Annotated in this window: 212 protein-coding genes, 4 tRNA genes and 4 pseudogenes (2 of these 220 only partly in view); 66 read left to right on the top strand and 154 right to left on the bottom strand. The window is 62.0% G+C overall.

Features of this window, described 5'->3' with window-relative positions:
- From guaA to ACTAQJ_RS23650, 16 genes and pseudogenes are all read right to left on the bottom strand, one after another.
- Positions 1–382 carry the beginning of a glutamine-hydrolyzing GMP synthase gene (gene guaA, locus ACTAQJ_RS23725; protein ID WP_431115879.1) on the bottom strand. It extends 1,208 nt beyond the left edge of the window, so only the first 382 of its 1,590 coding nucleotides appear in the window; it begins with the start codon at positions 380–382; its stop codon lies off the left edge, out of view.
- A gap of 122 nt (positions 383–504) precedes the next feature.
- Complete coding sequence (locus ACTAQJ_RS23720) at positions 505–1,005, bottom strand: DUF3817 domain-containing protein (RefSeq protein ID WP_431115880.1); 501 nt, start codon at positions 1,003–1,005, stop codon at positions 505–507.
- A complete protein-coding gene (locus tag ACTAQJ_RS23715) occupies positions 1,005–1,886 on the bottom strand; it encodes an SURF1 family protein (RefSeq protein ID WP_498699846.1) in 882 nt (293 codons plus the stop codon). The genes ACTAQJ_RS23720 and ACTAQJ_RS23715 overlap by 1 nt, the downstream gene beginning before the upstream one ends.
- 98 nt (positions 1,887–1,984) lie before the next feature.
- A complete protein-coding gene (locus tag ACTAQJ_RS23710; protein WP_431115882.1) occupies positions 1,985–2,473 on the bottom strand; it encodes a PTS sugar transporter subunit IIA in 489 nt (162 codons plus the stop codon).
- A 47-nt stretch (positions 2,474–2,520) separates the two neighbouring features.
- Positions 2,521–4,275, bottom strand: a complete 1,755-nt coding sequence (locus tag ACTAQJ_RS23705; RefSeq protein WP_477514895.1) for a glycerol-3-phosphate dehydrogenase/oxidase — start codon at positions 4,273–4,275, stop codon at positions 2,521–2,523.
- Positions 4,276–4,347: 72 nt separating this feature from the next.
- Positions 4,348–5,484: a GuaB3 family IMP dehydrogenase-related protein gene (locus ACTAQJ_RS23700; protein WP_498699842.1), complete on the bottom strand. Its 1,137-nt coding sequence runs from the start codon at positions 5,482–5,484 to the stop codon at positions 4,348–4,350.
- A gap of 52 nt (positions 5,485–5,536) precedes the next feature.
- Complete coding sequence (locus tag ACTAQJ_RS23695) at positions 5,537–7,426, bottom strand: ABC transporter ATP-binding protein (protein ID WP_498699839.1); 1,890 nt, start codon at positions 7,424–7,426, stop codon at positions 5,537–5,539.
- A gap of 104 nt (positions 7,427–7,530) precedes the next feature.
- The gene (gene guaB, locus ACTAQJ_RS23690; RefSeq protein ID WP_223933862.1) at positions 7,531–9,042 is read right to left on the bottom strand and encodes an IMP dehydrogenase; all 1,512 of its coding nucleotides are present in this window, start codon (positions 9,040–9,042) and stop codon (positions 7,531–7,533) included.
- Between the two features lie 256 nt (positions 9,043–9,298).
- Positions 9,299–11,393 (bottom strand): annotated as a pseudogene (locus ACTAQJ_RS23685) (acyltransferase family protein).
- Entirely contained in the window at positions 11,390–13,492 is a 2,103-nt protein-coding gene (locus tag ACTAQJ_RS23680) for an acyltransferase family protein (RefSeq protein ID WP_498702248.1), read from the bottom strand. Before ACTAQJ_RS23680 ends, ACTAQJ_RS23685 begins: the two are co-directional and overlap by 4 nt.
- Before the next feature lie 168 nt (positions 13,493–13,660).
- Complete coding sequence (locus tag ACTAQJ_RS23675; protein WP_498699837.1) at positions 13,661–14,770, bottom strand: flavin-containing monooxygenase; 1,110 nt, start codon at positions 14,768–14,770, stop codon at positions 13,661–13,663.
- A gap of 35 nt (positions 14,771–14,805) precedes the next feature.
- Positions 14,806–15,162: a hypothetical protein gene (locus tag ACTAQJ_RS23670; RefSeq protein WP_498699835.1), complete on the bottom strand. Its 357-nt coding sequence runs from the start codon at positions 15,160–15,162 to the stop codon at positions 14,806–14,808.
- Positions 15,163–15,336: 174 nt separating this feature from the next.
- Entirely contained in the window at positions 15,337–17,010 is a 1,674-nt protein-coding gene (locus ACTAQJ_RS23665; protein WP_498699834.1) for a helix-turn-helix transcriptional regulator, read from the bottom strand.
- A 212-nt stretch (positions 17,011–17,222) separates the two neighbouring features.
- Positions 17,223–18,837: pseudogene (gene groL / locus ACTAQJ_RS23660) on the bottom strand (chaperonin GroEL).
- An 84-nt stretch (positions 18,838–18,921) separates the two neighbouring features.
- Positions 18,922–19,218, bottom strand: a complete 297-nt coding sequence (gene groES / locus ACTAQJ_RS23655) for a co-chaperone GroES (RefSeq protein ID WP_211711208.1) — start codon at positions 19,216–19,218, stop codon at positions 18,922–18,924.
- A gap of 191 nt (positions 19,219–19,409) precedes the next feature.
- Positions 19,410–19,850, bottom strand: a complete 441-nt coding sequence (locus ACTAQJ_RS23650) for a hypothetical protein (RefSeq protein ID WP_498699830.1) — start codon at positions 19,848–19,850, stop codon at positions 19,410–19,412.
- Between the two features lie 68 nt (positions 19,851–19,918).
- Here ACTAQJ_RS23650 and ACTAQJ_RS23645 point away from each other — a divergent pair, with 68 nt between their 5' ends.
- Positions 19,919–21,145, top strand: coding sequence for a THUMP-like domain-containing protein (locus ACTAQJ_RS23645; protein ID WP_498699827.1), 1,227 nt, complete (start codon positions 19,919–19,921; stop codon positions 21,143–21,145).
- A 6-nt stretch (positions 21,146–21,151) separates the two neighbouring features.
- Here ACTAQJ_RS23645 and ACTAQJ_RS23640 read toward each other — a convergent pair whose 3' ends face one another.
- Complete coding sequence (locus ACTAQJ_RS23640; protein ID WP_498699826.1) at positions 21,152–21,964, bottom strand: shikimate 5-dehydrogenase; 813 nt, start codon at positions 21,962–21,964, stop codon at positions 21,152–21,154.
- A gap of 39 nt (positions 21,965–22,003) precedes the next feature.
- Positions 22,004–22,126: a type B 50S ribosomal protein L36 gene (gene ykgO / locus ACTAQJ_RS23635; RefSeq protein ID WP_011775528.1), complete on the bottom strand. Its 123-nt coding sequence runs from the start codon at positions 22,124–22,126 to the stop codon at positions 22,004–22,006.
- Positions 22,127–22,356: 230 nt separating this feature from the next.
- On the opposite strand from ykgO, the gene ACTAQJ_RS23630 reads away from it, so the two are divergent.
- Positions 22,357–23,508 (top strand): glutamate--cysteine ligase, encoded by a 1,152-nt coding sequence (locus ACTAQJ_RS23630; protein WP_498699824.1) that lies wholly within the window; start codon positions 22,357–22,359, stop codon positions 23,506–23,508.
- A gap of 50 nt (positions 23,509–23,558) precedes the next feature.
- Here the strand turns inward: ACTAQJ_RS23630 and tsaD are convergent, their stop codons facing one another.
- Genes tsaD through ACTAQJ_RS23600 form a run of 6 tightly spaced genes read right to left on the bottom strand, consistent with a single transcriptional unit; the run spans position 23,559 to position 28,890 of the window.
- Entirely contained in the window at positions 23,559–24,686 is a 1,128-nt protein-coding gene (gene tsaD, locus ACTAQJ_RS23625; protein ID WP_498699822.1) for a tRNA (adenosine(37)-N6)-threonylcarbamoyltransferase complex transferase subunit TsaD, read from the bottom strand.
- Positions 24,687–24,723: 37 nt separating this feature from the next.
- Entirely contained in the window at positions 24,724–25,203 is a 480-nt protein-coding gene (rimI, locus tag ACTAQJ_RS23620; RefSeq protein WP_431115897.1) for a ribosomal protein S18-alanine N-acetyltransferase, read from the bottom strand.
- Between the two features lie 13 nt (positions 25,204–25,216).
- Positions 25,217–25,888, bottom strand: coding sequence for a tRNA (adenosine(37)-N6)-threonylcarbamoyltransferase complex dimerization subunit type 1 TsaB (gene tsaB / locus ACTAQJ_RS23615; RefSeq protein ID WP_498699820.1), 672 nt, complete (start codon positions 25,886–25,888; stop codon positions 25,217–25,219).
- A complete protein-coding gene (gene tsaE / locus ACTAQJ_RS23610) occupies positions 25,888–26,448 on the bottom strand; it encodes a tRNA (adenosine(37)-N6)-threonylcarbamoyltransferase complex ATPase subunit type 1 TsaE (RefSeq protein WP_431115899.1) in 561 nt (186 codons plus the stop codon). The genes tsaB and tsaE overlap by 1 nt, the downstream gene beginning before the upstream one ends.
- Before the next feature lie 44 nt (positions 26,449–26,492).
- Entirely contained in the window at positions 26,493–27,746 is a 1,254-nt protein-coding gene (gene alr / locus ACTAQJ_RS23605) for an alanine racemase (protein WP_498699817.1), read from the bottom strand.
- A gap of 49 nt (positions 27,747–27,795) precedes the next feature.
- The gene (locus ACTAQJ_RS23600) at positions 27,796–28,890 is read right to left on the bottom strand and encodes a carbohydrate kinase family protein (RefSeq protein WP_498699815.1); all 1,095 of its coding nucleotides are present in this window, start codon (positions 28,888–28,890) and stop codon (positions 27,796–27,798) included.
- Between the two features lie 46 nt (positions 28,891–28,936).
- Between ACTAQJ_RS23600 and ACTAQJ_RS23595 the strand changes: the two genes are divergently transcribed.
- Positions 28,937–30,334: a 6-phospho-beta-glucosidase gene (locus ACTAQJ_RS23595; protein ID WP_498699812.1), complete on the top strand. Its 1,398-nt coding sequence runs from the start codon at positions 28,937–28,939 to the stop codon at positions 30,332–30,334.
- A gap of 30 nt (positions 30,335–30,364) precedes the next feature.
- Here the strand turns inward: ACTAQJ_RS23595 and ACTAQJ_RS23590 are convergent, their stop codons facing one another.
- Complete coding sequence (locus ACTAQJ_RS23590; protein ID WP_498699811.1) at positions 30,365–30,898, bottom strand: GNAT family N-acetyltransferase; 534 nt, start codon at positions 30,896–30,898, stop codon at positions 30,365–30,367.
- A gap of 123 nt (positions 30,899–31,021) precedes the next feature.
- On the opposite strand from ACTAQJ_RS23590, the gene mshA reads away from it, so the two are divergent.
- Both mshA and ACTAQJ_RS23580 read left to right on the top strand, forming a co-directional pair.
- Positions 31,022–32,266, top strand: a complete 1,245-nt coding sequence (gene mshA / locus ACTAQJ_RS23585; protein WP_477514552.1) for a D-inositol-3-phosphate glycosyltransferase — start codon at positions 31,022–31,024, stop codon at positions 32,264–32,266.
- 105 nt (positions 32,267–32,371) lie between these two features.
- Complete coding sequence (locus ACTAQJ_RS23580; RefSeq protein ID WP_498699808.1) at positions 32,372–34,060, top strand: formate--tetrahydrofolate ligase; 1,689 nt, start codon at positions 32,372–32,374, stop codon at positions 34,058–34,060.
- A 355-nt stretch (positions 34,061–34,415) separates the two neighbouring features.
- On the opposite strand, the gene ACTAQJ_RS23575 is transcribed toward ACTAQJ_RS23580, so the two are convergent.
- From ACTAQJ_RS23575 to glmS, 8 genes are all read right to left on the bottom strand, one after another.
- Positions 34,416–35,501, bottom strand: coding sequence for an inositol-3-phosphate synthase (locus ACTAQJ_RS23575; RefSeq protein WP_498699805.1), 1,086 nt, complete (start codon positions 35,499–35,501; stop codon positions 34,416–34,418).
- Positions 35,502–35,671: 170 nt separating this feature from the next.
- The gene (gene mgrA / locus ACTAQJ_RS23570) at positions 35,672–36,709 is read right to left on the bottom strand and encodes an L-glyceraldehyde 3-phosphate reductase (RefSeq protein WP_498699803.1); all 1,038 of its coding nucleotides are present in this window, start codon (positions 36,707–36,709) and stop codon (positions 35,672–35,674) included.
- Between the two features lie 69 nt (positions 36,710–36,778).
- Positions 36,779–38,563, bottom strand: coding sequence for a malto-oligosyltrehalose trehalohydrolase (gene treZ, locus ACTAQJ_RS23565; RefSeq protein ID WP_498699801.1), 1,785 nt, complete (start codon positions 38,561–38,563; stop codon positions 36,779–36,781).
- A 70-nt stretch (positions 38,564–38,633) separates the two neighbouring features.
- Positions 38,634–40,946, bottom strand: coding sequence for a malto-oligosyltrehalose synthase (gene treY / locus ACTAQJ_RS23560; protein ID WP_498699799.1), 2,313 nt, complete (start codon positions 40,944–40,946; stop codon positions 38,634–38,636).
- Positions 40,943–43,288, bottom strand: coding sequence for a glycogen debranching protein GlgX (gene glgX / locus ACTAQJ_RS23555; RefSeq protein ID WP_498699796.1), 2,346 nt, complete (start codon positions 43,286–43,288; stop codon positions 40,943–40,945). The genes treY and glgX overlap by 4 nt, the downstream gene beginning before the upstream one ends.
- A 69-nt stretch (positions 43,289–43,357) precedes the next feature.
- Positions 43,358–44,929, bottom strand: a complete 1,572-nt coding sequence (locus ACTAQJ_RS23550; protein ID WP_498699794.1) for an NAD(P)H-hydrate dehydratase — start codon at positions 44,927–44,929, stop codon at positions 43,358–43,360.
- A gap of 18 nt (positions 44,930–44,947) precedes the next feature.
- A complete protein-coding gene (locus ACTAQJ_RS23545; protein WP_216925115.1) occupies positions 44,948–45,295 on the bottom strand; it encodes a holo-ACP synthase in 348 nt (115 codons plus the stop codon).
- A 4-nt stretch (positions 45,296–45,299) separates the two neighbouring features.
- Complete coding sequence (gene glmS / locus ACTAQJ_RS23540) at positions 45,300–47,183, bottom strand: glutamine--fructose-6-phosphate transaminase (isomerizing) (RefSeq protein ID WP_431115913.1); 1,884 nt, start codon at positions 47,181–47,183, stop codon at positions 45,300–45,302.
- A gap of 144 nt (positions 47,184–47,327) precedes the next feature.
- Here glmS and coaA point away from each other — a divergent pair, with 144 nt between their 5' ends.
- Together coaA and ACTAQJ_RS23530 are read left to right on the top strand one after the other, a co-directional pair.
- Complete coding sequence (gene coaA / locus ACTAQJ_RS23535) at positions 47,328–48,293, top strand: type I pantothenate kinase (RefSeq protein ID WP_223946540.1); 966 nt, start codon at positions 47,328–47,330, stop codon at positions 48,291–48,293.
- A gap of 22 nt (positions 48,294–48,315) precedes the next feature.
- On the top strand, positions 48,316–49,164 hold the full coding sequence (locus ACTAQJ_RS23530) for a M15 family metallopeptidase (protein ID WP_498702247.1): 849 nt from the start codon (positions 48,316–48,318) through the stop codon (positions 49,162–49,164).
- Between the two features lie 117 nt (positions 49,165–49,281).
- Here the strand turns inward: ACTAQJ_RS23530 and glmM are convergent, their stop codons facing one another.
- From glmM to rplM, 3 genes are all read right to left on the bottom strand, one after another.
- Positions 49,282–50,646 (bottom strand): phosphoglucosamine mutase, encoded by a 1,365-nt coding sequence (glmM, locus tag ACTAQJ_RS23525; protein WP_431115914.1) that lies wholly within the window; start codon positions 50,644–50,646, stop codon positions 49,282–49,284.
- A 177-nt stretch (positions 50,647–50,823) separates the two neighbouring features.
- Entirely contained in the window at positions 50,824–51,330 is a 507-nt protein-coding gene (gene rpsI / locus ACTAQJ_RS23520; protein WP_216925110.1) for a 30S ribosomal protein S9, read from the bottom strand.
- 38 nt (positions 51,331–51,368) lie between these two features.
- Positions 51,369–51,812 carry a 50S ribosomal protein L13 gene (gene rplM / locus ACTAQJ_RS23515; protein WP_498699790.1) on the bottom strand — a complete coding sequence of 148 codons (444 nt, stop codon included), beginning with the start codon at positions 51,810–51,812 and terminating at the stop codon, positions 51,369–51,371.
- 287 nt (positions 51,813–52,099) lie between these two features.
- Here rplM and ACTAQJ_RS23510 point away from each other — a divergent pair, with 287 nt between their 5' ends.
- The 9 genes from ACTAQJ_RS23510 to ACTAQJ_RS23470 all read left to right on the top strand — a co-directional run bounded on the left by ACTAQJ_RS23510 (position 52,100) and on the right by ACTAQJ_RS23470 (position 60,083).
- Positions 52,100–52,744: a prepilin peptidase gene (locus tag ACTAQJ_RS23510; protein WP_498699788.1), complete on the top strand. Its 645-nt coding sequence runs from the start codon at positions 52,100–52,102 to the stop codon at positions 52,742–52,744.
- Between the two features lie 332 nt (positions 52,745–53,076).
- Complete coding sequence (locus ACTAQJ_RS23505; RefSeq protein WP_498699786.1) at positions 53,077–53,271, top strand: Flp family type IVb pilin; 195 nt, start codon at positions 53,077–53,079, stop codon at positions 53,269–53,271.
- Positions 53,272–53,412: 141 nt separating this feature from the next.
- On the top strand, positions 53,413–53,778 hold the full coding sequence (locus ACTAQJ_RS23500) for a TadE/TadG family type IV pilus assembly protein (protein ID WP_498702246.1): 366 nt from the start codon (positions 53,413–53,415) through the stop codon (positions 53,776–53,778).
- Between the two features lie 35 nt (positions 53,779–53,813).
- Positions 53,814–54,812 carry a pilus assembly protein TadG-related protein gene (locus tag ACTAQJ_RS23495; RefSeq protein ID WP_498699784.1) on the top strand — a complete coding sequence of 333 codons (999 nt, stop codon included), beginning with the start codon at positions 53,814–53,816 and terminating at the stop codon, positions 54,810–54,812.
- A 55-nt stretch (positions 54,813–54,867) separates the two neighbouring features.
- The gene (gene cpaB, locus ACTAQJ_RS23490; protein WP_498699782.1) at positions 54,868–55,635 is read left to right on the top strand and encodes a Flp pilus assembly protein CpaB; all 768 of its coding nucleotides are present in this window, start codon (positions 54,868–54,870) and stop codon (positions 55,633–55,635) included.
- On the top strand, positions 55,632–56,831 hold the full coding sequence (locus ACTAQJ_RS23485) for a CpaE/TadZ family protein (RefSeq protein WP_498699781.1): 1,200 nt from the start codon (positions 55,632–55,634) through the stop codon (positions 56,829–56,831). Before cpaB ends, ACTAQJ_RS23485 begins: the two co-directional genes overlap by 4 nt.
- Positions 56,828–58,249: a TadA family conjugal transfer-associated ATPase gene (locus ACTAQJ_RS23480; protein WP_498699779.1), complete on the top strand. Its 1,422-nt coding sequence runs from the start codon at positions 56,828–56,830 to the stop codon at positions 58,247–58,249. Before ACTAQJ_RS23485 ends, ACTAQJ_RS23480 begins: the two co-directional genes overlap by 4 nt.
- Before the next feature lie 2 nt (positions 58,250–58,251).
- The gene (locus ACTAQJ_RS23475; protein WP_498699777.1) at positions 58,252–59,193 is read left to right on the top strand and encodes a type II secretion system F family protein; all 942 of its coding nucleotides are present in this window, start codon (positions 58,252–58,254) and stop codon (positions 59,191–59,193) included.
- Positions 59,194–59,204: 11 nt separating this feature from the next.
- On the top strand, positions 59,205–60,083 hold the full coding sequence (locus ACTAQJ_RS23470) for a type II secretion system F family protein (RefSeq protein ID WP_498699775.1): 879 nt from the start codon (positions 59,205–59,207) through the stop codon (positions 60,081–60,083).
- Positions 60,084–60,193: 110 nt separating this feature from the next.
- Here ACTAQJ_RS23470 and truA read toward each other — a convergent pair whose 3' ends face one another.
- From truA to rpsJ, 36 genes are all read right to left on the bottom strand, one after another.
- Entirely contained in the window at positions 60,194–61,084 is an 891-nt protein-coding gene (gene truA / locus ACTAQJ_RS23465) for a tRNA pseudouridine(38-40) synthase TruA (protein WP_498699773.1), read from the bottom strand.
- 32 nt (positions 61,085–61,116) lie between these two features.
- Positions 61,117–61,677: a 50S ribosomal protein L17 gene (gene rplQ / locus ACTAQJ_RS23460; RefSeq protein WP_498699772.1), complete on the bottom strand. Its 561-nt coding sequence runs from the start codon at positions 61,675–61,677 to the stop codon at positions 61,117–61,119.
- A 66-nt stretch (positions 61,678–61,743) separates the two neighbouring features.
- Positions 61,744–62,754: a DNA-directed RNA polymerase subunit alpha gene (locus ACTAQJ_RS23455; protein WP_011775567.1), complete on the bottom strand. Its 1,011-nt coding sequence runs from the start codon at positions 62,752–62,754 to the stop codon at positions 61,744–61,746.
- Positions 62,755–62,903: 149 nt separating this feature from the next.
- Positions 62,904–63,305 carry a 30S ribosomal protein S11 gene (gene rpsK / locus ACTAQJ_RS23450; protein WP_014922380.1) on the bottom strand — a complete coding sequence of 134 codons (402 nt, stop codon included), beginning with the start codon at positions 63,303–63,305 and terminating at the stop codon, positions 62,904–62,906.
- Between the two features lie 51 nt (positions 63,306–63,356).
- Positions 63,357–63,734: a 30S ribosomal protein S13 gene (gene rpsM / locus ACTAQJ_RS23445; RefSeq protein WP_011775569.1), complete on the bottom strand. Its 378-nt coding sequence runs from the start codon at positions 63,732–63,734 to the stop codon at positions 63,357–63,359.
- A gap of 196 nt (positions 63,735–63,930) precedes the next feature.
- Positions 63,931–64,044, bottom strand: a complete 114-nt coding sequence (rpmJ, locus tag ACTAQJ_RS23440) for a 50S ribosomal protein L36 (protein WP_011775570.1) — start codon at positions 64,042–64,044, stop codon at positions 63,931–63,933.
- A gap of 73 nt (positions 64,045–64,117) precedes the next feature.
- Positions 64,118–64,339, bottom strand: coding sequence for a translation initiation factor IF-1 (gene infA / locus ACTAQJ_RS23435; RefSeq protein WP_011775571.1), 222 nt, complete (start codon positions 64,337–64,339; stop codon positions 64,118–64,120).
- Between the two features lie 196 nt (positions 64,340–64,535).
- On the bottom strand, positions 64,536–65,567 hold the full coding sequence (locus tag ACTAQJ_RS23430) for a P1 family peptidase (RefSeq protein ID WP_498699770.1): 1,032 nt from the start codon (positions 65,565–65,567) through the stop codon (positions 64,536–64,538).
- 67 nt (positions 65,568–65,634) lie between these two features.
- Entirely contained in the window at positions 65,635–66,462 is an 828-nt protein-coding gene (map, locus tag ACTAQJ_RS23425; protein ID WP_498702245.1) for a type I methionyl aminopeptidase, read from the bottom strand.
- 32 nt (positions 66,463–66,494) lie between these two features.
- On the bottom strand, positions 66,495–67,406 hold the full coding sequence (locus tag ACTAQJ_RS23420; RefSeq protein ID WP_498699768.1) for an NAD-dependent epimerase/dehydratase family protein: 912 nt from the start codon (positions 67,404–67,406) through the stop codon (positions 66,495–66,497).
- A complete protein-coding gene (locus tag ACTAQJ_RS23415; RefSeq protein WP_498699767.1) occupies positions 67,403–69,154 on the bottom strand; it encodes a class I adenylate-forming enzyme family protein in 1,752 nt (583 codons plus the stop codon). Before ACTAQJ_RS23415 ends, ACTAQJ_RS23420 begins: the two co-directional genes overlap by 4 nt.
- On the bottom strand, positions 69,147–70,367 hold the full coding sequence (locus ACTAQJ_RS23410; RefSeq protein WP_498699765.1) for a cytochrome P450: 1,221 nt from the start codon (positions 70,365–70,367) through the stop codon (positions 69,147–69,149). Before ACTAQJ_RS23410 ends, ACTAQJ_RS23415 begins: the two co-directional genes overlap by 8 nt.
- A 4-nt stretch (positions 70,368–70,371) precedes the next feature.
- Positions 70,372–71,160, bottom strand: coding sequence for a glycosyltransferase family 2 protein (locus ACTAQJ_RS23405; protein WP_498699764.1), 789 nt, complete (start codon positions 71,158–71,160; stop codon positions 70,372–70,374).
- Positions 71,157–72,212, bottom strand: coding sequence for a 3-oxoacyl-ACP synthase III family protein (locus ACTAQJ_RS23400; RefSeq protein ID WP_498699763.1), 1,056 nt, complete (start codon positions 72,210–72,212; stop codon positions 71,157–71,159). Before ACTAQJ_RS23400 ends, ACTAQJ_RS23405 begins: the two co-directional genes overlap by 4 nt.
- 111 nt (positions 72,213–72,323) lie before the next feature.
- Complete coding sequence (locus ACTAQJ_RS23395; RefSeq protein ID WP_224091119.1) at positions 72,324–72,893, bottom strand: adenylate kinase; 570 nt, start codon at positions 72,891–72,893, stop codon at positions 72,324–72,326.
- 5 nt (positions 72,894–72,898) lie between these two features.
- Complete coding sequence (gene secY, locus ACTAQJ_RS23390; RefSeq protein ID WP_216925094.1) at positions 72,899–74,209, bottom strand: preprotein translocase subunit SecY; 1,311 nt, start codon at positions 74,207–74,209, stop codon at positions 72,899–72,901.
- Between the two features lie 186 nt (positions 74,210–74,395).
- Positions 74,396–74,878 carry a 50S ribosomal protein L15 gene (rplO, locus tag ACTAQJ_RS23385; RefSeq protein ID WP_224164997.1) on the bottom strand — a complete coding sequence of 161 codons (483 nt, stop codon included), beginning with the start codon at positions 74,876–74,878 and terminating at the stop codon, positions 74,396–74,398.
- Positions 74,878–75,084, bottom strand: a complete 207-nt coding sequence (gene rpmD, locus ACTAQJ_RS23380) for a 50S ribosomal protein L30 (protein WP_216925092.1) — start codon at positions 75,082–75,084, stop codon at positions 74,878–74,880. The genes rplO and rpmD overlap by 1 nt, the downstream gene beginning before the upstream one ends.
- 2 nt (positions 75,085–75,086) lie before the next feature.
- On the bottom strand, positions 75,087–75,758 hold the full coding sequence (gene rpsE / locus ACTAQJ_RS23375; RefSeq protein WP_431115938.1) for a 30S ribosomal protein S5: 672 nt from the start codon (positions 75,756–75,758) through the stop codon (positions 75,087–75,089).
- Positions 75,759–75,787: 29 nt separating this feature from the next.
- A complete protein-coding gene (rplR, locus tag ACTAQJ_RS23370; protein WP_223933973.1) occupies positions 75,788–76,171 on the bottom strand; it encodes a 50S ribosomal protein L18 in 384 nt (127 codons plus the stop codon).
- Between the two features lie 3 nt (positions 76,172–76,174).
- The gene (gene rplF, locus ACTAQJ_RS23365) at positions 76,175–76,711 is read right to left on the bottom strand and encodes a 50S ribosomal protein L6 (protein ID WP_144659422.1); all 537 of its coding nucleotides are present in this window, start codon (positions 76,709–76,711) and stop codon (positions 76,175–76,177) included.
- Positions 76,712–76,729: 18 nt separating this feature from the next.
- A complete protein-coding gene (rpsH, locus tag ACTAQJ_RS23360; protein ID WP_216925090.1) occupies positions 76,730–77,128 on the bottom strand; it encodes a 30S ribosomal protein S8 in 399 nt (132 codons plus the stop codon).
- Positions 77,129–77,206: 78 nt separating this feature from the next.
- Entirely contained in the window at positions 77,207–77,785 is a 579-nt protein-coding gene (gene rplE / locus ACTAQJ_RS23355; protein WP_011775585.1) for a 50S ribosomal protein L5, read from the bottom strand.
- The gene (gene rplX, locus ACTAQJ_RS23350; protein ID WP_062073171.1) at positions 77,785–78,144 is read right to left on the bottom strand and encodes a 50S ribosomal protein L24; all 360 of its coding nucleotides are present in this window, start codon (positions 78,142–78,144) and stop codon (positions 77,785–77,787) included. The genes rplE and rplX overlap by 1 nt, the downstream gene beginning before the upstream one ends.
- Before the next feature lie 3 nt (positions 78,145–78,147).
- A complete protein-coding gene (gene rplN, locus ACTAQJ_RS23345) occupies positions 78,148–78,516 on the bottom strand; it encodes a 50S ribosomal protein L14 (RefSeq protein WP_003803789.1) in 369 nt (122 codons plus the stop codon).
- Between the two features lie 354 nt (positions 78,517–78,870).
- On the bottom strand, positions 78,871–79,167 hold the full coding sequence (gene rpsQ, locus ACTAQJ_RS23340) for a 30S ribosomal protein S17 (RefSeq protein WP_142938371.1): 297 nt from the start codon (positions 79,165–79,167) through the stop codon (positions 78,871–78,873).
- A complete protein-coding gene (gene rpmC, locus ACTAQJ_RS23335) occupies positions 79,164–79,484 on the bottom strand; it encodes a 50S ribosomal protein L29 (protein ID WP_275959788.1) in 321 nt (106 codons plus the stop codon). The genes rpsQ and rpmC overlap by 4 nt, the downstream gene beginning before the upstream one ends.
- Positions 79,485–79,486: 2 nt before the next feature.
- Positions 79,487–79,903, bottom strand: coding sequence for a 50S ribosomal protein L16 (gene rplP, locus ACTAQJ_RS23330; protein WP_003803795.1), 417 nt, complete (start codon positions 79,901–79,903; stop codon positions 79,487–79,489).
- A complete protein-coding gene (rpsC, locus tag ACTAQJ_RS23325; protein ID WP_216925088.1) occupies positions 79,904–80,725 on the bottom strand; it encodes a 30S ribosomal protein S3 in 822 nt (273 codons plus the stop codon).
- Positions 80,726–81,091: a 50S ribosomal protein L22 gene (gene rplV, locus ACTAQJ_RS23320; protein ID WP_431115942.1), complete on the bottom strand. Its 366-nt coding sequence runs from the start codon at positions 81,089–81,091 to the stop codon at positions 80,726–80,728. It abuts the gene before it with no gap.
- A gap of 38 nt (positions 81,092–81,129) precedes the next feature.
- Positions 81,130–81,411, bottom strand: a complete 282-nt coding sequence (gene rpsS / locus ACTAQJ_RS23315) for a 30S ribosomal protein S19 (protein WP_011775591.1) — start codon at positions 81,409–81,411, stop codon at positions 81,130–81,132.
- A 12-nt stretch (positions 81,412–81,423) separates the two neighbouring features.
- Positions 81,424–82,263: a 50S ribosomal protein L2 gene (rplB, locus tag ACTAQJ_RS23310; RefSeq protein WP_011775592.1), complete on the bottom strand. Its 840-nt coding sequence runs from the start codon at positions 82,261–82,263 to the stop codon at positions 81,424–81,426.
- 30 nt (positions 82,264–82,293) lie between these two features.
- Positions 82,294–82,599: a 50S ribosomal protein L23 gene (rplW, locus tag ACTAQJ_RS23305; protein WP_011775593.1), complete on the bottom strand. Its 306-nt coding sequence runs from the start codon at positions 82,597–82,599 to the stop codon at positions 82,294–82,296.
- Positions 82,596–83,213 carry a 50S ribosomal protein L4 gene (rplD, locus tag ACTAQJ_RS23300; RefSeq protein WP_216925087.1) on the bottom strand — a complete coding sequence of 206 codons (618 nt, stop codon included), beginning with the start codon at positions 83,211–83,213 and terminating at the stop codon, positions 82,596–82,598. The genes rplW and rplD overlap by 4 nt, the downstream gene beginning before the upstream one ends.
- Positions 83,214–83,217: 4 nt before the next feature.
- Positions 83,218–83,868 (bottom strand): 50S ribosomal protein L3, encoded by a 651-nt coding sequence (gene rplC, locus ACTAQJ_RS23295; RefSeq protein ID WP_026539807.1) that lies wholly within the window; start codon positions 83,866–83,868, stop codon positions 83,218–83,220.
- 17 nt (positions 83,869–83,885) lie between these two features.
- Entirely contained in the window at positions 83,886–84,215 is a 330-nt protein-coding gene (gene rpsJ / locus ACTAQJ_RS23290) for a 30S ribosomal protein S10 (protein WP_424575242.1), read from the bottom strand.
- 365 nt (positions 84,216–84,580) lie between these two features.
- Between rpsJ and ACTAQJ_RS23285 the strand changes: the two genes are divergently transcribed.
- The gene (locus ACTAQJ_RS23285) at positions 84,581–86,014 is read left to right on the top strand and encodes a GH1 family beta-glucosidase (RefSeq protein WP_498699759.1); all 1,434 of its coding nucleotides are present in this window, start codon (positions 84,581–84,583) and stop codon (positions 86,012–86,014) included.
- Between the two features lie 26 nt (positions 86,015–86,040).
- Here the strand turns inward: ACTAQJ_RS23285 and ACTAQJ_RS23280 are convergent, their stop codons facing one another.
- The 8 genes from ACTAQJ_RS23280 to rpoB form a co-directional block, all read right to left on the bottom strand.
- Positions 86,041–86,166 (bottom strand): hypothetical protein, encoded by a 126-nt coding sequence (locus tag ACTAQJ_RS23280; protein WP_263422265.1) that lies wholly within the window; start codon positions 86,164–86,166, stop codon positions 86,041–86,043.
- A 25-nt stretch (positions 86,167–86,191) separates the two neighbouring features.
- On the bottom strand, positions 86,192–90,508 hold the full coding sequence (locus ACTAQJ_RS23275) for a hypothetical protein (RefSeq protein ID WP_498699757.1): 4,317 nt from the start codon (positions 90,506–90,508) through the stop codon (positions 86,192–86,194).
- Between the two features lie 157 nt (positions 90,509–90,665).
- A complete protein-coding gene (tuf, locus tag ACTAQJ_RS23270; protein WP_223933983.1) occupies positions 90,666–91,856 on the bottom strand; it encodes an elongation factor Tu in 1,191 nt (396 codons plus the stop codon).
- 232 nt (positions 91,857–92,088) lie between these two features.
- The gene (gene fusA, locus ACTAQJ_RS23265; RefSeq protein ID WP_431115948.1) at positions 92,089–94,203 is read right to left on the bottom strand and encodes an elongation factor G; all 2,115 of its coding nucleotides are present in this window, start codon (positions 94,201–94,203) and stop codon (positions 92,089–92,091) included.
- A gap of 69 nt (positions 94,204–94,272) precedes the next feature.
- On the bottom strand, positions 94,273–94,743 hold the full coding sequence (gene rpsG / locus ACTAQJ_RS23260) for a 30S ribosomal protein S7 (RefSeq protein WP_003803829.1): 471 nt from the start codon (positions 94,741–94,743) through the stop codon (positions 94,273–94,275).
- Position 94,744: 1 nt separating this feature from the next.
- Positions 94,745–95,119: a 30S ribosomal protein S12 gene (gene rpsL / locus ACTAQJ_RS23255; RefSeq protein ID WP_009358312.1), complete on the bottom strand. Its 375-nt coding sequence runs from the start codon at positions 95,117–95,119 to the stop codon at positions 94,745–94,747.
- Between the two features lie 355 nt (positions 95,120–95,474).
- Complete coding sequence (locus ACTAQJ_RS23250) at positions 95,475–99,374, bottom strand: DNA-directed RNA polymerase subunit beta' (protein WP_431115949.1); 3,900 nt, start codon at positions 99,372–99,374, stop codon at positions 95,475–95,477.
- 104 nt (positions 99,375–99,478) lie between these two features.
- Complete coding sequence (gene rpoB / locus ACTAQJ_RS23245) at positions 99,479–102,985, bottom strand: DNA-directed RNA polymerase subunit beta (protein WP_400278053.1); 3,507 nt, start codon at positions 102,983–102,985, stop codon at positions 99,479–99,481.
- A gap of 475 nt (positions 102,986–103,460) precedes the next feature.
- On the opposite strand from rpoB, the gene ACTAQJ_RS23240 reads away from it, so the two are divergent.
- Positions 103,461–104,660 (top strand): acetyl-CoA C-acetyltransferase, encoded by a 1,200-nt coding sequence (locus ACTAQJ_RS23240; RefSeq protein ID WP_431115950.1) that lies wholly within the window; start codon positions 103,461–103,463, stop codon positions 104,658–104,660.
- Positions 104,661–104,721: 61 nt separating this feature from the next.
- Complete coding sequence (locus ACTAQJ_RS23235; RefSeq protein ID WP_477514593.1) at positions 104,722–105,189, top strand: aminoacyl-tRNA deacylase; 468 nt, start codon at positions 104,722–104,724, stop codon at positions 105,187–105,189.
- A gap of 125 nt (positions 105,190–105,314) precedes the next feature.
- Here ACTAQJ_RS23235 and rplL read toward each other — a convergent pair whose 3' ends face one another.
- The 9 genes from rplL to ACTAQJ_RS23190 form a co-directional block, all read right to left on the bottom strand.
- Complete coding sequence (rplL, locus tag ACTAQJ_RS23230; protein WP_189013656.1) at positions 105,315–105,692, bottom strand: 50S ribosomal protein L7/L12; 378 nt, start codon at positions 105,690–105,692, stop codon at positions 105,315–105,317.
- A gap of 76 nt (positions 105,693–105,768) precedes the next feature.
- Positions 105,769–106,359: a 50S ribosomal protein L10 gene (gene rplJ, locus ACTAQJ_RS23225; RefSeq protein WP_477514594.1), complete on the bottom strand. Its 591-nt coding sequence runs from the start codon at positions 106,357–106,359 to the stop codon at positions 105,769–105,771.
- Positions 106,360–106,684: 325 nt separating this feature from the next.
- Entirely contained in the window at positions 106,685–107,857 is a 1,173-nt protein-coding gene (locus ACTAQJ_RS23220; protein WP_431115955.1) for a GNAT family N-acetyltransferase, read from the bottom strand.
- Positions 107,836–108,948 (bottom strand): GNAT family N-acetyltransferase, encoded by a 1,113-nt coding sequence (locus ACTAQJ_RS23215; RefSeq protein WP_498699750.1) that lies wholly within the window; start codon positions 108,946–108,948, stop codon positions 107,836–107,838. The genes ACTAQJ_RS23220 and ACTAQJ_RS23215 overlap by 22 nt, the downstream gene beginning before the upstream one ends.
- Positions 108,949–109,070: 122 nt before the next feature.
- Positions 109,071–109,778 carry a 50S ribosomal protein L1 gene (gene rplA, locus ACTAQJ_RS23210; RefSeq protein ID WP_281450716.1) on the bottom strand — a complete coding sequence of 236 codons (708 nt, stop codon included), beginning with the start codon at positions 109,776–109,778 and terminating at the stop codon, positions 109,071–109,073.
- Positions 109,779–109,910: 132 nt separating this feature from the next.
- Positions 109,911–110,342 (bottom strand): 50S ribosomal protein L11, encoded by a 432-nt coding sequence (gene rplK / locus ACTAQJ_RS23205; RefSeq protein WP_166183617.1) that lies wholly within the window; start codon positions 110,340–110,342, stop codon positions 109,911–109,913.
- 130 nt (positions 110,343–110,472) lie between these two features.
- Complete coding sequence (gene nusG, locus ACTAQJ_RS23200) at positions 110,473–111,330, bottom strand: transcription termination/antitermination protein NusG (RefSeq protein ID WP_431115957.1); 858 nt, start codon at positions 111,328–111,330, stop codon at positions 110,473–110,475.
- A 115-nt stretch (positions 111,331–111,445) separates the two neighbouring features.
- Positions 111,446–111,727, bottom strand: a complete 282-nt coding sequence (secE, locus tag ACTAQJ_RS23195; protein ID WP_216925074.1) for a preprotein translocase subunit SecE — start codon at positions 111,725–111,727, stop codon at positions 111,446–111,448.
- A gap of 81 nt (positions 111,728–111,808) precedes the next feature.
- Positions 111,809–111,881: transfer RNA gene (locus tag ACTAQJ_RS23190), tRNA-Trp, on the bottom strand.
- Between the two features lie 256 nt (positions 111,882–112,137).
- Between ACTAQJ_RS23190 and ACTAQJ_RS23185 the strand changes: the two genes are divergently transcribed.
- Positions 112,138–113,367, top strand: coding sequence for a pyridoxal phosphate-dependent aminotransferase (locus ACTAQJ_RS23185; protein ID WP_498699747.1), 1,230 nt, complete (start codon positions 112,138–112,140; stop codon positions 113,365–113,367).
- 156 nt (positions 113,368–113,523) lie between these two features.
- Here the strand turns inward: ACTAQJ_RS23185 and ACTAQJ_RS23180 are convergent, their stop codons facing one another.
- Together ACTAQJ_RS23180 and ACTAQJ_RS23175 are read right to left on the bottom strand one after the other, a co-directional pair.
- Entirely contained in the window at positions 113,524–114,198 is a 675-nt protein-coding gene (locus tag ACTAQJ_RS23180) for a LuxR C-terminal-related transcriptional regulator (protein ID WP_498699745.1), read from the bottom strand.
- Positions 114,195–115,775, bottom strand: coding sequence for an ATP-binding protein (locus ACTAQJ_RS23175; RefSeq protein WP_498699744.1), 1,581 nt, complete (start codon positions 115,773–115,775; stop codon positions 114,195–114,197). Before ACTAQJ_RS23175 ends, ACTAQJ_RS23180 begins: the two co-directional genes overlap by 4 nt.
- A gap of 125 nt (positions 115,776–115,900) precedes the next feature.
- Here ACTAQJ_RS23175 and ACTAQJ_RS23170 point away from each other — a divergent pair, with 125 nt between their 5' ends.
- The 5 genes from ACTAQJ_RS23170 (at position 115,901) to ACTAQJ_RS23150 (ending at position 120,211) form a co-directional block, all read left to right on the top strand.
- Complete coding sequence (locus ACTAQJ_RS23170) at positions 115,901–117,469, top strand: PspC domain-containing protein (RefSeq protein WP_498699742.1); 1,569 nt, start codon at positions 115,901–115,903, stop codon at positions 117,467–117,469.
- 1 nt (position 117,470) lies between these two features.
- Complete coding sequence (locus ACTAQJ_RS23165) at positions 117,471–117,881, top strand: hypothetical protein (protein ID WP_431115964.1); 411 nt, start codon at positions 117,471–117,473, stop codon at positions 117,879–117,881.
- 73 nt (positions 117,882–117,954) lie between these two features.
- Positions 117,955–118,203 (top strand): PspC domain-containing protein, encoded by a 249-nt coding sequence (locus ACTAQJ_RS23160; RefSeq protein ID WP_216925069.1) that lies wholly within the window; start codon positions 117,955–117,957, stop codon positions 118,201–118,203.
- Positions 118,204–118,410: 207 nt separating this feature from the next.
- Entirely contained in the window at positions 118,411–119,436 is a 1,026-nt protein-coding gene (locus ACTAQJ_RS23155) for an ATP-dependent 6-phosphofructokinase (protein ID WP_223934019.1), read from the top strand.
- Positions 119,437–119,461: 25 nt separating this feature from the next.
- A complete protein-coding gene (locus ACTAQJ_RS23150) occupies positions 119,462–120,211 on the top strand; it encodes a GNAT family N-acetyltransferase (RefSeq protein WP_498699738.1) in 750 nt (249 codons plus the stop codon).
- 105 nt (positions 120,212–120,316) lie between these two features.
- On the opposite strand, the gene ACTAQJ_RS23145 is transcribed toward ACTAQJ_RS23150, so the two are convergent.
- The 6 genes from ACTAQJ_RS23145 to ACTAQJ_RS23120 all read right to left on the bottom strand — a co-directional run bounded on the left by ACTAQJ_RS23145 (position 120,317) and on the right by ACTAQJ_RS23120 (position 125,778).
- Positions 120,317–121,831, bottom strand: coding sequence for a DHA2 family efflux MFS transporter permease subunit (locus ACTAQJ_RS23145; RefSeq protein WP_431115967.1), 1,515 nt, complete (start codon positions 121,829–121,831; stop codon positions 120,317–120,319).
- A gap of 92 nt (positions 121,832–121,923) precedes the next feature.
- The gene (locus tag ACTAQJ_RS23140) at positions 121,924–122,358 is read right to left on the bottom strand and encodes an ankyrin repeat domain-containing protein (protein ID WP_498699735.1); all 435 of its coding nucleotides are present in this window, start codon (positions 122,356–122,358) and stop codon (positions 121,924–121,926) included.
- Positions 122,355–123,440 carry a CAF17-like 4Fe-4S cluster assembly/insertion protein YgfZ gene (gene ygfZ, locus ACTAQJ_RS23135; RefSeq protein WP_498699733.1) on the bottom strand — a complete coding sequence of 362 codons (1,086 nt, stop codon included), beginning with the start codon at positions 123,438–123,440 and terminating at the stop codon, positions 122,355–122,357. The genes ACTAQJ_RS23140 and ygfZ overlap by 4 nt, the downstream gene beginning before the upstream one ends.
- Positions 123,441–123,497: 57 nt before the next feature.
- Complete coding sequence (locus ACTAQJ_RS23130) at positions 123,498–124,220, bottom strand: flavodoxin family protein (RefSeq protein ID WP_431115971.1); 723 nt, start codon at positions 124,218–124,220, stop codon at positions 123,498–123,500.
- Between the two features lie 56 nt (positions 124,221–124,276).
- A complete protein-coding gene (locus ACTAQJ_RS23125) occupies positions 124,277–124,876 on the bottom strand; it encodes a nitrobindin family protein (protein WP_431115972.1) in 600 nt (199 codons plus the stop codon).
- 167 nt (positions 124,877–125,043) lie between these two features.
- Positions 125,044–125,778, bottom strand: a complete 735-nt coding sequence (locus ACTAQJ_RS23120; protein ID WP_431115973.1) for a permease — start codon at positions 125,776–125,778, stop codon at positions 125,044–125,046.
- A 262-nt stretch (positions 125,779–126,040) separates the two neighbouring features.
- Between ACTAQJ_RS23120 and ACTAQJ_RS23115 the strand changes: the two genes are divergently transcribed.
- From ACTAQJ_RS23115 to asd, 8 genes and pseudogenes are all read left to right on the top strand, one after another.
- A complete protein-coding gene (locus ACTAQJ_RS23115; protein ID WP_216925061.1) occupies positions 126,041–126,739 on the top strand; it encodes a winged helix-turn-helix transcriptional regulator in 699 nt (232 codons plus the stop codon).
- 222 nt (positions 126,740–126,961) lie between these two features.
- Entirely contained in the window at positions 126,962–127,942 is a 981-nt protein-coding gene (gene mshD, locus ACTAQJ_RS23110) for a mycothiol synthase (protein ID WP_431115975.1), read from the top strand.
- A 104-nt stretch (positions 127,943–128,046) separates the two neighbouring features.
- Entirely contained in the window at positions 128,047–130,296 is a 2,250-nt protein-coding gene (locus ACTAQJ_RS23105; protein WP_498699727.1) for an RNA degradosome polyphosphate kinase, read from the top strand.
- Between the two features lie 9 nt (positions 130,297–130,305).
- A complete protein-coding gene (locus ACTAQJ_RS23100) occupies positions 130,306–131,274 on the top strand; it encodes an NUDIX hydrolase (protein ID WP_431115979.1) in 969 nt (322 codons plus the stop codon).
- Between the two features lie 75 nt (positions 131,275–131,349).
- Complete coding sequence (locus tag ACTAQJ_RS23095; RefSeq protein ID WP_477519658.1) at positions 131,350–132,153, top strand: thymidylate synthase; 804 nt, start codon at positions 131,350–131,352, stop codon at positions 132,151–132,153.
- Positions 132,150–132,749: a dihydrofolate reductase gene (locus ACTAQJ_RS23090; protein WP_498699723.1), complete on the top strand. Its 600-nt coding sequence runs from the start codon at positions 132,150–132,152 to the stop codon at positions 132,747–132,749. Before ACTAQJ_RS23095 ends, ACTAQJ_RS23090 begins: the two co-directional genes overlap by 4 nt.
- Positions 132,750–132,759: 10 nt before the next feature.
- Positions 132,760–132,981 (top strand): NF038396 family protein, encoded by a 222-nt coding sequence (locus tag ACTAQJ_RS23085; protein WP_216925055.1) that lies wholly within the window; start codon positions 132,760–132,762, stop codon positions 132,979–132,981.
- Positions 132,982–133,087: 106 nt separating this feature from the next.
- Positions 133,088–134,231: pseudogene (asd, locus tag ACTAQJ_RS23080) on the top strand (aspartate-semialdehyde dehydrogenase).
- A 36-nt stretch (positions 134,232–134,267) separates the two neighbouring features.
- Here asd and ACTAQJ_RS23075 read toward each other — a convergent pair.
- Together ACTAQJ_RS23075 and ACTAQJ_RS23070 are read right to left on the bottom strand one after the other, a co-directional pair.
- Positions 134,268–135,269, bottom strand: coding sequence for a DUF559 domain-containing protein (locus ACTAQJ_RS23075; RefSeq protein ID WP_498699721.1), 1,002 nt, complete (start codon positions 135,267–135,269; stop codon positions 134,268–134,270).
- Between the two features lie 140 nt (positions 135,270–135,409).
- Positions 135,410–136,553: pseudogene (locus ACTAQJ_RS23070) on the bottom strand (winged helix DNA-binding domain-containing protein).
- 86 nt (positions 136,554–136,639) lie between these two features.
- Between ACTAQJ_RS23070 and ACTAQJ_RS23065 the strand changes: the two are divergent.
- A complete protein-coding gene (locus tag ACTAQJ_RS23065; protein ID WP_498699718.1) occupies positions 136,640–137,119 on the top strand; it encodes a hypothetical protein in 480 nt (159 codons plus the stop codon).
- Here ACTAQJ_RS23065 and ACTAQJ_RS23060 read toward each other — a convergent pair.
- From ACTAQJ_RS23060 to ACTAQJ_RS23035, 6 genes are all read right to left on the bottom strand, one after another.
- A complete protein-coding gene (locus ACTAQJ_RS23060; RefSeq protein WP_498699716.1) occupies positions 137,079–138,215 on the bottom strand; it encodes a UDP-N-acetylmuramate dehydrogenase in 1,137 nt (378 codons plus the stop codon). The two genes, ACTAQJ_RS23065 and ACTAQJ_RS23060, sit on opposite strands and share 41 nt — an antisense overlap.
- Before the next feature lie 37 nt (positions 138,216–138,252).
- Positions 138,253–138,690 (bottom strand): MaoC family dehydratase, encoded by a 438-nt coding sequence (locus ACTAQJ_RS23055; RefSeq protein WP_498699714.1) that lies wholly within the window; start codon positions 138,688–138,690, stop codon positions 138,253–138,255.
- Positions 138,691–138,692: 2 nt separating this feature from the next.
- The gene (locus ACTAQJ_RS23050; RefSeq protein ID WP_498699712.1) at positions 138,693–139,154 is read right to left on the bottom strand and encodes an FAS1-like dehydratase domain-containing protein; all 462 of its coding nucleotides are present in this window, start codon (positions 139,152–139,154) and stop codon (positions 138,693–138,695) included.
- Between the two features lie 43 nt (positions 139,155–139,197).
- Positions 139,198–139,422 carry a DUF3188 domain-containing protein gene (locus tag ACTAQJ_RS23045; RefSeq protein ID WP_216925047.1) on the bottom strand — a complete coding sequence of 75 codons (225 nt, stop codon included), beginning with the start codon at positions 139,420–139,422 and terminating at the stop codon, positions 139,198–139,200.
- 85 nt (positions 139,423–139,507) lie between these two features.
- On the bottom strand, positions 139,508–140,428 hold the full coding sequence (locus tag ACTAQJ_RS23040) for a DUF2797 domain-containing protein (RefSeq protein ID WP_498699711.1): 921 nt from the start codon (positions 140,426–140,428) through the stop codon (positions 139,508–139,510).
- Between the two features lie 2 nt (positions 140,429–140,430).
- Complete coding sequence (locus ACTAQJ_RS23035; protein WP_431115995.1) at positions 140,431–141,294, bottom strand: HpcH/HpaI aldolase/citrate lyase family protein; 864 nt, start codon at positions 141,292–141,294, stop codon at positions 140,431–140,433.
- A 358-nt stretch (positions 141,295–141,652) separates the two neighbouring features.
- Here ACTAQJ_RS23035 and ACTAQJ_RS23030 point away from each other — a divergent pair, with 358 nt between their 5' ends.
- The 4 genes from ACTAQJ_RS23030 to ACTAQJ_RS23015 are packed head-to-tail and all read left to right on the top strand — an operon-like array spanning position 141,653 to position 145,584.
- Positions 141,653–142,708 carry an ABC transporter substrate-binding protein gene (locus tag ACTAQJ_RS23030; protein ID WP_498699709.1) on the top strand — a complete coding sequence of 352 codons (1,056 nt, stop codon included), beginning with the start codon at positions 141,653–141,655 and terminating at the stop codon, positions 142,706–142,708.
- Positions 142,709–142,710: 2 nt separating this feature from the next.
- Entirely contained in the window at positions 142,711–143,619 is a 909-nt protein-coding gene (locus ACTAQJ_RS23025; RefSeq protein ID WP_498699707.1) for an ABC transporter ATP-binding protein, read from the top strand.
- Positions 143,619–144,593: an ABC transporter permease gene (locus ACTAQJ_RS23020; protein WP_498699704.1), complete on the top strand. Its 975-nt coding sequence runs from the start codon at positions 143,619–143,621 to the stop codon at positions 144,591–144,593. The genes ACTAQJ_RS23025 and ACTAQJ_RS23020 overlap by 1 nt, the downstream gene beginning before the upstream one ends.
- A 52-nt stretch (positions 144,594–144,645) precedes the next feature.
- The gene (locus ACTAQJ_RS23015) at positions 144,646–145,584 is read left to right on the top strand and encodes a TauD/TfdA dioxygenase family protein (RefSeq protein WP_498699702.1); all 939 of its coding nucleotides are present in this window, start codon (positions 144,646–144,648) and stop codon (positions 145,582–145,584) included.
- A gap of 100 nt (positions 145,585–145,684) precedes the next feature.
- Here ACTAQJ_RS23015 and ACTAQJ_RS23010 read toward each other — a convergent pair whose 3' ends face one another.
- From ACTAQJ_RS23010 to ACTAQJ_RS22990, 5 genes are all read right to left on the bottom strand, one after another.
- Positions 145,685–146,644, bottom strand: a complete 960-nt coding sequence (locus ACTAQJ_RS23010; RefSeq protein ID WP_498699701.1) for an aldo/keto reductase — start codon at positions 146,642–146,644, stop codon at positions 145,685–145,687.
- A 33-nt stretch (positions 146,645–146,677) separates the two neighbouring features.
- Positions 146,678–148,432 (bottom strand): glycoside hydrolase family 13 protein, encoded by a 1,755-nt coding sequence (locus tag ACTAQJ_RS23005; protein ID WP_498699699.1) that lies wholly within the window; start codon positions 148,430–148,432, stop codon positions 146,678–146,680.
- Between the two features lie 76 nt (positions 148,433–148,508).
- Positions 148,509–149,420 carry a carbohydrate ABC transporter permease gene (locus ACTAQJ_RS23000; RefSeq protein ID WP_498699697.1) on the bottom strand — a complete coding sequence of 304 codons (912 nt, stop codon included), beginning with the start codon at positions 149,418–149,420 and terminating at the stop codon, positions 148,509–148,511.
- Positions 149,420–150,364 carry a carbohydrate ABC transporter permease gene (locus tag ACTAQJ_RS22995; protein ID WP_431116002.1) on the bottom strand — a complete coding sequence of 315 codons (945 nt, stop codon included), beginning with the start codon at positions 150,362–150,364 and terminating at the stop codon, positions 149,420–149,422. Before ACTAQJ_RS22995 ends, ACTAQJ_RS23000 begins: the two co-directional genes overlap by 1 nt.
- Positions 150,365–150,388: 24 nt before the next feature.
- Entirely contained in the window at positions 150,389–151,663 is a 1,275-nt protein-coding gene (locus ACTAQJ_RS22990; protein WP_498699694.1) for an ABC transporter substrate-binding protein, read from the bottom strand.
- A 232-nt stretch (positions 151,664–151,895) separates the two neighbouring features.
- Between ACTAQJ_RS22990 and ACTAQJ_RS22985 the strand changes: the two genes are divergently transcribed.
- Both ACTAQJ_RS22985 and ACTAQJ_RS22980 read left to right on the top strand, forming a co-directional pair.
- Positions 151,896–152,108, top strand: a complete 213-nt coding sequence (locus ACTAQJ_RS22985) for a helix-turn-helix domain-containing protein (RefSeq protein WP_498699692.1) — start codon at positions 151,896–151,898, stop codon at positions 152,106–152,108.
- A gap of 51 nt (positions 152,109–152,159) precedes the next feature.
- Complete coding sequence (locus ACTAQJ_RS22980; protein WP_498699690.1) at positions 152,160–153,119, top strand: ROK family protein; 960 nt, start codon at positions 152,160–152,162, stop codon at positions 153,117–153,119.
- A 36-nt stretch (positions 153,120–153,155) separates the two neighbouring features.
- Here ACTAQJ_RS22980 and ACTAQJ_RS22975 read toward each other — a convergent pair whose 3' ends face one another.
- The 9 genes from ACTAQJ_RS22975 to ACTAQJ_RS22935 all read right to left on the bottom strand — a co-directional run bounded on the left by ACTAQJ_RS22975 (position 153,156) and on the right by ACTAQJ_RS22935 (position 162,148).
- Positions 153,156–154,727 (bottom strand): Na+/H+ antiporter, encoded by a 1,572-nt coding sequence (locus tag ACTAQJ_RS22975; protein ID WP_431120290.1) that lies wholly within the window; start codon positions 154,725–154,727, stop codon positions 153,156–153,158.
- Positions 154,728–154,825: 98 nt separating this feature from the next.
- Positions 154,826–155,482, bottom strand: coding sequence for an SDR family oxidoreductase (locus ACTAQJ_RS22970; RefSeq protein ID WP_498699688.1), 657 nt, complete (start codon positions 155,480–155,482; stop codon positions 154,826–154,828).
- A gap of 85 nt (positions 155,483–155,567) precedes the next feature.
- Positions 155,568–155,641, bottom strand: a tRNA-Met gene (locus tag ACTAQJ_RS22965).
- A gap of 60 nt (positions 155,642–155,701) precedes the next feature.
- A tRNA-Thr gene (locus tag ACTAQJ_RS22960) sits at positions 155,702–155,773 on the bottom strand.
- Positions 155,774–155,890: 117 nt separating this feature from the next.
- A complete protein-coding gene (locus ACTAQJ_RS22955) occupies positions 155,891–156,382 on the bottom strand; it encodes a LysM peptidoglycan-binding domain-containing protein (protein WP_498699686.1) in 492 nt (163 codons plus the stop codon).
- 260 nt (positions 156,383–156,642) lie between these two features.
- Complete coding sequence (locus ACTAQJ_RS22950) at positions 156,643–158,814, bottom strand: DEAD/DEAH box helicase (protein ID WP_431116007.1); 2,172 nt, start codon at positions 158,812–158,814, stop codon at positions 156,643–156,645.
- Between the two features lie 452 nt (positions 158,815–159,266).
- Complete coding sequence (locus ACTAQJ_RS22945) at positions 159,267–159,923, bottom strand: MOSC domain-containing protein (protein ID WP_442018740.1); 657 nt, start codon at positions 159,921–159,923, stop codon at positions 159,267–159,269.
- A gap of 30 nt (positions 159,924–159,953) precedes the next feature.
- The gene (locus tag ACTAQJ_RS22940) at positions 159,954–160,628 is read right to left on the bottom strand and encodes a response regulator (protein WP_442018739.1); all 675 of its coding nucleotides are present in this window, start codon (positions 160,626–160,628) and stop codon (positions 159,954–159,956) included.
- Entirely contained in the window at positions 160,625–162,148 is a 1,524-nt protein-coding gene (locus ACTAQJ_RS22935; protein ID WP_442018738.1) for a sensor histidine kinase, read from the bottom strand. Before ACTAQJ_RS22935 ends, ACTAQJ_RS22940 begins: the two co-directional genes overlap by 4 nt.
- Before the next feature lie 151 nt (positions 162,149–162,299).
- Between ACTAQJ_RS22935 and ACTAQJ_RS22930 the strand changes: the two genes are divergently transcribed.
- The 3 genes from ACTAQJ_RS22930 to ACTAQJ_RS22920 are packed head-to-tail and all read left to right on the top strand — an operon-like array spanning position 162,300 to position 165,820.
- On the top strand, positions 162,300–163,034 hold the full coding sequence (locus ACTAQJ_RS22930) for a Tat pathway signal protein (RefSeq protein ID WP_498699682.1): 735 nt from the start codon (positions 162,300–162,302) through the stop codon (positions 163,032–163,034).
- 2 nt (positions 163,035–163,036) lie between these two features.
- Positions 163,037–164,242, top strand: coding sequence for a glutathionylspermidine synthase family protein (locus ACTAQJ_RS22925; RefSeq protein ID WP_498699679.1), 1,206 nt, complete (start codon positions 163,037–163,039; stop codon positions 164,240–164,242).
- 27 nt (positions 164,243–164,269) lie between these two features.
- A complete protein-coding gene (locus ACTAQJ_RS22920; protein WP_442018735.1) occupies positions 164,270–165,820 on the top strand; it encodes an APC family permease in 1,551 nt (516 codons plus the stop codon).
- 3 nt (positions 165,821–165,823) lie between these two features.
- On the opposite strand, the gene ACTAQJ_RS22915 is transcribed toward ACTAQJ_RS22920, so the two are convergent.
- Positions 165,824–167,164 carry a glycosyltransferase 87 family protein gene (locus ACTAQJ_RS22915; protein WP_442018734.1) on the bottom strand — a complete coding sequence of 447 codons (1,341 nt, stop codon included), beginning with the start codon at positions 167,162–167,164 and terminating at the stop codon, positions 165,824–165,826.
- 171 nt (positions 167,165–167,335) lie between these two features.
- Here ACTAQJ_RS22915 and ACTAQJ_RS22910 point away from each other — a divergent pair, with 171 nt between their 5' ends.
- Positions 167,336–168,520 carry an acyl-CoA dehydrogenase family protein gene (locus ACTAQJ_RS22910; RefSeq protein ID WP_498699675.1) on the top strand — a complete coding sequence of 395 codons (1,185 nt, stop codon included), beginning with the start codon at positions 167,336–167,338 and terminating at the stop codon, positions 168,518–168,520.
- A 90-nt stretch (positions 168,521–168,610) separates the two neighbouring features.
- Here ACTAQJ_RS22910 and ACTAQJ_RS22905 read toward each other — a convergent pair whose 3' ends face one another.
- The 6 genes from ACTAQJ_RS22905 to ACTAQJ_RS22880 all read right to left on the bottom strand — a co-directional run bounded on the left by ACTAQJ_RS22905 (position 168,611) and on the right by ACTAQJ_RS22880 (position 175,044).
- Positions 168,611–170,026, bottom strand: a complete 1,416-nt coding sequence (locus ACTAQJ_RS22905) for an MFS transporter (protein ID WP_498699672.1) — start codon at positions 170,024–170,026, stop codon at positions 168,611–168,613.
- Positions 170,023–170,547 (bottom strand): winged helix-turn-helix transcriptional regulator, encoded by a 525-nt coding sequence (locus ACTAQJ_RS22900; RefSeq protein ID WP_431116019.1) that lies wholly within the window; start codon positions 170,545–170,547, stop codon positions 170,023–170,025. Before ACTAQJ_RS22900 ends, ACTAQJ_RS22905 begins: the two co-directional genes overlap by 4 nt.
- A gap of 149 nt (positions 170,548–170,696) precedes the next feature.
- Positions 170,697–171,986 carry a glycosyltransferase 87 family protein gene (locus tag ACTAQJ_RS22895; protein ID WP_498699668.1) on the bottom strand — a complete coding sequence of 430 codons (1,290 nt, stop codon included), beginning with the start codon at positions 171,984–171,986 and terminating at the stop codon, positions 170,697–170,699.
- Between the two features lie 4 nt (positions 171,987–171,990).
- Positions 171,991–173,160, bottom strand: a complete 1,170-nt coding sequence (locus tag ACTAQJ_RS22890) for a cystathionine gamma-synthase (protein WP_431116021.1) — start codon at positions 173,158–173,160, stop codon at positions 171,991–171,993.
- Between the two features lie 48 nt (positions 173,161–173,208).
- Entirely contained in the window at positions 173,209–174,594 is a 1,386-nt protein-coding gene (locus ACTAQJ_RS22885; protein WP_498699664.1) for a cystathionine beta-synthase, read from the bottom strand.
- 57 nt (positions 174,595–174,651) lie between these two features.
- Positions 174,652–175,044 (bottom strand): VOC family protein, encoded by a 393-nt coding sequence (locus tag ACTAQJ_RS22880; protein WP_431116023.1) that lies wholly within the window; start codon positions 175,042–175,044, stop codon positions 174,652–174,654.
- Between the two features lie 133 nt (positions 175,045–175,177).
- Here ACTAQJ_RS22880 and ACTAQJ_RS22875 point away from each other — a divergent pair, with 133 nt between their 5' ends.
- Positions 175,178–176,152, top strand: coding sequence for a DNA-3-methyladenine glycosylase family protein (locus tag ACTAQJ_RS22875; protein ID WP_498699661.1), 975 nt, complete (start codon positions 175,178–175,180; stop codon positions 176,150–176,152).
- Between the two features lie 67 nt (positions 176,153–176,219).
- Here the strand turns inward: ACTAQJ_RS22875 and ACTAQJ_RS22870 are convergent, their stop codons facing one another.
- Together ACTAQJ_RS22870 and ACTAQJ_RS22865 are read right to left on the bottom strand one after the other, a co-directional pair.
- Positions 176,220–177,140, bottom strand: coding sequence for an endonuclease domain-containing protein (locus ACTAQJ_RS22870; RefSeq protein ID WP_431116025.1), 921 nt, complete (start codon positions 177,138–177,140; stop codon positions 176,220–176,222).
- Between the two features lie 131 nt (positions 177,141–177,271).
- Positions 177,272–178,948 (bottom strand): AMP-binding protein, encoded by a 1,677-nt coding sequence (locus ACTAQJ_RS22865; protein WP_498699659.1) that lies wholly within the window; start codon positions 178,946–178,948, stop codon positions 177,272–177,274.
- Between the two features lie 83 nt (positions 178,949–179,031).
- Between ACTAQJ_RS22865 and ACTAQJ_RS22860 the strand changes: the two genes are divergently transcribed.
- Complete coding sequence (locus ACTAQJ_RS22860; RefSeq protein WP_216925016.1) at positions 179,032–179,310, top strand: putative quinol monooxygenase; 279 nt, start codon at positions 179,032–179,034, stop codon at positions 179,308–179,310.
- Between the two features lie 119 nt (positions 179,311–179,429).
- Here the strand turns inward: ACTAQJ_RS22860 and ACTAQJ_RS22855 are convergent, their stop codons facing one another.
- Both ACTAQJ_RS22855 and ACTAQJ_RS22850 read right to left on the bottom strand, forming a co-directional pair.
- Positions 179,430–179,807: a thioredoxin family protein gene (locus ACTAQJ_RS22855; protein ID WP_223946614.1), complete on the bottom strand. Its 378-nt coding sequence runs from the start codon at positions 179,805–179,807 to the stop codon at positions 179,430–179,432.
- An 81-nt stretch (positions 179,808–179,888) separates the two neighbouring features.
- Positions 179,889–181,676, bottom strand: a complete 1,788-nt coding sequence (locus tag ACTAQJ_RS22850) for an SGNH/GDSL hydrolase family protein (protein ID WP_498699655.1) — start codon at positions 181,674–181,676, stop codon at positions 179,889–179,891.
- Between the two features lie 352 nt (positions 181,677–182,028).
- On the opposite strand from ACTAQJ_RS22850, the gene ACTAQJ_RS22845 reads away from it, so the two are divergent.
- The 4 genes from ACTAQJ_RS22845 (at position 182,029) to ACTAQJ_RS22830 (ending at position 185,060) form a co-directional block, all read left to right on the top strand.
- Positions 182,029–182,460 carry an ester cyclase gene (locus tag ACTAQJ_RS22845; RefSeq protein ID WP_498699653.1) on the top strand — a complete coding sequence of 144 codons (432 nt, stop codon included), beginning with the start codon at positions 182,029–182,031 and terminating at the stop codon, positions 182,458–182,460.
- Between the two features lie 116 nt (positions 182,461–182,576).
- Entirely contained in the window at positions 182,577–183,254 is a 678-nt protein-coding gene (locus tag ACTAQJ_RS22840) for a TetR/AcrR family transcriptional regulator (RefSeq protein ID WP_498699651.1), read from the top strand.
- Entirely contained in the window at positions 183,251–184,267 is a 1,017-nt protein-coding gene (locus ACTAQJ_RS22835; protein WP_498699650.1) for an ABC transporter ATP-binding protein, read from the top strand. The genes ACTAQJ_RS22840 and ACTAQJ_RS22835 overlap by 4 nt, the downstream gene beginning before the upstream one ends.
- On the top strand, positions 184,260–185,060 hold the full coding sequence (locus ACTAQJ_RS22830; protein ID WP_431116032.1) for an ABC transporter permease subunit: 801 nt from the start codon (positions 184,260–184,262) through the stop codon (positions 185,058–185,060). The genes ACTAQJ_RS22835 and ACTAQJ_RS22830 overlap by 8 nt, the downstream gene beginning before the upstream one ends.
- Positions 185,061–185,066: 6 nt before the next feature.
- Here the strand turns inward: ACTAQJ_RS22830 and ACTAQJ_RS22825 are convergent, their stop codons facing one another.
- Positions 185,067–185,612, bottom strand: a complete 546-nt coding sequence (locus ACTAQJ_RS22825; RefSeq protein ID WP_431116033.1) for an acyl-CoA thioesterase — start codon at positions 185,610–185,612, stop codon at positions 185,067–185,069.
- 190 nt (positions 185,613–185,802) lie between these two features.
- Here ACTAQJ_RS22825 and ACTAQJ_RS22820 point away from each other — a divergent pair, with 190 nt between their 5' ends.
- Both ACTAQJ_RS22820 and ACTAQJ_RS22815 read left to right on the top strand, forming a co-directional pair.
- Positions 185,803–186,024 carry a hypothetical protein gene (locus ACTAQJ_RS22820; protein ID WP_431116034.1) on the top strand — a complete coding sequence of 74 codons (222 nt, stop codon included), beginning with the start codon at positions 185,803–185,805 and terminating at the stop codon, positions 186,022–186,024.
- A gap of 46 nt (positions 186,025–186,070) precedes the next feature.
- Positions 186,071–186,847 (top strand): potassium channel family protein, encoded by a 777-nt coding sequence (locus tag ACTAQJ_RS22815; protein ID WP_498699647.1) that lies wholly within the window; start codon positions 186,071–186,073, stop codon positions 186,845–186,847.
- Between the two features lie 186 nt (positions 186,848–187,033).
- Here the strand turns inward: ACTAQJ_RS22815 and ACTAQJ_RS22810 are convergent.
- Together ACTAQJ_RS22810 and ACTAQJ_RS22805 are read right to left on the bottom strand one after the other, a co-directional pair.
- Positions 187,034–187,115 (bottom strand) — tRNA-Tyr (locus tag ACTAQJ_RS22810).
- Between the two features lie 128 nt (positions 187,116–187,243).
- A complete protein-coding gene (locus tag ACTAQJ_RS22805; protein WP_498699646.1) occupies positions 187,244–187,510 on the bottom strand; it encodes a hypothetical protein in 267 nt (88 codons plus the stop codon).
- A 180-nt stretch (positions 187,511–187,690) separates the two neighbouring features.
- On the opposite strand from ACTAQJ_RS22805, the gene ACTAQJ_RS22800 reads away from it, so the two are divergent.
- The 4 genes from ACTAQJ_RS22800 to efeB all read left to right on the top strand — a co-directional run bounded on the left by ACTAQJ_RS22800 (position 187,691) and on the right by efeB (position 191,963).
- A complete protein-coding gene (locus tag ACTAQJ_RS22800; protein WP_018776783.1) occupies positions 187,691–188,182 on the top strand; it encodes a YajQ family cyclic di-GMP-binding protein in 492 nt (163 codons plus the stop codon).
- Between the two features lie 208 nt (positions 188,183–188,390).
- Positions 188,391–189,251: an iron uptake transporter permease EfeU gene (gene efeU, locus ACTAQJ_RS22795; RefSeq protein WP_498699644.1), complete on the top strand. Its 861-nt coding sequence runs from the start codon at positions 188,391–188,393 to the stop codon at positions 189,249–189,251.
- A 67-nt stretch (positions 189,252–189,318) separates the two neighbouring features.
- Positions 189,319–190,512, top strand: a complete 1,194-nt coding sequence (gene efeO / locus ACTAQJ_RS22790; protein ID WP_498699643.1) for an iron uptake system protein EfeO — start codon at positions 189,319–189,321, stop codon at positions 190,510–190,512.
- Positions 190,509–191,963: an iron uptake transporter deferrochelatase/peroxidase subunit gene (gene efeB / locus ACTAQJ_RS22785; protein WP_498699641.1), complete on the top strand. Its 1,455-nt coding sequence runs from the start codon at positions 190,509–190,511 to the stop codon at positions 191,961–191,963. The genes efeO and efeB overlap by 4 nt, the downstream gene beginning before the upstream one ends.
- Before the next feature lie 114 nt (positions 191,964–192,077).
- Here the strand turns inward: efeB and htpX are convergent, their stop codons facing one another.
- Positions 192,078–192,947, bottom strand: coding sequence for a zinc metalloprotease HtpX (gene htpX, locus ACTAQJ_RS22780; protein ID WP_498699639.1), 870 nt, complete (start codon positions 192,945–192,947; stop codon positions 192,078–192,080).
- Between the two features lie 188 nt (positions 192,948–193,135).
- Positions 193,136–194,407 carry an MFS transporter gene (locus ACTAQJ_RS22775; RefSeq protein WP_498699638.1) on the bottom strand — a complete coding sequence of 424 codons (1,272 nt, stop codon included), beginning with the start codon at positions 194,405–194,407 and terminating at the stop codon, positions 193,136–193,138.
- Between the two features lie 107 nt (positions 194,408–194,514).
- Here ACTAQJ_RS22775 and ACTAQJ_RS22770 point away from each other — a divergent pair, with 107 nt between their 5' ends.
- The 4 genes from ACTAQJ_RS22770 (at position 194,515) to ACTAQJ_RS22755 (ending at position 198,099) form a co-directional block, all read left to right on the top strand.
- Positions 194,515–195,324, top strand: coding sequence for a hypothetical protein (locus ACTAQJ_RS22770; protein WP_498699637.1), 810 nt, complete (start codon positions 194,515–194,517; stop codon positions 195,322–195,324).
- Between the two features lie 30 nt (positions 195,325–195,354).
- Positions 195,355–195,834: a Fur family transcriptional regulator gene (locus tag ACTAQJ_RS22765; RefSeq protein ID WP_224088431.1), complete on the top strand. Its 480-nt coding sequence runs from the start codon at positions 195,355–195,357 to the stop codon at positions 195,832–195,834.
- Between the two features lie 14 nt (positions 195,835–195,848).
- On the top strand, positions 195,849–197,330 hold the full coding sequence (locus ACTAQJ_RS22760) for a catalase (RefSeq protein WP_498699633.1): 1,482 nt from the start codon (positions 195,849–195,851) through the stop codon (positions 197,328–197,330).
- A 133-nt stretch (positions 197,331–197,463) separates the two neighbouring features.
- Positions 197,464–198,099: a DUF2461 domain-containing protein gene (locus tag ACTAQJ_RS22755; RefSeq protein ID WP_498699630.1), complete on the top strand. Its 636-nt coding sequence runs from the start codon at positions 197,464–197,466 to the stop codon at positions 198,097–198,099.
- 160 nt (positions 198,100–198,259) lie between these two features.
- Here the strand turns inward: ACTAQJ_RS22755 and ACTAQJ_RS22750 are convergent, their stop codons facing one another.
- The 6 genes from ACTAQJ_RS22750 to ACTAQJ_RS22725 form a co-directional block, all read right to left on the bottom strand.
- Positions 198,260–199,816, bottom strand: a complete 1,557-nt coding sequence (locus ACTAQJ_RS22750; protein WP_498699626.1) for an amino acid permease — start codon at positions 199,814–199,816, stop codon at positions 198,260–198,262.
- A 156-nt stretch (positions 199,817–199,972) separates the two neighbouring features.
- Positions 199,973–200,407, bottom strand: coding sequence for a DUF779 domain-containing protein (locus tag ACTAQJ_RS22745; RefSeq protein ID WP_498699624.1), 435 nt, complete (start codon positions 200,405–200,407; stop codon positions 199,973–199,975).
- Positions 200,407–201,429, bottom strand: coding sequence for an alcohol dehydrogenase AdhP (adhP, locus tag ACTAQJ_RS22740; RefSeq protein WP_431116053.1), 1,023 nt, complete (start codon positions 201,427–201,429; stop codon positions 200,407–200,409). Before adhP ends, ACTAQJ_RS22745 begins: the two co-directional genes overlap by 1 nt.
- A 94-nt stretch (positions 201,430–201,523) precedes the next feature.
- The gene (gene exaC, locus ACTAQJ_RS22735) at positions 201,524–203,047 is read right to left on the bottom strand and encodes an acetaldehyde dehydrogenase ExaC (protein WP_498699622.1); all 1,524 of its coding nucleotides are present in this window, start codon (positions 203,045–203,047) and stop codon (positions 201,524–201,526) included.
- A 110-nt stretch (positions 203,048–203,157) separates the two neighbouring features.
- A complete protein-coding gene (locus ACTAQJ_RS22730; RefSeq protein ID WP_498699620.1) occupies positions 203,158–204,519 on the bottom strand; it encodes a GAF domain-containing protein in 1,362 nt (453 codons plus the stop codon).
- A gap of 148 nt (positions 204,520–204,667) precedes the next feature.
- Entirely contained in the window at positions 204,668–206,116 is a 1,449-nt protein-coding gene (locus tag ACTAQJ_RS22725; protein WP_498699618.1) for an FAD-dependent oxidoreductase, read from the bottom strand.
- A gap of 128 nt (positions 206,117–206,244) precedes the next feature.
- On the opposite strand from ACTAQJ_RS22725, the gene rarD reads away from it, so the two are divergent.
- Entirely contained in the window at positions 206,245–207,345 is a 1,101-nt protein-coding gene (rarD, locus tag ACTAQJ_RS22720) for an EamA family transporter RarD (protein ID WP_498702244.1), read from the top strand.
- 283 nt (positions 207,346–207,628) lie between these two features.
- Here the strand turns inward: rarD and gabT are convergent, their stop codons facing one another.
- Complete coding sequence (gene gabT, locus ACTAQJ_RS22715) at positions 207,629–208,984, bottom strand: 4-aminobutyrate--2-oxoglutarate transaminase (RefSeq protein WP_498699615.1); 1,356 nt, start codon at positions 208,982–208,984, stop codon at positions 207,629–207,631.
- Positions 208,985–209,030: 46 nt separating this feature from the next.
- Positions 209,031–210,461, bottom strand: coding sequence for a gamma-aminobutyraldehyde dehydrogenase (locus tag ACTAQJ_RS22710; protein ID WP_442006669.1), 1,431 nt, complete (start codon positions 210,459–210,461; stop codon positions 209,031–209,033).
- Positions 210,462–210,607: 146 nt separating this feature from the next.
- Between ACTAQJ_RS22710 and ACTAQJ_RS22705 the strand changes: the two genes are divergently transcribed.
- The 3 genes from ACTAQJ_RS22705 to ACTAQJ_RS22695 all read left to right on the top strand — a co-directional run bounded on the left by ACTAQJ_RS22705 (position 210,608) and on the right by ACTAQJ_RS22695 (position 214,096).
- On the top strand, positions 210,608–212,050 hold the full coding sequence (locus ACTAQJ_RS22705; RefSeq protein ID WP_498699612.1) for a PucR family transcriptional regulator: 1,443 nt from the start codon (positions 210,608–210,610) through the stop codon (positions 212,048–212,050).
- A gap of 88 nt (positions 212,051–212,138) precedes the next feature.
- Entirely contained in the window at positions 212,139–213,419 is a 1,281-nt protein-coding gene (locus ACTAQJ_RS22700) for an MFS transporter (protein WP_498699609.1), read from the top strand.
- Positions 213,416–214,096: a FadR/GntR family transcriptional regulator gene (locus ACTAQJ_RS22695; protein WP_498699607.1), complete on the top strand. Its 681-nt coding sequence runs from the start codon at positions 213,416–213,418 to the stop codon at positions 214,094–214,096. Before ACTAQJ_RS22700 ends, ACTAQJ_RS22695 begins: the two co-directional genes overlap by 4 nt.
- Before the next feature lie 29 nt (positions 214,097–214,125).
- Here ACTAQJ_RS22695 and ACTAQJ_RS22690 read toward each other — a convergent pair whose 3' ends face one another.
- The 5 genes from ACTAQJ_RS22690 to ACTAQJ_RS22670 form a co-directional block, all read right to left on the bottom strand.
- The gene (locus ACTAQJ_RS22690) at positions 214,126–215,505 is read right to left on the bottom strand and encodes an MBL fold metallo-hydrolase (protein ID WP_498699606.1); all 1,380 of its coding nucleotides are present in this window, start codon (positions 215,503–215,505) and stop codon (positions 214,126–214,128) included.
- An 80-nt stretch (positions 215,506–215,585) separates the two neighbouring features.
- Entirely contained in the window at positions 215,586–217,052 is a 1,467-nt protein-coding gene (locus tag ACTAQJ_RS22685) for an FAD-dependent oxidoreductase (protein WP_477514682.1), read from the bottom strand.
- Positions 217,053–217,087: 35 nt separating this feature from the next.
- A complete protein-coding gene (gene cobA / locus ACTAQJ_RS22680) occupies positions 217,088–218,365 on the bottom strand; it encodes a uroporphyrinogen-III C-methyltransferase (RefSeq protein WP_498699604.1) in 1,278 nt (425 codons plus the stop codon).
- A 159-nt stretch (positions 218,366–218,524) separates the two neighbouring features.
- Entirely contained in the window at positions 218,525–219,436 is a 912-nt protein-coding gene (locus ACTAQJ_RS22675) for a glutaminase (protein WP_431116066.1), read from the bottom strand.
- Positions 219,437–219,440: 4 nt separating this feature from the next.
- Positions 219,441–221,057 carry a PucR family transcriptional regulator gene (locus ACTAQJ_RS22670; protein ID WP_498699602.1) on the bottom strand — a complete coding sequence of 539 codons (1,617 nt, stop codon included), beginning with the start codon at positions 221,055–221,057 and terminating at the stop codon, positions 219,441–219,443.
- A gap of 388 nt (positions 221,058–221,445) precedes the next feature.
- On the opposite strand from ACTAQJ_RS22670, the gene ACTAQJ_RS22665 reads away from it, so the two are divergent.
- Both ACTAQJ_RS22665 and ACTAQJ_RS22660 read left to right on the top strand, forming a co-directional pair.
- Positions 221,446–222,897, top strand: a complete 1,452-nt coding sequence (locus tag ACTAQJ_RS22665) for an amino acid permease (protein WP_498702243.1) — start codon at positions 221,446–221,448, stop codon at positions 222,895–222,897.
- 17 nt (positions 222,898–222,914) lie between these two features.
- Positions 222,915–225,746: an aminotransferase class I/II-fold pyridoxal phosphate-dependent enzyme gene (locus ACTAQJ_RS22660; protein ID WP_498699600.1), complete on the top strand. Its 2,832-nt coding sequence runs from the start codon at positions 222,915–222,917 to the stop codon at positions 225,744–225,746.
- A gap of 28 nt (positions 225,747–225,774) precedes the next feature.
- Here ACTAQJ_RS22660 and ACTAQJ_RS22655 read toward each other — a convergent pair whose 3' ends face one another.
- From ACTAQJ_RS22655 to mmuM, 6 genes are all read right to left on the bottom strand, one after another.
- Positions 225,775–226,815: an LLM class flavin-dependent oxidoreductase gene (locus ACTAQJ_RS22655; RefSeq protein WP_498699598.1), complete on the bottom strand. Its 1,041-nt coding sequence runs from the start codon at positions 226,813–226,815 to the stop codon at positions 225,775–225,777.
- Between the two features lie 35 nt (positions 226,816–226,850).
- Complete coding sequence (locus ACTAQJ_RS22650) at positions 226,851–227,408, bottom strand: dihydrofolate reductase family protein (protein WP_498699596.1); 558 nt, start codon at positions 227,406–227,408, stop codon at positions 226,851–226,853.
- A 108-nt stretch (positions 227,409–227,516) separates the two neighbouring features.
- The gene (locus tag ACTAQJ_RS22645) at positions 227,517–228,461 is read right to left on the bottom strand and encodes an ABC transporter permease (protein ID WP_224088454.1); all 945 of its coding nucleotides are present in this window, start codon (positions 228,459–228,461) and stop codon (positions 227,517–227,519) included.
- Positions 228,451–229,182 (bottom strand): ABC transporter ATP-binding protein, encoded by a 732-nt coding sequence (locus ACTAQJ_RS22640; RefSeq protein WP_224165081.1) that lies wholly within the window; start codon positions 229,180–229,182, stop codon positions 228,451–228,453. Before ACTAQJ_RS22640 ends, ACTAQJ_RS22645 begins: the two co-directional genes overlap by 11 nt.
- Before the next feature lie 100 nt (positions 229,183–229,282).
- Entirely contained in the window at positions 229,283–230,434 is a 1,152-nt protein-coding gene (locus tag ACTAQJ_RS22635) for an ABC transporter substrate-binding protein (RefSeq protein WP_498699593.1), read from the bottom strand.
- Between the two features lie 227 nt (positions 230,435–230,661).
- A protein-coding gene (gene mmuM, locus ACTAQJ_RS22630) for a homocysteine S-methyltransferase (RefSeq protein ID WP_498699591.1) crosses the window boundary here: on the bottom strand, positions 230,662–230,686 show its end. 929 nt of this gene lie beyond the right edge of the window; 25 of the gene's 954 nt are visible here — the last part of the coding sequence; its start codon lies off the right edge, out of view; the stop codon is at positions 230,662–230,664.

Raw genomic sequence — 230,686 nt, 5'->3', positions numbered from 1 at the left:
CAAGAATCGAGCGGGCATCGCCAACCACCAGTGCTTCGGTGGCGCCGTACTCCCGGAGGCCCGTCTCGGCCACCTTGCCGCCCAGCGCGTTGGCCATTGCCTGGAAGCCGTAGCAGATACCAAAAACGGGTACCCCGGCTTCAAAAAGGTCCGCTCCGACGCGCGGAGCACCTTCTGCGTAGACGCTGGAAGGTCCGCCGGAAAGGATGATGGCTGCCGGGTTTTTGGCCAGAAGCTGCTCGGTGGTGAAGGTATGCGGAACAATTTCCGAATACACATTCGCTTCGCGGACGCGGCGGGCAATCAGCTGCGCGTACTGGGCACCGTAGTCAACAACCAGCACCGGCTTCTGGGAAGTCTGGGGTGCGGTGGGAGTAGTCACCAACCAAGACTACTTTGCCGGGCCGCCCCGGTGCACGTTGGCAGTGGCCCGAAGAGGTCAATTACGGGCTGGTCGTTAGGCATCTCACACCCTGACGCCTGCTGGCCTGGCCCTGGCCGCGGCTAGTAGCGCTTTGAGGCCTGCGGGTTGGCTGCCAGTTCCGCTTCAACCTGGGCATGGAACTTCTTCTCCACGATGAACGACATCAGGGGTACCACACCGCCCAGGGCCAACAGGACCAGCTTGGAGAAAGGCCAGCGCATGAGCGACCACAACCGGAAGTTGGAGACCAGGTAGACCACGTACATCCAGCCGTGGACGATCAATACAGTGGTGGAGATATTGAAGCCGCCGATCACGCCCTTGGGCTCAGACTCAGCGAATCCGAAGCCGAAGGGCTTACCCGTGACGGCATCCGTGCCACCGGCAAAGAGCGATACGCCGAAACCGTAACGGGCAATCAGTTCCGCGCAGAGCAGCAGAAGCATGGCACCGGTCAGGTAGGCCATGACTTTGTAGAACTTCAGCGCCGAACGGATTTGGGCTTCCGTTCCGCCAAACCTGCGCTTCTTCGGCTTGGGTCCGGACTGCTCGGGCTGGATGGCCGGCTTGGGCTCAATCATTACTGCACCTTTTGTTCTGGCCCAGGTTGCTGGGGTTCAGGGCTTGTCGGTTGGTTGGGGTGGACTTTGTCATCGTCGAAGCCGCCGTCGAATCCGTCGTCGTGAGTGTCGAACTCGTCGTCTTCGAGGCCGCGACGGTAGTCGTCTGCCACCATCCGCCACCAGATGTACAGTGCGAATCCTGCGAAGACCACCCACTCAACTGAATAGAAGAGGTTCAGCCAGTTGACCTGTTGTTCCGGCGGCTGCGCCGGGATATTGAGGGCCTTTACCGCGTCATCGGCGGCGACGGGAACACCACCAGCTACTTCGGATGTTGCGGCAATGAAGCCCTGGTAGCTGGAGACGTCCCAGATGTTGATGAGTTCGGCAACGGCCACCGCCGACGCCCGGTCTGGACCGGCGTCGACGTTTGGCACCGGCGCTTCAGACGGAAGCAGGCGGCCGGTCAGCGTGATGGTGCCCGACGGCGGCGGACCGGCTTGGGCGGCGTCCGCCACCCAGCCCCGGGCTACTGGAATCCAGGTTTTGGGCGAGGCGGCGACACCGCTCAGTTTGGGAGCATTGTCCACCGCGAAGCCCGAGACAATCCAGAATCCCTTCTGGCCGTTGTACAGGCGGCCCTCAACCAGGACCTGCTTGGCGGGATCGTAGGACCCGGTGGCGCTAACCATCTGGTCCGAAACAGAACCGGGGAAAAACTGCCCCGGCTGCAGGACGTCCACCAGGGGCTTGACCTCTTCAATGCTGGGGGAAACGGGAGCTTCGTGCTGGGTGGACCGGCTGAGCTGCCACTGGCTGAGCAGCACAAACACCGCGGACAAGAGAAGCGCAAAGACGAGTCCTGCGATCCAGCGGGGTTTCAGCGCGGTTTTCAACACCCCTTAACCGTACTTCGTCCGGCTGTAGAACAACGAAACGAACGGTAGGAACCTTAGCCCTGAACGCGTCCGTGGGCGCCATTCTCAATGTTCGAATCTCAGTGGTCGAAGAACACCAGGCTGGAGTTGATGAGTTCGGAAATGACCTCGGTATCGTGCGCCCGGCGCAGGGACTCCCGGAATGACTCTTTGGAGAGCGAGCGCGCCAAAGTAGCCAGGACTTCCAGATGGTCCGAGAAGGAGCTGGCCGGCGTGGCGATGAGCAGGATCAGCGTGGCGGGACCGTCAGTGGCACCGAAATCCAGGGCATGGCCGAACTTGGTGACGCCCACGGCTATGGAAATCCGGTCTACGAATTCACTCCGCGCATGCGGCAGTCCAATGCCACCGGGAAGCCCGGTAGCCAGCTGGTGTTCCCTGGAATGGACCTGCTCCAGGAAGCCCTCAAGGTTGGAAATCCGACCAGCCGTGTGAAGCCGTTCCGCGAGTTGGGCCGCAGCGTCGATTTTGTCCTCGGCAACGAGTTCCAGGATGACGGTGTCCGGCGTAGTAAGTTCCGCGTCATACCGGTCAAGTGGTTCAGCCAAGTCGTGTTCCCTCCAGTGTGGCCTTCCGGCCGCAGGTCCTGTGTTGCTCAGCGAAGGGGAACGATGTCATCGACTCCCATGCGCGCGGCGTCAGCCGATTCGTCGTCGGGTTGTTGCTGGCTAAGCCGCTCAGCTTCGACCCGGGCCAGATAGTGCTTGATTTCGCTTTCCCGCTGTGTTTCGCTCCAGCCAAGGATTTCTCCCATCAGCTTAGCCACTACAGGCACTGCTGACACACCCCGGTCCCACGCTTCGATCGAGATCCGGGTGCGGCGCGTCAAAACGTCGTGAACATGACGGGCGCCCTCATGGGTGGTGGCGTAGACAACCTCCGCGGCAAGGTAATCATCAGCCCCGGGAAGCGGTTCCCCGAGCCCGGGTTGCGCAGCGATGAGATCAAGCACTTCCGAGGCCATGGACCCGTAGCGGTTGAGCAGGTGTTCCACGCGGGCAACGTGGACGCCGGCTTCTTCCGCGGAGCGGGCGCGGCGGTTCCAGGCGGCTTTGAACCCCTCCGCACCGAGCAATGGGATCGTTTCGGTGCAGCTGGAGGGAACTCGTTCATCCATCGCCCGGGTGGCCTCATCAACGGCATCCTTGGCCATGACACGGTAGGTGGTGAATTTACCACCGGCCACCACCACCAGGCCTGGCACCGGATGAGCCACGACGTGTTCGCGGGAGAGTTTGGCGGTGGAGTCGTTTTCGCCTGCAAGAAGCGGGCGGAGCCCAGCGTAGACGCCTTCTACGTCCTCACGGGTGAGGGGCCGCTTGAGGACCTTGTTGACGCGCTCCAGGACGTAGTCAATATCCTTGCTGGACGCGGCGGGGTGCGCCTTGTCCAGTTTCCAGTCCGTGTCCGTAGTCCCGATGATCCAGTGGCGGCCCCAGGGGATCACGAAGAGCACCGACTTCTCCGTGCGCAGAATCAGCCCAACGGTGGATTGGAACCTGTCCCGCGGTACCACAAGGTGGATGCCCTTGGATGCCCTGACTTTGAGCTGTCCCCGGTCCGTAACCATGGCCTGGGTTTCGTCCGTCCAGACTCCCGTGGCATTGACTACCTGCTTGGCACGCACTTCGAAGACGCTGCCGTCTTCCTGGTTTTCCAGCTTGGCGCCCACCACGCGTTCGCCTTCCCGGAGGAAGTCCACCACACGCACCCTGTTCACAGCATGGGCACCATAGTGGGCTGCGGTCCGCACAACGTTGACCACCAAACGGGCGTCGTCCACTTGGGCATCGTAGTAGCGGATGGAACCAACGAAGGCATCGTCCTTGAGGCTGGGAGCCGCCCTGAGGGTGCCGCGCCTGAAGAGGTGCTTGTGCATGGGAACCCCGCGGCTGTGCCCGGAAGTGAGGCCCAGGGTGTCGTAAAGCATGATTCCCGCGCCCACATAGGGGCGCTCCCAGAACCTACGGGTCAGCGGGTAGAGGAAAGGGACAGGACGGACCAGATGGGGTGCGATCTGCTGGATCAGCAACCCGCGTTCCTGCAGTGCCTCCTGGACCAGCCCGAAATCAAGCATTTCAAGGTACCGGAGGCCACCATGGATGAGCTTGGACGAGCGCGACGATGTCCCTGAGGCCCAGTCCCGCGCCTCGACGATGCCGACTGTAAGGCCGCGGGTCACCGCATCCAGGGCTGCTCCAGCCCCCACCACGCCTCCGCCGACAATCAGGATGTCCAGCTGTTTGCCGGCTTGGGCAGTGGCTTTCAGGACTTCAATGGATGCGGCACGGGATTCCGGGCTTAATGCTCCCGGAGAATTCACCTGCGGACCGCCTGCGACATTGCTCATCGGACCCCTCCTCAAACGCAACAGCTGGTAGTCCCCTACCCTACTTGTTGCCCGGTCCGATTGGCAGAAGTCCTAGTTGCCAGAATATGGGGATACTACGACGTCCACGCGCTGGAACTCCTTGAGGTCGGAGTACCCTGTGGTCGCCATGGACCGGCGCAGTGCGCCAATGAGGTTGGACGTGCCGTCGGTGTGGTGCCCCGGCCCGAAAAGGACTTCCTCCAGGGATCCGACCGTGCCAACGTTGACGCGATCGCCGCGGGGCGATTCGAGGTGGTGCGCTTCCGGACCCCAGTGCCAGCCGCGGCCCGGAGCTTCTTCCGCGCGCGCCAAGGCGCTGCCCAGCATAACTGCATCCGCTCCCATGGCAATGGCCTTGACGATGTCGCCCGACCTGCCCATGCCGCCGTCGGCAATGACATGGACATAACGCCCACCGGACTCATCCATGTAGTCGCGGCGGGCCGCAGTGACGTCTGAAATAGCCGATGCCATGGGCGAATGAATACCCAGCGCACGGCGCGTGGTGGTGGTAGCACCCCCACCGAAGCCAACCAGGACGCCTGCGGCACCCGTGCGCATGAGGTGCAGGGCCGGTGTGTATCCAGCCGCTCCACCAACGATCACAGGGACATCGAGTTCGTAGATGAACTGTTTAAGGTTCAGTGGCTCATGATTCTTGGACACGTGCTCCGCGGAGACGGTGGTTCCACGAATGACGAAAATATCGACGCCGGCGGCCACCACGGTCTTGTAGTGTTCCTGGGTGCGCTGTGGGGTCAAGGAGCCGGCCACGGTGACGCCTGCGGCGCGGATCTCGGCCAGGCGGGAGCTGATGAGCTCTGGCTGGATGGGCGCCTGGTACAGGTCCTGCATCCGGTGGGTGACGGCCGGGCTGCTGGTTTCGTTGGCCAAGCCGGCGATCTCGTCGAGCACCTTCTGTGGGTTTTCGTACCGGGTCCAGAGGCCTTCAAGGTCCAGGACGCCAAGACCACCCAGACGGCCCAAGGTAATGGCCGTGTCCGGCGACATCACAGAGTCCATGGGGGCGGCAATCACCGGCATATCGAACTTATAGGCGTCGATCTGCCAGGAGACAGAGACGTCCTTCGGGTCACGCGTCCGACGATTCGGAACGATCGCGATGTCATCCAGGGAGTAGGCACGACGCCCACGCTTGCCACGGCCAATCTCAATCTCATAAGTCACTGCTCGAGTTTATCCCACCAAGGCCAAGCCACCGTTTTGTTCCAAGCTGCTCCTAAGGGGTGTTCTGGCTGGTCTCCTCCACGGTGAGCTGGGATTCGAACATCCGGAAGTACCGGCCCCTCAACGCCACAAGCTCCTTGTGGGTCCCCTGTTCGGCAATCCGCCCATCCTCCAGCATGTACACAACGTCTGCCTTTTCGATGGTGGCCAGCCGGTGGCTGATGGCAATGATGGTGCTGTTGCGGTCGGCGAAAAGGCGGGTGAAGATCCGGTGCTCAGCCAAAGCATCGATGGCCGACGTTGGTTCGTCCATGACCATGAAGGAGGCATCCCGGTAGAAGTTCCGGGCCATGGCAAGCCGCTGCCATTGCCCGCCGGAGAGGCCGCTCCCCTTGCGCCCGCGGGGATCCTCCATCCAATTGCTCACATGGTTTTCCAGGCCGTTGGGCAGCTTGTTGATGAACTCCATGGCCTCGGCGTCTGAGGCCGCCCTTCGGATGCGTTGCTCGTCCCGGGGTTGATCGACATCGCCCAGATAGATGTTCTCCGCCGCGGTGGCGAATTCATACTTCAGGAACTCCTGGCTCAGGACCGCCAGGTGCCGGTGCCAACTGGTCACGTCGATACCGGTGAGATCGACGCCGTCGAGCATTACTTGGCCTGAATCCGGCCGGTACAGACCGGCCAGGATCCGGATCAGTGTGGACTTTCCGGCGCCGTTCTCACCAACTATGGCAATGTGCTGGCCCGCCCTGATGGTCAGGGATATGCCCTTGATAACCTCAATGTCACTCCCCGTATAGCTGAACCGGATGTCCCGCATTTCCACGACGGAAGGCGATTTCACCAAGGGAGGCTCGTGGCCGCTGGGCACGGGAAGCGCCATGAACAGCTCGTAGTCTTTGAGGTTGGCAAGGTCTTCGTCGATGGAACTCAGTGACGAGACCAGGTTGTTGGCGGTGGACAGAGCCCGGCTGACGATCTGTTGGATGTAGAGGAACTGCCCTACCGGCTGCGCCCTGGCAATGATTTGTCCCACCACCCAAATCAAGGACACAACTTCGGCCCCATACTGCAGGGCGTCCGCTGCGAGTTGCTTGGGGATGTAGCGCTTCTGGAAGTCCAGCCGCCTGCGCTCGTCAGCGTCCCGAAGCCGGGACCTCAGATCCATCAAATAGCCCACGATTCCGTAGAGCCGCATCTCGGCAATGTGCTGGGGCCGCAGGAGGTTGGTCTCAATCATTCGCCGTTGCCGCCGGGAATCCACCTGGGTATTCCAATGGGCTATTTGCTCTCGGGAGAGTTTGAACTGCAGGTAGACGCTCGGGACGATGGCGATAAGGACAATGACGGCGATCCACCAACTGACCAACAGCAGCGCACCGACTGCCAGGATGACCGACACCAACTGAGTAAAGATGGCCGCGATCCTGTCCAGGACCCGCGCATAGGAATCGGAGAATCGCTTGGCGCGATCGTAGAGGTCCACCGTTTCTTTGTCGTCATAGCGCCAGAACTCCAGTGCCAGGAAGCGCTCATACATCATGTCGCCGACGATTGCGCCCACTTTGAAGCTCATCAGTTGCTGGATGTAGCGATCGACGCTGCTGAAGGCGCCCCAAAACAGTCCCAGCGCCGCAGTGATGATGACGTACAAAATCGCCCGTGGACCGGCGTCGGGATCTCCCGCGTAACCGGCGGCCAAGGCCGTGGTGGTCAGCGCGGCGAAGTAGGTGGTTACCAGCGGCAGCGTTGCCGAAATCAGGGAGCCAGCCACTTTCATGATGACTGCAACCGGTGATGCCTTGAAACTCACTTTCAGGACCTGCCCGACGGCGCGTGCGTACGGCCGGAGGGCAAGCTTGCGGGGCGCTTTGCCGGGTTGGACTGAGTTCAGCCGGACTGACTCCGGGTGCCGCGGTTGTGCGGGCTTTTCGGACATGCCCCCAGCCTATTCCTCCCCGCCGACATTTCCGTTTGCGGCCCTTAAACAGCTGTTCCCCATGGAGGCTTCCACGGGGAACAGCTGGGAGGAACTGATGGTGATCAGCGGGAACCGTAGTTGGGTGCCTCCACCGTCATCTGGATATCGTGCGGGTGCGATTCCTTCAGGCCGGCAGGAGTGATCCGGACGAACTTGCCGCGTGCCTTGAGCTCGGCAATCGTGGGGGCGCCTGTGTAGAACATGGTCTGGCGAAGGCCACCGACCAACTGGTAGGCCACGGATGCCAGCGGACCACGGAACGCGACGCGGCCTTCGATGCCTTCCGGGATGAGCTTGTCATCGCCGGAGACGTCAGCCTGGAAATAGCGGTCCTTGGAGTAGGACGTGTTCTTTCCACGGGACTGCATGGCGCCCAGGGAGCCCATGCCGCGGTAGCTCTTGAACTGCTTGCCATTGACGAAGATGAGCTCGCCGGGAGACTCTTCACAACCAGCCAGCAATGAGCCCAGCATCACAGTGTCAGCGCCGGCAACGAGTGCCTTGCCGATATCACCCGAGTACTGGAGTCCGCCGTCGGCAATCAACGGCACGCCGGCCGGAATGGCAGCCTTCGCGGATTCGTAGATGGCCGTGATTTGCGGAACGCCGACGCCGGCTACAACACGGGTGGTGCAGATGGAGCCTGGGCCCACACCGACCTTGATGCCATCGGCACCGGCGTCAATCAGGGCCTGGGCGCCTTCACGGGTGGCAGCCTGGCCACCAATGATGTCCACGTGGGCAGCAATCGGGTCCGACTTCAGTCGCCGGATCATGTCCAGCACGCCCTGCGAGTGGCCGTTGGCGGTGTCCACGAAGAGTGCGTCCACCCCGGCGTCGATGAGCTTCATGGCGCGCTCCCAACCGTCGCCGAAGAAGCCGATTGCAGCACCTACGCGCAGCCGGCCTTCGTCGTCCTTGGTGGCCAGCGGGTACTGCTCTGCCTTGGTGAAGTCCTTGGTGGTGATGAGGCCCTTGAGGCGGCCCTGCTCGTCAACCAGGGGGAGCTTCTCGATCTTGTTGGTAGCCAGCTTGTGCGAGGCTTCCTCGCGGCTGATGCCCACATGGCCGGTGATGAGCGGCATCTTGGTCATGGCATCGCTGACGCTGCGCAGCGGAAATTCAGATTCCGGAATGAACCGGGTGTCGCGGTTGGTAACGATGCCCAGCAGGCGGCCGTCGGTGTCCACCACGGGAAGCCCGGAGACGCGGTAGCGCGAACATAGCTCGTCCAATTCCTGCAGCGTGGCCTGCGGGCCAATCGTCAGCGGGTTGGTGATCATGCCGGATTCGCTGCGCTTGACGCGGTCCACATGCTCAGCCTGGTCATCGATGGACAGGTTGCGGTGCACTACGCCCAGACCACCCTGGCGGGCCATGGCGATGGCCATGCGGGACTCCGTGACGGTGTCCATGGCAGCGGACAGCAACGGCGTCTGCACCGTGATGCGCTTGGAGATGCGTGAGGACGTGTCTGCATCGGAGGGGATGACATCGGTGTGTCCGGGGAGGAGCAGGACGTCGTCGTACGTCAGGCCTACGAAGCCAAAGGGATCGTGTTCGGGCTGGGTCATGAGTGCGGCCTCTTACCTGGGTTCTGGGGGCTTTAACTGGTAGGGGTTGCAACTGATGACCAGCCCGTCATTACGGGACTGGCCTGTGCATAAAATACGGGCCTGTGCATGAGGTACTGCAAGGCAAAGGTGCTTCGGGTATTGAATAAATAGTAGAACCTTCGCGGCGATCGCCATATTCCGCGACGCCTGAGTGTGAGCAATAGCACTGGCGGCAGGCCGGCGTCGTGCGTTCCAGCTCCCGCGGGTGGCGGGGCTAGCGCTCTGACCAGCCCGTCGCGGCGAGCAGCCGCTCCTCGAACATCGGAATCATGCTCTGGACATAGGTCTTGGTGAGGTGGTTGTCGTCCTTGTAGACGTACACATTGCCCACCACTGCCGGACACGTTCCCCGCTCACAGATGAAGTCGCTCATGTCCATCAGGTACAACCGGTCCACCTTGCCCGCGTAATCGTCCAGGGGCGAGGATGCAGCGAGGGAATCTTCCAGCGGAGGGTTGCAGTCGGGCGAATCAGGGCCCTTCTTCTGCACGCACTCGGGCATGTTGATGCTGAACCTCGGGTTGTCGCGGACGCCCACGACGTCGATTCCTGCGTCCGTGAACGGCTTGATGCCTTCCAAATAGCCGGGCACTTCGGTCTCGAAGGGGGCCGTGACATGAGTCAGAGACGCCACAGTGAACACTGCATCGGGCTTGTGTTCCATGACGTAAGCGGCACTTGCCTTGTTAAAAGTCGTTGCAGTCGCTGGTGCGCTCAGGAGAGTTGGCACCGAACCGGCAGTTCCCCTTCAGCAGAGTGACCACTTCCCAACCGTGCTCCTTGGCGATAGGGCCCAGGGCGGCCATGTACTGCTGGGCATGGGAATCACCCAGGACCACGATCCTCTTGGTCACTACCTCAGGTTCATCATTCTGGAGGCAACCCTGCAGCAACGGATCTGACGGGACGTTCGCGCCAGTACACAAGCCGTCGATGTCCGCCCATTCATCCTTCATGGCGGCCGGTGCCGGAATGATCATCGCCTCAGGCGTCGGTTGGCCCGCGAACTCAGGCGTCAGCGCTGCGGCACCGGGCGTCAGTTCCTTGGGCTGATCCGCAATCGCCACGCTTTCGGCGGCGATGGCACCCTGCCAGGCAGTCATCGGCAGCGCCAGCAGCGCACCGCAGGAAACAACGACGACGGCGGCCCGCCAGGACCGTGCGTCCGGCCACTGCCAGCGGCGCATGGGCACCTCGACATACCGTGTGGTTGCAACGGCCAAGATCATGGATACCGCCATGATGCCCAGGCCCTGCAGGAGGTTGGGGCTTGTGGTCTCCGTGACGAGCAGGAAGAACACCAAGACAGGCCAGTGCCACAAGTACAAGGCATAGGAATTGTTGCCTACCAGGACCAGGGGCTTTGAGCTGAGCACGCGGTCCGCACCAAAGCGGCTGTTGCTCTGGCCGGCGACGATAACCGCCGCGGCTGCGAGCGTGGGCCAGAGGGCCACGAATCCCGGGAAGGAACGGTCGACCGTCAGGATCAACCCACACGAGAGCATGGCGGCCAGCCCTGCCCAACCCAGGAATACCCGAAGCCGCCGTCCCGGTTTGAGATACGGGAGAGCCAGCGCCAGCAGGGAACCCAGCGCAAATTCCCACAGCCTTGTCCGGGTATCGAAATACGCATACGCCTGGTTGTTGGCCGTCTGGTCGATGGAATAGACCAGCGAGGCCACAAAGACCAGGCCGAACGCCATGAACAGCAGCTGCCGGTGTTCCATGGCCTTCCGGCTTGGGAACAGCTTTGCCAGTTGCGGCTGCAGCAGAGCCACCGCCGCGAAAATCAGCGGCCACAGGATAAAGACCTGGCCCTGGACGGACAGGGACCAAAAGTGTTGAAGGGGACTCGCTCCGGAGTGGTCCTGGGCATAGTAATCAACGGCAGAGTCCGCAAGCTGCCAGTTCTGCCGGTACAGCAGGGAGGCCCAAGCCTCGGCGAGCACATCCGGCCACCGGCTCTGCGGGACAAAGGCCCACGTTGCGGTCAGAACCGCCAACAAGACAACGACGACGGCGGGCAGCAGCCGCTTGAACACGTGGAGCCAGTGTTGCAGGAGCCTCAGGGGCTTGTGGTTTTCGAGCTTCCGCGTAAAGGACAGGGTCAGCAGGAAGGCCGAGATGAGCAAAAAGACGTCGACGCCACCGGACACCCGGCCGAGCCAAATGTGGTAGGCCGCCACCATCAACACAGCCAGGGCACGCAGGCCTTGGACCTCCGGGCGGAAGGTGCGTTCCGCCGTCGTGGGCCTCTCTGTGGTGGGGTTGCCACCCAAAGGTGCAGTTGCTTTCACGTTCTCGCTCATCGCTCCCACCCCGTCGCGGCAAACCACCTTTCATCGAACATCTCACCCATGCTGGTGACGTAGGTCTTGGACAAGTGGTTATCGTCCAGGTAGACGAACACATTTCCTATGACGCTGGGGCACTGGGCACCGTTGCAGAGGAGATCTGTCATATCCAGGAACGCAGCATTTCCAAACTTTCCCTGCTCGGCCGCGAAGGGGCTCTCGGCGGCCAGGACGTCATGCAGGTCAGACTTGCAGTCAGGGCTGTCCACGCCCTTGGACAGGGCACACTCGGTGACGTTGTGGTCATAGCGTGGGTTGTCACGGATGGCCACCACCTGGATGCCGAGGTCGTTGAAGTTGGTGACGGACTGTTCAAAGCCGTACACCAACTCCTCATCCGGTGATGAGGGGGCCGCCTTGGTGCCCACCATGAACACGGAATCCGGGGTGTGGGCTGCCACGTACTTGAATGCGGCCGAGTTGAAATCGTTGCAGTGCTGGTCAGCGTCAGGGTTCTCCGGCATGAACGGGCATCCGCCCAACAGGAGGGCCGTGACCTTCCAGTGCTCAGCTTCAGCGAGGGGACCGAGCGCGGCCAGCCACTGCTGGGCATGGGAGTCGCCCAGGACCACAATGCTCTTGGTGGCGTCATCGCCCACGCCGTTTTGCTGGCAGTTCTCCTGCAGTGTCTTGTCTTCCGGCTTGGACGCTCCCTCGCATGTCCCACCCAGGTGTGCCCAGTCCTCAGGTAGCTGCTCCGCCGTCGGGAGCGTCTTGGCATCCTGGCCGACCTGGTCCACATATCCGGGCAGGAGGGCATGTGCTCCCGGGTTGTCGTTGAAGGCCTGCGTATCAGCGGCCTTCTGGTCCAGATACTGCTTGTACTGGAAGCCGAGCAACGGCGTGCACGCCACGGCCAGGCAAACGGCGATGGAGATGGCTGCACGGCGACGCTTCACCTCGGGCCACTTCCACTCCCGGAATGGCTTCTCCACATACTTCGTGGTCAGGAACGCCAGGATCAGTGCCAACGCCACAATCGCGGTGCCGGAAAGCCAACCCGCATGATCCTTACCGCTCCAAGCCAAGGCGATCACCAGGATGGGCCAGTGCCAGAGATAGAGGGCATAGGAGTTATCGCCAAGCCGGACCAGGAATTTGGAGCTCAGAATCCGATCCACGCCGAAGCGGCTACCAGTCTGTCCCGCTGCAATCACTGCAACGGCAGCCAGGGTTGGCCAGAGCGCAACAAAGCCTGGAAACGCCGTCTGGACCTGCAGCAGGATGCCGCAGCTGAGCATGGCAGCCACGCCGATCCACCCCATCACCACGCGGACAGGTTTGGAAAAATCCAAGGCAGGCAAGATCAAGGCAACAAGTGTTCCGAGGGCAAACTCCCATAGCCGGGCGAAGGTGTCGAAGTAAGCGACGGCCTGGTTGTTGGCTGTAAAGATGATGGAGTACGTCAGGGAAACGACGAAGATGAGCGCAAAAACGTAGGCGAGCGACGCCCGGTATCGGAGATCGAATTTGCGGCAGATGACCGCCATCACGGCGAAGATCACCGGCCAGAGAATGAATACCTGGCCCTGGATGGAAAGCGACCAGAAGTGCTGCACAGGACTGGCCAGGCTGTGGTCCGTTGCGTAGTAGTTGACCGCAAGAGTCTGCAGGAGCCAATTCTCGTAGTAGAAGAGTGAGGCCCACGCCTGATTGACCACTTCCACCCAGCGGGTGGGAGGCAGGAAAGCAAAAGTAGCAGCCAGTGTTCCGAAGAGGACCACCACCACTGCCGGGAGCAGGCGCCTGAACAGGTGCAACCAGTGCCGCAGCAAGTCCATCGGGCGCCGCTGTTTGAAGCGGCTGGTGAACTGAAGAGTCATGAGGAAGGCCGAGATCAGCAGGAAGACATCAACCCCGCCTGATACCCGCCCGATCCAGATGTGGTAACTCACAACCATGAGGACAGCGAGGGAGCGGAGGCCCTGGATTTCGGGTCGGAATGTGGACTTTACAACGGGACCGGTAGCCCGCCTGTTGGGACGGGCGGGCGGTCGGATCGTTGATGTAGTCACGTTAGGCAGTTCCTCAAGGCTATTGCACAAAGCATCCATCATACGCTGTTCCAGGCGCCAACCCCAGTCGGGCCGGCCTGTGGAACCGCCTTACGAGTCTCTATTAGCTCAGGTTGGACTATGCATTTGCAAAGATGAAACTGTGCGTTGCCTGTGCCAAGGCACTCTGTTTAAATGCCGTTTGAACGCCGTCTGAACGCCAGAGCGCTAGGTCAAAGCCGGTCGACGCTCAGCTGTTGGCTGCCGGTCCGCCGTGATCCGGCGTGCCAGATAACGGGCGTCGCGGCCAACTCCTGGAAGCGTTGCCGACACTGCCGCGAACAGGAACTCCTGGCCGACGAAATAGAGTCCAGGGACAGATTCCACTACTCCCCTCTTGTGGGCCGGCGTCCCCTCTCCGTCCTGGTAAGGGAGCTTCAGCCACGAGTAGTCCTCCCGATATCCGGTACACCAAATGACGTTCGCCGCGTCCAAGGTCCGGCCCTCTTCCAGCACCGGTTTACCGTGCTTTACGCCGGCTATCCTCGGCAGCAGTTCCACCTTCGCGTCACGAAGATCCTTGGTACGTGTTCGGATCAACGGTGCTGCCATCATCTTGAATGCCGGCGCCACCTTCCGGCCAACCGGGGTGTTAAGGGTCAGGAGGTGAAGGCCTGCGAACCGGATCACAGGCAGGACAAACCGGGCTGCAGCGCGTCCATGGCGAACAGGGAGTTCGCCACTGGCTTTGCCTGCCAGCAAGGTGGTGTGGGTCCTGCTGGCTTCAAGGGCAATCTCCGCGCCGGAATTGCCGAGCCCTACCACCAGTACTGGTCCAGGTTGGAGTTGCCCGGGGTTTTTGTAGTCCTGCGAGTGAAGCTGCACGATGCCGGGATCCAGCTCATTCGCAAATGCCGGCCGTTTGGGCAGGCGATATCCACCGGTGGCAACCACTACATTGTTGGCGCTCCAGGAGCGATCATCGGAGCTCACAAGAAAGCGATCACCTTGTTGCGTCACCCCGTCAACACGGACTCCGTGGACCATGGGAAGACTGAACCGCCGAGCATATTCTTCGAGGTAGTCCGCCAGCTCATCCTTACTGGGAAATGCCAGGGGGTCCCCCGGGAAACGAGCGCCCGGCAAACCGTCGTACTTGGCCGGTGTGAAGAGACGAAGCGAATCCCACCGCTGGCGCCACGAATCGCCGGTCCTGGCGTTCTCGTCAAGGATGACGAAATTGTGGTGCCCTTTTGCCAGCCAATAGCCGAGCGCCAAGCCGGCTTGGCCACCGCCCACGATCACGGTATCCACCTGTGGGTCACTAGCATTTTTCATGGCTTTTCCTTTCTCGTTACTGGTCCAACGCGGGGTCACTTATGGCCTATGGCAGCGGCTGACATGGGCCTTAAGTGACCCCGCGTTGCTGGAGGTTCAGTTGCTGGGGTTTCAGTAGCTGGGGTTTCAGCGGGAGCCTTCCGGTACCGGAGGCACCACACCAACATCAGTGCCGACGTCACCACGTAGAAGGAGTGCAGCAGCCACACTGGTCCCGCCGGAAGGTCGAAGACGTAGAAGGAGTGCACGGCGTTGGCGACGTTGGTCAGGGTGATGTTGCTCAAGCTGTAGGAGGCCAGGTCCTTGGTGCGGACTGCCTTGAACAACATGGGCAGCATGCTGGATGCAAAGAGCACGGTGGATACGGTGCCGGCGAGCAGTGGAATGTTCATAAACCCAAGCTATGAGTCCGGCGCCCTCTGCCGCGTCGGCCAAATGACGCATTCCGCTGGAATGGGCATGGGTATTTATGCGCATCCCGGGGAGTGATAGAGCGTTCGGGAAAACCCCGCAGGATGTGAGAGTGAGAGAGGATCGGGAGAAAAGCTTTGGGATGTGAGAGAACATCAGTTGGTCAAATGGTGTTCGAAGGCGTATCTGGTCGCAGCAACCCTGGAGGGCAAGGAAAGTTTGCTGAGGATGTTGCTGACATGCCGGGCAACGGTTTTTTCGCTCAGGTACAGTTCCCGCGCAATCGACTTGTTGGCTTTTCCGTCAGCGACAAGCCGCAGGACTTCCAGTTCACGGGCCGTCAGTTCACGGGCAGCGAGCACACCGGCAGTCAGCGTGGAACCAATCCTGACACCTCCCGCCACCTCCGCTCCCGCACTTAGCCCCAGCACCTCCGTCACGGCGGGCGCTGCTTCGAGTTCAGCGAACTCGGCTATAGCTGCTTCGAATTCCATGGCGGCGGAGTCGGGATCGCCCAGTTCCGAACACGCGCGGCCCGTCAACACCCTGCATCTGGCGGCGCCATAAGGTGCCTCGAGGCTGTACCAGAGCCGCCACGCCTTTCTGGAGGCCACGAGCGCATCCGCGGCGTTGCCTTCTGCGAGCAGGACCTGGGCTTCCGCCTGCGCCGCAAGCGCATGTTCCAAGGGCCTGCCCGTGTCCAGGACCGGGGCCGCGAGTTCGTCAGCCGCCGCCCGTGCCGCCTGAAGGTCACCGGCAGCAAGCTCAACATCGACGACGGCGGGAAGCAACCGCCGTCGGTTGGCGGGGTCCGAGCCTGAGACGGCCCGGCGCAACATGGTTTGGGCTTGGGACACTTTTTGCTGGCCTGCGAGCACCAGCGCGAGCCCCGGGAGAGCTTCGAAGCCGGTCTCTGCAGCCTTGGCATACGCCGCGCTGGCCTCATCAAACCGGCCCTTCAAACGCAGAATCTCGCCCTGCAGATACCACGCACCCCAGGTCGCTTCAGGATCGCCGCGGCGCGAACGGTCCTGGGCAATGTGGACCGCAGCCATGGCCTCATCCCAGGCGCCGTGGAGGATGAACAGCTCTGCCCTGTGGGACTGGCATTGCCCACTGAACATCACCATGTCCGGCCGGTCCCCGCACCAGCGTTCCAAAGCAGCCGTCCATTCATGCGCACGCTGGACGTCGAAGGCCAGGCGGCAGCTGCCGATAACGGCGCAGTAGATGATGCCCGAAGGGATGGGCGCGACCTCCCCTGCCGTGACGGAAACCATGACTTCGTCCAGGAGCTCCAAGCCCTTATCCGGGAATCCAAGGGTGACGCTGGCTGTGCCCAGGCCCAGCTGTCCAAGGGCCATCAGGTCCTTGTCGTGGAACCGCTCCCCCACCGCCAGGGCGCGGCCAAAGAGTTCATTGCTTGCTTCAGGATTTCCTCCGTACAAGGCTCCCAGCGCCGACGGAATCAGGAGGTAGCCTTCAGCTTCGGTGGGCTCGTCCAGTTCTTCCACTAAATGTTTTGCCCGGGACATCCATCCCGAGCTGCGGGCCGGCTCCCCGATGTCCATCAGGAACAGGACCAGCCAGGTTGCACAGCGGGCGGCGGCAGCCATGTCTCCTACTGTGAGGTACTCATCGTGCGCCCGTGCCAGGTAGGCGACGCCTTCGGAGTCCTTGCCCAACAGCATGGCCACTGAGGCCGCGACTTCGATGTCCTGGGGTGGCAATCCGCCCTCGGCGTCTGCCCGGGCAAGGCAGTCCATTGCATCGCCCCAGCGGTGCTCGGAGAACGCCGAGCGTCCCAGATCCAAGGCTGTAACCGGCATAGTCCACACTCATTCTGCGACCGGGAGCAACCCGGTTGGCGCACCCAAGCGGCCGTATTAGCGTCAGGGTACCGCCGCCGTCGTTAGCCCACAATGGGTCCACGCATCCTTGGCAAGCTGTGTGGGTTCCTGACCTTCTTTGATGCCGGGAGCCGCAAGAGGGCACAAAAAAGCCCTGGCCACGAGTGACCAGGGCTTTTTCGAACAGGGCGTTAGTGCTTGTGGCCTGCGTGTGCGTCTTCTTCCTCAACCGGCTTTTCGGCAACCAGGGTCTCGGTGGTGAGAACCAGGGCAGCGATGGAAGCAGCGTTGCGGAGCGCGGAGCGGGTGACCTTGACGGGGTCGATCACGCCGGCGGCGATCAGGTCCTCGTACTCGCCGGACTTGGCGTTGAAGCCGTGGTTGGCTTCGAGTTCGGAAACCTTGGAAACGACGACGAAGCCGTCGAAGCCGGCGTTCTGCGCGATCCAGCGCAGCGGCTGGATCAAGGCACGGCGGACGATGCCAACAGCTGCTGCTGCGTCACCTTCCAGGGCCTTGACGGCCGGGGACTCATCCAGTGCCTTGAGGGCGTGGATGAGGGCGGAACCGCCACCGGAAACGATGCCTTCTTCAAGGGCTGCACGCGTGGAGGAAACGGCGTCCTCGATGCGGTGCTTCTTTTCCTTCAGCTCAACCTCGGTGGCTGCGCCAACCTTGATAACGCCGATGCCGCCAGCCAGCTTGGCAAGGCGCTCCTGCAGCTTCTCGCGGTCCCAGTCGGAGTCCGTGCGGGTGAGCTCGGCACGCAGCTGGGCCACGCGGTCGGCAACATCCTGCTCGGTTCCGGCGCCATCAACGATGGTGGTGTTGTCCTTGGTGACCGTGATGCGGCGTGCCGTACCCAGTACCTCAAGGCCAACGGTGTCCAACGAGAGGCCAAGGTCCGGAGAAACAACCTGGGCGCCCGTGAGCGTAGCGATGTCCTGCAGCATGGCCTTGCGGCGGTCGCCGAAGCCCGGAGCCTTGACGGCCACAACGTTCAGCGTGCCGCGGATGCGGTTGACGATCAGCGTGGACAGGGCTTCGCCTTCGATGTCCTCGGCGATGATGAACAGCGGCTTGGAGGCCTGCAGCGCCTTCTCCAGCAACGGCAGGAAGTCCTGCAGCGAAGAGATCTTCCCCTGGTTGATCAGGATCAAGGCGTCTTCGAGGACAGCTTCCTGGCGTTCTGCGTCAGTGACGAAGTACGGGGAAAGGTAGCCCTTGTCGAACTGCATGCCTTCGGTGAGGACGAGTTCGGTCTGGGTGGTGGAGGATTCTTCGATGGTGATAACGCCATCTTTGCCCACCTTGCCGAACGCCTCGGCCAGCAGTTCGCCGATTTCGTCGCTCTGTGCGGAGATAGCGGCAACGTTGGCAACCTGGGTGCCCTGCACTTCGCTTGCGTTCTCCAGGAGGCGGGCTGCGATGGCTTCAATGGAAACCTCGATGCCACGCTTGATCTCGCCAGGAGCGGCACCAGCAGCAACGTTGCGCAGGCCTTCCTTGACCAGAGCCTGTGCCAGCACCGTAGCGGTGGTGGTGCCGTCGCCAGCGACGTCGTTGGTCTTGGTGGCTACTTCCTTGGCCAGCTGCGCACCAAGGTTCTCGTAGGGGTCGTCAAGCTCAACTTCGCGGGCGATCGTCACGCCATCGTTGGTGATCGTGGGAGCGCCCCACTTCTTGTCCAGCACGACGTTGCGGCCGCGCGGGCCAAGCGTCACCTTGACAGTGTTGGCGAGCTTGTCGATACCGGCCTCAAGAGACCGGCGGGCAGCATCGTTAAAAAGCAAGCTGCTTTGCCATGGTTGTGTCCTTTCAAGACAGAAAACCCGCACCGCAGAAGGTCGGAATGATTCCAACGCGGCTGCGGTGCGGGGCTCCAGGAAGTTACTTTACGACGATCGCAAGGACGTCGCGGGCGGACAGAACGAGGTACTCGTTGCCGCCGGTCTTGACTTCGGTTCCACCGTACTTGGAGTAGATGACGACGTCGCCAACAGTTACGTCAACCGGCACGCGGTTGCCGTTGTCATCGAAGCGGCCGGGGCCGATTGCAACAACTTCGCCTTCCTGCGGCTTCTCCTGTGCGGAGTCCGGAATTACCAGGCCGGAAGCCGTGGTCTGCTCTGCTTCGAGCGGGCGAACAACAATACGATCCTCAAGAGGCTTAATCGAGACCGACACTCGGACTCTCCTTTTCATGAGCTGATTCATGGACTAAGAACTAGGGTGCCGTAGCGTGCAACCGTCGTCGCGGTGCCGGTGGACGCCTGGCGTGATTAGCACCCTCCGGGGGAGAGTGCTAACACGACTCTATGTAAGCGTTAGCACTCGGTCAAGGTGAGTGCCAGAATTTCGTCCTGAGTGAACTCCCGTTACCGGCCAGTGAGGTCGTCCAGATCGTAGTCTTCGCCGTCGTCGTCCTCATCTGTGGGCGCGGATCCGCGGTTCAAATACAGCACGACGGCGGCCGCCAGGGCCACGACGCCGGAGATCACCAAGGCGATAATCCCGCCAATGCGGACCCCGCTGTAGAGGTCGCGGATATCGCGGGCTTCATCAGTAGGGTCATTCACGCTCTTGCCGGTCACTGAGTATGCGGCTGCATTGAATGAGTCCAAGGCGAAGATGACGATCAGCAGGCCAATGCAGATTACAGCGATCACGGCCCCCGCGATCAAGGCAGGGCGGGCAAAAGCGACGAGAGATCTGCCGGCTGAATGCTCTGGAGAATGCTCTGAAGCTCCCGGGCCAGCGGAGTGGTTCCCGCCAGGGTTGTTCGTATCGGAGGGCTGCGGAGCTGCGTTGTCTTCCATGCAAACAACCCTATCGTCGCTGATTCCCAACTCACGGCGTCAAGGCGCGCGCCGTTAGGCTTGATCCCATGTCTCACGCACCGCAGGAACAGATCGCACCCTTGCTGACCACTGAAGGATGGGAACTCCTTGCCTCGCTGGGGCCTTACCGCGAAGCCGAAGCGTTCAGTGTGAACGCCGACCTCCGAAAAGCAGGCCACTCCCCTGAACTCGTGGCCGCGGTACTGACGCAGTCCCGGCTTCGGACCCGCGCCGAGGCCAAGTTCGGCGAGTTCGCCCGCCAGATGCTGTTCACCCAGGCTGGACTTGAGCAGGCGACCCGCCTCAACGTGGCGGCCCGGCACGCCGAGCGTTTTGCCAAGGCCGGCATTTCCCACGTAGCCGACCTCGGCTGCGGCCTGGGAGCTGACTCCATGGCCCTGGCCTCGATGGAGATTGCCGTGACCGCCGTGGAAATGGATGAAACCACTGCCGCCTGCGCCACGATCAACCTCATGCCCTTCCCGCACGCCACAGTGGTGCATTCCGATGCCACATCAGTGGACCTGGACGGGATCGACGGCGTGTGGCTGGATCCCGCACGACGCACAACCTCGACGTCCGGGACCAAGAGGATCTGGGATCCGGAAGCGTTCTCTCCTCCGTTGTCGTTCGTTGAAGGGCTGGCTGCAGCCGGCAGGGCGGTGGGAGTCAAGATGGGTCCCGGGATGCCCCACGATTCGGTTCCGGCGAACTGCGAAGCGCAGTGGGTCTCCGTAGGCGGCGACGTCACTGAGGTCACCCTGTGGTTCAACGCGGTGGCCCGGCCGGGTGTACGGCGCGCGGCACTTGTCATCAGCTCCCAGGGGGCTGCTGAGTTGACCAGCGGCGAGGACTTCGACGGCGGCCCGGTAGCCGCCGTCGGGCCGGTTGAAGGGTTCCTCTACGAACCGGACGGTGCGGTCATCCGCGCAGGCTTGGTGGCCGACGTCGCTGAACGTTTTGGCGGGCACCTGGTGGACGAACATATTGCCTACATCTGCGCCCCGGAACTCCATGACTCGCCGTTTGCCCGCGCATACAAGGTGCTGGAAGTAATGCCTTACAACGTTAAGGTGCTCAAAGCCTGGGTCAAAGCGAACGGCATCACGGTGCTGGACATCAAGAAGCGCGGCACGGCAGTTACTCCGGAAGAACTGCGGAAACAACTGCTTCCATCCAAGCGCGAGACCAAGCCCGCAAAAACGGCCACCCTGGTCCTCACCAGGATTGGCGAGGAAAGAGTGGCCGTGGTGGTGGAGCCCGTGACGTTCTAGGCCGCGTCAGCGGCGGGAGAACTCCGAGGCTTCGCGGACCTGGTCAGCACTCGGGCGGACGCCCGTGTAGAGGACGAATTGTTCCTCCGCCTGGATGGCGATGACTTCGGCTCCAGTGATCACCGGCTTGCCTGCTTGACGGGCAGCTGTGATGAGCGGTGTCTCGGAGGGGAGGGCGACGACGTCGAACACTACCTTCGCGGCGGCAATGGTTGCGTTGTCAAAGGATTGCGCTGTCTCGTCCGCGCCAGCCATCCCCAACGGCGTGACATTAATGATGAGGTCCGCCGTTGATCCGTTGACGTCGTCCTGCCAGCCGAAACCGTAAAAGTCCGCGAGCGCGCGTCCGGTGGTTTCGTTGCGGGCAACGATGGTCACGGACGTAAAGCCTGCATCGCGGAGAGCTGCGGCCACTGCTTTCGCCATTCCGCCGGCTCCACGCAGCAGCACGGTGTGGCTGCTGGGTACTTTGTGGTCCTTCAGGAGCCGGGCGATGGCGATGTAGTCGGTGTTGTAGGCCGTGAGGACGCCGTCGTTATTGACAATCGTGTTGACCGAGTCGATGGCCTTTGCCGACGGATCCATCACGTCCACAAGCGGGATGACGGCTTCCTTATAGGGCATGGACACCGCGGCTCCCCTGATGGGGAGGCCGCGGATGCCAGCCACTGCAAGAGTGATGTCCGCCGGGGCGAATGCCTTGTAGACAAAGTTCAGTCCGAGCAGATCGTACAAATAATTGTGGAACCGGGTCCCGATGTTGCTGGGCCGGGCCGCGAGCGAAATGCACAGGGACATGTCTTTGTTCAGGATTGGCATTCACCCATTAAACAACGGCCTCTTTACGCTGCCGTTCTCTTAGCCCTGGCGGGCCTTCATGCGCGGGTTGTTCTTGTTGATGACGAACGTGCGCCCACGTCGCCGGACGATCTGTGCACCCGGAATCTTCTTGAGGGCACGCAGTGAGTTCCTGACCTTCATGGTTTTTCTCCTTCTTGTTGGTGGGTTGGCTTTGGTGGCTCTTCCGGAAGGATTATAGATGCAAATCATTCTCATTAGCAATTCGCCCTGGCTGTGTCACGGCGCTTAACTTCGCCCTGTCCGCAATCAGCCATGCTCCGGCTGCACTAGACTTGAGCCGACCGCTGACGGCCCCGCAGCGGGTTGCGTCCAGCTGAAAGTCCAGCAGAAACAAGCAACGAGGGGACTACGTGCAGATTGAGTTTGCGCCATCCAGGCAATCGACACTGGGTGTGGAATGGGAGTTGGCGCTCGTCAATGCACGCACCGGGGAACTGGTCTCAGTCGCGAACGACGTCCTCAAGGGTGTCTCCGCGAACCACCCGGACCTCAACGAAGACGACGAACACCCCCACATCAAGCGCGAACTGCTCCTGAACACGGTGGAACTCGTTACCGGAATCTGCGAAACGGTCAAGGAAGCCAAAGAGGACCTTAGCCGCTCCCTCGCCGCTGTCCGCGAAGTCACCGACCCCATGGGAGTGGAAGTGTTCTGCGCAGGCAGCCATCCCTTCAGCCCTCCCCTGCTCCAACCGGTCACCGACAAGGAGCGCTACGCCAAGCTGATCGAGCGGACCCAATGGTGGGGACGCCAAATGGTCATCTATGGTGTCCACGTCCATGTGGGCATCGATCGCCGGGACAAAGTACTCCCCATCCTGGACGGCCTGGTCAACTACTTCCCGCACTTCCAGGCGTTATCCGCCTCCAGCCCTTTCTGGGCTGGCGAAGAAACCGGCTACGCATCCCAGCGCGCCCTCATGTTCCAGCAACTCCCCACCGCGGGCCTGCCGTTCCAATTCGAAACCTGGGAAGCATACGAGTCCTATGTCCAGGACATGTTCACCACCGGTGTTATTGACGCCATCTCTGAAATCCGTTGGGATATCCGGCCAGTTTCCAACCTGGGAACTATCGAGATGCGCATTTGCGATGGCCTCGCCACCTTGGAGGAAGTGGGCGCGATCGCCGCACTGACGCAGTGCCTCGTGGACGAGTTCTCCTCCATCCTCGACGCCGGCGGAAGCATCCCCACCATGCCGCCATGGCACGTCCAGGAAAACAAGTGGCGTGCCGCCCGTTATGGCATGGAAGCCATCATCATCCTGGATGCCAAGGGCAACGAGCAGTTGGTCACCGAGCACCTCGCAGAAACCGTCGCCCGGTTGGAACCCGTGGCAGCCAAGCTCGGCTGCTCTGAAGAACTGGCCGACGTCATGAAGATCATCGAACGCGGCGCCAGCTACCAGCGCCAGCGCCGTGTGGCCGCCGAACACAACGGCGACCTGCAGGCAGTGGTCATGGACCTCGTACAGCAGATGCGTAAAGGCCCCGACGCATAGTTAGTGCAACGCGCAGTTGGCTGGAACGCGTAGTTGCTGAAAGGCGTAACCTACGCAGCCACCGACACCGTAGTAACGGGCATGGAGGAATCCGGTGCGAAGGCTATTCCGCTGGGCCCGATTCCGGCCATGATCAGTTGGGCACCAAGGGCTGCCACCATGGCACCGTTGTCCGTGCAGAGATCCAGCGGCGGCACATGAAGCTTGATGCCCGCCGACACGCAGCGTTGACCAGTCAATTCACGCAGCCGCGAGTTGGCGGCAACGCCTCCACCAAGGAGCACGTCAGTAATACCGTTCTCCTTGCAGGCCAGGACTGCCTTTGAACTGATGACGTCCACTACGGCTTCCTGGAATGCCGCTGCGATATCGGCTACAGGTACTTCCTCACCGCGGGCTTCGAATTGCTCCACGCATCTGGCCACCGCGGTTTTCAGGCCGCTGAAGGACCAGTCGTAGCGGTGCGGTCCCTTTTCCTCCGCCGTGCCCATGTATTTGGGCTGCGTGAGGCCGCGCGGAAAGCGGATGGACTTGGGATTGCCCTGGCGTGCGAGTTTGTCGATGGCTGGACCGCCGGGGTAGCCAAGGCCCAGGATCCGGGCCACTTTGTCGTAGGCTTCGCCGGCGGCGTCGTCGATGGTGGAACCCAGGAGTTCCACGTCATCTGTGATGCTGCGGATACGGAGGATCTCCGTGTGGCCACCCGAAACCAGAAGTGCACCGAGGTTCTGCGGCAACTGGCCGGCACCCAAGCCGGCGCCAGCACCGGCGTCGGGCCTTGAATCCAGCAGCCCCACGCCAACGTGCGCTACGAGGTGATTGATCGCGTAGAGCGGCTTGCCCGTGGCGACGGCCAGGGCCTTCGCGGCGCAGACACCCACCATGAGGGCGCCGGCCAGGCCGGGACCGGAGGTGACAGCAATGGCATCGATGTCCTCCAGGGTCACCCCGGCTTCATGCAGCGCTTCCTGGAGCGTGGGGACAAAGGCATCCAGGTGGGCGCGCGAAGCGATCTCCGGGATGACGCCACCAAAACGCACGTGCTCGTCCATGGACGAGGACACCGTGTTGGTCAGCAGCGTTGTACCGCGCACGATTCCGACGCCCGTTTCGTCGCAGGACGATTCGATGCCCAGCACCAACGGCTGCTTCGGCTGTTCCGGATAAGCGCCGCTCACGGGTTGGCTCCTTCTGTGGAATGTGGCTTATTCAGTGTCATGAGTTATTCAGTGGCAGGCGCATGATCAACGCGTCCGTCCCGTCCCGGTAGTACCGGGGACGGACGTGGATCTGTTCGAATCCGAAGCGCAGATACAACTGCTGTGCACGGGGGTTGTCAGCGCGCACCTCCAGGAGGACGTCCGCCGCGCGACGCCGCCGCGCCTCTTCAATCAGTTCGGTCAGGATCGCTGAACCGATGCCCTTGCCTTCAAATTCGGGAACGACGGCGATCGTCTGGACGTCCGCGATCGGCTCGATGCACATCAAGCCGGCGTATGCCACGATCTGGCCCTCAACCTCGGCCACCACATAGCGGCGTGTTTCGGGCTGGGACAACTCGTCGAAGAACATCTGCAGGGGCCAAGCGTCCACGGGGAACAACCGCTGTTCCAAGGCTTCCACGGCCGGGACGTCAGCCTCGGTCATGTCGCGCAGGGAAACTCCTGCGAGCTCCAGTTTGGGTGAAAGTTTCATCGTTTCCCTTTCATCACAGGGCACGCTTCCTGGGACCCGGCACCTGGGCGTCCGATTCGCGCAAGTACAAAGGTGTGGAATCCAAGAGTTCCTGCCCGGCGGTCAACCGGGCCAGCGCCACCTGGCCAAGGGAGGCCGCGTCCGGTTGGGTGTCGGCAAAGTCTTCGTCCGCACGGAGGACGTCGGCGTACAGACCAGCGCCGGCCCCGAACACGGGCAGGTCCGGCAATTCCGAGGCGAAACCCACATGCGGTCCGTCGATGAGCTGGGGAAGCTGGTTCTCCTCCAGGACGTACCGCGCCCAGTAGACCTCTTTCCGCCGGGCGTCAGTGGCCACCAGGAATTCAGGAACAGCGGCAGTTGACTCCGCTACTTCGAGGGCGATCGCATCAAGGCTCATCAGGCCATACAGCGGCTTGTTCCAGACGAAAGCCAGGGTGCGTGCGGTTGCAATACCCGAGCGCAACCCGGTAAACGGTCCGGGCCCCACCCCCGTGACGATCACGTCAATGTCCGCGCCGGTGACCCCTGCTCCGGCCAGGAGCTTCTCGATGCCGGGAGCAAGGACTTCGGCGTGGCTTCGCGTGTCCTCAGTCGCGAAGGAATCCACCACGCCTTCCATGGCGACGTCCGAAATCAGCGCAGCACTGGCCACTGCAGAGGTATCAATGGCCAGGATCAGCATCAGTGGCCTCCTTCGGAGATCGTGGTTTCAAGAAGCTTCGGTGCCTCGGCCCAGCGTGGGCCGAAACCGCGGAAGACGATGGTGCGGGGTTCGTCGTCGTCATCAGTGTCAAAATCCAGGACCGTCCCGCTGTCCGAGACATTGGTGGCCGACACGCCTACGCTACCCACAGACCGGTGAAGATCCACTTCCAGGCGGCTGTCCGAGAGGTGCTCCACGCGGTCCCTCCCCCACTCCACCACGGTTACGGACGAGTCCATGGTGTTCTCAAGATCAATGTCATCGATCTCAGCAGCTGATTCCAGCCTGTAGGCGTCGACGTGGACCAGGTCCGGACCACCCGGGCGCGGTCCATCCGGAAGGTTGGGATGGATCCGAACCAGCACGAAGGTAGGCGAGATGATCCCGGCACGTACGCCCAGGCCCTCTCCCAGCCCCTGGGTGAAAGTCGTCTTCCCCGCACCCAACTCTCCGGTCAGGACAAGGAGGTCCCCCGCCTCAAGTACCCCGCCCAGTGCTGCGCCGAGCGCGTGGGTCTGCTCCGCCGTCGTGACCTTCAAGCGGCGTTCCCATAGCGGTTCCCTTGGTTCGATCAGTGGTATGTTCACAGCGTCGCCGACTCCGATGCTGTCTGGGTGCCGCGTTGTACCTCAGGGACCGCCGGAGCCTCGTTGACGTAGCTGCGGGGCACCCGCGGGCTTATGCGGGTGACGATCTCATAGTTGATGGTTCCCGCTGCAGCCGCCCAGTCATCCGCGGTGGGGCCGCCATCGGCGCCGTCGCCGAACATCACGGCTTCGCTGCCCTTGAGTCCGGCCGCTTCTTCAGGGGTGAGCGGTCCAAGATCAATCACCATCTGGTCCATCGCGATCTGGCCCACCACAGGGTAGGTGACGCCGTTGACGCGAACTGGACCGCCCGTGGCGATGCGGGGGACGCCATCGGCATAGCCCAAGGGAACCAGGCCCAGCGTGCTCTCCTGGCTGGTGTGGTACTTCAGGCCGTAGGAAACGCCTTGCCCTTGCGGAACCTTTTTACAGTTGGAGAGGAGCGTGCGGACGGTCATGGCAGCATGCAGGCCAAGTTCGGCGGAGGTAACCCCTTCAAAGGGCGACAACCCGTAGATGCCGAGCCCGACGCGGATGAGGTCGAAGTGCGAATCGGGCCGGGACAGTGCTGCGGGAGTGTTGGCGATGTGCCTGACCTCGGTATCAACGCCGGCATCCTCAGCGATGGCGAGTGCGTCGCGGAAAACCGCCAATTGCTGGTCCGTTTCGGGCCGGTGCGGCTCGTCGGCGACGGCAAGGTGGGAGAAAATGCCCACAACGCGAAGCAGGCCTTCGTCCTGGTGTTCCATGGCCTGGCCCACCAACTGGTCCCAGTCTGCGATGGGGCAGCCATTTCGGCCCAGCCCTGTATCCACCTTCAAATGGACCCGGGCGGGACGTTCTTGTTCGCGGGCAGCCGCCACCACGGCGTCGAGTTCCCAACCGGAAATCCCGACGTCGATGCCGGCGGCAACTGCGGCTTGGAAGTTGCTTTCACGGGTGTGCAGCCAGGCCAATAAAGGTGCCTCAATGCCGGCGGCCCGCAAGGCGAGCGCCTCTGAAATGTGGGCGACGCCGAGCCAGGCCGCTCCGGCGTCGAGGGCTGCACGTGCCACCTGAACCACGCCATGGCCATAAGCGTCAGCCTTCACCACAGCCATGACGGAGGCCGGGGAGGCGATCGCGACAAACTGACGAACGTTGTGCCGCACGGCCTCAAGATCGATCACGGCGGAACGCTCAAGCACCGCTGACTTTGCTATGGAGGTCCTGGACCCGATCCCGATATCTGCAGCTGCTTCGTAAGTCACCCTAGAGATTCTAGTGGTGTGGGTGAAGAGGGGTTAACTGCCGGCTCTGCTACTGGGCATCTGACAAGTGGGCGATCGTGGCGCGGGCGCGCCGTTGGGCTTCGGCGGGGATGTCCTTCACGATCGGCTCAAGGAAGGCGAAACGCCGCAGCCACTGGCTCGATTGGCGTTCCTTCCGTGCGTTGGCACGCTGCCACCAGTCCGCGATGTCGCCCCAGCCGGGCGCAGCCAGGGAACCACCCACTTGTTGTACGGCCAGTGAGGCACAGAGGTTCGCGAACCGAAGGCGGTCCCCCAATCTCCACCCTGCCAGGCACCCCACAATGAAGGCCGCGCCGAAACAATCGCCGGCGCCCGTCGGATCGTACGCATTCACGGGCAACGACGGCACCCATTCCTCTTCGCCCGTCTCTGAGTCCACGGCCATGGCGCCCTGTGCTCCGAGCGTCACCACAGCTACCGGAACTCGATCCGCCAAGGAATACAGCGCCGCCCAGGGATCGCTCTTGCCCGTGAATGCCATGGCCTCCGGCGCATTGGGAAGGAAAGCGTAAAAGTGTTCGAGTTGGTCCAGCCTGCGCTGTGACCACTCTCCGCTGGGGTCCCAGCCCACCACACCGAAAAGTTTGGTTCCCGATGTCTTCGCCGCCAGCATCCACGGTTCCAACTCCTCGCCCAGGTCCGCGACGGCGGCGAGCGCCTTGGGTGGCTGCCCGATCAGGTCCGAGGCCTTGATCGGCGCCGGGTGCCCGTGGGTGACCATGGACCGATCCTGGTTCACGCACATGGAAACCGTCACCGGCGAGTGCCAGCCCGGGACACGACGCGACAGGGACAAGTCAACATGCTCCTGGCTTTCAAGGATCTGCCAGTTGTAATCCCCGTAACCGTCGTCGCCAAAGGCTGCCGCCAGGTTGGTCCTCAGGCCAAGCCGGGCCGCGGCGATCGCTTGGTTGGCAACCCCTCCCGGGCAACTGCCCATGCCTTCGCTCCACACTTCAGTGCCCGGCTCGGGAGAGTGCGGAAGTCCCGTGAAAATAATGTCTTGGAAGACCGTTCCTGCCAGGAGAAGGTCGCATTGGCCGTCGCCGTCCGTGCGCACGGCGGCAAGGGGATCAAAACGTCGCTGGGGCATTGCGTCCATGCACGGCACACTACGCTGCGCCCTCCGGGCTGCATAGACTCGGACCATGCGGCTCATGATCGCCGGTGGCGGCGGATTCCGGGTACCCCTTGTGTACCGTGCCTTATGCACGGGTCCGTTCGCGGGACTCGTGCACGAGGTGGTGCTCTACGACGTCGATCCCGCACGTCTCGCCGCCATCCAGGCAGTCCTCCGCGATATGCCCTCGGCGGAAGGCTCCCGGCCCGCCGTCGTGATTTCCACGGACTTGAGGAAGGCACTCACTGGCACCGACATGGTCTTTGCGGCGATCCGCCCCGGCGGGACGGCAGGCCGGATCGCCGACGAACGCGTGGCCCTGGACCTCGGTTTGCTGGGCCAGGAGACCACGGGCGCAGGCGGCATCTCCTACGCCCTCCGCACCATTCCGCACATGCTGGAGCTCGCCGAGGGAATGCGGCGCTATTGTCCGGAGGCGTGGCTCATCAACTTCACCAACCCCGCCGGCATGGTGACCGAGGCACTTGTGCCGGTGCTGGGGCGAAAGGTCATTGGCATCTGCGATTCCGCCGGCGGCCTGGTTCAGCGCGCGGCACGGGCCGCCGGTTCACCCCTCCAAGAAGGAACGCTCGACGGCGTGGGCTACTTCGGGTTGAACCACCTCGGCTGGCTTTACCGGCTGGCGCCCGGTGGCCGGGACCTGCTGCCCGGACTGTTGTCGGATCGTGGGGCGCTGGAAACGATCGAAGAAGGGCGTTTGTTCGGCCAGCACACTCTGGACCAACTCGGTTGCCTGCCCAATGAATACCTTTACTACTACTACGCCACCGAGCAAGCGACGGAAGCCATCCTGAAGCAGCGCGAAACGCGCGGGGCGTCCATCCACCAGCAACAGAGCTCGCTCTACCCTTCCCTCGCGGAATCCTCGGACGCCTACGCCATGTGGGATGCGGCCCGGCGCTCCCGTGAGGAAGGCTACCTGGCCGAAGCCCGCACGCACGGGGAGCAGCGCGACGAGGAAGACCTCGCCGGGGGTGGCTACGAGCGTGTGGCGTTGTCCGTGATGCGGGCTCTATCCGGAGGTGGGACGGCCCAGCTGATCCTCAATGTGCCCAATTCACCCGTCGCCGACTCTGTGCCACCCGACGCTGGCTCTTCGGCAAGTGAGGCGGAAGTCGCCGTACCGGGGTTGCCGGGGGACGCCGTCGTCGAAGTTCCCTGTGAGGTGACGCCCGACGGCGCCGTCCCACTTCCGCAGGAACGGCCCGGAGGCCAGTTCCTCACCTTGATGCAACACGTCAAGGAAGTGGAGCGGCTGACGGTCCGGGCAGTGCGGGATGGTGACCGTGACGCGGCACTTCAGGCCTTTGCCGCCCACCCGCTGGTAGGTTCGGAATCGCTGGGCGCTGAACTCCTTGACGGCTACGAGGCAGCCTTCCCGGAACTGCGGGAACTCTGGACGTGACTTCCCAGCGTTCCTAACTTCCCAGGGCTCCTAGAGCTTCCGGTACATCACGTGCAGGCCAACGTACCCAATTTCGGGGTGGTTGAAGGCCTCAGGAACCGTGGCCAGGATGCGGAAACCCATGGATTGCCACAACCACACCGCCCGGACGTTGCTCTCCACAACAGCATTGAATTGCATGGAGCGGAATCCTGCCGCTTTGGCTTCGTTTAGGGAGTAGGCACACAGCGCCCGTGCAATTCCCTGGCCCGAATGTTTGGAGCTCACCATGTACCCGGCGTTCGCCACATGACTGCCGCCACCGGCCTGGTTCGCATGGAACTCGCCGGTGCCCAGGATTTCGCCTCCCTGACGGGGCCCGTCCGCAGTACGCACGGCCACGAACGTTCGGCCGGGCGCTTCCTTCATCCACTTGGCACGGGCAGCTTCTTCAGTGGTGTCACGGTCCCACGTGAAGGTCTCCCCCTCGCGGAGGATGGGCTCCATGAGGGACCAGATGCCGGGCCAATCTTCGGGCGTGGCTGGGCGGATGTCGAAAAGGGTTTCTTGGCTCACAGCGCACACGTTAGCAGCCTTGTCCACATAGCCCTGATCGGCGCCATGTAGTGCTGGGCTTCAGGAGTAGTGTTTTCTGCAGGGCAAAAGTGGTTTGGCTTCACAAGTTAGCTTCATACGAAGGAGGAAAGTGTGCCGTTGATCCGCCGCGTGGCATTCCTTTCACTGCACACCTCCCCCATGGAGCAGCCAGGGGCCGGTGATGCTGGTGGGATGAACGTCTATGTGCGGGCTTTGGCCATGGCGCTGGCCGAGTCCGGTGTGGAGGTAGAGATCTTCACCCGTTCCACCAAAGCCGGCCAGGCCGCCGTCGAGCATCCAGGACCCGGCGTGTGCGTCCACAACGTGATGGCCGGACCCCGGCGGAAAGTCCCCAAGGAAGAATTGCCTGCCCTGCTCCACCAGATGGTGGAGGAAATCGATCGGATCCGGCAGCAGCAGCCCCACGGCCGTTACGATGCCATCCATTCTCATTACTGGGTGTCCGGGGTTGCGGGGCTGGAATTGTCTGAGCTCTGGGGTGTTCCGTTGGTCCACACCATGCACACCATGGCCAAGGTCAAGAATCTTGTTCTCGAATCCGGCGAGCGTCCCGAACCGCGGCGTCGGGAGGACGGCGAGCAGCGGATTGTTGATGGGGCTACCCGCCTCATCGCCAATACTCCAGCCGAGGCAGAAGAGCTCGTCTCCCACTACGGAGCCGATATCGACAAGATCGACGTCGCACCTCCCGGCGTGGATCTCAAGGTCTTCACACCATCCTTCCGTCGCAAGTCGCGCGGCCAGCGGGACGTCAGGCCGGACAGCTTTCACATTCTGTTCGCAGGCCGGATCCAACGGCTTAAGGGTCCCCAGGTCTTCGTCAAAGCAGCTGGTCTCCTGCGGAAGCGCAGGCCGGACATCGATCTGGAAATGACCATTCTGGGTTCGCTCAGCGGCGCCAAGGACTTCAACCTGCAGCACATTATCGAGGAGGCCGGGCTGGCCGACGTCGTCACGCATCGCCCGCCGGTTGTAGCGCCCGAGCTCGCCAGCTGGTTCCGCTCCGCCGACGTCGTGGTGATGCCCTCATTCAGCGAATCCTTCGGCCTTGTGGCCTTGGAAGCACAGGCGTGCGGGACCCCCGTGGTGGCCACCAACGTGGGTGGGCTCTCACGCGCCATTTCCGATGGCCGGACAGGCATCCTCGTGGATGGTCACGATCCTTCCGACTGGGCTGATGCCCTCGAGGATTTGTACGACGACGTACAGACACGCGAGGACATGGGCCGTTTAGCCGCGACCCATGCCGAATCCTTTGGCTGGCAGCGCACTGCTGCGATCACCTTGGAAAGCTATCGCGAGTCTGTTGGCGGCCTGCTGGTCCCCCGGCGGTGAACCTCACGCAGTTACCCGCTGGTGACTGATAGATTGTCGCGCACAGCGTAGGCAGGGCGCAGAGCGCCAGCCCACACAGCGGAAGCACTAAGCCGAAGGACAACGATGTCTGAAAACAAGGGCCTGAGCGATCTTGAGATAGCCCACAACGCCACCATCCTGCCCATCGAAGAGATTGCGCGACGAGCGGGCATCAACGTGGACGCACTGGAACTGTATGGGCCTTACAAAGCCAAGATCAATCCGGCAAAGCTTGTGCTCCCTGAGGGCAAGGCGCCCGGCAAAGTGGTCCTCGTTTCAGCCATGTCCCCCACGCCTGCGGGCGAAGGCAAATCGACAACCACTGTAGGCCTTGCCGATTCCCTCGCACGCGCCGGCCACAAAGTGATGATCGCACTCCGCGAACCGTCACTTGGGCCGATCCTTGGCATGAAGGGAGGAGCAACCGGAGGCGGCTACTCCCAGGTACTGCCCATGGACGATATCAACCTCCACTTCACTGGCGACTTCCACGCCGTCACCTCGGCCAACAACGCCCTCATGGCACTCGTGGACAACCACATCTTCCAAGGCAACCACCTCGGAATCGACCCCCGCCGTATGACGTTCAAGCGGGTCATCGACATGAACGACCGATCCCTGCGGGAAATCATTATCGGGCTAGGCGGTCCCGCCCAGGGCGTACCCCGGCAAGATGGCTTTGATATCACAGTGGCCTCCGAAATCATGGCCGTATTCTGCCTCGCCGCGAACTTGGACGACCTCCGGACGCGCTTGGGCCGGATCACCTTCGGCTATACCTTCGATCGCCAGCCGGTAACCGTTGCGGACCTTGGTGTGGAAGGTGCCCTGACATTGCTCTTGAAGGACGCCATCAAACCAAACCTTGTGCAAACCATCGCCGGGACGCCGGCGCTGGTCCACGGTGGGCCCTTCGCCAACATTGCCCACGGGTGCAACTCGCTCATCGCAACGCGGACTGCCCAGCAACTTGCCGACATCGTGGTCACCGAGGCCGGATTCGGCGCGGACCTGGGTGCCGAAAAGTACATGGACATCAAGTCGCGCATCGCTGACGTGGCGCCGTCCGCCGTCGTTGTTGTGGCAACGATCCGTGCGCTCAAGATGCAAGGCGGAGTTCCAAAGGAGAACCTCAGCGAGCCCAACGTGGACGCCGTGGCCGCTGGGGTGGAAAACCTCAAACGACATGTTGGAAATATTGCCAAGTTCGGCATTTCGCCGGTCGTCGCCATCAACAAATTCGCCACCGACACCGACGAAGAACTTCAGTGGCTGCTGACGTGGTGCGCAGCGGAAGGCGTGGAGGCCGCCGTCGCCGATGTCTGGGGCCGTGGCGGCGGAGGCGACGGCGGGGATGAACTCGCGTCCAAGGTGGCAGCGGCAGTGCAAGGGCCGTCAAATTTCCACCACTTGTACCCACTGGAACTTTCTGTGGAGGACAAGATCCGGACGATCGTGCAGGAGATCTACGGCGCCGACGGTGTGGAATTTTCCGTCCCGGCACAGAAGCGGCTCGTGGACATCCAGAAGAATGGATGGGGCGGGCTCCCCGTCTGCATGGCCAAGACGCAGTACTCATTCACCGACGACGCATCCAAGCTTGGGGCGCCAAAGGGATTCCGGGTACACGTGCGCGAACTCATTCCAAAAACGGGCGCGGGGTTCATTGTCGCCCTGACCGGAGCCGTCATGACCATGCCCGGCCTGCCCAAAGAGCCGGCCGCCATGCGCATGGACGTCGATGCCGACGGCAAGCCCACGGGCCTCTTCTGACCTTCTCTCACATCCAGGCCAATTTCCACCGATGCTCTATCACCTCCAACGGCATTCCCACCGATGCTCTATCACGTCCACCGGCATTCCCACCGATGCTCTATCACCTCCACCGGCATTCCCACCGATGCTCTATCACCTCCAACGGCATTCCCACCGATGCTCTATCACCTCCAACGGCGTTCGCACCGATGCTCTATCACGTCCACAGGATCCCAAAAGGGTGACGGTAAGTGAGAGAAGGACCGCCCAAAAGCGTCAGGATGTGAGAGAGCATCGGAAGCACAAAAGACGCCTTCCCACGCAAGTGGGACGGCGTCTTTTGTTAGCGCCCGGGCTTTAAAGGGCGCGGGCTTTAGCGCTCGATGTCGCCGCGGATGAAGGCTTCCACCTTGTCGCGGGCGATGTCGTCGTTGAACTGCTCCGGCGGGGACTTCATGAAGTAGCTGGACGCGGAGAGCAGCGGGCCGCCGATGCCGCGGTCCAGGCCAATCTTGGCGGCGCGGATGGCGTCAATGATCACACCAGCGGAGTTCGGGGAATCCCATACTTCGAGCTTGTATTCCAGGGAAACGGGGGCATCACCGAAGTTGCGGCCCTCAAGGCGGACGAAGGCCCACTTGCGGTCGTCAAGCCAGGCAACGTAATCGGACGGCCCGATGTGGACGTCGTCAGCGTGAAGCTCGGCCTCAACGTTGGAGGTGACGGCCTGAGTCTTTGAGATCTTCTTGGACTCCAGACGATCGCGCTCAAGCATGTTCTTGAAGTCCATGTTGCCGCCAACGTTCAGCTGGTACGTGCGGTCCAAGGTGACGCCGCGGTCCTCGAACAGCTTGGCCATCACGCGGTGAGTGATGGTGGCGCCGATCTGGCTCTTGATGTCGTCGCCCACGATCGGCACACCGGCTGCAGTGAACTTGTCAGCCCACTCCTTGGTTCCGGCAATGAAGACGGGGAGAGCGTTGACGAAGGCCACTCCGGCGTCGATGGCGCACTGGGCGTAGAACTTGGCAGCCTGCTCCGAACCAACGGGCAGGTAGCAAACCATGACGTCTACCTTGGCTTCGCGGAGGGCAGCAACGATGTCGACGTCTTCCTCGGGAGCTTCGACGATGGTCTCGCGGTAGTACTGGCCCAGGCCGTCAAGGGTATGTCCACGCTGAACGGTGACCCCCGTGGCAGGGACGTCGGCGATCTTGATGGTGTTGTTTTCGCTGGCGCCGATGGCGTCGGCCAGGTCCAGTCCAACCTTCTTGCTATCAACGTCGAAAGCAGCAACGAACTGAACATCGTTGACATGGTACTGGCCGAACTCGACGTGCATCAGACCCGGGATCGTGGCCTTGGGGTCAGCGTCGCGATAGTACTGAACACCTTGGACCAACGATGCGGCGCAGTTTCCTACGCCGACAATGGCAACACGAATCGGATGTGAAGACACGGAACTCCTTTTGAGAACTAAACCTCAGGTGCCAGGCGCAAACTCCGACTGAGCTCAGAGCACGACTGATTGGCACGGCGCCAGTTGGCGCACACTTGCATTGTAGCCAACAGAGAAGGGGCCGGCTTTGTTCCCGCCGACCCCTCCTGTTTTATGTCTTTCCCCCTGGTTTACTCCTGCGCCCACAGATTGATGTCGGATTCGACGGCGAATTCGTCGATCGCAGTCAGCTCATCAGTGGTGAACTTCAGGTTGTTGATGGCACTCAGAGTGTCTTCAAGCTGCGAAACGCTGGAGGCCCCGACAAGCGCGGATGTTACGGGAGAGCCCTTTGGCTGGTCACGGAGAATCCATGCAATGGCCATCTGCGCGAGGGTCTGTCCACGGCCCTCGGCGATGGCGTTGAGTCCCCGAACGCGGTCAAGCTTGTCCTCCGTCAATGCGGATTCGGAGAGGAACCGTTCCTTGGCGGCCCGGGAGTCAGCCGGAACACCATTGAGGTAGCGGTTGGTCAGCATCCCCTGGGCAAGAGGCGAGAAGGCAATGGAGCCGGCGCCCACCTGGTCCAGTGCCTCGTAGAGGTTCGGCGAACCATTCTCGGTCCATCGGTTCAGCATGGAGTAGCTGGGCTGGTGGATCAGCAGCGGCGTGCCGAGTTCCTTCAGGATCCGGGCTGCCTCGAGCGTTTGCTCGGGGGTGTAGGAAGAGATGCCTGCGTACAAGGCTTTGCCGGACCGGACCGCGTAGTCCAGCGCCCCCATGGTTTCCTCCAAGGGCGTCTCGGGGTCGGGACGGTGGCTGTAGAAGATATCCACATAATCCAGGCCCATACGCTGCAGGGACTGGTCGAGGCTGGAGATCAGGTACTTGCGGGATCCCCATTCACCGTACGGGCCCGGCCACATGTAGTAGCCGGCCTTCGTGGAGATGACGAGCTCATCACGGTACGGCTTGAAGTCGTCCTTCAGGTGGCGCCCGAAGTTCGTTTCTGCCGATCCATCCGGCGGACCATAGTTGTTGGCGAGGTCGAAGTGGTTGACACCCAGATCAAACGCACGGCGCAGGATGGCGCGCTGTTCGTCGAACCGCTTGTCGTCGCCGAAGTTGTGCCAAAGGCCCAGCGAGATAGCGGGGAGCTTGAGACCACTGCGTCCGACGCGGCGGTAGGGCATGGTTTCGTAGCGGTTTTCCGCAGCCGAATAAGTCATACGTACCATCCTGCCACTGCACAGATCACCGTGTTGGGGCTGTCCGCAATGTGGGCGCCGTCACCCTTGTCACTGCTCACTTTGCTGGACACGCACGACGGCGGCGCTCCCGCCCGGAAGGGTCAGCGAACCGTCGTCGAGGACTGCTTCGGTGTCGGTTGCCAGCAGCAGGGACCCACCCATAGGCGAATCCAACGGCTCGTCTCCAAAGTTGCACACCACGCGGATGGTGCCGCGGGTCATCTCCAGCCAGTGCTCGTCGTCGTCGAACTCCACCGTGGTCTCGCCAAAACCACCGTTCACGAGCTCCGGCGTATTCCGGCGCAGCTGTGCTAAATCCCGATACAGCTGCAACAGGCGGGCGTGGTCCCCGGCGCCGGGCTCGCTCCAGTCCAGCTTTGAGCGCTTGAAAGTTTCGGGGTCCTGGGGATCGGGCACAACGGCAGGATCCCAGCCCATCCGTTCAAATTCCTTGATCCGACCCTTCGCTGTGGCCTCCCCCAGTTCCGGTTCGGGGTGGGAGGTGAAGAACTGCCACGGCGTGGAAGCCCCAAATTCCTCGCCCATGAAAAGCATGGGCGTGAAGGGGGATGTCATGGTCAGCACTGCGCCGATCGCCAACCGACCAAATGACAGTGACGCAGTTAGCCGGTCGCCGGTGGCACGGTTGCCGATTTGATCGTGGTTTTGCAGGCAAACTACCAAGGCGGAAGGATGCGCGAGGTCGTGCCGGATCGGCCGGCCGTGGTGACGTCCCCGAAAACTCGAGTAGCTGCCATCGTGGAGGAAGCCGTGCTCAAGGACTTTGGCGAGGACAGCGAGGGACTCGAAGTCGGCGTAGTACCCGGTGGTTTCACCGCTCAGGTTCACGTGCAGGGCGTGGTGGAAGTCGTCGCTCCATTGGCCTTCCAAGCCATAACCGTTGTCCTTGCGGGGATAGATGAGCCGGGGATTGTTCAAGTCCGATTCTGCGATCAGCGTTTTGGTAACCCCGGTCTCCGCTTCGATCTGGTCTCCCAGCGCGCCAAAGTCCTCAAGGATGTGCACGGCACGTTCGTCCCGCAGGGCGTGCACGGCGTCGAGCCTGAGCCCGTCTACGTGATAGTCGCGGAGCCACATCGCGGCATTCTCCAGGATGTAACGGCGCACCTCGTCGGACCCAGGACCATCGAGGTTTACCGAATCACCCCACGTGTTGCCTTCCCCGGATTTCAGGTAGGGGCCAAATTTGGGAAGGTAATTGCCGCTGGGTCCAAGATGGTTATAGACCACGTCCTGGATGACCCCCAAGCCAGCGGCGTGTGCAGCGTCGACGAACCGTTGGTAGGCCTCCGGGCCACCGTAGGGCTCGTGGATGGCGTACCAAAGCACGCCGTCGTAGCCCCAATTGTGAACTCCGTTAAATGCATTGACCGGAAGCAGTTCAATGAAGTCGACGCCCAAGTCCACCAAGTAGTCCAGTTTCCGGGCGGCAGCGTCAAGTGTGCCTTCGGGAGTGAACGTGCCCAGGTGGAGCTCATAAATGACGGATCCTTTGAGGCTGCGACCCTTCCACGCCCCATCCCCCCACTGGTAGGCGGCAGGGTCGAAGGTAGCGGACAATCCATGCACCCCGTCCGGTTGCCACCTTGAGCGCGGATCGGGAAACGGTCCCTCCCCGTCCACGATGTAGCCGTACGCAACCGCGTCGCCTTCCTGGCCTGTGACCTCGGCGGACGCGCGCCACCAACCTGTAGCGCCGCCGTCGTGAATTTGTTCCATGGCGTGCTCGCTGCCTCCGGCGAGCAGCTTCACGGATCCGGCGTTGGGCGCCCAGACGTCGTAACGATTTTTTCCAGCAGCGTGCTCCAGCATCGTGTCCCCTGTGCTTGTTTTAGCTTGCGTTGCAGTGGCGGTGTTGGTGGGTGTTCGTGTTTTCAGCGGATCAGTCAGCGGGCACCAGCAGTGCCACCGGGTAGTGCTCCAGCAGCGTGGCGACCGCGACCGAACCGGCGTCGTATGTAGTCCCGGTCAGTTCGTCGTGGCAGTTCACCGGCAAGTCGATGGCCGTGTCCCGCCAACCGCCTTCCCGCGCAAGGCGCTTGGGCAGCCGCGTGCCAACAGCGATGGCGCCGGGCGCGTCCACACCGCGGCTGAAGGCAACCACGTGCTCCGCTGCCGCGCCGCTCGCGTGCAAAGGCCCGTAGCCGCCGAACAGCTCTGGCCGGTCCCGACGCAACCTGAGCGCCCTGGACACCACCAACAGTTTGGCAGCTTCCTCCGTGAACTCAGGCCGCGCACCAGCATCGAGTTCCGCGAGCGCCGCGGTCCGGGCTTGGAAGTCCACTGGTCGCCGGTTATCGGGGTCAGTCAGTGACCCATCCCGGAACTCTGTGCCCTGATAGACATCCGGAACGCCGGGCATGGTCAATTGGATGAGCTTGGCTGAGAGCGAGTTCGAAGTTCCATAAGGTTCCAGTTCCTCGACGAAATTCTCCAGCGCGGCAGCGACTTCGGGGACGTCAAAAACGGCGTCGACGGCGGCAGCCAAGTGACGCTCGAAGTCAAGGTTGGGGTCGGTCCAGTTGGTCGAATTTCCGGCTTCGCGGGCGGCCTTGAGCGCATACGATTGGAGGCGCCCCCGATCGGCGGGCCAAGCGCCGGCAATGGACTGCCAAACAAGGGCGGCCAGCGGACCGTCCGGGATGGGCGCCAGCTCCTGGACAGTGCCAAGGAAGAGTTCCCATTCGGGGACAGATTCGGAAATGACCGAAATCCTGGCCCGGGCGTCCTCGCTGCGCTTGGTGTCGTGGGTGCTCAGCGTGGTCATGGAGAGCGGGATCTCTGCCTGACGACGTGCCATGCGCTCGTGGAACTCATCAGAGGAAAGCGCAAATTCAGTGGGATCGGCGCCCACTTCGGTGAGCGTCCCCAAGCGGGTGTAGCGGAAGAATGCGGTGTCCTCCACACCCTTGGCCATAACCATGCCGGAGGTCTGTTGGAAACGGCGGGCGAGTTCCCCAGTGGTATCAGTCAGGAGAGGCCTCAGCCCGTTCAGCACAGACCGGAGCCCCGGCCTATCTTGACCGGCGCGTTCCATGGCTTCTTCCAGGATCTCCTGGCCGTGCGGAAGGTAGGTCCTGTAGACGGGGAACCAGCAAATAATCTCGGCCAGGGCATCGGCTACCTCGGCGCGCGGCAATTCTGGCGACTCAGGAACAAGCCGGGACAACCGGAGGATTTCAGACCTCAGGATGCCATCGGCGATGCGCCGTTTGGTCCCGTGGATCATGTCCGCATAGTCAGCCGGCTGGCCTGCATCGCGCAGCCGGGCATCGAGGGAGTCCAGGTATTCCTCGGCTGCTGGGTCCACGAACAGGCGGTCTACGTCCGCCAGCGCGTCATATCCTGTGGTGCCTTCGCAATCAAAGGTTTCCGGCAGTTTCTCTCCCGGCTCAAGGATCTTCTCCACCAGGAGGTACGCCCCGCGCGTTTCCTTGCGAAGCCTTGCCAGATACCCTTCAGGATCCGCCAGCCCATCGGGGTGATCGATCCTGAGACCATCCACCAGCTCTTCGCGGAACCATCGCACGATTTCCTCATGCGCCTCATCGAAGACCCACGGAACCTCGACACGGACGCCTGCCAGTGTGTTCACGGCGAAGAAGCGACGGTAGTTCAGTTCGGCGTCCGCCCGGCGCCAGCCCACCAGTTCATAGTGCTGTCGCGCATGAACGTCTTGGGGGCTGTCTCCGTCAGAGAAGCTGCCCTCAGCCAACGGGAAACGGTGATCGTAGTAATGCAGTTCACCGTCCACCACAGTGAGTTGCCCGAGGTCCTCATCGCTGCCGAGCACGGGAATACGGATCTTCCCGCCGCCGAAGTCCCAGTCGACGTCGAACGCTTCCGAGTACTTGGACGAGCGCCCCTCCTTCAGGAGCTGCCACCACCAGGCATTCTGTCCTGGCGAGGCGACACCCATGTGGTTGGGAACGATGTCCGCCAGGATGCCAAGTCCCTTCGAGCGGGCGGCCTTGGACAACGCAGCCAGACCCTCGGCTCCACCCCGGGCAGGATCCACGGACGAAGGATCCGTGACGTCATAACCGTGGTCTGATCCTTCCTCCGCTGTGAGGATCGGCGAAACGTAGATCCAATCGACCCCAAGGTTGTGCAGGTAACCGGTGAGTTCCGCGGCGTCCTGAAGCGAAAAGCTTCGGCGGATTTGCAGCCTGTACGTTGAAACCGGGGTCCTCATGAGTCCGCCTTCTTCGAAGTACGGCGCTTGCGTGCGGGTTTTGATTCCCCAACGGGCGGATCTCCCCCGTCGGAAGCGCTGACAGCCTCTGACGCATCCACAGACCGAGCGTTCGCCGACGAATCCGAGGGCAGCGAGTTCACCGCAGGAGCGGTGAGCGAAGCCGTTTCGGGTGTGTTTGTCTGACTGAGCGCAGCAAGGGAGGCTGCCACTGAATGGTCCGGCTCAGACTCTGGCGTGCTGTGGGCACGAAGCACTACAAGCGACTTCGCCGCGATCATCAGGATCTGATCCGCCTTCACGACGTCTGAATCAGCGCCTTCACCGCCGGTGTCGATCATGACGTCCCACGCAGGGGCATATTCGTCTGATGGCACGCGGAACCCGACCTCGTCCTCGTCCGCATTGAAATACAGCAGGAAATTGACGTCGGTGATCCGGCGGCCCTGTGTATCCCGTCCGTGGATACCGTCACCGTTCAAGAACACTCCAACAGAACGGCCCAGCGCGGTGTCCCAATCCGACGGCGTCATGGTGCTGGCATCGGCATCCAGCCATACGATGTCCGGAAGCCGCTCACCCTCGCCTCGCAGCACGGGCCGGCCGTCGAAGAATCTGCTTCGGCGGAGGCTGGGGTGTTTGGCCCGCAGGGCGCTAACAGCAGCCGTGAACTCCACCAAGGGCTGGTCAACGCTATCCCAATGGATCCAGGTGAGCTCGGAGTCCTGACAGTAACCGTTGTTATTGCCGTGCTGCGTTCTTCCAAGTTCATCGCCGTGCAGGAGCATGGGAACGCCCTGCGACAGGAAGAGCGAGGCGATGAAGTTCCGCTGCTGGCGGGCCCTGAGACCTAGAACCTTGGGGTCATCCGTGGGGCCTTCGACGCCACAGTTCCATGAGCGGTTGTGCGATTCGCCGTCGTTGTTGCCCTCACCGTTGGCCTCGTTGTGTTTCTCGTTGTACGACACGAGGTCGGCCAGTGTGAAGCCGTCGTGGGCCGTGACGAAGTTGATCGATGCCACAGGCCGGCGCCCCGAGTGTTCGTAGAGATCGGCAGAGCCTGTAAGACGCGAGGCGAATTCACCAAGCGTGGAGGGCTCTCCGCGCCAGAAGTCGCGGACAGTATCCCGGTACTGGCCATTCCATTCCGTCCATTGGGGCGGGAAGTTGCCCACCTGATATCCGCCCGGACCGACGTCCCATGGCTCGGCGATGAGCTTCACCTGGGACACAACGGGGTCCTGCTGGATGAGTTCGAAGAAGGTTGACAGCTTGTCCACGTCGTAGAATTCGCGGGCCAGCGTGGACGCGAGGTCGAAACGGAACCCGTCCACGTGCATCTCCGTCACCCAGTAGCGGAGCGAATCCATCAGCAGCTGGAGTGAATGCGGACTGCGGACATTCAACGAGTTGCCGGTGCCGGTGTAGTCCATGTAGTACTTTTGGTCGTTCTCCACCAGGCGGTAGTACGCGGAATTGTCGATGCCCTTGAAGGACAACGTGGGCCCCAGATGGTTGCCCTCAGCCGTGTGGTTGTAAACGACGTCCAGGATGACTTCGATCCCGGCGTTGTGCAGGGATCGCACCATGGCCTTGAAGTCCTGGACCTGCTGGCCGGTATCACCCTTGGAGCTGTAACTGTTGTGCGGGGCGAAGAAGCCGATGGTGTTGTAGCCCCAGTAGTTGTTCAGGCCCTTATCCTGCAGGATGCCGTCGTTGACGAACTGGTGCACGGGCATGAGCTCGATCGCAGTAATACCCAACTTTTGAAGGTGGGAGATGACTGCGGGGTGGGCGACACCGGCGTACGTTCCGCGCTGTTCCTCGGGAATCTCTGGATGCAGCTGGGTAAGTCCTTTGACGTGGGCCTCGTAGATAACCGACTTGTGGTACGGAATCTTTAGTAGTTTGTCGCCGTCCCAGTCAAAGAACGGGTTAACGACGACGCCCAGCATCATGTGCGGCGCGGAGTCGGCGTCGTTCCGGGAGTCCGGGTCCCCCATGTTGTACGAGAACAGTGCCGGGTCCCAGTCGATCTGCCGGTGAATGGCCTTGGCATATGGGTCCAACAACAGCTTGTTGGGGTTGAACCGTTGGCCGGCATCGGGGTTGTAAGGTCCGTGCACCCGATAGCCATATTTCTGTCCCGGTTGGACTTGCGGCAGGTAGCAGTGCCACACATAGCCGTCCACCTCGGTGACATCTACGCGGACTTCCCCGCCGTCGTCGTCGAAGAGGCACAGTTCCACTTTCTCGGCCTTCTCGCTGAACAGCGCGAAGTTGGTGCCGGTGCCGTCAAAGGTGGCTCCAAGCGGATAGGCCGATCCAGGCCAGACTTCCATGCGTTCTCCTCTGGTGATGCGGATAACTTGCTGCAAGCCTACTCATGACCCCTGACACGGAAAGTAACCTTACGGTCTTGTAGGGTCGGATTCCGCAGTCAGCGAACCTATGACGCGCGGTACCGCTGCCATGATCGCTGAGGCTGTAAGGGGGCCACCATCCAAATCCTTCGACGCGATCGAGCCGGCACGGCCGTGAACGCTGGCGGCAACCGCGGCTACAGCAGCCCAGCGGTCGTCCAGTTTCAAACCCATGGCTGCGTACGCGCCGTCGTCGTCCTTGACCGAGTCCGCAGATTGCGCCAGCAAGGCGCCGAGGATGCCGGCCAGGACATCACCGCTGCCTGCGGTCGCCATCCAGGCAGTGCCCTCGGACTGGCTGAAAACAACGCCCGACGGCGAGGCCACCAGTGTGGTGGCACCCTTCAGCAGGACGGTGGCGCCGGTTTGTTCGGCTGCTTGCCGTACGAAGTGCAGCGGCCGCGACTCGACGTCCTCGCGGGTCACGGCGACCTCGCCAGTGGACGGAAGGGGTGCCAGCAGCGTCGCAAGTTCCCCGGCGTGGGGAGTGAGGATCCAATGCGCGGGACAACGCTCTGGCAGGATGCTCAAGGCTCCGGCGTCGACGACGACCGGCAGCTCAGCGACCAGCCCTGACTGTGCGGCGTCCCCGGCACGTCCGAGTTGATCCTCCCCGTCCACGCCAGGACCAAGCAACCACGCTTGAACGCGGCCAGGATCATCCGTCTCCCACAGGGCTTCCGGAGTCCGGCTCAACACATGGCGTGCCGCAGATTCCGGCCCCACATAACGGACCATGCCTGCACCAGCCACCGCTGCCGCATGGACGCTCAACACGGCTGCCCCGGCAAAACGAGGCGAGCCCGCAACGACGCCCAGCACGCCACGGGAGTATTTATGGGAGCGGCGGCCGGGTTTGGGGAGCAAGGACCACAGATCCGTGGCATCAAGCCGGCGCAGCTCAGGGATATCCAAGGAGTCTTCGATCCCAATCTGCACCAGAACCACGCGCCCCGCACAGCCTTCGCCTGGGTCTGTCATCAAACCTGCCTTGATGCCACCGAAAGTCACTGTGACATCGGCATCGAGCACCGGCCAGTGGACCTCGCCCGTGGTGGCATCCAGTCCGCTGGGGAGATCGCAGGCCACCACACAACGGGGCTTCAACTCCTGAAGGGAAGCAACCAACTCAGCAGAAGCATCACGTAACCCGCCGCGCGCGCCGGTGCCCAGGAGGGCATCGATAATGACATCGTCACCAGCGCAGAGGACGGCAAGCTCCTCGGCGTTGCCGGGATCCAGTCGCAGCACACGGCCGCCTGCTGCCAGAAAAGCCGCCAGAGCTTCGGTATGGACTTCCGCTGAGGCGAGTACCGCCGTCGTCCGCATGCCGCGGCGGGCAAGCATGGAAGCCGCAAAGAGACCGTCACCGCCGTTATTGCCTTTGCCTGCCAGGACTGTGACGCTGGCGCCACCCAGCTTGCGCCTGGCCTTGACCAAGCGAACCACTTCCTGTGCCAGACCGTAAGCGGCCCGTTGCATGAGAACAGCGCCCTCACCGGAGTCCAGGAGCGGTTGTTCCGCATCCCTGATCTGTTGTCCGGTGAAGGCGCTGATCATCGTTATGTAAAGGTCCGCTTAGCCCTCGGCGAGGACATACGCCGTAGCGATGCCGCCATCGTGACTCATGGACAGGTGCCAGCGCTTAACGCCCTTGGCATCAGACACGGCCAAGACCGTTCCTTTGACCTGGACCGTAGGACCATTCTGGTCAAGGCCGATCCAGCAGTCCTGCCAGTTCATGCCGGCAGGAGCACCCAGAACCTTGGCCACCGCTTCCTTGGCAGCGAAGCGGGCAGCGAGTGATCTGGTGTTGAGTTCGCGCTCCGCAGGAACGAACAGCCTGTCCCGCAGTCCGGGGGTTCGCTCGAGCTGCCGGGCGAACCGCTCGATGTCTACGACGTCTACGCCAATGCCAACAATCATGCGGTTATTCTACGGTCACGCTCTTGGCGAGGTTACGCGGCTGATCGACGTCGTAACCCTTCGCCCCGGCCAGTTCAGCAGCAAAGATCTGCAGTGGCACGGTGGTGAGCAGCGGCATGAGCAGCGTGGGCGTCTCCGGAACGTAGAACACGTGCTCTGCGTAATCCTTGACCGACTCGTCGCCTTCCTCAGCAATGACCAGGGTACGTGCACCACGTGCACGGACTTCCTGGATGTTGCTAACAACCTTGGAGTGCAGGGAGTCACGGCCGCGCGGGGACGGGACAACCACGAAAACCGGCTGGCCCTCGTCGATCAGGGCGATCGGTCCGTGCTTGAGTTCACCGGCGGCGAAGCCCTCAGCGTGGATGTAGGCAATTTCCTTGAGCTTCAAGGCGCCTTCCAAGGCGACCGGGTAGCCAACGTGGCGGCCCAGGAACAAGACGGACTTTTCGTCCTTCATGCTGCGGGCGAGTTCGCGCAAAGGACCTGCGTTGTCCAGGATCTTCTGAATCTTGGCCGGGATCTTGTTCAGGTCCGCGAGGACGTCCTTGATCTGGCCGGAGAAGATGTTGCCACGCAGCTGGGCCAGGTAAAGGCCGAGCAGGTAAGCGGCGGTGATCTGGGCGAGGAACGCCTTGGTGGATGCAACCGCGATTTCCGGACCAGCGTGGGTGTACAGCACGGCGTCGGATTCACGTGGGATGGTGGAACCGTTGGTGTTGCAGATGGAGATCGTCTTGGCGCCCTGCTCGCGGGCGTAGCGGACGGCCATGAGCGTGTCCATGGTCTCGCCGGACTGGCTGATGGAAACCACCAGTGTGTTGGCGTCGACGATCGGATCGCGGTAACGGAACTCGTGTGCGAGCTCTACTTCCGTGGGGATCCGGCACCAGTTTTCGATGGCGTACTTGGCAACCAGGCCAGCGTAGGCTGCGGTGCCGCAAGCGAGAACGATGATCTTGTCAACCTGCTTGAGGAGCTCAGGATCGATGCGGACTTCGTCCAGCGTCAGCTTTCCGTTGAGGTCCGAGCGCCCCAGGAGAGTCTGGGCTACGGCGTCGGGCTGGTCGTGGATTTCCTTCTCCATGAAGGAGCTGAAGCCACCCTTTTCGGCAGAAGCCGGGTCCCAGTCAACGTGGTATTCCTTGCCTTCAGCGGGAGCGCCGAAGAAGTCTGTGATCTCCACGGAGTCCGCGGTGATGGTGACGATCTGGTCCTGGCCGAGTTCCACGGCGCGGCGCGTGTAGTCGATGAAGCCGGAGACGTCCGAGCCGAGGAAGTTCTCGCCGTCGCCAAGGCCAACCACGAGCGGGGAGTTGCGGCGGGCGGCCACGACGACGTCGGGCTGGTCCGCGTGGACGGCGAGGAGGGTGAATGCACCCTCCAGACGCTGGCAGGCCAGGCGCATCGCCTTGGTGAGGTCGCCGCCGTTGCCGTTGAGTTCGTTGCGGAAGATGTCGCCAACCAGGGCTGCAGCAACTTCGGTGTCCGTTTCCGATTCGAACGTGACGCCCTTGCCCAGCAGTTCCTGCTTAAGCTCGGCGAAGTTTTCGATGATGCCGTTATGAATCAACGCCAGACGCCCGCCGTCGGAAAGGTGGGGGTGTGCGTTACGGTCGGTGGGGCCACCATGCGTGGCCCAACGGGTGTGGCCAATGCCGGTCAGGGATTCAGGGACCGGGTTTGCTTCCAGTTCACTGATCAGGTTGCTCAACTTGCCGGACTTTTTACGGGACGAGATGGTTCCATCAGCCACCACTGCGACGCCGGCGGAGTCATAGCCGCGGTACTCAAGACGACGCAGCCCCTCCACGACGACGTCAAGGGCGCTGTGACCAGCTGCCTTACGAGACGAATTGCCAACATAGCCTACGATTCCACACATGGGTATAAGCCTAACGGCTAGGTCAAACAACTGATGTGGGATGTCCCCTCTCCCACTCTTGTCTCTGACGCGTTAATCACCCACAATTCACCTTCACGTCGTCCCGCATTTCCTGATCCGCCGGGCTAAGGGCAGAATCAGAGCGTGACTTTGCAACGCACCGAAGCAAACGGCGACGGCGCTTCCCCCTTTGTTGAGCTGGACCGCCAAACCTGGTCCCGGCTTGCAGCACAGATGGAGCAGCCCCTCAACGAAGAGGACATTTTCCGTCTGCGAGGCCTCGGCGATCCCCTGGATATGAAGGAAGTGCGGGAGGTATACCTCCCCCTTTCGCGGCTTCTGCACCTCTACGTCGAGGCTTCACATCAACTTCACGCGGCAACAACCACGTTCCTGGGCGAGCAAACACAGCGCACCCCGTTTGTTATCGGCGTGGCCGGTTCCGTTGCTGTTGGAAAGTCCACCATCGCCCGTGTGCTCCGTGAAATGCTGCGGCGCTGGCCGGGAACACCCAACGTAGAACTCATCACCACAGACGGCTTCCTCTACCCGTTGGCGGAGCTGAAGCGAAGGCACTTGCTGGAACGCAAAGGTTTCCCGGAGTCCTACGACCGCCGGGCGCTATTGCGTTTTGTGTCGGAAATCAAAGGTGGAGCCGAGGAAGTCCGGGCACCGTGGTACTCCCACGTGACCTACGACATCGTCCCGGGCAAGGAAGTCGTTGTCCGCCGCCCCGACGTGCTGATCGTGGAAGGCCTGAACGTTCTGGCCCCAGCAAGACCCCGCATGGATGGCAAGCAGGGCCTCGCGCTGAGCGACTTCTTTGACTTCTCCATCTACGTTGACGCCAAGACGTCCTACATCGAGGAGTGGTACGTGGACCGCTTCCGGAAGCTCCGCACCACGGCCTTCGCCCAGCCAGAGTCGTACTTCCACCGCTACGCCACGCTGTCCGACGAAGATGCCGAGTCAACGGCCCGCGGCATCTGGAAGCGCATCAATGAGCCGAACCTCGAAGAGAACGTGCTCCCCACCCGTGGACGCGCCCAGCTGGTACTGACCAAGGACGCAGACCACTCCATCCGTCGCATGCTTTTGCGGAAGGTTTAGCTTGGACATCCAACCTCAGCCGATGCCCAGCCGCAGGGCATTCGCGGGCTTCCTGACGGCTGGCGCAGGCTTGGCTGCTCTGACTGCCTGCACTCCGGATGGCCCCGCCGTCTCCCCTGCCGGGACCTCACCTGCCGGGGCTTCGGCGACACCGTCCGCCGCTGCCTCGGGCGCCACGCCAACTCAAGTCACTGCCGTTACGCCCGCTGCGGCTACCGAGCCTTCCAGCAGTCCTTCCAGCGCAGCGCCCTCACAAGCCGCAGCCAAGCAGTTCTCGCTCACCGATCCAGCCAGCCCATGGGTGGTGGTCAATAAGCACCGGCCACTGAATCCACAAAACTATGTCCCCGCGGATTTGGTTCAGCCGAACATCCGGCTCGCCGTCAGCGGCGAAGCCACACTGATGAACAGCACGACGGCGGCTGCCGCAGAAAAGATGTTCGCCGCAGCGGCGGCCGAAGGCGTCACCATGGCACTGGCATCCGGGTACCGTTCCTATTCCACACAGGTGGTCACGTACAACGGCTACGTCGCTAGCAGCGGCCAGGTTGCAGCCGACAGAGCTTCCGCACGTCCGGGTCATTCGGAACACCAAACGGGCTGGTCCTTTGACATAGCCGACGGCGGAGGTGCCTGCAGTTTCCAACCCTGCTTCGCCGACCAGCCCGCGGCTATTTGGGCCAAAGCCAACGCCCACAAATTCGGTTTCATCGTCCGCTATCCATGGATGTTCCACGAAACCACCGGATACTTCTACGAGTCGTGGCATCTGCGCTACATCGGCGTCGAAGCAGCTACAGAGATGAACACCCGTGGCATCGCGACGCTTGAGGAATACTTCGGGTTGGAAGCAGCGCCGGACTACCTGTAGGGTCTCTCCCCTATTAACCAGCGTAACCAGCGCGGCTTAAACCAACTCGGCCCGCTCTCCTGGAAACCAGTAAACCGGTAACCAGGAAAGCGGGCCGAAGTTGCTTGGGAAGTGTTCTTAGACAGCCATTTCGCTGGGAGCGCTCAGGCGTTCTTTGACTACGGCAGCCAGGCTGTTGCAAATTCGTTCGGCCGTCTCCATATCCGCAGCTTCCACCATGACGCGGACCAGGGCCTCGGTGCCGGACGGACGCAGCAGCACACGGCCGGTTTCGCCCAGTTCCAGTTCAGCGGCGGCTACCGCTGCGGCCACACCTTCGTCGGTGCCGGCACGGGCCTTGTCCACGCCCTTGACGTTGATCATGAGCTGCGGAAGCTTGGTCATCGCCGTTGCGAGTTCCTTCAAGCTACGACCCGTGAGTGCCACCTGTGCAGCAAGCTGCAGGCCGGTGAGCACGCCATCGCCGGTGGTGGCGTAATCGGAGAAGATCACGTGGCCGGACTGTTCGCCACCCAGGTTGTAGCCGCCGTCGCGCATTTCCTCCAACACGTAACGGTCGCCAACAGCGGTTTCGCGGATGGTGATGCCAGCATTGCGGAGGGCAATCTTGAGTCCGAGGTTACTCATGACCGTGGCAACCAGGATGCTGTCCTTGAGCTTGCCCGCTTCATTGAGTGCCAGCGCCAGGATCGCCATGATCTGGTCGCCATCTACTTCGTTGCCTTCGTGGTCTACAGCGAGGCAGCGGTCGGCGTCGCCGTCGTGGGCAATGCCGAGGTTCGCGCCGTGCTTGACTACCGCTTCCTTCAACGGGCCCAAGTGGGTGGAGCCCACGCCGTCGTTGATGTTCAGGCCGTCCGGCTCGGCACCAATGACGATTACGTCTGCGCCGGCGTCCTTGAACACCTGGGGCGAACAACCACTCGCCGCGCCGTGAGCGCAGTCCAGGACAACCTTCAGGCCCTCGAGGCGCTTGGGGAGGGTGCCGAGCAAGTGGACAATGTAACGGTCCTCAGCGTCGGAGAAGCGCTGGATGCGTCCGACGTCGCCGCCCACGGGTCGCTGAGGCTCTTTGCCCAACTGCGCTTCGATAGCGTCCTCGACGTCGTCGGGCAGCTTTTGGCCGCCGCGTGCGAAGAACTTGATCCCATTGTCAGGGGCCGGGTTGTGGGACGCCGAGAGCATAACGCCGAAATCGGCGTCGAGGTCTGCCACCAGGTAGGCCGCAGCCGGGGTGGGCAGCACCCCGGCGTCATAGACATCGATGCCGGAACTGGAGAGCCCCGCTTCGACGGCGGCGGCAAGGAACTCGCCACTCGCTCTGGGGTCCCGGGCGACGACGGCGCGAGGCCGCTTGCCATCGGTTGTGCGGTCATGGCCGAGTACGACGGCGGCGGCCTGGGCCAGCTGCATAGCCAGCTCGGCGGTGAGCAATCCGTTCGCGAGACCGCGCACGCCATCTGTTCCAAATAATCTAGACATCGGCTCAAGTTTAGACGACGACGGGACGCCGCCCGTCCAGCAGCGTGTCGGAACGTCATGTGCGCAGGTCAAATCCGACTCACAGCACGCCTCTTTGAACTGCATACAGCGCAACTTCTTAAACGGCGAAAGCCCGCCCCGCCGAAACGGCGGAACGGGCTTTCGAGCAAGCGCAGTTTAACGCTTGGAGTACTGCTGAGCCTTACGTGCCTTCTTGAGACCAGCCTTCTTACGCTCGATGACGCGGGCGTCACGGCGCAGGTAACCGGCCTTCTTAAGGGTGGCACGGTTGTTGTCGACGTCGATCTCGTTCAGCGAGCGAGCAACACCGAGGCGCAGCGCACCGGCCTGGCCGGAGATGCCACCGCCGTGGATGCGGGCGATGACGTCGTAGGCGCCTTCAAGATCAAGGATCTTGAAGGGCTCGTTGACGTCCTGCTGGTGCAGCTTGTTCGGGAAGTAGTTCTCCAGCGTGCGGCCGTTGATGATCCACTTGCCGGAACCCGGGATGACGCGAACGCGTGCAACGGCTTCCTTGCGGCGGCCAACAGCTGCACCGGCAACGGTCAGTGCCGGGCGCTCCTTCTTGGGCGCATCTTCAACAGATGTGCTTTCAGAGGTGTAGCTGGTGAGGGTTTCCTCAGCCTCGACGGCTTCGGCGGTCAGTTCTTCGTTCTGAGCCACGGTTCTCCTTGTAATAAAAAGTTGTTTGGTGGCCAGGACTACTGGGCGACCTGGGTGATTTCGAAAGTCTTCGGCTGCTGTGCAGCGTGCGGGTGCTCGGGGCCTGCATAGACCTTGAGCTTGCCCAGCTGCTGAGCGGCGAGGGAGTTCTTGGGGAGCATGCCCTTGATGGCCTTCTCAACAGCGCGAACCGGGTTGGATTCCAGCAGCTCGGCGTAGTTGACGGAGCTCAGGCCGCCCGGGTAACCGGAGTGGCGGTATGCGCGCTTCTGCTCCAGCTTGGCGCCGGTGAGGGCAACCTTTTCAGCGTTGATGATGATGACGAAGTCGCCCATGTCCATGTGGGACGCAAAGGTCGGCTTGTGCTTTCCGCGCAGCAGTGTTGCGGTCTGGCTGGCAAGACGACCAAGGACAACGTCGGTGGCGTCAATGACGTGCCACTGGCGGTTGATATCGCCGGGCTTCGGGGTGTACGTACGCACGGTTTTGCCTCGTTCTTGTTCTGGCGTTCATGTTTTAGGCGACACGCAGTGAGGCGTGTACCTACTATGTATGCGTTACCGGAGCAGAGGTGAGGGCTCTATAGACCAGTCATCCCAGAATCTCGATATGCCTCTTGAGTTAGCGATCCTGCAACTGGATCCCCGAGAAGGCATGTGTCATCGAGATAGGACACGCACAACGACTATAAACAATACCTTCAACGGGCCGTCCGGGTCAAAATGGGGTATCCGCCCCTCGGGGTCGCATGCGCTTTGAGGGAGAGTAGATGACCAACGGTCCCGTTTTCCTGCTCCTGCTCGCCGCCGCCGGCTTGCTGTTGAGCCCGGCCGTCGAGTTCGTGATCGCCCGTGCCCTTCCGCGCCTCGGTGGTCTTCCCTCCCCTACCGTCCGGATCACGACGGCGGCAGTCAGCGCGCTGCTCTTTGCCCTGCTGGGGTGGCGCTTTGGTTTTGCCGCGGAATTGCCGGCGTTCCTTTTATTGGCACTTCTCGGGGTGCAGCTTTCGCGAATTGATTTCACCCTCCATTTGCTGCCAAACCCCCTCGTTTTGTTCCTGCTAGGGGGCGGCTTTGTTCTCCTTGCCACGTCCGCAGCACTGGATCCCGCCTGGCCCGAGCTGCTCCGAGCACTCGCCGGAGGCCTCACACTCTTCGTTGGCTACCTGATTCTGGGACTTATTTCGCCGAGAAGCCTCGGAATGGGCGATGTGAAGCTCGCGGCACCCGTCGGACTGTACTTGGGGTACTTGGGTTGGAAGCAAGTACTCTACGGCGGATTACTGGGATTCGTGGTGGGCGGGGTGCTGACGGTGCTCTTGTGGCGCCTAAGTCGCAAGGAAAAGCCCGCAGAAACAGCCCACGGACCGGCCATGGTTATCGCAGCACTGGGTGTAACTCTCCTACTTCAGTAGGACTGGGCTTCTTTCCATTCCCGGGGCTCTTCATCGGTTCAAAAATGTAAGGCTGCTGTCGATTCCAAGTAGTCGCTCCCCCTTTTTGACTTCCAAACTGAGTACTTCCCTGCCCTTCTGCGGGTGAATCGCTGATGGGCGCTGCAGGAATTCGAGTACGACTACGCATTGTTCAGCGGTACGTCCAGGGTGAATTCTTATCTCATCGAATTCCGAACCGCTAAAGGCAACATGGGGGTAGTTCGGGAATCGAAGGCAAATTCCGATAATTTGCTGGACCTATATCCACGATTTACCAAAACCCAAAAATTCATTCTGGGAAGGATTTTCCAATGTCTGCTCTTATGATCTCTGTTATCTCGTTCGTCGCCGGCGTCAAGGCCCGCCTCACCTCCGAGGAGAAGGGCGCCACGATGGTTGAATACGGCATCATGGTCGCCGCCATTGCCGTGGTCGTCTCCGTTGCTGCGTTCGCCTTGGGCGGTAAGGTCTTCGACCTGTTCGACGGAATCACTCTTACCGCGTAATAAGCGTTCCATGGTTGGTCGTGGGGGCAAGTTGGCAACCACGGCCAACCAATCGCTTTAACTCAACATTTTGTCTGGATCTGGGACCAGGAGAAGACCTTGAAATCTACGACGAACGAGCGGGGTGCCGCCGCAGTTGAAATGGCTATCGTACTACCGCTCCTACTGCTAATCCTTCTCGGAATTATGGAATTCGGGCGCGCTTATAACGTCCAGGTTTCACTCACACAGGCAGCACGCGAGGGAGCCCGCTATGCGGCCGTTCATTACAAGGACGGCGGGCTCAACGTCTCTGGCGCCGCGTTGGCCGCCGCACCAGCACTCAACGGTCTTGGCGTCACCGTCAGTGACAACGCTGCCAGCTGTGCCCCCGGATCCAACGTTAAAGTAACCACGAGCCTCTCACTGCCATCAATGTCAGGATTCTTGGACTCCGGGTTTTTTGGAGCACCCGGCATCTTCCCACTCAACATGACGGGAGTGGGGGTAATGCGATGCGGCGGATAAGCACTCACTGGGCACGCAAGATCTTGCTTCGCCACATGCCAGTCGAAGACAGGGAACGCGGCGCCGCCGCTGTCATTGTGGCAGGCACCATGGTGGTCTTGTTAGGTTTCGCAGCCCTTGCAGTAGATGTCGGCGCTGTCTACGCAGAAAAGGCACAATTGCAAAATGGTGCCGACGCAGCTGCTCTAGCCATAGCCACTGATTGCGCGGGTGGAAGTTGTGGAAGCAGCTCAACCACTGGAAACCAGTTCGCCAACACCAACGCGAACGATAACTCAAGTGGAGCGGTCGTTACGTTTCCCGCGGCAACCACAGTCCGCGTTGTAACCAACGCCCGCGATGCGGGTTCGGGCGCGAACAGTTTCTCACTGTTCTTTGCCCGGGCTTTCGGTGTCGAAACAACGCAAGTACATGCCACGGCCGAAGCATCCTGGGGTGCTCCGAAGAGTGCCACGACATTGCCTTGGACCGTCAGTGAATGCGTTTTCAAGAAGTACCTTTCGCCGGCACAGCTTGCCTCGCTCAACTCCACCGGCACATTTAGCGGCGATCCAATCCCCACCCACGTAACGCTTCGCTACGACACGAACGCGCCGGCGGTTGGTGGGTGTGTTGCACAAAATGGCTACCAACCCGGCGGTTTTGGCTGGCTTGAGACCACGTCCGGTTGTTCAACCGACATAAGCATTAGCGCGGTAGTTCAGGGCCAGCCCGGCAACCATTTCCCTAACGCAGCAACCTGCGATTCAGTGCTTGCCCACATCATGGACGAGCCAGCGCTCATACCACTCTTCAAAACGGCTGCGCAGAACGGCAACAAAACAAAGTACACCCTGATCGGTTTTGCAGCTTTCCAGGTCACTGGATACAAGTTCGATGGCGGCCAGCAGCTGGATCCCGCAGCACCCAGCTGCACAGGCAATTGCCGCGCTCTCCAGGGCTATTTCTCCCGCTTCGTGTCCCTCGAGGAGGGTTCGCAATCGTCGGGCGGCATTCCCAACTACGGAGCATCCGTTGTAACGCTCACCAAATAGACGCTCATTGGCGTCTCCTATCAAAAAGTCACGAGAACTCGAAAGGAGTTACAAAGTGAAAACACGCCTACTGGGAGGCATTGCAGCACTGCTATTGGCAGTCATCGGCACAGTCTTGCTGGTCACCTACGTTCAGGGGGCCGACAAGCGGGCGCAGCAAGGGCTTGATCCCGTCAGCGTACTTGTGGTGAAGGAACGAATTCCGGCCGGCACCAAAGTCGAAGAAATCCAATCGAAGGTCAAGGCGGAGACGTTACCGCAATCCGCCGTTGCACCCGGCACCATTAATGCCCTCACCGATCAAAAGGGCAAAGTCACCTCCGCGGAGCTCCAGCCCGGCGAACAATTGCTGGGTGTGAAGCTGGTTAACCCGAAGGACCTAGCGCCAGGAACCGTGCCTGTCCCGGAGGGCCTACAGGAGACAACGTTCGTGTTGGCGCCGGAACGTATTCTCGGTGGTCGGATCGAGGCAGGCGATACTGTCACGGTGTTCGCGTCCTTCAAGCTGGACGACTCGGTCCCTGCGAGCGCCAACCTCCCTGCCAACCTGACGGGCTGGAAGAACTTCACGGAGTTGCTCTATCACGACGTCCTGGTGACTGCGGTTCAACAGGCTTCCCCTGACGCCGAAAAGTCCGCGGGAACCGACAAAGGTGTAGCCCTTCCCAACGGCTCGGCCTATGTGACCGTGGCGGTGAGCGACGCCAATGCATCCAAGATGGTCTTCGGCGCGGAGTTCGGGACGTTGTGGCTTTCGAAGCAGACGGACAAGACGGCGAAGAGCGATCCGCCAACAACAACGTTCGGAGGGCTGGTTCAATGAGCCGCTTTGTAGCCATCACTGCAGTACGCGATTTTGAGGCCCGTGTTCGCCAGGCCATCACGGGAGCCCTGCACGGGGACTTGCAGACACTCTCCCCTGATGTGTTGAGGGGTGGAACGGACGACGTCTTCAAGCAGCTGACCGGCGCGCCACCGGAGGTCATGATCCTTGGGCCTGGTGTGAATCCGGATGATGCGCTGAAGCTGGCCACGGTCTTCGATCTCCAATATCCGGAGATCAGCCTCCTGCTGGTGGCTGACCCGTCTGCTGAGATCGTGCTCCGGGCCATGCATTCGGGCATCCGGGACGTCGTGACGCCAGAGATTGAAATCAACGAGCTACGCGTTCTTCTTGAACGTGCGTGTCTCGCCGCTGCAAGCCGGCGGCGTGGCATGCAGCCCGCAGCCGAGTCGGGACAAGAACGAGGCAGAGTCATTGCCGTCATGTCTCCGAAGGGCGGCGTTGGCAAGACAACCGTGGCCACCAATCTTGCAGTCGGACTCGGAGCGCTTGCTCCGATGAGTGTGGTGATTGTTGATCTGGATCTTCAGTTTGGCGATGTCGCCTCCGGCCTGCTGCTCGAGCCGGAACACTCCATCACGGAGGCCGTCCATGGCCCCGCGGCCCAGGACTCGATGGTACTCAAGGCGTTCCTTACAGTGCATCCTGCTGGAATCTATGCCCTATGCGCACCACAGAAGCCCTCGGATTCTGACTACATCACCGCTGAACACGTGAGCAGACTCATCACTCAACTAGCGACAGAGTTCAGATACGTGGTGGTGGACACCGCTCCTGGTTTGGGCGAACACTGCCTCGCCACGCTTGAACTGGCAACGGATGGGGTATGGGTCTGCGGAATGGATGTTCCCAGCATTCGCGGTCTTCGTAAATGCTTCAGCGTGCTGAGAGAACTCCAGTTGCTCCCTCAAGGCCGGCACACGGTTCTCAACTTCGCTGACAGGAAGAGCGGTATTTCCGTCCAGGACGTAGAGGCGACTATTGGCGTTCCTGTAGACACCGTTATCCCGCGTTCACGTAACCTGCCGTTCTCCACCAACCGCGGGGTCCCCATTCTTCAGGGAACCACGCGAGATTCGGCAACCAAGGGCTTGAAGAAACTGGTTGAGCGTTTTGACCCTCGCCTTGAGACCGTCCCCCAGAACAAAGTGCACCGAAGGGTTGTGGTGTCATGAAGCTCTCAGAAAGGCTCTCAAAGAACAGCCCACTAGCCGCCATGGAAATGCCGGTAGGTGAATCTACATCAACCCTGTCGACGCAAACCGCTGCTCCGATCTTGGGCGGCGTGCTCGCTGCCCCGGTTATCGATGCTTTAGGCGGCCTGAAACAGCGCGCGGCCTCTGCCCTGTTTGAACGTATGGGAAGCAGGCTCGGAGACACTTCATCGTCCGAGGAAGATCTTCGTTCATTTGCGGTCGACGAGCTTTCAGCAGTCATCGACGATGAGCAGGTCCCGTTGTCCCCGGAAGAGCGCCGGCGTCTCATCCGGGAGATCGCGGACGAGGTGATGGGCTTTGGCCCTTTGCAGCGTCTGCTCGAAGACCCAAGCGTTACGGAAGTCATGGTCAACCGCTTTGACCAGATCTACGTTGAACGCCACGGGCAACTAGCACTAACGGATCTGCAATTCAGTTCCGACGGCCACCTCCGCAAGGTCATTGAACGGATTGTTTCCAAGGTGGGACGCCGCATCGATGAATCGTCACCGCTTGTCGACGCACGCTTGGAGGACGGCTCTCGCGTCAACGCGATCATTCCACCTCTGGCCGTCAACGGACCATCACTGACCATCAGAAAGTTCAGTCACGTTCCCTTCACGGTACGTAACCTCATCGAATGGGGATCCCTGAGCCAGGAAATGGCCGAGCTTCTAAGTGCATGTGTACGGGCCCGGCTCAATGTGATTGTCTCCGGGGGCACCGGCACAGGGAAAACCACCCTGCTGAATGTTTTGTCCTCTTTCATTCCTGAATCCGATCGCATCGTCACCATCGAAGATGCGGTGGAACTACAACTGCAGCAGCAACACGTTGTCAGGCTGGAGAGTCGCCCGCCCAATATTGAAGGAAAGGGAGCGATAAGCATCCGTGATTTGGTGCGAAACTCCCTCCGCATGCGTCCCGACCGCATCATTGTGGGCGAGGTCCGCGGGGGCGAGTCCCTGGACATGTTGCAGGCCATGAATACCGGCCACGACGGCTCATTGTCTACCGTTCATGCCAACTCTCCTCGCGATGCCATAGCCCGCTTGGAGACGCTCGTGCTGATGGCAGGGATGGATCTTCCGCTCCGGGCGATACGCGAACAGGTGTCATCCGCCGTTGACCTGATAGTACAGGTCACCAGGCTTAGGGACGGGAGCCGCCGTGTGACTCACGTGACCGAAGTCCAGGGGATGGAGGGAGACGTAGTGACTTTGCAAGACGCATTCATCTTCGACTACGCGGCAGGTCTGGACGCTCAGGGACATTTCTTGGGCAAAACCCTTCCCACCGGCATCCGCCCCCGCTTTCTCGACCGGTTCGCTGAATTGGGAATAGCCGTTTCGCCGGCAATCTTCGGAGTGCAGTCGCTCCCCGGGGGAAGGCGGTAGCCATGGACACGCCGCTCATTTTCGTCACGGCGATCGGACTATGTCTCGCAGCCCTCGTTGTGTTGGTCGCCGTAGTCTTGAAACCGCGGAACGGCAGGATCCCGTTGGAGCGCCGTCGCATGGAGGTGTTGTCAGAGCCTTCAGTTGTTGGCCGTGTTTCCGAGTCCGCCGTTCACTGGATGGATTCGGCTCTTGGTAAGTCTGGAGGACCGTTCAATCGCGAGGTTCTCTACAATGCTGGCGTGAAGCAGGCACCGGCCGACGTAACTGTTGTGGTCGCCATTGCCACTTTACTTCTCGGCGGTTTCGGTTGGCTGCTCCTTAACCCCATCATTGGCATACTACTGGCTGTTGCTGCCCCTTTCGGGGCCAAGTTGGTTCTCGCGGCAAAGACGGAGAAGCGCCGGGCTGCGTTTGAGAAGCAACTGACGGATACCATCCAGATGCTGATCGGCGGTCTTCGTGTCGGGCACAGCATCATGCGCTCACTGGAGGCGGCAGCCAAGGAATCGCAAGCACCCACCTCTGAGGAGTTGGGGCGAGTAGTGAACGAGGTCAGGATCGGCAAAGATCCCCGACAAGCCCTTGAGGACGCCGCCAACCGGATGCAGAGTGAAGATTTTCGCTGGATCGGGCAGGCGGTGCAGATAAATCGTGAGGTAGGAGGAGACCTGGCAGAAGTTTTGGAACAGGTCGCCGGAACCATCCGCGAGCGAAGTGAAATCAAGGGCCATGTCCGGTCCCTGAGCGCTGAAGGCAAGATGTCCGCCTTGATCCTTATGGCCCTGCCCCTTGTAGTGGCAGGTGCCCTCGCCGCCATAAATCCCGGATATGTGCGCGTCTTTGTTGACCAACCGGTGGGAATAGCCCTGGCGGTGCTGAGTTTCCTGCTCTTTGTCGTAGGTGGCTTCTGGATGAGCCGCACCGTAAAGATCAAGTTCTAGGAGATCCGATCATGACTCCCATTGCATGGCTGTTCATAGCCATTATCGTGGTGCCCTTGGCATATTTCGGTTGGTCCCTGACAACCATCGACCGCAAAGGTTTAGTGTCCATCCAGTCAAATCTTGGCTCAGGGTTTGGCCCTGGTGCTGAGGCAACTATCCGGCGTACCCCGATCGTGCTTGGGGTGGCCAGGAAACTCATGCCTGGCAGTTACGAAGCCAAATTGGACCATTGGCTAGCCCTGGCTGGGCGGCCCAGCTCGATGCCACTGCCAAAAATAATTGCCATAAAACCGATTCTGGCTACGTCCGGTGCATTAACGGGCCTACTACTTCTAGTAGCCAGTGGAAACGGGGCAGCCGTGGCCTTTGGCTCGTTCCTCACAATAGCCCTCTATTTCCTCCCTGATCTCCTGATCTACAACACAGGAATCAAACGCCAGGAGGCCATAAAGCTTGAGTTCCCCAACACCTTGGACCAGATGCTCATTTCCGTAGAAGCCGGGCTTGGCTTCGAATCTGCAATGGAACGGGCATCAGCATACGGAGAGGGTCCCCTGGCCATTGAACTGATGCGGACTCTCCAGGACATCCAAGTCGGCCGCCCACGCCAAGAAGCCTACGAAGCTCTGGCAGAGCGTTGCGCAGTGCCAGATGTGCGCAGCTTTGTGTTGGCAGTTATACAAGCTGACAAGTACGGCATAGGCATAGCCAACGTTCTCCGCGCCCAAGCGAAGCAAGCACGCGTCAAGCGTCGGCAGAACGCGGAGGAGCGGGCCATGAAGTTGCCTGTGAAAGTCCTGTTCCCCCTGTTGTTCTGCATCTTCCCGGTGCTGTTCATAGTCCTTCTGGGTCCGGCGGCCATCAAGATCATCCAAGCTTTTAGTTGATCTCGGCGTTCGGGAAATAGACCGGCCGTTCACGGATCCCAGACCGTGGACGGCCACAATGGCCCCCTTCCGGTACCCAGAGCCGGGAGGGGGTCCTCCAACGTCCGGACTTACTCGCGCCGGGCCCTCGTCAGCTCAGCCCGTGCCAGCAGCTCGCTATCCGACGGGTACGCAACTTCCTCCAACACCAAGGGGTGCGGTGCGGCCAACACGGACTTCGCATCACGCTTACGTTCCAGCAGCCGCTCATGCAGCCAACCCGGTTGCTCCAGGCCCTCCCCAACGCGCACGGCCGAGCCCACCAGGGACCTGACCATGTTGTGGCAGAACGCATCCGCCTGAACGGTGGCGACAATGACCCCGTCGCTCCCCCGTTCGAACTCAAACTTCTGAAGCTCGCGGATGGTTGTGGCGCCCTCGCGGGGCTTGCAATAGGAACGGAAATCCTGGAGCCCCAGCAACTGGGCGGCGCCTTCATTCAATGGAGCGACATTCAACGGCGCTTTATGCCACAGCGTAATTCCTCGAAGCACGGGATCCCAGCGCTCCGGGCCATCAGCAATGCGGTAACTGTAACGACGCCACAACGCGGAGAACCGGGCGTCGAAACCTTGGGGCGCCAGACCGGCGTCGTGCACTTCTATGGCACCGGTAAGGTCGCCGAGAATGCGGCTAAGGGCTCCGCGAAGGCGACGCAAAAGCGCGACGGCGGGGTCCAGTTCGTGCCCACGCGGAAGTCCAAGCCACTCGGCTTCAGTCAGGTCCAGATGGACCACTTGGCCGCGAGCGTGGACACCGGCGTCGGTGCGGCCGGCGACCGTGACCCGGACCGGACGGCGCACGAGGAGGGCCAATGCTTCCTCAAGTGCTCCCTGCACGGTGAGCAGGCCGGGCTGGAGTGCCCAACCGTTGAAGGGTCCTCCGTCATACGAAAGATCCATGCGGACACGCAAAAACCCGCCGCCCCCCAAAGCGGGGGCAGCGGGTTTTCGTTCGTTCATAGACTTAAGTCTACTGTGAAGAATTCAGTGAATTACTTCTTGTCCTCATCGGCCGGAGCCTCTTCGGTCTCAGCAACTTCAGCGTCAGCAGCCTCGGCCTCAGCAGCCGGAGCCTCTTCGGTTTCAGCAGCTTCGGTCTCTACAGCCTCGGTCTCAACAACCTCTTCCTCAGCAGCCGGGGCAGCCTTGGCAGCAGCAGCGGTTGCTTCAGCAACTACGGCCTGCTTCGGGGAAACCGGCTCGAGGACGAGCTCGATGACAGCCATGGGAGCGTTGTCGCCCTTACGGTTGCCGATCTTGGTGATACGGGTGTAGCCACCATCGCGGTTGGCAACGGCGCCGGCGATGTCGGTGAACAGCTCGTGGACGATGCCCTTGTCGCTGATCAGGCCGAGAACGCGGCGGCGGGAAGAGAGGTCGCCACGCTTGGCGAAGGTGACCAAACGCTCTGCGTACGGCTTCAGGCGCTTGGCCTTGGTGACCGTGGTGGTGATGCGCTTGTGCTCAAACAGAGCAGCTGCCAGGTTCGCGAGCATCAGGCGCTCGTGAGCCGGGCCGCCTCCGAGGCGCGGACCCTTAGTGGGGGTAGGCATAATAATTTCTCCTGTTGTGTAAGCCGGTCAGGTCCATCGCTGGGCCTGACGGCCAAGATCTGCTTTTTAGAGCTCGTCGTCGCTGAACGCGGCGTCGTCCTCTTCGATGGCTGCGGCGCGGGCTGCGAGATCGAAACCGGGAGGGGAGTCCTTGAGGGACAGACCCAGTTCCACGAGCTTTGCCTTGACCTCGTCAATGGACTTCGCACCGAAGTTACGGATGTCCATCAGGTCAGCCTCGGAGCGGGCAACGAGTTCACCCACGGTGTGGATGCCCTCACGCTTGAGGCAGTTGTAGGAACGGACGGTAAGGTCCAGATCCTCGATCGGCAGAGCCATGTCCGCTGCCAGGGCAGCGTCCGTCGGCGACGGGCCAATCTCGATACCTTCAGCTGCGGTGTTCAGCTCACGAGCCAGACCGAACAGTTCCACCAGGGTGGTGCCTGCAGAAGCAACGGCGTCGCGCGGAGCGATTGCCTGCTTGGTCTCGACGTCGACAATGAGCTTGTCGAAGTCGGTGCGCTGCTCAACACGGGTAGCTTCCACGCGGAAGGTTACCTTCATGACCGGCGAGTAGATCGAGTCAACCGGAATACGGCCGATCTCGGAGTCGCCGGACTTGTTCTGAGCTGCCGAAACGTAGCCACGGCCGCGCTCGATGGTCAGTTCGAGTTCGAACTTGCCCTTCGAGTTCAGAGTGGCAATGTGCAGATCCGGGTTGTGGAATTCGACGCCGGCCGGCGGAGCAATGTCCGCGGCGGTGACGACTCCGGGGCCCTGCTTGCGCAGGTAAGCAACAACCGGCTCGTCGTGCTCAGAGGAAACCGAAAGGTTCTTGATGTTCAGGATGATCTCGGTGACATCTTCCTTGACACCCGGAACCGTGGTGAACTCGTGCAGCACGCCATCGATCCGGATGCTGGTTACAGCGGCACCGGGGATGGAGGAGAGCAGGGTACGGCGGAGGGAGTTTCCGAGGGTGTAGCCGAAGCCCGGCTCCAGCGGTTCAATGATGAAACGGGAGCGGTTCTCGGATACAACTTCTTCAGACAGGGTGGGGCGCTGTGCAATGAGCACTTAGGTTTCCTTTCGGCGAGCATCCGCTATATGACGCAACACAGGTGGTGGAAATCGGCTTCGGTTTCCAGCCTGACCAGCCGGGCCATGCTTGTAGATGGTCTAAACCATGTACAGCAGGCCCGGCCGGTCAGACAGGGAATACCTAATTAGACGCGGCGGCGCTTCGGCGGGCGGCAACCGTTGTGGGCGCTGGGGGTGACGTCCTGGATGGAGCCAACCTCAAGGCCAGCAGCCTGAAGCGAACGGATTGCGGTTTCGCGTCCGGATCCCGGACCCTTGACGAATACGTCAACCTTGCGCAGACCGTGCTCCTGAGCGCGCTTTGCAGCAGCTTCAGCAGCCATCTGGGCAGCGAACGGGGTGGACTTACGGGAGCCCTTGAAGCCAACCTCACCGGCGGAAGCCCAGGAGATTACAGCACCGTTCGGGTCCGTGATGGACACGATGGTGTTGTTAAAGGTGCTCTTGATGTGCGCCTGGCCAAGCGCAATATTCTTCTTATCCTTGCGACGCGGCTTACGAACCGCTCCACGAGTCTTCGGGGGCATTGTTTCTCCTACAGAAAGTTATCGGGGGAAAACCAGGTCAATCCCGAGGGATTAACGTCCGGCCTTCTTCTTGCCGGCGACGGTGCGCTTCGGGCCCTTACGGGTACGAGCGTTGGTCTTCGTACGCTGTCCGCGTACGGGCAGGCCCTTGCGGTGGCGCAGGCCTTCGTAGCTGCCGATCTCAACCTTGCGGCGGATGTCAGCGGCTACCTCGCGGCGAAGGTCACCCTCAACCTTGTAGTTGCCTTCAATGTAGTCACGCAGCTGGACCAGCTCGGCGTCAGTCAGGTCCTTGACGCGAACGTCAGCGCTGATGCCGGTGGCAGCCAGGGTTTCGTGTGCACGGGTCTTGCCCACGCCGTAGATGTAAGTAAGCGCAATTTCCAACCGCTTTTCGCGGGGAATGTCTACGCCAGCGAGACGAGCCATAGTGGCGGTACTCCTTGAATAAACCGGAGGTCGTAGGCAGTACACCCACACGATCCGTGTGGCCCCAGCCTCCGACCGGGGGTACGTTGACCAGGCTCTGTAATGCAGTCCTGGCACAACTTGTGCTGCCTTTATTTACTTGCGTGGGCTAGCAACCCAGGTTTGCCCTTGCGGGCGCTGATTCCCTGAAGGGGAATTAGCCCTGGCGCTGCTTGTGGCGCGGGTTCTCGCAGATCACCATGACCCGGCCGTTACGGCGGATCACTTTGCACTTGTCGCAGATCTGCTTGACGCTCGGCTTGACCTTCATGGCGTTCCTTTGCGTGTTTTGCAGTTGATCTGCTGGAGCGGCTTGGCACTATTGCCTTGGGCCGCCCAGCAATTTACTTGTAGCGGTAGACGATACGACCACGTGTGAGGTCGTATGGGCTCAGCTCCACCACTACCCGGTCCTCGGGGAGGATTCGAATGTAGTGCTGACGCATCTTCCCAGAGATGTGTGCGAGAACGACGTGCTTGTTGGTGAGCTCAACACGAAACATCGCGTTGGGCAGCGCCTCAGTCACAACGCCCTCGATCTCAATGACCCCGTCCTTCTTGGCCATATCCTCCGCTAACTGTTGTTTGCCGCTGTCCTCCGGTTAGGCACCGAAAATCCAACGGACGTTTTTTGTTTGCTTGGCCCTCTTGGAACCACGACACTAAAAAGGGCGTGGCTGCACAGACAACCAACAAATAACTCTACGCCAATGGGGCCGGAAAGTTTAAATCCGTCCATGGTAGCGCACGTACCGCCGCCCGTCACTCCCCTACGGTCCGGTAAGCAGGGAAGTCTCCTGCCGCCGTCGTGACACTTTCGGCTGCTTCAACACCGTCCAGGATCGCCAAACGCACGGCTTCGGCTGCGGCACTTTGGAGCGTTATGAGCGATACCTGCCGTGCCTGCTCAGTACTGCGATCAAGCCCGACGGCGCCCGTCGCCAGAGCGAAAACGGTGTCACCGTCCGCCAAAGTATGGGACGGATCCAAGGCCCGCGCCAGCCCGGCATGCCCAGAGCTGGCGGTCCGCTTGCACTCGGCAACGTCCAAGAGAGCATTCGTGGCGATCACGACGAGCGTCGTGTTGAGCCCCTGTGGCGGTGTCGCGAACGGCGCACCCGGCTGGTCCTGCGGGCCTGGAGCCCGGCGGCGCGCGTCTAAGGGAGGCACGACCGAGCGCGCAGAGGGCTGCAGGTCCGCAGGACGAAACACCGGCGTCCCGAGCGCGTTCACGACCGCGAGCGCGCCAACGGTCACTGGGCCGTCAGGAGAGATGCTGTCGAGCGTGATCGAGGATGTACCGACGCCGCCTTTGCACTGCCCGCGCGCAATCACTGCGCCCGTGCCAGCACCAACGTTTCCGCGTTCGACGGCGGCATGGTCGCCTGACGCGAACGCCGCGGCGGCTGCCTTGTAACCCATGTCGGCGTCGGGCCGCGCTTTCACGTCACCACCGCGTCCGAGGTCGAAGATAGCGGCGGCCGGAACGATCGGCACCACGGTCCCGGGAACCGCAAAACCCCTGCCCTGCTCCTCACACCAGAGTTGGGCACCAGTAGCGGAGCCCAGCCCGAAAGCACTGCCACCCGTCAGCACGATGGCGTCCACCGTGGAGACCAACGTCGTCGGATCAAGAGCGTCAGTTTCGTGCGTACCCGGGCCTCCCCCGCGTACGTCCACCGATCCCACGGTTCCTACAGGCGGAAGGACGACCGTCACGCCGCTGAGCCACCCGCCGTCGTTCTTCTGAACGTGGCCAATACGGATGCCTGGCACATCGGTGATCGCATTCATGGCACCATTGTCCACCTCGCGGCAACGCACTTGCGTCGCGGGGGGGCTGGGACCCGGCAGCGCTGCGTTACGGGATCGGGACGGGCACGACGCCGAGCGGCGCCAACTGCTCGGCGCCTCCGTCCGGGGCGGACAGGACCCAGATGCCCTTTTCGTGCACGGCCACCGAGTGTTCCCACTGGCAGGAGCGCTTGCCGTCGGTGGTGACAACGGTCCAGTCATCGTCCAACGTGGCGGTCTCGATGCCACCGCGAACCAGCATGGGTTCGATCGCGAGGCACAGCCCAGGGCGGATCTTCGGGCCTCGGTGAGTGGTGCGGTAATTCAGGACGTCCGGGGCCATGTGCATTTCCGAACCGATGCCGTGGCCCACGTAGTCCTCCAGGATGCCCAGGGGCTTACCGGGAACGGAAGAAACGTAGTCATCAACGGCGTTTCCGATATCGCCCACGAACTTTCCCTTGGCCAGCGCAGCGATCCCTCGCCACATGGCGGCCTCGGTGACATCCGAGAGCCGCTGGTCCTCGGGGTCTGCCGTGCCAACGATGACGGTGCGGGCGGAGTCCGAGTGCCATCCGTCAACGATGCAGCCGCCGTCGATGGAAATAATGTCGCCATCGTTGAGGACACGGTTCCCGGGGATGCCGTGGACGACTTCCTCATTGACTGACGTGCAGATGGTGGCGGGGAAGCCGTGATAGCCAAGGAAGTTGGACTTAGCGCCGGCGTCATTCAGGACGGCAGCAAATACTTCGTCGAGGTCTTTAGTGGTGACGCCTGCCTTGGCCGCCGCAACGGCCGCGTCAAGGGCACGGCTGAGGACCAAACCGGCCTCGTGCATCTTTCGCATTTGCTCGTTGGTTTTGTACTCGATGCGGGGCTGACCGAACGCCATGTTCTCCTCTGGATGTTTGCTGTAGGGGCCGATCAGGCCCCATGCTCCAACCATTTTCCCGCATCGGAGAGCGTGGTCGAAATTGGTTCGATTCCCAGCTCTTCGCGGAGGCGGTCCAGACGGTAAGTTCTGTCCCGCCCGAGCTGGCTGACGGCATAGCGCGTGAGGCGTGGTCCCCGACCGGAAACGAGGGCAGCGGCCTCGGAAATACCGGCAAGAGCCATGGCAGCGGGCTCGGGGATGTACCTGATACCCACCCCGGCATGGCCAGTGACAGCAAGCACCCGCCTTAGCACGGTGCCGAGCTCCACAGGCTTCGCGTCGGCCACGTTGAAAGCCCCATTGTTCCCCGACTGCGCAGCTGCCAGCGCTGCCTTTGTCAGGTTATCCACATGCGTGAGCTGATGACGAATACCGGCATGGCCCACGGTGACAAGCCGTCCGTGGCGGATATTGCTGATCAGGCGCGGCAGCAGCGTCCGGTCCCCCGGTCCGTAAACTCCGTGTGGCCGAAGAACCACGGCATTGCGATGCCGTCGGGCCTCCATGTCGGCGAGCGCCTTGCTCCTTGCGTAGGCGTTGAGGTGGCGCATAGCCACGTCTTCTTCGCCGCGGTTGGTACAGGCCTCCCACCACGGGTAGACGCTTGAACTGGAAATGTGCACCAGTCGTGTTGTTGGGTAGGCCTCAGCCACGGCACGGGTACCCAGTACGTTCGTGTGGTGGAACATGTGGGCAGCGCCCCAGTCCGCCACATGGGCGGCGGCGTGGATCACCGCGTCCACGGCGGGTAATCGGCCAGGCGGCACACCGGTTAGGTCCCAATACGTCAGCCCAGGGCCTTGCCGCCGTGCGAAACGAACAACTTCCCAGCCTTGTGCCTCGGCGGCAGTAGCGACTGCTCCCCCAATGAAGCCCGTGGCCCCGGTAACCGCGATTTTCACTGCGCCCCGGCTTTGTCAGCGGACTTGCGGGCAAATTCGCGCCGAAGTGCTTCCCGGTCCGGCTTTTTGTGGCGTCCGCTGTGGGGGATGGCATCCAGGATTTCGATGTGATCGGGGAGTGCGGATTCGTCAATCATCTCCGGGAGGACCTTGGTTAGCTTTGCCTTCAGCTGCGCCTCTGATTTCCCGTGTGCAGGCACGACCGCCAGCCACACAGCTTCATCACCGATCCCGTCCGGAACCCCCACCATGACGGCCTGCTGAACTCCCGGCACGGAAGTGATCAGCGGTTCATACAGTGCAGGGTAGATGTTGGTCTTGCCACGGATGATCATGTCCTTCTTGCGCCCGATCATCACCAAGCGCGCGGGACCCGTTCCGGGGCCTCCCGCGCCGTGGTCCAGCCGCACCAGGTCTCCGGTGGCGTGCTCAAACATGGCTTCCTCGCCCAGATATCCGTGACACATGTTCGGTCCCCGGGCGTACAGTTCGTGGTCTTCCCCCACCCGTATGCTGACGGCGGGCAGGGGCTCTCCGAGGAAATCACCTTCGCCGCTGCCGTCCGGCGACGTGAATTGGGCCTCGGCGCCGGATGCGAAGGCCAGCTTCTCCCTACCATCAGCGACGGCGATTGGCAGCAGCTCTGTCATGCCGTAAATGAGTTTGAACTCGACGCCGGGAAGCAGCGCCGTTGCCCGTTTCAGGAAGGGAGCCAGCACCGGCGCGGCTCCAAGCATGACTGTCCGCAGTGTTCCGGGGAGCCTGACGCTGCCGTCCTCGACCGCATCCAGGATGGGCGCCAACTGGGAGGGCACAAGGAAAAGGTGCGTCGCGCCGTCGTACGAGTTCTCTTTGCCAGCCACCGGCCCAAGCTCGCGTGCCAAGCGAAGAGGATCAATGTGCGCGGAGAAGCCATAGCCGGGCATGGTCCAGTGCGCGCCGGCGATGAGTGCCGGCAAGCCCATCATCAGCTGCTCGGAGTGGATGCGATCGCCCTCGCCAAAGGTACAGCGCTGGTTGAGCTGCTCGAATCCTGCCCCAAGCGAACCCCGTGTATGTACTACGCCCTTGGGCGCACCGGTGGTCCCTGACGTAAAAATGATCACGGCTTCCTGCCCGGAGGAAGCCCCTGCAGAAGGCGGAACACTATCCCTATGAAGCGCCGGACTGGCGAGTCGCTTCACCGGCGTCGCGCCTCGGGGAACGCCAGGGAGCCATGGGCCGGAATAGTAGTGCCGGACGTCCATGGCTCCGTAATCCGGCAGCAGCAAACCCCTCCGCCGGGCCAGCGGCCGCAGTGGGCTCCTGGTACTCAGCGCGTACAGAAGGGACTCAGCGGCAGCCCACTGCGGGGCAGCCAGCCTGGCCCGATCATGGAAAAGCGACGGCCCGATTCCTGGATCGATGAACACCACAGAACCACCGGCCCGGACGGCCCCCAGGGCCAGGATGAACGCTGCTGGGCTGGGGCGGACTGAGAACAGCATCCGTTCACCGGCACCGAAGCCATCATCCTGGAGATGCCGGGCAGTAGCATCTATACCTTTGACCAGTTCCCGGTATGTGATGGACCGTCCCGGTCGCAACCGGCCTGGACGCCGTAGTCGCCCTGGAGCATGGTTCCAAGGCGAAAATCTGCCGGGCGCCGTGATCGCTGGGCTGTTTGGCACGCGCCCAGCTGCGGCATAGACGGCCTCGATGAGATCGGTGCCGGACACACTATCTTCCAACAATGCGTCATCAGGCATTGACCAGCTCCAACTTCCTGTACCCGGGAATGAGCACACCCTTGCTCACTTGCCGGGACGAGACGACCCACGGATGTCGGGCATGCCTGTCCAAGAGCAACGACAACGTCGCATTGATCTCGGCCATGGCCAACGGCATGCCGATGCAAAAGTGCGGACCCGCACCGAACCAAAGCTGACGCGCATGCGGCGGGGTGGGAATCCCAGGCTCGAATCCGCCGAGGCTTTTAGACGCGTGAACTGTCGATAGCAAAAGACGGTCACCGGCACGGACAGCGACTCCGCCAAGGGTGCAAGGAGAAACAGCATCCCTCAGCATCATCGGGGACGGCACGGTGAACCGTAATGCCTCGTTCACGGCCGAAGCAACACCGGACCGATCCTCAACGAGGCCCGCAATGCGTCCGCTGTCAGCGAGCAGGGCAATCAGCCGTGGAACAAAGGACACCAACGTCTCTGTTCCCACCATCACGAACGCGCTGATGATGCCCATGGCTTCTTCCTCGGTCATGCCGAGTGCGCGCAGCCGACCAGGAAACGTTTGGGGGTCGCTCTTCCGGTACGCTTCCCGCGCCGGTCCTGCCAAAACCCCGACGGCGGATCTTCCCTTCGCGACTTGCCTCACCGTCAGCGTGGGGCGCCCCAGACGGACGAGTGAAGAGATGGAAGACCCTAAATTGAAGAGTTCCCTGTTGGGCAACCGGCCAGGTGCATCATCCGGCACGCCCAGCAGCCTGGAGATGACTCCCCCAGCAAGCTCCTTCACGCAGTCCACCAGATCCACGTGGCCACCTGCGTCCAATCCGTGGTGTAAGCGGTCATGAAGCGAAGCAGCAGCCGGCTCGACAATCGCCGCCACCGAGCCTGGAGTGAAAAGGTCGGCGAGCTTGCGCCGCAGCTCCCTGTGCTCCGTGCCGTCCATGTTCACCAACGCCTTTGGCCCCACTACGGGAGTCCAGAGCGCACCCGAACCCGACGGTCCGTTTTTGATGAAACGCTGGCTATCCATGAGAACGTCACGCACCAAGGCGGCTTCGCTGACGAGGATCCCCAGGCCGGGCAAACGCATCACCGGCCGCATGCTGCCCAGCCCCCGGATCGCCGGGTACAGCAGTGGATGCGCCCCCAGCTGAACACGCTGTTCCCAGCGTTCGGCCTTGCTCATGACGCCGCTGGGCATCCTGCCGTTGGGAATCCCTCCGTTGGATGTCACGGCGTCACCGGATGTCCACGTGCTCTGGGCGGTACCGGTGGTCCGCATACCAAGCCAAGGTGTTCTTCAAGCCCCAGGCTTTGACCCGCCGTGAGGAGCCGTACACCACAACATCCGGGCGCAACGCGTAATTGCGGGTCAGCTTTCGCACGCGGTTGGACAGTGCGCGGTCTTCATGGAGGTCTTCTATGCTGGTCCGCGGGAATCCACCGGAACGGTGATACATGTCTGCCGTGATCGCCATATTGCACCCTGGAAGCATCTGATAAGGGCCCAAGTACCCGTCACCCTTATTGCCGGGGCGGATCCGGCCGAAGAAAGATGCGATCTCGACTGCGAGCAGCATCATCCTCCGCTCCCCGGAACTGATCCCTTCGTCCTCGCGGGGCACAAGCTGGCCGGCGATGAGTTCCAAACCGTCGTCGAACGCCTGAACAATTTTGGCGGTCCAATCCGGCGCAGCGAGGCAATCGGCATCCGTCCGGGCGAGCCGCGTTGCGCCGTGCTCCACACCGAAGCGCATGCCCGTGTCTGCGGCCGCGCCCGTCCCCTTCTCGGCTTCATGCACAAGCCTGATATCCATGTGGGGATGAGCCGCGGCGAACTCCGCCACGATCAAACAGCTGGCGTCCGTCGATCCATTGTCGACCACCACCACCGTGAAGTCCTGATGCTCTTGGGCCGCAAAACAGTCCAGCGTCTGCCGGACCAGCTTCTCTTCGTTCAGCATGGGCACAGCGATGGACAGCGGCCGGGTAGGGGCTGTGCTTCCCAGATGGCGTTCCAGCGTCACAGCCGCACCACCGCCATGCCCAGGCTGACGCCGCCGGCGAGTCCCACCAAGGCCACGAGATCTCCTGGGCCGCAGCGGCCACTGTCCACGGCAAGTTTTAGTTGCAGGGGCAAGCTAACGGAGGCCAAATTTCCGAAGTCCTCTACAGATGGAACCAGAAGCTCCCTCGGAACACCGGCCCGGTCCGCAAAGATTTCCCGGTACGGTGCACTCACCTGGTGCACACAAACCACGGCGAAGTCCGTCCACTGCAGTTCCAGACGGTCCAATGTTTCGTCCAGGACGCCGCAGCCCAGATCCAGAAACGCGTCCTTGAGCTTCTCCCCGTCCATGGTGAAATAGGTCGCTTCCGGATCGCGCGGATACGCGGATCCGCCTGCAGCCAGGGTGCCGACCGACCAGTGGCTGCTGCGGGCAGTGAAGCCCATGCCAAGAATGCCTCCCGGACCGACCTCCAGTCGGTTCGTCTCCAGTGGCGCTGAATCCGCAGGTTCGAGCAACACTGCCGCGCCGCCGTCGCTCATGGTGTAGCCGGGAAAGCTTGACGCGAAAGTGTCAAAGTCCGGAACCCTCCAACGGATCGCCCGCGACGGCGACTCCCCAGTGACCACCAGGACCCTGGCATACCGGCCCGTGGCAATCAGGGCATCGCCTACTTCCAAGCCGTTCAGGAAACTGTTGCACGCATTCTTCACGTCCATCGCAGGGCAGCCGAGTCCGAGTTTGGCGGCGGCCATGTGGCCCGTGGCCGGTTCCACCATGTCCTGGCTGGCGGACGCGAAGATGAGCAGGTCTATGTCCGTAGCTTGAAGCCCGCATTCAGCAAGGAGCTTTGCCGCTGCATTGGCCGCAAGGTCCGATGCTTGCTCGGAGTCGGCCATGACGCTCCGGGAACGGATGCCGGTAACACGGGAGATCAAGCCCTTGGGCACCCTGAACCCCGGACTCGACTCACCAATACGGCGTTCGACGGCGGAAGTGTCCAGGCGCGCAGGTGGAAGGTAAACCTCCAAACCTGCAATCCTGCTGTGTCCGGAATGAGCTGTCTGCATGCGGTTCCCCCAAAAACTGCCGCGAAACGAAAAGGGTGTGTCCCGCACCAATGGTACGGGACACACCCTTTTGCTCCAGCGCCGATGATCCGGCTATGTGGAAAAGCCCTATTAGACGGCCTTGGCCGACTCGATGGCGGTGAGGACGCGGTCGGTGACTTCATCGATGCCGCCGATTCCGTCCACCTGCGTCAGGATGCCACGCTCGGCATACTTGGCGACAACGGCCTCAGTCTGCTCGTGGTAAAGGTCCAGCCGGTGACGGATGACGGCCTCATTGTCGTCAGAGCGCCCGGTTTCCTTCGCACGGCCCAGGAGGCGGGACACCAGTTCTTCGTCGTCGGCAGTCAGCTGGAGCACGACGTCGAGCTCCTGCTCGCCTTCAGCGAGGATCTGGTCGAGGTAGTCAACCTGCGCGGTGGTGCGCGGGTAACCATCCAGAAGGAAGCCATTCTCGACGTCGCTCTGGCTCAGGCGGTCGCGAACCATGTTGTTCGTGACGCTGTCCGGAACGAAGTCCCCTGCGTCCATGTATTTCTTGGCTTCGATGCCCAAAGGGGTTTCGCCCTTTACGTTGGCACGGAAGATGTCGCCGGTGGAGATGGCGACTACGCCGAGGCGCTCGGAAATCCGCTCAGCCTGCGTACCCTTACCCGAACCGGGAGGTCCAATGATCAGCATTCTCGTCATCGCAAAAGCCCTTCGTAGTGACGTTGTTGTAGCTGCGCATCAATCTGCTTGACGGTTTCCAGACCGACACCCACCATGATCAGGATTGACGTGCCACCGAACGGGAAGTTCTGGTTGGCGTTGATCAGGACGAGTGCAACCAGCGGAATCAACGCCACGAAGCCCAGGTAGAAGGCTCCAGGCAAGGTGATCCTGGAAAGCACGTACTGCAGGTAGTCCGCGGTCGGTTTACCCGCCCGGATGCCCGGAATGAACCCGCCGTACTTCTTCATGTTGTCCGACACTTCTTCAGGGTTGAAGGTGATGGCCACGTAGAAGTAGGTGAAGAACACGATCATGGCGAAGTAGAGCGCCATGTAGATGGGGTGGTCGCCACGGGTGAGGTTGTTGTTGATCCACTCAACCCACGGCGCCAGCTGCTCCCCTGCCTTCGGCTGGTTGAACTGCGCAATCAGGCCCGGCAGGTACAGCATGGAGGAAGCGAAGATGACGGGCACGACGCCGGCCATGTTCACCTTGATGGGGATGTAGGTGCTTGTGCCACCCACGGTGCGGCGTCCGATCATGCGCTTGGCGTACTGGACGGGAACCCGGCGCTGGGACTGCTCCACGAAGACCACCAGGGCCACCGTGAGCAAGCCGATTGCCAGGACGATGAAGAACGTTCCCGGTCCCTTCGTCTCCCAAATGGAACCAAGCGAACGCGGGAAGCCCGCAGCAATGGAGGTGAAGATGAGCAGCGACATTCCGTTGCCCACACCCTTCTCCGTAACGAGCTCGCCCATCCACATGATGAGGCCCGTACCGGCCGTCAGCGTGATGATGATGAGCAGTGTCGTAATGATGCTGTCATCAGGAATGATCGGGAGGTTACAGCCCGGAAGAAGCTGGCCGGACCGCGCCAAGGACACCAGTGTGGTGGCGTTCAAGAGTCCGAGCGCGATGGTGAGGTACCGGGTGTACTGGGTCAACTTCGACTGGCCCGAGGAGCCCTCTTCGTAGAGCTGCTGGAACCGGGGAATGACCACCCGGAGCAGCTGAACGATGATGCTCGACGTGATGTAGGGCATGATGCCCAGTGCAAAGATCGAGACCTGCAGCAACGCGCCGCCGCTGAACAAGTTAACCAGCTGGTAAATGCCCTGCGAGGTGTCACCGTTGTTCAAGCATTGCTGGACATTCTGGTAGTTCACACCAGGCGAGGGGATGAAAGCTCCCAAGCGGAAGATTGTGATGATTCCCAGCGTGAACAACAACTTGCGTCGCAAATCAGGCGTCCGAAACGCCCGGCCGAATGCGCTTAGCAAGCGTCCTCCTGAGTAGAAAGTACAAGGATGTGGATGGGCTCAATGAAACCCAACAACCGAGTCTAGCTGCTTGTGACGCCGTCGTAATAATCGAGAGTCCACTTTCACGCAAAAAATCCCGGCATACGGGGCCGAAGCCCCGCATACCGGGATCTTTTTTACAACGGGGATCAGCCCCACTGGCTCTTAGAGAGCAGTGGTGCTTCCACCTGCTGCAGCAATCTTTTCAGCAGCGCTGGAAGAGAAAGCGTGGGCGGTGACGTCAACCTTGACGGTGATGTCGCCAGTGCCCAGGACCTTGACGGGCTGGTTCTTGCGAACGGCACCCTTCTCAACCAAAGACTCAACGGTGACAGCGCCACCTTCCGGGAACAGCTCGTTGAGCTTGTCCAGGTTCACAACCTGGAACTCAACCCGGAACGGGTTCTTGAAGCCGCGCAGCTTCGGCAGGCGCATGTGCAGCGGCAGCTGGCCGCCGGCAAAGCCAGCCTTTACCTGGTAGCGGGCCTTCGTACCCTTGGTACCGCGACCAGCGGTCTTACCCTTGGAGCCTTCACCACGACCAACACGTGTCTTGGTGGTCTTGGCACCCGGGGCGGGACGCAGGTGGTGGACCTTCAGAGCGTTCTGCTTCTCGGCAGCCTCTGCAGCGGTCTTGTTCTCGGCCATTACTTCGCCTCCTCTACATTCACGAGGTGCGGAACCGTGTTGAGCATTCCAACGGTCACGGCGTCGGCGTCACGGACAACGGTGTGTCCGATGCGCTTCAGGCCGAGGGACCGGAGGGTAGCCTTCTGGTTCTGCTTGGCGCCGATGACGCCCTTGATCTGGGTGATCTCCAACTTGGCGTCGGAGGGAGTCAGGTTCTTAGCCATGACTAAACACCTGCCTTCTGGTTCTGGAGCGCGCGCACCAGAGCAGCCGGAGCAACCTCGTCCAGCGGCAGGCCACGGCGGGCAGCCACGGAAGCGGGCTCTTCGAGCTGCTTCAGAGCGGCAACGGTCGCGTGAACGATGTTGATCGCGTTGGAGGAACCGAGCGACTTGGAAAGGATGTCGTGGATACCCACGCACTCCAGTACCGCGCGGACCGGACCACCGGCGATAACACCGGTACCGGCGGAAGCCGGACGCAGCAGGACAACGCCTGCAGCAGCCTCACCCTGCACACGGTGCGGGATGGTGTTGCCAACGCGGGGAACGCGGAAGAAGGACTTCTTGGCCTCTTCAACGCCCTTTGCGATAGCAGCGGGAACTTCCTTGGCCTTGCCGTAGCCAACGCCAACCATGCCGTTGCCGTCACCGACGACGACGAGTGCGGTGAAGCTGAAGCGACGACCACCCTTGACGACCTTGGCAACGCGGTTGATGGTTACAACGCGCTCTACGAACTGGCTCTTCTCGGCTTCGCGACCGCCGTCGCGGCCACCACGGCCACCACGGTCGCCGCGGCCCTGGCCACGCTCGCCGCGCTCGCCACGACGTCCGCCGCGGCGGTCATCGGTAGCGGGTGCGGTCTCAGTTGCTTCAGCAGCTACAGCTTCAGTCACCTGAATGTCCTTTTCGTTATTTTCAACGGTCACAGTGCCAGCCCACCTTCGCGAGCACCGTCAGCGACGGCGGCGATGCGGCCGTGGTACTTGTTACCGCCACGGTCGAAGACAACAGCTTCGACGCCTGCAGCCTTGGCACGCTCGGCAACGAGCTCGCCGACGCGCTTGGCCTTGGCAGTCTTGTCTCCGTCGAGTGCGCGAAGGTCAGCTTCCAGGGTGGAAGCGTAAGCCACGGTTACACCCTTGCTGTCATCGACAACCTGGACGAAGATGTGACGGGCCGAACGGTTGACGACCAGACGAGGACGTACAGCCGTACCGGTGATGCGCTTGCGGATACGAAGCTGGCGACGGCTGCGTGCAGCAGACTTGCTCTTGTTCGTACGCTTCTTGTTAATTGCGATGGCCATGGTTTACTTACCAGCCTTTCCGACCTTGCGGCGGATGACTTCGCCGGCGTAACGGACACCCTTGCCCTTGTAGGGGTCGGGCTTGCGCAGCTTGCGAATGTTGGCAGCAACCTCGCCGACCTGCTGCTTGTTGATACCCGCAACAGAGAGCTTGGTCGGACCCTCTACTACGAAGGTGATGCCTTCGGGTGCCGAGACGTTAACCGGGTGGCTGAAGCCAAGAGCGAACTCCAGGTCAGAACCCTTTGCCTGAACGCGGTAACCAGTACCAACGATTTCAAGCTTCTTCTCGTAGCCCTCGGTAACGCCCTGGATCATGTTGGCGATCAGGGTGCGGGTCAGGCCGTGCAGCGAACGCGAGTTGCGCTCGTCGTTCGGGCGGGTGACCGTGAGAGTGTTCTCTTCCAGGGAAACCTCGATCGGGCTGGCTACAGTGTGGCTCAGCTCTCCCTTGGAACCCTTGACGCTGATGACGGAGCCATCGAGCTTGACCTCAACTCCGGCAGGAACGGTGATGGGGAGACGTCCAATACGTGACATTATTCTCTTCCTTTCCCGTTACCAGACGTACGCGAGGACTTCGCCGCCCACGCCCTTCTTGCCGGCCTGCTTGTCAGTCAGGAGGCCGGAAGAGGTGGACAGGATAGCGATACCCAGGCCACCCAGCACGTGCGGCAGGTTGGTGGACTTCGCGTAAACGCGGAGGCCCGGCTTGGAGATGCGGCGGACGCCAGCGATGGAACGCTCGCGGTTCGGACCGAACTTCAGGTCGATGGTCAGCTTCTTGCCAACCTCGGCGTCTTCTTCCTTCCAGCCGGCAATGTAGCCTTCTGCCTTCAGGATGTCAGCAACGCGTGCCTTCAGCTTGCTGTACGGCATGGTCACGGTGTCGTGGTATGCCGAGTTTGCATTGCGCAGACGCGTGAGCATGTCTGCGACAGGATCTGTCATAGTCATTTGGGCTATAGCCCTTCCTCATAACGGTTTCCGCTGCGCCTGCTCTTGCGAGCCTGCGCTGCCGGACCTGTTACGTAGTTAGTTTTCGGTCTTGAACGGGAAACCAAGCGCCTTGAGCAGCGCGCGGCCTTCGTCGTCGGTCTTGGCGGTGGTGACGACCGTGATGTCCATACCGCGAACGCGGTCGATGGAGTCCTGGTCGATTTCGTGGAACATAACCTGCTCGGTCAGACCGAAGGTGTAGTTGCCGTTGCCATCGAACTGCTTGCCGTTGAGGCCGCGGAAGTCACGGATACGCGGCAGAGCCAGCGAAACCAGACGGTCCACGAATTCCCACATGCGGTCTCCACGCAGGGTTGCGTGTGCACCGATCGGCATGCCTTCGCGCAGCTTGAACTGTGCGATCGACTTGCGGGCCTTGGTTACCTGCGGCTTCTGGCCGGTGATCAGGGTGAGGTCGCGGACAGCGCCGTCGATCAGCTTGGAGTCCTTGGCGGCATCTCCAACACCCATGTTCACAACAACCTTCACCAGGCGGGGAACCTGGTTCACGTTCGCATAGCTGAACTCGTCCTGCAGGGACTTCTTGATGGTCTCTGCATACTTCGTCTTCAGACGCGGAACGATCTTTACTGGAGTCTCGAGAGTCTCAGTCATTAGATGTCCTTCCCGGTGGCCTTGGACACGCGGATACGGACGGTCTTGGTAGCGCCATCCTTCTCAACGGTGTCGAGACGGAAACCAACACGGGTCGGCTTCTTGGTCGACGGGTCAACCAGAGCAACGTTGGAAACGTGGATCGGAGCCTCAACGACCTCGATGCCACCGGTCTTGGTGCCGCGCTGCGACTGACCGACCTTGGTGTGCTTGGTGACGCGGTTGATTCCCTCTACCAGCACGCGGTTGGTGTCCGGGAATACGCGCAGGACCTTGCCCTGCTTGCCGCGGTCGCCGCCACGTTCCTGCTTGGCGCCGGTGATGACCTGAACGAGGTCACCCTTTTTGATCTTAGCCATGGACTAAAGCACCTCCGGGGCCAGCGAAACGATCTTCATGAACTTCTTGTCGCGAAGTTCACGACCAACCGGGCCGAAGATACGGGTACCGCGGGGGTCACCGTCGTTCTTCAGGATCACAGCTGCGTTTTCGTCAAACTTGATGTAGGAACCATCCGCACGGCGGCGTTCCTTCTTGGTACGAACGATGACAGCCTTGACGACGTCACCCTTCTTTACGTTGCCGCCAGGGATAGCGTCCTTGACGGTAGCGACGATGACGTCGCCAATGCCTGCGTAGCGACGACCGGATCCACCGAGAACGCGAATGGTAAGGATTTCCTTAGCACCCGTGTTGTCGGCGACCTTGAGTCGCGACTCCTGCTGAATCAATTTTTACTCCTTGCGTCGCGCCGGTTCTCAGACCGAAATCATGCATACGGAATGAGCCTTGCGGAACGGTTGATCGGGGTGTCTCTTGACCTGCCTGGATTTTGCCAGAACAGGCCTAAACGCCCGTGCCACGAGCATCAGCTTCCCTTGCAGAAAACTCTGCGCGGGGCAGTATGCAGCGGCACGATTGTTTACGAGGTAGTCGATGACGCACAAATGGCGCCATACAAACTCAATATCCTAGCATGTTTCGCTGGTCTTTCCGAAACGTGCTGGGAACGCGGAAGGGCCCGCGTTCCTTGCAGAACGCGGACCCTTCCACTGAATCCCAACCGGGCAAGCCCGGCGTCGGATTTACTTGGCCTTTTCGAGGATCTCCACCAGGCGCCACCGCTTGGTAGCGGACAGCGGGCGGGTCTCAGAGATGAGAACGAGGTCGCCGATGCCGGCGGTGTTCTCTTCGTCGTGAGCCTTGACCTTCGAAGTGCGGCGAATAACCTTGCCGTACAGAGCGTGCTTCACGCGGTCTTCAACCTGAACAACGATGGTCTTTTCCATCTTGTCAGAGACAACGTAGCCGCGACGCGTCTTACGGTAACCGCGCTGTTCAGCGCTGGCTGCTGCTTCCGTCACAGTTTCCTTCTCGCTCACTTGGCGTCCTCTCCAGCTTCAGCTTCGGCTGTTTCAGCCTTGGCAGCCTTCTTGGACTTCTTTTCTTCCTTGGCTTCCACAACCGGTGCGGCAACCTCGGCACGAATGCCCAGCTCGCGCTCACGCAGAACGGTGTAGATGCGTGCGATGTCCTTCTTTACCGCACGCAGGCGACCGTGGTTCTCCAGCTGACCGGTGGCGGACTGGAAACGCAGGTTGAACAGCTCTTCCTTGGACTTGCGGAGTTCTTCAACGAGACGCTCGTTGTCGAAACCGTCCAGCTGTGCGGGTGCGAGATCCTTCGACCCTACTGCCATTTCTATTCACCACCTTCGCGACGCACAATGCGTGCCTTCAACGGGAGCTTGTGGATTGCCAGGCGCAGGGCCTCGCGAGCTACCTCTTCATTGACACCGGAGAGTTCGAAGAGAACCCGGCCCGGCTTGACGTTTGCGACCCACCATTCCGGAGAACCCTTACCGGAACCCATACGGGTTTCAGCAGGCTTCTTCGTCAGCGGACGGTCCGGGTAGATGTTGATCCAGACCTTACCGCCACGCTTGATGTGGCGGGTCATCGCGATACGGGCGGACTCGATCTGACGGTTCGTCACGTATGCCGGGCTCAGTGCCTGGATACCGTACTCACCGAAGCTGACCTTGGTGCCACCCGTTGCAGCGCCGGAACGACCCGGGTGGTGCTGCTTACGGTGCTTGACTCGACGTGGGATAAGCATTTAAGCCTCTCCTCCTTCTGCTGCCGGAGCAGCAGCTTCAGCGGCCGGAGCCTCTGCAGCAACCGGTGCTGCGTCAGCGGCCGGGCGGTCGTTACGACGACGGCGGTCGCCACCCGGGCGGCCCGGACGGTCTCCTGCGCGGCCACGGGACGGAGCAGCAGCTGCCTGCTGAGCCAGTTCCTTGGCGGTTACGTCACCCTTGTAGATCCAAACCTTCACACCGATGCGGCCGAAGGTGGTCTTGGCTTCGTAGAAGCCGTAGTCGATGTTCGCGCGGAGGGTGTGCAGGGGCACACGGCCTTCGCGGTAGAACTCCGAGCGGGACATTTCTGCGCCACCCAGACGACCCGAGCAAGCAACACGGATACCCTTGGCACCCGCACGCTGTGCGGACTGCATGGCCTTCTTCATCGCACGGCGGAAAGCCACGCGGGAAGTCAGCTGCTCAGCGATGCCCTGGGCAACAAGCTGTGCTTCCATCTCGGGGTTCTTGACCTCGAGGATGTTCAGCTGAACCTGCTTGCCAGTGAGCTTTTCGAGCTCGCCGCGGATGCGGTCTGCCTCGGCGCCACGGCGACCGATGACGATACCCGGGCGTGCCGTGTGGATATCCACGCGGACACGGTCACGGGTGCGCTCGATCTCAACCTTGGCGATGCCGGCGCGCTCCATGCCAGTGGACATGAGCTGACGGATCTTGATGTCCTCGCGGACGAAGTCCTTGTAGCGCTGTCCGGCCTTGTTGCTGTCAGCAAACCAGTGCGAAACGTGGTCGGTGGTGATGCCGAGTCGGAACCCGTGCGGGTTTACTTTCTGTCCCACTTAGCGAGCCTCCTCTTTCTCCGGGGTTGCGACGACCACGGTGATGTGGCTGGTCCGCTTCCTAATGCGGTAGGCGCGGCCTTGGGCACGCGGCTGGAACCGCTTCATGGTCGGGCCTTCATCAACGAATGCTTCGCTGACGAACAGGTCGCTGTCGTCGAATGCAACGCCGTCACGGTCCGCGAGGACACGTGCGTTGGCCATTGCCGACTGAAGTACCTTGAATACCGGCTCCGAAGCTGCCTGGGGGGCAAACTTCAGAATTGCCAGAGCCTCATTCGCTTGCTTACCACGAACAAGGTTGACGACGCGCCGGGCCTTCATAGGCGTTACGCGGATGTGACGCGCAATAGCCTTGGCTTCCATTGCTTTCCTTCTCTCGTCTAAGACGTAAAGTCAGGCGCCTAGCGGCGCTTGCCCTTACGGTCGTCCTTAACATGGCCGCGGAATGTCCGCGTGGGAGCGAATTCGCCGAGCTTGTGCCCGACCATCGACTCAGTGACAAACACCGGAATGTGCTTGCGTCCGTCGTGTACGGCGATCGTGTGCCCAAGCATGTCGGGGATGATCATCGAACGGCGGGACCAGGTCTTGATGACGTTCTTGGTGCCCTTATCGTTTTCCCGTGCGACCTTCACAAAGAGGTGCTGGTCAACGAAAGGACCTTTTTTCAGGCTGCGTGGCATGTGTCCAGGCTCCTATCGCTTGTTCTTGCCAGTACGGCGGCGACGAACAATAAGCTTGTCGCTCTCTTTGTTCGGACGGCGGGTACGGCCCTCGGGCTTGCCGTTCGGGTTAACCGGGTGACGTCCACCGGAAGTCTTACCTTCACCACCACCGTGCGGGTGGTCAACCGGGTTCATGGCTACACCACGGACGGTCGGGCGAACGCCCTTCCAGCGCATACGGCCGGCCTTGCCCCAGTTGATGTTCGACTGCTCGGCGTTGCCGACCTCGCCGACGGTTGCGCGGCAGCGCACGTCAACGTTGCGGATTTCGCCGGAGGGCAGACGCAGCTGGGCGAAGCGGCCTTCCTTGGCAACGAGCTGTACCGAAGCACCAGCGGAACGTGCCATCTTGGCGCCGCCACCCGGACGCAGTTCAACTGCGTGGATAACGGTACCAACCGGGATGTTGCGCAGCGGCAGGTTGTTGCCCGGCTTGATGTCAGCGTCAGGACCAGCCTCGACGAAGTCACCCTGGGACAGCTTGTTAGGAGCGATGATGTAACGCTTGGTGCCATCAACGTAGTGCAGGAGTGCGATTCGAGCCGTGCGGTTCGGGTCGTACTCGATTTCGGCAACGCGGGCGTTGATGCCGTCCTTGTCGTGACGACGGAAGTCGATCAGACGGTACTGGCGCTTGTGCCCACCACCCTTGTGACGGGTGGTGATCTTACCGGAGTTGTTACGGCCGCCAGTCTTGTGCAGCGGACGCAGCAACGACTTTTCCGGAGTCGATCGCGTGATTTCAGCAAAGTCGGCTACGCTCGAGCCACGACGGCCCGGGGTAGTCGGCTTGTATTTACGGATTCCCATAATTTATTTCCTCGTTAAAAGTGGTCTCCGCTACGCGAGCGGACCGCCGAAGATGTCGATTGTGCCTTCTTTGAGGGTGACAATTGCACGCTTGGTGCTCTTGCGCTGTCCCCAGCCGAATTTGGTGCGCTTGCGCTTACCGGCACGGTTGATGGTGTTGATCGAGTCAACTTTGACCGAGAAGATCTTCTCTACGGCCAATTTGATCTCGGTCTTGTTCGAGCGAGGGTCCACCAGGAAGGTGTACTTGCCTTCGTCGATCAGACCGTAGCTCTTTTCCGATACGACGGGTGCAAGCACGACGTCGCGCGGGTCCTTGATGGTGGTTACGCTCACTTGGAGGCCTCCTCGTTCTTAGCCTTGTCAGCGACGAACGCCTCGAAAGCAGCCTTGGTGAAGACCACGTCGTCGGAAACGAGAACGTCGTAGGTGTTCAGCTGGTCTGCGTACAGAACGTGAACATCTGCGAGGTTGCGCACGGAGAGTGCAGCGACGTCGTTGGCGCGCTCGATAACAACGAGCAGGTTCTTGCGCTCGGAGACTGCACGCAGCGAAGCCAGTGCTTCCTTGGCGGACGGCTTGGTGCCGGCTACCAGTTCAGCGATGACGTGGATGCGACCGTTGCGGGCGCGGTCAGACAGGGCGCCGCGGAGAGCAGCAGCCTTCATCTTCTTGGGGGTGCGCTGGCTGTAGTCACGAGGGGTCGGACCGTGGACAACGCCACCGCCGGTCATGTGAGGAGCACGGATGGAACCCTGACGGGCGCGGCCGGTGCCCTTCTGCTTGAACGGCTTGCGACCTGCACCGGAAACCTCGGCGCGGGTCTTCGTCTTGTGGGTACCCTGGCGGGCAGCAGCGAGCTGTGCGACGACGACCTGGTGCAGCAGCGGCACGTTGGTCTGGACGTCGAAGATCTCTGCAGGCAGGTCTACCTTGACAGTGCTAGTCATCTAACTAGGCTCCCTTCACGGCGGTGCGTACGAGTACGACCTGGCCGCGGGCACCGGGGACGGCACCCTTGATAAGGAGCAGCGACTTCTCAACGTCAACAGCGTGAACCGTGAGGTTCAGCGTCGTGTGACGCTCGGCGCCCATGCGGCCGGCCATTTTCAGGCCCTTGAAGACGCGGCTCGGGGTGGATGCGCCACCGATGGAGCCAGGCTTACGGTGGTTCTTGTGGGCACCGTGGGAAGCGCCAACGCCGTGGAAGCCGTGACGCTTCATAACACCGGCAAAGCCCTTACCCTTGGAGGTGCCGACGACGTCGATCTTCTGGCCGGCTTCGAAGATCTCAACAGAGAGCTCCTGGCCCAGCTCGTAGGATGCGGCGTCTGCGGTACGCAGTTCGACAACGTGGCGGCGAGGAGTTACGCCTGCCTTTTCAAAGTGACCAGCCAGCGGCTTGGTGACCTTGCGGGGGTCGATCTGGCCGTAGCCGATCTGGACGGCGACGTAGCCATCTACCTCTGCGTTGCGCAGCTGGGTGATGACGTTGGAGTCAGCCTGGACGACAGTTACCGGGATGAGCTTGTTGTTCTCGTCCCAGACCTGGGTCATGCCGAGCTTCGTGCCCAGCAGGCCCTTTACGTTACGGGTTGCGGTCATAGTCTCTCAGCACCTCCCTAGAGCTTGATTTCGATGTTCACGTCTGCAGGCAGGTCGAGACGCATAAGCGAGTCAACAGCCTTCGGCGTGGGGTCGATGATGTCGATCAGACGCTTGTGAGTACGCATTTCGAAGTGCTCACGGCTGTCCTTGTACTTGTGCGGAGAGCGGATAACGCAGTACACGTTCTTCTCCGTCGGAAGCGGCACCGGGCCGACTACCGTTGCGCCTGCGCGCGTGACCGTCTCAACGATCTTCCGCGCTGAAACATCAATGACCTCGTGGTCATATGACTTCAGCCGGATGCGGATTTTTTTGTCCCGCCATGTCGCCTGACTCTCTTTCAGCTAGTGCTGCTCTAGTTAGGGCTGCTCTGTTTACTTACCTGTTGGCGTGGCCGCCGAAGCGTTTGAGGTTTTACCACCACACGCCGCACAAGCTGAATCCGGATCATTCCGGGTTCCTCAACCTGCCGGCGCACCGACCCCCGCGGTCGGGCGTGTCGCGATTTTCACGCAAACTCGACCGCATTCCATGGGGTTCAGGGTTATGTTTGGGCTTCAGCCTGGACCCTGACACCCGGCATTATCCGGATCGGGACACGAAGAAGCGCTTGAACAACTCATCCAGTATGGCGGAAATAAAGGCCAAAGGCCAATCGGGGCCCGGTCGGGCATTGCCACAGCCGCCACGCGCTGTGGATGATAGTGGAATGACCGCCCAGGATACGGGTTCCGTGGAAGATCTGGCCGCGCGCCTACGTCCAGGGTTCACGCTGGGAGTGGCGGCCGCCGCCTTCCAGATTGAAGGTTCTGTAACCGCTGATGGGCGGGGACCTTCGGGCTGGGATGCATTCGCGCAGAAGCCGGGGGCAATCGTCGACGGCGACTCCCCCACCATAGCCTGCGATCACTACAACCGCGCCAACGAAGATATCACCCTGATGCAGGAACTCGGCATCGATTCGTACCGCTTCTCCCTTTCCTGGCCCAGGATCCAGCCCGGCGGCAAGGGCGGAATCAACCAGCGTGGGCTGGACTTTTACGATCGCCTGATCGACAAACTCCTTGCTGCCGGTATCTCGCCCATGGCAACCCTGTTCCATTGGGATACTCCTCTGGAACTTGAACACGCGGGCGGCTGGATGAATCGGGATACAGCGGAACGCTTTGCCGTCTATTGCAGCGCCGCAGCGGAGCGCTTTGGGGACCGCGTGGAGCACTGGGTCACCATGAACGAACCGGTTTCCGTCACGCTCCAGGGCTATGCCTTGGGCGTCCACGCACCCGGGCGCCAGTTGTTGTTCGATGCCTTGCCGGCCGCCCATCACCAACTGCTGGGTCATGGGTTGGCAGTGCGCGCCCTGCGTGAAGCCGGGGTGAAGGGGCAGATCGGCATCTCCAACATGCACTCCCCCGTCCGCCCAGCGAGCAACAGCCTCTCTGACCGCTTGATGGCCCAGTCCTTCGATCTGCTCCTCAATCGCATATATGCCGACGCTGTCCTGCTGGGTCAGTACCCCAGACCACCTTTGCCCATGAAACCCTGGTTCCGGTCATTGGGAACCATCAGGGATGGTGACCTTGAGCTGATCAGCCAGCCCCTGGACTTCTATGGACTCAATTACTACTACCCGATCAAGGTTGCTGCAGGGCGAGGACCGGCGGAGATCCCCACAGGCACCGCCGTCGAAATGACGAAAGTGCCATTCCACCTTGCCGCCTACCAGGAGTACGACACCACTGGATTCGGCTGGCCGGTGGCGCCGGAGCATTTGGCAGTACTGCTCCGCGAGATGAAGGACCGCTATGGCGACGCCCTTCCACCGGTCTATATCACCGAAGGAGGGGCCAGTTTCCCCGAGCCTTCGCACGTGGAGGGGCCTATACAGGACCATAACCGGATCAGTTACCTGGCGGAGCATCTTGGCCACGCGCTGACTGCTACAGGACCCGGCGGTATCGCCGAGGACGTCGAACTCCGCGGTTACTACGTGTGGACGCTACTGGACAATTTCGAGTGGGCGGCAGGCTACTCGCAACGCTTTGGCTTGGTCCATGTGGACTTCGACACCTTGGAGCGCACACCCAAAGACTCGTTTTACTGGTATCGGGCACTGGGGCGTGCACGCCACCGGGAACACTAACCCACGTGGGTTAACTGCCGATCTGGCTACTTGTTTTTGTTGGCGCGGTTGATGCGCTTGGCGCGCTCAATTTCATTGCGGAAGTACTTGCGACCCCACAGCACTCCGCCGCCGATCACTGCGATGATGGCAAGGAAAATCAGGAATTCCATGGTGCTCCTCTCATTGGGTTCAACGTTAGCGGATTCCATCCCGGCTGGATGCCGCTGAGGGTTCTGGTGTTGGATTGTTGCGCTCGGCTGCCGGCGGTTTTCGGTTCAGCCGCCATACTGCCAACACGATCAGGGCCAAGGCGACGAGTGCCAGCATCGCGAATGCGTAACTGCGCAGCGCCCACATGATGCTGGCTGCCACGCCCGCAGCGCCCCACCACACGAACATTCGCTCAGCCAGGAGGAGTCCGGCCACCAGGAGCACCACATGAGCCACGAGGACGTATATCTGCTGGGACGATGTTCCCACGAAACTTGTCCCCACAGCTGTCAAGGACAGCAGCCCTGCTGTGAGGGCAAGCCGCAATTGTCCGTCGGAACGTTGCCGGCCCATATAGCGCACCCCTGCCATAACCGCGCCGGCAACAACATACCATTGTGCCGCCCAGAACCATTCAGGCGAGCCGCCATCCACAAACAGCAGCGCCCGCTGGAACCCCGCGAGGGTTGCCAGGGCAGCGATTTCTCCGGCCAGCCACTTGCCGTTCGTGACCTCGATAACCACCAACACTCCGGAAACCAGGATCAGGACCGCCCCCACCAACGAGGTCTGGTCCCGTGCCAGGCCGGCGGCAGCAGCTATGACAAGCCCCGTAATCGAAGTTATCGCCAGGGCGTTGCGCCGCCAGGGTTGTGAGGCGATGAAGGGGCCGCCAAGTCTGCGGACCACATACATGGCTGCCCCGGTTCCAGCTGCGCCTAGCAACAATGGCAGGAAGGAATCCCAGGCAGTCAGCTCCCGGTCATTCAATAAACCGTCGACGGCGGTCACGGCACCAACCAGCGCGGCGGGCGCCGCAGCGGCATAGAGGGAGGGCATCCCCTCAAAGTGCGAGGCAGCGAACAGCACCAAAGCCAGAACCAGGACGGCAAAACCGCTGAGCGACAGTGACGTCGTCACAGCCAACAAGCCGCCGGTAGTGGTGAACGTGAGTGCCGAAATCAACCACAGCCACCGTTCGGCCACATCTGCGGCTGAACCCTCGCCAGTCACGACCGGCCCCGCGTTCACGGGCGGGAAAACTGCCCTTGCAACGACGGCAGCCACTGCAAGCGCCAGCAGCACCCATGGCACTTGATACTTATCCAGCAACGGCTGATACAGCCAGGTACCTGATGGGAAGCCCAAGGAGGGTCCCGCCGCGATCACTCCTGCCGTGAGTCCAGCGATCCCGAAGTACTGCGCTCCCCGGGCACCAAAAGTGCGCCACGCGATCACGGCCGCTACCGGCACGAATGCCAACTCGGCGAGGAACACCCAACGGCCACCGCCATCGTAATCTGCTGCGAGCAAGTAAGCCACTGGGAGAAGAAACTGTGCGCCTGGAATTGCCCAAACCAGTGCCTTCTGGAAGGGGTCGTCGCTGCGTCGCCTCTGGAGGAAGGACTGCACAAAGAACTGCACTGGCAACTGCAGGATGAGGATCAGCGCGACAGCGACAGATGTAGCCGCAGCCGACTCCGTGAAGTCGGCCACCACCATCGTGACCAAGGCCCCGGAGAGAATGCGCACAGCCAACAGGTATCCACCGCGGACCAGGCGCTGGCCGCTCACAGCAACCATGAAGCCGCTGTATGCCGTAAAGATGCCCAGCAGAAGTTCCAGATCCCTGACATTTCCAAGCCGGAGGGCGAGCAGCAGAACCATTGCCGCAGGAGCGAACAACCATCCCGGTTTGTGGGCTCGAAGCATCGTACTGATGGCCACGGCCGCCAGAGCCGTAATGGTGGCACCCGCACCTGGCTGCCAGCCCTCCCGGAGCCCGGGAGCCCCGTCCACGGTGAGGAACATACTGCACAGGACCATCCCGGCAAGCACCACTCCGGCGTCGATAATTGCAGGCCGCAGGGACTTCACAACATAACCCGCACGCAGCGGCAGGATTAGCTGCAGGGCAAGAATGACGATGACAATCAGGCCGACGGCAACCTCTTCACCGGCAATCTGGAAGCCGGCGTCCTTCGTTGCGTCGTAGTAGGCCGAGGCAGCCAACACGGTTCCCGCGGCGCGCGCCAACCACCAGTAGCTTTGCCTATGCAGGGAAGCACGCAACCGGAGGGCTGTGGCGCAGAAGTAGATGACAGCGGCCAGGAGAACCACGTTGGCCAGTGTCCGCGACACAGCAACCCCAGCCACGATGCCTGCCACCGTAGCGGCGGTCGGTGCCAGGAACTCCCCTGTTGTGAGACGCCACGTCAAGACGTCAGCGTCACCTGTGGGGCCGGACCTACTGCTGTCCCTACCCTGCGGGAACGTCAACCAGCCGGAGACCAAACCTGCGGCAACCACCACGCCCACAGCAACTGCCACAGTGGGCCGCCCGGGTGCGGCATCGAAAATGGGCAAAGCAAGGAGTCCTGCCATCGCCGCCCCACCGAACCCCGCTGTGGACGCGTGTCCTCCCACGGTGCGAACACCGTTGCCCTCAAGCAAGGCACTCACCAGCTGCTGCACGGCACACGCCGCCACGAAAGCGAACAAGGTGTAGGAAGACCTGTCCGGATGACCAGTGAAGACGCCCGCAGCCAAGGCCGTTACCGTTAGCGTAAGAGCGACCCGCCCAGCCAGGACGTAGACATGTCGAAGTGGCCCCGGCTTGATTCGTCCCAGTAGGAACCAATAGAGGGCCGCGACAGCGAGCAGCCCGGTCACGGGCCACGCACCCAGCAACCCAACGAACGGCGCTGCCACAACAAGTACGGCGGCGGGTGCGAACTCTGCCCCCTGGCCCAGCTTCCAGCCCAGCACCATGGCGGTCGGCATCGCGATGAACAGCGGCACAAACTCTGGCAGCTGGAAACTTCCCACGCCAAGCATGACCGTGAGCACAACCGCAGCAACAATTTGCAGCGCGAGGCACGAGACGGCGTCGTACCACCAACCTCGTGGAAGCAGGCGTTTTCCGCCGAACGCGACCCCAACCGCTTGGACCCCCAGGCAAATGATTCCAGCCAGGAGCACGTGGCTGGAATCCGCGGAGACATCCCACACAAGACCCAACACTGCCAGGGTGAAGGCGACTCGGGCGCCATAGAAATTGAGCAATCGGTGCTGGCGTGACTGCACTCGCTGGCCTGACTGCGCTTGCTGGCCTGACGGCACAAGCACCATCACGGCAAAGTACAGCCCGCACATCATCATGACCATGGGGTACTCCCCCTTGGCCAGGAAGTTGGGCGTCATGCTTACCGCGAGACCCACGAAAGGCACGACAAACGGATGCAGTACCACCAGAGGACGGATATAGAGCGGAGGGAGCCAACGGGGGCGAACCAGTGCAGCGAGCGTGAAGAGAATGGCAACGCCAATCAGCGCCGTAAAGTACCAGACCAAGGCCCCGCCAAGCACTGATACTCCGGACCACGCCGTGGAAACCACGAACGTGAGTGAGAGCACGGCCAGCACCTTGTTATCGAGGCGGAGCGCGGCGTAAACGTAGGCAGCAGTTCCCAGCAATGAAGTGACCAGCCAGGCCGTGGGGCCGTGATGGAGGGCAAAGTTGTACATGGCCAGGCCTGTAACCGGGATGAGGGCCAGCCCTGTTCCGGTAAAAGCTATGGCTGCCGGGCGAAGCCGCGGCACCCTTCGCTCGATGATGAGTCCTGAAGCATAGAACAAGATGGTGATGGCCCAAATAGCCACAAAACGAAGAACCCCAGGAAGGCTGGTTCCAACAAACAGGGCACCTGCGGCAACAAGCAACAGACTCGCGACGTACAGGGTGATGTTGATGTTTTGGCGGTCGCGCTTCTCCTTCCTCGCCGCTACAGTTTCCGGGCTCTCACGCGGGGGAAGCGTCGTCTGGAATTGCCGCTGTTGTGGCGAAGGAGCCACGTTTCGCTGGGGAACAGGCACGCGGCTGTACGACGGCGGCACACTGGGTGGCGCAGATGTCCGCACGGTCTGCTGAAATACAGGATTTACGATCGGAGGCTGGAACGGCATTGGCTGCCGTACAGCAGATGGTTGCTGTACCGCTGGCGGTTGCTGTACCGCCGGCGGTTGCTGCACTGCCGGCGGTTGCTGCACTGCCGGCGGTTGCTGTACAGTCGCCGGCTGCTGCCGCACTGCAGGCCCCTGGCTTTGACCGCGCGCGTCCTCCCAACCTGCCAGATGGCCGGCGAGATACCCAGCACGGTAGGGGGCGGCGTCGTCGATTCTGGCAGTCGGCGTCGAACGAGCACCTTCCCGCCGGCCCCGCACCAAGCCCAGTGCGTAGCCAATGACACCAATAGCGGCCAAAAGCATCAGCACAAGGCCTGTCGTCAAGAATCCCAGCATGGAAGCTCCTACGGTGAAGCCGGGCGCAAGGCCTGCACGGCATTAATCCAATCGATAGATTAATGATAGCAAAGAAGAACCCCACCACGTAAGCGATGGGGTTCTTCTTTAGCTCGCTACCGACGATGTCGGAAGTTTGCGGATCTACAAGTAGAAACTACTTGATGATCTTGGTAACACGTCCCGAACCAACGGTGCGGCCGCCTTCGCGGATAGCGAAGCCGAGGCCCTCTTCCATAGCGATCGGCTGGATGAGCTCAACGGTCATCTCAGTGTTGTCGCCAGGCATAACCATTTCCGTGCCTTCCGGCAGGGTGATAACGCCGGTTACGTCCGTGGTACGGAAGTAGAACTGCGGGCGGTAGTTCGAGTAGAACGGGTTGTGACGTCCGCCTTCGTCCTTGGAAAGGATGTAGACGTTGGCCTCGAAGTCGGTGTGCGGGGTGATGGAACCCGGCTTGACGACAACCTGGCCACGCTCGACGTCGTCGCGCTTGAGACCGCGGAGCAGGAGGCCACAGTTCTCGCCGGCCCATGCTTCGTCGAGCTGCTTGTGGAACATCTCGATACCGGTAACCGTGGTCTTCTGGATCGGGCGGATGCCAACGATCTCGACCTCGGAGTTGATGGCGAGGGTTCCACGCTCGGCGCGGCCCGTAACAACGGTGCCACGACCGGTGATGGTGAAGACGTCTTCGATCGGCATCAGGAACGGCTTGTCGCGGTCACGTACGGGGTCCGGAACGGACTCGTCGACAGCTGCCATCAGGTCCTGGACGGACTTGACCCAAACCGGGTCGCCTTCCAGAGCCTTCAGACCGGAAACGCGAACAACCGGAGCTTCATCGCCATCGAAGCCCTGCGAGCTCAGGAGCTCACGAACTTCCATTTCGACGAGGTCGAGGAGTTCTTCGTCATCAACCATGTCCGACTTGTTCAGTGCGACCAGCAGGTAGGGAACACCAACCTGGCGGGCGAGCAGAACGTGCTCACGGGTCTGGGCCATCGGACCATCGGTTGCGGCAACCACGAGGATTGCGCCGTCCATCTGGGCAGCACCGGTGATCATGTTCTTGATGTAGTCAGCGTGACCGGGGGCGTCAACGTGTGCGTAGTGACGCTTCTCGGTCTGGTACTCCACGTGGGAGATGTTGATGGTAATACCGCGCTGGCGCTCTTCCGGAGCAGAGTCGATGGACGCGAAGTCGCGCTGCTCGTTGATGTCCGGGTACTGGTCGTACAGCACCTTGGAAATGGCGGCAGTCAGCGTCGTCTTACCGTGGTCAACGTGACCAATGGTGCCGATGTTGACGTGCGGCTTAGTCCGCTCGAACTTTGCCTTTGCCACAGGTTCCTCCTAGAACGATTTCAAGTGAAGTGCTCCTCGGCCGCGCTTTTCGCGGCAGAAACTTTAGCAAGTCTACTTGGGGGCTTGGTTTTGGTGAAATTGCAGATTCAGGAACCAATACTAGTTCCTAGAGCCTGTTCGCGCAGGGGGCCGGGCCGCGACTTTCGCCGCAGCCCCGCCACTCACGCTGAGATGCCTTCCCGGAACCGGAATTGCATCCGTTACCGGGAGATTACTCGCCGCGGGTTTTCTGGATGATCTCGTCGGCGACAGCCTTCGGGACCTCCGCGTAGCTGTTGAACGTCATGGAGTACACGGCACGACCCTGCGTCTTGGAACGGAGGTCGCCAATGTAACCGAACATGCCGGACAGCGGAACGTGTGCACGGATAACCTTCACACCTGCTGCGTCCTCCATGGACTGCATCTGGCCACGGCGGGCGTTCAGGTCACCAATAACATCACCCATGTATTCCTCAGGTGTGCGGACCTCAACATCCATCAGCGGTTCGAGCAGAACAGGGTTCGCCTTGCGTGCAGCTTCCTTGAAAGCCATACGGCCGGCGATCTTGAACGCCATTTCCGAGGAGTCAACATCGTGGGACGCGCCATCGATCAGCGTGGCCTTGATGCCAACAACCGGGTAGCCGGCCAGGACGCCGTCGTTCAGTGCATCCTGGATACCAGCGTCAACGGACGGGATGTATTCGCGCGGAACGCGGCCACCGGTGACCTTGTTCTCGAACTCGTACAGCTCGCCGGAAGAGGTGTCCATCGGCTCGATCGCGATCTGGATCTTTGCGAACTGACCCGAACCACCGGTCTGCTTCTTGTGCGTGTAGTCGTGACGCTCTACAGCGCGCTTGATGGTTTCGCGGTAAGCAACCTGCGGCTTGCCAACGTTTGCCTCAACCTTGAATTCGCGGCGCATGCGGTCCACCAGGATGTCCAGGTGGAGCTCGCCCATGCCGGCGATGATGGTCTGGCCAGTGTCTTCGTTGAGGGAGACCTGGAAGGTCGGGTCCTCAGCGGAGAGCTTCTGGATGGCCGTGGAGAGCTTCTCCTGGTCACCCTTGGTGTTGGGCTCGATGGCAACCGAGATCACGGGCTCCGGGAAGCTCATGGACTCGAGGACGATCTGGTTGTTGGCGTCACACAGGGTGTCACCCGTGGTGGTGTCCTTCAGACCGATGGCTGCGTAAATGTGGCCGGCAGTAGCGCCCTCAACGGGCATTTCCTTGTTGGCGTGCATCTGGAACAGCTTGCCGATACGTTCCTTCTTGCCCTTGGTGGAGTTAACCACCTGGGCGCCGGCCTCAACGTGACCGGAGTACACGCGGATGAAGGTCAGCTGACCGAAGAACGGGTGCGCAGCAATCTTGAAGGCGAGGGCCGAGAACGGCTCGTCAGCAGAGGGCTTGCGGGTGAGTTCCTTCTCTTCGTCGCGGGGATCGTGACCGATCATCGGCGGGACGTCGAGCGGGTTCGGCAGGAAGTCGACAACAGCGTCAAGCATGGGCTGTACGCCGCGGTTCTTGAAGGCAGAACCACAGAACACCGGGTAGAGCTCGGAGTTGATGGTCATCTTGCGGATGCCGGCCTTCAGTTCCTCGAGGGTGAGTTCTTCACCTTCGAGGTACTTCTCCATGAGCTCTTCGGAAGCCTCGGCCACAGTCTCTACGAGCTGTGCACGGTACTCTTCAGCCTTGGCCTGGAGGTCCGCCGGAATTGCCTGCACTTCGTAGGAAGCGCCCATGGTGACGTCACCCTTTGCGTCGCCAGGCCAAACCAGGGCACGCATTTCGAGGAGGTCAACAACACCGATGAAGTCGTTCTCAGCGCCGATGGGCAGCTGCATGACCAGCGGCTTGGCACCGAGGCGGGAAATGATGGTGTCTACGGTGAAGTAGAAGTCAGCGCCCAGCTTGTCCATCTTGTTGACGAAGCAGATACGCGGAACGTTGTACTTGTCAGCCTGGCGCCAAACAGTCTCGGACTGCGGCTCCACGCCTTCCTTGCCGTCGAACACTGCAACTGCACCGTCGAGGACGCGCAGGGAGCGCTCAACCTCGACCGTGAAGTCAACGTGGCCCGGGGTGTCGATGATGTTGATCTGGTTCTTGTCCCAGAAGCAAGTCACGGCGGCAGACGTGATGGTGATGCCGCGTTCCTTTTCCTGTTCCATCCAGTCGGTCGTCGAGGCGCCGTCGTGCGTCTCGCCGATCTTGTGGTTCACACCCGTGTAGAACAGGATGCGCTCGGTAGTGGTGGTCTTGCCGGCATCGATGTGGGCCATGATGCCGATATTGCGGACCTTGTTAAGGTCGGTAAGCACGTCCTGTGCCACGGGGTCTCCCTTTCGGATGGACTACACGTTCGCCGCCGGCTCGGTTGAGCCGACGGCGCCCGGGAGGATTTACCAGCGGTAGTGTGCGAAGGCCTTGTTGGACTCGGCCATCTTGTGGGTGTCTTCGCGACGCTTGACAGCGGCACCGAGACCGTTCGAGGCATCCAGGATTTCGTTCTGGAGGCGCTCGGTCATGGTCTTCTCGCGGCGGGCCTTGGAGTAGCCCACGAGCCAACGCAGGGCGAGGGCGGTGGAGCGACCCGGCTTGACCTCAACCGGAACCTGGTAGGTGGCGCCACCAACACGGCGTGAACGCACCTCGAGGGAAGGCTTGACGTTGTCCATGGCCTTCTTGAGGGCAGCAACGGGGTCGCCGCCGGACTTGGCACGTGCACCTTCGAGGGCACCGTAAACGATGCGCTCTGCGGTGGACTTCTTGCCGTCAACCAGAACCTTGTTGATCAGCTGAGTGACCAACGGGGAGCCGTAAACGGGATCGGAAACTAGCGGCCGCTTCGGGGCCGGACCCTTGCGAGGCATATTACTTCTTCTCCATCTTTGCGCCGTAACGGCTGCGGGCCTGCTTGCGGTTCTTGACACCCTGGGTGTCGAGTGCGCCGCGGACGATCTTGTAGCGGACACCCGGAAGGTCCTTCACACGACCACCACGGACGAGCACGATGGAGTGCTCCTGGAGGTTGTGGCCAACGCCGGGGATGTAAGCGGTAACTTCAACGCCACCGTTGAGGCGCACACGTGCCACCTTACGAAGAGCCGAGTTCGGCTTCTTGGGGGTGGTGGTGTAAACGCGGGTGCAAACACCGCGGCGCATCGGGCTGCCCTTCAGCGCGGGAGCCTTGGTCTTGGAGACCTTAGGCGTGCGGCCCTTGCGGACCAGCTGGTTAATCGTAGGCACTTTCGTGTTCTCCGTTGTTTGATCTCTGCCCCCACACACAGGCGCCAGCCAGTGTAAACGTGGGAACTTTGGCGTTGCTCATGCGGCCGGCCGAAACATCCGGTAGGCGTGCAAAAGTGCGGCATTCGTTGCGCATGTTGCCCGCAACCCGGAAACAGGCTCCACCCAGCACCATGAGAACAAAACCAAAATGATGCTGCGGCGGCCTTCATCCACTGCCACACAGAACAATTACCAAAATTCTAGCACGGCTTGATCTGAGGCCTTAATCGGGTGTATGGCGTTCCATTTAACGGGACGGGCCCCGCACTCAAGAGTGCGGGGCCCGTCCTTCAGCCATTAACTACTGCTGGTTTCAGCGGAAGTCGTTGCCGAGATCGTAGTCATCCAGCGGGATGGCGTGGAACTCGGGAGCACCGTCGCCGCCAAGGGCGTCATAGGAGAAATCGGTGAAAGCACTGGGGCCCGTGAACAGGCTTGCCTTTGCTTCCTCGGTCGGCTCAACCGTGACCTCCGTGTAACGGGGCAGGCCCGTTCCGGCCGGGATGAGCTTACCGATGATGACGTTCTCCTTGAGGCCGAGCAGAGGATCGCTCTTGCCTTCCATGGCCGCCTGCGTCAGGACGCGGGTGGTCTCCTGGAAGGAAGCGGCCGACAGCCACGACTCGGTTGCCAGGGACGCCTTGGTGATACCCATGAGTTCCGGACGACCCGAAGCCGGGGACTTGCCCTCGGACACGACGCGGCGGTTCTCGTCTTCGAAGCGGGAGCGCTCTGCAAGCTCACCAGGGAGCAGGTCGGAGTCGCCGGATTCGATGACGGTCACGCGGCGCAGCATCTGGCGGACGATAACCTCGACGTGCTTGTCGTGGATACCAATACCCTGGCTGCGGTAAACGCCCTGGACCTCGTCCACAAGGAACTTCTGTGCGGCACGGGGACCCATGATGCGCAGAACCTGCTTCGGGTCCACCGGACCGTTGATCAGCTTCTGGCCGACGCTGACGTGCTCGCCATCCTCAATGAGGAGACGGGAACGGCGCAGCACCGGGTAGGCAATCTCTTCGGAACCATCGTCCGGAGTGATGACCAGGCGCATCTGGCGCTCGGACTCTTCGATGGTGATACGGCCGGCTGCTTCAGCAATCGGTGCAACACCCTTCGGAGTACGGGCTTCGAAGAGCTCCTGGATACGGGGCAGACCCTGGGTGATGTCGTCGCCACCACCAGCAGAAACGGCACCACCGGTGTGGAACGTACGCATGGTCAGCTGGGTACCGGGCTCACCGATGGACTGTGCGGCGATGATGCCCACGGCCTCTCCGATGTCCACGGTCTTGCCCGTTGCCAGCGAACGGCCGTAGCAGAGTGCACAGGTGCCGACCTTGGACTCACAGGTGAGTACGGAGCGGACCTTGACTTCAGTGATACCTGCAGCCAGCAGCTGGTCGATAACGACGTCGCCGCAGTCGGTTCCGCCGGCAGCCAGGACGTTGCCCTGGGCATCGACGACGTCGACAGCCAGCGTACGTGCGTAGGCGCTGTTCTCGACGTTCTCGTCCAGGACGAGCTCACCGTTGGAATCCGGCACGGCGATCGGCGTAAGCAGACCGCGTTCGGTACCGCAGTCCTCTTCGCGGACGATGACGTCCTGCGAAACGTCCACCAGACGACGGGTCAGGTAACCCGAGTTGGCGGTACGGAGAGCGGTATCGGCCAGACCCTTACGGGCACCGTGGGTGGCGATGAAGTATTCCAACACCGACAGGCCCTCGCGGTAGGAGGACTTGATCGGGCGAGGGATGATCTCACCCTTCGGGTTGGCCACAAGACCACGGATACCCGCGATCTGGCGAACCTGCATCCAGTTACCACGTGCACCGGAGGACACCATGCGGTTGATGGTGTTCATCGGGGACAGGCTGTCACGCATCGCCTGGGCGATCTCGTTAGTGGCCTTGTTCCAGATCTCGATCAGTTCCTGGCGACGCTCGTCGTCGTCGATCAGGCCCTTGTCGTACTGGCCCTGGATCTTGGCAGCCATGTTCTCGTAACCAGCCAGGATGGCGGGCTTGGAGGTTGGCACCTCGATGTCGGAGATAGCCACGGTGACGCCCGAGCGGGTTGCCCAGTAGAAACCGGCATCCTTCAGGTTGTCCAGCGTGGCGGCCGTGACAACCTTCGGGTAGCGCTCGGCGAGGTCGTTGACGATCCGGGACAGTTCGCCCTTGTCGGCAACAGCCTCAACCCACGGGTAATCCTCAGGCAGCGTCTGGTTGAAGATGACCTGGCCCAGGGAGGTCTGGACGAGAGCAGTCTGACCCGGCTCCCAACCTTCCGGAGCTTCCCAACCGGCGTAAGGCACGAAGTTGTCCAGACGGATCTTGACCTGGGAGTTCAGGTGCAGATCACGGGCGTCGTACGCCATGATGGCTTCCGAAACCGAGGAGAAGATGCGGCCTTCGCCGGCAGAGCCGACGCGCTTGGTGGTCAGGTGGTACAGGCCGATGATCATATCCTGCGAAGGCAGGGTAACCGGACGGCCATCGGACGGCTTCAGGATGTTGTTCGAGGACAGCATCAGGATGCGGGCTTCGGCCTGGGCTTCCGGGCTCAGCGGCAGGTGCACTGCCATCTGGTCGCCGTCGAAGTCAGCGTTGAAGGCGCCACAAACCAGCGGGTGAAGCTGGATTGCCTTGCCTTCAACAAGCTGCGGTTCGAAGGCCTGGATGCCGAGGCGGTGAAGCGTAGGTGCACGGTTGAGCAGCACCGGGTGTTCGGTGATGATCTCTTCCAGCACGTCCCAAACCTGCGGACGGTAACGCTCGACCATGCGCTTTGCGGACTTGATGTTCTGTGCGTGGTTGAGGTCAACCAGGCGCTTCATCACGAACGGCTTGAAGAGCTCCAAGGCCATCTGCTTGGGCAGACCACACTGGTGCAGCTTCAGCTGCGGGCCAACGACGATGACCGAACGGCCGGAGTAGTCAACACGCTTGCCGAGGAGGTTCTGGCGGAAACGACCCTGCTTGCCCTTGAGCATGTCGCTCAGGGACTTCAGGGGACGGTTGCCCGGACCCGTAACGGGGCGGCCACGACGACCGTTGTCGAAGAGGCTGTCAACAGCTTCCTGAAGCATGCGCTTCTCGTTGTTGACGATGATCTCCGGAGCACCGAGGTCAAGCAGTCGCTTGAGTCGGTTGTTGCGGTTGATCACGCGGCGGTAGAGGTCGTTGAGGTCCGAGGTCGCGAAGCGGCCACCGTCCAACTGGACCATCGGGCGCAGTTCCGGCGGGATCACCGGGACGGCGTCCAGAACCATGCCGAGCGGGCTGTTGTTGGTGGTCAGGAATGCATTGACAACCTTCAGGCGCTTCAGGGCACGCGTCTTGCGCTGGCCCTTGCCGTTCTGGATGGTGTCGCGCAGGGACTCGGCCTCAGCCTGCATGTCAAAGGTCTCAAGACGCTTCTTGATCGCCTCGGCACCCATGGAGCCTTCGAAGTACATGCCGTAGCGGTCACGCAGTTCGCGGTACAGGCCCTCGTCGCCCTCAAGGTCAGCAACCTTGAGGTTCTTGAAGCGGTCCCAGACCTGCTCAAGGCGCTCGATATCGGCGTCGGCACGCTTGCGGACGTTCGCCATCTGGCGGTCTGCGGAGTCGCGGGCCTTCTTCTTGTCGGCAGCCTTGGCGCCTTCACCTTCAAGACGGGCAAGCTCGTCTTCAAGGTCGCGGGCGATCGTGGCGATGTCGCTGTCGCGGTTGTCCACGAGCTGCTTCTTCTCGAGGTCGTGCTCGACCTGGAGGTTCGGCAGTTCAGCGTGGCGGTTTTCCGTGTCAACGCTGGTGATCATGTAGGCAGCGAAGTAGATGACCTTCTCAAGGTCCTTCGGAGCCAGGTCCAAGAGGTAGCCCAAGCGCGAGGGAACGCCCTTGAAGTACCAGATGTGGGTTACGGGCGCAGCCAGTTCGATGTGGCCCATGCGCTCACGACGCACCTTGGCGCGGGTGACTTCAACGCCACAACGCTCACAGATGATGCCCTTGAAGCGGACGCGCTTGTACTTGCCGCAGTAGCATTCCCAGTCGCGGGAAGGACCGAAGATCTTCTCGCAGAAAAGACCGTCCTTCTCAGGCTTGAGGGTGCGGTAGTTGATGGTTTCCGGCTTCTTGACCTCACCGTAAGACCAGCCACGGATGTCTTCCGCGGTGGCGAGGCCGATCTGCATGAGGCCGAAGGAGGATTCGCTGGACATATGGTCCCTGTTCTCTCTTGTTCTCTAAATTCTGAAGTCTTGGTTACGGGAAGAGGGAGCTGTTCCGGTGGACAGTGACGTACTGCTGTCCACCGGAACGGCTACTAAACCTCTTCTACGGAACTGGGCTCTGCACGAGACAGATCGATGCCCAGTTCTTCCGCAGCCGTGAAGACTGCGTCATCAGAGTCACGCATTTCGATCGTGGTTCCATCCGTGGAAAGAACTTCCACGTTCAGGCACAACGACTGCATTTCCTTGATCAAGACCTTGAAGGACTCGGGAACGCCAGGCTCAGGGATGTTCTCGCCCTTGACGATGGCTTCGTAGACCTTCACACGACCGTGGATATCATCCGACTTGATCGTCAACAGTTCCTGAAGGGTGTAAGCGGCGCCATAAGCTTCGAGCGCCCACACTTCCATTTCACCGAAGCGCTGGCCACCGAACTGCGCCTTACCACCCAGCGGCTGCTGCGTGATCATGGAGTACGGGCCGGTGGAACGCGCGTGTATCTTGTCGTCCACCAGGTGGTGGAGCTTCAGGATGTACATGTAACCGACGGAGATCGGGTCCGGGAACGGCTCGCCGGAGCGGCCGTCGAACAGACGGGTCTTGCCGGAGGAATCGATCAGGCGGTCGCCGTCGCGGGTCACGTTGGTGGAGTCAAGCAGGCCCGTGATTTCTTCTTCGCGGGCGCCATCGAACACCGGGGTGGCAACGGTGGTCTGGCCGGTTTCACGGGGCAGGTTGGGCAGGTTCTTGACCCACTCCGGCTCGCCTTCGATCTTCCAACCGGTCTTGGCAACCCAACCGAGGTGGGTTTCCAGGACCTGGCCAACGTTCATACGACCCGGAACACCAAGCGGGTTCAGGACGATGTCCACCGGGGTACCGTCTGCAAGGAAGGGCATGTCCTCGATCGGAAGGATCTTGGAGATAACACCCTTGTTGCCGTGACGGCCGGCGAGCTTGTCGCCGTCGGTGATCTTGCGCTTGGCTGCAACGTAGACGCGTACCAGCTGGTTCACGCCCGGGGGCAGTTCGTCGTCGTTGTCGCGGTCGAAGACGCGGACGCCGATGACCGTACCGGACTCGCCGTGGGGAACCTTCAGGGAGGTGTCGCGGACTTCGCGGGACTTCTCACCGAAGATAGCGCGGAGAAGACGCTCTTCCGGAGTCAGTTCGGTTTCACCCTTGGGTGTGACCTTCCCGACCAGGATGTCTCCGGCTTCAACCTCGGCACCAATGTGGATGATGCCGCGCTCGTCCAGGCCTGCAAGGACTTCCTCGGACACGTTGGGGATATCACGGGTGATTTCCTCGGCACCAAGCTTGGTGTCGCGGGCATCGATCTCGTGCTCCTCGATGTGGATGGAGGAAAGAACGTCCTCAGCAACAATGCGCTGGGACAGGATGATGGCGTCCTCGAAGTTGTGGCCTTCCCATGACATGAATGCCACGAGCAGGTTCTTACCGAGGGCGAGTTCACCCTGGTCCGTTGCAGGACCGTCGGCGATGATGCCGCCGACTTCCAGGCGCTGGCCTTCGTTGACCAGGACACGGTGGTTGTAGCAGTTGCCCTGGTTGGAACGGGCGAACTTGTTGATGCGGTAGTTGGTCTCCGTGCCGTCGTCGTTGATCATGACAACGAGCTCAGCGGAAACCTCGGTGACCACACCTGCCTTCTTCGCGATGACAACGTCACCGGCGTCGACTGCTGCTGCGCGCTCCATGCCGGTACCCACGAAAGGAGCCTCGGAACGGACCAGCGGCACAGCCTGGCGCTGCATGTTGGCACCCATGAGTGCACGGTTGGCATCGTCATGCTCGAGGAACGGGATCAGGGCGGTTGCCACGGACACCATCTGGCGCGGGGAAACGTCCATGAACTGAACTTCTCCGGCGGGAACCAGGACAGGCTCGCCTCCACCACCACGGGCACGGACAAGGACGGTCTCTTCCGAGAACTTCTTGTCAGCGTCCAGCGGAGCGTTGGCCTGTGCGATCAGGACTTCAGCTTCGTCGTCGGCAGTGAGGTACTGGACCTCATCCGAAACGACACCCTCGGAAACGAGGCGGTAAGGCGTCTCGATGAAGCCGAACGGGTTGATGCGGCCGTAGGAAGCCAGCGAACCGATCAGACCAATGTTCGGGCCTTCAGGAGTTTCGATGGGGCACATACGTCCGTAGTGGGACGGGTGAACGTCTCGAACTTCCATGCCTGCGCGGTCACGGGAAAGACCACCCGGGCCAAGAGCCGACAGGCGGCGCTTGTGGGTCAGACCCGAAAGCGGGTTGTTCTGGTCCATGAACTGCGACAGCTGGGAGGTTCCGAAGAACTCCTTGATGGCAGCGACAACCGGACGGATGTTGATCAGCGTCTGCGGCGTGATGGCCTCGACGTCCTGCGTGGTCATGCGTTCGCGAACAACACGCTCCATGCGGGAAAGACCGGTGCGGACCTGGTTCTCGATCAATTCGCCAACGGCGCGGATGCGACGGTTGCCGAAGTGGTCGATGTCATCGATCTCGACGCGGAGCTCGTGGTCTTCGCCATCGCGCTTGCCCATGAGGGTCTTCTCGCCGGCGTGCAGCGCAACGAGGAACTTGATCATGGCGACGATGTCTTCGACGTGCAGGACCGAAGCTTCCTTGTCACCAAGGGAGCGGTCGATGCCGAGCTTGCGGTTGATCTTGTAACGGCCAACCTTGGCGAGGTCATAACGCTTGGCATTGAAGTACAGGTTGTCCAGCAGGGACTGGGCAGCCTCGACGGTGGGCGGCTCGCCCGGACGCAGCTTGCGGTAGATGTCCAGAAGCGCGTCTTCGCGGGTTTCGGTGGCGTCCTTCTCCAGCGTTGCACGCATGGAGTCGTACTGGCCGAACTCTTCCAGGATCTGGCCTTCGGTCCAGCCGAGAGCCTTCAGCAGAACGGTGACCGACTGCTTGCGCTTGCGGTCGAGGCGAACGCCGACCTGGTCGCGCTTGTCGATTTCAAGTTCGAACCATGCACCGCGGGACGGGATGATCTTCGCAGTGAAGATGTCCTTGTCACTGGTCTTGTCCGCGGTGCGCTCGAAGTAGGCGCCCGGCGAACGGACCAGCTGGGAGACAACGACACGCTCGGTGCCGTTGACGACGAACGTTCCCTTTTCAGTCATGAGAGGGAAGTCGCCCATGAACACGGTCTGCTGCTTGATTTCGCCCGTGTTGTTGTTCATGAACTCGGCCTTGACATACAGCGGTGCCGAGTAAGTGGCGTCACGGTCTTTGCATTCGGCCATGGTGTACTTCGGATCAGCGAACTCCGGCTCGGAGAAGCTCAGGGACATAGTGCCCTGGAAGTCCTCGATGGGGGAGATCTCTTCGAAGATGTCGGCAAGTCCGGAGGTGGTGGCGACGCTGAGGTCGCCCTCCTCGACAGCCTTCGCTACCCGCGCCTGCCAGCGTTCGTTTCCGACGAGCCAGTCAAAGCTGTCCGTCTGCAGGGCGAGAAGATTCGGAACATCAAGGGGTTCGTGAATCTTTGCGAATGAGAGGCGGCGAGTGGCACCATCGGTGCTTGCCGTGTTAGCGGTTTCGTTATTAGAGGTGCTCGAGGCGACCAAGAGGGATCCTTCCACAGACCTTCAGGCGTTTTCAGATCTCCCCCGTTTGCATGATGCAGAGTGCTCCGCAGCATACTTATTCCGGTTCCGCTATATGACCCGGACCCAGTCTGCACACATGCCGGTGCACGTTGTGAACGGCACGTCAATGTTGCAGCTGAGAGGTAAAGCCCACCGCTATATGAAGGCTGAAGGTTAACAGGGAAGACGCAAATATCTACGATACGGCAAAGTAGCCTTCCTGTCTACCCCAGATTGTCCGTGAATGCAAGCACTGTTGCTGCAGGCACCTATGCAGAGGCACGGACCCGCGTGGCGGACCAGGTTCGCACGGCGCAACAGCTCCCCTGTGAAATCTCCTGCCGTGGAATCTCCTGCTGTGGAATCTACCGACGGATACAAGCGTTGGAAAGGATAGGCTGACGCACGCCGCACGATAGCCTTGGCTACATCACCACGGATCGGAAGAGAGACCATGAACAACTCCGCTGACGACAATGACGTTGTCATCCTTGCTGCTTCCCGTACCCCACAGGGTCGGCTCAATGGGCAGCTGGCCGGATTCACCGCCGTCGACCTTGGCGCGCATGCCATCAGCGCCGCACTGGCGGCCAGCGGCGTAAAAGCTGAACAAGTGGATGCCGTCATCATGGGACAGGTGCTGCAAGCGGGCGCTGGCCAGAACCCCGCCCGTCAGAGCGCCATCGCCGCAGGTGTTGGCTGGAACATCCCTGCCGTCACCATCAACAAGGTTTGTCTCTCCGGCCTCACTGCTGTCATTGATGCCGCCCGGATGATCCGCAGCGGCGATGCCACCGTGGTTGTGGCCGGTGGCCAGGAATCCATGACCCGCGCCCCTCACCTGCTCCCCGGCTCCAGGCAGGGTTGGACCTATGGCGCAATCCAGGCGTTGGACGTTGCCGCACATGACGGACTCACGGATGCGTTTGATGGCCAGTCCATGGGCTTGTCCACCGAGACCAAGAACGTGACGCTCGGCATTGACCGCCGTGCGCAGGACGAGGTTGCCGCTGCTTCCCACCAGCGCGCTGCTGCGGCGATCGCTGAAGGAATTTTCGACGTCGAAATCGCTCCCGTGAGCGTGAAGCAGCGCAAGGGGGATCCGGTGACCCTCGCCTCGGACGAGGGCGTTCGTCCGAACACCACCGTGGAAACCCTTGCCCCTTTGAAGGCCGCCTTCGCCACGGATGGCACCATTACCGCCGGCAACTCCTCTCCCCTGTCCGACGGCGCCTCCGCACTCGTGCTGACAAGTCGCCGCTTTGCCAAGGACAACGGGCTGGAATACCTTGCGGTCGTGGGCAAGCCAGGCCAAGTGGCCGGCCCGGACAACTCGCTGCACTCCCAGCCGTCCAACGCCATTTCGCAAGCATTGAAGCGGGCTGGATGGACCGCCGAGGACCTGGACTTCATCGAGATCAACGAGGCCTTTGGCTCCGTGGCCGTCCAATCATTGAAGGACCTTAGCTACCCGCTGGAGAAATGCAACATCCACGGTGGCGCGATCGCCCTCGGCCACCCGATCGGTGCTTCCGGCGCCCGGCTGGCCCTGCACGCGGCCCACGAACTCAAGCGCAGGGGAACCGGCAAGGCTGCCGTGTCCCTCTGTGGCGGCGGCGGCCAGGGCGAAGCTCTCCTGCTGTACCGCGATTGATTCCTGTACCGCGACTAATGGCACGGGACAACTGATGGCCCAGGACGTGGTGGAACCTCACATGAACGGGGCCGAACGGTTCCTGTCCGACGCCGCCGCGCGCGGACTGGAGGTGGACGTCGTCGAGCGTCCTGCTGCCAGAAGCCTCGAGGAGGCGGCAGGCATCCTGGGGATCAGTCCCGGGGACATCGTGAAGTCCCTCGTGGTCAAGCATCGCGACGGTAGCTTCCTCTTCGCGCTGATCCCCGGCGACCGGCAGATCTCCTGGCCCAAGCTGCGGGCGTTGGTGGGCGTAAACAAGCTCTCGCTGCCGCACGCCGATGTTGCCCTGGCCGCAACCGGCTATGAGCGCGGGACCATCACTCCCCTGGGAAGTACCACGCCGTGGCCGGTGTATGCGGATGCCACCATCACCGGACGCCGCATCTCCATGGGTGCCGGAGCGCATGGCAGGAGTGCCTTCGTGGACGCCGATCAACTAACGGCTGCACTCGGAGCAATCGTCGCCGACATCAGCGAACCCAACTAAAGCAACGCGGGGTCACTTAGAGCCCAATCCGGAAGGATTATTGGGCTCTAAGTGACCCCGCGTTGTTCTTTAAAGCAGGAAGCCCCGCCCGGCGAACCGGACGGGGCTTCCACAAGCAAGACGAGTTACTTGAGGGTAACCGTTGCGCCAGCTTCTTCGAGCTGAGCCTTTGCCTTCTCTGCGGCTTCCTTGGTGGCGCCTTCGAGAACAGCCTTCGGTGCGCTGTCAACCAGGTCCTTGGCTTCCTTGAGGCCGAGGGAGGTGATGGCGCGAACTTCCTTGATCACTGCGATCTTCTTGTCGCCAGCAGCTTCGAGGACGACGTCGAAGTCGGTCTTCTCTTCAGCAGCTTCAGCAGCACCGCCGGCAGCGGGGCCAGCAACTGCAACAGCAGCAGCCGTAACTTCGAAGGTCTCTTCGAAGAGCTTGACGAACTCGGAGAGCTCGATGATGGTCAGTTCCTTGAAAGCTTCAATGAGCTCTTCGTTGCTGAGCTTCGCCATGGTGGCGTCCTTCCATTAGTCGGTGCAGATGCGGACAATGCCGCTCCATGCACCTGAGTTTGATTGGGGGGAGAACTTAGTTCTCTTCGGTTGCAGCTTCAGCGGCTTCGGCCGGAGCCGCAACCTCTTCAGCAGCAGCCTCAGCGGCCGGAGCTTCGTCAGCGGCCGGTGCAGGTGCGCCGCCCTCTTCTTCAAGCTTGAGGCGCAGGGCATCGATGATGCGTGCGGCAGCGGATGCGGGGGCCTTGAGGACACCAGCAACACGTGCAAGCTGCAGCTCGCGGGACTCCAGCGCTGCCAGTGCGGCAACACCTTCTGCGTCCAATGCCTTGCCTTCGAAGTAACCGGTCTTGATAACCAGCTGCTTGTTGGTCTTGGCAAAGTCCGTCAGGCTCTTGGCAGCAGCAACAGCATCGCCCTTGATGAAGGCGATTGCAGTGGGGCCGGCAAGCTGATCGCCGAACGCGTCGACTCCAGCTTCCTTGGCTGCAATGGCGCTCAGGGTGTTCTTGACGACCGAGAACTTGGTGTCCTGGCCGAGCGCAACACGCAGTTCCTTGAGCTGTGCAACAGTGAGCCCGCGGTATTCGGTCAGGACAGCCGCGTTCGATTCCTTGAAATCGTTGGTGATCTCTGCAACAGCGGAGACCTTGCTAGGCGTTGTCATAACCCTCCTTCCGGGGAATAAAGCCGGTCTTCCGGGTCCCCGCTCACGAGAGCTAAAACTAAAAACGCCCCGCGCAGATGCACGGGGCTTGGCTCAACACAATTTGCACTGTGGAGACTTGCTTCGTTCACCTGCGTTGGCCGCCCTATGTTCAGGGTCCTTCGTCAAGGAATGCACTTTGTTCTCAGGGGCGTCGCTGCAGAATTGAGCTGCGCTCGAAAGAGTGGATTCCCATCAACCGACGGTCTTTGGTACTTCAAGGTTACGGGAGAGAGATCAGCAAACCAAATCGACGCCGCTGTGCCCCGGTGGGATGCCTGGCTGGCTACTCCGACGACGTGACCTTAGGTCCCCGATCCGGAAGCTCCTTTTGCCAGAGTCCGGTGACTCCAGCCGTCGTGAATCCCAATTGCTTGTTTACGGTCAGGAGGTACCGGTTTTCCGGTGCGTTCCAGGTGTAAATGACCCGGGCATCGGGAAATTGCTCACTGAGCCTTTCCATGTTTGCCACCTTGATCAGCAGGCCCAGCTTGTTGCCGCGATGTTCCTGCAGGACCAGGGTGTCGTCCTGGAAAACGACGTCCTGACGGTGCGCGAGGACGCTGATCGTGGTGAGGCCGGCCAGCCGCCCGCTCTCAATATGCTCGACGGCGGTAACCACGGTCCGCCGGCCCTGCGCCAATGCGGCGTCTTCGGTTTCGCGCAAAACCGCGGCGTCGAAGACCATGCCAGTAACCTCGACAGCGGAGTCTTCTTCCTCGCCGTCCTCACGGTGGACAACCTCACCCGCGGCGTTTTCCAGCTCAGCCACGGCCTCCAACCAAGCCTCAGGGCAGCGATCAGTCCAGTGGTGCAGCCTGTAGCGGCCAGCGTTCGCTTCCTCTGCCTCGGCTTGAAGATCCGCAACCAGTTTGGAATCCAGCGGCAGCACGCAGGAACTGAACTGCTCGATGTGCTGAAGGGTGTAACCGGCCCGCTGTGCAAAGTCCACTTCCCTGCTGCTGACAGGAACGAAGCCTGGGCCGCTGCCGGGAATCAATTGGTCTTCAGGTATCTCTGTGAGCGAGGTTGCCGGGTGGTTCGTGTCCACCAAAACCATCGTGCGGCCCTCTGAACGTGCCAGCTGCTCTGCGGCCTCCAAGAGCTGACGTCCGACGCCCTGGCTCTGATACTCCGGGAGAATATCCAGGGTGAACTCCGCCAGGTCCATGTTGTCCGCGAGCGGCAGCGCAATGTCCACTGTCCCGACGATGACCCCGTCCACCTTGGCTACCAGGATGATCTGGCGCTCATAAGGGTCAGAGAACTCAAGCAGCTTCTCCAAGGGCGTGTATGCCAGGTCATCGCTCCCCCAGGTCTGCATCCGGACCCGTCGCGCCACTTCCACGGCGTCCAGGAAGTCCCTAGCTTTGGGGCTGTCCAGATTGTCCGGTACCCATAGCTGCTCGACTACAACGGTCTTCGCCTCGTCTACAGTCATCCCAGCCGTTTCTGCCATTCGCCTTCAAAACCGGAAGGCTTGAATCCAAGGGCGATATTTATGGCCAGCATATGCCGGTTTTCATTGGCGTTCCACGTCATGACGCCCGTGGCGTCCGGCCAAAGATCTTCTGCACTCCGAAGATTGGCGATTTTGACCAGCATGCCAAGGCCGTGTCCCCTGTGCCCAGGAGCCACCAGTGTGTCCTCCTGGCTGACGACCGCCGGCAACGCCGCACGGTGGGTCAGGACCGTATAGGCAGCCAACTCCCCGCTCGTGTGGTGCTGGGCAGCAGCTACAACTGAGTCCATGCCACTTACCCGCCACGTAGATTCCTCACGCCGAACCCGCACGGCGTCCCACTCTTCGCCTTCCCATCCCAGACCGGCGATGGGCACCTCCGTGCTCATGAGGCTCTTGAGCCTGGCAAAACTGTCCACGAGTTCGTCCGGGCATTCGTTCATCCATCCAATGACGTCGTACTCCGTTGCCCGACGCATTGCCTCGACTTCGAGTTCAATCAGGTGCGCCTCATCAACCGGCAAGGTCAAGGTGCTGCTGGTTTCTACCTGTTCCAGGGAATAGCCATGGTGCAAGGCAAAGCGCGTCGATGCCGCGCTCAGCGGTACACCACCCGTGCCGGACTTTGCCTCCAGCAGCGCTTCCCCGGCCAGAACGGGGGCGATCGGCTCCCCACAGTACCCGTCAAGGGAACTGCAGTTCCGCTCCACGGCCGCTTTCTCAAGGACTTCCAGGATCCTCGTCCCGATCCCGCGCCGACGGAAAGCGGCGTCCACGAGGACGTCCATAGCCGCCGTCGTCGTGTTCTCGCTCAACGGCAGGGTCAGCGATCCGCTGCCTACCACAACGCCGTCCACGCGGGCCAGGTAGACCTGCCGCTCCTCGTATTCGTTGCCCTGCCAGAACATGAATGACTCCGCCAATGTGGCCGAATGGTCCAGGTTTCCCCACAAGGCAAGCTCATGGGCAATGCGTAACGCATGGAAGGCTTTGAAGTCCGGTGAGGCAGTGGCCTCCGGACCTTCCGGAACGGGAAGCCTCTCGATGGTGAGCCCACCGTTGGCGGAAAACTTCGACGACGACGCCACGCCCCACAGCCTACGGCCGCCCCAGGTGCCAAACAAGTCGCTGCCAGCCTGCACGAACCCATGAAAAAGGGACCGCCCGGCAGATGCCGGACGGTCCCTTTCAGAGTTAGTACTCGCGAAGCTTACGCGTCGGTGAGAACCTTGGTGACGTTCGGGTCAACGGTGATGCCCGGACCGAACGTGGTGGCAACAGTAGCCTTCTGGATGTAGCGGCCCTTGGAAGCGGACGGCTTCAGGCGAAGCACCTCTTCCAGTGCAGCTGCGTAGTTCTCAGCCAGCTTCTGGGCGTCGAAGGACACCTTGCCGATGATGAAGTGCAGGTTCGAGTGCTTGTCGACGCGGAAGTCGATCTTGCCGCCCTTGATGTCGTTGACAGCCTTGGTGACATCCGGGGTAACCGTACCGGTCTTCGGGTTCGGCATGAGGTTACGCGGGCCGAGAACCTTACCGAGGCGGCCAACCTTGCCCATGAGGTCAGGGGTTGCCACGGCGGCGTCGAAGTCGGTCCAGCCGGCTGCGATCTTTTCGATCAGGTCATCGGAGCCAACGAAGTCGGCGCCGGCAGCGATTGCTGCCTCAGCCTTGTCGCCGGTTGCGAAAACGAGGACGCGGGCGGTCTTACCGGTGCCGTGCGGCAGGTTGACGGTGCCACGGACCATCTGGTCAGCCTTACGCGGGTCAACGCCCAGGCGGAAAGCGACCTCAACGGTTGCGTCGAACTTGGAAGGGTTGGTGTCCTTCGCGAGGGTGATTGCCTCGAACGGGGCGTAGACCTTGTCTGCCTCGATCTTGGCTACGGCTGCCTCATATGCTTTGCTGCGCTTTGCCATGCTGCTTATTTCTCCTTGTGCAGTTGTGGTCTGCGGACCGCGCTGGGCCCTGCCACAAGTCGTGGATCCGGCAAGGATCCTGCGACATTTTAATGTTTCAGATGCCGGTTGCCCGGCGGGTGAAGGCTGTTATTAGCCCTCTACGGTGATACCCATGGAACGGGCGGTACCGGCGATGATCTTGGCAGCTGCCGCGATGTCGTTGGCGTTGAGGTCTTCCATCTTGGTGGAAGCAATCTCTTCGACCTGTGCCTGGGTCAGCTTGGCAACCTTGACGGTGTGCGGGGTAGCCGAACCCTTGGCAACGCCTGCAGCCTTCTTGATGAGCTCTGCAGCCGGCGGGGTCTTGGTGATGAAGGTGAAGGAACGGTCTTCGTAGACCGTGATTTCAACCGGGATAACGTTTCCGCGCTGGGATTCCGTTGCAGCGTTGTACGCCTTGCAGAATTCCATGATGTTGACACCGTGCTGGCCAAGCGCAGGACCGATCGGCGGAGCCGGGTTAGCGGCACCTGCCTGGATCTGCAGCTTGATGAGGCCGGTGACCTTCTTCTTGGGAGCCAATGTAGGGTCCTTCTCTCAATAGCTTCCTGGGACACAGGAGCGCGTCCCAGGTTGGTGGCCGCCATGGCAAGGCGGCCGGCCGCTTCCGAACCGCAAAGCAGGCGGAACGGGAGCGAAATCTTGGAATCAGCTAGATCTTGGTGACCTGGTTGAATGCGAGCGTAACCGGGGTTTCGCGCTCGAAGATCGAGACCAGGACCACGAGGGTCTGGGACTCGGGCTTGATCTCGGAGATCGTCGCCGGAAGGGTCTCGAACGGGCCTTCCTTGACGATGACGGACTCGCCAACCTCGAAGTCGACGGCCACGGGAGCCTGGTTCTGCTTGTTGACCGGCTTGCCCTTCTCGGCCTGCTCTTCTTCGAAGACCGGGGCGAGCATGGAGAAGACCTCGTCAAGGCGCAGCGGGACCGGGTTGTGGGCGTTGCCCACGAAGCCAGTGACGCCGGGGGTGTGGCGAACGGCGCCCCAGGAAGCGTCGGTCAGGTCCATGCGGACCAGAACGTAACCGGGGATGCGGACGCGGTTGATCACCTTGCGCTGCGCGTTCTTGATCTCGACGACTTCTTCCATCGGGACCTGGATTTCGAAGATGTAATCTTCCATGTCCAGCGTCTGGATGCGGGTCTCAAGGTTGGCCTTCACGCGGTTTTCGTAACCGGCGTAGGAGTGGATGACGTACCAGTCACCCTCCTGGCGGCGCAGCTTGGCCTTGAATTCCTCAGCCGGATCTGCGGGGGCTGCAGCAGCAGCCGCCTCCAGCGAGACATCGGCAGCGTCCTCATCGGACTCAGTATCCTCATCGGACTCGTCATCAGACTCAGCGTCTACGTCGGACTCGAAATCCTCTTCGGAATCATCGACGTCGGCAGATTCGGGCGCAGCAGAGTCAGCCTCCGACTCTTCCGCAGCCTCAGCCGCGGCGTCGTCCGTGCTTTCAGCGGGCCCATCCAGCTCAGCCTCGTTTACCTCAAGCTCCTGCTCAGACACTTGGTCTCCTGCTTCCTCATTGCCTAACATGCCTATTTAAATGGCTCAATTCCACAAACCCCACAAAATTCCTGAAATACCTAAGGAATTTCACGCGGTTTGCGGACAGATCCGCTTAGCGGTCCGTAGCGCCTGATCCACCGAAGACCCAGCTCACTCCCGTGCCGAAGGCAAGGTCCAGCAGGGTGACGATGAGCATCATGATGGCTACGAACACCAGCACCACGACTGTGTAATTGATCAGTTCCTTGCGGGTCGGGGCAACGACCTTCTTCAGTTCGCCGATAACCTGGCGGATGAAGAGTGCAATTCGGGCAAAGAAGCCGGCATCGGCTTTCTTGGCAGGACGGCCCTTTGAGCTGCTAGCAGCCGTTTCGGTCACCTGGTCCTCACTCACCTTGCAAAGTCGTTTGACCCGGCTCTGATCAGAGCCATGGTTGCTGCGCTTGCTCCGGCGTTTCCGCCGGAACAGCTTGCGCAGGGCAGACAGGACTCGAACCTGCAACCTGCGGTTTTGGAGACCGCTGCGCTACCAATTGCGCCACTACCCTATGGATCGAATCCATGTTTCAGGCCGCACTTCAGCCTGTGGTGCTTTTCAACACCGGTGAACCAGTCTACGCAAGAACTTCGCGTTAGTCGAACCGGCCTAATTCCGGGCCTTCCGGCCGCTTATGAATCAATGTGAGCAGCATTATCAGTCACATTGTCCAGCAGGCGCCCGGGAGCTCCGCAGAACAGCATAAGGTAGTTTACGTCGAATCCCATCATCCAGCCCACGAGCTGCCTGCGAAGAACGGTACATAGATGTCTGCCGGAACACCTGCCGCCCGCATTTCACAACGAATCTCCGCTATTGCCGAGTCCGCCACCCTTGCCGTTGACGCCAAGGCCAAGGCACTGAAGGCCGCGGGGCGCCCCGTGATCGGTTTCGGTGCCGGCGAACCCGATTTCCCCACCCCGGATTACATTGTCAAGGCAGCAATTGAGGCTGCTGCCCAGCCGAAGTACCACCGCTACTCCCCCGCTGCCGGGCTTCCTGAGCTGAAAAAGGCCATTGCCGATAAGACCCTCCGGGACTCCGGCTACAAAGTGGACCCATCGCAGGTCCTGGTGACCAATGGTGGCAAGCAGGCTGTCTACAACACCTTCGCCACCTTGGTTGACCCGGGCGACGAAGTCATCATCCCCACGCCCTTCTGGACCACTTATCCGGAAGCCATCCGCCTCGCAGGGGGCGTTCCGGTGGAGGTATTCGCCGGACCCGAGCAGGGCTACCTCGTCACCATCGAGCAGTTGGAAGCCGCGCTGACGGACAAGACCAAGATCCTGCTGTTCGTCTCCCCGTCCAACCCCACCGGCGCTGTATACAGCCCGGAGCAGGTTGCGGAGATCGGGAAGTGGGCCGCCTCCAAGGGCCTGTGGGTGGTCACGGATGAAATCTACGAGCACCTGACCTATGACGGCGTGGAGTTCACCTCCATCGCCACCGCCGCACCGGAGCTTGGCGACAAAGTCGTCATCCTCAACGGCGTGGCCAAGACCTACGCCATGACAGGTTGGCGCGTGGGTTGGATGATCGGTCCGGCCGATGTCATCAAGGCCGCCACCAACCTCCAGTCGCACGCAACGTCCAACGTCTCGAACATCATGCAGGTCGCCGCCGCCGCTGCCCTCACGGGTCCGCTGACCGCCGTCGACGAAATGAAGGTCGCCTTCGACCGCCGCCGCAAGGCAATCGTCGCCGGACTGAACGCGATTGACGGCGTGGAATGCCCGACGCCGACCGGCGCCTTCTACGTGTATGCCGACGTCCGCGGACTGCTGGGTAAGGAATTCGAAACCTCCAACGGCCCGGTGCGCCCGAGCACATCCGCAGAACTTGCCACGCTCATCCTGGACGAGGTTGAAGTTGCCATCGTTCCCGGCGAAGCATTCGGTCCCTCCGGTTACGTCCGCCTTTCCTACGCACTCGGGGACGACGACCTCGCCGAGGGTGTCCGCCGGATCCAGGAATTCCTGGGCCGGGCGAAATAGCTCTGACCGAGTAGCGCTTCCGGGTTGAATGCTCCCGCACCAATGTTTGGTGCGGGAGCATTTCCGCTAAAGCAGCGGGATGTGAGAGAAGGTCCGTCTAAAGGCCGGCGGATGTGAGAGAGCATCCGTCAAAAGGCCGGCGGACGTGAGAGAAGGTCAGAGGAGGCGGCGCTCGGCGGCCCACTTGGTGAGTTCGTGGCGGCTGGAGAGCTGCAGTTTCCGGAGCACTGCGGACACGTGCGTCTCCACGGTCTTGATGGAAATGAACAGCTCCTTGGCCACTTCCTTGTAGCTGTATCCGCGCGCGATGAGTCGCATGACTTCCAGCTCACGCGCCGAGAGGCGGTCCAATTCGTCGTCCGCGATATCCGCCGGTGCCGTACCGAAGGCGTCCAGGACGAAGCCAGCCAGCCGGGGTGAGAAGACGGCGTCGCCGTCTGCCACGCGGATCACGGCATCGGATATCCCGGCACCGGAAATCGTCTTGGTGACGTAGCCCCGGGCACCAGCCCGGATCACTGCCACGACGTCCTCTGCTGCGTCCGAAACACTCAGTGCCAGGAAGCTGGTGGTGCCCAGGAGCGCGGCGGTCCCCGCAATGACCTCGCGCCCTCCGCCGCCAAGGCCACCTGGAAGGTGGACATCCAGCAGGACAACTTCAGGCCGGGTTTCCGCAATGACAGCAATGGCTTCCTCAACCGTACCTGCCTCGCCCACGACGTCCATGCGGTGATCGAGATCCGCCTTCAGCCCGGAACGGAAGATCGTGTGGTCATCGACGATCACCACCCGCACACTACGCGGCTCACCGCTTGGGGAAGTGTTGCTCATTGCTGTGGTTCTCCATTCCGTACTTCGCCGCTGCGAACATCTCCACTGCGCACATTTCCGGAGCGCATGTCTCCGGAGCGCACATCTCCAGTGCGCGTGTCGCCACCTTCGGCGTTTATCGAGGGGAGGGCCAGCCGGACTTCGGTTCCGTCCCGGCTGCTGTTGATGGTTGCCGTGCCTCCGTGACGCTTCATGCGGCCGATGATGGATTCCTTGACGCCCAGCCTGTCATCGGGGACGGATTCAAGATCAAATCCCGGACCGCGGTCCTTGATGAAGACCTCGGTGCTTCCTGCGGTGCTCTCCATGTAGACGGATACTGTTCCCCCGCCGTGCCGGGCCGCATTGAGCATGGCTTCCCTGGCTGCCTGGACCAAGGCCTCGTGCCTGTCCGTCATATCGGCGTCGCCCACGGTAACCACCTCCACGGCCTGGCCGTGGGCATCCTCCACTTCGGCGGCTACGGCTTTGATCCGCTCGGCCAGCAGTCCTGCATCCTTGGCGGCATCAGTGAAGAGCCAGGACCGAAGTTCACGTTCCTGGGCCCTCGCCAGCCGGACAACGTCCTGCTCCGAGCCAGCCCTGCGCTGGATCAACGCAAGGGTCTGCAACACCGAATCGTGCAGGTGGGCTGCGATCTCCGCGCGCTCGGTTTCCCGTACACGCCCCGCCCGTTCAGTCTCGAGGTCCTTCCAGAACTTCAGTCCCCACGGCAGCAGGACCAGTGCAACGCCGCCGAGGACAGCAACGGACGCCAGGAGCGCCAACCAGGTCTGCTCCCAGGATCCCGATCCTGACACCATGACCAGGACACCGGCCACCACCAACGCAAGGCCAGCAGCCAGGCGGACCCAGCCACCAGCCTGGTCGGCCTTGGTTTTGTCCACCAAACCGGCCCTGCGGGTCTCGTCCAGTTGCATCCATGCGATCGCCGCGCCGCCCAGGATGGCAGCTGCGGGAATCAGCGTTCCCAAGGGCACATCGACGCCGAACTGCCGGGCAATCAGGATCACAGCGACCAGAAGCAGGCCGGCGCCGAGCAGGATCTCTTTGCCGTACTGGATTCGTCGAAAATTGAACCGGGAGACCTGTAACGCCGGGCTTCCGGATTCGGCCCAAGCGCCGGCAGGAGCCGACGTTCTGCCGGAAGTTGTCGTACCAGCCGGTGGGCTACCAAACGGTGGACCAAAGGCACCTGCCAGTGGACCAGAGGCACCTGCGCCATTGGGTACCGGAGGGTTTCCACTCACCGCTGGAGAGCCGACCACCGGCGGTGCGGGTCCGGCGTCGGGCGCTTGTGGTACGGACTCAGTGGCAGGCGGAAGGCTGACTGCAGGAGCAATAGGCGACGCCGGCCGGCGGGCATTGCGGCGCGCGCTCTCATCAGCAGTGGGAACCATGGTCCACAGCCAGGCGTAGAAGGCCAGCCCCGCTCCCCCGGCGAAGCAGGCAAGGATCATGCCCAGCCGGACGTACTTCACGGGCCAGCCCAAATGGTCGGCCAGTCCGCTGCAGACGCCGGCGATCATGCGGTCGCTGCTGCGGACCAGCGGCGGGCGTTGTACAGCGGTTGTCATGTACCAATCCAAACACGGATCAGGGTTGCCCGAACCTGAAACCGGCGTTCTTCGGGGGTCCCTCAGGGATCATTCAGGGTATCCCCCAGTAGAGGGCAGGGTACCCGGGACGGCAGGATCGAAGTATGAACGCGAACAGCATGAACCCAGAGGGATCCGGAACGCCCGGCAACGCCGGCACACCCGATCCCGACGCCAACGCCGGCACCTCCGCCGGTGCCCCCGGGGAACCATCCCCCCAGGCCTATCCGTCCTCCGAGGCCGGTCCCGCTGCACCCGATATTGCACCCCAGCAGAACTTCTTCGACTGGATCCGCAGCCAGGGTGTCCGCCGTGGGCCGGACCGCTGGATCGGTGGCGTCTCCAGCGGAGTGGCGCACCGGTTCGGCATCGACCCCCTGATTGTCCGGGGGATCTTCATCGTCCTTGCACTCTTTGCCGGCATCGGCGTCCTCCTCTACGGCCTGGCGTGGGCTTTGCTCCCTGAACCTGACGGCCGCATCCACGTTCAGGAAGCAGCCGCCGGGCGTTGGTCCGGTGGCATGACAGGTGCATTGATCACCACGCTCATCGGCCTGCCTGGCTTGGGCCGCGGGTTCTGGGGCTGGGGCTGGAACGGCCTTCCCGGCCTGTTGTGGACGCTCTTCTGGGTAGGCGGCGTCATCTACCTCATCTACTATCTGGTGCAACGCAACAAAGGGCCTAAGGCGGCCCGTCCCATGAACCAGCAGAACTTTGCGGCCACCGCCTACGGAACGGCCACTGCCTACGGAGCCCCCACGGCCTATGGAACGGCCACTGCCTACGGAGCCCCCACGGCCTATGGAACGCCAACAGCCACCGGGGCAAACACTGCTGCCGGAACAAACACAGCCACCGGCACCAACAGCGGCGTTCCGGTGTACGGCCAAGGCCAGCCAGGCAGCAAACCGCAGGGTCATGGGGCCGGCCGCTACGAGCCGTCAGGCCCGCGACCGCCCTTCGGGCCCACTCCTCCCCAAGGCGGTCAGCCTTTTAGCGGCCAACCGCACAATGGTGAACCCAAGCCGCCCCGCGCCAGGCGCAGGGGTCCAGGGCCAGCGATAGTTGCGGTCACCGCGGGTGTGGCCCTGCTGGTTGGTGGCACCTTGAAGGCGTTGGACGCCGGCAACATCATCGAGCTCGGCCAGGCAGCCAACGCAGTGGTGTGGGCCGCGGGCGCAGCGGTTCTGGGTTTGGGCATCCTCTTTGCGGGATTGCGGGGACGGACCTCTGGTTTCCTCGGTTTCCTGGCGGTAGTGGCCTTGATCATCGGTGGAATCTTCAACGTTGTCCCAAGGAATGGCGATCGCTTCACCTTCCATGACGTGAACTGGGCACCACTGAGCGTCGAGCAGGCGCGGCAGGGGGTCGACGTCACTGGCGGCAAGGGCACAGTGAACCTGGACGATCTGGCCCTGACGCCTCCACTGACCACCGAAATCGTGGTCCCCGTGGACGCCACCTTCAGTAACGTCACCGTCATCATCCCGGACGACGTACCCGTTGAAGTCAGGGCGGATATGACCTTCGGCAACCTCAACGAACACGGCTCGGACCGCGGCGGCCGCCTTCAGGACGAGCGGACGGTCTACAACGCCGAAAAGCCAGGAGCCAACCTCGTGGTGGAGATTGATGGCACTTTCAGCAACGTGACCATCCAGGAAGGAAACTGACATGAGCACGAACGAGCCAAGCAACGCACGCGAAGCAGCAGAAAACAGCAGTGATGCCAAGAATCCAGTGGACACCACTCCGCTGACCAAGGAGCCGGCACCCTCACCGCGGCTCCAGCCAACACCGCAGCTCCAGCCAATACCGCTCACGCCACCTCTTGAGCCCAACTATCGGGTGGAACGGACCATCGACGACGACGAACCGCAACAGGCGCGGATCGGCACCGTGGTGTGGGGATTGATTGTGATTGCCCTGGCCGCTTTGTTGGTCATCTCCACCCTTGGTTGGGTGGTGCTGGACGGCACGTACGTGCTGATCGGCCTCATGATCGGTGCAGGCGCAGCCTTGGTCATCGGAGGACTCCTCGCCGCCCGCAAGAGTGCCGGTAAACCAAAGAGCCCTGCCAAGTAACTGCCTGCACCAGTTACACCAATGAGGCAGGTACTAACGTGACAAAGCAACCACAACAAGGAAGTCTGTAGCCATGGACAAGTTCTTCAGCATCGTCAGGGGCTTCGGCCTGAAGCGTGGACCCCAGCGCTGGTTGGGCGGCGTCTGTGGCGGGATCGCTGCGAAGCTCAGGGTGGACGTGGCATATGTTCGCGTCGCTTTCCTGCTCTTCTGCCTCTTGCCCGGGCCGGCTGCGGTGTTCTACATCCTCGCTTGGCTCATCCTGCCGGACCAGAAGAACAGGATCGCGCTGGAGTCCTTCATCAGCCAGCGTTCCCGTTAAGCGCACGACGATCAACAACTTCGATGTCAGCGACACAAAGCGCCCCGCCGCTGCGGGGCGCTTTCGTTGTTTTCAGAGAGATTTCCAATACCGCACGGCCGGGGTCGAAAGTAACCATTTGTGTCCCACCCCACATCCACGTCTACAATCGTTGGGAGCTCAGCGTGGCGCTCTACACGTATTCCTCCAAGCCATGAGTGAGCAAACATGAAAATTGGCATTCTTACCAGCGGTGGCGACTGCCCCGGACTCAACGCAGTAATCCGGGGAGCGGTCCTGAAGGGGATCGCAATCCACGGCCAGGAGTTCGTGGGTTTCAAGGACGGCTGGCGCGGCGTCGTGGAAGGTGATGTCATCGACATCCCCCGCACCTTGGTCCGAGGTATCGCCAAGCAGGGCGGCACTATCCTGGGCACCTCACGTACCAACCCGTTTGAAAATGGTGGTGGCCCGGACGTCATCAAGGCCCATATGGAACGCCTCGGCATTGACGCCATCATCGCCATTGGTGGCGAAGGCACGCTGGCGGCGGCAAAACGGCTCACCGATGCCGGACTGAAAATTGTTGGTGTTCCCAAGACTGTGGACAACGACCTCGACGCAACGGACTACACCTTCGGCTTCGATACAGCGGTTGAAATCGCCACCGAAGCAATCGACCGCCTCCGCACCACGGGTGAGTCCCACCACCGCTGCATGATCGCCGAGGTCATGGGCCGCCACGTAGGCTGGATCGCCCTGCACGCCGGAATGGCCGCTGGTGCACACGCCATCCTCATCCCGGAACAGACGGTCAGCATCGAGCAGATCACCGAATGGGTCCAGGAAGCCCACGACCGCGGCCGCGCGCCCTTGGTGGTGGTAGCTGAAGGCTTCGTTCCTGACCACATGGAGTCTCCCCACTCCGAACGCGGACTGGACACTTTTGGCCGACCCCGCCTGGGTGGCATCGCCGACCAGCTCGCCCCGGAAATCGAAGCACGCACAGGCATCGAGACCCGCGCCACCATCCTTGGCCACATCCAGCGTGGCGGCGTACCAACCGCCTACGACCGCGTCCTGGCCACCCGCCTGGGCATGGCAGCCATCGATTCGGTGGTGGAGGGTCGTTGGGGCACCATGGTGGCGCTGAAGGGGACGGACATCTCCCACGTTGGTTTTGAAGAAGCACTGGGTAAGCTCAAGACCGTTCCCCAGCACCGCTACGACGAAGCGAGTGTGCTCTTCGGCTAGTCGGCTAGTCGGCTAGGCTGAATCCATGACTCTTGAGCCCACGTCCGCTGCCATTATCCAGCTGGCGTGGGCTCGCCATTTAGGGTTCGACGACGACGCTTTCGCCGCCGCAGCTGGCCGGGTCACCACTTCAGCGGTGGACCCAAGCGATCCCTCAAACCGCCTCACCCGCCTCGACGACTCGGCGCGGGCGGTTGTTTTCCTCCGCCTTTTTGGTGCCTCAGCGCTGGTGGGACCACAATGGGTCCTCGACGCAGCCGCTGGAATTCCAGACACTGAACTTGCCCAGCATGTGACGCTGTTGACCCTCACCCGATCCCACGGTGGACACGGCCTTGGGTCCTCAGCATTGTTCTTTGCCGACGACCTCCCGCTCAACCAACCCTCGGAGGACCTCACGGTCTCGCGGGGCAATCCAGAGGCGATCGCGCTGGAAGGGCTGTGCCCCCCGGATGACGTCAACGAAGTGGGCCTGCAAGCCCTCGAGCACCGCTTCACCATCATGCATCCCGAAGAAGAGCAACCCACTCCCGTGGCGTGCGGCGCCTACTCCGAGTGGGAGGGAATCCTGGCCAACATGGGCGTCCTGGTAGCTCCACCCTGGCGCCGACGGGGCCTGGGAACGCTCGCTGCATCGATTGCTGCCCACGAAGCCCTGGCCGCTGGACTGACGCTCCAGTGGAAGGCCGATGTTAGCAACAGCAGCGCGCTCGCGATGGCGCGCAGCTTGGGATTCGCCACTGGCGGACTCCATGCGAGCGTGTTGCTCGGCTGACAAGAACCGAACCGGCCCAGCTTTGGTCTTGGCTGGCAACTGGTCCTGCCCCTATGTCCGGGTCAGGACCAGCCAAAAGTGGGCTGGTCTCCGCCGTTTGCCACCCTACTTCCGTGCGGTTTCCTGTGGAGCCTCAGTGGCAGCTGCACCGCCCCACCCTTCAACGGACTTCGGCTTGGCAAAGAACACGGCCACCACTGCCCCGACGAGAATCGCACAGGCGGGCAGCACGATCGACTGGCTCATCGCCGTCGAGAATCCTGCATGCAGGGCCTCGGGCAGAGCACCGTTCATGGACGCTTCGTTCGCCGGAGCTCCCGCTGGCGCCGCGGGCAACTCGGCCGCAAGCCGGGCTTGGATCAGGGCGGCGATGGCCGCCGATCCAAGGACTGCCCCGATCTGGCGGGTGGTGTTGAACACGCCCGAACCGGCGCCGGCTTGGCGTGGCTCGAGGTTGCGCGTTGTCGCATTGGATACCGGCCCCCAAATGAAGCCATTGGCAACACCCTGCAGGGCACTGGGAAGCAGGAACATCCAAATGGGAGTATCCGGCCGCAGAAGCGAAGCTGTCCAGAAGAGCGCTCCTGCGAGGCAAACCAGGCCGAAGGATGCGAACCAGCGCGGGTTGGCACGGTCGATCAGCTTACCCACCACCGGCGCCAGGCCGCCGGAGATCACTGCCATGGGAATCATGAGCAACGCTGATTGGGTGGGGGTCAAACCCCGCACAACCTGGTAGTAGAAGATGGTGGGCAGCGGGAACGCCGTCACGGTGAAGCCGACCACCATGATGGTGGTGTTGCCCAGCGAGAAATTGCGGTCCTTGAACAAGGCGAGCGGCAGCAGCGGTTCCCCTCCGCGACGGCCCAGTAGCCACTGCCAGAGAACAAAGAGAACCAGGACCACGAGCCCTGCGATGATCAAGCCCCACACGGTAACGGCACCGGTGACCGTTCCCCACTTATAGGTTTGGCCTTCCTGGAGGCCGAAGACCAAAAGAAACATGCCGACGGCGGAGAGCACCACGCCCGCGACGTCGAATGAATGGCTGTGCGTAGTCAGCTTCGGGACGAAACGCGTGACCATGACGAAGGCGACAATTCCAATCGGGACATTGACGAAGAAGATCCATTCCCATCCCAGTCCGTCCACCAGGACCCCGCCCAGAATGGGACCCACGAGAACAGCCATGCCGGCCGTCGCTCCCCAAAGTCCCATGGCGGCACCCCGGCGGTCCGGAGGAAAAATACGCGTGATGACAGCCATGGTCTGGGGCGTCATCATGGCCGCGCCGAGTCCTTGGACCGCGCGGGCGGCGATCAGCATGGTGATATCGCCGGAGAGTCCGCACCACAGCGAAGCCAGGGTGAAGACCACCAGGCCGATCAAGTACAGATTCTTCGGCCCGAAACGGTCACCCAACCTGCCGGTAATGAGCAGGGGTACTGCATACGCCAGGAGGTAGGCGCTCGTAACCCAGATGACGGCGTTGATATCCGTGTTGAGGCCCTCCATGATCCGCGGATTCGCGACCGACACGATGGTGGTGTCGATAAGGATCATGAAGAAGCCTATGACCAGTGACCACAGCGCGGGCCACGGCTTAGCTACGTTTTCCAAGGGATTCCTTCGGCCGATATGAAAGTTCTCTGATCCCGCACTCAGCAGTGCGGTTGTCGTAGCTGCCGGGCTTTCCTGGAACCCCTCGGGCTTTAGCCGAGAAGGGCCAATATTTCGGCCCTGGCAAACATCTTGGCCGCTTCGCGCGCGGTGGGAGTTCCGGCGTCGGGGTCTGCTCCTGCGTCCAGCAGCGCCCGGGAGACGCCCGTGTAACCCTTGAATACCGCCCCGGCAAGCGGCGTCTGGCCACGGTCATTGGGGGTATTCACATCAGCGCCGTGGTGCAGAATCAACTGCACGGTTTCCTCGTGCCCATGATAGGCAGCAAGCATCAGCAGCGAGTCTCCGGAAGCGTTGGTGAGCGTGGCCGGGGCACCTGCATTCAGGTAGCTCCGAAGCATCTCGGTGTTGCCCTCGCGGGCGGCATCGAAGAGCGCATGGGCCAAGGCAACTGCTTCGTCGTCCCCGCCCGTATCGGTGGCAGCAGGGTCGGCTTCGGGTCCAGTGCTGTGACTTGGTTGGCTCATCGGTGGGGTCCCTTCAGGAATCCTGTTTGGCGCCCGACGACCTGGCCGGCGTCGGGGGCGACGATCACTTCCTGGGCTGCGATGTAAGGCTCCTCGCCGTCCATGACTGTCAAGGTTTCATCCGCCGGAACGGAGCGCTTGATAACAGCCAAAGCCACAGGGCCCATCTCGAAGTGCTGCGCCACAGATGTCAGAGTACCCACCTTGCGCTCCCCCGCAAATACAACACTGCCAACGGCCGGAAGCGTGTGTTGCGAGCCGTCCAGCTGCAGGAAGACGAGGCGCCGCGGCGGGTGGCCGAGATTGTGAACGCGCGCAATGGTCTCCTGGCCCTTGTAGCAGCCCTTGCTCAGATGAACGGATGTACGAATGAGGTCCAGCTCATGCGGAATGGTCCTATCATCAGTCTCCGCACCGAGACGTGGCCGCCACGCGGCAATCCGCAGGGCGTCGGCCGCCATGGCACCAGCCAGGGGCAGGCCTTCGATCACGGATTCCAAGTCTGCCGCCGGGACGAGGTATTCGAACCATGGGCGTTCGAGCCCAGGGTGCGACTCCTCCGGGACAGTGCTGTAGGAATAGCCGCCAGGGCCTACATGCGGCCACGGATCTTCCCAAACCAAGTAACCGCCGAGCTTCTCCACGGGCTTCGTGGAACCTAGGACAGCCCACTCCCCGGAGACATCCGTGATCTCCACGCGCAGCATGAACTTCATCTTGTTCAACCACTCAGCCAACGGCGCCGCTTCTGCGGCCTCGACGATCAGCCAGGTGGTTTCACCGTCGTCAATAACCCGCGCATCGAACTCGATGCGGCCTTGGACACTGAGCAGCAACAGTTCGCTGCCAACCCGCGGCTGGAGATTGGTCACCTGCTGGGAAGAGAGCGTGTTGAGCCAGCTGAGGCGGTCCGGTCCGGACACCGTCACCACGCCCCGGTGCGAAAGATCAACGACGGCGGTTCCGGTTGCCAGGGCGCGCTGCTCCCGCAGCGGCTCGCCGTAGTGGGCCGGGACGCCGGCATCCAGGCCAGTGTCTTCGACAGCGCCAGGGCGCGACAACAGGGGGCTCTTGTAAGTCATATGTAGTAGAAGTCCTTGCGGCTCAGTGGTATTCCGGAACTCTGAGGTATTCCGGAATCAGCGGTATTCCGGGTTCTCGAAATCGAATCGTGTGCCGGCTTTCCATTCCTGCGGAAGGTTGCCATAGGCGGGGATGCCACCGGCATCCCTGAGGAGGCGGGCCATGTGCATCAGGTTCCAGGACATGAACGTGGTGTTCCTGTTAGTAAAATCACTCTCCGGACCACCAGACCCTTCGTCAAGGTAGCTTGGCCCTGGGCCTACTGGGCCGATCCAGCCCGCGTCAGCCTGCGGCGGGATGGTGAAGCCCACGTGTTGGAGGCTGTACAGCACGTTCATGGAACAGTGCTTGATGCCGTCTTCATTGCCGGTGATGAGGCATCCACCCACTTTCGGGTAGAACGCCCACTGACCCTTGTCAGTGAGTTCGCCGGAGTGTGCGTACAGACGCTCAATGAGCTTTTTAGTCTGGGAAGAGTTATCGCCCAGCCAGATGGGACCTGCCACCACAACGATGTCGGCCTCAGCGACCAACGGATAGATCTCCGGCCATTCATCGGTTTTCCAGCCGTGTTCCCGCATGTCCGGGTACACGCCGCTGGCGATATCGTGGTCCACAGTCCGGATGAGGTGGGTAGTGACGCCCTGCTTTTCCATGATGTCGCGGCTGATCCGGATCAACCCATCGGTGTTGCTGAGCTGCGGCGAGGGTTTCAAGGTGCCGTTGAAGAACACGGCCTTGAGTCCCTCGTAGCCTCCCGGCTTGAGGTGGTTATTCACTATCTGCTCCTTTGCTGGTTGCGTGTGGAACGTTCAGTGAGACCTCGTGCCGGGCGTCAGGAAACCCTGTGAAGGAACGCCGACGCGTGTGGTTCCAATGCCTTGCCGTTGGCGGCAACATCCCAGCGCCAGAGGAGATTGCCATCCACCAGGCCAAAGATCCGTGTTGCGGCGGTGTACTCCTTGGAGTGGCTCCCGCGCATCACCATGTCCGTGGTGAGCTGGATCTGCGGCCCCTTGATCTGGCCGTAGTAGAGCTCGGTAATTCCCCCGGGGTGGGCAATTGACACGGAGATATCGAAGCCGCCCTCTTTGTTGCGGCGTTCTTCAACCTCATCGGCGGTCTTGAGCACAGGAACGATGTCCGCCGGGATAAGCCCGGGACCACCGTCGCCTTCCTGGAGCTTGCGCTCCAAGGCCCAGAACCCGGTTTCAACGGTCAACGGGCGCAACTTTGCGCCGTCGTCGTCGCTGATCCAGGTCTCGGCCCTGTACTGCAGGTACGGCAAACCGTTATGGGTGAAGGAAACGTGCTGGACGAAATGCTCCGAATCCTCATCACCACTGCCAAGCCGGCCGCGGCCTTCCCACTCACCAATGAGCCAGGAAAGCGGGACGAGTTCAGGCGTCAGGTCTGTTGGAATCTCAATAGGCACAACGACTACCTCTTTTGGACTGCAGGATCAGAAGGCTTTACTTCTGGCCCTTGAAAAGGCGGTAAACAACGAAACCCGCAAACCACGCCATGGCAATGCTTGCCAGGCCAAGGAGAACGAGGAAGAAGATTTCAAATGCGAGTACAGACATGATGCAATCCTAACCGTTAGTAGATGAGTAGTTTGTCTATGAAGTAGGCCAAGGCTCCAACAGCCCAAACCGGCGCCACACCCATTCCCACTGCGGCGGGAATATTGAGCCGCCCGCGCCTGAGAGTGGTCATGCGCCGGAAGCAAACGAGGACCGATCCGACCACGACGCCCACCAAGGCAGCAGGCAGGACGGCGATATCGGAAAAAACAAGTCCGGCCAAAGGGCCCATCAGGCCGGCCATGACGATGCCAAGGGGAGCCACAATCCGGTCCGGCCATCGAATGACGCCTACCAGCAGTGCCACTGCGGCGCTCAGCCCGGCAACCAGCACCATTTCCTTGACGCCGTTGAACCGGGCCCCGGCAATCCATCCTGCACCGAGGCAATTCAACAGGACGCCGGCACAACAGCCGAGCGTGGATTCCAGGCGCTGTGCCTGTCCCGTTCCCCGCACGAGCTGGATGATGAACACCGCCATGACCCCCAAGGCAATGAAGGCGGGCGTACCATCCAGGAATCCAGGAGCCGGCATGTAAGCTGCCGTCACTGCCGAGCCTGCACCGGCCAAGGCAATGACGGAGGCCAGGGTTTTCTTGGCCGGGACTGCCAGGAAATGCGGCCAGCCAAGCCCCACAGCCGCGGACGCCACAATGCCAACGCCCACCATGGCTTCCCGGGAAACGAAGGTGCTGGCCACGATGGCTGCGAGCGCCACGAGTCCGAATACCCCGATGCTCCAAGACTTCACTGTGTGCCCGACCTCAATTCGATGCGCCTTACGACCTCCCGACAATCCTGCCTTATGGCGGGCGAATATGTCGTAATTCCGGTGGCAGCCCGTCACGAATCCCTGACTGGCGGGGCTCGGGTGGGTATACTCGGACTTCAACGGCGCACACTGTTTGCCTTGATCCCGTTACAACGGGCAAAGGCTTGCCAGCTGCCGTGACCGGCCGGTGAAACTCCGGTTTCGACGCCCGATGATGCGCGTACAGCCCATTGGAGGAACTATGTCGCACATCCTGCTCCTGACGAACAGCACCGGCTCTTCGGTGGACATTCTGCCTGCCCTTGAGCTGCTCAACCACCGTGTCCACATCCTCCCGGCAGAACCGACCGCGCTGCTCGAAACCGATCCCACGGACATCGTCTTCCTGGATGCCCGCAAGGACTTGGTGGGGGCACGCTCCCTGACGCAACTGCTGAAGGCCACCGGACTCAGCGCCCCGCTCATGCTGATTCTTACCGAGGGCGGCATGGCAGCCGTTTCCTCTGCATGGTCAGTGGATGACATCGTGCTGGACTCTGCAGGCCCTGCTGAGGTCGAGGCCAGAATCCGCCTGGCCATGGCCCGGGCTGTACCCGGCGAAGAGGAGACCCAGACGGAGATCCGCGCTGCCGGCGTCGTGATCGATGAAGCGAGCTACACCGCCCGGGTCAGCGGCCAACCCCTGAACCTGACGTTCAAGGAATTCGAGCTCCTCAAGTACCTCGCCCAGCACCCCGGACGCGTGTTTACCCGCCAGCAGCTGTTGACCGAAGTCTGGGGCTACGACTACTACGGTGGCACCCGAACTGTGGACGTCCACATCCGGCGTCTCCGCGCCAAGCTCGGTGTTGACCACGAGAATCTCATCAGCACGGTCCGCAACGTCGGTTATCGCCTGACGTTGGTCAGGCTCCCGGATGACGAACTCTCGGAAGCGTAAACCGCCCGTCGACTGTACAGACGAAAAAGAAGAGGCCAGGATTCACATGAATCCTGGCCTCTTCCACTTTCCGTGGAGGACATACGGGTCGAACGTATCGAGGCCACCCCACTGGTGGATCCCCCCTGTGTTGACTAAAAAGCCGAACGAGATAACGAGCCTACAGCCGTTTCAGGGGGACTTCAAATTACAGTGCTTGCCCCGGACGTATAGCCTTGCATCATGAGTCACGCGCACCCCGAGAACTGGCCAGTACTGCTCGTCACCGGCGCCCTCGATCCCGAACTCCTCAAGGACTTCAGGACCCTCGCAGCGGCCGCCGAGGAATCCGACGGCAACCCTCCCCTGTCCGAACAGACACTGGTCATGTTGCGTGGCGTCGATGCCGGCGATCACTCTGTCCTGTCGCTTGCCCTTTATGCCCCGGATGAAGATTCAGATCCGGCGACTGGAGAAGATCTGGCGGGAATCGCCGTCGTCGTTGAAGCGCCTGGCCCATCAGGAACAACGGGTGTCCTCGAACTGGCTGTCCACCCCACCTACCGCAACCAGGGCGTAGCGGCCCGCCTGCTGGAGGCGCTGGAAGGCAAACGCGGTTTTGACGGCTTGAGCGCCTGGTCCCATGGCAATCACGAGGCCGCGGCGGAGCTGGCCACCCGTTTTGGCTACGGTCCTGTGCGGGAACTGTGGAAAATGCGGCTGATGTCCTCCACGTCCGCACTGCCCGACGTCGGCCTTCCGGACGGGGTCTCATTGCGCGCCTTCGTGCCGGGACAGGACGAGGATGCCTGGCTGGCGGCCAACCGCGCGGCCTTCTCGCATCATCCCGAGCAGGGTTCGATGACCCGGGCCGATCTTGAGGCCCGCAAGGCCGAAGATTGGTTTGATCCGGCAGGCTTTCTCCTGGCCGTCAATGATGCAGGCGAACTGCTGGGATTCCACTGGACCAAGGTTCACCCACGGCAGGGACCCCATCCCGCCATCGGCGAGGTTTACGTGGTGGGCGTCACGCCCGAAGCGCAAGGCCTAGGCTTGGGCAAGGCACTCACCGTGGCGGGAATCAGGTATCTGCAGGACAAGGACCTGCACGCCGTCATGCTTTACGTCGATGCCGACAACCGGGCCGCCGTATCCCTATACCAGAAGCTTGGCTTTATCCGCTGGGACACCGATGTGATGTACGGACCTTTAACCAAGAATTAACCTCAGCATCCCGCTGCAAGGAAAGCCCGGGACTTCTTGGATTCGGGCACTGGAATTGCTTGTAATGTGGGAGGAAACCCAGTCCTGAGCTTAGGAGAACCCCCATGCAGCCGGACCCCGTCGGCACCGCCGGATCCACTTCGAAGGGCGCCACACTGCCCCCACGCTTCGGATCATCGGAAGTGCCGGCTTCACGAGCCACCCAGGACCGCATTGACATCCCGGAATTTGCGCCGAGCCTGGAACCCGAAGGCGACATCTCGCCGGACCGTTTCCTGGACCGTGAGCTCAGCTGGCTGGCATTCAACTCCCGCGTTTTGGAACTCGCAGAGGATCCGGATCTCTTCCTCCTGGAACGCGTGAATTTCCTGTCGATCTTTGCCTCCAACCTGGACGAATTTTTCATGGTCCGCGTTGCAGGTTTGAAGCGTCGCATCGCCACGGGACTTGCTGTCCCCTCCCCCGCGGGCTTGAGCCCCATCGAGGTGCTGGAGCAGATCGGCGAAGAGGCGCACAAGCTTCAGGAACGCCACGCGCGTGTCTTCGCCGAACAGATCCGTCCTGCCCTGGCTTACGAGCACATCCACATCATGCACTGGAATGAATTGGATGAAGATGCCCGTCACCGGATCAGCATCATGTTCCAGGAGAAGGTCTTCCCGATCCTGACGCCGCTGGCCGTGGATCCCGCGCACCCCTTCCCCTACATTTCCGGCCTCTCACTGAACCTTGCGGTGATTGTCAGCAACCCCATCAGCGACAAGGAACTCTTCGCCCGCGTGAAGGTTCCGGACCAGCTGCCGCGCCTGATCTCCGTGGATGGCCCCCGTGCAGGTGCCATTCCTGGCCGTGTTGCCCGCTTCATCGCTTTGGAAGAAGTCATCGCAGTCCACCTGGACAAGCTCTTCCCCGGCATGGAGGTCCTTGAGCACCACACCTTCCGCGTCACCCGCAACGAGGACCTCGAGGTAGAAGAAGACGACGCCGAGAACCTCCTGCAGGCCTTGGAGAAGGAACTCCTTCGTCGCCGTTTCGGTCCTCCTGTGCGCCTTGAAGTCACCACGGACATCAACCCGAACATCAAGGCTCTGCTTATCCGGGAACTCGGCGTTGAAGAGTCCGAGGTTTACTCCGTACCGGCACCCCTGGACCTCCGTGGTCTCTCTGCGATCAGCGCCATTGACCGCCCCGACCTCCACTACCCCAAGCATGTTCCACACACGTCCCGGTATCTCAACGAATCCGAAACGTCCAAGGCGGCCAACGTGTTTGCCGCTATGCGCCGCCGGGACATCCTGCTCCACCACCCGTACGACTCGTTCTCCACCTCGGTTCAGGCATTCCTGGAACAGGCAGCCGCGGACCCCAAGGTCCAGGCCATCAAACAGACCCTGTACAGGACGTCCGGTGACTCCCCGATCGTTGACGCCTTGATCGATGCGGCAGAGGCGGGCAAGCAGGTCCTTGCCCTGGTGGAAATCAAGGCCCGCTTTGACGAGCAGGCAAACATCTCCTGGGCCCGGAAGCTGGAACAGGCAGGTGTGCACGTTGTGTACGGCATCGTTGGCCTGAAGACCCACTGCAAGTTGTCCCTGGTGGTTCGGCAGGAAGTGGACGGCCTGCGCCGCTATTGCCACATCGGTACCGGCAACTACCACCCGCGAACCGCCCGCTACTATGAGGACCTCGGCTTGCTCACCGCCAACGAGCAAGTGGGCGAAGACCTTTCCAAGCTGTTTAACCAGCTCTCCGGATACGCGCCGAAGTCCACGTTCAAGCGGCTGCTCGTGGCGCCGCGTTCCGTGCGTGCAGGCCTGATCGAAAGGATCGAAGCGGAGATCCGCAACGCCCGCGCCGGCGTTCCTGCCCGCGTCCAGATCAAGGTCAACTCCATGGTGGACGAAGCCATCATCGACGCCCTCTACCGTGCATCACAGGCCGGCGTGAGGGTGGACGTGGTGGTCCGCGGGATCTGCTCCCTCCGGCCGGGCGTACCGGGCCTGAGCGAAAACATTACTGTCCGCTCCATCCTCGGCCGGTTCCTGGAACACTCCCGCGTCTTTGCTTTTGCCAATGGTGGGGATCCCGTGGTGTACATCGGATCTGCAGACATGATGCACCGCAACCTGGACCGCCGTGTTGAGGCACTCGTCCAGTTGGCCAGCAAGGAAGACACCGCGACGGTCGTGGACCTCATGAACCGTTACGTGGACGACGGAACTGCGAGTTGGCACCTGGATAACCAAGGTCACTGGACCAGGTATCACCTTAACGAGGACGGAAAGCCCCTGTTGGACATGCAGTCCTGGCTCCTTGCATCCCGATCACGCCAACGTGCAGCGGCCCGGCGGTAAGGGAACGAGTTGAAAAGCGATACCCCCGTGGCGGATCAGACGGACCACCCCGGTGAACGGGTGGCCGTCGTTGCGGCCGGCGCCATTCCTTGGCGGGTTCAGAAGGGCGCCCTTGAGGTGCTCCTGATCCACAGGCCCCGCTACGACGATTGGTCCTGGCCCAAAGGAAAGCTCGACGACGGCGAAACAGTTCCGCAGTGTGCCGTCCGCGAAGTGCATGAAGAGATCGGCCTTAACAGTTCGCTCGGCGTGCCATTGCCGCCCATTCATTACCACGTCAGTGCTGGCCTGAAAGTAGTGCACTACTGGGCTATGCGGGTCAACGGCGAACAGCTTCGGCCCGACGGCAAGGAAGTGGACAGCGTCATGTGGTGCAGCCCGGACAGGGCTGCAGCCTTCCTCAGCAACCCCACGGATGTGGAGCCCCTGGAGTACCTGGAGAAGGCCCACATCCGGGGCGAACTCGATACGTGGCCGCTCGTACTGATCCGCCATGCAAAGGCAAAGCCGAGGTCCTCATGGACCAAGGCTGAAGGGGAACGTCCGCTGGCCGCCACCGGGCAACGGCAGGCTGCAGCCGTCCAGCGCCTGTTGGAAGTGTGGAAGCCGCAACGGATAGTGACCAGCCCGTGGACCCGTTGCGTAGCAACCATTGCTCCCTACGCCAAGGCAAGCGGAGCGAAGGTGAAGCTGGTTGAAGCTCTCACCGAGCACAACCACAACCGGTCCCCCAAGAAAACTGCCTCCACGGTGGAGGCCCTGTTCGATAAACAGGTGCCAATCGCTGTGTGCACCCATCGGCCAGCCTTGCCCACAGTGCTGAACCAACTAGGCCAGCACATGTCCGCGGCTTTGCGGGGCTTGCTGCCCACGTCCGATCCGTTCCTTTCTCCGGGCGAGGTCATCGTCTGCCAGGTGGCCCGTGGCTCTGAGCGGAAGATTGTGTCCGTGGAACAGGTCAAGCCTTTCGACGACTAGCCACGCCGGGATCGGTGATGAGACACTCATCGATCTACTGGGGGCCCGCATGGTCGAAACCAGTAAGCTGGACTCGTGAGCATCCCCACCCCGTATGAAGACCTCCTGCGCGACGTCATGGCCAACGGCACGCACAAGTCGGACCGCACCGGAACCGGAACGCGTAGCGTCTTCGGCCGCCAATTGCGCTTCGACCTCAGCGAAAGCTTCCCCCTCATCACCACCAAGCGGGTCCACTTCAAATCAGTGGCAGTGGAGCTCCTGTGGTTCCTACGCGGCGATTCGAACGTGAAGTGGATGCAGGACCAAGGCGTTTCCATCTGGGACGAGTGGGCGGATGCCGACGGCGAACTCGGTCCCGTGTACGGTGTGCAGTGGCGCAGCTGGCCCACGCCCGACGGTGGGCACATCGACCAAATCTCCGAGCTCATGGCCAACCTGGCTGCCAACCCGGATTCCCGGCGACACATCGTGTCCGCGTGGAACGTCGCCGAGCTCAAGGACATGGCGCTGCCGCCTTGCCATGCGTTCTTCCAGTTCTATGTAGCCGATGGCAAGTTGTCCTGCCAGCTGTACCAGCGCTCTGCGGACACTTTCCTGGGAGTCCCCTTCAACATCGCCTCCTACGCTTTGCTGACGTGCATGGTCGCCCAGCAGTTGGGCCTTGAGCCCGGCGAGTTTGTCTGGACAGGCGGCGACGTCCATGTTTACGACAACCACGTGGAGCAAGTTACCGAGCAGCTCACCCGTGAACCGTACGAGTATCCGCAGCTGAAAATCCTGCGCAAGCCCGACTCGATCTTCGACTACACCCTGGACGACTTCGAGGTTGTGGGCTATCGGCACCACCCCACCATCAAGGCGCCGATCGCTGTATGAGCACTCCTCCATCTGACATTCCTTCCCAGCTTCCGGGCGTCATCTTCACCCAGGAAATCGCGGGCAAAATGACCGGCATCGGCATGATCTGGGCCCAGACCAAATCCGGTGTGATTGGCAAGGACGGCTCCATGCCGTGGCACCTCCCCGAGGACCTCAAGCACTTCAGCCAGCTGACCACGGGGCACCCCGTCATCATGGGCCGCAAGACCTGGGAATCGTTCCCGGACAAGTACAGGCCTCTGCCCGGGCGAACCAACATTGTGGTGACCCGCAACCCGGAGTGGGCTTCCACGCCTGAGGCCGAGGGCGCCGTCGTGGTTTCCTCGCTGGACGCAGCCCTGCTGGAATCGCAGTTCGCCCCCGGTGGCCAGAAGGTTTGGATCATCGGCGGCGGCCAGATTTTTGAACAGTCGATGGGAATTGCCAACGTTGCCGTCGTCACCATCATCGATGCCGATCTCGACGGCGATACCTTCGCGCCTGAACTCGGCGACGACTGGACCTTTGATACTGCCGCACCGGCCGATGGCTGGCTGACGGCCAAGAACGGCACAGATTACCGGTTCACCACGTGGCGCCGGACGGAAAGCTAGGAACGCCTGCATGCTGAAGAAACCTGAAACATTGTTCGTGCTGGGATACATGCTGCTGCCGCTTTTCGCGCTGATCTCAGCCATTGTTGGACTGACCATGATTCTTGGTGGCAACCGCATCGTCGGCATCATCGTCTTGATCGTGGTCACGCAGGTCTTCACGTTCGGAGCATTCTTTGCCTTGCGCAAGCGCAAAGCCGTCCTTCTGCAGGGGCCCGACGCCGGGAGCTAGCCACAGCGGTCGGCCTGCGGTGAGCTATGGCGGGTGCCGGCGTCGTGCATTGCCTGCGTGACGTAACCAACAGCGGCACTTTGCTGCAAAAGTTTAGACTGGGTAAATGACTACAGCAGCTAATCCGTCCGTAGGACTGGTCGGTTGGCGTGGCATGGTCGGCTCCGTCCTGATGCAGCGCATGCAGGACGAGAACGACTTCGCCAACATCAACCCGGTATTTTTCTCCACCTCGAACGCAGGAGGTGCCGCCCCTTCCTTTGCTGACGGGGCTGGCAAGCTCGAGGACGCGTTCGATATTGAGACGCTTGCCAAGCTGCCAATTATTGTTACCGCCCAGGGCGGTGACTACACCAAGCAGGTTCACGGCGAACTCCGCAACCGCGGCTGGGATGGCCTCTGGATCGATGCTGCCTCCACCCTGCGTATGAACGATGACTCGATCATCGTGCTGGACCCCATCAACCGCGACGTCATCGACGCTGGCCTGTCCGGCGGCGTGAAGGACTACATCGGCGGCAACTGTACGGTTTCCTGCATGCTCATGGGCCTTGGCGGACTGTTCAAGAACAACCTGGTCGAATGGGGCACCTCCATGACGTACCAGGCTGCCTCCGGTGGCGGCGCCCGCCACATGCGCGAGCTCCTGAACCAGTTCGGAACCCTCAACAACGAGGTAAGCAGCGAACTGCAGGATCCGGCCTCGGCCATCCTGGAGATCGACCACAAGGTCCTCGCTGCTCAGCGCACCGGCGTTGACGCCACCCAGTTTGGCGTTCCGCTGGCCGGTTCACTCATTCCCTGGATCGATGCCGACCTCGGCAACGGCCAGTCCAAGGAAGAGTGGAAGGCTGGAGTGGAGACGAACAAGATCCTCGGAACGGGCAAGGGCACCGCGGGCAAGGACCACATCGCCATGGACGGCCTGTGCATCCGCATCGGCGCCATGCGCTCCCACTCCCAGGCCCTCACGCTCAAGCTGCGCGAAGACCTGTCCGTCACGGAGATCGAGAACCTCCTGGCCAAGGACAACGAGTGGGCCAAGGTTGTTCCGAACACCAAGGAAGCCTCCATGGCGGACCTGACTCCCTGTGGCTGCCTCCGGCACCCTGGACATTCCCGTTGGCCGCATCCGCAAGCTCGAAATGGGCCCCGAGTACATCAGCGCATTCACCGTGGGCGACCAGCTCCTTTGGGGTGCGGCTGAGCCGCTGCGCCGCATGCTGAACATCGTGACGGGCAAGCTCTAGGCCCTCTGCCGCCACCCCGTCCGCGCTTTTTCGTCGTCAACCCGCTGTTCCGTTGCTGCCCAGCAACGGAACAGCGGGTTTTCTACGTTCTACCCGTAGGTCCAGGGCCTCCCTGAGCTTCCGGTCCACGTCCCAAGGCCGGCTGAGATCGTCCCATTCGATGCGGACCACTTTCCACCCCTGGGCCTGCATTGCCTTCTCCCGCCGGCGCTCCTCGAAAATCACGTCCTCCGTGGCTGCGTACTCGAAATACTTGGCACGGCCATCAAACTCCAGAATCACCTTCTGCTGCTCCCAGCCAAAGTCTCCGCGATAGTTGCCCAGTGGCGTTGCGACATCCAGCTGCAACACGGCGCCCACTATGCCCAACTTATCCAGAAGCACCCGGGTGCGGGTCTCCCCCACGGATTCGGACCTTGCATCCATAAACTCCAGGACACGGCGCAGCCGGCGGGTTCCACGGGTGATTCTGCCGTTGTCCAGATAATCCTGCATCTTCCGGGGATCTGCGCCGAGGCGAAGGGCATGGTCGGCAATGACGACCGCCCGCTCAAAGTCCAACGTCCGTGCACAGTCCACCACCGTACGCTCAAGACTCGTGGTCTGCGCCGGTCTCTGCCATGGCGTCTGCACCTGAACAATCTCGTCAGGGACCAGACATCCCGCATGGGCCGCGACGTCGCTTCCCGAACTTGCCTTAGCCGGTGAGAAGGGCGTCGTAACGTGTACCAGCGGCCCGCCTTCCCACTCATGGCAACCGTGCAAGCGGGCGGCGCTTACGTGGCTGTAGATACTTCCACCCAGAGTGCTGCAGTGGTGGGCCTGGATCCGCAGCAGGTCCTGTTCCCATGGTTTGCTTCGGCGCCATTGATCCATGCGCACGTACGCACCCCGTCTGAGCCTGAGGAGCTTCCGATTGCGAACACCGGCCGTCAAAACGCGGTCGCCAAGCCCACCTCCAACCAGCTCGGGAGTCGAGGCAACGGGGGTCTCCGGCCAGTGTGCAGTGATCAGGGCATCGAGTTTTCGCAGTTGCATGGGACCCATCGTGGCCAATAACTGCGCGAGTTCGCAGGGAAGGAGAACCGTATGTGGACAACTTCGTTGGGGAGCCGCTTATTCGTTGTTGGCCAACCACTTAATAGCGGGTTAGCAACGGGCTAGGACAGGGCCGGGCCTCAGCCCGCCATGAACTTCAGGTAAGCCCGCCCCTGCGCCTGGAACGAACGCTCCGCAGCCGGCCCCAGCTGCCCTTCGAACGGCTCAGGAACAACGTCGGGCGCCTTGCCATTGCCGGTCCTGGCCCACGTGCCCACCACTTCTCCCCCGGCCACGATGATTCGCTTGAACACGCCGTTCTTGCCCGGCACCACCAATTCAGCATGCTCGGGCGCGAGGACGAGGCTCCGGTCCTGGTAACCGAGCAGGAATTCATCGAAGCCAGGAAGAGCCAGCAAGGCGCGCGAGCCGGGGACGCCGTCGTCGAGCAGTGCTGCTGTTTCAGGCGAAAGCCAATAGCTGGTGCCGGCGAATGGCAGCTCCACCAACCGGTCCTGAACCGAGCCGAGGGCGTTGCGCGCTTCCGTCAGCGGCACTTGGCTCCACCAGGCAAAGTCCTTTACCGTCGCAGGTCCGTGGCTGCGCAGGTAACGGAAGAGGAGCTCCGCAATGCCTTCCTCGCGATCAAGGTCCCTGGAGTCCTTGATCCACTCGTCGAAGGGCACAAACAACTGCTGTACACCCACCTTGCCGCGTGAACCCGCCATGGGGCCTTGAACGAGCCACGCACGCTGACACAGACTCCCAAGGAGATGGATGCCACGCTGGGCCTTGGTGATCTGGCCTGCTTGCTCGAAGGCGTCAAGGAGTTGCTCGCGCGTGGCCCCACGTCCACCGTCGGCCGTTTTGAGGGACTCCAAAGTCTTGAGCGCGATGTCCCGGCAATGGCTGATGTCCTCGGCGGTGATGCCAAGCTCACGATGCCGCCCTGCCACCAGGTTCATGAGCCGCGGACTGGTGATGCGCAAGATCCAGCGGAGATCCTCCGGTGCCAGCAGATGCAGTGTTCCCCGCATTGGCCATGACCGGACAATGGTTCCGGCATCAAGGGCGCGCGCGGACGTCGGACGCGGCAGAGCCCGGGACACGCTGCCCCACGGCCCACAGCGCCGATCCGAGGTCCTGCGCCTGCATGGCTGTCATCCAGCGAACCGCATCCGGCACCGAGGCAAAACCACCGTTGAGGAGTCCCTGGCTGGCGAGCCGCAGGCGGCCAATGACTCGTTGGGTTACAGCAACTGAACGCGCGTGGGGTGCAGGCATGCTTCATCCTAAAAGCGCCGTGCCGGTACAGGGAACCTTGCAACACCTCCCAGCAGCCTTCCAGCACAGTTTCCTAGGATGGCTGCATGCTCTTTGGTGATCTTGCTCCGCTTGTGCGGCCGCTCAGCAGATGGTTGGCGGCGGCTGGCTGGTGCTGCACCGTCGTCGGGCTTGGAACGGGACTCGTTGTGGCCGTTGGTACCGGAGTCAGCCTCACGCCTTCCATGCAGGTCATCCAGTTGGCGGGTCTGGTGGCGACTGCCACCGCCGCCCTGCTCATCGGTACCGCGGCGGCCATCCAACCTGTCGCCGACCCCGGGGACGACGCCCCGGAACCCTGGTTCTACCCCGCAGCCACAGCACAAGTACGCAGCTTCCTGCTGGGTGCCATCGTGATGCTCCTGGGCCTGGTGGGCTTCGCCATGGCCGGGCTCTTCATGCCGAGCGGCCCATCGCCCCAAAGTATTGCCTTCAGCCAGATCTTCTTGCTGGGATCGGTGAGTTGCGGGCTGACCTTCCTGCTGCTCAACAAAGTTCTGCCCATCGCGGCACGACGTACACGCTGAACCCGCCAGGACCCCCTGAGCCCAACGCTAGAGGGAAACGCCAGATCAGCAACGGTTCAGGGTGCAGCTCAATGCCGAAGCGATTCACGACGCCGGCACGAACCTCGCGCGCGATAGCCACCATGTCCGACGCCGAGGCCGAGCCGCGGTTGGTGATCGCCAAGGTGTGCTTGGTGGACAAGGATGCCCTGCCACCGGAAACACTGGTTTCATCGAGTCCGAAACCCTTGCCGAATCCCGCATGATCGATGAGCCAGGCAGCCGAAAGTTTTACCAAGCCGTCCTCACCTGCCGGGTACTTCGGCGCGTTCTCCGGCAACCCTGCGGCGCGTTCGGCCGGGATGATCGGGTTGGTGAAGAACGAGCCGGTGGAGTAAGTGTCCCGGTCTGCGGCGTCCAAGACCATGCCTTTGGACGCGCGGAGCCGGAGGACTTCCCGGCGGACATCGTTGGAGTACGCACGTTTGCCGGCTTCCACGCCCAGCACGCGGGCGAGTTCACCGTACCGGATGGGTGCGCTCATTCGTCCCAGCGGCAATTGGAACTCAACAGTCAGCACCACGTAGCGCGGGGAACCTTCAACCGTTGTCTGCTTCAGGATGGAATCCCGGTAACCAAACTTGAGTTCTGAATTGGTGAATGTCTGAACTGCATTGCGTTGCCGGTCCCACGTCCGCACGGCGGCTATGGTTTGCGAGACGTCCGCACCATACGCGCCGACGTTCTGCACGGGCGTGGCACCGGTGGCTCCCGGGATGCCGGACAGAGCCTCAAGGCCGGACCAAGCATGCAGGACCGAGTGCTCCACCAGTGCGTCCCAATTATGGCCGGCCTGAACCACCACGGACACGCCACCACAGCTGTCTTCAGAGTTCACGGTGAAGCCCTCGGACGCAATCCTCAGGACCGTGCCGGGGTACCCGTCGTCCGAGATCAGGAGGTTGGAACCGCCACCTATGATAAGGAGTTTCTCGCCCGCAGCGTCAGCCGACCGCACGGCGTCGATGATTTCAGCCTCGGTGCGGGCCTCTACATATTTTCCTGCGGGGCCGCCGACGGCAGCCGTGGTCAGGTCGGAAAGCAGCGTCTGGGTCACCCATCAAGCCTAACGGGGATTGAAGCGCTCACGTGGTTCAAGAGACCTTCACAACTGCTTGGGACTTCATGAGGACCTTCTGCCCGGCTGCCACAACGGTGAGGTCGATGCGCGCGGTGCCGGCCTCGGCGTCGAGGGCTCCCACTACCCCGGTAACATCGATGACTGCACCGGCCTCGTCCGTTCCGGTGGTGTCAGCCACCAGGACCGGCTTTGTGAACCGCGTCTGGTAATCGACCACCGCAGCGGGGTCCCCTGCCCAGTCGCTCACCAGCTGCACTGCCGATCCCATGGTGAACATGCCGTGGGCAATCACGCCGGGCAGCTCAACGGACGTTGCAAAAGCTTCGTTCCAGTGGATGGGGTTGAAGTCCCCCGAAGCACCGGCATACCTGACCAGGTCCTGGCGGGTGACCTCAACGCTGCGGGTGCCGATTTCCTGGCCGACTGTCAGCTCTTCAAATTTCGGGCTCATGGTTACTGTCCCTCTCCGCGGACCAGGATGGACGAGGTGGTGGTGGCTACTTTTTCACGGTCATCGTTGCCGTCGAGGGCGAAAATCTCTGAGCGCGTTGTGATCATCGCGCCGCCGCCCATGGCCCGGACTCCGTCAACATGCAGTTCAGCCACGAGGCGGTCCCCGGCCACGATGGCGCGGTGATGGATAAAGCGCTGGTCCGCGTGGACCACGCGGGAGAAGTCGATGCCGGACTCGGGGTCCTCCACAAGCTGGGCGTCGGCGCGTTGGGCAACAATGATGGCAAACGTCGGCGGGGCTACAAGATCGCTGTGGCCCATGGCCCGTGCTGTCTCAACATCGAAGTGCGCAGGATTGCTGGCCTTCACGGCCTTCGCAAATTCGCGGATCTTCTCACGGCCGACGTCGTAAACCTCTGCGGCAGGGTAGGTTCGGCCCTGCAGGTCCGGATTGATACTCATGGTCCAACCCTATCGGGCCATCGGACCCGCGGTGGTGTTGCGACTACTTCTTGTAGCTCTTGCGGATCTTCTGGCCCCGGACTACGAGCCCAGTGACATGGAGCAGCAGCCCGACGCCGATCACGGGCAGGGAGGCAATGGCCAATCCCTGGTTGCCGGTCGTGTTCCCGGCAATGGAAAGGATGAGCCCGACGGCGATGAGCCCCATGGCGCTGAAAACCAGCGTTTTGTAGGCGGTGGACGAGGTGGCCCAGAATTCGTTCAGCACCGTCCAAGTCTACCGGTGCGCGTTGCGGGGCCCGCTCTGCGCCCCAAAACCCAGGAAGAGCCCGCACACCGGGCCCCACAAGGAGTTAGAACAACGAATCCTGCAGGGCGGGGATTTCCGTGACGTGGGGGCCGAACTCGATCTTTCGTCCCTTCAACGCGCCCAGGTCTGCCACGAAGCTACCCTCCACTTCATTGCCCTCGGCATCGGGGAGACCGGCCAAGGCGATGGCACCGGAAAGTGAGTGAAGCCGCAGACCATGCCCGCCGCCGTCGAACGCTGCCGGGTAGGGGTGGCGCGAAGAACCGGCCGCACGAACGGTGCAAAGCCGGTCAGCCAAAGCCGGCCGCTCCCACTCTTCCTCCACAAGGGCGAACCCGGTCATGGCAAGTCCACCCAGCAAGCCGCGCACCTGTGCGGCATGCCGGCGATTGGTGGCAACAAGCTCGACGCCGGGACGCGGCTCAACGAGCGACGCCGCCTTGGCAGCGGAACGGACCTGCTGGACGAGCCCAAGCTCGCGGGTCACAAGATCCTCGAGCACTCGAACAACCCGGCCGTCCTCGGCAAGGGCAACATAGGAAGCCTGCACGGCACCCTGCTCGGCCAACCGGTTCCACTTGCGCGGCGCCGAGGCGGTCCCCACCTTGGTTGCCCCATTGGCGAATGTTGCAACGTACAGCCAATGGGGCTGCATGAGGTAAGCGCGAAGGCCGGTAGGCACTGAGCCGCCACGGTGGAAGTCATGCATGAGCCGGGAATCGTCCCGGGCGAAGCAGGCTCCGCACTGCTTCCCACGCTCGGCTGGGGAAGCGCTGCGGCAAGGAACATGGGTGCGGTCGCCGGGCCCGTGGACCTTGGTATGGCCAAGGCACCACACGCCGGGCATGACGCGCAGCCCCAGGGTTGAGCCCGGGGCCAACGCCAGGTCAGTGAACTCCCCGTCCGGCCGCAGCAGCCTCAACGCCGGTGAAGAGGAGTCCCAAGCTATGCCGTGGACCAGCATGGCTACAGGGAGGGCTGAACCCCGAAGGCAACTGCGAGCTTCATGATCTTCTCGGCCCGGCCGAGGCGCGGAAGGTCGGAGCCATCGCGGATGACCCTGCCGTTGGCTTCGAAGTCGCTCATGAAGTCCGTTGCCCAGGCAACGTCCGACGGCGTGGGGCTGATGACCTCGTTGATCACGGTGGTCTGGTCGATGGCCAGGCACAGCTTGCCGGTCATGCCCATGGTTACGGTGATACCGGTCTGCTCGCGCAGGATGGGGTGGTTGGTCCCGACCGTGGGGCCATCAATGGGGCCGGGCAGGTTGCCCACTCGGCTGGCAACGACGAGCTTGGCGCGCGGGTAGGCCATGGCCTCGGGGGTAGCGGCCATGCCGGTGTCGCGGCGGAAGTCACCGGAACCGAACGCCAGGCGGAACGCACCCTGGGCCTTGGCAATGTGGTTGGCTTCCTCGATGCCGAGGGCCGACTCAACCAGTGCAATGACGGGAGTCTTGCCGTCCATGCGGTGGTAGGACTCGGTGACCTGGTCCGCGGACTCGGTCTTGGCGAGCATCACGCCGAGCAGGCCCGGGGTGCCGCGAAGGCCAGCGAGGTCATCGGCCCAGAAGGGACTGGTGGCGTCGTTGATGCGAACCCAGGCCTGACCGCCGGACCTCAGCCAGTTCACGACGTTCTCGCGCGCCGCGTCCTTCTGGGAGGGGTCAACGGCGTCTTCGATGTCAAGGATGATGGCGTCTGCCCGTGAGCCCGCGGATTCGTCAAAAAGTTCCGTCTTCATGGCGTTCACAAGGAGCCAGGAGCGGGCGATATCGGCGGGAATATTGCGGGTAGGCCGAATGGATTCGGCGGCGATGCTAGACGTCATGTATCTACCGTATCCGGCAAGCGGCCCACAGGGCGAAGAAATCCGCCCGGTTGTGAGGATCAATACGAACTAAAGCCCTTATGACTGTGCCCGCGCCCAGTATGACTGTCCGACGGCGGCAAGCGCCATTCGCTTCTTCATTCGGCTCAATGCTGCGACTTTGTGTCCGTCGATTGCATTTCATGGCTCCGAGTTGCGCCCCGTTGCCCGCTGTTTCACAGCATTTCCCGCCATTTCCCGCCGTTTCCCATCATGACCGCGGAGCTTTCCACCGGCGGTGCAGATGGGCTTACATCGTTCCCAAGCCGGTGAACGTACGGCTCCCCAACCGAAACACAATCATTCGAAAGTAGCTCCCATGAAACTGCACCTGCCCCTGCTGAGCGTCGCGGCCGCCGTCGTACTAGCGCTGACGGTGTCCGGCTGCGGCGGTGCAGCCGAAGCCGGACAAGCCAACCAACCCGGCAACGAGGTCAAGGAACTCCGCTACCAAGGCTCCGCCAACAATGTGACCTTCCCCGAGCTTGCTGCAGACCTCGGATACCTGGGCGACCTGAAACTGAACTGGGTGGGCAACACCACCAGCGGCCCCCAGGACATCCAGTCCGCGGCCACCAACCAAACGGACATCGGTGGCGCATTCTCCGGAGCGGTGGTGAAGCTCATCGAAGCGGGCGCCCCCGTGAAGGCCGTGGTCAACTATTACGGCTCGGACGAGAAGACCTTCAACGGCTACTACGTGAAGGCGGACAGCTCCATCAAGGGACCCCGTGACCTGATCGGCAAGAAGATCGCGGTCAACACACTGGGCGCACACCACGAAGCGGTCATCAATTCGTACCTGACGCAGAACGGTCTCAGCCAGGACGAGATCAAGCAGGTCCAGCTCGTCCCCTTGGCTCCGAACGATACTGAGGAGGCCATCCGCCGCGGCCAGGTGGACGCCGGAACCCTTGGTGGAGTACTGCAGGACAGGGCCATTGAGGCTGGAGGACTACGTTCTCTGTTCAGCGATGTGCAGTTGTTCGGCAACTTTGCAGGCGGCCAGATCGTGCTCCGGAACGACTTCATCGAAAAGAACCCGAACACCACCCGCACCTTCACCACCGGCGTTGCCAAAGCCATCAAATGGGCAGCAGAAACACCGCGCGACGAAGTCATTGCCCGCTTCACCAAGATCATCGAAAACCGCGGACGCAATGAGAGCACAGCCAACCTGAAGTTCTGGAAGAGCCCTGGTGTTCCGGACAGCGGTGTGATCAAGGACGAGGACTTCACCCGCTGGGAGGCGTGGCTGAACTCTGCCGGGATCGTGAAGGACAAGCTCACACCGTCCAAGTACTACACCAATGAATTCAACGATCTCGCCGGCGCCACGAACGGCACAGCTACTGACGCAGCCAAGAAGGGATAGCCATGACAGCCAAAATCAGCCTCCGCAATGTGACCAAGCAATTCACGGTCCGGGCTACGAAGTCCACTGCCGCAACGACGCTCACGGCCATCGATTCGCTGAGCCTGGACGTGCGCGACGGCGAGTTCCTCACCTTGGTAGGGCCAAGCGGTTCCGGCAAGACCACGCTGTTGGACCTGCTCGCGGGTCTCTCAACGCCCACGTCCGGGGAGGTGCTCGTTGACGGCAAGCCTGTGACGGGTCCCGGCAAGGACCGCGCTGTGGTGTTCCAGCAGTACGCACTGTTTCCTTGGCGGACAGCTTCGGCCAACGTTTCGATCGGCCTGGAAGGAGCAGGGCCGGACGGCAGGAAATTGAACCGGCGCGAACGGGCAGCGAAGGCCAAGGAGTATCTGGCACTGGTCGGGCTGGCCGGGTTTGAGGACCGGTATCCCCATGAGCTCTCCGGAGGCATGAAGCAACGCGTGGCTATTGCCCGCAGCCTGGCTTACGAGCCCGACGTCCTGCTGATGGACGAGCCTTTCGCAGCATTGGACGCCCAAACCCGCGAGCAATTGCAGGACGAACTGCTGCGCATCTGGAAGGCCACCGGCAAGACCATCGTGTTCATCACGCACGGCATTGACGAGGCCGTTTACCTCGGCGAGCGCGTGGCTGTACTGAGCGCCCGTCCCGGCCAGCTGAAGGAAATTGTGGACATCAACATCCCCGATCGCGACGGCGAGGACGACATCCGCTCCCACCCGGCCTTCGTCGAGCACCGGCACGAGGTATGGACGCTCCTGCACGATGAGGTCCGCCGCGCGCAGGACGCCGGGCACCGGAAGATCCTCCCGGACGGCAGCGCACCTGATGAACCGTCAACCGTCACCAAAGAGGGAACCGTCACCAGTGAAAGGACTGCGGCCTGATGAGCACCACATTGACGCAGACAGAAACCGCGGCGGCAGCGCGCAAGGCAAGCATCACGACCGAGCCGGGTAACGCCGTCGGGCCTTCCGGTACTGCTGCCGCAGCCTCGCAGGACACCACCGCCCAGGACACCACCGCGCAGGACGCTAAGGTGCAGCGTTCGACGCCGGTCCTCACCACCCTGCGCAGGGTTAGTGCAGCAGCCGGTTCAGGCGTGTGGAAGTCCGCCGGCATCCTGGCTTTCCTGGCACTGTGGGAATTCGGCCCGACGTATCTGGCCAGCCCGTCCACCAGGGTGTTCCTGCCACCGTTGCACGACGTGCTGTTGGCATGGGGCAAGCTCTTTGAAGCCGGCACCATCCAAGGCCACATCGCCGCCAGCCTCACCAGGTCAGTAACCGGTTTCGGTGCGGCGCTCGTTGCAGGTGTGCTGCTGGGACTCCTGATCGCCTGGTATGGACGGCTCAACGCAGTCCTCAACCCCTTGCTGGAGCTCTTCCGCAACACGGCCGCACTGGCCCTCCTGCCTGTGTTCACGCTGCTGCTGGGCATCGGCGAGGAATCCAAGATCAGCATCGTGGCTTATGCGGCCTTCTTCCCGGTGCTGCTGAACACGATCGCGGGAGTGAAAACCGTGGATCCGCTGCTCATCCGGGCTGCGCGCTCGCTGGGACTGAACAGTTTCCGGCTCTTCCAGAAGGTCATCCTGCCATCGGCCGTACCAACGATCTTTACCGGTATCCGGATGGCCGGTACCGCGTCCATCCTGGTGCTGATCGCCGCCGAAATGGTCGGCGCCAAGGCCGGACTTGGCTACTTGATCGTGAACGCGCAGAGCAGCTTCCTGATCCCTGATATGTACGCGGGCATCCTCACAGTCTCGCTGCTGGGCCTTGGCGTGAACTTCCTGCTGGTCGCCCTGGAACGCCACTTCTCCCGCTGGCGGACGGCCGTGGGCGCGGACGCACCCTGAAAACCACCCCCGTGGCACCTGCCACAACCCATCACAAAGTAAGGAAAGAATAATGACCGTCATTACCGAAACCAAGCTTGAATTCGCCAAGCTAGGCTCCCGCATCGGCGCGGAAATCCGAGGACTCGATATCAGTGGAGACCTCAGCGAGGACACGATCGCGCAGATCCGGGCCGCGCTCAACGAGCACAAGGCCCTGGTATTCAGGGAGGCCAACATCCTCACCGACGAAGCCCAGGTGAAGTTCGCGAGCCATTTCGGCCCGCTCACCAAGGCACATCCCACGGTTGCGTCCGTGGAAGGTGAAGAAAACGTCTTGCCGGTGGACAGCGAGAACGGCTCCGCGAACAACTGGCACACGGACGTTACGTTCGTGGTCAATCCGCCGCAGGCCTCCACGTTGCGCAGCATCGACCTGCCTGCCTACGGTGGGGAGACCCTCATCGCTTCCTCTGCGGGCGCCTACCAGGACCTGCCGGAGGAACTGCGCAACTTCGCGGACACCCTCTGGGCCATCCACACCAACGATTACGACTACTCGGTGCCCAAGAACCTTGAGCACTCCAATGCGGAAGAACGACGCAAGGAATTCACCCGGCTGAAGTTCGAAACCGCCCACCCCGTGGTGCGAGTCCACCCGTTGACCGGCGAGCGCGGATTGTTCATTGGGGGCTTCGCGCAGCGGCTTCGGATCGTGGGCTTGTCCAACACTGAATCCCGGGACATCATCCGGCTGCTGCAGGCTTATGTGACGCGCCCGGAGAACGTGGTCCGCGTGAAGTGGGAGCCCAACCAGGTTGTGTTGTTCGACAACCGGATCACCCAGCACTACGCCCCGGACAACTACGACGGGCAGCCGCGCAAGCTCAATCGCGTCACCATTGCCGGCGACATTCCTGTCAGCATCGATGGCAAGGCAAGCCAGGCCATCCAGGGTGATTCCAGCACCTACTCGGTGGTGGCCCCGGTGACCGTCTCCGCCGTTTCCTAGGGGCGCATATGTGTTGCTGTTGTAACCCATCTGAGTCGCAGTTAAGCGCGTTTTGAGTCATAACGCGCACAACTGCGACTCAGTTGGGTTAAAACCGGCGTCAGGGGATGTTGCTTCCCCGCGCTGCCACCCACAGGCCATACCACTCGGCCCTGGACATGGCGGCAGCCACGGACGCCGCATCAGAGCAGGCAGCGATCCGCCCGGGGTTGGTGGTTCCCAGCACCGGAGAGATACGCGCCGGATGCCGCATCAGCCACCCCAGCAGTACCGATTCAGGCGTGGTGCCCTTCTCCCCGGCGAGTTGCTGAAGCATGTCAGCGGTCGCCGATTCGGCCGGCGACAATTCCTCGGACGGCGCCCCGGTGTAGCGCCCTTGAGCCATGGAGCCATAGGCCTGGAGCTCAATCCCCTTGGCCATGCAAAGCTCCACCGTCCCCAGCGGAAAGTTGAAGCCCAGCCCGTCGGCATGGTTGACCAGCACGGTGCTTTCCAGCCAGTCCCGCCGCAGCAGGCTCATCTCCAGTTGGTTGGCAATGATCGGCATCTCAAGGCAGTCCTGCAGGAACTCGATCTGCGCGCCGGACATGTTGGACACACCCAGCTGCCGCACCTTGCCTTCCGTAACAAGCTGCCCGACGGCGTCCCCCACCTCGCGCGGGTCCATCAGGGGATCCGGGCGGTGCAGGAGAAGGACGTCTATATAATCCGTTTGAAGCCGCTTCAAGCTTTCATAGACCCGTTCAAGGATGGCTTCCCGGCTGAGGTCGTAGTGCGTATCCAGCCCGCTCTCCCCCAGCCTGATCCCGCATTTGCTTTGCAGCAGGATCTTCTCGCGCAGGCCCTGCGAACGGGCGAGGACTTCCCCAAAGACGGCTTCGGACTTGCCGCTGCGGTAGATGTCAGCATGATCGAACAATTCAATGCCGATACCTTGTGCTGCCTCGATGACTGCGGCAGCCTGTTCTATCTCCGCGGCACCATAGGACGTACCGTCCCAGGGACCGCCAAGGCCCATGCAGCCGTAGATGAGGCGTCCGCGCCCGTTCGCGTTATTCATTCCAGTATTCAACCAGTCGATTCGCAGCCGCGCTTACGCGTCGCGAACCACCCAGGCGGTGGTGTCGGCCGGGAGCAGGCCGCCTTCCAGCGGTCCGCTGCTCACGACGACGGTGCCCGCCGGAAGCGCGAAGGGCTCACTTCCGAAGTTGGTGACCGTTTCCCAACCGCCCGGACGGCTGAAGTGCAGGACGTCCTGGTTTCCGGTCTCAACCCATTCGAGTTCCTCGTCGGTCTGCAGTTCCCTGCGCAGGTGCAGCGCTTTGCGGTAAAGCTCCAGCGTTGAGCCTTCACGTCGTTCCTGCTCGGACACCGCATAGTTTGCGAACCATTCCGGCTGCGGCAAGTGTGCCTTGCCTTCTCCGAAGCCAAAGGAGGGTCCTTCTGCGGTCCACGGCAGCGGGACGCGGCAGCCATCGCGGCCGATCTCCACCCCTGGGTTGCGGTAGAAGGACGGGTCCTGCCGCTCAGAATCCGGGATCTCAGCTACTTCCTGAAGGCCAAGCTCTTCGCCTTGGTAAAGGTAGGCGGAGCCGGGCAGGGCGAGGAGCAGCAGCGTGGCGGCGCGGGCACGACGCAAGCCGAGTTCGACGTCGAGCTCTTCCGCCGGTGCACCGGCCAGCAGCCAGCCTTTGCCGTCCTGGCCCTTTGGCTTGGTGGCCGAGACATCCTGGGCGGCGTTGGTTCCCTGCGCAACTGAACCGCCCTTGGGCAGTCCATAGCGGGTGGCGTGCCGAACGACGTCGTGGTTGGAGAACACCCAGGTGGAGGACGCCCCGGTTTCCTTGGCCGCGATGAGGTTTTCCGTGATGATCTTCCGGAAGGAAGGCGCATCGAAGTCGGCCTGCAGGAGGTCGAAGTTGAAGGCCTGGCCCAGTCCCTCGGGGCTGGCGTAGCGGGCACGACGCGATTCGTGCACCCAGGCCTCGGCGACGGCGGTGCGCGGCGGGTTGTACTCGTTGAAGAGCTTGCGCCACTCCGCGTAGACCTCGTGGACTTCGTCGCGGTCCCAGAACGGGTGCGATCCGTCCACGAAACCGTCCGTGCCGTGAGCCCGGGCATCGAGGTCGGCCTTCATCGGCAGCGGCTCGGAGAGATCCTTGGCCATGCCGTGGGCGACGTCGATGCGGAAGCCGTCCACACCGCGGTCGGACCAGAAGCGCAGGGTTTTCAGGAAGTCCTCGCGAACCTCAGGATTGTCCCAATTGAAGTCAGGTTGCTCCTTGGCAAAGATGTGCATGTACCACTGGCCGGGAGTACCGTCCGGCTCGGTGATGCGTTCCCAGACCGGTCCGCCAAACACGGAGTCCCAATCCGAGGGCGGAAGCTCGCCGTTTTCCCCCTTGCCGTCACGGAAGATGTAGCGTTCCCGCGCTGCAGAGCCCTTGGGCGACGCCAGGGCCTCCTTGAACCATTCGTGGCGGTCCGAAGAGTGGTTGGGCACGATGTCGGCCACCAGCTTGATGCCGGCGACATGCAGCGCGGCTGCCATCTCATCAAAATCCTCAAGCGTCCCCAGCTTGGGGTCCACATTGCGGTAATCATCGACGTCGTAGCCGCCGTCCGCAAGCGCCGACGGGTAGAACGGGCTCAGCCACACGGCGTCGATCCCCAGTTCCTTCAGGTACGGGACCTTGGCAGTGACCCCCTTGAGGTCACCAATGCCGTCACCGTTGGAATCGGCGAAGCTGCGCGGGTAGATCTGGTACACAGCTGCCTGGCGCCACCAGTTCGGATCAGCCATTCGCTCTGCGTCGGTTCGGTGTGCCTGAGTGGCGGAAGTGCTCACGAAACTCCTTTGATTTAGAATCTAAATTTATGTCCCGGACCAGTATGAAACGCTGGGCACGGAAGGTCAACATCCACTAGCCCTTAACGGCGCCTTGTGTCACGCCCGCCATGACCCACCTCTGCGTGAAGAGGTACGCGACGATCGCGGGCGCCATCGCCATCAGGTAGGAGGCGAAAGACACGTGGTAGTTGTTGCTGAACTGCGTTTGAAACAGGTTTTGCCGTACAGGCAGGGTCTGCAGTGCCGGATCGGAAATGATCAGCGACGGCATCATGAAGTCATTCCACGCATAGAGGAATGCGAAGATACCCACGGTTGCACTCATCGGCGCCAACAGCGGGAAGATCAGCTTCCAGAATGTCTGCCATGTTGTAGCGCCATCGATCCGGGCACTCTCTTCCAGTTCCATGGGGATGGAACGCAGGAATGCGGTGAAGAGCAGCACGCTGAAGCTCAGTTGGAACATGGTGGCCAGGAGGATGACGCCGAGCGGGTTGTCCAGCCCAAGACGACCGGTGAGCTGGATCTGCGGCAGTGCAACCACCGGGAACGGAATAAACATCGCTCCAAGAAGGTAGAAGAACGAGTACCGGAACAACCGGCGTTCCCAGTTGCGCACAATCGCGTAGGAGGCGAACGCAGCAAGGACAATGGTGGCAAGGACGGTCCCTGCCGTCACCAGCAAGGACATCGCGGCACCCACGGGAAAGTTCGTCAGGGTCCAGGCCTGGATGAAACCGTCGAGGCTGAAGGGGGCGGGAAATGAGAAGGCGTTGCCATCCACAGCCTGCCCCTGGGTCTTGAATGCCATGGACACCGTGACATAGAGGGGAAGCAGCACGGTCACTGCGCACAGGACGAGGACCGTGGTTGCCGGCCAGTTGACCCGCTCGATCGCCCCAGCCGAGCGCCGTCGGCTGGTTGGAGCGGTGGCGGTTTCAACGTGGGAGGAGTCCTCGATTGCGAGGGTGGTTTGTTTGCTCATCAGAGTGCATTCCGTCCGCGAGTCAGCGAAAGCTGTACGAGAGAGATAAGGATGGCGACCACAAAGAAGATCGTCGCGTTGGCCATCTGGTAGGCGTAGTCGCCGCCATTGAAGCCGGCAATGACAGTCATCGCGATGCTCCTGGTGGACGTCCCCGGGCCACCGTTCGTCAGCCCGACGATGATGTCGTAAGCATTGAGGAAGCCCTTGAACCCGAGAATGATGTTGATGACCACGTAACCGGCCACCAACGGAAGGGTGATCTTCAGCAGCTGCTGGAATTTGCTCGCGCCGTCGATTTCCGCGGCCTCATAAACGTCCCCGGGCACAGCAACAAGGCCCGCAATGTAGATGAGCAGCGCCCCCGGTACTGCCTGCCAGGCCGTGACAAGGACAATCGCAATCCACGCGAGGTCGGGGTTGGCCAGCAGGCTGCTCTCCAGCCACGGGATCCCTGCCGCAGCACCCGCGGCAGGCAGGGAGTTCGAAAACAGGAAGTTGAACACGTAGGCGATGATGATGCCGGAAACCACCATCGGGATAACGAAGATGGTCCGCAATGCTGACTTCATCCGGATGCGGGAGGTGAGCCCGACTGCAAGGAGGAAGGCGATCACGTTGACGGCGATCACTGTGACGATGGAGAAACCGAAGGTGAACAGGTAACTCTGCAGGATCGCGGGGTCACTGAAGATCGCGATGTAGTTTGTCAGGCCGATGAACTCCCAGTCACCAATTCCGATGGAGTTCGTGAAGCTGAAGAAGATGCCGATGATGCCCGGAATCGTGATGGCCAGTGTGAACAGGATGAGGCTGGGCACGAGGAAAAAGTAGAAGATCGGTTCCACACGCCGCCTGCTGCGTTGGGTTTGGGGACGCTGCTTTTGGCGCCCCTGCTTTCGTAGGCTCTGCCCGGATGTGGTTGAGGTGCTGATGCTGGACATGTTTCTGACTTCCTATGTTCTGCACTACTGGCGGAAGGCCAGGCGCGCCCAATCTGCGTCGAGTGTGCGGAGGGTGGATGCAGGGGACGCGCCGAACACGATTGCCTGCGTGTAGTTCATGATCGGGATGGTGCGCGGAACGAGTACCGAGGGGCCCTGATAAACCTGAGATTTCTCGTAGTACTCCACCATTCCCTCTATCCGGGGGTCCGGGACGTTTGCAGAATCTTTGGTGGGTGTGAAGCCCAACTGTGATTTGTTGTAGGAATCGATCACTTCTGGCCGGTACAGGTACTCGAGGAAGTTACGCGCAGCATCCTTGTGCTTGGACGCCTCGGGAATCCAAGCCGCGAGGTCCACATTGACACGAACGCGCAGATCCTTGGGATCCTCGGTCATCGGGAGGGGAAAGGTTCCGAGCTTGAGGTCCGGGGCGGTCTTGGCGATCTCGCTGAATGCCCACGGGCCTTGGAGGTACATGGCCGCCTTGCCCTGCGAGAAAGCAAGATTGCCGTCACCGTAGGCGCGGCTTGCAGCATCCTTGTTGACGTAGTTCTTTGCGAGCGTCAGCATCTTCTCGACCGGCTGGTTGAAGTCCTTCTGGAAGGACACCGAGGATTCCGGCCCAACCTCCGTGCCTTCGGCAGCAAGCTTCTTGAAGAAGTCAATGGTGTCCACCTGCCCACCTACCGAGTAGTCAAACCACCCCTGGGCGATCGTCCAGTCGTCCTTCCATGTGGCATAGAACGGCGTCACCCCAGCGGCTTTCAGCGCTTCACACGCCGCGATCATCTCGCTCCAGGTCTTAGGCACGGCGATGTTGTGCGCAGCGAAGATCTCCTTGTTGTAGATCACCGAGGACGCCATGACCGAGTAGGGCAGGGCACTGGTCCGGTCCGGATAGGAACCGTACTGATCCATCAGTGGTTGGAGGTCCTCGCGGACGCGGGAGGCGGCTTGCGTGCCGGACAAGTCGCTCAAGGCTCCGCGCTGGACAAAGCGGGACGTCTCCATGTTGTAGTTTGCAAGCGCGATGTCCGGTGGATTGCCGCGTACGAAGCTTGCGGACACGACGTCGACGCCCGAAGTGTCCAGTACTACCTCGGTTTCGTTCTGGGAAGCGTTGTAGTCGGCAACCAGCTTGGTCATGAAGCCGATGGCCTCCCGCTTGCTGAAGGTGAAGCGGATGGTCTCTTTGCCCGGTTCCCCGGTGCAGCCCGAGAGAAGGCCGGCCAGCAGAGCCAGACCCAGGCCCATCGCTGCCATGCGTTTCTTGCGCGTAGCTTTCACAGACTCCATAGTCCTTTCGTCTTGCGGACCCCCAGTGGCCGCTGTGCCTTGGGGAAGTGGTCGCGTTCAACCTCACATGCATTTAGATAGGAGGTAAATTTATGACCTATCGCTAGTATTTAGTGAGGAGCGCCACACCGTCAAGCTTTTGGGGAAATGCGTCGTCATCTAAATTTATGTACTAAATTTAGAGAGACCGCTCTATCACTCCGGTAGGCGGCTGGAAAAGTGGGAGCGCCGAATGCTGATCGGGACTGCGCCGTCAACACAGCTGGTTCGCAGGGTCAATGCCGGCGCGATGCTCAAGGCCATGCGTGGTGCCGGGGTGGTAACAGGCACCGAACTCATGGCTTCCACCGGGCTCTCCCGCGCAACCGTCATTTCCATCTGCGACGAGCTTGTCCGGCTCGGCTGGCTCCAGGAGCTGGAAAACCAGCGCGGGGCCGGAGACTGACATTAGGGCAGGCCGGCACGCCGCTTTGTTTTCGACGACAGCGCGGCCAGCGTGCTCGGAATCGACATCGGCGCCAATAAGATCACCGCCATAGTGGCTGACATGGCCGGAACACCTTTATCCCAGGTCACGATGCCCTTCCGCACGTACAACGTCTCTGCCAATGAACGCGCAGATGTGCTGGACCGGATCGCAGCAGACGTCCTGAAAAGGGCAGGCGTACCTGCAGACTCGATCCTTGCTGTGTCTGTGGGCGTGGCTGCCCCGGTAAGCCGCGACGGCGAGGTCCTCACAGTCCAGGAATTCTGGAAGTCCTTCGACATCCGCGGGATTGTTTCAGAGCGGCATGGCTGGCAGGTACTCCTGGAAAACGACGCCAACCTCGCAGCCCTCGCAGAACGGTGGAAAGGCACCGCGCAGGGAGTCGACAACCTCGTTGTCATGCTCGCCGGCGACCGCCTGGGTTCCGGAATCCTCGAATCCGGCCGCTTGCTTCACGGGCAGCTTGGTGGCTTTGGGGAACTGGGATACCTGGACACCGTCGACGGCGTGGGCGACACCTACGGCATCGCCCACTACGCTGCGCTGTGGGGGCGGGAAGCGCTTTCTGGCAGCGCGACCACCAAGCTGCGGGAACTTTGCGGGGATGATCCTGCAGCGCTGACAGCAGAGATGGTTTTCAAGGCAGCCGCGGACGGCGACAACGCCGCCCGTCACGCCCTGGACCGCGTGGCGCATCGCATGGCCCGGGCCATCGGCTCGATCAGCACGTTGGTCAACCCTGAACTGGTGGTTATTGCTGGAGCCGTTGCAGCTTCTGCCCATGCCCTGATCCCAGCCATCGAAAAGCAGCTGCCGGACTTCACCTTCACTCCCCCGCGGCTGGCAACCTCCACCCTGGGCGACGGCATTGTGTCCCTCGGTGCGATCCGCCACGCCCTGGACTACGTCGAGGAGCACGCGCTGGACCTCTCTCCCTCGTCATTGCCCAAGCGCGCGGACGCTTCCTGATCTTGTCCTGCGCCCGGCTGCAACCCGGGCTACGCGCTATTCCGGCATTGACATGGTGCGCAAATCCAGCTGCCTCAAAACGCGGTCTGCAACTTCAGGATCAGTCCCAGGCTCGTTGCGCGCCTCCACCACTTCCTGACGGGCTGCATCCAGCGCGATCGTCTGCACGGCAATGGCAAGTTCACGCCCCCGCTTGCGTTTCTCCGCCGCCGACTCGTTGCGCAACGTCCCATCCAGCAGCTCTGCATGGAGCCGGCGCATCTTTTCCTTGACCAGTGCCACTTTGTCCGCGGGGAGTTCCTTCATGAGCTCGTGGTCCTTCAGCGCCGACACCGCTGCCGACTGGGCACGTTTGGCCAGAACACGTGCCGCGTCCTTTTCATGGGAACCGTCCTCCTTGGCTTTGAGGACCCGCATCAGCCACGGAAGCGTCAGGCCCGGCAGTACCAAAGTGGCCAGAAGCACGGCGCAGGCGATGACCAGGATTTCGTGCCGTGCAGGAAAGTCACTCCCGTCAGGCAAGGTCACCGGGAGCGCCAAAGCGAGAGCCAGTGTAGCCAGCCCACGCATTCCGCACCATGTCAGGATGAGTACTTCCTTGGGCGAGGTTGGTTGCAGGAGATTCCGCCGCTGGTGGGCGGTCAGCGCAAGCAGCCCGAGCCATAGGTAGCGAACAACGAACACCAGGATGCAGATCACCACGGCCACGCCGATCATCCCGAAAATCGCCGTTCCCTCGTCACGGATGACGTGACGGATCTCCAAGCCCACCAGGCCGAAGGCCAGTCCTGTCGCCAGCAGCTCCACCACGTCCCAGAAGGCTGTCCGCGTGATGCGCTCAGCAGCGTCCTGCGGCCGCGCGTGGCGTTGCAGTTCCAAGGCGGTCACGACGACGGCCACCACACCTGAGGCGTGCAGCTCTTCCGCCAGGATGTACGCAGCGAACGGAACCACAAGCGTGACCGCGCTGCGTGCCACCATGGACGTCACAAGCTTGGTGATGAACTTCGTCAGCCAGCCCATGGCGATGCCGATGACCACGGCCAAGGCCGCACCCACCACGAACTGCAGGATGACATTGGGCCCCACCTCGCTACCGGAGACCGTGGCGGCAACCGCTGCCTGGAAGATCACAATGGCGGCGGCGTCATTGAAAAGGCCCTCACTCTGCAGAACAGTAATGAGCCGCCTGGGCATGTGAACGCGGCCAGCCACCGACTCGACTGCCACCGGATCCGGCGGTGCCACCATGGCACCCAAAGCAATCGCTGCCGGAATGCCGATGCCTGGAATCATGAGCCACGCAGCACCAGCCACCACCGCGGTGGAAACCACCACCAACGCGACAGCCATGAGGAGCAGCGTCCGCCACCGGACGCGGAAAACGGCCCAGGAACTCTTCTGCGCAGTGGCAAAGAGCAACGGCGGGAGGAAGATCGGCAGGATCAGCTCCGGCGAAATCTCAAACTCAGGAAAGCCGGGAATGAACGTCAGCGCAACAGCCAGGAGCAGCATCAGGACCGGATAAGGAAGCCGAAGCCTGTCCCCCAAGCCGACCGCCAGCACCGTGGCAAGCAGCAATCCGATAATGAGTGCCAGCTGATCCATGTTCCCGCTTCCCCAGAAGTTGTACGAGCTTCCCGCAGGCCTGGCCTAGGGGAAGCTACCTACCAACCTATCCCGGGGTCCACGGATCCCGTGCCACGTCAGTCCGCAGTCAGAGCATCCACCACGTCAACTGTTCCATCCTTGAAAGTGATGGTCCGGTGGATGGTCTCGGGAAGTTCCAGGACCGCAGCGGCCACCAGGGCAACGTTCGCACGGGAGGTCGCGGTGCCGTTGCCGGGGTTTGCCGGGTTGACCTCGATCAACCCGGACGCCGGCTCCTCCGTCAAGGTTCCTGGCGCCAGCACCGTCCACTCCAGGCCGCTACTGCGCAGGTAGTCATCGGCCGCTGCTTTGGACTCTGCATAGGGGAAGAAAGGGTGGTCCTGGGGAATGCCGTGATCCTTTGCACTGCCTATGTAGGACACCATCACGTACCGCTTGGCGCCGGCTTCCTTGGCTGCGTCCATGGATCGGATGGCGGCGTCCCGGTCCACCGCATAGGTCCTGGCCGGGTTGCCCCCACCGGCCCCTGCCGACCAGACCACGGCGTCGTGGCCCTTCAGGGCCTGGGCGAGTTCCGCCGTCGTCGAGTTTTCCACGTCCAGCACCTGCGCAGCGGCTCCCGTCTCCGTGACATCCGCCACATGATCGGGATTTCGAACGAACGACGTTACGTCGTGACCTTCGCCACTAAGAATCCGGGATAAATTAAGGGCCACTTTCCCGTGGCCGCCAATGATTGCGATTCGGCTCATGCACCCATTCTGTCCCACATGTGCAGGCGCTGCGGGCGGGGAAATGAAAAGACCCCGCAGACGAAATCTGCGGGGTCTTGCTCTGTAGCGGTGGGGAGGCTCGATCTCCCGACCTCACGATTATGAGTCGTGCGCTCTAACCAACTGAGCTACACCGCCACGAATGAGAAAACCTGTGTCAAGCCGGTCAAAACCGCCTTGACACAGGCCCTCATTCAGAGCCCCCCACCGGAATCGATCCGGTGACCTCGTTCTTACCAAGAACGCGCTCTACCACTGAGCTAGGGGGGCAACGAGTAAATACTCTACCGGACGTTTTCAGAAGCTACAAATCGGCGAAAATCCGGGGAAAACGGCGTTGACACAATTTGCGCAGACGCCATTTTCCTGATCCAGATACCGCCCAGATCAGGGCAGTCGGAGCACCTGTCCGGGGTAGATGAGATCCGGGTTGGGCACCGTATCAGCATTGGTTGCGATCAGGGCTCCCAGGTCCACTCCGAACTGCGCAGCGATGCCGCCCATGGTGTCGCCGGGCTCCACTACAACCTCTGTGACGCGTGGGGCGACTGGACCACGCTGCCCTGCCTCCGCAGCGGCCTCAGAAGCTGCCTGTTGGGCCATTGGCTGGACCTCCGGGGCTTCGGGCTCCAAGCCCGCCTGCTCGGCGATCTGAGCGCCTGCAGCGTTGGCTGCCGCCTGCTGCTCGGCCGCCTGGGCTGCAGCAGCTTCTGCGGCGGCCTTGCTCGAAGCAGAAGCATCGACGGCGGCAGCATCCTCCGCCTCCTGCGTTACGGCTGACTGATCGGCAGGAGTCTTGTCCAGCGGATCCACGGGGGCGCTCGGATGATCCTTCCCACCAAGGCCCAGGTTCTTCTTCAAATTGTCGAGCAATCCCATGGGGAACCCTCCTGCATTCAGCGTGCGACCATCAGGCTCTTCGCAGCTACGCGGCTCGTAGCACTTTGATCGTACGGCGGCCCGCGGGCGGCATGGAACCCGCCCTTGTTCGAAATCCCCGCCGTACAAGGTTTCGGATATCCAACAACCCCGGGAGTTGCCCCGGCCCGCCCCACTTACGGCCCTTAACACGTCAGGGGGCCGGCCCGAAAGCCGACCCCCTGACGGGAACTACTTAGTGATGATCACCAAGAAAGTGTTTACCATTTGCCCTTGCGGTTGAAGTCGCGGTGTCCGCCTTCGCCACCGCTGCGGGGCTTGCGGGCGCCGTCGCCGTGTCCGCCAAAGCGGGAGCCGCTGGACTGGCCACGATCACGATCGCCGAAGCTGCCCGCAGTGCGCTCGGAGCGGTCGCTGTACGTGCGGCCGCCACGGTCGGCAGAGGAACGCTCGCCACCCTCGGACTTGCGGAAGTCCTTCTTGAACCCACCACTGCCCTTGAAGTTGCCGCCACCACGGTTTTCGCGGTCGCCATAGCCACCACGGCCACCGGCGCCACCACCGGAGTAGCTGCCACGGTCGCCGCTGGGCTTGCGTCCGTTATCCAGCTCGAGGTTGATCAGCTCGCCACCAATGCGGGTGCGGGACAGTGCGCGCAGCTGCTCGGGGCTCAGGTCAGCCGGGAGCTCCACCAGGGAGTGGTCCGAGCGGATGTCGATGCCACCGATTTGTGCCGAGGAGATGCCACCTTCGTTGGCAATGGCGCCCACGATGGAGCCCGGCATGACGCGCTGACGGCGTCCGACGGCGATCCGGTAGGTAGCGTTGCCCTCGGTGAGTGCACGGGTCGGGCCACGGGAGCCGAAGCCGTCCTTGGAGCGTTCGCGCTTCTGGTACTCAGGAGCTGCAGGCAGTTCCTTGACCAGCAGCGGCTGTCCGCCCTGTGCCATGACGGCGAGTGCAGCGGCGATCTCCGAGGCCGGTACGTTGTGCTCTTCCTCGTAGGAGGAGATGAGATCGCGGAATGCTGCAACATCCTCGGACTCGAGGGTCTCGGTGATGCGCTCAGCGAACTTGCCCAGGCGCAGCGTGTTCACGGTCTCGGCCGTGGGCAGGTGCATCTGCTCCACCGGCTGGCGCGTAGCCTTCTCGATGGAACGCAGCAGGTACTTCTCCCGCGGCGTCATGAACAGGATCGCGTCACCGGAACGGCCTGCACGGCCGGTGCGGCCGATGCGGTGGACGTAGGACTCGGTGTCGTGGGGGATGTCGTAGTTGATGACGTGGCTGATGCGCTCAACGTCAAGACCACGGGCTGCGACGTCGGTAGCAACCAGGATGTCGATGCGGCCTTCCTTCAGCGCGTCAACAGTGCGTTCACGCTGCTGCTGCGGGATGTCGCCATTGATGGCGGCAGCCTGGAAACCGCGGGCCTTCAGCTTGTCAGCGAGGTCCTCGGTTGCCATCTTGGTGCGCACGAAGGCGATGACGCCGTCGAACTCTTCGACCTCGAGGATGCGGGTCAGGGCGTCCAGCTTGTGCGGGCCCATGACCTGAAGGTAACGCTGCTTGGTGTTGGCACCGGTGGTGGTCTTGGACTTCACCGAGATTTCAGCAGGGTTGTTCAGGTACTGCTTGGACATGCGGCGGATCTGGCCCGGCATGGTGGCGGAGAACAGCGCAACCTGGCGGGTTTCCGGAGTCTGCTGGAAGATCTGCTCTACGTCATCGGCGAAGCCCATGCGCAGCATCTCGTCAGCTTCATCCAGCACCAGGTACTGGAGTTCGGAGAGGTCCAGGGAGCCCTTGGCAATGTGGTCGATCACACGGCCGGGCGTACCCACAACAACCTGTGCACCGCGGCGAAGGCCGGCCAGCTGGGGACCGTAAGCGGAACCACCGTAAACGGGGAGCACGGTGAAGTCGTCAATGTGCTTGGCGTAGGAAGTGAACGCTTCAGCAACCTGCAGGGCGAGTTCACGCGTCGGCGCCAGGACCAATGCCTGGGTCTTGCGGGACGGGCCGTTGAGGTCGTGCAGCTCAGCGAGGCGGGACAGGGCAGGAACAGCGAAGGCTGCAGTCTTCCCGGTACCGGTCTGGGCCAGGCCGACGACGTCGCGGCCTTCGAGGAGCAGCGGGATGGTGGCTGCCTGGATGGGGGACGGCTTTTCGTACCCGACATCCTGCAGTGCGGCCAGAACGCGGCCATCGATGCCAAGATCGACGAAGCGGACGCCTTCTTCTTCCTCGTCTTCTGCCTTGGGGGCAGGAGCTTCGGTGAAGGCGGGGGCTGCAGACTCGGGTGCAGCGTTCTCGACGGGGGCAGCGGCGGGGGCCGGTGCTTCTACTACGGTGCCTTCAGCGGCGGTCTCTGCTACGTCAGCAGACTCAGCGGTGGTGGCGTCGAAGTTTTCGTTGAGATTTTCGGTCATAGGGGGAAATTCCTCATCCATAGGGCAGTCGGCGCGGCCCGGTTGGGCTTGGCCGCATTACTCGTCGCGAAGAGCCAGGCAAAGGTGCCCTGCTTTCGCAAGAAGTCCGGCGCTATCGCAATCCCATGGCAGGACTTCCCGCTGCATCTCTTGGCTGCTATCCCAGCAGTCTGTACAGCGTTTTCTTTAGCCGGCTCTCCCTATGAAAATGCCCGCACACATTTGCGGGCCCCAACACTTACCAGTCCTGCCTCAAGAATTGGGCAGGATAAAGGGATTTCCGGAGTGGGGGATATTTCAAGTGTAGGGCACAGAGGGGCATCACCGCGAGTTGAGCCCTGATGAAGACCGGGTGAGCTTGAGCACACCCGGACTCTCCGGCCCCTCCAGGCAGACCCCAAGGCGGCATTCAAGGCAGTTTCAAGGCAGCCCTACAGCCCGTTCAAGAAGGCTTACAACCCGTTACGCCGCAGGACTTTCTCGAACTTCTCGTGGTATTCGTCCTGGAGCCGGACCTCCCCGTCCGCCTCGGCATCGAGCAGGGTTTGCACCATGTCCGGCGTGGGCTCGCTGAACCACTGGCCAACGGTAATGCCGTGCTTCGGTACGAACAGCTGGTGAATGTGGTCTCCCGCGGAGACCGTCCCCGTCTTGATCACACGCAGGTAGGTTCCCACCCGACCGGCCTGGGTGAAGCGCTTCACCCATTGCGGCTCGTCCAGCAAGCGCTGGAAGGTGGCGCACGGGACGCGCGGGGACGTTACTTCCACTTCCACATCCAGCCCGATCTTCCAACGTTCACCAATCACGGCCCCCGTGGTCTCGATTCCGTCCACCCGCAGGTTCTCCCCGAAGGCGCCAGCTGGAAGCTCACGATCCAGTGCGGCCGCCCAGTAATCGGCGTCCGCCTGCGAATAGGCATACAGAGCCTGGTCTTCGCCGCCGTGATCGAACCTGTTGGCTTGGACGTCGCCATGGACGCCGAGCTTGTGGATCTTGATGGGGCCTTCCACAGGACGCTTGTCTATCGCGGTGACGCCAACGCTTCCTTCCGGGTCCGGCAACAACTGGTGGACACGGCAGACAGCGAGGAGGGATGCGGTGTTCATGGACACCAGTTTACGGACGGGGAGCCGGATTTAAGGATCAAACCGGTAACCCATTCCCGCTTCAGTGTGCAGGTGCCGCGGCGCGGCCGGGTCCCGCTCCAGCTTTCGCCGCAACTGGGCAATATAGACCCGCAGATATTGCGTCTCCTTTGCATAGGCCTGTCCCCAAACCTGAGTCAGGATCTGCTGCTGGCTCACCAGCTTTCCCTTGTTCCGGACCAGCAACTCCAGGATGTTCCACTCGGTGGGCGTCAGCCGCACCTCTGACCCGTCCTTTACGATCTTCTTGCCTGCCAGGTCCACCATGAAGTCCGACGTCGCCAAGGTAGGTTCCTCGCGATCGGTAAGGACCCGGCGCGAGGCAACCCGAAGCCGCGCAAGCAGCTCATCCAGTCCGAACGGTTTGGTCACGTAGTCGTCCGCACCGGCGTCGAGTGCTTCCACTTTGTCCTCCGAGGCATGCCGGGCGGACAACACGATGATGGGCATGCTGCTCCACCCGCGGATGCGGCGGATGATCTCCACTCCGTCCATGTCCGGCAATCCAAGATCCAGCACAACAATGTTTACGGTTTGATTCGTCACGGCGTTCAGGGCATCGGCCCCGTTTCCAACGGTCATTGCCTGGTACCCGTGGGCCTGCAGGGTGACCTGCATTGCCCGCGCGATCTGGGCTTCGTCCTCAACTATCAGCACACGGGTCATGCTCTGCCTCCCCCGTGACCGGTCCACAGCGGCAAGGTAACCACCATGGTCAAGCCGCCACCTGGCGTCGGCTCCGCCATGAGCGTGCCGCCCATGGCTTCCGTGAAACCCTTGGCCACCGCAAGTCCCAACCCGATTCCGCCGCCCGCGCCACCTGCCGGGGCGGGCGAATCGCCAAGCCGCTGGAAGGGCTGGAACATCTCAAGCACTTCGTTGTGTCCCACGCCGCTGCCGTGGTCCACGATCCTTAGTTCGCTGGCAGGCTTGTCCCCCACTGTGATCCCGGCACCGGCACGCGCAGTCAGGATGACGTCCGAACCGGGTGCGTACTTCACTGCGTTTTCAACGATGTTTGCCACCACGCTCTCCAACATGCCGGCGTCGGCTGTTACGGGCGGCAGGTTGGGTTGCAGCTCACTGCGAATCCGATCCCTCGGGATACCGCGAAGTGCTTCGGGCAATATTTCCGACCAGGTGGTGCCCGCGAGCAAAGGGTTCACGGCGTCGGCGGTAATCCGGGACATATCCAGCAGGTTGTCCACCAAATGGTCCAGGCGGTCAGCATAATTCTCGATCGTCTCCAACAACTCCTTCTCCACGTCCGGAGGGAACTGGACCTCTTCCTGCCGCAAGCTGCTGACAGCCAGTTTGATTCCGGCCAAAGGCGTCCTCAAATCGTGGGAAACGGCGCGAAGGATGGACGTCCGCATCTTATTTCCCTCGGCCAGGCGAAGGTTGTCCCGCCGGCTCTTGACCAGTTGCTGCCGCTCACGCACAGCCACCACAAACGCTCCGAAGGCCGCCAACAGCCGCTGGTGTTGGGAGGACAGCGCACCACCGCGCAGCAACAGCGTGTAATGGGGATCGACGACGGCGGCATGGTCCGCGGCAGCATGGGTCACCGGCGGATTGGGGCCGGCGCTCGCAAGAATCCGCCACTGCGGCGGTGCTCCCGGCACTGTGACACTGTCCGGTCCCGGGGAGCCCAAGAGCGTCACAGCGTCCATGCCGAGATTTCCGCGGACTTTCTCAAGGAACGATTCAAGGCTGCCGTCCGAGCTGAGGATGCGCAGGGCCAACTCGCTCAGGGCCGTGGCCTCGGCCTCGGACCTCGCAGCCTCCTGCGCCCTGCGGCTTGCCAGTCCCACCGCGAGCGCCACGCCGCAAGCCACTGCCAGGAAAACGACCAGGGTAAACAAGGTGGTTGGATCAGCGATGGACAGCGAACCCACGGGTTCGGCGGAGAAGTAGTTCAACAGGAAACTGCCCAGCACCGCCGCGACCACGGCGGGCCACAGGCCTCCGATCGCGGCGACGGCCACGGCTGCTGCCAGCTGGAGGAGCATGATCATGGCGAAGTTGCGGAAACCCAGCAAAGTGACCAGGACTTCGACGCCGGGCGGCAACAGCAGGGCGAGGACAAGGCCGGTCACGACGCGTCCACGGCCGATGCCCCGAACCGCGGGAAGGCGCAGCAGAACGGCGTCTGAATCGCTGCTTTGTGCTTCAGGACCTGGCATGGCTACATCCTTCCACGGTTGGCAGGGTGGGCAGTTCTACCCACCCTGCTGTGCCACCAGTGCCCGCGGTCCGCTCAAGGACTAGGCTTGCATTCAGCATCTGGTCCGGCATGGAGCCGGACAATCCAACGGTCTATCCAGGGGGATATACATGGACCCGAACGAAGGCGCCGCAGGCAGCGGTGCTTCAGGCAATGGCGCGTCAGGCAACGACGCCTCAGGCAGCGGCGCTGCCGGGGGCGCTGGTGGCGGGGGCGGCCAGGGCCCGGACGCGGGCAAGAATCCGCCCAAGCCGCCACCGTGGCAGGTGCCCAAACCCGAGCTCCATCCGGAGCTGATCCCTCCTGCCAATGACGACAGGAACAAAGCTCCGCGCGGACAGGAGCCAGGAGCTTCCAAGCCCGACGCATCCCAGCCCGCGCGCGGCAAGCCGCTCCCCATCATTGACCCGTTCGCCAAAGAACGTGAACGCGAATCAGCCCAGGCAGAGGCCCGGAAGAAGCGCTCCCGGCGCCGCACCGTCGTCGTGGGTTTGGGTGTTACCGCCCTTCTGGCCGGAACCATCACCGCCGTAGTTGCCAGCAGCGAACAAGAGGCTGACTATGCGCAGGTCTGTTTCAACGATGAAACCGGCGAGCGCGTGGACGATTCCCAGTGCAACAACAGCAGCTCGGATGGCCGCGGTTCAGCCATCTACGCCTGGTACTTCTATTCGCGGGGAGCCAGCGTGCCCGCTGTGGGACAGAACCGCAACTCCTACCCGAGCTACACCAAAACAGTTCCGCAGGGCGCCAAGACGTCCACGGGTTACAGCACCAAGGGCGGCACAGTCAGCCGTGGCGGCTTTGGCAGCAGCTCCAAAAGCGGCGGAAGCTCAGGAGGCTAGGCGTGCGGCGTTTGCCCTCCGAGCCCAGGCCGGACTGGAAAAAGAAGATCGAAGAACAGGGCCTGGTCTTTTCCACCACCACCATGCCCGATGGCCGCAAAATCGAATACTGGAACGAGTCGGCGTACTACGAATTCACCATGGACGAGGTGGAGACACTCGAGAAGACTGCCGAGGACATGCACCTCATGTGCCTGGAAGCAGCAAAGTTCCTCGCCACCGGGGCCATGGGCGATATTGGGATCGGGCAACAAGCGCTGGAGCTCGCCGGCGAATCGTTGCAGGCCGGGGACATGGATATCTACGGTCGCTTCGACTTCATCTATGACGGCAAGGGTGGGCCGGCAAAAATGTTGGAGTACAACGCCGATACCCCCACAGGCCTCATTGAAGCCTCCGTTGCGCAGTGGTTCTGGTTGCAGGATGTGTTCCCGGAAAAGGACCAGTGGAACGGAATCCATGAGGCGCTGATCCGGCAATGGAAAAAGCTGCAGTTCCGCACCGGGATGAGCACACTGCATGTGGCTCATTCGGAGGCCGAAGAGTCCGGTGAGGACTGGATGACTGCCGCCTACATGCGGGATGTAGCGAGCCAAGGTGGGTGGACGACTATCGGCATCAATATGTCGGACATCGGCTGGGATCCGAACCTGAATCGCTTTGTGGACCTGGACAATTTCATGATCAACACCATGTTCAAGCTGTACCCGTGGGAACTGATGATGAAGGAACCTTTCGGACACCGGCTGCTGACCCGGGCGCACAATCCCCGGTGGGTGGAGCCCGCGTGGAAGATGCTGCTCTCCAACAAAGCCCTGCTTGCTGCGCTGTGGCACCTCTACCCCGGCCACGAGAACCTGCTGCCGGCCTACCTAGGCGATCCTGGCCCGCTCAAAGAATGGGTGGCCAAGCCTCTTCATGGCCGCGAGGGCGACAACATCCGCATCCACGCCCCCGGCATCGAGCTGCAGCAGCCCGGCGGCTATGGCCGTGAAGGGTGGTGCTTCCAGCAGTACCACGCTCTCCCCGACTTCGATGGCAACCATCCGGTGCTTGGTCTCTGGGTGGTGGACGGCGAGTCCGTGGGCTGCGGCATCCGTGAATCGGACGGCCCCATCACGGACTATTTCTGCCGCTTCGTTCCCAACACCATCGACGCCCCGGCGCCTGCCGCGCCCACTACTACTTCCTATGGAGCTGCACTGTGAACACAGAAAGCATGAGCACTGAAAACCATGAGCACTGAAATCTCGACGCCGGACGGCGGTTCCGCGGGCGGCGACCGTACCGCCGTCGTACCTTCCAAAGGCCTCCATGCAGGCATCCTGGACCTTGGTGACTCCGTCATGCTCGGGTTGGCGTCAACGGCGCCTGTGTATTCGCTGGCCGCTACGTTGGGGCTCATTGTCGCCGTCAACGGCAACTACACTCCCCTGATTCTGGTCCTTGCCTTCATTCCAGTGCTGTTCATCGCCTATGCATTCCGCGAGTTGAACAGTGCGCTCCCTGACTGTGGCACCACGTTCTTCTGGGCCCGCAAGGCCTTTGGCCCGTGGGCGGCCTGGCTGGGCGGCTGGGGCGTGGCACTGGCCGGCATCGTCGTCCTCGCCAACCTGGCCCAAATTGCCGGGAAATATCTTTGGTTGCTGATCGGCGACGGTTCCCTGGCCGACAACACCTGGCTGGTCACGGCCACCGGGGTCCTGTTCATCGCGTTCATGACCTACGTTAATCACCGCGGAATTCGGCTGGGCGAGCACGTCCAGCGGACCTTGACCTACATCCAGTACATCTCACTGGGCATCTTTGCGGTGGCCATTATTGTTGGGATTGCCGGTGGCGCGCCTGGCGGAGCCAACGGCAGTGACGCCACTATCCAGCCTTTCGACCTTGAGTGGTTCAACCCCGCGGGTGCCTTCGCCGATCCCAGCGCCGTGGTTCACGGGGTCCTGCTGGCCCTGTTCATCTACTGGGGCTGGGACACCTGCCTGGCCCTGAACGAGGAGACCGAAAACCCTGCGAAGACTCCAGGCCGGGGTGCCGTCATCTCTGCGTTCGTTCTGGTGGCCATCTACGTTTCGGTGGCCCTGCTGGTGATGATGTACGCGAGTGTCGGGACCGAAGGCATCGGGCTGGGCAATGAAGCGAACCAGGATGACGTCTTCCTGGCCATGAAAGATGTAGTGCTGGGTCCGTGGGGTTGGCTGATTGTGGTGGCCGTTCTGGCATCCGTGCTCTCCTCAACGCAGACCACCATCCTCCCCACAGCCCGGGGAACCCTGTCCATGGGCGTGCATGGCGCCCTGCCGGCGCGTTTTGGCAAGGTCCACGAACGGTTCCAGACGCCGGGTTTCTCAACCCAGGTCATGGGCGTGGCTGCCGTGGTGTACTACGTGGCCATGAGCTTCCTCAGCGAGGACCTGCTGGCCGACTCCATCAGTGCCATCAGCCTGTTCATCGCGTTCTACTACGCCCTGACCGGTTTCTCGTGCGTGTGGTTCTTCCGCTCGACCCTCCGGAATTCTGCCCGCAACCTGTGGTTCCGCGGCATCCTGCCCTTCCTGGGAGCCGTGTCCCTGACGGTGGCGTTCTTCATCTCGGCGGTGCAGATGTGGGATCCGGAATATGGAGATACCCAGATCTTTGGAATCGGCGGAGCCTTTGTCAGCGGAGTCCTGCTTCTGCTCCTGGGCGTGGTGCTGGCGATCGTGTGCCGTTTCGCGCCGGCCACACGTGCCTTCTTCACTGGGGAGCGGGCCGACGCTGGCGTGGTCCGGGGCGAGTAGAGTCTAGCGTCGCGCTGCGGTCCACTGACGCAGCCGCGTGGGAATGTCCGGGACCTCGAGCTGGACAGCGTCCCGCCGCAGCGCGACCAGCCAGCAGACCAGGATCGCCACGGCGCAGAACACCCCAGCACTGGATGCCATGATCCAGAGCCCCGGCGTCTGGACGTTCAGGTCCGCGGCACCCAGCGCCGTGCCGATGGTCTTTGGCGAATAAAAGAAGACCAGCGTGGAAACGGCCAGCACAGCGGTCATCACAATTCTCTGCGCCCTGTACCGGCCAGGAGTTTCCTTGATGGTCCAGGCGAATGCCGGCAGGACCACTGCCATCCAGACCCAATGGTGGGACCACGAGACCGGGCTGATGAGCAGCATGGTGAGTGCTGTCGTCGACATTGCAATGACTCGGGCCCCCTGCGAACTGGCCGCGCGGATCAGGAAGGCCGCCAGCACAACAGTGGCGATGCTGAGCGCGAGCCAGGGAACGGTTACTGAATCCTGCGGCACACCGAAGTGCAGCAACGCGCCCTTGATCGAGAGGTTGTCCACGTAGCCGGCGCCGCCGATCCGGGACGTGTCAGGGAGGATTTCCAGCCAGAACTGCAGCGACTCAGCTGGCCGAACCACCCAGGCCAGGAGGACGGTCCCGGCGAAACCGATGGACATGTTAGCCAGTCCGCGCCAATCCTTGCGCATCAGGAAGTACAGGCCAAACACAAGGGGCGTCAGCTTGATACCCGCCGCTATGCCCACCAGGAAGCCGCTGCCACGGAACCCCCGACGACGGGAGGCACCCAGCAAGTCGACAGCCATCAAGCCCATGAGCAGGATGTTGATCTGGCCAAATGCCAACGTCTCACGCCACGGGCCGAGGAATAGGACAGCCAGGAACACGGCCCCGGCAATCCAGCGGCTGCGGCCGGATGCCAACGCAGTGCGCCAGTCGTGTTTGGAGGCCCAGTACTTCACAATGGTGGCGGCAACCCAAGCGGCAATCGCTACGCCGGCCACGTTGAACAGCATCAGCGCGGCGGGTTGCGGCCAGAGTGCCAGCAGCCCGAAGATGAGCGCTGCGAACGGCGGATAGGTAAAGGGAAGCTCCGGTCCCCCGGCTGCGGCAACGCTTGGGCCGTACAGGTCCGAAGGCGAGGCGCCAGCGTCGTTGAGGATGCTTCCGCCGAACCAGTACACACTGAAGTCCAGGCCCTGCTTGCTCCACTCGGCAAGCATCAGCCACACGGGCCACATCAAGAGCGCCCACGGGAGCCAATGCAGTGCGCGTGAAGTGGTGGATGCAGACCTCCCGGCATCCGCCTTAGCCTGTAAATCGACGCCGGGCAGTGCCATGTCTTTATCCCCCAATATTTTCTTTGCGCAGTGGGATCCCAGTGGCTCCCGGAATACATACTACTTAAACGCCCGGCGGACGGCCCGACCCGACTGACGGCGCCGGGAGTCTCGGGTGACGGCCCGGGAGCGTCCGCCTCATGCGGGCATCCAGCCGCTTAGGATGCTGGAATGAGCGATTCAACGACGAACACCTCGGATGTGCTGGCCCTCGATTCCCTGTTGACCAGCGAAGAACTAGCTCTGCGCGAGAAGGTCCGGGATTACACAACCCAGCGGATCCGGCCGAATATCGCGCGCTGGTATGAGGACGCAGTCTTCCCGCAGGAGATCGCGCCCGAGTTGGGCGAGCTCGGCGTCCTGGGAATGCATCTGGAAGGTTACGGCTGTCCCGGACGGACCGCCGTCGAATATGGCCTGGCAGCCATGGAACTGGAAGCCGGCGATTCCGGCATCCGCACCTTTGTCTCGGTGCAGGGCTCGCTCGCCATGACGGCCATTCACAAGTGGGGCTCAGAGGAGCAGAAAGAACAGTGGCTGCCGCGGATGGCTGCAGGCGAACTGATCGGCTGCTTTGCGTTGACGGAGCCGACGGCGGGTTCGGACCCGTCGTCGATGGCCACTTTCGCTCGTGAGACCTCCGACGGCTGGGTCCTCAACGGCGCCAAGCGCTGGATCGGACTCGCCTCAATTGCCGACGTCATGGTGGTGTGGGCCCAAACGGAGGATAACGCGGCAGGCATCCGCGGCTTCCTGGTACCTGCGGGCACGCCGGGCGTGACTGCCACGCCGATCGAGCCGAAGCTCTCAATGCGGGCATCAATCCAATGCGACATCAAGTTCGACGACGTAAAGCTGGGTCCGGAGGCAATCCTCCCGGGTGCCATAGGACTTCGTGGACCGTTCTCCTGCCTGAACGAAGCTCGCTACGGCATCGCGTGGGGAGCCATGGGCGCAGCCCGCGACTCCTATGAGGCCGCGCTGGAGTATGCCGGTAGCCGTCTCCAGTTCGGGCGGCCACTGGCTGGATACCAACTGACGCAGGAAAAGCTGGTGAACATGCTCCTCGAGATCCAAAAGGGCACCATGCTCGCCCTCCACCTTGGCCGCCTGAAGGACGCCGGGCACCTTCAGCCCCAGCAAATCTCCGTGGGCAAGCTCAACAACGTCCGCGAGGCCATCAAAATCGCCCGGGAGGCCCGCACCATCTTGGGCGGCAATGGCGTCACGCTGGACTATTCGCCGCTGCGGCACGCCAACAACCTGGAATCGGTGCGCACGTATGAGGGCACTGACGAGGTTCACACCCTGATCCTGGGGCAGCACATCACGGGGGTTGCCGCGTTCCGGGGCTGAGCACCCAAGTAAGTCGCAGTTAAGCGCGTTCTGACGGTTCAAAACGCGCTCAACTGCTACATAGTTGGGCCGGGGGTAGGGTAGGCCGGGTTAGGCGGAAACCGTGGCGGGTTGCTTCTTGGCCGCATCCTTGCGGATGGTTGCGCTGATCACCGCAGCTACCGTGCACATGGCTGCTGCCCCCATCCAGGCGTAGTTATAGTGCCCGGTGGCATCGCGGATGAAACCGGCGGCCAGGGCGGCGGCAGCAGCTCCGAGTTGATGGGCCGCAAACACCCAGCCGAACACCACGGAGCCATCGGCCCCGAACACGGAGCGGCAAATGGCTGCCGTCGGAGGCACCGTGGCTACCCAGTCCAGTCCGTAGACCACGACGAAGATGATCATGCTGGGTTCCACGGATGAGCCCAACAACAGAGGCAGCACCAGCAGGCCGATCCCCCGGAACTGGTAGTACACCGCCAGCAGGACCTTGGGGTTGAAGCGGTCCGTAAGCCAACCGGATGCGATGGTTCCGACGATGTCGAAGATCCCGACGACGGCCAGCAAGCCCGCCGCTGTGGTTTCGGGCATGCCATGATCATGAGCTGAGGGAATGAAGTGCGTGCCGATGAGCCCATTGGTCGTGGCGCCGCAGATGGCGAAGCCCGCCGCCAACGCCCAAAACGTGCGGACTTTGCTGGCGCGTTTGAGGACCTGCAACGCCCGGACGGCCGCGTTCGCCGAATCCGGCTTGGCTGTTACGGAACCCTGGGCTGGTGACGAAACTGCAACGCCCGGCGTCGTGCTCTTTGAACCGGCTGTACCGGCGTCAGGTGCTTCCGCGCCGTAAGGCAACACCCCGACGTCGGCGGGTGAGTTCCGCAGCCACCGCAGGACCAGCGGTACCACCGCGAGCGCACCGGCGGCGATGAGCAGCGACGCTCCCCGCCAGCCCGGGTTCTGGGCAAGGGCGGCGATGAAGGGCAGGAAAACGAGTTGGCCAGCGGCGCTGCCGGCCGTCAGGATGCCGATCACCAGGCCACGGCTCTTGGCGAACCAGGTGTTGGCGATGGTGGCTGCGAAGACGAGGGCCATTGATCCCGTTCCCAGGCCAATCAGCACGCCCCAGGTGAGCAGGATCTGCCAGGACTGGTTCACGAACACGGTAAGCGCTGAGCCCAGACCAATCAGGCAGAGAGCGAGCGAGGTGACTTTGCGTATGCCGAAACGTTCCATCAAGGCCGCAGCGAAGGGTGCCGTTAGCCCAAACAGGACGAGGTTGATGCTTACCGCCAAGGACAAGACGGTGGTGGACCAGCCGAATTCCTCTTGGAGCGGGACCATCAGCACTCCGGGCGCGGCCCTGAATCCGGCCGCCCCAACCAGGGCGAGGAAAGCTACGGCGGCCACCATCCAGGCCGGGTGCAGCCTGCCGGGTCGCTTGCCGGATTGCTTGCCGGATTGCTTGCCCGTTGGGACGGCTGCATTGCTTGTCGGAGTTCCTGTGACATCGGGAGCGGTCATGCGGAGATCTCCGTTTCAGGGGAAGTTGTTGGTACGGGTGCTATGGCCAGGGGCAGCGGATGGTCGCTGCGTGTGAAGCTATGCCAGCTCGTATTGGCGGCTGTCAGTTGGACCCCACAGTGCGTGCAAGTGTCTGCCGAGGCTGTGACTTGTCCGCAGTCAGTGTGGACGACCCGCATATGGGACACCTCATCGGGGGCGTCCAGGTGTTTCTCTGCCCAGATGATGATGGCATTGAGGACGGGGAGAGCATCCTCGCCCTTGGGGGTGAGCACGTATTCCTGGCGGGTCCGGGCACCATCCTGGTAAGGACGTTGAGCCAGTAGCCCGGCCTCGAGCAGCCATCCAAGACGTTTGCTGAGCACGTTGTCTGCGACTTCCAGGCGCTCCTTGATGGCCTCGAAGCGGCCGTTTCCGAAGAAGATCTCGCGCAGGACCAAGCTCCCCCATGGATCGCCGAGGACGTCGAGGCCACGGGCAAGGCTGCACGTGCGGGCGGACCAGTCGGATCGCAAAGGCATGTGGACAAAGTACCTGACTTTTCTAAAGAAAGCTAGGCTGCGGGCAGCGCCGGAGCGAACGCCGCTGCCTCCTGACCGTCTTTGGAGTTTGGACTCACCGGAAGCGCCCTATTTTGGTTGATTTGCCTAGACCTCCACGGCAAAGAAGGTCAGGAACCCACGTGCCCAGCGCGCATCTCAGCAGGAACGAGGCCCGTGCGCGAAGGCCGATATGCCAAGGCCCAGTAGATCAGCAGCGCGATTCCGCACACCACACCCAGGCTTGACACCATCAGCTGCCATTGCGTCTGGGGGTCCTTTCCCCACTCGGCAGCACCGGCCCACACGGCAAGGTTCTTTGGGGTCATGTAGAAGGCAACCGTGGAACAGGCCACGATGATCCACCCTGCTGTTCGCATCCGCCCGCTGCGGGATGGCACACGATGCATCGCGAACGCCATACTCGGTAGGGCTACTGCCACCCAGACCCAGTGGTGGGACCATGAGACGGGGCTGACCAGGAGCATCAGGATGGCGGTGGCCGAGACGGCGATGAAGTTTTCGTCCACATCGACGGCCCACTTAATGATCTTTGCTGCGAGGGCCGCAAGTCCCAGGGAAAGAACCAACCACACCACGCTGGTGAGGGAGGAATCCGGCATGCCGAAGTGCAGGAGCAACCCCTTGACGGACAGGTTGTCCACGTAGGCCGGGCCGCCAATACGCCCGGTATCGGGGAGGATCTGCGTCCAGAATGCCAGGGATGCTTGCGGCAGGATGACCCACGCGATGGCGATTGATCCGAAGAATCCAGCGGCCATCCATGCCAGCGCCTTGAAGTCGCGGCGGACCAGGAAATACAGGCCGAACGCCAGCGGCGTGAGCTTCACACCGGCAGCCAGGCCGATCAAGAGTCCTGCGGGCCAGCGGATGAGGCCGGCCCGCGCCTTACCGTAGAGCGCGAAGTCTGTCAGGATCACGCCCATCAGGATGATGTTGATCTGGCCGAAAACGAACGTATCCCGCCATGGGCCCAGGAGCAGGATAGCTCCCGTTCCCACTAAAGCCGTGGTCCTGAAGCGATAGTCGGCGAATGCTGAACGCCACGTCTTCAGGCCGAAATAGTGGCGTGCCAACCAGGCAGCCACCACTGCGGCACCTGCCAAGGCGGCGATGATGAAGACCATGCTGCTGGCGAAGAAACCCATTGCTGCGAGGCCGGCAAAGAGCAAGGCCGCGAACGGCGGGTAGGTAAACGGAAGGCCATCGCGCACAGCATAAAGATCCCCGCCTTGGAGAACCTTGCCGCCCCCGTAGAAATAGACTTCGAAGTCGTTCAGGAACGGCTGGTAGTCCGTGTAGAGGAACCAAACGGCGACGGCGAGGGTCAGCACGCCTGCGACGGTCAGGATCCAGCCGCGCTGGGCAGCCGAAACAACCGTGGGTGAAGAAGAAGCCACAGTGTCAGCCGTTGCTGATCTTGGCGAAGGCCTGCTCAAGGTCCGCGATCAGATCCTCGGACTCCTCGATGCCGCAGGAAAGGCGCAAGAGATTCACGGGAACGGCCAGTTCGGTTCCCTTGACGGAAGCGTGCGTCATCTCCGAGGGGTAGTTCATGAGGGATTCGATTCCCCCCAGCGATTCGGCGAGCGTGAAAATCGAGGTGGATTCGGCAACTGTACGGGCCGCCGCTTCACCACCCTTGAACTGGACAGAGACCATGCCACCGAACTTCTTCATCTGCTTCGCAGCGAGTTCGTGGCCGGGGTGGTCCGGAAGGCCCGGGTACAGCACGGCTTCAACTTCGGGGCGCTGCAGCAACCATTCCGCTACTGCCTGGCCGTTCTCGCTGTGCCGGTCCATGCGCACGCCCAGGGTCTTGAGGCCCCGCGTGGTGAGGAAAGCATCCATCGGTCCGGAAACGGCACCAACGGCGAACTGGATGAAGCCGATCTTCTCGGCGAGTTCGGCGTCGTTGACCACGATCGCGCCGCCCACCACGTCCGAGTGGCCACCGATGTACTTGGTGGTGGAGTGGATCACGACGTCGGCACCCAGGTCCAGCGGGGTCTGCAAGTAGGGAGACGCGAAGGTGTTGTCGACCACCAGGAGGGCACCGGCGTCGTGCGCTACTGCGGCGAGCGCTGCAATATCAGTGATCTTCATCAGGGGGTTGGACGGGGTTTCCACCCACACGATGCGCGTCTTGTTCGCTGCAACGGCACGTGCCACGGCATCGAGATCGGACATGTCCACAGGAGTGTTGCCGATGCCCCAGTCGCCGAGCACGCGGTCGATGAGGCGGTACGTGCCACCGTAGGCGTCGTTGCCCAGGACGATGTGGTCCCCGGGGCGGGCCACAGCGCGGATCAGCGAGTCTTCGGCAGCAAGGCCAGAGCCGAACGAGAACGCGGCGGAGCCACCCTCAAGGGCTGCCAGTTGTTCCTGCAGGGAGTCGCGGGTGGGGTTGCCGCCGCGGCCGTATTCGTAGCCTGAACGCAGCCCGCCGATTCCGTCCTGGGCATAGGTTGAGCTGAAGTGCAGAGGCGGCACCACAGCGCCTGTCCGGGGTTCGAAGGCCTGGCCCGCGTGGACGGCCCTCGTGTTGAACCCGGCGTTGTTGTTGACGGACATGGAAGCTCCTCTTTCAGTGTTCAACGGTTGGAAATGCGCGCGTGGCGCTCAGTTGCTCAGGTAGGCCAGGAGGTCGTGGCGGGTCAGGATGCCCACGGGCGCCCCCACGAACGTGACCATGACAGTATCGACGTCGGACAAAAGCTCGCGCGCCGCTGAGATGGTCTCCAGGGATCCGATAACGGGCAGGCGCTCCCCCATGTGTTCGGCGATCTTGTCCGTGAGTTTGGCTTCGCCGCGGAACAGCTTGGTGGTGAGGCTGCGCTCATCAACTGCGCCCAGGACCTCGCCCATGACCACGGGTGGTTCCTGCGAGAGGACCGGGATGTGTGAGACGCCGAACTCGTTCATGATGTTGATGACGTCTCGAACAGTCTCATTCGGGTGGATGTGGACCAGGTCCGGCATCTCGCCTGTCTTGGACTTCAGCACCTCGCCCACGGAGGACTCTTCGCCGCCGGAAAGGAAGCCGTAGGAGCGCATCCATTGATCGTCGAAGATCTTGGCAAGATAGCCACGGCCGGAATCGGGGAGGATCACCACAACCACCGCGGACTCGTCCAGGTCCTTGGCGGCCTGCAGTGCGGCGACCACGGCCATGCCGGAGGAGCCGCCTACCAGGAGTCCCTCCTCGCGTGCCAGGCGGCGGGTCATGGCGAACGAATCGGCATCAGAGACGGCAATGACCTGGTCCGCCACGGTTTTATCGTAATTTGCGGGCCACATGTCCTCGCCAACGCCCTCGACGAAGTACGGGCGTCCCGTTCCGCCTGAGTACACAGAACCTTCCGGGTCCGCGCCGATGACCTTGACCCGGCCGCCGTCGGACCCTGGCCTGTCTGCCGAGACTTCCTTGAGGAAGCGGCCCGTGCCGGTGATGGTGCCGCCCGTTCCAGCGCCGATGACCACGTGCGTCACCTTGCCGTCCGTATCGCGCCAGATCTCCGGTCCTGTTGACTCGAAGTGGCTGCCCGGGGCTGCGGGGTTGGAGAACTGGTCCGGCTTGAAGGCCCCGGGAATCTCCTTGACCAGGCGATCGGAGACGCTGTAATAGCTCTGCGGGCTGTCGGGGGCGACAGCTGTGGGTGTCACGACGACTTCCGCGCCGTACGCGGCCAAGACCGCCCGTTTGTCCTCGCCCACCTTGTCAGGCACCACGAAGACGCATTTGTAGCCCTTTTGCTGGGCAACGAGCGCCAAGCCGACTCCGGTGTTGCCCGACGTCGGTTCAACGATGGTTCCGCCTGGCTGCAGCCGGCCGTCCTTTTCCGCTTCTTCGATCATCTTCACGGCGATGCGGTCCTTGATGGATCCGCCGGGATTGACGTACTCGAGCTTGACCAGGACGGTGGCTTTGATCCCGTCCGTTACGTGGTTGAGCTTGATGAGCGGCGTATTGCCGATGAGGTCCAACACGGACTGGGCGTACTTCATAGGTACAAAGTTACCGCCTGCCCGTAGTCCGCCCTGCCGTGCCTCACTTGCGGAGCATCACTTCGCGGCAGAGGAGTCGGTTTGCCAGAGACCCAGGATGTTGCCCTCGGTGTCTTTGAAGTAGGCGTACCAGCCCATGCCGGGGACGGCGTCCTTACCTTGAACGATGGAGCCACCCGCGGATTCCACCTGACCGAGCGCGGCATCCACATCGTCCACGTCGATGGTGAGGATGGGATTCTTCAGGTTGTCTGTGCGTGGAAACAGAGCACCGTTGATGGCTCCGGGTTCGCTGGGCATACCGGTCTGTTCATCGGACGGAGTCGTGATGGCAATCGTGTAATCCATCTCCTGCATAGGGCTGAGATTCCAGCCGAAAGCACTTTGGTAAAAAGTGTTGGCCCTCTCGTTGTCATCCGTGGGAATCTCGAAATGCACTATCCCGGCCATGGTTTGCGCTCCTGGATTTTGGGGTTCGGACGCGGCCCACCCGCGCCACATCAGGGATGTCTAGACCCGTGAAGCAGCCGCCGTAAGAGGCTTACAGGAGTGAATTGTCAGCCAGCCGTGGGACCATGAAAACATGACCATCGCAGACGCCCCGCCCCTTGTTGCGGCCGCGGCAGAAGCCTCCATACGATGGCACCCCGGCGCCTCCTACAGGCTCGACCAAACAATGTTTCCCCTGATGCGGGGCAACACCGACCCCTCTTTCGCGGCCCATCCCAACGGTTTCTGGATGGCCTTCACCACTCCTTCAGGAGCTGTCACCCTGCGGCTCTCCGCGGGTGGACTGGGCGAGGATACATTCGTTGACGCCCAGGCCTGGGGGCCCGGAGCGGAAGACGCCATTGCCGGCGTTCCGCGGCTACTCGGCGCCGACGATGACTGGTCCGCTTTTGACGAACCCGGCTTCCATGCAACGCTCCCGCGCCTGGTCACTGAAGCACGACGCCGGAACCTGGCACTGCGACTACCCTCCACCGGGCGACTGGTTGACTCGCTGGTGCCCACCATTCTGGAGCAAAAGGTCACCACCTTGGAGGCAAGGCGTGGCTACCGGTATTTGATGTACCGCTTCGGGACCAAAGCCCCCGGCAGTTTGGCTCCCCAAGGACTCCTTGTTCCTCCCACGGCGAGGCAATGGTTGGCCGTTCCATCCTGGGAGTGGCATAAGGCGGGAGTCGGGCCACAACGCTCGGCGACAGTGATGCGGGCGCTGCAATCCGCCGTCGCGCTTGAACGTTTGGCTGACCTGGACCCAGCGCGTGCCGGAGCCAAACTGCAGACCATTCCCGGCATCGGCGTTTGGACTGCTGCCGAAGTGGTCCAACGAACCCACGGCTGCCCGGATTCGGTTTCCGTGGGCGACTACCATCTGGCCTCTTATGTGGGCTATGCGTTGCTGGGACGGAAGACTGATGACGCTGGCATGCTGGAGTTGCTGGAATCTTGGCGGGGACAGAGACAGCGGCTGGTGCGGATGCTGTATTTGAGCGGCTTCCGGAAGCCCACTTTCGGGCCAAGGATGACCGTCCAGGATCACCGCGCCCACTAAAGCAACGCGGGGTCAGTTACGGCCCATGTTTGCTCCGCCAAAGGGCCATAGGTGACCCCGCGTTGCTCTACATTGCGCGGAGCTTTGCATTCTTGATCCTGGAGATTACCCCGGCGAAGCCTTCGGCAAGGTCGTCTGCATTGACCTTGAAGTAGGACCAGCCAGCGCTGAGAAATGCCTCGTCGCGGCGGTTATCACTGGATTGCTGTTCACGTGTCAGGTGATGGGCGCCGTCGTACTGTACTCCGATGCGAAACCGCCGGTACCCGAGGTCGGCCCTGGGTGATATCGGATCCAACAGGTCCAACTGCAGCTGTAGTTCAGGTTCCGGAAGGCCGGCATCGCGCATCGCCAAACGAAGGAATGTTTCTGGATACGAGTCCGCACCCACCCTCATTTCGTCCAGCGCCAAGCGGGCCTTCTCCACCCCTTGGAGATTTGGGTGTTGTCGAATCAACAGCCGAAGGCCAGAGGAGTAAGCATAGGGTTCGGACCGTGATTCGAAGCCCGGCCGAGGGCGACGGATCAGTTGATCGCCCATCGCAATGACATAGGGAAGGGGCAATTCCGCGGCCAGGTCCAACCATGTCCTGGGGCGCACGGAGACCGGGATCCCCTGGTAATTCGTCACCTCACCAGGGAAAACCCGAACTCTGTGGCCTCTCACTCCGGTCCGGCGAACGCGCGGCAATTGATGTGGCTTGCTGAGGTGGATTGTCTCCTCGTTGCCCATCCAGGGCGGAAGCCCCAGCCCAGTCAAAAGCGCAGCGGTCTCGTGCGAAACCCAGGCACCGGGTGTTGCGGCGGCCAGAACGCGTGCCCGTTCCAGCAATTCAATGTCACGTCCCGTTGGCAGATAAATCAGCCGACCGCCGTCGGCCAGGTCCTTGGCCCTCAGACGTTTCGTCGCGACGCCCAGGGCACGGGACTCATAAACGGTGAACGGCCGGGCGCCGAGCCCGTCCGGCAAAGGATTGATGCGAACCATGCAGTCCAGTCTGTCGGCTGGAGGCCTAGGAAATTGAGTTATCCACAGGTCCACCTACTGCTGAGGCAACGCGGGGTCACTTGTGGCCCCTTGGAGGCGTCAATATGGGCCATAAGTGACCCCGCGTTGCTTTAGAGGTGGAGGCGGGAGACGGCTTCCTGGCGCATATCCACCTTCCGGACCTTGCCCGAGACGGTCATCGGGAAGCTCTCGCGGACATCCACGTATTTCGGAATCTTGTAGTGGGCAAGCTTGCCCTTGCAGTACTCGGCGATGTCCTCTGTAGTCAGCGCCTCACTACCCGGTTTGAGGATGATGCAGGCCATGAGCTCCTCGCCGTATTTGGCGTCCGGAACGCCGATCACTTGCACGTCCTGGATGGACGGATGCAGATACAGGAACTCCTCAATCTCCCGGGGATAAATGTTCTCGCCACCTCGGATCACCATGTCCTTGATCCGGCCTTCGATCACCAGATACCCGTCCTCGTCCATGCGGGCGAGGTCGCCCGTATGCATCCAGCCCTCAGCGTCAATGGCCTCGGCCGTCTTGTCCGGCTGGCCCCAGTAGCCCTGCATCACCGCGTAGCCGCGGGTGCACAGCTCGCCGATGACGCCGCGCTCCACCACTTCACCCGTACCCGGATCCACGATCCGGCTTTCAAGGTGCGGCATGGTCCTGCCCACTGTGCTGGTCCGGTGCTCCAAAGTGTCCCCCGCCCGGGTCATGGTGGACACCGGCGACGTCTCAGTCATGCCGTAGCAAATGGCCACGTCCACCATGTGCATCTCATCGATGACCCGGCGCATCACCTCAATGGGGCACAACGACCCCGCCATGACGCCAGTCCTGAGCGTGGAGAGATCGAACGTGGCGAAGTCGGGCAGCGCGAGTTCGGCGATGAACATGGTGGGCACGCCATAAAGCGACGTGCCACCAAAGTCCTGCACAGCTTCCAACGCCGCGGATGCGTTGAACCCCCTGCTTGGGATGATGGTTGCCGCCCCGAAGCTCAGGGCATTCAGGTTCCCGATCACCATTCCGAAGCAGTGGTAGAACGGCACCGGAATCACCACGCGGTCATGTTCTGTGTAGCCCAGGAGGCGGCCGATCGAGTGGCCGTTGTTGAGGATGTTGTGGTGCGTTAGGGTCGCACCCTTCGGGAAGCCCGTGGTGCCTGATGTGTATTGAAGGTTGATGGCATCGTGCGGATCCAGTTCGGCCATGCGGTCCCGTAGTGCAGAAGGCCCGACGCCGTCCGCCCGGGTCAGGAGCTCGGCGTACGTCAGCTCGTGGCCGGCCTCGGGGACACCCGGTGTGAGCCCCGCAACCGGGTCTCCGGGGAGGAAGACGATCTCCCTGAGTTCGGGGCACGTACCCGCAGTCTCCCTGGCCATGCCCACGTAATCGCTGTTCTTGTCCGAGGGCGCAGTCACCAGCATCCGCATGCCGTTCTGCTTGACCACGAAGTCCAGTTCATGCCGGCGATAAGCCGGGTTGACGTTGACCAACACGGCCCCGATCTTTGCCGTGGCGTACTGCAGGATGGTCCACTCGGCACAGTTGGGGCTCCAGATGCCGATGCGCTCGCCTTTCTCCACACCCAGGGCGAGGAGCGCGCGGGCGAGGTGATCGACGTCGTCGTTAAGCTTTTCGTAGCTCCACCGACGGGCGTCCTCGCCGGGCGTGGCAGCGGCTTCTATCAGCGCGTCCCTGAGCGGAAACTGCGCTGCGATGCGTTCAAAATTGGCACCGATGGTCTCTTCGAGCAGCGGGACGTCAGTGTCTCCGGCGGTGTAGGACAACATGACCGAACGCTACCAAGACAGTGCGCGCAACAGAACCGTAAAGTGGACAATCGGCTCCGTGTCCTCCCGGTAGGGTTGGATCCATGAGTGCACCCATCGACCTGCAGGCCACGTTCATCCCCAACGACGGCGAATTCTTCCGCGTGAAGCTCGCCTTGGAAATCGCGATCGACGAGGTCGTCAACGAGCCCGGCTGCATCCGTTATGAACTGACCGAAGCCACCGAGGAGAAGCTGGTGCTCACCGAGCGCTGGGAGTCTGAGGAGGCTCTGGAGAAGCACTCCAAGGGCATTGCCGTCCAGGACCTGAACGAGTCCCTCAGCGCCTTGCTGGCTGAGCCGGTCAAGCTCGAACGGCTCTAGCCTCTCCCAGCACCAGCTCAGCGAAATCGCCGCAAGACTGCGGGAACGCCTTAAAGCATCGAGGTCGCCGGAATTTTCCGGCGACCTCGATGCTTTTCCGGCGATTTCGCCGGATGGGTCTAGCTTTCCTGGGCCTCGGCACGTGCCTTGGCCACATGGGCGTGGACTTCTTCCATGTCCAGGCCCTTCACGGCCTCAATAACCTGCTCCAGCTGCGGGCCGTTGAGGGCACCCGGCTGAGAGAAGACAAGCACTTTCTCGCGGAAGGCCATGAGCGTCGGGATGGACGTAATCCCGGCTTCGGCGGCGAGCTGCTGCTCGGCCTCGGTGTCCACTTTGGCGAAGACCACGTCCGGGTGCTTCTCGGAAGCTGCCCCGTAAGTGGGGGCAAACTGGCGGCACGGGGCGCACCAGGCAGCCCAGAAATCCACCAGGACAATGTCATTGCCTTCGATGGTCGATGCGAACTGTTCTCCAGTGATGTCAACTGTAGCCATGTTTCCACGGTACGCGACCCCGCTCGCTAAGTCCCGTGGAGAGGGCCGTTGTTCGCTTCCCGCGTCACCGGGAATAAACGGCTACTTGGCCAGGACGTACTTGAGCGCGGACGCGTAGAGCGGAGCCACCTTGTTGTGTCCGGTTTGGTTCAGGTGCACATCATCCAGATAGTTCCAGGTGGCCCCGGCGATAGTTGCTGTGCCGGCCATCGAGATGCGTGGCCAGCCCCGGACAGCAGCTTCGCGGGTCAGGAGCCCGTCCACCCATCGGCGCTGGAAATGGCTGGCGTCATAGCGGGAAAGAACACCAGTGATAAGGATCGTGCTGCGGGGATATTTACGGCGCAGTTCATCCCACAACCGGTTGGCTTGGGACAGGATCGCGGCATCGGTGGCAAAAATCCGGGCATCGTTTCCACCAAGCGTCACCACCACCAGCCCAGGGTTGCCTTGGGGCAGGAGGATCCGGTCCAGGAGCACGGCATCGGTCGCTGAATTGCCACCGACCGCGGGGCTGCCCGAAACGTATCCGATCCCTCCGATGCTCCGGACCACCTGGTGGGCGTAGCCAGCGGCCCGGGCACCCTGTTCGCCCCATGAGTCAAGATCCAGCTGCGAGTCTCCAAGGAAGACCACCGTGGAGGCGTCCACTGCTTCGGCTGAATACAACTCCTGCGTGGAATCGTTCCAGATGGTTTCCAACTTTTGGAAGGCGACGTGCGAACCCCTGGCATCGGACCAGGTATCGCGCACCGGCCAGCCGAATTCGCCCGGATTGATGGACCACACTTTGTACGTGGAGTGCCCCACAATCCGCGCTCCCGTTGCAGGCCCCCAAACAAGCCAGCCGTTGACGAACTGCTGCACCAGGCCCCCGGCCCGCGGAAGTTTGTCCGTGAGGGGCAAGCCCAATTGTCCGGCTGCTCCCCCCAGGGAAACGTAGCGGTTGTGGACATCGCCGTGGGTGGTCGAATGCGCACCCGTTGCCGCCGACCAATAGACCGTGCCGCCCTGGAAGAGTTGGTAGACGAAGTCGTTTTGCCGGTATTCCTCGCTGACCGGATATCCCAGGGCACCGTTCTGGCCTCCAGTCGCGGACCAGTAGCTCCGGATAGCTCCGGTCAGGGCCCTCGCGCCGGTGGCGGGCGACCAGATGATGGTTCCACGCTGGTACTGCTGTGACGAGCCACCGTTTCGCAGGCCCGTCGCTTCATCCGTAGTGGGATACCCAAACTCCCCGCTTTCCAGCCCCGATTGGCGCCAGCGCTCACGTATGGCGCCCATGGAGGGATGTGCCCCAGTCGCCGGGGACCACACGATAAAGCCGTGCTCGAAGAGCTGGTAGGCACCGCCGTCGGGCAGTCCTGTGCGTTCACTGCCAGCGGGGTACCCGAGGAAACCAGCCTCAAAACCGGCTCTCCCCCACGCCAAGTGGATGGACCCCGTTGTGCGTTGGGCACCAGTAGCTGCCGAGAAACTGATCGCTCCTCTTTCGAAGAGTTGCTTGGAACCACCATTGCGCAGGCCGCTTAGAGTGTCTGTTGTGGGATAGCCGTGATAGCCCGCGGGGCCATCGGCTTCCCACCAAGCGTTGCGGACCGGCCCATTGACCACCACACGCGCTCCCGTGCGGGCTGACCACGCGATATCGCCACCGACGAACCGTTGCACGCAACCGGTGCTGGAGCATTCCTCCGCTGCCGTGGGCCGGATCAGAACGCTTCGGGCCCAAGTGCTGGTGCTGTAAAGCTGTCCGATGGCGCCTGCGACGGGAGGGGTGGAAGTCTCAAGCTGGATGCTCCCCGATGGGGCAGCTTGCACCGGTATCTCGGTTCCGAGCAGGCCAAGGACCAACAGCAGCGCCGCCACTGATCCGGCGATTTTGCTTTTCTTCGACGACGAAGCCGACCCCGCACAACCCACTTATCTACCCCTGCATCTTCGGGCCCAAAGGCCCCGTCACTGCTCCCCCACGAAGACAGTGAAGTCAGTATCTTCGACGGCGGCACTTCAGACGGCGACGACTCAGCGTTTGGTGTCACATCGTTATGTTCCTGGACCGTTATGTACCCGAACGGCGGGCACCGTTTCGCTGAGTCGCGGGAAGGCCTGTCATCGCCGGATCCTTCGTCCTAGACTGGCCTCCCATGGTGACGTGGGGACGGGTTGCGTTGCCTGCCCTGACCAGTTCTTCCCCGGCGGCCACGCATTCAATGAAGGGATGAACGTGGAGCCTGAGGATAACAAAGCGCTGGTTAGGCGCTTCTACGAAGCGATCGATGCCGGCAACATCGAAGCGATGGATGACCTGGTTGCCGAAGACTACCTGGACCATCACCCTCCGTTCCCCGGGCTCTCGGCAGGACGGGAGGGCCTGAAGGAGGCCTTCCGCATTTTCCTCAAAGCTACGCCGGGACATCACGTTATCGAGGATCAGATCTGCGAAGGCGACAAGGTAGTCACCAGACTGACCGCCCATGGTCGACACGAAGGCGAGTTGCCCGGTCCACTACCTGCTACAGGCGCTCAACTGGACGAAACCGCCGTCGCCATCCACAGAATTCAGGACGGCCGGATCGTGGAGCATTGGTCCGATCGCGACGACCTCGCGCTGATGCAGCAACTGGGCATCATCCACTTGCCGGGCGCCTGAATCGAGCCGTAATTCTCTATGCGAAGCTGCCCGAAGTCTGCGCAAGTAGCCTCGCGTCCGTTGGAGCCAATCCCTGCCTCTTGCTAGCGATTGAACAAGTGTTTAGTGTATGAAACATGCGTTTAACCGCAGAGGATTTAACCACCCGCGCACGGATCCGTGATGCCGCCATCGGGCTGTTTGGCCGCGATGGTTTCGGCCCTGCTACCGTCCGCGCGGTCGCCTCTGCAGCGGGGGTCAGCCCTGGCCTGGTGATTCACCATTTCGGCAGCAAGGCAGGGCTGCGCGAAGCATGCGACCAGCATGTCCTCGCGCAGACCGCCAGCCAGGGCAGGGAGAAAACAGACCCTGCCACCACACGTCAATTGATCCAGGACTACCTCAACCACCCGGACCAGTACGCCGATGAGATCGCCTACATTCGCCGTTCCCTCGGCGATGAATCCGCGGCCGGGGACGCATTCTTCGACGCCGTGGTGCGCCAGACGCAGGACATCATCGAGGCCGGGATCGCCGCCGGCACCATCCGGGACTTCGACGACGTCCGGTCCACCGCCGTCGTCGTCGCATCAAACAGCCTCTCAATCCTCATGCTGGGCAGGCACCTCTCACGGGCGCTGGGAGCGGACGTACCTGAACCGCATGGCATAGGACCGGAACTGCTGCGGCAACTGACTATCCCCGCGCTGGACATCTACACCAACGGCTTCTACGCGGATTCGAGGTTCCTGGACTCGGCGCGCGACGCCCTGCAACAAGACACCATCAACCAAGGAAGGGAGCATGCCCCGTGACCCAGGCAATCGTCGTCGAAGGGTTGCGCAAGAAGTTCGGCCAGCGCGAGGTCCTCCACGGGCTCGATTTCGCCGTTGAACCGGGAACGGTCTTCGGCGTCATTGGACCGAACGGAGCGGGCAAAACCACCACCATGCGCTGCCTGCTGGACATTATCCGGCCAAGCGCGGGAACCATTTCAGTGTTGGGCCAGGATCCACGCCGCGCCGGAACCGGGCTGCGCCGCAGGATCGGTTACCTCCCTGGCGAACTCCACCTGGAGAACCGAACCACAGGCCGGCGCATGCTTGAACACTTCGCGGCCATCAGCGGCCCGGTACAGCCCAAATATGTCAACGAGTTGGCAGAGCGGCTGGATCTGGATTTGGACCGGCAGACCCGCAAGCTCTCCAAAGGGAACAAGCAGAAGCTCGGCCTCCTGCAGGCGTTCATGCACCGCCCCGAGCTCCTGGTTCTCGATGAACCAACCAGCGGCCTGGATCCCCTGGTCCAGCAGGAGTTTCACGCCATAGTCCGCGAAGTGGTCGACGACGGCGCGACGGTTTTCCTCAGCTCACACGTGCTGAGCGAGGTCCAGCAGGCCGCCGACGCCGTAGCTATCCTCCGCGACGGCGGCATCGTGACAATCTCCACCGTTGAGGCCCTCAGGAACGCTGCAGTACGGCAGTTGCGGTTCAACGCAACCGGCGCAGAAACGCACGACGTCGGCGCGCTGCTGGCGCGAGTGCCCGGCGTCGCCAATGTTGTGCTGCGGGAGCTTCCTGGTGCCGGCGCAGCGGAAGCCGCCGTCGAAGCAACAGCGACGCTGTCGGGTCGGGTCCAGCCACTGGTACAGGAGCTGGCTCGGCTGAACCTCACAGACCTTGTCCTGGAGGAACCGGATTTGGAGGAAGCCGTGCTGACCCTCTACACGGGGCATTATGTGGGCAACGGAAACGGGCGCGGCGGAAACGGGCACGGAGGAAACGGGCACAAATCCGTGAGCCCCACGGAAGGAGCACACCATGTCTAAGGTCCTCCCCCTCTTCACCAAAGCCTTGACAGACTCGTGGCGGTCCACGCTCGCGTGGGCCTTGGGACTGACGGCTGCGATCATGCTGTACCTGCCCCTTTATCCGTCCATCGGGGGCAGCGCGCAAATGCAGCAAATGATCGACGCACTCCCCCAGGAGATGACCAAGGCCCTGAACTATGACCAGATAGCCACCGGACCTGGCTACACACAGGCCACCCTTTTCGGGTTGATCGGTTTCCTGTTGATGTCCATGGCGTCCGTTGGTTGGGGCGCTGCTGCGGTAGGCGCGGACGAGGAGTCGGGGCTGCTGGAATTGACCTTGGCCCATAGCGTGACCCGAATCCAGGTGGTCCTTGAACGCGCCCTGGCACTCGTGGTGCGCGTCGCGATCCTCTCGGCCTTGGTCTTACTGCTGGTGCTGATGCTGAACGGGCCCTCGAAACTGGACATCGACGTCGGGCATCTCTTCGGTGCGGTAGTGCTGTTTGCCGCTTTGGCACTGCTGAGCGGAACAGCGGCGCTGTGCGTAGGTGCGCTGACGGGACGGAAGGTTTATGCGATTGCTGCAGGCGCCGCCGTCGCCGTCCTTGGCTATGTCTTCAACGCTGTTGGGAGGCAAAGTCCCGACGTCGACTGGCTGCTGAACCTGTCGCCGTACCACTGGGCGTATGGCAATTCACCCGTAACGAACGGTGCCGATTGGGGAGCCGCTGCAGGCTTGTTGGGTATTTCGGCAGCGCTTATTGCCCTGGGCGCGGTTGCACTTCAGCGGCGGGACGTAGGTGTTTGAGTTCCACTAAGCCCACACGTGCGGAGCTGGCCGGCGGGCTCCCGGGAGCGCATTGTTTTCGCGCCACTCATGGATCCACTCGGGCAATTCCAAGTCAGCCGGTGGCGCACCGAACTCAGCAATGATCTCTTCCTGCGTCACCGGCTTCCCCTTGTTCACCAGGCGGGTTGCGATGTGGGCGCGAGCGTAGATCTCACCGTCCACCACCATGCGCTGCTCAAAATAGATGGCTTTGGTGTCCAGTCCGATGATGCGCGTTTCGATGGTGTAGCGCTGCCAGAGTTGCAATGACTTGCGGAAAGCGATCGTCTCTCCGGCTGCCACAGGACTCCAGCCGCGCCTGCGCATCTTTCTCCAGATACCGCTGCGAACCATGAGGTCGAAACGGCCAAGGTCCATCAAGGAGAAATACATGCCGTTGTTCACGTGCATCGCGATATCGATGTCCGTCGGCAGAACTCGCAGGGGCAGCGAGGACGTTTCCCAAGCACCCAAGGGTGAACGCTTGGATGAGGTGAACAGCAGCATGAGGGTGCGGAGAAGCAAATGCATGCGAGCAATGTTACCCGCGAGTAACTTCGGTGGGAATAGGCAGACCGCATAGTGGACACGGTGTTGGCGCAGCTTTAATACATCCAGCGCTTTATGTCCAACGATTGCACAAACGTTTACCGCCAGTTCATCCATCCCGTGCACAATATCTGAAACCCGGAAACACCGACTCATACCCAGGGGGATCCCTTTGAGCATTCTGCAAACCACCAAGCCGCACGCCGACGTCTGGCCCGACCTCGCCCGGCACCAGGACGTCGTGCTCCGGGACGCACGTGGCAACCGCATCGAAGGAACCATCGACGGCATGACCGATGACCACAGCACACTCTGGGTACAGCTCAAGGGCGGTCTGGGCCGGCAACTGGTTCACCACATGGACGGATACTGGCTGGAGACTCCCACCGTCTGATCCGTTTTTCAGTGGCGTGCGCGGCTGCTGTGGCTAGGATTCCCGTATGACTCAAGCGCGATACCGGGACCTCGTCGAATGGCCCCTCATGGCGACCGCACTGATTTTCCTCACGGCCTATGCCTGGCAGGTCATAGGACGCGTGGACGGCACGGCCGCGGTCCCCTTCGAAATAATCCTCTGGATTACGTGGGGGATCTTCGCGCTGGACTACTTCGCCAATCTCTGGCTCGCCGAGGATCGACGGCGATGGTTCATCTGGAACCTGCATGAACTCCTGATTGTGGTGCTCCCCTTCTTTCGGCCACTCCGGCTCCTTCGGCTGGTCACGCTCCTGTCCGTGCTGCAACGCACCGTGGGAGAAACCCTGCGCGGACGCGTAGCCACATACGTTGCCGGCTCGGCCGCCATGTTGGTGCTCATCGGCGCCCTGGCAGTGCTCGACGTGGAGCAGAATGCACCGGACGCCAAGATCCTGACGTTCGGAGACGCCGCTTGGTGGGCCATCACCACCATCACCACAGTTGGCTACGGAGACCTCTACCCTGTCACCCCCATCGGCAGGATCGTGGCGGCAGCACTCATGATGAGCGGGATTGCCGTCCTGGGTATCGTGACGGCCTCTATTGCCTCGTGGTTGGTGCAACGAATCGAGGAAAACGCGGAGGATGTTGCGGCTGCGGCCGAAAACAAAGCAGCAGCCGCCGAAGAACCTGTCCGCGCTGAATTGGCAGACCTGGTCACTGAAATTGCAGCGCTGAGGCGTGAGATCGCGGAGCTTCGGGAGAGCGGCGCTTCACGAGAGCCTCCAACCCGGGCGTGACACTGGGACGGAGTCGCCAGCCAGCTGAGAATTCCCGGACTCGTTCGAATTCCCCGCCGCACAACGGCGAGTTCAGCGAACAAGAGCGGGAGCCGTGGGCTCCTTAGCCTCTGCACCCCTGACGCGTGCACCCTGGAACGCGAAAAAATCCCCGGAACCTGTTGGTTCCGGGGATTTCCCTTTGGGTGGCAGATGAGGGATTCGAACCCCCGTAGGCGTTGCCAGCTGATTTACAGTCAGCCCCCTTTGGCCGCTCGGGTAATCTGCCGAACTTCAAAAGAAGATCACTTCCGGAGACCGTTTCTTTTCGATCCGGTAACCGAAGGCAGAGATAACCTTACAGAACTTCCGGCCAAGAATCTAATCGAGGGCGGACACGCCGGAATGGCCTGTATTTCAGGCTTCTCCGAGGATCCGGCCAGCCAGTTTCGCTTCAAACTTTTCTGCTTGCTCGGCCGTGATTTGGTTGAGTTCCACCGCACGCTGCAAATCGGCGTGCACCCCGTCCATCCGCGAAGCCGCATCCGGCACCGGGCTCAGGACGATCGACGCCGCCACGGTCACCGCTGCCACCGCACTCGCCGCGGCCGCCGCTGCGTTACCGATCGAACCAGCTGCCGCGGATGCGGATTTCGTGACGTAGTGGACGGCCTTGTGGCTCATGCTTACCTCCGGGGGTGGGCTCTTCCAACTGGTACAACTCTCAAACATCCACCTCGGTTCCAACCAAGCATGTGCTGTGAGCGAACTGTGAAAGTTATCCACGGCCCCATCCCGCGCCTTCCGTACTAGGCTGGATGGCAGACAAACCGCCCTTACCGGGCCCCCAACCTAAGGAGAGTCATGGCAGGCGAATCAACATTCGACGTCGTCAGCAAGGTAGACAAGCAAGAGGTCGCCAACGCGCTCAACCAGTCCCAGAAAGAAATCGCGCAGCGCTACGACTTCAAGGGAGTCGGCGCGGAGATTGACTTCAGCGGCGAAAAGATCCTAATGAAAGCCAACTCGGAGGATCGCGTCCTCGCCGTCCTGGACGTCTTCCAGTCCAAGCTCATCAAGCGTGGCATCTCCCTGAAGTCCCTGGACCAGGGCGAGCCTTACCCCTCCGGCAAGGAATTCCGGCTTGAGTGCACCATCAAGGAGGGCATCGCGCAGGACATCGCAAAGAAGATCAACAAGATCATCCGCGACGAAGCCCCCAAGTCAGTCAAGTCCCAGATCCAGGGCGACGAGCTTCGCGTCACCTCCAAGTCCCGCGATGACCTGCAGGAAACCATGAACATCCTCAAGAAGTTCGAAGAGGCAGACCTGCAGTTCGTGAACTTCCGCAGCTAGGCTGCCGACGCTGCACCGCCAGCGTCATAAAAACCGGGGTACGGCGCCGCTCAGGGCGCTGGACCCCGGTTTTTTATGGCCTTGCTACATCGATTGTCGTAATGGCCGCAGATATTAGGGCACAAAGTTTTTGCGTAATCACCCCATGGCAGTATTCTTCTTCATTAGGCAAGCCTAAGTATGGCTCCCCTGAGTGAAAGAAACGCACATGACCGCCAACTTCCTGATAGGACTGCGTGAAGGCCTCGAGGCCTCGCTCATCGTGGTTCTCCTGATGGCCTACCTCATCAAGACCGGCCGGCAGTCCCTGCTCCCCCGACTCTGGACCGGCGTCGGGCTGGCCATTGCCATCTCCCTTGCTTTCGGCGCCCTTCTTACTTTCGGCCCGCGGGGCCTCACCTTCGAGGCCCAGGAAGCGATCGGCGGAGGGCTGTCCATCGTTGCCGTAGGACTCGTGACCTGGATGGTCTTCTGGATGGCGCGCACCGCCCGCAGCCTCGGAAGCGACCTCAGGACCCACGTGGACAAAGCAGCCGACGGCGCCGCATGGGGCCTTGTGCTGGTTGCGGCATTGGCAGTGGGCCGCGAAGGACTCGAAACCGCACTCTTCATTTGGGCGGCAGCGCAAGCCACCGGCGAAACCACGTTTCCCCTCCTCGGTGCCCTGCTTGGCCTCCTGACAGCTGCCGGACTCGGATACCTGCTCCACCGGGGCGTCCTCAAGGTCAACCTGGGCCGCTTCTTCACCTGGACGGGAGTGGGACTCATCGTCATTGCCGGGGGCGTCCTTGCTTATGGCATCCACGATCTCCAGGAGGCCGGCATCCTTCCCGGCCTGCATAGCCTGGCCTTCGACCTCTCAGCCGCCGTTCCGCCGTCGTCCTGGTACGGAACCTTGTTGAAGGGCACACTGAACTTCTCCCCGGCCACCACGTGGCTGGAAGCAGCAGCCTGGCTGCTGTATGTCATCCCGGTCCTGTTCCTGTACATACGGGCCAACCGCTCCCAACCTCCGGCGGCAGCAGTAAAGACGTCCGCCCCGAAGCCCGCAGTCGCCGTTCAGCAGTAAGAAACCCCCACCCCAACTCGCGCGCAGCCCTCGCACCCCGCGCCTTCCCCCAACACAAAGGACCCCCATGCTTGGCACGTTCCTGTCCACGTCCACTTCCCCGAAGATTCGCAGGACCCTCACCATCATCGGCGCGGCTGCGGCCGTCCCCATGGTTCTGGTGGGCTGCACTGACAATGCGAAAACAACGGCGGCCACGGACGGTCCGATCCAGGTCAGCAGCACCGCGAATGAATGCAAGGTCTCTACAGCTACTGCGCCCAGCGGCAACCTGACGTTTGCCGTGAAGAACGAAGGCACCGAGGTCACCGAGTTCTACCTGCTGGCCGAGGACGGTTTGCGGATCATCGGCGAAGTGGAAAACATCGGGCCTGGAATTACCCGGAACCTGGTGGTCACCGCTCCTGCAGGCAAGTACAACACCGCCTGCAAGCCGGGTATGCAGGGCGACGGCATCCGGGCTTCGTTTGAGGTCACAGAGTCCGGAAACAAGCCGAGCGCGGACGCTGATTTCCAGAAGCTCCTTGAGACCGGCTCCCAGCAGTACGCCGCGTATGTCAAGGACCAAACGGAACAACTCGTCACGGGCACCAAAGCCTTCGCAGACGCCTTCACAGCGGGTGACGCCGCCAAGGCCCGTGAGCTTTACGCCGCGACCCGCATGCACTGGGAGCGGATCGAGCCCGTTGCGGAATCGTTTGGCGATCTCGATCCCAAGCTGGATGCACGCGAGGCTGATCTGGAGCCCGGCCAGGAGTGGACCGGATGGCACCGCGCAGAGAAGGACTTGTTCCCGCCTGCGGACTACACCGCCATGACGTCGGCCGAACGTACCGCGATTGCCACTCAGCTCGTTGCAGATACTGCAGACCTCGCAACGCGTACCCGCACAGTGGAGTTGACGGCTGACAAGCTGGGCAACGGCGCCAAGGAGCTCCTGGATGAGGTTGCTACCGGTAAGGTGACGGGCGAGGAAGAGATCTGGTCCCACACCGACCTCTGGGATTTCCAGGCCAATGTGGACGGCGCCCGCATCGCCTTCGAGAGCCTGAAGCCGGCATTGGAGCAAAAAGACGCCGAGCTTGCCAAGTCCCTGGACGAGAAATTCACAGCCCTCCAGGCCGAACTCAAGAAGCACGCCAAGGGCGATGGCTTCTCCTACTACAACGAGCTGAGCCAGGATCAGATCCAGCAGCTCGCCGCGCTGGTCGATTCCTTGGGCGAACCTCTGTCCAAGCTCACCTCGGCCGTCGTGCTGTGAGCGGCTGCCCCTACGGGCACACCGGCGAAGCCCCGGAGGCTCCAGGTGCCGGACAGCCTGCGAATGTGAATGGTAGTCAGCCCGCCGATTCCGCCCGCCCAGGCGAGGCGACCGGCGTCGTACGTTCCACGGCGACGTCCGACGGCGGTGCGTCGGCTACCGCTGGCACCTCCCGCCTGTCCCGCCGTGGCCTTCTTTCCCTTGCCGGAGTGGGCGGTGCTGGCGCAGTAGCTGGCATCGCCGCAGGCTTCCTGGGACACGACGTGGTCACAGCCGGTGCTGCATCGGCCGCGGAATCCGACGCAGGGGATGCTGTTGTTCCCTTTTTCGGCGAGCACCAGGCCGGCATCACCACCCCGGCCCAGGACCGCCTTCACATGGCTGCCTTCGATGTCACCACGGAGGACCGGAAAGAGCTGATCAAGCTCCTGAAGGACTGGACTGCTGCTGCTGAGGCCATGACGGCGGGCCGCACGACGGGTGCGACTGGCGCCGTCGACGGTCCTTACGAAGCCCCGCCGGAAGACACCGGTGAGGCGCTGGATCTGGCCGCTGCGCAATTGACGTTGACCTTCGGTTTCGGCGCAGGGCTGTTTGAGAAAAATGGCAAGGTGCGCTTTGGCTTGGACGGACGCAGGCCCGAGGCCTTGATCGACCTCCCGCATTTCCCGGGTGACGACCTTCAACCTGGCCGCACCGGAGGCGACATCGTGGTTCAGGCATGCGCCGACGACCCCCAAGTAGCCGTACACGCCATCCGTAACCTTGCGCGCATCGGATTCGGAAAGGTGCGTGTCCGCTGGTCCCAGTTGGGCTTTGGCCGCACGTCCTCCACGTCCCGTGCGCAGGTGACCCCCCGCAACCTCTTTGGCTTCAAGGACGGCACCAACAACCTCAAGGTTGAGGATAACGCCCTCCTCGATGAGCATGTCTGGGTAGGTTCTCCAGCTTCGTCGAATGAAGAGTGGATGAGGGGCGGCAGCTACCTTGTGGCGCGCAGGATCCAGATGCACATCGAGATCTGGGACCGGACGTCCCTGCGCGAGCAGGAAGGCCTGATCGGCCGGACAAAGGGCGTGGGAGCCCCGTTGTCGGGTGGCGAAGAGTTCACTGCGCCCGATTTCAAGCTCGCGGGCCGTAACGGTGATCCACTCATTCCCTTGGACTCGCACGTCCGGCTGGCCCACCCCGACCAGAACGGGGGCGTGAGGATGCTTCGCCGCGGCTACAACTTCACCGATGGCTCAGACGGACTCGGGCATCTGGACGCGGGGCTGTTCTTCATCGCGTTCGTCAAGGATCCGCGGACCCACTACGTTCCCATGCAGCTGGCCCTGGCCAAGGGCGATACCTTGTCCGTGGAATACCTGAAACACACTGGTTCCGGCCTTTTTGCCGTGCCTCCGGGGATCCAGCAGGGCGGCTTCATCGGCGAGGGGCTTTTCGCGTAGGCTGATTCCTCTTTTGGGCTGATTCCTCTAATACGTTGTGAACCCGCTATTCCGTTGCTGGCCAACCACGGAATAGCGGGTTCACGACGTTTTAGGCCTTCGAAAGCGGCGCCCTTAGGAAAGCGGCCGGCCAGCCATCCTTTCAAGCCTGGTGATGCGTTCCTTCATGGGCGGGTGTGTGGAGAATAAACGCCGCATGCCACCGCCACGGAACGGGTTCGCGATCATGAGGTGGGAGGTATTAACGAGCCGTTGATCCTGTGGGAGCGGAAGCTGGGAGACGCCCGATTCGATCTTGCGCAGTGCTGAGGCGAGTGCCAGTGGGTCGCCGGTCAGCTCCGCGCCGTCCTCGTCGGCGTCGTACTCGCGGGTGCGGGAGATCGCCATCTGGATCAGCGAGGCCGCGAACGGCGCCAGCAGGGCCATGGCGATCATCGCGATCGGGTTGGCGTTGCGCCGATCCCCGCCGCCGAAGAACAACAACATCTGCCCCACGGACGTGATCACGCCCGCAACGGCAGCCGCCACGGAGGACGTCAGGATGTCCCGGTTGTACACGTGCATAAGCTCATGCCCAAGGACACCCCGGAGTTCGCGGGCATCAAGGACATGCAGGATTCCCTCGGTGCAGCAGACGGCGGCGTTCTTGGGACTGCGCCCGGTAGCGAAGGCGTTCGGCGTCATGGTGGGCGAGAGGTAAATCCGCGGCATGGGCTTGTTGGTCCGCACGGAAAGCTCCCGGACAATCTGGTACAGCTGCGGGGCCTGCGCTTCGGTGACCGGATAGGCCGCCATGGAGCGGATGGCGATCTTGTCGCTGTTCCAGTAGCCGTAGGCGGTAGTGGCTACCCCGATCAGGGCAAAGATCCAGATGGGCGTGGTGCTGCGTGTGCCGGCCCCGATAATGGCGCCCAAACCCAACAGCACCGCCCACAGCACGCCGAAAAGCGCTGCGGTCTTGAGTCCATTGTTGTGTTTGTGCACGGTTGTTCTTCCACTCTTTTTGGCTCGTGAACGGTTCTGTAGGGATCAACTCTCTAGAGATTAACGCCGACGGCGGTCGCCGTGTTCCGCGGCCGGCACACGTCTGGGCCGGCACGCCTGGGCTGGCGTCGACCTTTGGGCTCGCACCGACTTTTTGTGCCAACACCGTCCTGCCCGAGGCCTGCTGGCTACGGCACCGGATGCTTCGCATCGTACGCGACGAAGCCCGGCTGCAGGCGCGACGCCAGCCAGGCCAAGAGAATGCAGACGATCCCGCCGATCAGCAGCACGCCGCCTTCGCTAAGGAATTGCGTGACACCGCCGGCCAGCATGTCCCCCACCCGAGGGCCTCCTGCGACCACCACGATGAACACTCCCTGCAGCCGTCCGCGAAGGTGGTCGGGCGTCGCGGACTGGAGGATGGTGGTGCGGAAGACCGCGCTGACAGAATCGGAAATCCCCGCCAGCGCACAACACAGGGCAGCAGGAAGGAGCAAGGGCGTTACGCCCTCGCGGCCCGAATCTCCAGCCAGCAACACCACCAGGCCAAAGCCTGCAATCGAGGCGCCCCATCCGACCACCGACCACACCACTGCGCTGCCCTGGCGCCGCACCCTGCCGAGGGGACCGGAAAACAAGCCCGCCAGGAAGGCGCCCACGGCGGTCGATGCCAACAGGACGCCCACCGTTGTCTCGCCGCCGCCAATCATGACGGCACCAATTGCAGGCATCAGGGCGCGGGGTTGGGCGCAGATCATGGCGATGAGGTCAATGATGAAGGTCATCCGGACATTGGGCCGCGTGCCAAGGAACCGGAAGCCCTCCACTACGGATCGAAGCCCGGGCCTGACGGCATTCTTTGACGGTGGCAACGGTGGGAGTTTGGCGAGGCCCCACAGGGCAAAGGTGAAGCTGATGACATCGATCGTGTAGGTCCATCCGAAACCGATTGTTGCCACCAGCACGCCCGCCAGGAGTGGTCCGGCGGTCATGGACAGGCCGAACGTCAGCATGCTCAGGGCGTTCGCCGCCGGGAGCAGGTCCTTGCGGACAAGGAGCGGAATGATGGCGCTTCGGGCTGGACCGTTGATGCCTTGGGCACCGCTTTGGATGGCAACCAACACGTAAAGTATCCAGATGTTGCCGATCTCCAGCCAAGCCTGCAGTGCCAAGCCGGCGGTGGTGGCCCAAAGCACCAGTGATGCGATCAGCGCTACTTTGCGGCGATCATAGGCATCTGAGATGGAGCCACCGTAAAGCCCCGCGATAACAAGCGGAACCAGGGCGAAGATGCCCAGGAGGCCCACGTAGAAACTCTCCTGGGTCAGGCGGTAAACCTCCAAGCTGACGGCCACCAAGGTGAGCTGGGTACCGATGGCAGCCACCGAGGCTCCAAGCCAAAGTCTCCGGAAGGCCGGGCTCTCCTTGATCGGGGTGATGTCTGCCAGTAGTTTCGCCACCTAGCCACCCTAGCGACCCCAGTGACGTCGTTGTCCGTTTGGCTTGAATGGTGCGTCTCCCGCCGTAACGCGCTGGTTGGTAGGCTCACCCGGGGGAAGGAGTCCACATGGTCTTGTCGCGACGATTGCTGTTCCGCTCGGGAATCTGGGAAATTGCCAGGCCGCGCCACCCTTTGACGGCCGGGCACGTACTGATCCGCCTCTCGGACCCCTCCACGGAATTTACGGAATCCTCGGCGGCCGACTGGTTGTTCTGCCACAACCTCGCCCGGGCAGCATTGGACGACGTCCTTGGAGCGAAGCGGTTCGCCGTGATGTTCGCCCACCGTTGGCACCCGTTGGGTTCCGCTATCGGCGAGCCGGTGGCTGAGTCGTCTACGCCCACGTTTCACCTCTTCGCTCGTTGGGAGGCGGAAAGCACGACGCCGGGACGCCAACTCGCGCTGCCGGCCCACCATCGGGTGCCCGAGCCTGAGGACAGCCTGGACATCATGGATGCGCGGTTCCGGGATTCGCTGGGTCTTGGTGCCGCCAGCATCGCGAAAGAAGCCCCTGCACAGGTGGGGTCCGGCCAGGTGGGATCCGCGCCTGTGGCCACGTCCGGCGTCGTACCCGTCCAGGTGCCGGTCCCCTTGGTCGCGACAGTTGATGCAGCCCGCCACCACAGCGTGATTGAGCCCGCCAGCGGGGCGGCTGCGATTTCCAGTGTCCTGCCGGGGGAACTCGTTGCCATGGGGAGCGCCCTGGGTGCGCTGCCGCTGAGCAGTGGACTCACCGGCTTCAGCTGCGTAGCTATCGAAGGCGGGAATCCGGGTTCAGCCCTTCGCATCCACGCGGTGGGTCGATCTGCCGCGGAGCAAGCCAATCCGATGGTGGATTTGTTTAATTTGCCGGAAGTTAGCTTTGCCTTATTGTGAACTGCTCAAAATAAGTGGTTCAATGAGTGCATGACCGATCACACAGCCGACCAGGAAGCATGGGCCAGTGCCCTGCATGCCCACGGCAGGCGTGTGACCAAACAGCGGCTGGCAGTGCTGGCCGCGGTCCAGCACCATCCGCACTCCCCGGCAGAAGGCATCCTTGCCGCTGCCCGCAAAGAGCTTCCTGAACTGACGGCGCAGTCCGTTTACGTTGTGCTCAGCGACCTCACGGATTTGCAGATGCTGCGCCGCTTTGAACCCCCACACTCCCCGGCGCTCTACGAAACCCGGGTAGGCGACAACCACCACCACGCTGTCTGCATCAGTTGCGGCCGCGTGGAAGACGTGGATTGCGCCGTGGGACACGCACCGTGCCTCACACCGCACTGGGATGAAAATTCCAAGCCAATGACCATCCAGATCGCAGACGTCCTGTATCAGGGCATCTGCCAGGATTGCCAGGCAAAACAACAGCTCCCCAAACAAACGTCCGTAACTCAAAAATAAGAACAAGGAGAACAATGACTGCTATTTCAACAACCCAGTCAGGTGCCCCCGTTACTTCCGACGCGCACTCCAAGTCCGTCGGCGCCGACGGTGCCATCATCCTGACCGACCACTACCTGGTGGAGAAGCTTGCACAGTTCAACCGCGAGCGGGTCCCGGAGCGTGTAGTGCACGCCAAAGGTGGCGGCGCTTTCGGTACGTTCAAGACCACCTCGGACGTATCGGCCTACACCAAGGCAGCATTCCTGCAGCCGGGCGTCGAGACGGACATGCTGATCCGTTTCTCCTCCGTTGCCGGCGAGAATGGTTCTCCTGACACCTGGCGCGACCCCCGCGGTTTCGCCGTGAAGTTCTACACCTCCGAGGGCAACTACGACCTCGTGGGCAACAACACCCCGGTGTTCTTCATCCGCGACGGCATCAAGTTCCCGGACTTCATCCACTCCCAGAAGCGCCTCCCGGGTACCCACCTGCGTGACGCTGACATGCAGTGGGACTTCTGGACCCTCTCCCCCGAATCCGCACACCAGGTCACCTGGCTCATGGGCGACCGTGGCCTGCCGGCTTCCTGGCGTGAAATGCAGGGCTACGGCTCGCACACCTACCAGTGGATCAACGCCGCTGGTGAGCGCTTCTGGGTCAAGTACCACTTCAAGTCCAACCAGGGCGTCAAGACCATCACAGGCGACCAGGCTGAGGAGCTGGCAGGCTCGGATGCAGACTTCTACATCCGCGACCTCTCCGAGAACATCGAAGCCGGCAACTTCCCCTCCTGGGAACTGCACGTCCAGGTCATGCCCTACGAGGACGCCAAGACGTACCGCTTCAACCCGTTCGACCTCACCAAGGTCTGGCCGCACGCGGACTACCCGCTGATCCACGTGGGCACCATGGAGCTGAACAAGAACCCGGAGAACTACTTCGCGCAGATCGAGCAGGCCACCTTCGCGCCGTCGAACTTCGTACCGGGCATCGCTGCCTCGCCGGACAAGATGCTGCAGGCCCGCATCTTCTCCTACGCCGATGCACACCGCTACCGCGTGGGTACCAACCACGCCCAGATCCCGGTGAACCAGCCCAAGAACCAGGTCAACAACTACAGCCAGGACGGCGCCGGACGCTACTTGTTCAACGCCCCCACCACCCCGGTCTACGCACCGAACTCCGTTGGTGGCCCGGCTGCTGTTGAGCCCGCTTCACCGGCAGGTGGCTGGGAGAACGACGGCGAGCTCACCCTCTCCGCGCACACCCTGCACTCCGAGGACAGTGACTTCGGCCAGGCCGGTACCCTTTACCGCGAGGTCTACGACGACGCCGCCAAGGCCCGCCTTCTGGACACCATCACCGGTGCCGTGGGCGGCGTGAAGAGCGCCGACATCAAGGAACGCGCCATCCAGTACTGGACCAACGTTGACGCCGAACTCGGCGCCAAGCTGCGCGCCAACCTCGGTGCAGGCCAGACCTCCTCCGACGCCGAAGCAGCCAACAAGCTCTAAGCGTCTTTGCTTTACTGCTTTCCCAGGAACACCCCGTTGCGGATCTTCTCCGCGGCGGGGTGTTCTTGTTTGTTTTCCACATAAGCCGGCTGGGCTCTGGCTGCGCCGGACCCGTGGTCCATAGGATCCTTCCATGAGCACATTCGAGGGAATTCCGTCCGCAGCCTTCCGCTTTTATGAAGAACTGGAAGAGAACAACAACCGCGAGTGGTGGTTGGAGCACAAAGACATCTACGACGCCGCCGTCAAGGAGCCGCTGGCGGCCCTCCTTTCGGAGCTGGAGCCTGAGTTCGGGCCGGCGAAGATCTTCCGGCCAAACAGGGACATCAGGTTCTCCCAGGACAAGTCGCCCTACAAAACGGCCCAGGGCGCCTTCGCAGCGTCACACGAAGGCCTCGGGTTCTACCTCCAAGTCAGCGCCGATGGCCTGTTGATCGGCGGCGGCTGCCATTCATATACTCCTGCGCAATTGGCACGCTTCCGCGCGGCTGTGGACGCTCCTGACAGTGGAGGGGAATTGCAGCAGATTGTGGGCTCAGTTGCCGCAGCCGGTTTCGCCATCCAAGGCGAGAAGCTCAAGACCGTTCCACGGGGCTTCGACAAAGATCATCCACGCGCCGAGCTCCTTAAGCACAAGTCCTTGTCTGCCGGGGTGGAGGTTGGTGAGCCGGAATGGCTGTCCACGCCGTCAGCAAAACAGGAAATCGCTGACCGCTGGGAAGTGCTGAGGCCGCTGGTGGATTGGGTGGGGAAGCACGCTGCGCCGTAGGCCTCTGCCCGCTTCAGGGTGTCCGGCCGCAGTGCTGTAGGTTGACGGCCCAGGAACACCAAAAGCGACTGGGTACACCAAAAGCGCCCGGGAATTGATGCTCCCGAGCGCTTTCGATGGTGATTCAAAGCCAGCTGTCTGACAAGCAGCTGGGATTGGTTTAGACCTTGGTAAAGGAGTCTTCGTCCTCGTCGCCCTTGACCGCGGGGGTTGCAGAACCGCCATTAACGGCTGCCCTGGCTGAGGCGAACTTCTCGTTGAGCCGCGAGTGGCGCTGCCCGTAAGAGAAGTAGATGACCATGCCGATGACCAGCCAGATCGCGAAGAAGATCCAGGTTTCCACTGCCAGGTTGGTCATGAGGTAGACGCACAGGATCGCGGACACCCAGGGCAAGACCTTGCCGAACGGGACCCGGAACGCAGGCTTGAGGTCCGGACGCTTCTTGCGCAGCACCAGGATGCCCAGGCTGACCATCACAAAGGCTGACAGCGTTCCAATGTTGATCATTTCCTCGAGGAGATCCACGTTGGTCAATCCGGCCACCAGGGCAACTGCTGCACCACAGATGATCTGCAGGCGTGCAGGGGTGGAGCGCTTCTCGCTGGTCTTGGACAGGGACCGCGGCAGCAGGCCGTCGCGGCTCATGGCCAACACAACACGGGAAAGGCCCATGAGCAGCACCATGATCACGGTGGTCAGGCCCACGAGGGACCCGAAGGCAATGACCTTGGCGGCGTCGTTGTTGCCCACGGCCTCGAAAGCTGTGGTCAGCGTGGGGTTCTTTTCCTCAGCCAGTTGGGTGTAGGAGACCATGCCGGTCAAGGCAAGGGAGACCAGGATGTAGAGCAACGTCACTACAGCCAGGCCACCGAAGATACCGCGCGGCAGTGTCTTCTGCGGGTTCTTGACCTCTTCCGCAGAGGTTGCAACAACGTCAAACCCAATGAACGCGAAGAACACCAGGGCAGCACCAGCGAAAATGCCCAATGTGCCGTACTGGGCAGGAGCAGCACCGGTCAGGAAGCCGAAGAATGACTGCTTCATGACATCGGCGGCACCTGTGCCCGTTGTCGGCTCCGAGGCGGGAATAAACGGCGTGTAATTGGAGAACTTCACGTAGCTGAAGCCCACAACGATCACGAACAGCACTACCGCGATCTTGATCAAAGTGAAGATATTGCCAACGCGGGCGGACAACTTCGTCCCCAGCACCAGCAGCACCGTGAAGATCGCGACAATGAGGAAGGCGCCCCAATAGAGGTCAACGCCGCCCAGGCTGAGCGCCGGCGGGATATCCAGGCCCATCAGGGCGAAGACTTTGCTGAGATAGATGCCCCAGTACTTGGCGATCACCGCGGCAGCAGTGAAGAGTTCGAGGATGAGGTTCCATCCAATGATCCACGCGAGCACTTCGCCCATGGTGGCGTAAGTGAACACGTAGGCCGAGCCTGCCACGGGGATTGCCGTGGCGAATTCGGCATAGCACATGATGGCCAAGGCACACGTGACGGCTGCGATGGCAAAGGAGATGGTGACGGCCGGGCCGGCAAAGTTTGCAGCAGCCTTGGCACCAACGGAGAAGATACCGGCACCGACAGCGACGGCGACACCCATGATCATCAGGTCCCAGGTACTGAGGCTTCGCTTCAGCTTGCGCCCGGGCTCGTCGGCGTCGGCGATCGACTGCTCGATCGACTTGGTCCTGAAAATGTTCATAAAAATGCCACATTCTGGATGGGGGTGGTATAGGACTCATCAAGAATAGTGTCCGGTCAGTGGACGACCATATTTATCCCAGATAGTGAGACGGTCCCCGAGTCCACGTTACTGATGTGACTGGTGTGACGGAGGCGAGTAGCCCCCGTCACACCGCTAAACACCCGGAACGTCCCAGTCCATGATCGTGGAGCGGATCAGGAACCGCTTACCCTCCGGGGACTCGACAGAGAAGCCGCTTCCTCGGCCTGGGACCACGTCAACAGTGAGATGTGTATGGGACCAGTAGGCGAACTGTTCCCTGGACATCCAGAACTCGAGAGGCTTTGGATCCTGGCCCGCTCCGATTCCGGAGCTTGCACCGATATCGAACCGGCCCAGGAGCACATCTGAATCGCCGGTGAGGAACTCCCCCGCCGGGTAGCACATGGGAGCGGAGCCGTCGCAGCACCCACCGGATTGATGGAACATGAGCGGGCCATGCTGCTCCCAGAGCTTCCGTAATAGTTCGACGGAGGCCGCGGTGAGCGCCACCCGGGAAAAGGTCTCCCCGGAGAGCGTCACCGCAGCTTCCAATACGGGGTGGTCCATCAGAACTTCAGAACCACTCGGCCATCGATCTTGGAATGCTTCATCTCGTCAAAGACCGCATTGACCTCAGACAACTCACGGGTGGAGACCGTGGGCTTGATCTTGCCTTGTGCGTAGAACTCCAGCGCTTCCTCAAGATCCTGGCGGGTGCCAACAATCGATCCCCGCACCGTGAGGCCCTTAAGGACGATCTCGAAAATGGGTGCCGGGAAGTCACCGGGAGGAAGCCCGTTGAAGACGATGGTCCCACCACGGCGGGCCATTCCGATTGCTTGCCCGAAAGCAGAAGGGTGCACCGCCGTCACCAGGACACCGTGGCAGCCGCCGGTTTCGCGCTGGATGACCTCGGCTGGATCCTCATGCAGAGCATTGACCGTTAGTTCAGCGCCATGTTCCCTGGCCAACGCCAGCTTGTCGTCGGCAATATCCACGGCGGCCACACGAAGTCCCATGGCTACCGCATACTGGACGGCAATGTGTCCCAATCCGCCGATTCCAGAGATCGTGACCCACTGGCCAGGCCTGGCTTCGGTCATCTTCAAGCCCTTGTAGACGGTAACTCCGGCGCACAATACCGGAGCAACCTCCACGGGATCCGAGCCCTCCGGGATGCGCGCTGCAAAACGTGTGTCCACCAACATGTACTCGCCAAACGAGCCGTCCACACTGTAGCCACCGTTCTGCTGGGACTCGCACAGCGTTTCCCACCCGGTGCGGCAGTACTGGCAATCTCCGCAGGCAGACCACAGCCACGCATTGCCAACAATGTCCCCCACTGCGACGTCCGTAACTCCTTCGCCGAGGGCCACTACTTCTCCCACTCCCTCGTGGCCGGGCACGAACGGAGGGGTGGGTTTGACCGGCCAGTCACCTTCGGCCGCATGCAGGTCGGTATGACATACCCCCGACGTGATCAGGCGCACCAGCGCTTGGCCGGGACCCGGCGTCGGCCTTTCCATCTCCATGACCTTAAGGTCGGTTCCGAACTCCGTAACTACTGCAGCTTGCATGGTTGTGGACATTGACGATCTCCTTTGATCTCTCCGAATGAAGCGGGATGGTGCACAGCCAATGCCCCTTTCCGAATAATGAGGGGCATCGGCTGACCACAAACTCCTAGAAGAAGCCGAGCTTGTTCTCGTTGTAGCTGACCAGGAGGTTCTTGGTCTGCTGGTAGTGGTCCAGCATCATGGCGTGGTTTTCACGGCCGATGCCTGAGGACTTGTAGCCACCGAAGGCGGCACCGGCCGGGTAGGCGTGGTAGTTGTTGACCCACACGCGGCCGGCCTGGATTTCCCGGCCCGCGCGGTAGGCGACGTTTCCGTTGCGCGACCAAACGCCGGCACCCAGGCCATACAGGGTGTCATTGGCGATGCCGATAGCGTCGTTGTAGTCGCTGAACCTGGTCACGGAGACCACAGGGCCGAATATCTCCTCCTGGAAGATCCGCATCCGGTTGTGGCCCTCGAAAATCGTGGGCTGGACGTAGTAGCCGCCGGCAAGGTCACCGGAAAGCTCCGCCCGTGCGCCGCCCGTGAGGACCTTGGCGCCCTCCTGCTTTCCGATGTCGATGTAGGAGAGGATCTTCTCCAGTTGGTCGTTCGAAGCCTGGGCACCGATCTGGGTTTCAGTGTCCAGCGGGTTGCCCTGGATGATCTTGTTGGTGCGGGCTACGACGTCTGCCATGAAGGAGTCGTAAATCCCCTCCTGGACCAAAGCACGCGACGGGCAGGTGCAGACCTCGCCCTGGTTGAAGGCAAAAAGCGTGAAGCCCTCCTGTGCTTTGTCGTAGAAAGCGTCATTCTGGGCTGCGACGTCGTCGAAGAAAATGTTGGGGCTCTTGCCGCCAAGTTCCAACGTGACAGGGATGAGGTTGTTGGACGCGTACTGGCTGATAAGCCGGCCTGTGGTGGTCTCGCCCGTGAAGGCGATCTTGCGGATACGGGGGCTGGAAGCCAGCGGCTTTCCGGCTTCCACGCCGAAACCATTGACGACGTTCACTACACCCGCGGGCAGCAGGTCGCCGATCAATTCCATGAGGACCAGGATCGACGTCGGCGTCTGCTCGGCTGGCTTAAGTACGACGGCGTTACCGGCGGCAAGCGCGGGGGCCAGCTTCCACACGGCCATGAGGATGGGGAAGTTCCAGGGGATGATCTGGCCAACCACACCCAGGGGTTCCTTGAAGTGGTAGGCGGTGGTGTCTTCATCGAGCTGGGAAAGGTGGCCCTCCTGGGCACGGACAGCCGAAGCGAAGTAGCGGAAGTGATCGGCAGCCAAGGGAATGTCCGCGTTGAGGGTCTCCCGGACCGGCTTGCCGTTGTCCCACGTCTCGGCAACCGCGAGCAGCTCTACGTTCTCGTCTATGCGGTCTGCGATCTTGTTCAGAATTGCGGCGCGTTCCGTAGCTGACGTCTTGCCCCAGGATGGCGCGACCTTGTGCGCGGCGTCGAGTGCCAGTTCGATGTCCTCGGACGTGCCACGGGCAACTTCGCAGAAAGCCTTGCCTGTGACGGGCGTGATGTTTTCGAAGTAGGCGCCCTTGACGGGAGCAACCCACTCCCCGCCGATCCAGTTCTCGTACCGGTCCTTGAAGGTGACCTTCGAACCCTCGGCACCCGGCTGTGCATATACGGTCATTGCTAGCTCCTTTGCTGCGAATCACGGTGGCTGTCGCCATTGATTCGAGCCTAGGAGAGGGCAGGTTGCAGCTACGTTGCAACCGTGTGAGTCAGCTCACGCTTAATGGTTCAGGCCGACAGTTCCGTTTCGATCCGCTCAAGGTCAGCCACGACGGCGGCCCGCTTGGGTGAGCGCGGCGGCAGCAGCTTCAGGACGGCAAGGCGGAGATCGACGTCGTACTTGGCCTCGGGCAGCTCAGCGTACTTCAAGAGCGAATCAACGCTGCCGTCGCTCAGGAGCGCTTCCCGCAACAGATGCGAAACCCGTTCACGCAACTGCACGACGCCGGGCGCTTCCGAGCGCGGCAGGACTGCGCCTTTGTAGATCTCCAAGGCGATCCGGTGGGCACCGCGCTGCAGGCAACTGAGCACTTGGCCCGAATCGGGAAGCAACTCAACAGGCAAGCGGTAGGGCCTCGATTCGGGAACCGCCCCGGGGCTGAGTTCATGGAGAACTTTGCGCAGGCGCACCATTTCCGCCCGCAACGTCACCGCCGAGCCGTCTCCCGGGTATAGCTGGGCGCAAAGGTCATCCGCGCTGAGGCCGGCCGGTTGGCTGCAGAGGATAGCCAGGATTTCGCTGTGCCGGGCCGACACTGAAACGGTCCGGCCATCAATGCTGAGGAGGGCCTGATCGCGGCCCAACAACTGCAGGCTATTCCGATACAGAGTGTGGCTGGAAGCAGAAGTTGAGCTCCGGCGTCGTGGTTTTTCCCGGACCGCGGCGGCGAGCTGGAGGCGTTCGATGCGCAACTGGGCCTGTGCAGCCGCAACGGTTGCTTCCACCAGGGATACCGTGTGCGGGGCCACCGCGGTCTCCGTTCCAGTGATGTCCACGACCCCCAGCACGGCACCGGAATCGGGATCATGGAAGGGAACGGCGGTACAACTCCATGGGTGAACTGATCTCTTGAAGTGCTCGGCACCGGAGATCTGGATGCTGCGATCCAGGGCAAGCGCCGTCCCGGGAGCGCTTGTACCCACTGAGGCCTCGGACCAATCGGCGCCGGCAACGAACATCATTCCCTCGGCCCTGCGCTGCATGACGGGATCGCCATCCACCCACAAAAGCCGCCCGACATCGTCCCCCACCGCCACGAGCAGCCCACTGTCATGGCTGGGCTGGACCAGCAACTTTCTGATGACAGGCATGATCGCGGCCAGCGGGTGTTGACGGCGGTAGTCCTCCAGTTCGTCGCGGTCCATCGCAAGCGGCGCTTCCGGAACATCGGGATTGGCCTGCAGACTGGCCGAGCGCTGCCAGGACTCGCGCACCAAGCGCCGGAGGCCGGAGATTTCCTCAGGAGTCCCGGCCCGCAGCATGTCCAGTTGTTCGTGGCTTCCCAGGTTTTCATGGGCGGCCAGGGCGCGCTTCTGCACCAGCCTCCCGGCTTCGCTGCCTCGAACAGGCGGATGGATTGGATTCCTCATCGAACTCCCCGGTAATCCGCAGTGACAGTGCGCTGCGTATGTGCTGGCGGCACAGTACTCGAAAGTCTAGTTCCAGGAATGGAGTTTGTGTACAGCTGACGCCTTTTGCGAAGCCTGTTGAGGGCGTTAGCGTACACAAACCCAAGGGTTAGCCGCGGGAGATCTGGATCATTTCCTCACGCGGGACTACCTTGATGCGTTCCCGGATCACGCCGTTGCCGTTGCCGGATTCGGACTCCGATTTGGACCACGCGGCACCGAGGGCGGCCTCGTGGGCATCCAAGCGGTTCCACCCCTCCCAGGTGGTGTATTCGATGCCGCGTTGCTCAAGGAGATCGATGATGGCCTGCGGATCCGGGTTCTCTGCCGGAGGCAATGTGAGCCGGTCTTCGAGGAGGCAGCCGATGGTCTCCAGGGCATCGCCCTTGGTATGACCGATCAGGCCTACAGGTCCACGCTTGATCCAGCCGGTGGCATAGATTCCCGGAACGGGCTTGCCGTCGGCATCCAGGACGCGACCGCCGTCGTTCGGTATGACGCCGCGGCGGGCGTCGTACGGAAGCTCCTCAAGCGGCGAGCCGTGGTAGCCGATCGCGCGGTAGACGGACTGCACCGGGTACTCCACGTATTCACCGGTGCCCTTGACGTTGCCGGTTCCGTCCAGTTGCATGCGCTCGAACTTGATGCCGGAAACCTTGCCGGGAGTTTCCGGCGAGTCCAGGATCTCCACCGGGCTGTGCAGGAAGTGCAAGTGCAGACGGCGCGAGGATGGCTGCTCGGATTCCGCGTGTTCCTCCACCAGCCAGTTGGTCATGGTGTTGACCATGGTCTTGATCTGGTTGTTGGTACGGATTGCCTCATCGGAGGCTTCATCGAACTCGAAGTCCTCCGGGTACAGCACAATGTCTACGTCGTTGCAGTGGGACAGCTCCCGCAATTCCAGCGGGGTGAACTTAACCTGTGCAGGACCGCGTCGCCCAAACACGTGGACGTCGGTAACGGGCGATTTCTTCAACCCCTCGTATACGTTTTCCGGGATCTCGGTAACCAGCAGCTCATCGGGATGCTTGACCAGCATCCGAGCCACATCAAGGGCAACGTTGCCATTGCCGATGACCGCAATCTCTTTGGCATCGAGCGGCCAATCGCGGGGAACGTCCGGGTGTCCGTCGTACCAGGAAACAAAATCGGCTCCGCCGAAGGAACCTTCCAACCCGATACCCGGGATGTTCAGGTCAGCGTCCTTAATCGCTCCCGTGGAGAAGATCACGGCGTCATAGAATGCGCGGAAATCGTGAAGCGTCAGGTCCCGGCCGTAAGTCACGTTGCCAAGGAAACGGATGTCCCCGCGGTCCAACACCTTGTGCAGGGCGTTGACGATGCCCTTAATGCGGGGGTGGTCCGGCGCCACGCCGTAGCGGATCAACCCATAGGGCGCAGGGTACGCCTCAAAAAGATCGATGCTGACCTCCACTTCCCCGTCCTTGACCTCGTTGGATTTGGTCAGGATGTCGGCAGCGTACACGCCGGCGGGACCGGCGCCCACGATGGCGACACGAAGCGGACGTTTGGGGGTGGTTGCGGCTGAGTTGGACACCGTAAGCCCTTCCGAAGCAGTAAGCCACGCCGTTGTTGGGGCGCGCAGATTCCAATTCTAGATGTCTGCCCTGCACCCAGCCTCCTATATGGCGGGAGTCACACGAAAACAGGCGATTGATGCCAACATTGCGGAATATTGCGCTCACGTTTGGTGTTGGCGACATTGTGTCGACACCCGAGCAGATCACCGCAAACTCGTCCACCTCCAGCCAAGCCGCGACTGCGAGTGCGTCCAGCAGTGAACTTCACGCCTCTGGCGGCAGTACTTCTGGCGGCGGGACCCGACGAAAGCCGGTCTGGAGCGAGTCGACGGCGGGAATCCTGTTCGGGATTGGCGCTTACTCTTTGTGGGGACTGCTTCCCCTGTACTTCCTCGCGCTTCAACCGGCGGGGGCCATCGAAATCGTTGCCAACCGCGTCGTTTGGTCGCTGATCTTCTGTGCGTTGCTGATCACGGTCACGCGGGCCTGGCGGGTCTTTGGCGCAGCCGTGAAGGACCGCTCAGTTTTTGGCCCCTTGGCCTTGGCAGCTGGATTGATAGCCATCAACTGGCTCACCTATACCTTCGGCGTCACCACAGGCCACGCCGTTGAAACGTCCCTCGGATACTTCATCAACCCGTTGGTCTCGGTCCTGCTCGGCGTATTCGTGCTCAAGGAGAAGTTGCGGCCACTCCAATGGGCAGCGGTGGGCATCGGCTTCATCGCAGTGGGCGTCCTGACCTTTTCCTACGGCCAGCTTCCCTGGATCGCGTTGATCCTGGCCTTCAGCTTCGGCCTCTACGGGTTCGTAAAAAAGCGCGTCGGTCCCCGGGTTGATGCGCTCACCAGTCTCTCCGTGGAAACAGTGGTCCTTGCCCCCTTTGCGGCCGCCACCATGGTTGTCCTGGGGGTAAGCGGCGTCGCAACACTCACCGCACTTGGGCCCGGGCATTTCTGGTTGCTTCTGGCATCCGGCGTCATCACTGCTGTGCCGCTTCTCTTCTTTGGCGCTTCAGCCCGTCGCCTGCCCATGACCACCATTGGCTTGCTCCAATATTTCGCACCGATTCTTCAGTTCATCGTGGCGCTGGCCGTCTTCAACGAGACCATGACCACCGCCCGCTGGATCGGATTCTGCGTGGTGTGGCTCGCTCTGCTGGTGCTCACTGTGGACATGCTGCGCACAGCCAAGAAGAACTCGTCGCTGAAGAAGAAGGCCCGGATCGCAGCCGCTGCGGGAGCTTAGCCCCCGCTGAACTAGCTCCTGCCGAGAACGCCGGAGGAGTGCCAGGGCGCTGGAGCGCGTCGAGAACCACCGGAATTTTCCGGCGTACCTGCAGCTCTCCGGCGAACTCGACGCGCACCGCCGTCGTGCGTTTGACTGAGCCACACGCGAGGACGCGGAAACAGTGCCGGACCGCCGGGTAGCTCCGGCGAACGGGACGTGCTCCAGCGAACTCTGGCCCGCCCGTTAACGCACAAGGAGGGCCGGGGGAAACCCCGGCCCTCCTTGCATCAAGCGGGGAGAGTTACGCGTGGGCCTTGATGGCTGCAGCGAGGACCTCGAGCCCGTCGATGAGCAGCTCATCGCTGATCACGAGCGGCGGAAGCAAGCGGATCACGTTGCCGTACGTGCCACAGGTCAGGATGATGACGCCTTCCTGGAGGCAAGCGGCAGCAACGGCCTTGGTGAGCTCAGCGTTGGGTTCCTTGGAACCGGACTGTACGAGCTCGATGGCCAGCATGGCGCCACGGCCGCGGATGTCGCCAATGACGGAGACTTCTCCAGCGAGTTCGCGCAGCTTGCCCAGGGCGAGCTCTTCGATGTGGCGGGCACGGCCGTTGAGGTCGTGCTGTTCCATGGTGTCGATGGCAGCGAGGGCAGCTGCGCAAGCAACCGGGTTGCCACCGTAGGTGCCACCGAGGCCGCCCGGGTGAACGGCGTCGAGCAGGTCCGCGCGGCCGGTGATCGCGGACAGCGGGAGGCCGCCGGCGATGCCCTTGGCCATGGTGATGATGTCCGGGACAACACCTTCGTGGTCAACAGCGAACCATTCGCCCGTGCGGCAGAAACCGGACTGGACCTCATCCGCGATGAAGACGATGCCCTTTTCCTTGGCCCATGCGGACAGTGCCGGGAGGAAACCTTCGGCCGGGACGATGAAGCCACCCTCGCCCTGGATGGGCTCGATGATGATCGCGGCAACCTGATCGCCACCGATCTGCTTCTCGATCATGGTGATGGCGCGCTTGGCAGCCTCAGCACCGGTGATCTCCGGGTTCTCTTCACGGAACGGGTAGCTCATGGGCATGCGGTAGACCTCGGGCGCGAACGGTCCGAAGTTGGTCTTGTACGGCATGGCCTTGGCGGTGAGTGCCATGGTCAGGTTGGTGCGGCCGTGGTAGGCGTGGTCGAAAGCAACGACGGCGTCGCGGCCAGTTGCCAGGCGTGCAACCTTGACGGCGTTCTCCACGGCTTCAGCGCCGGAGTTGAACAGCACGGTGCGCTTGGCGTGGTCGCCCGGGGTGAGGCGGTTGAGCTGCTCGGCCACAGCCACGTAACCCTCGTACGGGGTCACCATGAAGCAGGTGTGCGTGAAGTGCGCAGCAGCTTCCTGGACAGCGGCGACGACGGCGGGATCGGACGCGCCGACGCTGGTCACGGCGATGCCGGAGCCGAGGTCGATGAAGGAGTTGCCGTCGACGTCGCGGATGATGCCGCCGTCGGCGTCTTCAACGTAAACGGGGACGCCGGAGGCGACGCCGGCAGCAACGACGGCGGAGCGACGCTCGGCCAGTGCCTGCGACTTGGGGCCGGGGAAGGCGCCGTTGATGTTGCGCTTCTGCTCGATGCGGTACGAGAGTTCGTTCGCGGTAGTGGTCATGAGGTGGTTGCCTTTCTGGGAAATTCGTACGGGTTACGCGAACGTGCTACGCGTCGAGCGCAGACATCACGTGCTTGATGCGCGTGTAGTCCTCAACGCCGTACATGGAGAGGTCCTTGCCGTAGCCGGACTGCTTGAAGCCGCCGTGGGGCATCTCTGCCGTCAGGAGGATGTGGGTGTTGATCCAGACCGCACCGAAGTCCAGGTCGCGGCTCATGCGCATGGCCGTGCCGTGGTCGGTGGTCCAGACGCTGGATGCCAGGGCGTATTCGACGTCGTTGGCCAACTCGAGCGCTTCGGCTTCCGTGCTGAACTTCTGGACTGTGATGACCGGACCGAAGGTTTCTTTCTGCACGATGTCATCGGTCTGCTTGGCGCCGGAGATGATGGTGGGCTCGAAGAAGAAGCCCTTCTCGCCTGCACGGTGGCCACCGGTCTCGATCTTGCAGTTGGCCGGGAGGTGCTCCACCACCGAGGTGACGGCGTTGAAGTGGTTCACGTTGTTCAGCGGGCCGAAGTAGTTTTCTTCGTCGTTCTGCGAACCGGTGTGCAGGGTCTTGGTGTGCTCCACCATTGCCGCCACAACATCATCGTGGACGGAGTCTTCCACCAGCACGCGGGTGATGGCAGTGCAGTCCTGGCCGGCATTGAAGAAGGCGAACTCGGCGATGGCCGCCGCACTCTTCTTGATGTCGGCGTCCTTGAAGACAATGGCCGGGGCCTTGCCGCCCAGTTCCAGGTGGGCACGCTTGAGGCCCTTGGCTGCGCCACTGGCGACCGCGATGCCGGCGCGAACGGAACCGGTGATGGACACCAGGCCGGGAACCTTGTGGTCAACCATCATCGCGCCGGTTTCGCCGGTGCCGAGGACAACGTTGAGCACGCCGGCCGGGAAGATCTCGCCGGCGAGGCGCGCCAGGACCAAGGTGGATTCCGGGGTGGTGTCCGAGGGCTTGAGAACAACGGTGTTGCCGGCTGCAAGTGCGGGGCCGATCTTCCAGATAGCCATCAGGAACGGGTAGTTCCACGGGGCAACCTGGGCTACGACGCCGATCGGTTCGCGGCGGACATAGGAGGTGTGGCCCTCAAAGTACTCCCCGGCGGACTTGCCTTCCATGATGCGTGCTGCACCGGCGAAGAAGCGGAGCTGGTCTGCACCGGCGGCAACTTCCTCGGAAGCGATCAGGGACCGGACCTGACCGGTGTTGCGGTGCTGGGCGTCAACGAGCTCGTCGCTGTTGGCCTCCACGGCGTCGGCGAGCTTGAGCAGCATGAGCTGGCGCTGGCCCGGCGTAACATGCTTCCACGTCTTGAAGGCTTCGCTGGCTGCGGTCATGGCGGCGTCAACATCGGCCTGCACCGAAATCGGCGACTTGGCAACGATCTCCCCGTTGGTGGGGTTCACGATGTCCAGGAGACCCGTACCTGCCGGCGTAACGAATTCGCCGTTGATGAAGTTCTGCAAGGTTTGAACCACGGTGTGCAACCCTCTTTCGGTGTCTGGGGCATGGGTTTTAGCTGATCAGAGCCTATGCCAGCGAAGGGGTCCAAGGAATAGTCAGCTGCACACACCGGCATACCCTCCTTAGTGCGCTTGACCAGCGCCGGGTTACGCTTGTAACCATGGCAATGTCCCTCTCTTCGCTCGTCGCTGTCCCATCCTTGAAGCTCCGTAAAACAGGTAGCGCAGAAACAACCTGGAACCAGGACATCAGTTGGGTGGCCGTGACGGAGCTGGAGGATCCACAACGCTTCCTCAGCGGCGGGGAATTGGTCCTCACCACTGGCCTGCGCCTGAAGAGCGCCGCCGACCAGCGCCGATTCGTCCGGCAGGTCCAGCGGGCAGGTGCGGTGGGCATCGGCTTCGGAATCGGACTCACCCACGAGTCCGTTCCGGAAGCCCTCATCGCTGAAGCCAACCGTTGGGGTTTGCCCCTGGTCGAAGTGCCCTACGAGATTCCCTTCATTGCGATTGGAAAGCTCGTTGCCGAGTCACATTCGGCTGACCACTACTCGAACCTGGAACGGCTTCTGGCCGGGCACCAGATCCTTGCCCGGTCACTCCTCACTGGTGGTGGCCTGGGCGAGCTCCTGAAACAGTTGGGCAGCATGCTGCGCACCGATGTCGTCCTCACCCAGTTCAGCGCGCAGCTCTACAACAGCGTGCCTGGAAAACCGGCCCCGACGGCGGACGGCTGGGCTTCGTACCCGATTCCCACCGGCCGCAGGGACGCCTGCACGCTGTGGTTGCGGCAGCCATTCGTGGACTCGGGGATCGTCAGCTACGCGCAGAACCTCATCAGTGTTGAGCTGAACAATATGGTCAAGCAGCGCCAGGCCCAGCGCGCCATGGCCGGGCAGGTCCTGGACGACGTCATCCACGGCACTTTGGAAACCATAGAGGCCGCCCGCCGTTTGGCAGGCGTTGGAATCAACAGCACCCGGAAGAACGTGGTGCTCGTGGCGGAGTCCACGGCACACCACAAGCAACTGGTGAGCATCTCGCTGCCCCAGGCGCTGGAAGCCGGCGTCAGCGCCGTCGTCGGGAAGGATCTGGTCACCGTCATCACCGACGACGGCAGCTCCGCGACAGCCTTGGCCAAGAGCCTGAGCGACCACTTGCAAGAGGCCGGAATCCACGCTGTGATCGGAATCGGCGGCGCCTACACCAAACCGAACGGCCTGCGCTGGAGCTACTTTGAAGCGCGCGACGCCGTGGCGCACGGCTTGCCGGTCAACGAGCCGGAGCGGCTGAGCCTGACGTCCCTGTTGCTCGCCAGCGAGGATGTTCCCTTGGCCGACATGGCCAGCGAGTCACTCACTCCGTTGAGGAAGTTCGACGCCGCCCACGGTGCTGAACTGGTAGCCACGCTGGAAAGCTACTTGAACCACAACGGGTCCGTCGCCGCCGTCGCCGAAGCACTGACCCTGCACCGCAACACCGTGCGGTACCGGCTGGCCCAGATCACCGAATTGACTGGTTACGACCCGTCGCAAACGCAGGATCGAGTGCAGCTTTGGCTCGCCTTGGCGGTGCAGCGCCTGGGTTCGCGCAACCCGCGGTAGTAATCCGCGAGCTCGTACAGAGAGGTTCGCCCAGAGAGGTTCGCCACAAAAGTGTAGACATTAGACGTCAAACGTCTAACCTTTAGATATGGCTGCGACGACCCCTCTTACCCCCACCACCGGAAACATCCCTACGATTGCCACTGCTTCTTCGGCAACAAACCAACGCCAGGCAGTTCCCAAGACGCGCGTCGTCGCCGTCGTCGGCATCATTGCCGTGGTGCTCATCGGACTGAATCTTCGCGCCGGAATCACCAGCGCAGCGGCGCTCTTCCACGAGCTGCAGCAGGTACTGGGCTACGGGGCCTTAGTGGCCTCAATCCTGCCCTCCATTCCTCTGCTGTGCTTCGCGGTTGCAGGGATGGGGACCTCGTGGCTGACCCGCCGCGTGGGTGTGGAGAAGGCTATCGCCATCGCCTTGGCCTTGCTGGCTGGAGGTTTGCTGGTGCGCGGCGTGCCCGTCACCGGCGCCCTGCTCGGTGGAACGGTTCTGGCGATGTCCGGCCTTGCCGTCTGCAACGTGGCCATGCCGTCGTTCATCCGCGAGCACTATGCGGACCGCACCTCCATGATGACCGGCCTCTACACCTTCACCATGTCCGGTGGCGCTACCTTCGCTGCGGCAGTCAGCGTTCCCTTGGCGCAGCAGCTCGGTTCGCCATCGATGGGTCTTGCCGCCTGGGGCATCCTGGGTGTCGCAGCGCTGCTCGGCTTCCTGCCGGTGGTCCTCCACTCGCACCGGAACTCCAGCAAGACGGACCGTCCGCGTATATCCATGTGGCCCCTGCTCCGCACTCGTCTGGGCATCCTGATCACCGCCATCTTCACCTTCCAGGCTTTCCTCGCCTACGCCGTGATGAGCTGGTTCGCTTACATCCTCACCTCCCAAGGCCTCAGTGCCTCCGAAAGCGGGCTGCAGTTTGGCATCATGCAGCTGGTCTCCGTGGCCGCTGGCATGATCCTGCTCGCCTTCGGTTCCCGGCCCGGAATGCTGCGACCTGCCCTCTACCTCGCAAGCAGCTCCACCTTGGTTGCCATTGCCGCGATGATCTGGTTACCGACCTCCTTGGCATTCGTTTCCGCCGTGCTCTTTGGGTTTGGTTTGGGCATCTTCCCGCTGGTCCTGGTAATCATCAGCCGCAGCGGACGGTCGACGGCGGAAACCACCGCGCTCTCCACGATCGCCCAATCGCTGGGATACTTGATTGCGGCAATTGGCCCCTTTGGCATGGGGCTGCTCCACAGCGCAACGGGCGGCTGGGCGCTGCCCCTGAGCTTGCTGTCCATCGTGGCGGTGGCGCTCATGGTTACCTGCCACATGCTCACGAGCAAGCGCACTGCCACCAAGACCGGACCGAGGACAGCATGACCCTTACCCCTTCGCATCGTCCGGCCCTCGCAGAGGAGATCACCGCCAAGCTGCGGGACATGATCAAATCGGGCGAATGGCCGCTCCAGGAGCGCATCCCGGCCGAGCCTGAACTCATGGCAAGCCTGGGCGTTTCGCGGGGAACCCTGCGCGAGGCCATCAAGGCCTTGGCGCACTCGGGCATGCTCGAAGTCCGCCGGGGTGACGGCACGTACGTGCGTGCCAACAGTGAAATGTCCGGCGCGGCGCAGCGTATGTACTTGGAGCACACCCAGGAACACATCGTCGAAGTGCGGCTTGGCCTGGACACCCAGGCGGCCCGCCTCGCCACAAAGCACGCCACAGTCGAAGACCTGGCCGAGATGCGCCGCCTTCTGTCCCTGCGCCATGACGCATGGCAGTCCGAGGACTACCCCACATGGGCCCGCGCCGATTGGGAATTCCACGAACGCGTTGCCCTGGCCTCAGGAAATCCGCTGCTGCATCAGCTCTACGTATCGTTTGGCGGGGTGTTCCACAACGACCTCCTCCGGCAGCAACGCAAGGAAGGCTTCAACGGCATCCCCCGCGAGGGCCACGACGAACTCGTGGATGCCCTGGAAGCACACGATCCCGACGCAGCCGTCCAGAGCGTCTACCGGAACCTGGATTTTTGTGCAGACAAAACCCCTCGCTAGCTCGGCGCCGTCTTAGGCACGGTCCCGGTTTAAGGCTCAGTCTCGATTCCCACCCCGGCCGCGTCCCTGAACTTCGCGTTGATCAGGACAACGTCCCGTCCCGCCCGGTCCAGGAGACTCGCTGCGACACTCGCCCGGTATCCCGTGGCGCAGTGCACCCAGATCCTGGCGTCCGGCAGCTCGGTGATCCTGCCGAGCAACTCGTAGACCGGAACATTGAGTGCTCCTTTGACGTGCGAGGCCTTGTATTCCTCCGGGCGGCGAACGTCCAGCACCACGTCCTCAGGCTCCCGGTCTTTGAGGAGTGCAGCCCAGTCCCCGTGCTCGTAGCTCGCTTGGGGAGTGTCCGGCGCCAAGGCGCCGATACCCGAACCACCCGACTCAGGCCCGACGGCGGCATCCGGACTATCGATGCCAATCCTCGCCAGATCGCGGATCGCCTTCTCCACCTCATCCAACGGGCCCATCAAGGTAAGGGGTTGATTCCATGGGATCACCCAGCCGAGGTAGCTGGTGAAGTTATCACCTCGCCCGTACTCGAAGCTCACGCTGCCTTGGAAATGGCTGTCTGCGAAAGCCACCCTGTGCCGCAGATCCACCACCCACTCCCCCGCTCCCAAACGCCGACTCAGCTCTGCGGCGTCCACGGAATCAGGCACCTGGAAGTTCGCTGCACCGGGGCCGGCGGCGTTGAGGGGGCTCATGTGCGCGTAGTAGGCCGGATAGGCTGTGATGTTTTCCAACAACTCGGCCACAAAATGGTCCTCGTTGGGATCAGTAAGGGCATGGTTGGCTGCGGCTTGCTCGCCAATGGTGGAGGCATTCACCTTGCTGGAGGGCCCCACGGAGCAAAAGGAACCGAAGCCGTGTGTTGGATAGAGAAATGCCTCGGGTTGCGCCAGATCCACCAGTCGCCGGACCGATGAATACTGATCGTGGGCCAACTTGGCAGTGTCGTGGGGCGAGACGAGGTCCGTTCTCCCGACTGAACCGTAGAGCAAGCTGCCGCCGGAAAACACAGCCTCAGGGCCGTCGTCGTGCACGTCATCCCGGACCACGTACGAGAGGTGTGTGTGCGTGTGGCCAGGCGTGGCAACAACCGTCACAGTGAGCCGGCCGACGTGAAGCACCTGTCCGTCAGAGACGGGAATGCGGGCGAACTCCACGTGGTCATCAGCATTGACCAGATAAGCAGCGCCGTGTGCCTCGGCGAGCAACAATCCGCCGGTGACGTAGTCGTTGTGCAGGTGGGTTTCGGCCACATGGGTGATCCGGACACCGGATTCCCTTGCTGCCGCCTCTATCCGATCGGTATCCCGCTGGGGGTCGATCACCAAGGCCACACTGCCGTCATGCACCAGGTAGCTCCGGTCCCCCAACTGGGGTGTTTCGATGACGACGACGTCCATACCTCAGGTTAAAGCAACGCGGGGTCACTTAAGCACCATCCGGAAGCCCGGAAAGGTGCTTAGGTGACCCCGCGTTGAAATTAAACTTCTGCGGCTACACCGTCGCGGGAGATGTTGACCATGTCCTCGCGCGGCACAACCTTGATGCGCTCACGCGTGACCTCAACACCGTGGGAGCCGCCGGCCTCGGTGGCTGCTGCGCCGAGCGCGAGCTCGTGGGCATCCAGAGCCAACCAGCCTTCCCAGCTGGTGAACTGCACGCCGCGGGAGTCCAGGAGATCCACGACGGCGTCTGCCGCGGGAACCTCGGCGAACGGCAGGTTTTGGCGGTCCTCCAGGAGGTACGTCACGGTTTCAAGGGCATCGCCCTTGGTGTGGCCGATGAGGCCGACCGGACCACGCTTGATCCAGCCCGTAGCGTAGAGGCCCGGCACGTGCTGGCCGTCGGCGTCCAGGACGCGGCCGCCGTCGTTGGTCACAACGCCCTTCTTGTGGTCGAACTCGACGTCCGGCAGGGCCGAACCGAAGTAGCCGATCGCGCGGTACACGGCCTGGACCGGGTAGTCGACGAACTCGCCGGTGCCGCGGGCGTTGCCCGTGCCATCCAGTTCGGTGCGCTCGAACTTGATGCCGGCGACCTTGCCCGGAGTTTCCGGGGAGTCAACGATTTCAACCGGGCTGTGCAGGAAGTGCAGGTGGAGGCGACGCGAGGCCTTGAGCTCGGAGAGGTCCTCGGGCTGCTCGGCGATCCAGTTGGTGAGCGTGCCAACCATGGTCTTGGTCTGGTTGTTCGTCTGGACCTGGCGATCGGACTCTTCGTCGAATTCGAAGTCCTCGGCGTAGAGGATGATGTCTACGTCCTTGGAGTGCGAGAGTTCGCGGAGTTCCAGCGGGGTGAACTTCACCTGCGCCGGGCCACGGCGGCCGAAGACGTGAACGTCTGTGACCGGGGAATTCTTCAGGCCGGCGTAGACGTTGTCAGGGATTTCGGTGACGAGGAGGTCGTCAGCATGCTTGGAGAGAACGCGGGCGACGTCAAGGGCCACGTTGCCATTGCCGAGGACGGCGATTTCCTTGGCGTCCAACGGCCATTCGCGGGAAACGTCCGGGTGTCCGTCGTACCAGGAGACGAAGTCGGCGCCGCCGAAGGAGCCTTCAAGCTCGATGCCCGGGATATTCAGGTCCGCGTCCTTGATGGCGCCGGTGGCGAAGATGACGGCGTCGTAGTGCTTGCGGAGGTCCTCGATGGAGATGTCCGTGCCGTAGTCAACGTTGCCGAAGAAGCGGATGTCGCCGCGGTCCAGGACCTTGTGCAGGGCGTTGACGATGCCCTTGATGCGGGGGTGGTCCGGAGCGACGCCGTAGCGGATCAGGCCATACGGTGCCGGGTAGCGGTCGAAGAGGTCGATGCTGACGTTGAGCTCGCCGCTCTTGACGGCCTCGCTCTTGGTCAGGATGTCTGCTGCGTACACGCCGGCAGGGCCGGAGCCGATGACGGCGACGCGAAGCGGACGGTCCGCAGAACCTACGGGGGTGCTAATTGACACGGCTGTGTTCCTTCTTCTTCTCAGTTGGTGCGGACTCAGTTGGTGCGGACGCGGGGACGGTTGGGGGTGATCGTGCTGTAGTCAGCGGTCTTGAAATGCTGTGGGGCGAAGGGGCTGACACGGACGACATCGCCGATCACGATGACCGCGGGATTGGCCACGCCGACGGCCTCAGCCTGGTCCGCGATGGATCCCAACGTGCCGATCGTGACGCGCTGATCCGGCAAATACCCGTTCTCAACGATACCTACTGGAGTGTCCAAAGGCAGACCCGAGCCAGCCAGGGCAGCCGCGGAATCGCGCAATTGAGCCACTCCCATGAGCAAGACCACAGTGTGATCCGCCCGGGCAGGCACCTCTGACAGCTCTTCGTGGCCGGTCACGACGCTGAAGCCCTTGGCCAAGCCGCGATGCGTGACGGGAATACCGGCAGCGGCAGGAACCGAAATGGCCGACGTCACGCCGGACACCACTTCAACCTCGACGCCGTTCTGCCGGCAGAACTCTGCTTCCTCGCCACCGCGGCCCAGCACATAGGGGTCGCCACCTTTGAGGCGGACCACGCGATTGCCCTTGAGGGCTTCGTCAACGAGGATCCGGTTGATCTCAACCTGCGGCACCGGGTGGTGGCCGGGCGTTTTGCCGACCTCGATCACGCGGACATCGGGAGCAAGTTCCTTGAGCAGCTCGCGCGGACCAAGACGGTCTGCAACCACGACGTCGGCCTGGCCCAGCAAGCGTCGACCCCGGACTGTGATGAGTCCCGAGTCGCCAGGGCCACCGCCGACCAGCGCAACAGAACCAGCAGGCGCTTTGCCGGCAGCGTCCGGCTTGCGGTGACGACGGAGCGGCAAGTCTCCGGTTTCCAGTGCAGTGGCAACAGCATCGCGGAGCGCCATGGCGCGGCGTGGGTCTCCCCCTGCATTGATGGCGATCTTGACGTCATCCACCACGGCCACGGCGGGCGTCCAGGCAGCTGAGGATTCGTGGTCCGAGGCGTTGACGCACCAGATGCGCTGCGCTTCGGCGTCGGCTGATACCTGGGTGTCCACGGCGGCAGTGCCCGTGGCGGTCTGAACGAACCAGACGCCGTCGAGGTCTGATGTGCGGTACTCGCGCGGCTCCCAGGTGAGGAGTCCAGCGTGGGCGAGTCCGCGGAGGTTTTCGGAGGCAACGGGAGCGACCACGGTGACTTTCGCACCGGCGTCGAGCAGTCCCTTGGCACGGCGCTCCGCGACGGGCCCGCCGCCCACAACCAGCACCGGGCGGCCGAGCAGCCGCAGTGCTGTGGGGTAAATGTCCTGTATTGCCATAAAAAAACTGTAGGGCGGGCCCGTAACATGCTTCAAAGGCTCGGAAACACCCGGTAACGCTGGGTAATCCAGCGTCACATACGCGTCATCCCTTGTTTCCGCCGGCAAACGTCCGGAAGCCGTTCCGCTAAAAGCCGCTGCCGCTAGAAACCCGGCCCTCTAAAAAACAGACCAGCCCGTGCGCGTCGTGAATTCGTCCAAGGCAGCAACCCCTGCCACCGAGTTCCCGGACCGCCCAAGGCCCGGGCTCCAGACACTGATAGCGCATTTGTTGGGGACCACTGCGACGATTCCGCCCCCAACTCCGCTCTTCCCCGGAAGGCCCACGCGATATGCGAATTCCCCGGCGGCGTCGTAGGTCCCGCACGTGAGCATGACGGCATTGATTCGCTTGGTCTGTGCTGGGGACAGCAACCGGGTGCCGTCCGCTCCAACACCGTTGGCGGCGAGGAACCGGGTTGCGAGCGCCAGGTCTTCGCAGGTCATGGCCAGGGCGCACTGCTCCACATAGGACTCGAGGACGGCTTCCACGGGGTTCTCCAGGTTGCCGCAGCTGGCAAGGAAGTGGGCCAGTGAGGCGTTGCGGTGGCTGTTGCGGAGTTCTGACGCCGCTACGTAGTGGTCCGCGGCCACAGTGGAGTTGCCGGTTTCGCGGCGCATCAAGTCGCGGACAGCCAGGGCTGCGCTTCCTGTAACGCTGAGGAGCCGGTCACTGACGACGATCGCGCCGGCGTTGATGAAGGGGTTCCGGGGAATCCCTTCTTCACTCTCCAACTGGATCAACGAGTTGAAGGGGTTGCCCGAAGGTTCGCGGAAGACGCGCTTCCAGATGCCGTCGCCGTCGAAGGCCAACACCAAGGCGAGCGCGAACACTTTGGAAATGCTTTGGATGGAGAACGGCACATGCGCGTCCCCTGAAGAGTAGACGTCACCGTCCCTGGTTGCGACGGAGATGCCGAACTGGTGTGGGTCCACGGCTCCGAGCTGCGGAATGTAATCGGCCACGTTGCCCTGGCCGACGTGCGGCTGTACTGCCCCGACGATGTCGTCGAGGAGATTCTGGATGTCCAAGGTTCTAGCTCCTGGCCTCTGCGTAGGTCCATAGTCGTATCTGGAGATGGGCAAGCAATCGTTCGTCCGCGGACTGCAGGTCCAGGCCAGCCTCTTCGCACGCGCGCCGGAGCCGGTAGTGGACGGTGTTGCGGTGGATGGCGAGTTCCTCGGCGCAGCGGTTCACATCCCCAAAGAACTCGAGGTACGTGAGCAGCGTCAAAGCGAACTCCGGGTAGCGGTCGCAGAGCTTCGCTATGCCTTGGTGGCGTAGCCCCTTCCGGGTTTCCAGCAGATCCAGTAGTTCGTTGGTGAGGACCGTGGTTTCCACATCCCTGTAGGAGGCAACACGGATCGACGGGGTGCTCTGCAGCACCTTGAGAACGCTGCGGACATGATCAAGGGTGGCGTAGAGCGCATCCAGCCGCGGAACAATCGGGCCCACGGCGGCCTGGACCTGGAAATGCAGGTGCGTGGTGGCGTCACGCACGATCGTGTTGACCAAGCGGTTGATGGCGGGCAGGGACTTTACCGGGTCCAGGTCCGGCAGGATGATCGCTGTTTCCGTGCCCAGGGCTCCCACCACTGCTCCAGGGCGGTAGGCCGCCGCATGGATGGAGGCGAGGTTCGAGAGCTCACCCCTTCGGAGCTGTTGACCCGGAGCGCTCTGATCCAGCCCGCCTGCTGAAATCAGCACCAAGGCAGCAGGTTTGGAAGGATCGATGCCTGCCGACTGGGCCTGTGAGTGAACCTGGGCCGTACCGCTGAGCAGGCTGGACACCCGGTCTTCGCGCATGGATTGGGATTGCTGGTTCCGGTGGCGGACAAGTTCAATCGCCGCGTGCCGGGCAGCGCCAATCATCAGCCTGTCAGTGTTCGGCGCCAACGGTTCGGCACCTTCCTGAAGCCAGATGTAGCCCATCACCCGGCTTCCCGCATGAATGCCAATGGCCACGCGTTCGCGAAGGCCGGCCTCAGGGTTGGCCTCCACATGGACGGGTTCCTCGGTGGCCTGAAGGTGCTTGTAGACGCCCGATTCCTTGAGGAGTTTCTGATACCGCTCGGGTCCGCGCCGCGCAAGGATGGACAGGCGCCGAAGCTCGTCAACATCGTTGGATGCCGGCGAGTAGGCGAGGACCCTGTTTCCCGGATCCTCGATGACTACGTGGCCGTTTGTCAGAGTTGCCGTTGTTTGGGCGATGGCGAACAAGTCCCTGTGCACCGTGGTGGAGTTCTCCCCGGAAACGCCGCGTTCCCGGATACGGTCCATGGCGACGCTTTCGAACTTGTCCCAGCGAAGGCCGGGGGCTACGGCCACCAATCCGATACCGGTGGATTGCAGCAGTTCCGCCACGGCTTCGAGTTCACGTTCGTTGCCCTTGACTGCCACGGCCGTGGGCCTGTCACTGATGATCCGCCGGATTGCCGGCAGCGCCACACGTCCACGGGCGCCGATGAGCATCACCAAGGACCCAGGGCGAGTTGCATCCTCGTCTTCTGCATCCACAATGACCGTTTCACGAACTGTCAGGTTGTCCGCGTCCGGGGCAAGCAACAAGCGTGCGTTGTCCACGCCCAGGTCTTCAAGTACATCGCTCAGCAAGGTGACGACGCCGTCGTCGTCAATGTCCAGGGCCTTCAACGAAGCTATCGCTTCCTCTCGTATTCAATTCGGGTCAACCGGACGTCCTTCGCCATTGAAGAAGTCCTGCCCATGCTCCTGCGCAATCGCGCACAGCCAGAAACATTACCGGGCCTTCAGGACACCAGTGTTGTCCAGCCAGCACAAGAGCCGGGCCCTGAATTTGGTTCGCCAGCCAATTTGCGCGATTCGCCTGAGATCTAGAGTTATTTACTGTCCCCAACGCCACAAACACTGTGTGTTGCGCCGTGTCAGAGAACACATCTGTGCCGTTTGGGACTGTTGAGCTGCCGACGGCGGCGCCGGAGTCAAAGGAGACCCCCAAGTGATACCCACGTCAGTTTCAGAGCATTCTGCTGCCCCCGACCGATCCGACGAGGCCGGCAACCTGCTTGTTGGCCAGGAGCCAGGCCAGGATTTTTCAACGGAAGAATCGGGCTACCGGAAGACCCTCAAGCCCCGACAGATCCAAATGATCGCCATAGGCGGCGCGATCGGCACGGGGCTTTTCATGGGAGCCGGCGGCCGCCTCAATGGTTCAGGCCCGGCCTTGGTCCTGGTGTATGCGGTGTGCGGATTTTTTGCCTTCCTCATCCTGCGCGCATTGGGCGAGCTTGTTCTCTACCGTCCGGCTTCGGGCTCGTTCGTTTCTTACGCCCGTGAGTTTTATGGCGAGAAAATGGCGTACACGGCTGGCTGGTTGTACTTCCTGAACTGGGCCATGACCTCAATCGTGGATGTCACCGCAGTGGCGCTTTACGTGAAGTTCTGGGGCCAGTTCTGGCAGCCGATCAATGACGTCCCGCAGTGGCTCATCGCCCTCATCGCCTTGGTGGTAGTGCTGGCCTTGAACCTTGTGTCGGTGAAGATCTTCGGCGAAATGGAGTTCTGGTTCGCCCTCATCAAGGTGGGTGCGCTGGTGGCCTTCCTCGTCGTCGGAATCTGCTTCATTGTCCTTGGTGGGCGGACGGACGTGGGCGTTCCCGGCCTGAACGTCATTGCCGATAACGGCGGCCTCTTCCCCACGGGCGCGGTGGCCCCGCTCCTGGCGATCAGCGGCGTCGTCTTCGCGTACGCAGCTGTTGAGCTGGTGGGCACCGCCGCTGGCGAAACCGCCAACCCGCACAAGGTCATGCCCAAAGCCGTCAACACGGTGGTGCTCCGTATCGGCATTTTCTACGTCGGCTCGGTCCTGTTGCTCTCCCTTCTGCTGCCCTTCACGTCCTACAAGTCCGGCGAATCGCCGTTCGTGACCTTCTTCTCGCACCTCGGCGATCCCCAGGCCGGCGCGATCTCGGCCTCCGTGATGAACTTCGTGGTTCTGACCGCCGCCCTCTCGAGCCTCAATGCTGGCCTGTACTCCACCGGCCGGATCCTGCGTTCCATGGCAATCAAGGGCTCAGCTCCCCGCTTCACCGCCCGCATCAGCGCTTCCGGTGTCCCTTACGGCGGCATCCTGCTGACTGCCGTCATCACGTTGATGGGCGTGGGCCTGAATGCGATCGTTCCGTCGCAGGTCTTCGAAATCGTGCTCGAGGTCTCTGCGCTGGGCATCATCGGCGGTTGGGCCACCATCATGCTCTGCCACATCAAGTTGCAGGCGTGGGTGCGGAGCGGCAAAGTCGTCAGGCCCGCATTCCGGCTCTTCGGCGCTCCCTTTACTTCCTATCTCACCCTAGGATTCCTGGCCTTTGTCCTGATCACCATGGGCTTCTCGGAAACAGGCCGATGGGTGCTCGCTTCCCTGCTGGTACTGGCACCGCTGCTGGTGGGTGGCTGGTATGCCCACCGTGGCCGCATCCGTAATGAGCAGTCCGCTTTGAACCCGCCCTCAGTTTGAAAGAGAAAACACGTCACATGAGCACCCTCTCCCCCCTTCCAAAAATTGGCACGCCCAGCCGCGCCTGGAGGTCGCGCGCCGATGCTTGGGAGTTCCTGGGATATGCCATCAAGCAGCTTGCCTTGGACCGTCACGCCGGATCGTCCGACTCAGGTTTGCACTCCCAGATCAGCCGGACTTTTGCTCTCCTTGATGCCGTGGAGCCCTACTGGGCGGAACCGGGCGTTGCGGCCGTGGCGCAGTTGCGCCAATTGGTCGACGACGGCGACCCCCACGCCGCGCTGGAACTTCTGGGCGGTTTGTCGCACCTTCCCCTGGCTTCCGGAGCGGAGCAAGGTTCAGTTTCCGGGGTTCTCCCGGAGTCGCCGGAGGACGAGGCCGCACAAGCCGAGCAGGCCGACCGTCCTCGCTTTGAGGTTCTGGTGGTGGACAACATCACGGCCCAGGAAGCGGAGTCGCTCAAGAACAACATGGCAGCCCAGCGCCGCCCATCCGATGCTTTCACGTACGAAATCAATGTTGTTCCCAGCTACGAAGACGCGCTGGTCGCCGTCCTGCTTAACCCCGATATCCAGGCGGTGATCCTGCGTCCGGGTTTCTCCGTTCGCAGCTCCCAGCAGCTGGGCAGCGACCTCCGCCGGTTCCTGGCAGGGCACACTCCCGAAGGCCTGCAGGCCTTGCGGCCCGTCAAACGGATCCTGGGCCTGGCCGAGGAAATATCCGGTCTCAGGCCTGAGCTGGATGTCTACCTGGTTGCAGGCGTCTCCATCGAGTCCCTGGCCGGATCATTGACCAGGAAGTTCCGAAGGATTTTCCGCAGGCAGGATCACCTGGATCTGCACTTGTCCCTGTTGTCCGGGGTTGCAGAACGCTATGAGGCTCCGTTCTTCACAGCCCTGCTGGATTACAGCCGGCGGCCTGCAAGCGTCTTCCACGCGCTGCCCATTTCGCGTGGCGGGTCCGTAGGGAACTCCCCCTGGATCCGGGACATGGCTGATTTTTACGGGACAAACCTGCTGTTGGCAGAAACCTCGGCAACGTCCGGCGGCCTCGATTCCCTGCTGGACCCGCACGGATCCATCAAGCAGGCGCAGGACCTCGCTGCCCGGGCCTTCGGAGCGCAGAGAACATACTTCGTGACCAATGGCACGTCCACGGCCAACAAGATCGTTCATCAATCCCTGCTGGCCCCCGGGGACGTCGTGCTGGTTGACCGGAACTGCCACAAGTCCCACCACTACGCCTTCGTGCTCGCCGGAGCCCGCGTTTCATATCTGGATGCCTACCCCTTGGACAAGTACGCGTTCTATGGCGCTGTGCCCTTGGCCAGTTTGAAGCGCAGGCTGCTTGAGTACCGGCGGGCCGGACGGCTGCACGAAGTCAAAATGGTCACGCTCACCAACTGCACTTTTGACGGAATCGTTTACGACGTCGAGCGTGTCATGGAGGAATGCCTCGCCATCAAACCTGACCTGGTGTTCCTCTGGGACGAGGCATGGTTCGCCTTCGCTCGCTCCCACCCCATCTACCGGCGTCGAACGGCTATGGCTTCAGCAGCTGCCCTGGAAGCCTCTTTCAGCAGCCCTGCGTACGCTGCCCGGTACGCCGAGCAAGCAGCGGCCCTGCATGACCCTGCCACCGGTGAACCACTTGATGACGAGGCGTGGCTGAACAGGCGGCTGATTCCCAACCCTGCCAAGGCACGCATCAGGGTTTACGCCACCCAGTCCACGCATAAGACCCTGACGTCCTTGCGCCAAGGTTCCATGATTCACGTGTACGACCAAGACTTCATGGCGTCCAACCAGGAGTCCTTCCGCGAGGCGTACATGACCCACACCTCCACCTCGCCCAACTACCAAATCCTGGCTTCCCTGGACATTGGCCGGCGGCAGGTGGAGTTGGAAGGTTTTGGTTTGGTCCAGAGGCAATCCGACCTCGCCGTCTCCGTCGCACAAGCAGTCGCACGGCATCCCCTGCTGAAGAAATACTTCCGGGTGCTGACTTCGCGGGACCTTATTGAGCCCCAATACCGGGAAACCAGCGCCGCCATGCCACTGCGCGAGGGATTGGCGGAACTTGAGGACGCCTGGCAGCGCGATGAGTTCGTCATTGATCCCAGCCGCCTCACGCTGGACATCAGCAGGACAGGAATCGACGGCGACACGTTCCGCCACAGCTACCTCATGGACGATCACGGAATCCAGGTGAACAAGACGTCCCGGAACACCGTGCTGTTCATGACCAACATCGGCACTTCGCGGAGTTCCGTGGCGTACTTGATCGAGGTCCTGGTCAAACTCGCCGAGGGATTCGAAAACCCCCATCCATCATCGCGACCCCGCACGGTGCCTGTGCTTTCGCCCGCGTCTTCGGCCGTGTCTTCGGTGCCCGGAGGCTCAGCGGTGGTTGGTACGCCGCCACTCCCGGACTTCAGCACGTTCGCGGCGCGGTTCCGTGTGGACGACGCCTGTGAAGACGGCGATATCCGCGCAGCCTACTTCGAAAGCTACAAGCCTGAATCCACGGCCTACTTGTCCGCCGACGAACTGGCCCTTGCGGTCCGTGCCGGGCAGGAAGTCATTTCCGCCGGCTTCGTCACACCGTACCCGCCCGGCTTCCCCATCCTCGTCCCGGGCCAGGTCATTACCCGGCAGACGTTGGAGTTCATGGCTGCTTTGGACACCCGCGAGATCCACGGTTTCGATCACGAACGTGGTTACCGGGTTTTCGTGGACGGGTCTGGTGTTTCGGGGTCTGTGGTTTCGGGGTCCGGCTCGTCGGAAGCTGGTGTTACGGACACGGCTGTTGCAGCGGCGGGCATCGGGCGGCTGCCCGCCGCGTCGTAGGACTGGCCGGATACCTGCGCAGAGTGCGTTAGGCGCTTTGGCGGGCCCAACCAAAAGCAGGTGCGATGTACTTCGCGACGTTCCCCAGGAGCTTCGCGTTGTACTCCACCCCGAGTTGGTTGGGCACCGTCAGCAGGACAGTATCGGCAGCTTGGACGGCTGCATCGGCTGCGAGTTCTTCTGCCAGGTCATCCGGCTCCCCGATGTAGCTCTTCCCGAAACGGGACAACGCGCCGTCGAGAATTCCTACCTGGTCCTGCCGGTCCGCTTGGGCGCGAAGGCCGAAGTAGCGGTTGTCCACCTCATCGACGATCGGCAGGATGCTGCGGCTGACTGAAACGCGGGGCTCGAACTCGTGCCCGGCAGCTGCCCAGGCTTCGCGGAACATGTGGATCTGCTCGGCTTGCAGTTGGTCGAACGGGACTCCGGTATCCTCGGTCAGGAGTGTGGAACTCATGAGGTTCATGCCCTGCTCGGCGGCCCAGACCGCCGTCTTGCGGGTGCCGGCACCCCACCAGATCCGTTGTGGAAGTCCCGGGGAGAGCGGCTGGACAGGCAGAAGACCGGTGGCTCCGCCTGCGTAGTGGGGATCAGCTTGGGCAACCCCGTGCCCGGCAATGGCCTTGCGGAAAAGTGCCGTGTGGCGCCGCGCCATATCGCCCGTGTCCTCGCCCTCGTTGGGAACATAGCCAAAGTTGGCGGCTCCGTTCAGGGCAGGCTCGGGTGAACCACGGCTTACGCCAAGCTGAAGCCGGCCGTCGCTGATCAGGTCCGTGGCAGCAGCCTCCTCCGCCATGTACAGCGGGTTCTCGTAGCGCATGTCGATCACGCCGGTGCCCATCTCGATGGTGCTGGTCCGTGCGGCAATGGCGGCGAGCAGCGGGAACGGGGAGGCTTGCTGCCGGGCGAAGTGGTGCACACGGAAGAAAGCGCCGTCGATCCCCAATTCCTCTGCGGCCACCGCCAGTTCGATGCCCTGCTTGAGTGCTTCACCGGCCGACGGAACGAGCGAACCAGGGACGCGCGCCCAGTGGCCGAAGGAAAGGAAGCCGATCCGTTTGTTGTGCATGCCCGGGACAACAGCCGTGGGCGCCGGGGAATTCCTCAGTCGGCGCGTCGGTAGTGCATGGCGACCGCGCCGTTGCTGAGCGGCTCGGCCGAGATCAGTTCGAGGCGCCTGGTGCTGGGCAGTCCGCCCTGGTACAGAGTGGGACCGTGGCCGGTGATCATGGGGTGGACCAGGAACTTGTACTCGTCGATGAGGTCCAGTCGGTCCAGCTCGGTGGCAAGTTTGCCGCTGCCGACAAGAACGCCGTGAGGAGTCCCCTCCTTGAGATCTTGCACCGCAGTGCGCAACTCGCCGACGAGGTGATGGCTGTTGGTCCACGGGAAGTCGCTACGGGTGGCCGAGACCACGTATTTGGGCTTGGTCTCCAGTTTGAGGGCCCAATCGCGCAGGGCGGGCGGCGCATCGACGTCGCCACGGGCCACCAGCGGCCAGTAGTCCTCCATCATTTCGTACGTGGTGCGGCCCCAGAGCATCGCGCCGCTCTCCTCCAGGAGCCGGGTGAAGTGGGCATGCGTCTCGTCGTCAGCGATGCCCTCCCGGTGGTCGACGCAACCATCCAGTGTGACGTTGATGCTGAACGTTAGAAGGCCCATGCGGTGATTCTAGGGGCAGCCAAAAGCAACGCGGGGTCACATACGGCCCATGCTTGGCGTAAACATGGGCCATATGTGACCCCGCGTTGCTTTAAAAAGGGGGGGCGCTTAGCGGCTGCTACCCGCCAGCAGACCGCGACGCTGCAGCAGGCGCTTCTCGATCGGGCCGAATACGAGGAGCTCGATCAGGATGCCCACAGCCAGGATCAACAGGATCGCGGACATGACCACCGCCATGTCGGACAGCGCACGTCCTTGGTCAAGCAATGAGCCCAAGCCGAAGCCAATGGTGCCACCCACAGCGATGATTTCCGCGGCCATCAAAGAACGCCAGGAGAAAGCCCAACCCTGCTTCAATCCGCCGATGTACCCGGGAAGTGCTGCGGGAAGCACGATCTGCAAGGCCATTTGGAGCCGGTTCGCGCCGAGCACAGTCCCCACGCTGCGGTATTGCGGCGGGATCTGGTCCACACCGGAGATGAGGCCATTGATGATCGACGGAATGGCACCCATGAGGACAACGAAGTAGACGGTGGCATCGGTCAGGCCGAACCAGATGATCGCGGCCGGTACCCAGGCCACGGACGGAAGGACCTGAAGCCCGGAAATCAGCGGGCCAAACGCACGGCGGAGAGGAGCAACCTGTGCCAGCAACAAGCCCACGGGCGTAGCAACTACTACCGAAATCAGGAAGCCGATCAACCCGCGCTGCAACGAGGTCCATACCGATTCCTGAACCCTGCCTTCGCCCCAGAGCGTCACCAGCTGGTTGAGCACATCAAGGGGCCCGGGCACCTGGTCACGGCGCTTAAGGCCGAGTGAAACGTAGAACTGCCAGGCGAGGACGAGAACTACCAAGGCAGCGATCGGCAGCAGTACGCGCTTCCATTCGATACCGGCTTTGCGTCCGGTATCGGACTGGAGGTTGTCCAAGCCCGCTTCGAGATCGCGCAGTTCGGAGGGGTTGCCCTTCAAGGACGGCGACGTAATGTGCTCGCTGGATTCGCTCACGGGCAGGGTCCGCTCTTGGGTAGTGGTGGGGTTACTTGGCATGGCGGCGGATCTCCTCGCGTAGCCGGCGGGTAATGACTCCGGTCAGCTCCCCAGCACGACCAGCATCAGTTCGGTGTTCTTCGGTCACATCCCATTCGGCCACGACACGTCCGGGACGCGAGGACAAAAGCAGCACGCGCTGGCCCAAGCGGACAGCCTCACGAACGTTGTGCGTCACGAACACGATGGTGCGGCCGGTTTCCTTCCAGATCCGCTCGAGCTCGTCATGCAGGAGATCGCGGGTAATCGCATCAAGGGCCGCGAAAGGCTCGTCCATCAACAACAGCTGCCGGTCCTGCGCCAAAGAACGGGCAAGGGCAACGCGTTGCCGCATGCCACCGGACAGTTCGTGCGGACGCTTGTCGCCGGCGCCGCCGAGGTGCACCAGTTCCAGCAATTCGGTTGCCCGTTCGCGGCGGCTGGCTTTGGTGCTGGACTTGTCAGCCAGCTGAAGTGCGAGCTCGATGTTGCCGCGCGCTGTCAACCACGGGAACAGTGCCGAGTCCTGGAACATGAAGGCCGCGCCGTCGCTGGGCACCTCAAGGGCGCCCGACGTCGGATGCTCAAGTCCCGCCATGATGTTCAGTAGCGTGGACTTGCCGCAGCCGGACGCACCGAGGAGGGCGACGAACTCGCCCTGCGCGATCGTGGCATTGACGTCGTCCAGCACCGGGGCGCCGTCGCCGAAGCGCTTGCCCAGGTTCTCGAGTACGACTGGCATGGTCCCGTCCTTCGTGTTGATTGGTAGAGCTGATATGGCTGAAGGCTGGCCCGCTCCCCCACCCGTATTCCAGAGGGGAAGCGGACCAGCCGATTAGTGCTTAGTCCTGGCCGAGACCTGCAGCGGATGTCTTCTTGCCCTCTACTTCGTTCAAAGCCCGGAGGTCGAAGATGCCGTTGATATCGGCAGCCTTGGTGGTGCCGGCGTCCACGCCGTCCTGGAGGAGCTTCTTGTACGTTCCGGCGAGCGGATCAGTGGTGAAGGTGATGTTCTTCAGTGCGCGGTCGATCACGTTGGCGGGAAGCGGCTTGCCAGCCGTGTCCTTGAGGACGGCGTTAATGGTGCTGGCCTTCTCTTCAGGCGAAGCGGAGTTCAACCAGTTCACGGATTCAACGTGGCCCTTGAGCAGTGCCTTCACAGTCTCCGGGTGCTCAGCGGCGAACTTCTTGTTCACGATCAGGATGGTGGTGGTGAATTCGCCCTTGTCCCACAGGTCCTTCTCGTCCACGAGTACCTTCGCGCCTGCTTCGAGGACCAAACGGGAGGCCCACGGCTCAGGCAACCACGCGCCGTCGAGCTTTCCGTCCTGGAAGAGCTTCAGCGTCTGGGCGTTTTCGGTCGGGTTGATGTTGACGTCGCCGCTGCCGTCCGGGTTGGTCTTGTAACCCTGGTGGCCCAACCATGCGCGAAGGGCTACGTCCTGCGTTCCGCCAAGCTGCGGCGAGGCGAGGACCTTGCCCTTGAGGTCTGCCGCGGAGTTGATTTCGGGCTTGACCACCAGCTGGGCTCCGCCTGCTGCGGCGCCGGCGATGATGCTGACGGACTCGCCGTTGCTCTTGACGAAGGAGTTGATGGCCGGGTTGGGGCCGATGTACGTGGCGTCGATGGCGCCGGCGTTCAATGCCTCGATCGCGGCAGGGCCGGCGTTGAAGATCTGGGTGCTGAGCTTGGTATCGCCGAGGTCCTTGGCGATGATGCCCTTGCTGATGCCAACCAGGGCCGGGCCGTGCGTCACGTTGCTGAAGTAGCCGAGCTTGAGCTCAGCAGCCGGCGACGTGATGGGAGCCGGCGCGGCCTGGTTGTTCTGGGAGACGGCGGAGGCCACCGCTGCGCCAGCACCGATGAGCAGGGCCAGGCCGATGGCCAGGCTGATCTCAAGGGTGCGGCGGCGCTTGGGCTTGGGCGCGGTCTCACCGGCGACGATGCGGGTGGTGCCGGAATCCGGCTTCTGTGACTCGGGGGTGTTTGCCATTGGGGAGGTCCTAAGGAGATGTGGGATGCGAAGGGGGCGAAGATCAGGCCCCGTAACATCGCCCGTTCGGGGCAAGGAAGGACCATTCCGGAAAGGTCATGCCTTCACAGTAGGGACTGTCATATTTCGGCTTCAATCCCATGGAAACCAAGGTTCACGCAGGGTCACGTGACGTCATATTCGGCGCCAGGCCTTCAAAGTTGCATCGCGTTGTGCGGCACGTACGTTCATGAAGGGTCACCTTGCGTCATG

It is taken from the genome of Arthrobacter sp. alpha11c, from assembly GCF_054149985.1.
The sequence above is the reverse complement of the archived record's forward strand: the minus strand, read 5'-3'. Positions and strand labels throughout refer to the sequence as shown.

Bases quoted from the DNA above. Each gene is read 5' to 3' on its own strand.
- ACTAQJ_RS23720 (WP_431115880.1), bottom strand. From the start codon at position 1,005: ATGATTGAGCCCAAGCCGGCCATCCAGCCCGAGCAGTCCGGACCCAAG.
- ACTAQJ_RS23705 (WP_477514895.1), bottom strand. From the start codon at position 4,275: ATGAGCAATGTCGCAGGCGGTCCGCAGGTGAATTCTCCGGGAGCATTA.
- ACTAQJ_RS23695 (WP_498699839.1), bottom strand. From the start codon at position 7,426: ATGTCCGAAAAGCCCGCACAACCGCGGCACCCGGAGTCAGTCCGGCTG.
- guaB (WP_223933862.1), bottom strand. From the start codon at position 9,042: ATGACCCAGCCCGAACACGATCCCTTTGGCTTCGTAGGCCTGACGTAC.
- ACTAQJ_RS23680 (WP_498702248.1), bottom strand. From the start codon at position 13,492: ATGGATGCTTTGTGCAATAGCCTTGAGGAACTGCCTAACGTGACTACA.
- ACTAQJ_RS23675 (WP_498699837.1), bottom strand. From the start codon at position 14,770: ATGAAAAATGCTAGTGACCCACAGGTGGATACCGTGATCGTGGGCGGT.
- ACTAQJ_RS23670 (WP_498699835.1), bottom strand. From the start codon at position 15,162: ATGAACATTCCACTGCTCGCCGGCACCGTATCCACCGTGCTCTTTGCA.
- ACTAQJ_RS23665 (WP_498699834.1), bottom strand. From the start codon at position 17,010: ATGCCGGTTACAGCCTTGGATCTGGGACGCTCGGCGTTCTCCGAGCAC.
- ACTAQJ_RS23650 (WP_498699830.1), bottom strand. From the start codon at position 19,850: ATGGAAGACAACGCAGCTCCGCAGCCCTCCGATACGAACAACCCTGGC.
- ACTAQJ_RS23645 (WP_498699827.1), top strand. From the start codon at position 19,919: ATGTCTCACGCACCGCAGGAACAGATCGCACCCTTGCTGACCACTGAA.
- ACTAQJ_RS23640 (WP_498699826.1), bottom strand. From the start codon at position 21,964: ATGCCAATCCTGAACAAAGACATGTCCCTGTGCATTTCGCTCGCGGCC.
- ykgO (WP_011775528.1), bottom strand. From the start codon at position 22,126: ATGAAGGTCAGGAACTCACTGCGTGCCCTCAAGAAGATTCCGGGTGCA.
- rimI (WP_431115897.1), bottom strand. From the start codon at position 25,203: ATGAAACTTTCACCCAAACTGGAGCTCGCAGGAGTTTCCCTGCGCGAC.
- tsaB (WP_498699820.1), bottom strand. From the start codon at position 25,888: ATGCTGATCCTGGCCATTGATACCTCTGCAGTGGCCAGTGCTGCGCTG.
- ACTAQJ_RS23600 (WP_498699815.1), bottom strand. From the start codon at position 28,890: ATGGACGCAATGCCCCAGCGACGTTTTGATCCCCTTGCCGCCGTGCGC.
- ACTAQJ_RS23595 (WP_498699812.1), top strand. From the start codon at position 28,937: ATGCGGCTCATGATCGCCGGTGGCGGCGGATTCCGGGTACCCCTTGTG.
- ACTAQJ_RS23580 (WP_498699808.1), top strand. From the start codon at position 32,372: ATGTCTGAAAACAAGGGCCTGAGCGATCTTGAGATAGCCCACAACGCC.
- mgrA (WP_498699803.1), bottom strand. From the start codon at position 36,709: ATGACTTATTCGGCTGCGGAAAACCGCTACGAAACCATGCCCTACCGC.
- treZ (WP_498699801.1), bottom strand. From the start codon at position 38,563: ATGCTGGAGCACGCTGCTGGAAAAAATCGTTACGACGTCTGGGCGCCC.
- treY (WP_498699799.1), bottom strand. From the start codon at position 40,946: ATGAGGACCCCGGTTTCAACGTACAGGCTGCAAATCCGCCGAAGCTTT.
- glgX (WP_498699796.1), bottom strand. From the start codon at position 43,288: ATGGAAGTCTGGCCTGGATCGGCCTATCCGCTTGGAGCCACCTTTGAC.
- ACTAQJ_RS23550 (WP_498699794.1), bottom strand. From the start codon at position 44,929: ATGATCAGCGCCTTCACCGGACAACAGATCAGGGATGCGGAACAACCG.
- ACTAQJ_RS23545 (WP_216925115.1), bottom strand. From the start codon at position 45,295: ATGATTGTTGGCATTGGCGTAGACGTCGTAGACATCGAGCGGTTCGCC.
- glmS (WP_431115913.1), bottom strand. From the start codon at position 47,183: ATGTGTGGAATCGTAGGCTATGTTGGCAATTCGTCTCGTAAGGCAGCT.
- ACTAQJ_RS23530 (WP_498702247.1), top strand. From the start codon at position 48,316: ATGCCCAGCCGCAGGGCATTCGCGGGCTTCCTGACGGCTGGCGCAGGC.
- glmM (WP_431115914.1), bottom strand. From the start codon at position 50,646: ATGTCTAGATTATTTGGAACAGATGGCGTGCGCGGTCTCGCGAACGGA.
- ACTAQJ_RS23510 (WP_498699788.1), top strand. From the start codon at position 52,100: ATGACCAACGGTCCCGTTTTCCTGCTCCTGCTCGCCGCCGCCGGCTTG.
- ACTAQJ_RS23505 (WP_498699786.1), top strand. From the start codon at position 53,077: ATGTCTGCTCTTATGATCTCTGTTATCTCGTTCGTCGCCGGCGTCAAG.
- ACTAQJ_RS23500 (WP_498702246.1), top strand. From the start codon at position 53,413: ATGGCTATCGTACTACCGCTCCTACTGCTAATCCTTCTCGGAATTATG.
- ACTAQJ_RS23495 (WP_498699784.1), top strand. From the start codon at position 53,814: ATGCCAGTCGAAGACAGGGAACGCGGCGCCGCCGCTGTCATTGTGGCA.
- ACTAQJ_RS23485 (WP_498699781.1), top strand. From the start codon at position 55,632: ATGAGCCGCTTTGTAGCCATCACTGCAGTACGCGATTTTGAGGCCCGT.
- ACTAQJ_RS23480 (WP_498699779.1), top strand. From the start codon at position 56,828: ATGAAGCTCTCAGAAAGGCTCTCAAAGAACAGCCCACTAGCCGCCATG.
- ACTAQJ_RS23475 (WP_498699777.1), top strand. From the start codon at position 58,252: ATGGACACGCCGCTCATTTTCGTCACGGCGATCGGACTATGTCTCGCA.
- ACTAQJ_RS23470 (WP_498699775.1), top strand. From the start codon at position 59,205: ATGACTCCCATTGCATGGCTGTTCATAGCCATTATCGTGGTGCCCTTG.
- truA (WP_498699773.1), bottom strand. From the start codon at position 61,084: ATGAACGAACGAAAACCCGCTGCCCCCGCTTTGGGGGGCGGCGGGTTT.
- rplQ (WP_498699772.1), bottom strand. From the start codon at position 61,677: ATGCCTACCCCCACTAAGGGTCCGCGCCTCGGAGGCGGCCCGGCTCAC.
- rpsK (WP_014922380.1), bottom strand. From the start codon at position 63,305: ATGCCCCCGAAGACTCGTGGAGCGGTTCGTAAGCCGCGTCGCAAGGAT.
- rpsM (WP_011775569.1), bottom strand. From the start codon at position 63,734: ATGGCTCGTCTCGCTGGCGTAGACATTCCCCGCGAAAAGCGGTTGGAA.
- rpmJ (WP_011775570.1), bottom strand. From the start codon at position 64,044: ATGAAGGTCAAGCCGAGCGTCAAGCAGATCTGCGACAAGTGCAAAGTG.
- infA (WP_011775571.1), bottom strand. From the start codon at position 64,339: ATGGCCAAGAAGGACGGGGTCATTGAGATCGAGGGCGTTGTGACTGAG.
- ACTAQJ_RS23430 (WP_498699770.1), bottom strand. From the start codon at position 65,567: ATGAATGCGATCACCGATGTGCCAGGCATCCGTATTGGCCACGTTCAG.
- map (WP_498702245.1), bottom strand. From the start codon at position 66,462: ATGGCGTTCGGTCAGCCCCGCATCGAGTACAAAACCAACGAGCAAATG.
- ACTAQJ_RS23415 (WP_498699767.1), bottom strand. From the start codon at position 69,154: ATGCCTGATGACGCATTGTTGGAAGATAGTGTGTCCGGCACCGATCTC.
- ACTAQJ_RS23400 (WP_498699763.1), bottom strand. From the start codon at position 72,212: ATGCAGACAGCTCATTCCGGACACAGCAGGATTGCAGGTTTGGAGGTT.
- ACTAQJ_RS23395 (WP_224091119.1), bottom strand. From the start codon at position 72,893: ATGCTGATCATTGGACCTCCCGGTTCGGGTAAGGGTACGCAGGCTGAG.
- rplO (WP_224164997.1), bottom strand. From the start codon at position 74,878: ATGGCCGAGAACAAGACCGCTGCAGAGGCTGCCGAGAAGCAGAACGCT.
- rpmD (WP_216925092.1), bottom strand. From the start codon at position 75,084: ATGGCTAAGAACCTGACTCCCTCCGACGCCAAGTTGGAGATCACCCAG.
- rplR (WP_223933973.1), bottom strand. From the start codon at position 76,171: ATGGCCATCGCAATTAACAAGAAGCGTACGAACAAGAGCAAGTCTGCT.
- rplF (WP_144659422.1), bottom strand. From the start codon at position 76,711: ATGTCACGTATTGGACGTCTCCCCATCACCGTTCCTGCCGGAGTTGAG.
- rpsH (WP_216925090.1), bottom strand. From the start codon at position 77,128: ATGACTATGACAGATCCTGTCGCAGACATGCTCACGCGTCTGCGCAAT.
- rplE (WP_011775585.1), bottom strand. From the start codon at position 77,785: ATGACTGAGACTCTCGAGACTCCAGTAAAGATCGTTCCGCGTCTGAAG.
- rplX (WP_062073171.1), bottom strand. From the start codon at position 78,144: ATGGCTAAGATCAAAAAGGGTGACCTCGTTCAGGTCATCACCGGCGCC.
- rpmC (WP_275959788.1), bottom strand. From the start codon at position 79,484: ATGGCAGTAGGGTCGAAGGATCTCGCACCCGCACAGCTGGACGGTTTC.
- rplP (WP_003803795.1), bottom strand. From the start codon at position 79,903: ATGCTTATCCCACGTCGAGTCAAGCACCGTAAGCAGCACCACCCGGGT.
- rplV (WP_431115942.1), bottom strand. From the start codon at position 81,091: ATGGAAGCCAAGGCTATTGCGCGTCACATCCGCGTAACGCCTATGAAG.
- rpsS (WP_011775591.1), bottom strand. From the start codon at position 81,411: ATGCCACGCAGCCTGAAAAAAGGTCCTTTCGTTGACCAGCACCTCTTT.
- rplB (WP_011775592.1), bottom strand. From the start codon at position 82,263: ATGGGAATCCGTAAATACAAGCCGACTACCCCGGGCCGTCGTGGCTCG.
- rplD (WP_216925087.1), bottom strand. From the start codon at position 83,213: ATGACTAGCACTGTCAAGGTAGACCTGCCTGCAGAGATCTTCGACGTC.
- rplC (WP_026539807.1), bottom strand. From the start codon at position 83,868: ATGACCGCAACCCGTAACGTAAAGGGCCTGCTGGGCACGAAGCTCGGC.
- ACTAQJ_RS23285 (WP_498699759.1), top strand. From the start codon at position 84,581: ATGACCGCCCAGGATACGGGTTCCGTGGAAGATCTGGCCGCGCGCCTA.
- ACTAQJ_RS23280 (WP_263422265.1), bottom strand. From the start codon at position 86,166: ATGGAATTCCTGATTTTCCTTGCCATCATCGCAGTGATCGGCGGCGGA.
- ACTAQJ_RS23275 (WP_498699757.1), bottom strand. From the start codon at position 90,508: ATGCTGGGATTCTTGACGACAGGCCTTGTGCTGATGCTTTTGGCCGCT.
- rpsG (WP_003803829.1), bottom strand. From the start codon at position 94,743: ATGCCTCGCAAGGGTCCGGCCCCGAAGCGGCCGCTAGTTTCCGATCCC.
- ACTAQJ_RS23250 (WP_431115949.1), bottom strand. From the start codon at position 99,374: ATGTCCAGCGAATCCTCCTTCGGCCTCATGCAGATCGGCCTCGCCACC.
- ACTAQJ_RS23240 (WP_431115950.1), top strand. From the start codon at position 103,461: ATGAACAACTCCGCTGACGACAATGACGTTGTCATCCTTGCTGCTTCC.
- ACTAQJ_RS23235 (WP_477514593.1), top strand. From the start codon at position 104,722: ATGAACGGGGCCGAACGGTTCCTGTCCGACGCCGCCGCGCGCGGACTG.
- rplL (WP_189013656.1), bottom strand. From the start codon at position 105,692: ATGGCGAAGCTCAGCAACGAAGAGCTCATTGAAGCTTTCAAGGAACTG.
- rplJ (WP_477514594.1), bottom strand. From the start codon at position 106,359: ATGACAACGCCTAGCAAGGTCTCCGCTGTTGCAGAGATCACCAACGAT.
- ACTAQJ_RS23220 (WP_431115955.1), bottom strand. From the start codon at position 107,857: ATGGCAGAAACGGCTGGGATGACTGTAGACGAGGCGAAGACCGTTGTA.
- rplA (WP_281450716.1), bottom strand. From the start codon at position 109,778: ATGGCAAAGCGCAGCAAAGCATATGAGGCAGCCGTAGCCAAGATCGAG.
- ACTAQJ_RS23185 (WP_498699747.1), top strand. From the start codon at position 112,138: ATGTCTGCCGGAACACCTGCCGCCCGCATTTCACAACGAATCTCCGCT.
- ACTAQJ_RS23180 (WP_498699745.1), bottom strand. From the start codon at position 114,198: ATGAGCAACACTTCCCCAAGCGGTGAGCCGCGTAGTGTGCGGGTGGTG.
- ACTAQJ_RS23175 (WP_498699744.1), bottom strand. From the start codon at position 115,775: ATGACAACCGCTGTACAACGCCCGCCGCTGGTCCGCAGCAGCGACCGC.
- ACTAQJ_RS23170 (WP_498699742.1), top strand. From the start codon at position 115,901: ATGAACGCGAACAGCATGAACCCAGAGGGATCCGGAACGCCCGGCAAC.
- ACTAQJ_RS23165 (WP_431115964.1), top strand. From the start codon at position 117,471: ATGAGCACGAACGAGCCAAGCAACGCACGCGAAGCAGCAGAAAACAGC.
- ACTAQJ_RS23160 (WP_216925069.1), top strand. From the start codon at position 117,955: ATGGACAAGTTCTTCAGCATCGTCAGGGGCTTCGGCCTGAAGCGTGGA.
- ACTAQJ_RS23155 (WP_223934019.1), top strand. From the start codon at position 118,411: ATGAAAATTGGCATTCTTACCAGCGGTGGCGACTGCCCCGGACTCAAC.
- ACTAQJ_RS23150 (WP_498699738.1), top strand. From the start codon at position 119,462: ATGACTCTTGAGCCCACGTCCGCTGCCATTATCCAGCTGGCGTGGGCT.
- ACTAQJ_RS23140 (WP_498699735.1), bottom strand. From the start codon at position 122,358: ATGAGCCAACCAAGTCACAGCACTGGACCCGAAGCCGACCCTGCTGCC.
- ygfZ (WP_498699733.1), bottom strand. From the start codon at position 123,440: ATGACTTACAAGAGCCCCCTGTTGTCGCGCCCTGGCGCTGTCGAAGAC.
- ACTAQJ_RS23115 (WP_216925061.1), top strand. From the start codon at position 126,041: ATGTCGCACATCCTGCTCCTGACGAACAGCACCGGCTCTTCGGTGGAC.
- mshD (WP_431115975.1), top strand. From the start codon at position 126,962: ATGAGTCACGCGCACCCCGAGAACTGGCCAGTACTGCTCGTCACCGGC.
- ACTAQJ_RS23105 (WP_498699727.1), top strand. From the start codon at position 128,047: ATGCAGCCGGACCCCGTCGGCACCGCCGGATCCACTTCGAAGGGCGCC.
- ACTAQJ_RS23090 (WP_498699723.1), top strand. From the start codon at position 132,150: ATGAGCACTCCTCCATCTGACATTCCTTCCCAGCTTCCGGGCGTCATC.
- ACTAQJ_RS23085 (WP_216925055.1), top strand. From the start codon at position 132,760: ATGCTGAAGAAACCTGAAACATTGTTCGTGCTGGGATACATGCTGCTG.
- ACTAQJ_RS23075 (WP_498699721.1), bottom strand. From the start codon at position 135,269: ATGCAACTGCGAAAACTCGATGCCCTGATCACTGCACACTGGCCGGAG.
- ACTAQJ_RS23065 (WP_498699718.1), top strand. From the start codon at position 136,640: ATGCTCTTTGGTGATCTTGCTCCGCTTGTGCGGCCGCTCAGCAGATGG.
- ACTAQJ_RS23055 (WP_498699714.1), bottom strand. From the start codon at position 138,690: ATGAGCCCGAAATTTGAAGAGCTGACAGTCGGCCAGGAAATCGGCACC.
- ACTAQJ_RS23050 (WP_498699712.1), bottom strand. From the start codon at position 139,154: ATGAGTATCAATCCGGACCTGCAGGGCCGAACCTACCCTGCCGCAGAG.
- ACTAQJ_RS23040 (WP_498699711.1), bottom strand. From the start codon at position 140,428: ATGCTGGTCCACGGCATAGCTTGGGACTCCTCTTCACCGGCGTTGAGG.
- ACTAQJ_RS23035 (WP_431115995.1), bottom strand. From the start codon at position 141,294: ATGACGTCTAGCATCGCCGCCGAATCCATTCGGCCTACCCGCAATATT.
- ACTAQJ_RS23030 (WP_498699709.1), top strand. From the start codon at position 141,653: ATGAAACTGCACCTGCCCCTGCTGAGCGTCGCGGCCGCCGTCGTACTA.
- ACTAQJ_RS23025 (WP_498699707.1), top strand. From the start codon at position 142,711: ATGACAGCCAAAATCAGCCTCCGCAATGTGACCAAGCAATTCACGGTC.
- ACTAQJ_RS23020 (WP_498699704.1), top strand. From the start codon at position 143,619: ATGAGCACCACATTGACGCAGACAGAAACCGCGGCGGCAGCGCGCAAG.
- ACTAQJ_RS23015 (WP_498699702.1), top strand. From the start codon at position 144,646: ATGACCGTCATTACCGAAACCAAGCTTGAATTCGCCAAGCTAGGCTCC.
- ACTAQJ_RS23010 (WP_498699701.1), bottom strand. From the start codon at position 146,644: ATGAATAACGCGAACGGGCGCGGACGCCTCATCTACGGCTGCATGGGC.
- ACTAQJ_RS23000 (WP_498699697.1), bottom strand. From the start codon at position 149,420: ATGAGCAAACAAACCACCCTCGCAATCGAGGACTCCTCCCACGTTGAA.
- ACTAQJ_RS22995 (WP_431116002.1), bottom strand. From the start codon at position 150,364: ATGTCCAGCATCAGCACCTCAACCACATCCGGGCAGAGCCTACGAAAG.
- ACTAQJ_RS22990 (WP_498699694.1), bottom strand. From the start codon at position 151,663: ATGGAGTCTGTGAAAGCTACGCGCAAGAAACGCATGGCAGCGATGGGC.
- ACTAQJ_RS22985 (WP_498699692.1), top strand. From the start codon at position 151,896: ATGCTGATCGGGACTGCGCCGTCAACACAGCTGGTTCGCAGGGTCAAT.
- ACTAQJ_RS22975 (WP_431120290.1), bottom strand. From the start codon at position 154,727: ATGGATCAGCTGGCACTCATTATCGGATTGCTGCTTGCCACGGTGCTG.
- ACTAQJ_RS22970 (WP_498699688.1), bottom strand. From the start codon at position 155,482: ATGAGCCGAATCGCAATCATTGGCGGCCACGGGAAAGTGGCCCTTAAT.
- ACTAQJ_RS22955 (WP_498699686.1), bottom strand. From the start codon at position 156,382: ATGGGATTGCTCGACAATTTGAAGAAGAACCTGGGCCTTGGTGGGAAG.
- ACTAQJ_RS22950 (WP_431116007.1), bottom strand. From the start codon at position 158,814: ATGACCGAAAATCTCAACGAAAACTTCGACGCCACCACCGCTGAGTCT.
- ACTAQJ_RS22945 (WP_442018740.1), bottom strand. From the start codon at position 159,923: ATGAACACCGCATCCCTCCTCGCTGTCTGCCGTGTCCACCAGTTGTTG.
- ACTAQJ_RS22940 (WP_442018739.1), bottom strand. From the start codon at position 160,628: ATGACCCGTGTGCTGATAGTTGAGGACGAAGCCCAGATCGCGCGGGCA.
- ACTAQJ_RS22935 (WP_442018738.1), bottom strand. From the start codon at position 162,148: ATGCCAGGTCCTGAAGCACAAAGCAGCGATTCAGACGCCGTTCTGCTG.
- ACTAQJ_RS22930 (WP_498699682.1), top strand. From the start codon at position 162,300: ATGGACCCGAACGAAGGCGCCGCAGGCAGCGGTGCTTCAGGCAATGGC.
- ACTAQJ_RS22920 (WP_442018735.1), top strand. From the start codon at position 164,270: ATGAGCACTGAAATCTCGACGCCGGACGGCGGTTCCGCGGGCGGCGAC.
- ACTAQJ_RS22915 (WP_442018734.1), bottom strand. From the start codon at position 167,164: ATGGCACTGCCCGGCGTCGATTTACAGGCTAAGGCGGATGCCGGGAGG.
- ACTAQJ_RS22910 (WP_498699675.1), top strand. From the start codon at position 167,336: ATGAGCGATTCAACGACGAACACCTCGGATGTGCTGGCCCTCGATTCC.
- ACTAQJ_RS22905 (WP_498699672.1), bottom strand. From the start codon at position 170,026: ATGACCGCTCCCGATGTCACAGGAACTCCGACAAGCAATGCAGCCGTC.
- ACTAQJ_RS22900 (WP_431116019.1), bottom strand. From the start codon at position 170,547: ATGCCTTTGCGATCCGACTGGTCCGCCCGCACGTGCAGCCTTGCCCGT.
- ACTAQJ_RS22890 (WP_431116021.1), bottom strand. From the start codon at position 173,160: ATGTCCGTCAACAACAACGCCGGGTTCAACACGAGGGCCGTCCACGCG.
- ACTAQJ_RS22885 (WP_498699664.1), bottom strand. From the start codon at position 174,594: ATGAAGTACGCCCAGTCCGTGTTGGACCTCATCGGCAATACGCCGCTC.
- ACTAQJ_RS22880 (WP_431116023.1), bottom strand. From the start codon at position 175,044: ATGGCCGGGATAGTGCATTTCGAGATTCCCACGGATGACAACGAGAGG.
- ACTAQJ_RS22875 (WP_498699661.1), top strand. From the start codon at position 175,178: ATGACCATCGCAGACGCCCCGCCCCTTGTTGCGGCCGCGGCAGAAGCC.
- ACTAQJ_RS22870 (WP_431116025.1), bottom strand. From the start codon at position 177,140: ATGGTTCGCATCAATCCTTTGCCGGACGGGCTCGGCGCCCGGCCGTTC.
- ACTAQJ_RS22865 (WP_498699659.1), bottom strand. From the start codon at position 178,948: ATGTTGTCCTACACCGCCGGAGACACTGACGTCCCGCTGCTCGAAGAG.
- ACTAQJ_RS22860 (WP_216925016.1), top strand. From the start codon at position 179,032: ATGAGTGCACCCATCGACCTGCAGGCCACGTTCATCCCCAACGACGGC.
- ACTAQJ_RS22855 (WP_223946614.1), bottom strand. From the start codon at position 179,807: ATGGCTACAGTTGACATCACTGGAGAACAGTTCGCATCGACCATCGAA.
- ACTAQJ_RS22845 (WP_498699653.1), top strand. From the start codon at position 182,029: ATGAACGTGGAGCCTGAGGATAACAAAGCGCTGGTTAGGCGCTTCTAC.
- ACTAQJ_RS22840 (WP_498699651.1), top strand. From the start codon at position 182,577: ATGCGTTTAACCGCAGAGGATTTAACCACCCGCGCACGGATCCGTGAT.
- ACTAQJ_RS22830 (WP_431116032.1), top strand. From the start codon at position 184,260: ATGTCTAAGGTCCTCCCCCTCTTCACCAAAGCCTTGACAGACTCGTGG.
- ACTAQJ_RS22825 (WP_431116033.1), bottom strand. From the start codon at position 185,612: ATGCATTTGCTTCTCCGCACCCTCATGCTGCTGTTCACCTCATCCAAG.
- ACTAQJ_RS22815 (WP_498699647.1), top strand. From the start codon at position 186,071: ATGACTCAAGCGCGATACCGGGACCTCGTCGAATGGCCCCTCATGGCG.
- ACTAQJ_RS22805 (WP_498699646.1), bottom strand. From the start codon at position 187,510: ATGAGCCACAAGGCCGTCCACTACGTCACGAAATCCGCATCCGCGGCA.
- ACTAQJ_RS22800 (WP_018776783.1), top strand. From the start codon at position 187,691: ATGGCAGGCGAATCAACATTCGACGTCGTCAGCAAGGTAGACAAGCAA.
- efeU (WP_498699644.1), top strand. From the start codon at position 188,391: ATGACCGCCAACTTCCTGATAGGACTGCGTGAAGGCCTCGAGGCCTCG.
- efeO (WP_498699643.1), top strand. From the start codon at position 189,319: ATGCTTGGCACGTTCCTGTCCACGTCCACTTCCCCGAAGATTCGCAGG.
- ACTAQJ_RS22770 (WP_498699637.1), top strand. From the start codon at position 194,515: ATGGTCTTGTCGCGACGATTGCTGTTCCGCTCGGGAATCTGGGAAATT.
- ACTAQJ_RS22765 (WP_224088431.1), top strand. From the start codon at position 195,355: ATGACCGATCACACAGCCGACCAGGAAGCATGGGCCAGTGCCCTGCAT.
- ACTAQJ_RS22760 (WP_498699633.1), top strand. From the start codon at position 195,849: ATGACTGCTATTTCAACAACCCAGTCAGGTGCCCCCGTTACTTCCGAC.
- ACTAQJ_RS22755 (WP_498699630.1), top strand. From the start codon at position 197,464: ATGAGCACATTCGAGGGAATTCCGTCCGCAGCCTTCCGCTTTTATGAA.
- ACTAQJ_RS22750 (WP_498699626.1), bottom strand. From the start codon at position 199,816: ATGAACATTTTCAGGACCAAGTCGATCGAGCAGTCGATCGCCGACGCC.
- ACTAQJ_RS22745 (WP_498699624.1), bottom strand. From the start codon at position 200,407: ATGGACCACCCCGTATTGGAAGCTGCGGTGACGCTCTCCGGGGAGACC.
- adhP (WP_431116053.1), bottom strand. From the start codon at position 201,429: ATGTCCACAACCATGCAAGCTGCAGTAGTTACGGAGTTCGGAACCGAC.
- exaC (WP_498699622.1), bottom strand. From the start codon at position 203,047: ATGACCGTATATGCACAGCCGGGTGCCGAGGGTTCGAAGGTCACCTTC.
- ACTAQJ_RS22730 (WP_498699620.1), bottom strand. From the start codon at position 204,519: ATGAGGAATCCAATCCATCCGCCTGTTCGAGGCAGCGAAGCCGGGAGG.
- gabT (WP_498699615.1), bottom strand. From the start codon at position 208,984: ATGACCACTACCGCGAACGAACTCTCGTACCGCATCGAGCAGAAGCGC.
- ACTAQJ_RS22705 (WP_498699612.1), top strand. From the start codon at position 210,608: ATGGCAATGTCCCTCTCTTCGCTCGTCGCTGTCCCATCCTTGAAGCTC.
- ACTAQJ_RS22700 (WP_498699609.1), top strand. From the start codon at position 212,139: ATGGCTGCGACGACCCCTCTTACCCCCACCACCGGAAACATCCCTACG.
- ACTAQJ_RS22695 (WP_498699607.1), top strand. From the start codon at position 213,416: ATGACCCTTACCCCTTCGCATCGTCCGGCCCTCGCAGAGGAGATCACC.
- ACTAQJ_RS22690 (WP_498699606.1), bottom strand. From the start codon at position 215,505: ATGGACGTCGTCGTCATCGAAACACCCCAGTTGGGGGACCGGAGCTAC.
- cobA (WP_498699604.1), bottom strand. From the start codon at position 218,365: ATGGCAATACAGGACATTTACCCCACAGCACTGCGGCTGCTCGGCCGC.
- ACTAQJ_RS22660 (WP_498699600.1), top strand. From the start codon at position 222,915: ATGAGCACCCTCTCCCCCCTTCCAAAAATTGGCACGCCCAGCCGCGCC.
- ACTAQJ_RS22655 (WP_498699598.1), bottom strand. From the start codon at position 226,815: ATGCACAACAAACGGATCGGCTTCCTTTCCTTCGGCCACTGGGCGCGC.
- ACTAQJ_RS22650 (WP_498699596.1), bottom strand. From the start codon at position 227,408: ATGGGCCTTCTAACGTTCAGCATCAACGTCACACTGGATGGTTGCGTC.
- ACTAQJ_RS22645 (WP_224088454.1), bottom strand. From the start codon at position 228,461: ATGCCAAGTAACCCCACCACTACCCAAGAGCGGACCCTGCCCGTGAGC.
- ACTAQJ_RS22640 (WP_224165081.1), bottom strand. From the start codon at position 229,182: ATGCCAGTCGTACTCGAGAACCTGGGCAAGCGCTTCGGCGACGGCGCC.
- ACTAQJ_RS22635 (WP_498699593.1), bottom strand. From the start codon at position 230,434: ATGGCAAACACCCCCGAGTCACAGAAGCCGGATTCCGGCACCACCCGC.